The organism is Massilia cellulosiltytica (assembly GCF_047325105.1).
Lineage (GTDB): Bacteria > Pseudomonadota > Gammaproteobacteria > Burkholderiales > Burkholderiaceae_D > Telluria > Telluria orientalis.
The window spans coordinates 4,859,907-5,090,592 of record NZ_CP168562.1 but is presented as its reverse complement, the minus strand read 5'-3'; the positions used below and the strand labels follow the sequence as shown (position 1 = coordinate 5,090,592).

Sequence of the window (230,686 nt, the reverse complement as noted above, 5' to 3'; positions counted from 1 at the left end):
GCTGGTGACGAATCAATGCGCGGATCCCGTGTTCAAGGGCGAGATCGACCGGCAATGCCTGCTGACCGTGCATTCGCGCGAGCACTGGTGGGACCACCTGTTCTACGCGATGGGCCACGTGAAGCCGGAACGCCCGGCGCCGGTCGGACGTCGATAATTCCTTAAGGAAATGGTAACCTTCAGGTTTTTCACGACCTGAAGGATTGTCCATGCCTTTCCTGCGCGCCGCCGGCCTCGGCCTGCTGCTGTCCCTGTCGCTGTCTCTCGCCCATGCGTCGCCCGCTGTTCCGCAGAATGGCGTCGACTATGCCACGCTCGCCCGTTCGCAGCCCGTGCAGGTGAACGGCAACAAGGTCGAGGTCATCGAATTCTTCATGTACCACTGCCCGGTGTGCAATGCACTGGAACCGTTACTGGAGGAGTGGGTCAGGAAGGAAGGCGACCGCATCACGGTGCGCCGCATCCATTACCCGTCGACGGGACAGGCCGATCCGGAAGCGCATTTGTTCCTGACGCTTGAAGCACTGGGCCGGCTGGGCGACATGCACGCGAAAGTGTTCAAGGCGGTGCACACGGACCATATCCGTTTGAACAAAGACGACGTCATCATCGACTGGGCGGCGCAGAACGGCGTCGACCGGGCGACCTTCCTCGACGCGTGGAATTCGTTCGGCGTGACGACGCGCCTGCGCCAGCTCGACAAGGTCGCGGCCAACTACCAGGTCGAGTCCGCGCCCACGCTCATCGTCGGCGGCCGCTTCCTGACGAACCCCGGCCTGTTGTCGCGCCAGATGGAAGGCGCCGACCGCACGGACGTGTTCAAGGCGACGCTGCAGGTGGCGGACAAGCTCGTCGACAAGGCCGCGCAGGCGAAGTAATCAGGCCGACAGCACGCCGTCCGGCAGGTTGATCACGAAGCGGGCGCCGCCCAGGGTCGACTGCTCGACTTTCAGGTTGCCGCCATGCAGGGCTATCGCCTTGTGCGCGATCGACAGGCCGAGGCCGAAGCCGCCGGTGGCGCGGTCGCGGCTGCGGTCGAGGCGGTAGAACGGCTCGAAGATGCGTTCCCGCTCTTCTTCGGGAATGCCGGGCCCGTCGTCCTCGACGGCGATCTCGATGCGGCAATCGTCGCGCCGCACGCGCAGCGCGACCTCGTGCGCCGCGTACTTCTGTGCATTCCTCAGCAGGTTGCCGATGGCGCGGCCGATCAGGCGGCGGTCGCCGTCCACGCTGCCCAGGTGCTCGCCCAGGTCCACGTGCAGGCGCTGCGGCCGCGGATGCAGGCCGTCCGTGCATTCGCGCAGCAGCGGCTCCAGCTCGAACAGGGCGCGCTGCGGGCCCTGGGCGTTGTCCAGCTTGCTCATCGACAGCAGTTCGTTGACGAGGTCGTTCAACTCGGTCAGGTCGCCTTCCATCGCCGCGATGCGCTTGGTCAGCGCGGGGTCGCCCGCGCGCTCGGCCAGCAGTTCCAGCGCGAATTCCAGCCGCGCGATCGGCGTGCGGAGTTCGTGCGACACGGAGTGGAGCAGGTTCTTCTGCGCTTCCAGCAAGCCCTGGATGCGCTCGGCCATCGCATTGATGCGTTCGGCCAGCGGAAACACGGCGTCCGCCGGTTTCAGGTGCGCCCGCGCGGACAGCTGCCCGGCACCGAATTCATCCGCCACGCGCGACAGCGTCTGCAATGCCCGCCAGTGCGAGCGCGACCACAGCGCGATCGGCACGAGCAGCGCCAGCGCCACGACGACGTAGCGCACCACTTCCATCGCGAGCGCCTGGCCGAGGTCGATCGGCAGGTTGTAGGCGCGGATCGCTTCCTCGTTGCTGCCGATGTAGCGGTCGCCGCGCAGGTCGACGCGCCGGAAGAATGCCTTGTGCTGCGGATCCAGCACGACGTCGCCCCGCTCCAGCGCCTCATGCTGGCGGGCGGGCAGGGCGGCGCGCGCCTGGTCCAGCGGGATCAGGTCGAAATGAGCCTCCGACACTTCGCGCACCTTGTTCAGGCGGCCGAGCCACTCATCGGCCGGCGCGCGGTCGACGTATTGTTCGAGCAGGAAGATCTGCGCCGACGCCTGGCGCCGCGCGATGTCGTCGAGCGGGTCGCCGAACAGCCGGGCGAAGACGAAATAGATGACGAACGTCGCCGCCGTGATCGACAGCATCACGAGCACGAAGAAGCGGAAAAACAGGCGATTCACGCCGCCGTCCTCCGGTCGTGGGCACTGTCCTGGGCTGAGTTTGTCTTACACATCTCGAAATTGTATAGGAGCAATGATCTAAAAAACCATCCCTTACAAATTGAGGACAAATGCTGGACAGTCCGGGGATGAAGTTCTTGACCGGACTGCGTACGATGTCTACACGTCAGGACACGTCGAAAACCGTCGCGACGTAGCAGGTTTTCGACCTGGCCTCATTGGGTTTTCCGTTTGGGTCCGCCCGATGCGCGAGAGAAGGCGGACCCTTTTTTATTCGGGATGCGTGCCGGGCACACGGCGCCATCGTTTCCAGGAGAGGGAGAGTATGAGCATGTTTGGACGCGTGATGACGCCGCTGGGCGCCGTGATCGTCGGCGCGGCGCTGGCCGCCTGCGGTGGAGGAAGCACGATGCATGACCAGCAAGCCAGCCCCGGCATCGCGGTCGGCGAGCCGAACCCGGCCGCCCTGGCAACCGCCCCGTTCGTCGAGATGGCGCGCACTGCCGCCTGCAGCGAGACCAAGAACCGTTTGTTCGTCATCGACGGCAAGCAAGTGTTCTGGGACCATGCCGGTCGCTGCGCGGACGCGTCCTATGAGCAAGTCCTGTTCGGCAACAAGCCGGAAGCCCGCCTGTGCTCGTACGGCGACACGATTGCCGGACCGAAGACCAATTGCCAGGACGAGAGCGCCCGCGCGCTGTTCGAGACGATCGTCAAGCATGCCGACCAGCCGGATCTGGGCCTGGGCAGCAGCCACAAGGTCGAACAACTGGCCTTCCTGCCGGCAGCCGGCACGGCGGTCACGTTCGACACCGTCGCGAAGGATACCTTCTCGGGCGTGACGGCGCCCCAGACCGTCGTCATCAAGGACCAGGCTGCCTGGGACAAGCTGTGGGCCCAGCACACCGCCGGCCGCACCCCGGTCCCGGCCCAGCCGAAAGTCGATTTCACGCGCAAGATGCTCCTCGCCGTGTTCGCCGGCGACTACGCCAGCGGTTGCCGCAGCATGGTCGTCGGCCGCGTGGCGGCGGGCGCCAGCAAGCTCGAAGTCGAGATCGACGAGCGCGACGTGACGACGGTCGCCATCTGCCTGCCCGTCGTGACCCAGCCGATGCAGGTCGTGGCCGTGGATCGCGTGGATGCCGACGTCGCGTTCAACAAGGTGGCCGCCGCGGACATCTTCTTCCAGACCGCGGATGCGACGAGCCTGTCGGGCGTCCACGACGCACGCACGGTCGTCGTCAAGGACGAGGCTGCCTGGACCCGCCTGTGGGACGAACACGCGCCGGGCCGCGCCAGGCCTGCCGTCGATTTCGCGGCGCAGATGGTCGTCGGCGTCTTCATGGGTAGCGGCGCCAACAGCTGCTATTCGACTGCCATCGACGGCATCCTGCGCGCGGGCGACAAGATCCTCGTGCGTGAGCTGCGCTCGGTGCCGGGATCGGACATCCTGTGCGCCATGCACGTGACGACCCCCGCGCACCTGGCCGTGATCCCGCGCAGCGAGTTGCCGGTGGTATTTTCGACCGAAGTGGCAACGAGGCATTAAAGCAGGAAAGGATATGGGAGGAAGGAAGACAAGGACGTAGAATATTGTCTTCCCGAATCTTTCAACCCCGAACATGAACAAGCTTCTCTTCCTCGCGCTGGGCGCCGCCTGCGGTACGGCGTGGGCCCAGACGCCGGCGACCAACCCCATGCCCGACGGCAGCCGCGACATGTACGTGGGCCTCGGCGTGCAGTCGGCGCCGCGCTGGGACGGGACGGGAAGCCGCAAGGTATCAGCGTTGCCGGTGCTCCAGGTTCAATGGAGCAACGGCCTTTTTATTTCCGGCATGAGCGCCGGCATGCACCTGACGGACAGCCCGACGTTCGAATACGGCCCGCTGGTGGCCGTGCAGCCCGGCCGTGACGAGACCGGCACCGGCCAGACCGTCGACGGCGCCAGCTCATGGGGTACGACCCTGATCGGCCCGGTCCCGGATCCGATCGACAAGCGCCACATGGTCGCCACGCGCCTGGAGGGCATGGACAAGATCGGCGCACGTCTGCAGGGCGGCGTCTTCGCGAACTATTACGTGACGCCGCAATGGCGCCTGACGAGCAGCGTGCTGTATGGCGCCGGCAACGACCACGACGGCGCGCGCCTGGACCTGGGCGTGCAGCGGCTCGCGTTCGAGCTGGGCAGCCAGCACCGCGTGTCGGTGTCGGCGGGCGTGTCCATCGTCAATCGCAACTACAACCAGACGTATTTCGGCGTCTCGCGGGAAGAAGCGTCGCGTAGCCGCTTTTCCTATTACGAGGCGGGCGGCGGCCTGCAGGAGGCGCACGTCGGCGTGCGCTGGAACTGGGCCCTGTCGCCCTCGTGGATGCTGACCTCGAACCTGCAGGCCAAGGGCTTGCTGGGCAATGCCGCCAAGAGCCCGCTCGTCGAGCGGTCCACCAACCTGACGGTTTCGACCGCCTTCACCTACCGGTTCTGATGATGCGCGCATCCCGCCAACTCATCGCTGCCTTTGTCTCGCTGCTCGCGGCCGCTCCAGCCGTCGTGCAGGCGCAGGCACAGGCCGGCGAATGGGTGAGCTACCGGGATGCGTACCGGGCCATGGTCCAGTTCGAGAAATACGGCGGTCCGAAGAACCTGCTGCAAAGCCAGTTGCAGGTGCAGTCGCGCGACCACGCCGGACTGGGCGAGGGCGCCCAGCTCACGCTGACGGGCAAGACGACGCAATTGAACCTGCCGTTGGACGCTCTCGGCCGCACGGTGTTTCCGCTGACGAAGGCGGCGTACGACGAGAACGCGGCCCTCGTCCTGAACCGCAAGGGCATGCCGTTCGTGCTGCGCCCGCAGGTGACGATCGCGCCGCGCGCCGACGGCCAGTACGATGCCGCGGACCTGCGCACGGCCTGCGCCCAGGCGCTCGGCTTCGTGCGCTACGTGGATGCGTCGCAGCGCGCGCGCCAGTGCGTCGGCGTGCGCTTCGTGTTCCCAAGGAAGGGATCGGCCGAAACGGCCGGCGCCCGCCTGCGCCATGCGGAGGGCGGCGAGCAGGCGCTGCCCGTGACGTCCGGCGCCGCCTTCACGGGCGATCCCGACGAAGGCTTTCCCATCGTGACCTGGCGCTTCGCCACGGCGCCCGGACGGGCCCAGGTCGTCACCTACAATGCGCCGCTCGCGATCGTCCCGATCTTCGAATAACGCGGTATGCTCATCCGGTTGACATAACAGGGACGACAATGGACAAGACCATCCTGATCACGGGCGCCAGCCGCGGCATCGGCGCCGCCTGCGCGCTGCTGGCGGCACGGCGCGGCTACACGGTCTGTGTGAATTACCGGGACAACGACGCGGCGGCAAACGCCGTCGTGCAGGCCATCGAAGCGGCCGGCGGCCACGCGTTCGCGGTGGCGGCCGACGTGGCCGAGGAAGACGACGTCGCGCGCCTGTTCGCCGCCATCGATGCGCGCTGCGGCCGGCTCGACGCCCTCGTCAACAACGCCGGCATCCTCGCGCGCCAATCGCGCGTGGAGCATATGGACGCCGCCCGCATCAACCGCATCCTCGCCACCAACGTCACGGGCAGCTTCCTGTGCGCGCGCGAAGCCGTGCGGCGCATGTCCACGAAGCACGGCGGCAACGGCGGGGCGATCGTGAATCTATCGTCGCGCGCGGCCGTGCTCGGGTCGGCCAACGAATACGTCGATTACGCGGCGTCGAAGGCGGCCGTGGATGCGCTGACGATCGGGTTGTCGAAGGAAGTGGCGCAGGAGGGCATCCGCGTGAACGGCGTGCGGCCGGGGCTGATCGACACGGACATGCACGCCAGCGGCGGCGAGCCGGGGCGCATCCAGCGCCTGCAATCGTCCGTGCCGATGGCGCGGGGCGGCACGGCGGAAGAAGTCGCGGCCGCCGTGCTGTGGCTGCTTTCGGACGAGGCGTCGTATGCGACCGGGACGTTCATCGACGTGTCGGGCGGCCGCTGAGACGCCGGTTGGGCTTGCATTGACCGTCATTCCCGATTGGGTCCCCGCCGCCGCGGGGACGACGTTTAGTTCCAGGCCGAAGGCGAGAACAGATAACCCTCGCCCCACACCGTCTTGATCTTCTCGGACAGGTTGTCGTCGAACTTGCGGCGCAGTTTGGAGATGCAGTTGTCGATGCTGCGGTCGAGGCCGTCGAATTCGATGCCGCGCATCTTCTTGAGCAGTTCGTCGCGCGACAGCACGCGCCCGGCGGCCTCGGCCAGCACGAGCAGCAGCTTGTATTCCGTGTTGCTGAGCACGCACGGCTGGCCGCGCCACGTGACGCTGCGGTCGCTCGTCATGATGCGCAGCGCGCCGAACTCGAGCACGCGGGAATCCGTCGTCGTCTTCGTCTGCGTACGGCGCAGCAGGGCGCGCAGGCGCGCCAGCAGCACGCGCGGCTGCACGGGCTTGTTGACGAAGTCGTCCGCACCCTGTTCCAGTCCCGAGACTTCATCGTACGTATCCTCGCGCGCCGTGAGGATCAGGATCGGCACGTCCGATACGTCCCGGATCTGGCGGCACACGACCATGCCGTCCATGCCGGGCAGCATGAGGTCGAGCACGACGATGTCCGGCACGGCCGTCTTGAAGTGCTCCAGCGCGGCGTCGCCCCGCGTGACGAGGTCGACCGAGAATTCATAGCCGGACAGGTATTCCGTCACCAGTTCCGCGAGGCGCGGATCGTCTTCCACCAACAGTACGCGATACATGATGTTCTCCTTGAGCCCGACATTTTATAAGAGTGGGCAAGGTTGGAGCATGTTTGGTGGGTCGTCATGACAAAAACGTACAGTTTCGCGACAAATCCAGCGTGGACGCCTTCGACCGGGCATCCTCAATCCTCTTTCAGGACTTTCTCGAAAGTAAAACGTTCCTGGAAAATGCCGGGTTTTCGCATGAATTTTCCGTGTTGGAGTTTGTTGTCCGCCGTTGCACGCATCGTACGCTGCATATCGAGGTCGAGCTGGTGCAACCCGGTCGCTTCGATACCTTTGCCGACTTCGCACAGCACCTGACGTGAACCCGGCTCGCGGCGTGGGGCGAAAATCCCACTGCCGCCGAATTCAGCGACGTTGCACATCACAATGTGCTGATAAAAGCGGTGCGAATCGGCGATGCAGCACGACCGGTACAAATCGCCGAACGGATTGTGCGACACGACGAACAGGATATCCAATGGCTCGGCGCCGTCTCCCAGGTTCAATCGTTCGATCAATTCCAGGTGGCTGTAGTCGTAACAGATCAGCACCCCGAACGACGCTCCGCTATCGTTGGTAAAGCGGAGTAATTCGCTGCCGCGCTTCAGCGGTTGCCGGTCTTCCGGGTCTGCGCTGCCTTGCGCATCATATTGCGAGCGCGTGATCTTCCGGTAAAACGTAGTCACCCCTTCTGGACGGTCCGGATGAATGATGACGCACTCGTTCGCATTCTCGTTGTCAGGATAGTCCAGGCCCGCAATCACGATCGTTTTGTTGGCCTTGCTGAATGCGATCAGTTCGGGAAGGAAGGAGCGCGGGACGAAGACTTCGGGCATCACAAGGAAATCCAGATCCGCTGGTTCCTCGCGTAACCGGCAGCGCAGCATCAGTTCATGCAACTTTGCCGTCAGCCGTTGCTTGAAAAAGGCGACTTCGTTGTCGGCCTTGTCCAGCCTGTAACCGGTTTTTCGGTAGATCTCGATGGACAGGGAATCCAGCTGGCAAAAAGCGATAACCGGGTTTTTCGAGTTCCACGAGAAATTGTCGATTTGCCTGGGCCGTGCTTGCGGCACGCCGGGGGAAACGTCGAATGTATGTAGAAAACGTTGGGAAGGGAGGATCACATCCCTGCCGTCTCGTGCAGCTTTTTCTGGAAATCCCTTCGTACGATAGGTCTCTCTCAGCTGGCGCAGGCAGCCTATTTCGAGCTTCATGCTGGCATCGACTTCGGCACTGCCGCGTGCGCCGAACATTTGTCCGGCAGTGCTGAGCGTCGCGTTCTTTTCCTTGCCGATGCGGCGAAACGGTGCAAAGACGCCGGAGCCCCCGAGTTCGCCCACGTTGACGATGACCACGAAGCAGAACAGGCGATGCACGTCGGCCCGGGCATATTCCCAGTAGAGCCTGGATGCAGCGTTATAGGTCACGACGACGAGAAGTTCGATCTCGTAATCCTGCAGCGCCCGGAGAATGTCGATGTGCGTATATTCATGGCAATTCAGTACAGCCCAGCTGACACACTCCCGGTCACCTTTGAAAATCATGAGCTCGTCCCCCGGCTGGCAATCAAGATCGCCATCTTCGGACGCGAGGGACAGTTTATTTTGCTCGTACAGCTTGCCACCGCTCGCGATATAGGTGACGTTGCGCTTCTCGATTGTCCCTGCCAATGCGACGACATGTCGTTTGCCCGCATAGTTCCTGACAGCGCCCGGATTGTTTGCGATCGCCGGATGGTAGGACATGACCGTGAGATCCGTGGTGGGCACATCTTGCAGAAGCCCATTGAATTCCTGGATCTCGTCGGATGTGGCGCTCTCCGATGATCGTTTCAGTCCATCGAGATTCCCGATGGTCACGCGATGGGAATCGTTTTGAATCAGGCGAACCGTCAGCAGTTCATCGGTCAACCGGAGCGACGACTTTCTGATATTGAGTTTGATGTTCGTGGCCATATTTCCATTCGTGAGTTCAATTACACGAGTGTGTAGGGAAGTCGACGCCGACGCAATGCCACCTGCCTACCAACCGGTGGCCGAAAAAAAGGCCCGCGTTGGCGGGCCGTAGGTGTGCGATTCGATACCTCGCGTTGGCTTGCTCCTGGACGTCGTAACGATGGAACAAGCCGGGCTGATTACGCGAAGTTCTTGTTCACGAAGTCCCAGTTGACGACGTTCCACCATGCCTCGACGAACTTCGGACGGGCGTTGCGGTAGTCGATGTAGTAGGCGTGTTCCCAGACGTCGCAGGTCAGCAGGGCCACGTTCTCGGTGGTCAGCGGGGTGCCGGCGTTCGAGGTGTTGACGATGTCGACGGTGCCGTCCGTTTTCTTGACCAGCCAGGTCCAGCCCGAACCGAAGTTGCCGACGGCCGACTTCTGGAACTCTTCCTTGAACTTGTCGAACGAACCCCACTTGGCGTTGATCGCATCGGCGACCGGGCCGGTCGGGGCGCCGCCGCCGTTCGGGGTCATGCAGTTCCAGAAGAAGGTGTGGTTCCACACCTGGGCCGAGTTGTTGAACACGCCGCCTTGGGATTTCTTGATGATCTCTTCCAGCGACAGGTTTTCGAACTCGGTGCCCTTGATCAGGTTGTTCAGGTTCGTGACGTAAGCCTGATGGTGCTTGCCGTAGTGGTATTCCAGCGTCTCGGCCGAGATGTGCGGCTGCAGGGCGTCCTTAGCGTACGGCAGTGGGGGCAGGGTATGTTCCATGTCTTGTTCCTTAGTGTAAGTTGACGGGAGACTTCGAAGTCTCTGCGGTGGTGCAATTCGGGCGCCTATTCTAAACCGGTTAGCTAAACGTTGCAGATATGGCTTTGCGAATACATCAGATTGTCATTCGAGTAAGTCCTGTACGCCTGCGACGCTGACCTCGGCACTGCCTTCCGCCAGGCGGATGCGCAACACGTCGCGCGGCTTGATCTGGCCCGGCGCATGTAAAACTTTACCTTTCGCGTTGCTGACGATCGCATAGCCGCGCTCCAGCGTCCGCTGCGGGTTCAGCAGTTCCAGTTGCGCCGCGAGGGCGTTCATTGCCTCGCGCCGCGCGCGCAACTGGTTGCCGACGCTGGCCACGAGGTGGCGCCGGTCGGATTCCAGCCGCGTGCGCAAGCCGCTCCAGTCCGGGCGATGGCGGGCCCAGCGCTGTTGCAGCTGCGCGAGCAGCAGGCCATGACGGTTCACCGGCGCGCGGACGGCATGCGTCAGACTGCTGGCCATGCCGAGAAGTTTCAGGCGCTGGTGCTGGATCTGGCTCGATGGGCTCAACAGGCGGCGCGACAGGTTGTCGAGGCCCTGGCTCGCGTCGGACAGGACGCGGCCCATCGCGCGGCGCAGGTCGCCCGCGTCCGCCTGCAGCGATGCGACCCAGTCCGCGCGGGCAGTGGCGGCGAGCTCGGCGGCGGCCGTCGGCGTGGCGGCGCGCAGGTCGGCGGCGAAGTCGGCGATGGTGAAATCCGTCTCGTGGCCCACGCCCGAGATCACGGGCATGCTGCACGCCGCGATCGCGCGTGCGACCGCTTCCTCGTTGAAGCTCCACAGGTCTTCGATCGAGCCGCCGCCGCGGCACACGATCAGCACGTCCACTTCGCGCCGGTGCGACGCGACCGCGATGGCTTCGGCGATCTTCTGCGCCGCCAGCTGGCCCTGCACGGGCGCCGGATACAGCACGATGCGCACGTGCGGCACGCGCCGCCTGAGGGCCGTCAGCACGTCGCGCAGCGCGGCCGCCTGCGGGCTCGTGACGATGCCCACCGTGCGCGCGAACAGCGGCAGCGGACGCTTGCGCCCTTCGTCGAACAGGCCCTCGGCCCCCAGCTTTTCTTTCAGGCGCATGAATGCTTCATACAGCGCGCCCACGCCCGCGCGGCGGATCGCCTCCACGTTGATCTGATAATCGCCGCGCGCGCCATACAGCGTGACGAGGGCGCGCACCTCGACCTTGTCGCCTTCGCGCGGGGTGAAGCCCGCGTACTGGGCGCGGCCGCGGAACATGACGGCGCGCACCTGGGCCGCGTCGTCCTTCAATGTGAAATACCAGTGGCCGCTGGCCGCGCGCGTGAAATTCGAGATCTCGCCGCCGATCCAGACGAGGGGAAAGGTGCGCTCCAGCAGGCGTGCCACCTGCTGGTTGAGGGCCGTGACGGTCAGTACGGGCGGGGCGGCGTAGGCCGGATCGGCGTCTTCAGTGGGGAACATAGGGTTGGGCTCGTTTGAACTGTCCACAAAAACATGGCTGCGCGAAGTGTAAGACACATCTGCTGTAAAACAACAGGTAGTTTTTGTAAACACCTGATTTTTATAGTAAAACGATTCTGCCTGATTTCGATGCAGCAACCAAATTACCTTACGGATCAATGGCTTGAGTGCATCTTCGGATACTTGGCCACAATCTTATCCACAGTTTATGTGTGAAAGTGGACAAGTCGGCGGTGCTTAAATATTCAGCTTGGATATATTTTCCTAAAGCAATCAAACACTTAGGGCGCTGTCCGAGGCCTTGCTCACATCGTTTTCCACAGTTTATGTGCACAGCCGCCCTTCGCGGCGCATCGCGAGTCCGGTTTTCCACTGCTTAAAAAATCTGCACAGCAAAAATACTGTTTAGATTCAAGGACTTCGTATTCGATCAAGGGTCTTGCTCACAATCTTTTCCACAAAATGTGTGAAGAAGACCGGTTGCGCCGGGACGCGACGATAACCTCTTCGCTGCGCGCCCGGAATAGCCGGCGGTCGAAGCGTGTTTGCTGTGCACAAGTCAAAGCTGCCTAAAAATTGGGCTTGGCAAAGAATTCTGAGAGGAATCAAAGAGTTAGTGGGAGAACGATGCGCTTGCTCACATCTTTTTCCACAGTTTGTGTGAAAAATCCTGCGGTCGGGCGGCCGTGTCAGTGGATAAGCCGCTGCCCAAAAAACGGGCGCAAAGTATTTCTGCTTAAAAATCAAAGTCTTAAGGCTCGGTTTGTGCGCTTGCGCACAATTTTGTCCACAAAAAATGTGCAGAACGGCAGGGTAGAGCCAGACCTGTAGTCAAGCACAACCGTGCCTATTTTTTGGACTCGGAAATTTCTCTGAGTAAAATCAAATACTTACCGCTGGGAAAGCTGATTCCTCACAAATTTATCCACAGAAATTGTGGGCAACTACATGCGTACAGACCCCTCGCAAGCCTGTGAAGTTCCTTCCGGGAAATGCACGCTGGCCCTGCCAAGTTTTTACTCACGGAAAAATATCCCTTAAGAATCAATCCACTTAGCGTCACTGGACGGTCTTGCGCACACTTTTATCCACAGAAAGTGTGCAGAACTCTACTTGCCGCAATCCGGGCAACACGTTACATTGCGCAACTAACTTGTTTCATTGTTTTTTACTTATCCAGGAGTTCCCTTGCTCGCCATTCTTCAAGCTGCCGGCTGGCCCATCTGGCTGTTGCTGATCGCATCGATCATTGCCCTGGCCCTGATCATCGAGCGCCTGATCTACCTGCGCCGCGAAAAGATCCTGCCGCGCCAGCTGCTCGATGAAGTCATCCAGGTCTATCGCAGCGGCAAGGTCACTCCGGATATCGTCGACAAGCTGCAAACGAATTCCCCACTCGGCACGGTGCTGGCCGCCGCGCTGCGCAATGTCGACGCGCCGCGCGACGTCATGAAGGAATCGATCGAGGAAGCGGGCAGGGGCGTGGCCCACGTGCTGGAACGCTTCCTGACGACGCTCGGCACGATCGCGTCGCTGGCGCCGCTGATGGGCCTGTTCGGCACGGTCGTCGGCATGATCGAGATCTTCGGCGCGCAGAATGCGAGCGGCACGAATCCCGCCCAGCTGGCGCACGGTATCTCGGTGGCGCTGTACAACACCGGCTTCGGCCTGGCGATCGCGATGCCGGCCCTCGTGTTCTACCGCCACTTCCGCGCGCTGGTCGACAGCTTCATCATCGACATGGAGCTGCAGGCCGTGAAATTCGTCGACGTCGTCCACGGTGCCCGCAAATGATCGACTTCCGCCGCGGCCGCAAACGCGAGGATCCGGAAATCAACCTGATCCCGTTCATCGACGTGCTGCTGGTCGTGCTGATCTTCCTGATGGTGACGACCACGTACAGCAAGTTCACCGAACTGCAGATCACGCTGCCGACGGCCGACGCCGAGAAGGCGATCGAGAAGCCGTTCGAGATCAACGTCACGGTCGATGCCAAAGGTAACTACACGGTGAACAACGTGCCCGTCGCGTTCCACGGCGTGGCGAGCCTCGCCGACGACCTGAAACGCGCGGCCAGCACCGGCCCGAACGGCCAGCCGCTGGCGGCGCCCGTGAAGGATCCCGTCATCATCGTCAACGCCGACCAGTTCGCGATGCACCAGATGGTCATCAACGTACTGGAAGCGGCGCGCATGGCCGGGTATGACAAGCTGACGTTCGCGGCGCAGACGGGCGGGCAGAAGTAAGAATCATTGTCGTCCCTGCGAAGGCAGGGACCCAATTTGCACGCGGATCGACAGCGCATGCAGAACTTGGCTTCCCGCCTTCGCGGGGACGACGGATCATCATATGGCATCTTCCCTCGAATCGACACTCACCCGCGCATGGCTCCGGCGCGGGCCGCTCGCCATCGCCCTGTTGCCGCTTGCGCTGCTGCTGCGCGTGCTGGTCGCGTTGCGCGTCGCCCTGTATCGCAGCGGCGTGCTGAAGGCCGGACGCCTGCCCGTGCCCGTCATCGTCGTCGGCAATATCTTCGTCGGCGGCACGGGCAAGACCCCGCTGACGATCTGGCTGGCGCAGCAGCTGCGCGCGGCCGGGATGCGGCCCGGCGTGATCTCGCGCGGCCACGGCGGGGCCGCAGACGCACCCCGTGAAGTGCTGGCGACGTCGCGCGCGCAGGACGTCGGCGACGAGCCCCTGCTGATCGCCGCGCGTGCCGGCTGCCCCGTCGTCGTGGGCCGCAAGCGCGTGGAGGCCGGGCGCCATCTGCTGGACCTGCACCCCGACGTGGACGTGCTGATCACCGACGACGGCCTGCAGCACTATGCGCTCGCGCGCGACGTGGAAATCATCCTGTTCGACGGCCGCGGCACCGGCAACGGCTGGACCCTGCCGGCCGGCCCGCTGCGCGAACCGCCGTCGCGCCGGCGCGATGTCACCGTCGTCAACGCGGCGGAGATCACGCCGGCGCTGGCCGCCGCGGTGGGTGGCGATCCCTGGCAGATGCGCCTCGCGGGCGACCATGCCGAGCGCCTGATGGATGCGGACGAGCGCGTGCCGTTGTCCGCGCTGCGCGGCAAACGCGTGCTGGCGGCGGCCGGCATCGGCAATCCGGGGCGCTTCTTCGCGCTGCTGCGCGCCGCGGGCCTGGACGTCGCCGAGCTGCCGCTGCCCGACCACCACGACTTCCTCGACGACCCGTTTCGCGCCGTCGACGCCGATGTCATCCTGGTGACGGAGAAGGATGCAGTAAAATGTCGGCAACTTGAAACAATCAACAACGACCCGCGCCTGTGGGTCGTGCCGGTCGGCGCGCAGATCGATGCCGCGCTGGCTGCCCAAATCGTGGAGAAATGTCGTGGACGCCCGACTGCTTGATATCCTGGTCTGCCCGCTGTGCAAGGGACCGCTCGAATATGACAAGAAAGCGCAGGAACTGATCTGCCGCCCGGACCGCCTCGCGTATCCGATCCGCGACGGCATTCCGATCATGTGGGCCGAAGAGGCGCGCAAGGTCGAGCCCGCGCTTTGACGCATTGGCTATTCCTGTGAGTTTCGTTGTCATCATCCCGGCACGCCTGGCGTCGACGCGGCTGCCGAACAAGCCGCTCGCGGACCTGGGCGGCAAGCCGATGGTCGTGCGCGTGGCCGAACGCGCGCAGCAATCGGGCGCGTCCCGCATCATCGTCGCGACCGATCACGCCGACATCGCCGCCGCCTGCGCCGCGCATGGCGTAGAAGCCTGCATGACGCGTTCGGATCACCCGTCCGGCACCGACCGCATCGCCGAAGTGGCGCACCTGCTCGGCCTCGCGCCGGATGCCGTCGTCGTCAACCTGCAGGGCGACGAACCGCTGATCGATCCCGCGCTGCTGGCCGCCTGCGCCGCGCGTATCTCGGCCGACGTGCCGATGGCCACCTGCGCCCATCCTCTCTCCGACGTCGCCGATGCCTTCAATCCGAACGTGGTAAAGGTCGTGCTGGACAAGCTCGGGCGCGCGCTGTACTTCTCGCGGGCCACGATCCCCTGGCACCGCGACGGCTTTGCCGCCACTCGCGCGCAACTGCCTGCTGGTTACGTACCCCTGCGCCACATCGGCCTGTACGCGTACAGCAATGCGTTCCTGCAGCGCTACCCACAGCTGGAACCGTCGCCGCTCGAATCCATCGAAGCCCTGGAACAATTGCGCGTGCTGTGGCACGGCGTGCCGATCGCCGTGCACGTGACGGCCGAGGCGCCCCATGCGGGTGTCGATACCCCGGCCGACCTGGAGCGCGTGCGACTTTTCTACGCGTCTTGATCCGCGTGGAAACTACTCTTCAGGCTGCTTGCGCCAGGTCAAACGGCTGAGAGATCGGCCGCCGTCAGTGGCGTTTAATGCTGCTTTTGTGGTAAGTTTCGTATCAGCTAGTCAGATATGCATCAAGGCGGTTATCTGTTCCCAAACTAACCGCCTCTACAAGAATTATTAAATACCTTTAGGAATCCCTTCATGCGTCTCATTTTGTTAGGAGCCCCCGGCGCCGGTAAAGGCACCCAGGCGAACTTCATCAAAGAAAAATACAACATCCCCCAAATCTCTACCGGCGACATGCTGCGTGCGGCCATCAAGGCCGGCACCGAGCTGGGCCTGGCTGCGAAAAAAGTGATGGATGCGGGCCAGCTGGTGTCGGACGACATCATCATCGGCCTGGTGAAGGAGCGCCTGAAGGAAGCTGACTGCGCCAACGGCTACCTGTTCGACGGCTTCCCGCGCACGATCGCGCAGGCCGACGCCATGAAGGACAGCGGTGTGAAGATCGACTACGTGCTGGAAATCGACGTGCCCGACGAACTGATCGTCGAACGCATGAGCGGCCGCCGCAGCCACCCGGCATCGGGCCGCGTCTACCACGTGAAGTTCAACCCGCCGAAGGTCGAAGGCAAGGATGACGTGACGGGCGAACCGCTGGTCCAGCGCGACGACGACACGGAAGAAACGGTCAAGAAACGCCTGGCCGTGTACCACAACCAGACCGAAGTCCTGCTCGGCTACTACAACAAGTGGGCGGAATCGGGTCTGCCGGGCGCGCCGAAGTACCGCAAGATCTCGGGCGTCGGCCCGGTCGAACAGGTGCGCGACGCCGCATTCGCGGCACTCGCAGACTGAGCGCCAGGGCGGCGCGAGCCGCTCTTTTTGGCTCCGGATGACTAATGCCATCCGTCCAGGTTTTTAGATCAAAGTTTTGTCGCACGCCTGTGCGGCGAATGCAGCAAGGTTGGCCGTACCGCAGCTCAGCTCAACTGAGCTCAACTAAGCGCACGCGGCCTTTCGACTCTGTGGTGGCTTGATCGAAGAACGAGGGGGACGACATGGCATCCGCGCAGCTCATCTTCGCCGTCGCGTGCGGCGTCATCGCGGTATTCTACGGGCTGTGGTCGCGCAGTTGGGTCCTGCACCAGGATCCCGGCAACGGCCGCATGCAGGAAATCTCGCTGGCCATCCAGCAGGGGGCGTCGGCCTACCTGGCGCGCCAGTACCGGACGATCGCCATCGTGGGCGTCGTCCTGCTGATCGCCATCTACTTCCTGCTCGGCACGGCCACCGCGGGCGGCTTCCTGGCCGGCGCGCTGCTGTCCGGGGCCTGCGGCTTCATCGGCATGAACGTGTCCGTCCGCGCCAACGTGCGCACGGCGCAGGCGGCCGCGACCGGGCTCGACCAGGCGCTGAACGTCGCCTTCCGCGGCGGTGCGATCACGGGCATGCTCGTGGTCGGGCTGGGCCTGCTGGGCGTCGCGCTGTTCTATTGGATCCTCATGCTGCGCGCCGATACTGCCCTCACGCAGCATGAGGTCATCCAGCCGCTCGTGGGCCTCGCGTTCGGCGCGTCGCTCATTTCGATTTTCGCGCGCCTGGGCGGCGGCATCTTCACGAAAGGCGCGGACGTCGGCGCCGACCTCGTCGGCAAGGTCGAGGCCGGCATTCCCGAGGACGATCCGCGCAATCCCGCCGTCATCGCCGATAACGTGGGCGACAACGTCGGCGATTGCGCCGGCATGGCGGCCGACCTGTTCGAAACGTACGTCGTCACGCTGGTCGCCACGATGCTGCTCGGCTCGCTGGTGATCCCGGGGATGGGCGGCACCGGCACCGTGTATCCGCTGCTGCTGGGCGGGATCTCCATCCTCGCGTCCATCGTCGGCTGCTCGCTCGTGAAGAACCATCCGGGTCACAAGATCATGTACGCGCTGTACACGGGGCTGTGGTGGTCGGCCGCGCTGTCGCTGATCGGGTTCGCCGTCGTCACCTGGCTCGTGTGGCCGGACGATGCGATGCGCTGGCGCATGCTGGGCTGCGCCACGGTCGGCATCGCCCTCACGGGCCTGATGGTCTATATCACCGAGTACTACACGGCCACGGAATTCGGCCCCGTGCGCCACATCGCCGAAGCGTCGACGACGGGCCACGGCACCAACATCATCGCGGGGCTCGGCGTGTCGATGAAGTCGACCGCGTATCCCGTGCTCGTCGTGTGCGCCGCGATCCTCGTCGCGTACCAGCTGGGCGGCCTGTACGGCATCGCGATCGCGGCCACCGCCATGCTGTCGATGGCCGGCATCATCGTCGCGCTGGACGCCTACGGCCCGATCACCGACAACGCCGGCGGCATCGCCGAGATGAGCGGCATGCCGGACCAGGTGCGCGCCGTCACCGACCCGCTGGACGCCGTCGGCAACACGACGAAGGCCGTCACGAAAGGGTATGCGATCGGCTCCGCGGGGCTGGCGGCCCTCGTGCTGTTCGCCGACTACACGCATGCGCTGGAGGCGCACGGCACGCATATCGCGTTCGACCTGTCGAATCCGATGGTGATCGTCGGCCTGTTCATCGGCGGCCTCGTGCCCTATCTGTTCGGCGCGCTGGCGATGGAAGCGGTGGGGCGGGCGGCGGGTGCCGTCGTGCTCGAGGTGCGGCGCCAGTTCCGCGACATCGTCGGTATCATGGCGGGCACCGGCAAGCCGGAATACGACAAGGCCGTCGACATGTTGACGGCGTCCGCGATCCGCGAAATGGTGCTGCCGTCACTGCTGCCCGTGATCGTGCCTATCCTCGTCGGCATGCTGCTGGGGCCTGCGGCGCTGGGCGGCATGCTGATGGGGACGATCGTGACCGGACTCTTCGTCGCGATCTCGATGACGACGGGCGGCGGCGCCTGGGACAACGCCAAGAAATATATCGAGGACAACCACTACGGCGGCAAGGGGTCCGATGCGCACAAGGCGGCCGTCACGGGCGACACGGTGGGCGACCCGTACAAGGACACGGCCGGGCCGGCCGTGAATCCGCTCATCAAGATCATCAACATCGTGGCGCTGCTGCTCGTGCCGCTGCTGCCGGCCGGCGGCTGGCTGGCCGTGTCGGAACCGCAGGCGCTGTATGGCAACCCCGCCGTAACCGCGCGTGCACCCGCAGCGGCCCCGAAAGCAGCGGTTCAGCGTCCGAGCGCCTCGCTGAGCGCGCTTTCCAGTGACGCCCGGTCCGAATCGCCGCGGTAGCGCACGCCGTTGATGTAGAAGGTCGGGGTGCCGGTCGCGCCGTCGTGGCGGGCGCGCTCGACGTCCGCCTGCACGCGTGCGCGATGGCGGCGTTCCAGGACCTCGGCGCGGAAGCGCTCGATGTCGAGATCGAGGCTTTGCGCCAGCACGGCGAGATCCTGCTTGTCGAACACCTGGCGCTGCTGTTCGTACAGCGCGTCGTGCATGTCCCAGAACCTGTCCTGGCTGCCGGCGGCCTCGGCCGCTTCCGACGCCAGTTCGGCCAGCGGGTGCAGATGCGCCAGCGGCAGATGGCGGTAGACCAGGCGGATCCCGCCGAACCGCTCGTCCAGGTCGCGCAGCGCGACGTGGGCGCGCGCGCTGTACGGGCACTGGAAGTCCGCATATTCGATCACCGTCAGCGCGGCATCCGCCGGGCCGCGCACGTGTTCGTCATTGCCGATCTCGTCAACTCGTTTCATTCATGTCTCCTGGTCGCGTCGAGGCGCCATCATGCCACGACAGGCGTAATTGTGTAGTAAATTTTCACCCGGAAAGAAGATAGGTGTAAAAACAAAACAGATGGCGACGAGTTAGCCTCCGTTGCGGTACAGTAGCGTCATCAGCGGTTTTGTTTATTGAACAAGCCGCGCCAGCTTACTAACCAAATGGAGAAAACCATGACGACTAATCTGGGAGGAAAGGGCGTAACCGACGCCCTCGGCCTTGAGTCCACCGACGCACCGCGCCAGGACAGCATGCAGCAGGCCGACGGTGCCGAACGCGCCGAACTGCAGCGCGCGCTGCTGGTGTATGGCATGGCCGGCGCGCTCGGCGCCGGGCAGGCCCGCGGCGCCATCGGCGACGTGCGCAACTGACCGGTAACGCCGGTCGCACGAACGGGACCCGCGCGGTCCCGTTTTTTATTTCAGAACACGCACATGCGGTCCGCTTCCTCGCGCAGCCACGGCCGGAAGTCCGGATGCGCGATGCCGATCAGTGCCTGCGCGCGCTGCTTGGCCGACTTGCCACGCAATTGCGCCACACCCCATTCCGTGACGACGTAGTTGACGTCGTTCTTGCTCGTCGTCGCGTGGGTGCCCGGCGACAGGGTCGGCACGATGCGCGAGACGGTGCCGTCCTTCGCCGTCGACGGCAACACGATGAACGACTTGCCGCCGCGCGAGCGGTTCGCGGCGCGCACGAAATCCACCTGGCCGCCCGTGCCGGAGTAGGGCAGGTGGCCGATGCTTTCGCTGCCGCACTGGCCGAGCAGGTCGACCTGCAGGCTCGCGTTGATCGACACGAGCTTGTCGTTCTGCCCGGCGATGTACGGGTCGTTCGTGAAGTTCGACGGGTGCATCTCCAGCATCGGATTGTGGTGCATGAACTCGTACAGGCGGCGCGAGCCGAGCGCGAACGTCGCCACCATCTTGCCCGGCAACAGGCTCTTGCGGCGGTTGTTGACGGCGCCCGCTTCCACGAGTCGTAAAATGCCGTCGCCGATCATCTCCGTGTGGATGCCGAGGTCGCGCTTGTCCGTCAGCTGCATGACGACGGCGTCGGGAATGCCGCCGTAGCCGATCTGCAGGGTGGAACCGTCGTCGATGTGCTCTGCCACGAGACGGCCGATCGCTTCCTGCACGGGACCGATGTGGGGCAAGCCCACTTCCATGATCGGGTCTTCGCTTTCGACCAGCGCCGTCACCTGCGAGATGTGCACGTGGCACTGGCCGTGCGTGAACGGGACGTGCGGATTCACTTCCAGCACGACGGCGCGCGCCTTGGCGACGGCCGCCATCGTGTAATCCGTGCCGAGGCTGAGGGCGAAGTGGCCGGAGGCGCTCATCGGCGACGCCATCGCGAACACGACGTCGGACGGCATCAACCCCCGCTCGATCAGCAGCGGGATCTCGGAAAAATAATTCGGGATGAAATCGCACCAGCCGCCCTGGCCGCCCGCGCGCGACGCGCCGCCGAAGAACAGCGCCGCGTGGCGCACGTGCGGCCGGCATTCAGGCGCGAAATAGCCGTACTTGCGCATCGCGAGGATCTGCGCCACCTGCACGTCGTGGAAGCCCCGGCATTCCTGCGACAGCGCGTGCAGCAGGGTGGGCGGTTCGCCGACACCGGTCGGGACGACGATCATGTCGCCGTCACGGACGTGGTTGAGGGCATCGAAGGCACTGCCGCGCTTGGCGCGATACATCTCCTGCAGGGTCTGCATGGTCGTCTCCTGTGTCGTTTTTGTTTGAAAAACATGCACCGTGGCAGCTTAACAGCGTGGCGCAGGAAACTGACGCTCACCTGACACGCATCCGACGCACAGCAGCGCGCCGGCGAGGCGCCGTGCGGCCGATAATGGAACGCGAGGAGCGACCCATCATGGAACCGAAACGATATGTACTGACTGCATGCATGCTGCTGACGTGGTCGTGCATGGCGCACGCGCAGAACCAGGCCCAGCGTACGGAGCAGGCCAACCGCGACGCCACCGTGGCCGATGAAGCGAGCACGGCCAAGCCGGCGCGCACGCCGCCGCCGGCGACGCTGAGCTATGGCCCCGTGCTGAATCCGCGCGCACAGCAGGGCGCCGACGCCGTCCGCAAGAACCCGGCAGAGGTGCACGACGAAGCGGATACGCTGGCCCGCCAGGCCCAGCCGCAAGACAAGCCACTCACCGACAAGCAGATCGAGGAATTGCGCCGCCGCGCCGCACGCCGCCACCCGGCGTGGCAGGGAGAAGGGGCGATGGCGCCGCGGCCGCTGCGGTCCGGCGCGACGCCGCCCGCGACGGCCGCCGTGCCGATTCCGCCGCCGGCGACGGCGCCGCAGCCCACCGTGCCCAGCACGAGCGTCATCCGCGGCTGCCTGGGCATCGTTTGCACGGATGGGGCCGGCAATACGTTCAATGCGGGCGGCAGTGCCGGCGTCAGCAGCACGGGCCGCGCATGTGTGCGGAACGGGACCACCGTCACATGTTTTTGACGTGTTTGCCCAACCCCGCTAGAATCCGCAGGTTGACGTTTACGTAAACGGAAAATACGCGGAAAATACGCGGGAAATAAGCGGAAATTAACGCGAAGCATATCGAAAGGGAGACAGATGCAAATCCAGAATAACGTGTTCATCGTGACGGGCGGCGCCTCGGGCCTGGGCGCCGCCACCGCGCGCACCATCGTCGAGGCGGGCGGCAAGGTCGTGCTCGCCGACGTGCAGCAGGAAGCCGGCACGGCGCTGGCCGCCGAGCTCGGTGCCCAGTTTCCCGATTCTGCACGTTTCGTGAAATGCGACGTGACGTCGGAATTGGACGGCCAGGCCGTCGTGGCGGCGGCCCTCGAACTGGGCAGCCTGCGCGGCCTCGTCAACTGCGCCGGCGTGGCGCCGGCGATCAAGACGGTCGGCAAGGACGGTCCGCATCCGCTGGACGCGTTCCAGCGCGCCATCAACATCAACCTCGTCGGCACCTTCAACATGTGCCGCCTGGCGGCCGATGCGATGGGCAAGGAAGAGGGGCTGGAACACGGCGAGCGCGGCGTGATCATCAACACGGCGTCCGTCGCCGCGTTCGACGGCCAGATCGGCCAGGCCGCGTACGGCGCCTCGAAGGCGGGCGTGGCCGGCATGACGCTCCCGATGGCGCGCGACCTGTCGCGCAGCGGCATCCGCGTGATGACGATCGCACCGGGCATCTTCGAGACGCCGATGCTGATGGGCATGCCGCAGGAAGTGCGCGATTCGCTGGGCAAGATGGTGCCGTTCCCGCCGCGCCTCGGCATGCCGCGCGAGTACGCGCACCTGGCGAAGACCATCATCGAGAACGTCATGCTGAACGGCGAGACGATCCGCCTGGACGGCGCCATCCGCATGCAGCCGAAGTGAGCCTTTGAGCGATTTCGGGTACGATGCCCTCTGGTATTCCCGGAGAAATCGTATGACCAAGAAGTTGCTCGTCCTCGTTTTGGGCGGTGTATTGACCGCCGCCCTGCACCCCGCAGTCGCACTCGCGCAGGACGCCTCGGCCCTGCAGCGGGCTCCCGAGGCCGCCAGCGGCTATGCCGAGAAGGCCGGCTGGACCGCCCGCAAGTACATGGTGGCGGCCGCGAATCCGCTGGCGGTCGAAGCGGGCTACGAGATGCTGAAACAGGGCGGCACGGCGATCGACGCAGGCATCGCGACGCAGCTGGTCCTTACGCTCGTCGAGCCGCAATCGTCCGGCATCGGCGGCGGCGCATTCCTGATGTATTACGACGGCAGGAAGGTGCAGGCGTTCGACGGCCGCGAGACGGCGCCGTCGAAGGCGGACGAGCATCTGTTCCAGCATGCGGACGGCACGCCGATGTCGCGGACCGAAGGCATCGTGGGCGGCCGTTCGACGGGCGCGCCGGGCGTGCTGCGCATGCTGGCGCTGGCCCATCGCCAGCACGGCAAGCTGGCGTGGAAGACGCTGTTCCAGCCGGCGATCCGCCTGTCCGAGCAAGGCTTCGCGGTGAGCCCGCGCCTGAACAGCCTGCTGGCCGAGGACCGCTATCTGCGCAACGACCCGACCGCGCGCGCCTACTTCTATGCGCCGGACGGCAAGCCCTGGCCCGTCGGCCACGTGCTGAAGAATCCCGAGCTGGCGCGTACCCTGCGCGAACTGGCCGCCGGCGGCGCCGAGGTGTTTTATACGGGCCGCATCGCGCGCGACATCGAAGCGAAGGTCAAGAGCCACCCGACGAATCCGGGCCTGCTGACCGCGGCCGACATCGCCGCGTATCAACCGAAGCTGCGCGAGCCGGTCTGCAACGACTACCGCGCGTACACGGTGTGCGGCATGCCGCCGCCGTCGTCGGGCGGGATCGCCGTCGCGCAGATGCTCGGCATGTTCGAGACGCGCGACATGAAAGCGCTGGCGCCCGCGAACGGCATCCCGGGCGCGGACGCCGTGCACGTATTCTCGGAAGTGGGCCGCCTCGCGTATGCGGACCGCGACCGCTACGCCGCCGACACGGATTTCGTCCCGCTGCCGGGCCGCGGCATCCCCGCGCTGCTGGACAAGGGCTATCTGTCGCAGCGCGCCAGCCTCATCAAGCAGCGCTCGATGGGCAAGGCGCAAGCCGGCCATCCGCCGGGCGTGGAGACGGCGTGGCACTGGGGCCTGGACAATTCGATCGAGGCGCATTCGACGTCGCACATCGTCGCGGTCGATCCGTATGGCGCGGGCCTGTCGATGACGACGAGCGTCGAGGACGCGTTCGGCTCGCGCCAGATGGTCGACGGCTTCATCCTCAACAACCAGCTCACCGATTTCTCGTTCGATTCGCGCGACGCGAACGGGCCGATCGCCAACCGCGTGGAACCGGGCAAGCGGCCGCGCAGCGCGATGAGTCCCACGATCGTGTTCGACAAGAAGACGGGCAGATTCGTGGAAGCGGTCGGCTCGCCGGGCGGTCCGCTGATCATCAATTACGTGGCCAAGGTCCTCGTCGGCACGCTCGACTGGGGCCTCGACATGCAGCAGGCGATCTCGCTGCCGAACTTCGGCAGCCGCAACGGTCCGACCGAGCTGGAGGCCGGGCGCTTCCCGTTGTCCGAGGTGAAGGCCCTGCAAGCGCGCGGCCACGACGTGCGCGTGTTCGAGCAGACGTCCGGCCTGCAGGGCATCGCGCGCATGGAGATCCACGGCGTACCGCTGTATTTCGGCGGTGCGGATCCCCGCAGGGAAGGCATTGCCAAAGGCGAGTAGACGGGCAGCCCCCCGCCCGGGCGTGACGCCAACACGGCGCCTGCGTCACGCTTGGGCACGGCGCCCGTCCTACCGACCCGAATACAACGAAGTTGGGGCGAACAGTTTGTCGAAACGCTATTTATTCGCCGCAAGTTGAACAGAGTTTGCTAATCTTGCTCTGTGGATATTGAATGTAAAACGGGGCTGATCCTCAGCGGTGGCGGCGCGCGCGCGGCCTACCAGGCGGGGGTCCTGCAGGCGATCTCCCGCATCCTGGGGGAGGCGGGCTGGCCCGCCGCGCGCAATCCGTTCGAGATCATCTGCGGCACGTCGGCCGGCGCCCTCAACGCGGCCGGGCTGGCGTGCCGCGCCGACGACTTCGGCGACGCCGTCGACCAGTTGGCGGACGTGTGGGAGGGCATCGATGTCACGCAGGTCTATCGCGCCGATTCGCTGGGCGTGCTGCGTTCCGGGGCGCGCTGGCTGTCGCTGCTGTCATTCGGCTGGATGCTGCGCCAATGGCACGCGGCGCCGCCGACGTCGCTGCTCGACAACACGCCGCTCGTGGGCCTGCTGCACCGCATGCTCGACCTGCCGCGCCTGGACGCGGCGCTGGCCAGCGGCTGCCTGGACGCCCTCGCGGTCACCGCATCGTCGTACAGCGGCGGCCAGCACGTCACGTTCTACCAGAGCGAACGCGAGATCGCACCGTGGAAGCGGCACCAGCGTCTCGCCCTGCAGGAACAGATCGGCGTCGAGCACCTGCTCGCGTCGAGCGCCTTGCCGTTCATCTTCCCGGCCGTGCCCTTGTACTTCGACGGCCACCTCGAATACTGCGGCGACGGCTCGATGCGCCAGCTGGCGCCGATCGCGCCCGCGATCCACCTGGGTGCACGCCGCGTGCTCGTCGTGGGGGCGGGGCGCATGAACGAGACCGTGAACCATTTGCCGGCGCACGTGCGCTATCCGAGCCTGGCGCAGATCGCCGGCCACGCGCTGTCGTCGATCTTCCTGGACGGCCTCGCGATGGATATCGAGCGCCTGCAGCGCATCAACGACACGCTGTCCATGCTGCCCGAGGCGGCGCTGGCGAAGACGCCGCTGCGCCGCATCGAGCTGCTCGCGATCGTGCCGTCGGAACGCCTGGACGACATCGCCGCGCGCCATGCGGCCAACCTGCCGGGGCCCGTGCGCACGCTGCTGGGCGGGATCGGGGCGATCGAGGCGCGCGGCGCCTCGCTGGCGTCCTATTTGCTGTTCGAAGGCGGCTACACGCGCGAACTGATGGCGCTGGGCCAGCGCGACACCTATGCCCGGCGCCGCGACGTACTGGAGTTTTTCGAAGCATGAAACGATGCCTGTTCCTGGTGCTCGCGCTGTTGTGGGCCATTGTCGCCCAGGCCGCGCCGACGCCGACCCTGCGCTTCGAGCACCTGTCGGTGGACGACGGCCTCGCGCAGGAATCCGTGCTGTCGATCGTCCAGGACCCGGACGGCTTCATGTGGTTCGGCACCCAGTCCGGCCTGTCGCGCTACGACGGCTACCGCTTCACGAATTTCCGCAACGTCGTCGGCGATCCGAAGACGCTCGCCAACAACTGGGTGCGCGTGCTGTACGCCGACCGCAAGGGCCGGCTGTGGATCGGCACGGACGGCGGGCTCGATCGCTACGAACCGCAGACCGGCACGTTCAGCCATTTCCTGCCGGACGAACCGGCCAAGCGGGGCAACGGCAACCGCCACATCCGCGCCATCCTCGACGACGGCAAGGAAGGCCTGTGGCTCGCCACGGCCGACGGCCTGCAGCACTTCGACATCCCGACCGGCCGCTTCGACACGTGGCACCACGTGCCGGGCGTGCCGGACAGCCTCGCGTCCGACAAGCTGACGGCCCTCGCGCGCGGGCGCGACGGCCGCCTGTGGATCGGCACCGCGGCGGGCCTCGACAGCCTCGATCCCGAGCGGATGCACTTCCGCCACCACCCGTCGCCGCGCGGCGGCAAGTACGACTTCGTGCAGACGCTGATGGTCGACGCGGGCCAGGGCCTGTGGGTCGGCAGCATGGGCGGCCTGGAACGCCTGTCGCTCGGGCCGAAGGGCGACGTGCGCACGTTCGGGCTCGACGACGGCATGCCGCCCGGCGAGATCAGCGTGTTGTACGAGGACGCCGAGCGCCAGGTCTGGGTCGGCTCGCACGACCGCGGCCTGTACCGCTGGCTGCCCGCGCTGGGCCGCTTCGAGCGCCATCCGCACCGCATCACCGACAGCTACAGCCTGGGCGACAACCAGGTCACGGCGCTGTACGGCGACCGCGTGGGCACGTTCTGGGTCGGCACGTGGTACGGCGGCGTGTCGCGCGCGGACATGGGCAGCGGCGGCTTCGCGCGCATCGTGCGCGGCGACGACACGCCGCTCGCGCTGGAAGACAACAAGGTGCGCGGCATCGTCGGCGACGGCGGCGGGAAGCTGTGGCTCGCCACGAACGGCGGCCTGCACCTGTTCGATCCGGCGACCGGCGCGGACCAGGCGTGGCGCCTCGCGCCCGTCGAAGCGGGGCTGTCGGGCGACGCGATGGCGACGTCGGTGGCGCTCGGCCGCGACGGCACCGTGTGGCTCGGCACGCGCAACGGCCTCGCGCACTTCGATCCGAAGACCGGGCGCATCACGCGGCGCCCGCTGTCCACCGACGACGTCGACGCCAACTACGTGCGCAACGTGCATGTCACGCGCGACGGCACCTTGTGGGCCGCGACCCGCGGCGGCCTGCACCGCATCGCGCCGGACGGCAAGCAGACGACGTACCAGCACGACCCGACCGCGGCCGCGAGCCTGGCCGACAACATCGTGCGGCCAATGCTGGAAGACCGCCACGGCCGGTTCTGGGTCGGCACGTTCGACGGCCTGGACCTGCTCGACCGCGCCACCGGCAAGTTCCGCCACTTCCGCCACGATCCCGACGATCCCACCAGCCTGTCGCACGACGAGGTGCACTACCTGCTGGAAGACCGGCGCGGCGACCTGTGGGTCGGCACGGCCGTGGGCCTGAACCGCATGGTGATCGGCAGCGACGGCACGCCGCGCTTCCAGCGCTACACGGTGCGCGACGGCATGGCGGACGACGTCGTGGCCGCGATGCAGGAAGACCTCGACGGCTTCATCTGGGTGTCCAGCTCGAGCGGCCTGCACCGGCTCGACCCGTCCAGCGGCGCCTGGCGCAACTACAACGCGACCGACGGCACGATCGAAGGGGCGTACTTCGACGCCTCGGCGCTGCGCGTGGCCGACGGCACGCTCTACTTCGGCGGCAACAACGGCATCACCGCATTCAATCCGCGCGCGCTGCACGACAACCTGATCGCGCCGCGCGCCGTCATCACGGGCCTGCAGATCTTCGGCCAGCCGTGGCAGGACGTCCGGCCGGGCATGCTGCCGGGGCCGATCGAGCGCCTGTCGGGCATCACGCTCACGCCGCAGGACTCCGTGTTCTCGCTGGAGTTCTCGGCGCTGCATTTCGCCGCGCCGGGCCGCAACCGCTTCGCCTACCGCCTCGTCGGCTTCGACCAGGACTGGATCGGCGTCGACGCCAGCAAGCGCTTCGCGACCTACACGAACCTCGATCCGGGCAGCTACACGTTCCAGGTGCGCGCGGCGAACAAGGACGGCGTGTGGAGCGATGCCGCCGCCACGCTGGAAGTGACCGTGCTGCCGCCGTACTGGAAGACGTGGTGGTTCCGCACCCTGTGCGCGCTGGTGGTGATCGGCTGCGGCTACGGCGCGTATCGGATCCGCGTGGACGTCCTGCGCCGCCAGAAGGCCATGCTGGAACAGCAGGTCAGCGCGCGTACGGAACGCATCGAACAGCAGAACCGCCTGCTGGAACGCCAGACCGAGGAACTGCGCGAGCAGGAACGGCAGGTGCGGCGCCGCACGAACGAGCTGGCGCTCGCCAACGACGCGCTGCAGGAAAACGAGGAGCGGCTGTACCAGGCCAAGCAGCGCGCGGAAGACGCGACGCGCCAGAAGTCCGAATTCCTCGCCAACATGAGCCACGAGATGCGCACGCCGCTGGCCGGCGTGATCGGCATGCTGGGCTTCGCGCTGCGCGACACGGCGCTGCGCGACTGCACGCGCGAGCAGATCCTGCGCGGCCAGGCGAACGCCCAGTCGCTGCTGGCGATCATCAACGACCTGCTCGACTTTTCCAAGATCGAGGCGGGCAAGCTGACCATCGAGAACATCGACTTCGCGCTCGACGAATCGATTTCGCATGTGGGCACGCTGTTCGAGGAGCAGGCCGGCGCGCACAGCGTGGGGTTCGCCGTGCGCCTCGATCCGGACCTGCCGCGCTTCGTCGTGGGCGACCCGACCCGGCTGCGCCAGATCCTCGTGAACCTCGTCGGCAACGCCTTCAAGTTCACCGAGAGCGGCTCCGTCACCGTGCGCGTCGAGCGCCGCGCGGAAGACCAGCACGACCGCGCGGGCCGCAACATGATCCGCTTTTCGGTCGAAGACACGGGCATCGGCATCGCGCCGGACGCCTTGCCGCGCCTGTTCCAGAAATTCGAGCAGGCCGACGCGACGACGACGCGCCGCTACGGCGGCACGGGCCTGGGCCTGGCGATCTGCCGCCAGCTCGTCGAACTGATGGGCGGCACGATCGGCGTCGCCAGCACGCCCGGCGTGGGCTCCACGTTCAGCTTCGTGCTGCCGCTGGCGGACGGCGTGCAGCCGCACTCCGTCGCCGACCAGCCGCGCGCGCCGCACACGCACCGCCTGCGCGTGCTGTGCGCGGAAGACTATCCGACCAACCAGATCATCGTGCGCATGATGCTGGAGGAGCTGGGCCACCAGGTCGACGTCGTCGAGAACGGCCTGCTGGCCGTGATGGCCTGCGCGCGCACGCGCTACGACCTGATCCTGATGGACGGCCGCATGCCCGAGATGGACGGCGCGTCGGCCACGCGCCTGATCCGCGCCGGCGGTCCGCTGGAAGCGCCCGTGCTGGACCAGCACCTGATGATCGTCGCGCTCACCGCCAACGTCAGCGAGGAAGACCGGACGCGCTACCTGGCCTGCGGCATGGATGCCTTCATCACCAAGCCCATCGACGATTCGCAACTGCATTACCACCTCACGCGCGCCATCGAGCGCCAGCTGCAGCGCGGCATCGAACTCGCACCGATGCCGGAGCCGGCCGCGCGCGCGCCGTCGACGGCCGAGCTGGACGCGATGTTCGACGTGCCGGGCGACGCCGTTGCGCCCGCCGCGCCGCCGCCCCCGATCCGGCGCGCAAGCGACCTGAAGGACCGCCTGCGCGGCGCCTTCCTGGCCGACCTGCCGCGCCGCCGCATCGAACTGGACAAGGCGCTGGCGACGGGCGACCGCGACACGGCCGGACGCGTCCTGCACGGCATGAAGGGCAGCGCCGGCTACCTGGGCGAGGATGGGCTGCGCGCGCTGTGCGCCGAACTCGAGGCCCTGGCGGACGCGGGCCAGCTCGACGCCGTGCGCGCGGGCCTGCCGCGCCTGTGGGACCTGCTGGCCCGCTTCGAGGCGGCGACTGCCTGAATCGTGCGCGCGTCTCACAGTCTGTATAATTGCCATTTAACAATTGCGACACAATGGGGCAGGGATGAAGGTATTGATAGTCGACGATGACGTGGTGTCGCGCATGATGCTGATGCACATGATCGACAACACCGCGAGCGGCGTGTTCGACGTATTGGAAGCGGAGGATGGCGCAGACGCCTGGGCGCAGCTGGACGCCGGCGCGGACCCCGCGCTGCTGTTCTGCGACCTGCGCATGCCGCGCCTGTCCGGCATGGAATTGCTGGCGCGCGTGAAGGCGGACGCCCGCTTCGCCGGACTGCCGTTCGTCCTCGTTTCGGCCGCGGCCGACGGCGCGACGATGGAACAGGCGCTGTCGCTGGGCGCCGCCGGCTACATCGTCAAGCCGTTCGACGCCGCGCGCGTCGCGCAGCACCTGCAACCCCTGATGCGCGCGCCGGACGAGCAGCCCGACGCCACCCTGCGCCGCCTCGGCATCGACGCCACGCGCCTGCTGCTGTATCTCGGCGGCCTGCAGCGCCAGCTCGTCAGCGCGGGTACCGACCTGGCCGGGCTGCTGGCCACGAGCCAGCTCGACGCCGCCCGCGCCCACCTCGCGCGCCTGTGCGAAGGGTGCCGCACGCTGGGCCTGCACGGCGCCGCGCACGGCTTCGACGCCTTGCGCTCCGCCCCCGACGGCGCCGCCCTGACGCGCGAACTGGAAGCCGCGCACCGCGCCGTGCTGCGCCAGACCGACGCCACGCGGCACCTGGCGATGTAAGGTTGCGCGCCTGTCCGCAACGTTAAATTCCTGCTGGAAAACGACAAAAATTGTTGTCGGAAATGTTGTAAATCACCCCTCCACACGGCCACGGAATCCGGCATACTGATCTTTTGCCGTGGCCGGCATGCAGCACCTTCCAGGCAGAACGGCAACTTGTCGGGCGTCTTTTTTGCCCCGTTCGGACCACGCCAAGCGCGCGCCGTCCGTCACGAGCTTGTCATTAAAATAGTCGACTTTGCACGGCAGCGCAGACTGCTGGGACGGAGCTTTGACCAGGGATTGCATGAGCGAGGACTATGAAGACCACGGTTTCCCCCAGCCTGACCTTCCTTACCGGCGGCGGCCAGATGGCCGCGCATATCGCCGCCCATGACTGGCGCATCACGCCACTCGGCCCCATCGAGGACTGGCCCGCCGCACTGCGCACGGCACTGGGCCTGGCGCTGAATTCCCGGTTCCCCACCTTGCTGTGCTGGGGCGCCGACCTGATCAGCTTTCCTAACGACGCCTGCATGCTGTTGCTCGGCGACAAGGCCGCGCTGGGCCGGCCGTTCCGCACGGCCTGGCCGGAGGTGTGGGACACCGTCGGGCCGATCGCGACGAAAGCCCATGCGGGCGAAGCCAGCCACCACGAAGACATGCCCGTGCCGATGGCGCGCCACGGCTATCCGGAACAGCGCTGGTTCACGTTCTCGTACAGCCCCGTGCGCGACGACGACGGCACCGTCGGCGGCATCCTGTGCACGGTCGTCGAGACGACGGGCAAGGTGCGCGCGCTGGCGTCCCTGCGCCAGAAGGAAGAAACGCTGCGGCGCCTGAACGAGGCGCTGACGCACCAGGTGGCGTCGCACGCGAGCGACCGCGAACGCCTGTGGCGCATCTCGCCCGACGTGATGGCCGCGGCGTCGCTGGCGACGGGGCGCTTCCTTACCGTGAACCCCGCGTTCACCACGTGCTTCGGCTGGAGCGCCGAGGAAGCGACCACGCGCCCGTTCATGGACATGGTGTACCCGGACGACCGCGAGGACGTGCTGCGCAAGATGCAGGTCCTGGCCGACGGCACGCCGCTCGTCGGCTACGAGACGCGCGTGCTGCACAAGGACGGCTCGTACCGCTGGGTGTCGTGGACGATCTCCCCGGAAGGCGAGCTGCTGTACGGCGTCGCGCGCGACATCACGGCGGAAAAACACCAGGCCGACGCGCTGCGCCAGGCCGAGGAAGCGCTGCGCCAGTCGCAGAAGATGGAAGCCGTGGGCCAGCTCACGGGCGGCCTCGCGCACGATTTCAACAACATGCTGGCGGGCGTCACGGGCCACCTGGAACTGATGAAGCTGCGCCTGCGCATGGGCCAGAGCGGCGACCTGCTGGCGCGCATCGACGCGGCCCTCGGCGTGACCCAGCGCGCGGCCGCCCTGACGCACCGCCTGCTCGCGTTCTCGCGCCGCCAGGCCCTCGATCCGAAGCCGACCAGCGTCAACGCGCTCGTGATGTCGATGACGGACCTGATCGAGCGCGCGGCCGGCCCGTCGATCGCCGTGCGCACGCGTCTCGCGGCCGCGCTGTGGACGACCCTGTGCGATCCGAACCAGCTGGAAAGCGCGCTGTTGAACCTCGCGAACAATGCGCGCGACGCGATGCCGGAAGGCGGCCTGCTCGTCATCGAGACGGAGAACGTCACGTTGACACAAGCCCAGGCGCGCCGCCACGGCGACCTGCGGCCCGGAGAATATGTGCAGGTGAGCGTGCGCGACAACGGCGCCGGCATGGCGCCCGACGTCGTCGCGCGCGCGTTCGACCCGTTCTTCACGACGAAGCCGATGGGGCAGGGGACCGGCCTGGGCCTGTCGATGGTGTACGGCTTCGCGCACCAGTCGGGCGGCAACGTGCGCATCGAGTCGCGGCCGGGGCAGGGGACCGAAGTGCGCCTGCTGCTGCCGCGCCATCTCGTGGAGACGCAGCCGGCCGCGAGCCCCGACGTCGAACCGCCGCTGGAAGCAGGCACGCGCAAGGGTGTCGTGATGGTCGTCGACGACGAGGCGGACATCCGCGCCGTGATGACCGAGGTGCTCGAATTGCAGGGCTACACGGTGCTCGTCGCCTGCGATGCGCCGCAGGCGCTGCGCCTGTTGAAGGACACGCGGCCGGACATGCTCGTCACCGACGTCGGCCTGCCCAACGGCATGAACGGCCGCCAGCTGGCCGACCACGTGCGCGTGCAATGGCCGCAACTGCCCGTGCTGATGGTGACGGGCTATGCGGAAAGCACGGTCATGAAGAACGAAAAGCTGCCCGCGCAGATGGAGATCCTGACCAAGCCTTTTGCCATGAATGCGCTGGTGGACAAGGTCGGGTGCATGCTGGCGCTGGCCGTGGGCGCGGAGACGGGGGCCGAAGCCGCCTGAGCGGCCCCGGTTTTTCAAGCGGGCGGGATCAGGCGGCCAGGTCGTTCCGGCCGTCGTCCAGCGTGACCGGTTCCCCGAACTGCACGGTGCGCGTCGCGATGTCGTGGTACGCGCCCACGAGCCCCATCTCGCCGCGCGCGATGCGCTCGCGCAGGAAGGCGCTGCCGGCGATGATCTCGTCCAGCGAGTTCTCGATATTGCGCCGCGTGACCGCCTCGAGCATTGCCTTGCCCTCGGGCGGATGGTGGGCGCCGCACTTGCACTGGTCGACCGCCTTGCGGATCTTGCCCGTGATCGCCCCCATGCTGTGCGCGCCTTCGTTCTGCAGCGCGAGGCCGATCGCGCCGCAGCTCGAGTGGCCCTTCACGACGATCAGCTTCGCGCCCAGTTTATGGGCGATCTCCAGGCTGCCGATGATCTCGCGGCTGATCACGTTGCCCGCGATGCGGATCGTCAGCAGGTCGCCCAGGCCGGCGTCGAAGATGATCTCCGGCGACGTGCGCGAGTCGATGCAGTTGACGACGACGGCCATCGGGTGCTGCCCGCCCGCCGTCGCCTCGACCTGGTGCAGATAGTATTTCTTCGTCGTGCGGCCCGCACGGAAGCGCTCGTTGCCGTCACGTAGCAGCTGCAGCACGTCTTCCGGCGCCAGCCTGGTCTGCGTGTCCTTGTCGAGGGCGGGGACGAACTGGATCGGATCGTGCAGGCTGTACTCGTCGCGCAGGCCCACGACGTTCAGCTTGACGTTGCGTTCCGCCGCCACGACGCGGTAGTCGTTGATGACTTCCAGCACGTCGTGGTCGATGTAGTCCGAGTTGGCCGCGTCGATCAGCACGTTCGCGTTCTCCGGGATTTCCCACAGCGCGCTCTTGATCGTGGCCTTGTTCAGGAACGACACCTGGTTCGGCAATTCCATCTTGACGACCTCGCCGATGTGCAGGCGGTACTGCTCCATCGAGAACGGGTTCTTGAAGTGGCTGCGCATCAGGTAGAACAGGCTGGCGGCCAGGCCGATCAGCACGCCGGTCAGCAGGTCCGTCAGCACGATGGCGGCCACGGTGACGGCGAATGGCACGAATTGCGACCAGCCCTTCTTGTACATGTCGCGGAACAGCGAAACCTTGGCCAGCTTGTAGCCCGTCACGATGAGGATCGCGGCCAGCGCGGCCAGCGGAATCAGGTTCAGCATGGGCGCCAGCACGAGCACGCTGGCCAGCAGCAGCACGCCGTGGAGGATGGTCGAGGCCTTGGTCCGGTTGTCGTTCTGGATGTTGACGGAACTGCGCACGATGACGGACGTGACGGGCAGGCCGCCCAGCAGGCCGGCGCAGATGTTGCCGACGCCTTGCGCGACGAGTTCGCGGTTCGTGGGCGTTTCGCGCTTGTGCGGATCGAGCTTGTCGACCGCTTCCACGTTCAGCAGCGTTTCCAGCGACGCGACGATGGCGATCGTGAAGCCGACGATCCAGACGTCGTGGTTCGTGAAATGGGCGAGATCCGGGAAATTCAGGTAGGCACCCAGGTTACCGATATCGAGGGGCGGAATATCGACGAGATGTTCCGGGTCGATACTCAGTGCGGGAAAGAAACGATCGAATGTCACATTCAGTGCAACACCCAATGCCACGACGAACAATGGCGCCGGCAGCAATTTAATGTTCTTTAATGGCGTCCTGTCCCAATACACCAGGATCAGCATCGACAGGAGCGCAATGATCATGGCGCCGGGCGTGATCGCGCTGAATGCATGCGCAATCGCGGAAAACGTGTTTTCGCCATTGGCCTGGATGAACGACGTTTCATCGGCCGGATTGACGTCATAACCGATCGCATGGGGAAGCTGTTTGAGTATCAGCAGAATGCCGATCGCCGCGAGTAATCCCTTGATGACGTTCGAGGGAATGTAGTTGGCGATAAAGCCGGCACGGGCGACACCCATGGCCAATTGCATTACGCCGGCAAGCAATATTGCCGCGAGCAGGATTTCGAAAGCGCCGAGTTTCGTGATCGAGGCGAGGACGACGGCCGCCAGCCCGGCCGCGGGGCCGCTGACGCTCGTATGGGAACCGCTGATGGCACCCACGACGATGCCGCCGATAATGCCGGAAATAATCCCTGAAAACAAAGGGGCGCCGGAGGCGAGGGCAATACCGAGACACAGGGGCAAGGCGACAAGAAACACTACTATGCCGGCCGGCAAATCGTACTTGAGGGTATTCGTGTGCATGGGAATCTCACGGAAGAACGATGGTTGTCAGTCAGAATGCGCTGATTCGTTTTGCGCATGGCGATATAACGATTTACATCGGCTTATGGCCGATGAACCGGATTCATGAACGTTTGATTTGGATTGAACCAAAACGGTGCAATGCACCGTTTCGATGCATTTTCAGGAACGTCGATTGTTAAAACGACGGGGAAAAAATATAACATGCAGTTTGCAAATGCGTCCAGCATGCACGGTCAAACGTTACAATTCTTTCGGGCTAAATAGATTTGGATAAAAGCGGTTTTTATCCAGTTATTTTTATTGCCTTGAATAATGCCGGATTGGGAATCTGCCAAGCGTGCAGGCGTCTGGAGAGGGGGCGAACGTTGTGGGCGGGGCGTGGCTGCTGTAGAATAGCTGGCTGCAGTACGCAGAGTGTCGCCATAGTACAATGGATAGTACAAGGTCCTCCTAAGACTTAGATGCAGGTTCGATTCCTGCTGGCGACACCAGTTTCACCTTCCCCCAGCCGCATCAGGCCGTCCCCCTTCGGTACAATGCCTGCTTTCTCACACTCTTACTGATATCCGCGCACGATCCGCGTCGCGGCCGCTCACACCATGGCTGTCATTTCCCTCTCTTCCGCGCAACTGGCCTTCGGCCACGTCGCGTTGCTCGACCATGCCGATTTCTCGCTGGAAGCCGGCGAACGCGTCGGCCTCATCGGGCGCAACGGCACCGGCAAATCCTCGCTGCTGAAAATCATCTCCGGCCGCTCGAAGCTGGACGACGGCCTGCTCGTCATGCAGCAGAGCGTCAAGATCGCGTACGTCGAGCAGGAGCCTGTATTCGATCCGGAGATGACCGTGTTCGATGCCGTCGCCACCGGCATGGGCGACCAGCAGGCGATGCTGGCCGAGTACGAATCGCTGACGGGGCAATTCGGCCAGGGCAATGACGACGCGATCATGGAGCGCATGCACGATCTGCAGGCCAAGCTCGATGCGACGGATGCGTGGAACCTCGGCAACCGCGTCGAGACGACGCTGGGCCGCCTGGGCCTCGCGGGCGATGCGACCATGGGCACCTTGTCGGGCGGTATGCAGAAGCGCGTGGCGCTGGCTGTCGCGCTCGTGTCCGGTCCCGACGTGCTGCTGCTGGACGAACCGACGAACCACCTGGACTTCACGTCGATCCAGTGGCTGGAAGGCCTGCTGCGCGAATTCCGCGGCTCCGTGCTGTTCATCACCCACGACCGCCGCTTCCTCGACAACGTCGCCACGCGCATCGTCGAACTGGACCGCGGCCGCTTGCTCTCGTTCCCCGGCAATTTCAGCAAGTATCAGGAACGCAAGAAGGAACTGCTCGCGATCGAAGAGGTCGAGAACGCCAAGTTCGACAAGGTGCTTGCACAGGAAGAAGTGTGGATCCGCAAGGGCGTGGAAGCGCGCCGCACCCGCAACGAAGGCCGCGTGCGCCGCCTGGAAGACCTGCGCCTGCAGCGTGCCTCGCGCCGCGACCAGCAGGGCCAGGTGCGCATCGACGTGGCGACCGGCGAGCGCTCCGGCAAGATCGTCGCGGAACTGGAAAACATCTCGAAGTCGTATGGCGCCAAGGTGATCGTGAAAGACTTCACCGGCACGATCATGCGTGGCGACAAGGTCGGCCTGATCGGCCCGAACGGCGCGGGCAAGACGACGCTGTTGAAGATCATTCTCGGCGAAGAGACGGTGGACAGCGGCAACGTCAAGCTGGGCACGCGCTTGAACGTCGCGTACTTCGACCAGATGCGCGCGCAACTGAACGAGGAAGCGACGCTGGCCGACACGATCGCGCCGGGCAGCGACTGGGTCGAGATCAACGGCCAGCGCAAGCACGTGATGAGCTACCTGGGCGACTTCCTGTTCGCGCCCGAGCGCGCGCGTTCGCCCGTGAAATCGCTGTCCGGCGGCGAGCGCAACCGCCTGCTGCTGGCGCGCCTGTTCGCCAAGCCGGCCAACTGCCTCGTGCTCGACGAACCCACCAACGACCTCGACATCGAGACGCTCGAACTGCTGGAAGAACTGTTGACGGATTACTCGGGCACGGTGTTCCTCGTCAGCCACGACCGCACGTTCCTCGACAACGTCGTCACGCAGGTCATCGTTTCCGAAGGGCAGGGGACGTGGCGCGAATTCGTCGGCGGCTACAGCGACTGGGAGCGCGTGAAGGCGGCGCCGGCGCCCGCGGCGGCACAAAAGGCCGCGCCGGCGAAAGCGCAGGATATGTCATCCAACGCACAGAACGCGTCGGGCAAGAAGGTAAAGTTGAGCTACAAGGAACAGCGAGAGCTGGAGGAGTTGCCGCAGCTTATCGCCAGCCTTGAAGACGAGCAGTCGGCCATCACGGCACAGCTGAATGCGCCCGACTTCTACAAGACCAATCCCGCTGACGCGCGCCGGATCAATGCGCGTTACGCGGAAATCGAGGAGCTTCTGCTCGACGCCCTGGAGCGTTGGGAAGGCCTCGAAGCGCGCGCGCGGGGAGACTAGCCCATGCGTTAGCACATCGCTGAGCGCGGGCCAGGCGCCCGCTGACGGAGAGACATGACTGAGCATGACGACCGCTGCGCCGTGCCCGCCACGGCAGCCATCCGCACCGACGCTCCCATGTTCAACCGCGCGGCCTGGCTCCGCATCCTGCCCTTCGCCGCCTACCTGGCCTTCATCGTCATCGGCGACGTGCTGCAACGCCTGGGTGTCGCGCCGGACGCCCTGCGCTGGCTGTACCCCGCCAAGATCGCCCTCGTGGCCCTGTTGCTGGCGCTGTTCTGGCGCCAGTACAAAGAACTTTCCCGCTTTCATCTCGCACCGTTGCACGCGTTGACCGCGCTCGCGACGGGCGTGCTCGTGCTCGTCCTGTGGATCAACCTGGACGCCGGCTGGATGGTGTTCGGTTCCCCGTCCGGCTTCGATCCGCGCGTCGACGGCCGCATCGACTGGCTGCTCGTGGCGATCCGCATCGCCGGCGCCGCGCTCGTCGTGCCCGTCATGGAAGAGTTGTTCTGGCGCTCTTTCCTAATGCGGTGGGTGGATGCGCCAGACTTCGAGTCGGTTGAGCCCTCTCAACTCTCCATCAAAAGCTTCGTCATCACTGTCGTGCTGTTCGGTGTCGAACATAACCTCTGGCTTGCGGGGATCGTCGCGGGCGCGGCCTACAGCCTGCTGTACATGCGTCACCGCAACCTGTGGTCGCCGATCCTGGCGCACGCCGTCACCAACGGCCTGCTGGGCGTGTGGGTGGTTCGGACCGGCAGCTGGTCTTACTGGTAAGCCGTCCGCCATTAACTTCAAGAAAAAGACTAACCATCATGCTGAATTTCCGCGTGCGTCCCCTTGCCCTGTTGCTCTGCACCCTGTTCACGTTGCCGGCCGGCGCCGGTCCCAGCGATGCGCTCCACCTGTATGCCGGCGTCGGCTACGGCCACGACGACAACCTGCTGCGCGTGCCGGAGGGGCAGCCCGGGTTCGACGGCACCCGGGCCGATTCCTGGTGGATGCGGGAGGGCGGATTGATCTTCGATAAGACTTATAGCCGCCAGCGGATTTCCATCGTGGCCAAGCTGTCGAAATACGACTTCGACCACTTCAAACAGCTGAATTACGATGGCAAGGACTTGCAGGCAACCTGGTTCTGGCAACTCGGCAACCACCTCGAAGGCAAGGTCGGCACCACCTATCAACAGGTGCTGGCGCCGTACACCGATTTCCAGAGCAACGAGCGCAACCTGCGCCGCAGCCGCAGCCATTTCGCGGAAGGCGCGTGGCGCTTTCACTCGTCCTGGCGCGTGCGCACGGGCTTCCAGCGCGACAAGTACGACTACGAGCTGTTCGCCCAGCGCTACAACAACCGCACGGAAGATGCGGGCGAGGTCGAACTCGATTACCTGCCCAGCAGCGGCAGCACGGTCGGCCTCGTGGCGCGGCGGGTCAAGGGCAAGTATCCCTATCCGCGCCCCGTCGGTCCGAATCTTCTCAACGACAACTTCACGCAGGACGAACTGAAGGCGCGCGTGCTGTGGATCGCGACGGGTTCCACGACGTTCGATGCACTGGTCGGCTACACGCGGCGCGACCAGCCGTCGTTCGGCACCGGCAAGACGAGCGGCGTGGCCGGCAAGATCAAGGCCACGTACCAGCCGCGCGGCAAGATGACGTACCGGGCCGCCGTCTGGCGCGACTTCGCGCCGCTGGAAAGCACGGTCGTGAGCTATACGCTGAACAAGGGCGCCAGCGTCGGCGCGCAATGGGATGCGACGGCCAAGATCAAGGTGAATGCCGACGCTGTCTACGAACGGCGCAACTACAACGCGCGCGCGTCGTTCGCCAGCGCGGGCGACATCCGCGATTCCATCCGCACGCAGAGCCTGTCCGCGACGTGGACGCCGCGGCCGACCATCCAGGTGTCGGCGGGGCTGGCGCACCAGGCGCGCAGCGGATCGCCCGTGCTCGGTACGGGCAGCTTCAAGTCGAACAGCGTGTCGCTGTCGGCCAATGCGCAGTTTTGAATGCGCAGCTTCCGATCATTCTCATGACGGTCAATGACATACCGCTGATCTCATTCTTCCAGCGCGTACTCGATCCCCTGATCATCATGGGCACACTGTACCTGTCGGCGGTGCTGTTCCATGAGCCGTTCTCGGGCTACCTGCTGGTATTGATGGTGCTGGCCTTCTTCATTTCGTCGGCCGTGTACCAGCACGTCGATCCGTACCGCACGTGGCGCAGCGGGCGCATGTGGGCCTATGCGCGCGACACGGTGTTCGGCTGGTGCGTGACGATCGCCGTGCTGATGTTCCTCGGCTCGTCCAGCGGCCTCAAATACTATTACGACGAGCGCGTGCTGCTGGCCTGGGCCGTCGCCACGCCGCTCATTCTGCTGGGCAGCCACATCGCCGTGCGCATTGCGAGCCGGCCCGGCAAGAGCAAGGAAGTGCGCTCCGTGGTGGTGGTCGGCGTCAACGACGTGGGCCTGAAATTCGCCGGCATCTGCGACCGCCATCCGAACCTGTTCATGCAGGTGCGCGGCTTCTTCGACGACCGCGACGGCGAACGGCACCCGGCCGAGCTGCCGCATCCGATGCTGGGCAAGACGAGCGAGCTGGTGCAGTACGTGCGCGACAACGGCATCAAGATGATCTTCATCAGCCAGCCGATCTCCGCGCAGCCGCGCATCCGCAAGCTCATCGACGAGTTGCAGGATACGACCGCGTCCGTCTATTTCCTGCCGGACGTCTATATCTTCGACCTGATGCAGGCGCGCTTCGACAACGTGGGCGGCATGCCCGTGATCGCGATCTGCGAGACCCCGTTCATGGGCCTGAACAGCACCATCAAGCGCGGTTCCGACATCGTGCTGTCGAGCCTGATCCTGCTGCTGCTGGCGCCGCTGATGCTCGTGATCGCCGCGGTCGTCAGGATGAGTTCGCCGGGCCCCGTGATCTTCCGCCAGCGCCGCTACGGCCTGTATGGCGAAGAGATCATCGTCTACAAATTCCGTTCGATGAAGGTGATGGAAAACGGCGATGCCATCGTGCAGGCGCGCAAGGAAGACGACCGCGTGACGCCCATCGGCCGCTTTCTGCGCCGCACGTCGCTCGACGAGCTGCCGCAGTTCGTCAACGTGCTGCAGGGCAGGATGAGCATCGTCGGGCCGCGTCCGCACGCGGTCGCGCACAACGAGCAATATCGCAAGCTGATCAAGGGATACATGCTGCGCCATAAGGTCAAACCGGGCATCACCGGTTGGGCGCAGGTCAACGGGCTGCGTGGTGAAACTGCCACGCTGGACAAGATGGAAGCGCGCATCCAGTACGACCTCGATTACCTGCGCAACTGGTCGCTGTGGCTGGACCTGTGGATCGTTCTCAAGACCGTGAAAGTGGTGCTTACGCGCGAGAACGCGTTTTAAAACCTGCGCATGTGGGGTCACTTAGGTTCGACTTAAAGAGCCGGATTCAATCGGATCGGCGCTTGCGGCGCCCGATGGGCTGCGTGAAAATAATTGCTGAGATTGCAATTTTTTATTGATTTTGCATAACATTCGCCAGGACAACTGCCAATGAAGAAAGCGTTGATCACGGGTGTCACCGGCCAGGACGGTTCCTATCTCGCGGAACTGCTGCTGGCCAAGGGTTACGAAGTGCATGGCATCAAGCGGCGCGCCTCGCTCTTCAATACCGAGCGGATCGATCATATCTACCAGGATCCGCACGTCGAGGACAATCACTTCCACCTGCATTACGGCGACCTGTCCGACACGTCGAACCTCAACCGCATCCTGTGCGAAGTCCGGCCGGACGAAGTCTACAACCTCGGTGCGATGAGCCACGTGGCGGTGTCGTTCGAATCGCCGGAATATACGGCCGACGTCGACGGTCTCGGCACCCTGCGCCTGCTGGAAGCGATCCGTTTCCTCGGCCTGGAAAAGACGACCCGGTTCTACCAGGCATCGACATCGGAGTTGTACGGCCTCGTCCAGGAAACCCCGCAGCGCGAGACGACGCCGTTCTATCCGCGCAGCCCGTATGCCGTCGCCAAGCTGTACGCCTACTGGATCACGGTGAATTACCGCGAAGCGTATGGCATGTACGCGTGCAACGGCATCCTGTTCAACCATGAGTCACCGCGCCGCGGCGAGACCTTTGTCACGCGCAAGATCACGCGCGGCCTCGCGAACATCTCGCAAGGACTGGAGCAGCAACTGTTCCTCGGCAACCTCGACGCGCTGCGCGACTGGGGGCATGCGCGCGACTATGTCGAGATGCAATGGCTGATGCTGCAGCAGGACACACCCGAGGACTACGTCATCGCGACGGGCCGCCAGTATTCCGTGCGGCACTTCGTCGAGGTGGCCGCACGCGAGCTGGGCATCGAGATCGCATGGCAGGGCGAAGGCGTGCACGAACGCGGCGTGATCGCCGCCCTCCATGGCGACAAGGCGACCGGCGTCGTGGCGGGCCAACCGATCGTCGCCATCGACCCGCAATACTTCCGTCCGACCGAAGTCGACACGCTGCTCGGCGATCCGGGCAAGGCGCGCCGCCGGCTGGGATGGGAGCCGCGCACCTCTTTCGACGCGATGGTGCAGGAGATGGTGGCGCACGACCTCGAGACGGCGCGTCGCCACAAGCTTCTCGCCTCGCATGGCTACAACGTTGCAATTTCACTGGAGTGAACGTTGAATACTCAACCCCGCATCTATGTGGCCGGCCATAACGGGCTGGTCGGTTCGGCCATCGTGCGCGTGCTGCGCGCGCAAGGCCACACGAACATCGTCACGCGCAGCCACGCGGAGCTCGAACTGACCGACCAGGCCCAGGTCCGCGAGTTCTTCCGCAACGAGCGCATCGACCAGGTCTACCTGGCCGCCGCCAAGGTCGGCGGCATCCATGCGAACAACACGTATCCGGCCGACTTCATCTACGACAACATGATGGTGCAGGCGAACGTCGTGCATGAAGCCTGGCGCAACGGGGTGAACAAGCTGCTGTTCCTGGGCTCCTCGTGCATCTACCCGCGCCTGGCCCGGCAGCCGATCAAGGAAGAGTATCTGATGAGCGGCATGCTGGAGCCGACCAACGAGCCGTATGCGATGGCGAAGATTGCCGGCATCAAACTGTGCGAAAGCTATAACCGCCAGTACGGCACGGATTACCGCAGCGTGATGCCGACGAATCTGTATGGTCCCGGCGACAACTATCACCCGGAAAACAGCCACGTGATTCCCGCGCTGATGCGGCGCTTCCACGAAGCGAAGCTCGCCGGGGCGCCCGAAGTCGTGATCTGGGGCAGCGGCAAGCCGATGCGCGAATTCCTGTACGTCGACGACATGGCGGAAGCGAGCGTGTACGTGATGAACCTCGACCACGCCACCTATGCGTCGTACACCGACCCGATGCATTCGCACATCAACGTGGGCACGGGCGAGGACGTCACGATCGCGGACCTCGCGCGGCTCGTCGGCGAGACCGTCGGCTACCGCGGCCGCATCGCATTCGATCCCACCAAGCCGGACGGCACGCCGCGCAAGCTGCTCGACGTGTCCAGGCTGAAATCCCTCGGCTGGCAGGCGCGCACGCCGTTGCCGGAAGGATTGCGGCGCGCGTACGCGGCCTTCGTCGACCTGGTGGCGGACCAGGAAAAGCGGGCCGCCGCCTGAGCGATCGCGGCGGGAGCCGTACGGCAGAGTGTTAATTGACGAACAGAGTCCGCGTCGTGCGGCTCCCAGAATGAGCGGGCTATAACAAGAGTTCCACCCCATTCCCAAGGAAACCCAGTGAACAACAACCACGTGGCTGCCAACATGAACACATCCTCTCCTACGACTCCGAAGCGCGTGCTGTGCGCCGCGCTGATCCTGGTTGCGGCAACCTTGAGCGCGTGCGGCGACAAGGCGAAAGAAAAGAAACCCGGCCAGGCGCTGGCGAGCGTGAATGGGGAAGAGGTTACGGTACTCCAGCTCAACGAGGAACTGCAGCGCGCGGGCGTCTCTGCCGCCCAGCAGGATGCCGCCAGCAAACAATTGCTGCAGGTTCTCATCGACCGCCAATTGCTGCAGGAAGCGGCCGCCAAGGAAAACCTCGACCGCGATCCCAAGGTCATGCAGGCGATCGACCGCGCCAGATCCCTGATCATCGCTCAGGCCTATCTGCAAAAGCGCGTCGGCAACGTGGCGAAGCCGACGCCGGCGGAAGTCGAGGACTACTACAACAAGCATCCCGAATTCTTTTCCAATCGTAAGCAGTTCAGCATGAACGAACTCGTGATCTCCGCCAACGACCTGACGCCCGAGGTACGCAGCGCGGCCGACAACGCCAAGTCGCTGGAAGAGGTCGCCGTGTGGCTGGACACGCACAAGATCAAGTACGGCCGCAACCAGGTCACGCGCTCGACGGCCGACGTGCCGCCGCAGCTGTCCTCGAAGTTGCTGGGCATGCCCAAGGGGCAGCTGTTCGTCGTCAAGGAAGGGCCGCGCGCGATGTTCATTTCCGTCGCCGAAGTCAAGGATGCGCCGGTCTCGCTGCAGGTCGCATCGAACCAGATCGAGCAATTCCTCGTGAACCGCAAGAACAAGGAACTGGCCGCGGCCGAGCTGCAGCGCCTGCGTTCCACCGCAAAGATCGAGTACCTGAACAAATCGATGGTGCCCGATCCCAAGGCCGCGCCGGCGAGCGCGGTGGCGAATGCCGATCCCGCCGCGGCGGCACCCGCCGCGATGCCCGCGGCGGACAACGCACCAGCCGACAACGCATCCGGGGCCGACAAGGCAGCGCTGGACCGCGGCGTCGCCGGACTGAAGTAATCCCAACATTGACGACCCATAAGGAGTGAAGAAGATGAAACGACTCGTACACTGGATGGTTGCGGCAGTCCTCATGCTCGGCGCGGGCATGGCCGGTGCGGCAGAAATCCTGCTGGGCCCGGGCGACGTGGTCAAGGCATCGGTCTACGGCAGCCCCGACCTCGCGATCGAGACGCGCGTCTCGGAAGGCGGCACCATGACGTTCCCGCTGCTGGGCGAAGTGCAGGTCGGTGGCCTGACGACGCAACAGGCGGAAAAGAAAATCGGCGGCCTGCTCGAAAAGGGCGGCTACCTCAAGAAGGCCCAGGTCAACCTCCTGATCACCACGCTGGCGAGCCAGCAGGTGTCCGTGCTGGGCCAGGTCAACCGTCCGGGCCGCTATCCGGTCGACGGTCCGCGCAAGGTGCTCGATCTGCTGGCGCTGGCCGGCGGCATCGGCCCGGAAGGCGGCGACATGGTCAGCCTCGTGCGCACCCGCAATGGCGTCACCACGCGCGAAACCATCGACGTCGTCGAGATGGTGCGCAAGGGTGAACTGAACCGCGATTACGAAGTCGCAGGCGGCGACATCATCTTCGTCGAACGCGCGCCGCGTGCCTACATCACGGGCGAAGTGCAGCGTCCGGGTCCGTTCCGCCTGGAACGCGCGATGACCGTCCAGCAGGCGCTGTCGGCCGGCGGCGGCCTGACCCAGCGCGGCACGCAGCGCGGCCTGCGCATCACGCGCCGCGACGCGGGCGGCACGCCGCACACCATCGAAGCGAAGGCCGATGACCTGGTCCAGGTCGACGACGTCATCACGGTCAAAGAGTCCTGGTTCTAAGGTAGCTGCTGGGCCCGGCTTTCTGTTCCACTCCGTTTTAAAGGTTCATCATGAACGTCCATCAATTCCTGCTGATCTTGCTTGCACGGAAGAAGATCATCCTGACGACCCTGCTGGTCACGGTCGGGCTGGCCCTCGGGTTCAGCCTGATCCAGGCCAAGACGTACAAGGCAACGGCATCCGTTCTGTTGAACTACAAAGGCGTGGATCCATTGACCGGGCTGACGATGCCCGGGCAGCTGCTGCCGGGCTATATGGCCACGCAGATCGACATCATCAGCAGCAAGAACGTGGCGCTGCGGGTCGTCGACGCGCTGCACCTGGCGAATAGCCCGGCCGTCGTCGAACAGTTCAAGGACGCGACCGAGGGCAAGGGTTCGGTGCGCGACTGGCTGGCCGACCTGCTGCTGAAGAAACTGGAGATCGTGCCGTCGCGCGAATCGTCCGTCGTCGAGATCAGCTTCAAGGGCGCGGACCCCGCGTTCGCGGCCGCGGTGGCGAATGCGTTCGCCGACGAGTACCAGAAGATCACCGTCCAGCTGAAGACCGATCCGGCCAAGAAGACGGCCTCGTACTTCAACGAACAGACCAAGCAGCTGCGCGACAACGTCGAGGCCGCGCAGGCCCGCCTGTCCAAGTACCAGCAGGAGAAGGGCATCGTCAGCCTCGACAACAACCGTGTCGACGTCGAACTGGCGCGCCTGAACGACCTGTCCGCCCAACTGGTGGCGGCGCAGACGGCCGCGATGGAAGGCAACTCCCGCCAGGCCGCGGCCGGCTCCGCGCTGACGTCGCCGGACGTCGCCAACAACGCCCTGATCCAGACGATGCGCGCCAACGTCGCCCAGGCGCGCGGCAAGTTCGCCGATACGTCGCAGCGCTATGGCAAGAACCATCCGCAATACCAGGCCGCCAAGGCCGAGCTCGACAAGGTGCAGGGTGAGCTGAATGCCGCGCTGGGCACCGTCTCGCGCAGCGTGGGTGCGAACGCCCAGGTGCTGCGCCAGCGCGAAGCGGAGCTGCGTGAAGCGGTGGCCCAGCAAAAAGCGAAAGTGCTGGAAATGAATCGCGCCCGCGACGAACTGGGCGTGCTGCTGAAAGACCTCGACAGCGCCCAGCGCGCGTTCGATTCCGCATCGCAGCGCTTCTCGCAGACGCGCATCGAGGCGCAGTCCGAGCAATCCGACATCTCCCTGCTGAACCCGGCCGTGGCGCCGACGCAGCCGTCGGGCCCGCGCGTGCTGCTGAACACGCTGATCGGGTTCCTGCTGGGCACGATCCTCGGTGTCGGCCTGGCGCTGCTGCTGGAACTGCTGAACCGTCCGGTGCGTTCGGCCAGCGACGTCAAGGACATGCTGGGCATCCCCGTGCTGGGCACGATCGAATGGAAGTCGCCGCGTGGACGGACGGGGGGCATTCGCTCGCTGATGACGCCGCGCCGCCTGCTCCGTCTTAACTGATCCTGGATCCCACCATGAACTCTCCGATATTCAACACGCTCCCCGCCGGCGCCGGCGCCGGTCCCGAGACCAGCATGGGTGCCTTGCTGCTCGACTCGGGCAAGCTCAAGCCGGAAGACGCCGAACGCGTGCTGCGCATGCAAAAGGAGACCGGCATCCGCTTCGGCGAAGCGGCCGTGCGGCTGGGCCTGGTCAGCGAGGACGATATCCAGCAGGTGCTGGCGCGCCAGTTCTCGTACCCGTATCTGCAGAAGGGCCAGGCCGGCCTGTCGCCGAAGCTGCTCGCCGCCTACGATCCGTTCTGCCCGCAAGTCGAATCGCTGCGCGCGATCCGCAGCCAGCTGATGCTGCGCTGGTTCGCGCGCGGGCGTCGCGCGCTGGCCATCGTCGGCGTGGACCCGGAAGACGGGGCCGCGCTGTTCGCCTCGAACCTGGCGATCGTGTTTTCCCAGTTGGGCGAGCAGACCCTGCTCGTGGACGCGAACCTGCGCGCCCCGCGCCAGCAGGACGCGTTCGCGCTCAAGCCGCGCCAGGGCCTGTCCGACCTGCTGGCCGGCCGCGCCGACCTCGACGTGATCGCGCGGGTGCCGGCGTTCATCGACCTGTCGATCATGCCGGCCGGGACGCTCCCGCCGAACCCGGGCGAACTGCTGGCGCGCGAAGGCTTCCGCAACCTCAACACGCAGCTGGAAAGCCGCTACGACGTCGTGCTGTACGACGTGCCGCCGTTCCAGCTCGGCATGGATTCCGTCGCAGTGGCGAGTCGCGCCGGCGGCGCGCTGCTCGTCACGCGCAAGAACTACACGCGGATCTCGCACATCGGCCGCGCCGCCGAGCAACTCGTCGACGCCGGCTGCGAAGTCCTCGGCTCCGTGGTGATGGAGTTCTGACATGGACACCGGAGCACGCGCCAGCACCGTGCGGCAGCATGCACCGGACCTGCGTGCACTGCGCGGCGTCCTGCCCGAATGGTGGCCGGTCTTCCTGGGCCTGGCCATCCTGTTCGTCCCCACGTTCTACGACCTGTTCACCGGCGCCTGGGTCGGCGAGGAGCAGGGCCACGGGCCCATCATCTTCGGCCTCGCGCTGTGGCTCATCTACCGCAAATGGCCGGACGTGATCGAGGCGACGACGCCCCCGCGCGCCAGCTGGGCCGGCTGGCCGATCCTCGCCACCGGCCTGGCCGCCCACCTGCTGGGCCGGTCGCAGAACATCCTGATGCTGCAGATCGTCGCGATCATCCTCGTGATGGCGGCCGTGCTGCTCGTCAAGCGGGGCGGCCGCGCCCTCCGGGTGCTGTGGTTCCCGTTCTTCTTCATGCTGTTCATGGTGCCGCTGCCCAGCGAATTCGTCGCCGCGGTGACGATGCCGATGAAGATGGCCGTGTCGTGGGCGACGGAACACCTGCTGTTCGCGTTCGGCTACCCGATCAGCCGCTCCGGTGTGATCCTGCAGATCGGCCAGTACCAGCTGCTCGTGGCGGATGCGTGCGCCGGCCTGCAGACCCTGTTGACGCTGGAAGCGCTGGGCCTGTTCTACCTGAACCTGATGCGCCACCCGTCCGCGTTCCGCAACATCGGCCTCGCGCTGTTCATCGTCCCGATCTCGTTCTCCGCCAACGTCATCCGCGTCGTCGTGCTCACGTTGATCACGTATTACTTCGGCGACGCGGCGGGGCAGGGCTTCCTGCACGGGTTCGCCGGCATGGTCCTGTTCGTCACGGCGCTCGTGCTGATCCTGTCGATCGACTCCGCGCTGCAGTGGTTCATCCGGCGCAGGGAGGCAGCATGAACCGCCGCTTCATGGCCAGCGTGCTCCTGGGCGTGGCGATGGCGGGCACGTCCGCGCTGACGGGCGCGCTCACGCCGAAGCAGAAGGTGGCCGCCGTCCAGGAACGGTTCGACCTCGAGGCGATGATCCCCAAGCGTTTCGGCAACTGGACGGTCGACAACAGCGTCGTGCCGCTCACGCCCGACGAGACGCAGAAGGAACTCATCGCCACCCTGTATGACCAGACCCTGGCGCGCACCTACGTCAACGATGCGGGCCAGCGCGTGATGCTGTCGATCGCATACGGCGGCGACCAGAGCAAGCAGCTGCAGCTGCACCTGCCGGAAGTCTGCTACGTGGCGCAAGGCTTCGACATGGTGCAGGACCACAAGGCCGAGCTTCCGACCCACTATGGCAGCGTCCCCGTGAAACGCCTCGTTGCGCGCCAGAACGCGCGCAACGAGCCGATCACGTACTGGGTGACGGTCGGCGACAAGGCCGTGATGTCCGGCCTGGGCCAGAAATACCAGCGCTTCCTGTACGGCCTGACGGGCAAGATCCCCGACGGCATGCTCGTGCGCGTGTCGACCATCGAGGCCGACGAACACAGCGCCTACCGCGTGCAGGACCGCTTCGTGAACCAGATGCTGGACGCCATGTCGCCGCATGACCGCACCAAGCTGCTGGGCGCAGCCACCAACAAGGGCTGACGGGACATGCAGAACTTCCTCCTGGTCTTCTATACCTCGCTGCCGTTCATCGCCGTCGTGGTGCTGGCCATCATGGCCGTGGCCGGGATGGGCGTCGGGATGGTGTGGCCGCGCTTCCTCGCCTATGTGTACATCGCCGTGTTCTTCTTCAAGAATTCGACGAGCTACGGTTCGCTGGCGGCCGCCGCGGCGCCAGGCATCTACAGCCGCGGCTCGGGCGTGCTGTTCTTCCCGCTGCTGCTGTGGTGCATGGCGGGGGCGTGGTGCTGCGCGCGCGTGTCAGCCGGCTTCCAGCGCTATCCGGCGCCGCCGTGCAATCTGCGGCCGTGGTTCCTCGCGTGGGTCCTCCTGCTGGGCGGCCACGTCGCGGTGGCGCTGTTCTCCAACGTGACCCTGGCGGAAGCGCTGGCCCCGTCCGGCTTTTCCAACATCATCTGGATGGCGCCGCTCGTCTCGCTGATGCTGCTGGCGTTCCGCACCCGCGAGCACGCGATCGAACTGTCGCGCTTCATCATGCTGGCGGGCCTCGGGCGCGCCCTGTTCGGCCTCGCGCGCTGGGCGTTCCTCGGCGGCGACCCGAACAACGTGTATGCGAACATGAACGCCATCAAGATCAAGCTGACGTTCTTCGACATCAACGACAGCCTGCTGTGCACGGTCGCGTTCGCCATCGCCGCGGTCAACCTGTTCCAAATGGTGAAACACAGGCGCTCGCTGTTCTGGACCGCGATCGACTGGGCGACCCTGCTCGCGACGGCCGCGTGCATCGTGCTGTCGTACCGCCGCAGCGCGTGGATCGGCTTCGTGCTGGCCTTCCTGATCATCATGATGCGCTTCCCGCTGCAGCGCCGCATCCACATGATGGCGCTGGGCGCGCCCGTCCTCGGCGCGGGCCTGCTGTACGCGGCATTCAGGCGCCTGGGCCATACGAAGGGCGCGAGCGGTGGCTTCTCGAGCCTGTTCTACGACATGGAATCGAAGCGCTTCGGCGCGGAAAGCGAGCGCGTGCTGGAACTGAAATTCGCGCTGGCCGATTTCATCTCGCACCCCCTGACGGGCATCGGCACGTGGGGCCGCTACACGGGCTACCAGCACATCTCGTGGCAGGCGGGGCAGGACGGCGGCCTGTTCGTGCACAGCGGCGTGCTGCACATCGCCCTGAAGGCCGGGCTGCCCGGGCTGATCCTGCTGGGCGGCACCATCTGGGCGTTCACCCGACTCGCGCGCCACGCGCTGCGCACGTTGCCGCCGGACCTGCTGGGCCTGGCGACGGCCGGCGCCGCGGGCCTCGCGTTCATGCTGCCCGACCTGCTCGTCGGCACGCCATTCCCGCAGGTGCGCACGACGCAGATGCTGGCGATCTGCCTCGCGCTGCCGTACGTGGCGATGGCCGTGGCGAGCGCGCAGCCGGCCGTGCAGCCCGTCGAGTCGCGCAAGCGCCGCCACGTCAACCTGGTGCCGGCGCACGTATGAACCTCAGCCTCGTCCGCAACGCCTTCTCGAACCTGCTGGGCGCCGTGATCCCCGCGCTGGTGGCGCTCGGCACCGTGCCGCTCGTCGTGCAAGGGCTGGGCGATGCGAACTATGGCGTGTATTCGCTCGTGACGGCGATCGTCGGCTATTTCGCCGTCATCGACATCAACGTCACCGCCGGTTCCGTGAAATACATCGCGGAATTCAACGCCCGCAAGGACCAGGAACGCATCAGCGAGACCGTGTTCTTCGGCCTGTCCGTGTATTCGCTGGTGGGCCTCGTCGGCGGGCTGGGCCTGTTCTTCGGCGCCCACTTCTTCGTCACCCGCGTGTTCTCCGTACCGACCGCGCTCGAACACGAAGCGGTCGCGACACTCCAACTGGCCGCGCTCGGCTTCTTCCTCGGCCAGTTGCAGAGCTATCTGCAAAGCGTGCCCCAATCGCTGATGCGCTACGACATCGCGAGCCGCATCGAGATGCTGTTCGGCACCGCCGTGCCGCTGCTGACGGTGGCCGTGCTGATGCTGGGCTATGGCCTCTTCGAAGTGATCATGCTGCGCGTCATCGCGAGCGCGATCAATTGCGCCGTGCTGTGGCGCGGGATCCGCCGCCTGCTGCCGGACCTGCGCTACCGTAAGCCGGGCGCGGCGATCCGCAAGGAATTGCTGGGCTTTTCCGCGTACTCGTTCCTGAGCCGCTTCGCGACGCTCTCCTACGCGTACGCGGACAAGCTCATCATCGGCGCGCTGGTCGGCGTCACGGGGCTCGCCTACTTCACCGTGGCGTCCACGCTCGCGAATCGCATCCTCAGCCTCACGTACCGCCTGTCCGGCGTGTTCTTCCCGGCCGCGAGCGCGCTGGCGGCCCGTGGCGAGCTCGAGCGTTTGAACCGGCTGTACCTGAAGGCAAGCCGCTACGTCGTGTTCATCAACGCGTCCGTGCTCGTGCTCGTGGCCGTGTTTTCGTACCAGATCCTGTTCTACTGGATGAACCCGCAGTTCGCCCGCGCGGGGCAGGTCGTGCTGGCCGTGATGGCGCTGTCGCAATTCATCGATTCACTGACGAGCCTGCCGTCCCTGGTGAACGACGGCATGGGCCATCCGCGCTTTTCCGGCATGTTCGCGCTGGCGCGCGCCGTGTTCGGCCTGCTGGTCGTCTACGTGGGCGTCGCGGGCTGGGGCATCGACGGGGCCGCGTGGGGCCATCTGGTCGCGTCGGTGCTGCTGACCTGCGCCTTTCTCGTCGCCGTGCACGGCCGCACGGTGCCCGCGCGGCTTGGCGAACTCGTCCGTAAAGCCTATCTGCCGAGCGTGGCGGGCGTGGCCGTCGTCGCGGTCGCCGCCAACGCGGGCAACCGCCTGTTCGACGGCGGCCCGGTCGATTTGCTCCTGCTCGTGCTGCTGACGGCGGGCCTGCTGCTCGCGTACGGCAGCCTGTTCGTGATCGAACGGGACGACATGAGCACGGCATGGACGCGGGTGAAGGGGTTGTTATCGATGAGGAAAGCAGCTTGAAAGTCTTGATGGTGTCGGAAGACTTGCCGGGCACGCAGGTGGGCGGCCTGGGCAAGCATGTCGTGACGTTGTCGAACGCGCTGCTCGAGCTGGGGCACGAGGTCGACATCATGGGACGCAGCGACCGGTTCCACGGTGGCAGCGCGGCCGAGATCGGTTTTAAAGGCCGCGTGCTGCCCGGCTTCGATTTTTCCCGGCCGGGGTGGAAGGAGTCGCAGCTGGGCTTCTTCAACCCCGTCAAGCGGCCATGGTTCGCGCGCAGCATCGCGCGCGCGCTCTTGCGCGAGGCGGGCAAGTACGACGTCGTGCACTACCACGGCCACTTGCCGATGGCGGGGCGCTACGTGCCGCGCAGCGTCAACTTCGTGCAGACACGCCACGACCAGGGCAGCGAATGCGTGATCCATTTGCGATTCAGGCAGGAACACGTGTGCACGACGCTCGACGCGCGCGACTGCGCCGCGTGCATCCACCCGGCGCCGAATGCGGTGCGGCGCGAGATGTCGGGGCTGGCGGTGCGCCGCTACCGGTCGGAGACGGCGGAAGCGTTCTCGCGCCACAAGACGATCTTCGTGTCCGACTTCCTGCGCCAGGCATTCCTGCGCGCCGTGCCGGACGCGGACCTGTCGCGCGCCCGCGTGATCCACAACTTCATCCGCTACCCGTACCTGCGCGAGCGCGCCGCGCGGCCGGACGAGGTGAGGGCGGGGGAGGTCCTGCTCGTCGGCCGCATCGATGCCGGCAAGGGCTTCGGCGAATTCCTCGCGCAGGTGCAGGGCTGGCTGCCGAAGCATGCGCGCGTCACCATCATCGGCGATGGACCGCTGCGCGGCTCGCTGGAGCGCCGCCATGCGAACGGGCAGGTGCGCTTCCTCGGCTGGCTGCCGTACGACGAGGTGATCCGCATGTCGGCGCGCAGCCACGTGCTCGTGATCCCATCCGTGTGGGAAGAGCCGTGCGGCACCACCGTGCTGGAAGCGCTGGCCCTCGGCAAGCAGTGTCTCGCGCTGGCGCGCGGCGGCACGCCGGAGCTGGCCGCGTACCAGTATTACGACGGCCAGCTGCAACTGGCCGAGACCATGCCGCGGCTCGTGGAGCGGCTGGCCCACGCCCTCGGCCGTGCGCCAGCGACGGTGCCGCTGCCCGACGCCTTTCCGATGGACGTGTTCCACGCCGTCCCCCAGATCCTGGACTTTTATCACGAGTGATCCCATGAACAAACCGACCTTTTCGATCGTCACGTGCACCTGGAACAGCGCCGCCACCCTGGCCGACACCCTCGCATCCGTCCAGCGGCAGACCTGCCAGGACGTCGAACACATCTTCGTCGACGGCGGTTCCACCGACGGCACGCTGGAGATGATCGCCGCGTACCCGGGCAGGAAGCGCGTGCTGCGCGACGTGGGCGGCGGCATCAGCCGCGCCATGAACCAGGGCATCGAAGCGGCCACCGGCGAGTACGTGGCGCACCTGCATTCGGACGATTACTACGCCAGCGACGACGTGCTGCACGTCGTCGCGGAGCGCTTCGCCAGCGAACGCGTGGACTGGGTGTTCGGCACCGTGCAGGTGTTGAAGGATGGCCAGCTGGTTCCGCCGTACCGCATGGTGCCGTTCAGCTACCACGCGTTCGCGGCGGGCCGCGCGTCCGTGCCGCATCCGGCCGTATTCATCCGCCGCAGCGCGTTCGGCCGCGTGGGCATGTTCGACGAAACACTGAAATACGCGATGGACATCGACCTGTGGCTGCGCTTGGGCAAGGTGGCGCAGCCGGCCACGATCGCCCGGCCCTTGACCGTGTTCCGCGACCATGCGGGCAGCGTTTCGTCCGCCAACAAGATCAAGGCGCGCCAGGAAGAGTTCCAGGTCCGGCGCCGCTACCTGAAGGAGGCGCCGCTCGCGTTCGGCCTGTATTGCCTGCGCTACGCCAGGCGCATGCGCGCGCTGCGCGCCGAGGCGCACGCCGGCGTACCGGTAATGCAGTCGTAATGTTTGTTCCGGATTAAATAAACAACATGATTGTCGAAGTCATTAATTCGATAATGAATCGATCAACTTTGCCGAAATAACTGCACAGTTTTCAAAAAGCCTTTTCTTTTAAAAAAAAGCTTTTAGCTGCCTGGAAATATTACCGTTAATAAGGGGTCTACAGGGTCGTCCGATTTGTGGGGTATACGAGAAAAATCTTTGATTTCTAAGGGGATTTTTCCGCGAGAAAATTTATTTACGGTACTATTTCTCGTATCGAACAGCGCTCATTTGCATCAGCAGAGCGCTTCAAGCAAATCGGGCCCTGGCTTCCTGCCGACGGGCTGACCCTCTAGTCGTCCAGTTAATATTTCTCGGAGCAAGTACATGAAATTTCACCGGAAGGGCGTCGTCGCCGTCGCTGCACTGTCGTCGCTTTTGATGTCGTTCAGCGCGCGCGCCGACTGGGCCCAATCCACCGATCCCCTGGTCGTCCAGCCCGCGCCGGCCAATGGCGCCGTGCAGGCACAGAACCCGCCGGGATTCGCCTGGGCGCGTCATCCGACCGGTCCGGCCAGCTACGAGATCGAGATCACCCCGTCGGGCGGTTCGCCGGTGAAGGCGACGGTCGAGCGCAACTGGTACCTGCCGACCAAGGCATTGGCGCTGGGCAATTACACGTGGCGCGTGCGCCCCGCCGGTTCGACGGAATGGTCGACCCCGCGCGCGTTCGCGATCACGAGCAAGTCGACCGTGTTCGAAGTGCCCGACAACGCCACGCTGCGTTCGCGCATCCTGAACAAGGCGCGTCCCCGTTCGCTGGCTCCGTCGTTCACCGCGTACTCGACGTGGAGCTCGGCCAAGAAGGCTGACCTGGATCCGTACGTCAGCCGCATCATCAACGAAGTCAAGCTGCAGATGACGGCGCTGCCCGACCTGTCGGATTCGCGCTGGCCGATCGTGATCGCGTCGCCGCTGACGGCGCAGATGGCCTCGCAGCAGACCGACGTGCGCAACCGCATCAACGAATCGTCGCGCCAGCTGGAAGCGGCCGCGGTGCTGTGGCGCCTGAAGAAGGACCCGGTCCACCTGGCCGAAGCGCTCAAGCGCGGCGACCAGCTGGCCTCGCTGAATCCGGCCGGCCCCACCAGCTACGCCAACCAGGACCAGGCCACGCGCCAGATCGCGCTGTCGCTGCTGAAGGGCATGGACCTGCTGGCCGGTGACCTGGACGCGACCCGCAAGGCCAGGTGGCTCGGCGTCGTCAAGACGCGCGTGACGGAAATGTACGGCAACATCGCAGGCGACAACGGCCGCCTCGACCAGTACCCGTTCGATTCGCACGGCAACACGCTGATGATCTACATGGCGCTGATCTCGACCCTGGCGCTGGGCGACATCCCGGAAGCGCAGACGTGGTTCGACTTCACGTTCCGCGCGTACGTGAACACGCCGTCGCCGTGGTCGGGCGCGGAAGGCGGCTACGCCAACGGCACCGCCTACGCCGAGTACGCGGCGGGCTACATGACGGCGCTGTGGGACCCGATCGTCCAGGCGACCGGCGTGAACCTGTACGCCAAGCCGTGGACGCTGGGCTTCCTCGATTTCGCGACGCAGTTCACGCCGCCGGGCTCGAAAGTCCACGCTTTCGGCGACGGCTCCGAAACGAAGCCGGACCCGCGCGTATTCCGCGCCTTCGCCAACCGCATGGTGTCGCCGCGCGCCGCCTGGTACGTGGCCAACCTGCCGGGCCTCGAGGATTCGCTGTCCGTGGTCGAAGCGCCGTACCCGATGCCGGTGAGCGGCACGACGCTGAAGGTCCCGCCGTCGAACTCGGCCTACTACCCGAGCACCGGTTGGGTCGCGATGCACAGCGACATCGGCTCGACGGGTCGCACGTCGTTCTACTTCAAGTCCAGCCCGTACGGCTCGTTCAACCACAGCCACGGCGACCAGAACGGCTTGCTGCTGTCGGTCGCCGGCCAGCCGCTGCTGGTGAAGGCCGGCTGGTACGACTGGTACGGTTCGCCGCTGTGGACCGACTGGTACCACCAGACCAAGTCGCAGAACGCGGTCACGTTCGACGGCGGCAAGGGCCAGGTGGTCACCGGCTACCGCGAACAGCTGCAGCGCAACGGCCGCGTCACCGGCTTTTCGGCCCAGTCGACCTACGACTACGCCGAAGGCGACGCGACCCCGTCGTACGGCGGCCAGCTGACGATGGCCAAGCGCCAGATCTGGTACCTGCACGGCCAGAACGCGATGGTCGTGCGCGACAAGCTGCAGGCGGTCGTCGCCCACACGTACGAGTGGAACTTCCACGCGCCGGTGGCGATGACGGTCGAAAGCCCGTCGAGCGTCAAGATCGCGGCGGGCGGCCAGTCGGTGTGCCTGCGCGACCTGAACGGCAATGCGCCGTTCGCCAAGTGGAGCGGCCCGGCGCCCAAGTCCGGCGTGACGGAAGACCACGGCGCGTTCTACCTGAAGAACGACGGCAAGTCGGCGGCCGAGTTCCTCGTGCTGATCGACGTCGGCTGCAAGCGTCCCACCACCAAGGTCGCCACGTCGGGCACGACCCGCACGCTGACGGTCGGTACGCAGTCGGTGAACCTGAACTGACCCAGCCGTCACGTGGTGTGGTAACGCGCCGTGCTAGACTCGGCGCGATGACGACACAGGTATTCCTGATCCAGGCACACAAGGACCTGGACCAGCTCAATGCGCTGGTCGAGCAGCTGCGCGACGACGAGTTTCGCGTGGTCGTGAACCTCGACCGCAAGTGCGCGCTCGACCCCGCCGCCGTGCACCCGTCCGCGCGGCTCGTGACGCACCGCGTCGACGTCCACTGGGGCACCTTCAGCCAGGTGCAGGCGGTGCTGAACTCCCTCGCACAGATCGTGGCCGAGGTGCCCGATTTCGACAAGGTCATCTTCCTGTCCGCCCAGGACTTCCCGTTGCTGTCGAATGCGCGCCTGAAAGAAGCGCTCGCGCGCCACGCCCACCAGGAACTGCTGGACACCGTCGCCATCGGCACCGGACCGGGCCAGTGGGCGGCCGGCTTCCGTTACCAGTATTTCTACCGCGACGACGGCCCGCGCCTGCTGCGCTGGGCCTGCCGCATCGTCAACCGCGCGATGCGCGCGACGGGCGTCACGCGCCGCCTGCCGGGCGGCATGCGGCCATACGGCGGCTCGTCGTGGTGGGCGCTGTCGCGCGCCTGCGTGCAGGACATCCTCGCGCGCGTCGCGCGCGACCCCGGCCTCGTGCGCTTCTTCCGCCGCTGCGCGTGTCCGGACGAAATGTTCTTCCAGACCCTCGTGATGAATTCGCCGTTCGCGCCCCGCGTGCTGGGCCAGAATTTCCGCTACGTCCAGTGGCCCGAACACGGGGCCCGCAACCCGAAAATCCTCGACGAAGGCGACTTCGAGCGCATCGCCGCGTCGCGCGCCCACTTCTGCCGCAAGATCGACAGCGAGGCCAGCGCCGCGCTGCTGCCGCGCCTGCTCGCGCTCAGGGCCGCCTAGGTTTCCTTAAGACTCGCGCAATTGTGCGCAGTGACGAGTAAGCTAGAATCGGATTCCATGCGTTGTTCATAAGGCAAGGAATCCATGCGCTCCATCCTCTTTGTCGTCCGCGATCCATTGCCCCCCATCCGCGCCGACGTGCGCACCCTGTTCGGCACGGAGATGCCCCGCTACGGCGTGGCGACGGAGCTGGTGGGGCAGGGCGGCAGCGGCGATGCGTCGCCGTGGCCGGCCGGCGGCATGCACGTCGTCGGCTCGCTGCGCAGCCGCTTCGCCAGCGTGTGCGCGCCGCTGTGGGACCTGCTGGGCCTCGTGCGCGCGCTGCGCCACGGCCGGCCCGACTGCATCCAGGTGCGCGACAAGATCGCCAGCGGCGTGCTCGGACGCATCGTGGCCGCGCTGCTGCGCGTGCCGTTCCTTTACTGGATGTCGTTCCCCATCGTCGAAGGCTTCGAGGTCCGGCGCGACGATATCGGCCGCTCGGGCCGCGGTTTGACATGGATGGGGCATGCGCTGCGCGCGTGGGCATCGCGCGTGGCCATCTACCGCTTCGTGCTGCCCGGCGCGCGCCACGTGTTCGTGCAGAGCGATGCGATGGCCGACTGGCTCGCCGCGAAAGGTTTCGATCGTTCGACCATGACGGCCGTGCCGATGGGCGTGGACGCCCAGTTGTTCGACCGCGCCAATGTCGAACCGGTCGATGATCCGCGCCTGGATAACCGCCGCGTCGTGCTGTACCTGGGCCGCATCGCCCGTTCGCGCCGCTCCGACTTCCTGCTCGACGTGGCGGACAGGCTGCGCGCAGACAATCCCGACGTGCTGCTCGTGATCGCCGGCGATGCCCCGTCCGACGACGAGATGGCGTGGATGCGCCGCGAAATCGCGCGCCGCGGCCTCGACGGCCACGTGTTGCTGACGGGCTGGCTGCCCCAGCGCACGGCGCTCGCCTATGCCGTGCGGGCCGAGGTGGGTCTGTCGCCGATCCCGCGCGGCACCCTGTTCGACGTGTCGTCGCCGACGAAACTCGTCGAATACCTGGCGCTCGGCATCCCCAGCGTCGCCAACGATATTCCCGACCAGAAACTTGTCATCGACGAGAGCGGGGCCGGCCTGTGCGTGCCCATGGAGCCGGCGCCGTTCGCCGATGCCGTTCTGCAATTGTTAAATGATGGGGCGCTTGCCGCCGAGTTCGCATTACGTGGGCCACCGTACGTAACAAGCCACCGAACGTATGATATTCTCGGTAACAATGTTGCAAAAACTTACAAAAAAATCCTGACGGAGTCGCGGTAACAATGTCGATGTGGACCTACTCGCTGAAGTGCTCGCTGCGTTCGCTCGTGCGCGAAGTGGTCCGCAACGTCTGGGGCAGGGCGTTCGTCTATCCGGGCCTGGTCGCGAACGAACGCTCGCGCGAGGCGCTCGCCGCGTATGTCGCGCGGCGCGCCCGCCGGGTCGGCGTGCCGCTGGACGGCGACGGGACGGCGCTGCCGCGGCTGTCCGCCGGTAGCGCCATGCTGACGAAGGCCGACGTGCGCCAGCACCCGGAACGACTGGTGCGCCCGCGCGGCCCCGGTTCCTGGATCCGCACGACCATCAAGACGAGCGGCACGTCCGGCTCGCCGCTGACCATCGTGCAGTCGCTCGGCAACCTCGTGCGCGAGGAAGGTTTCGTGCACCGCCAGCTGCAATGGATAGGCTGGCGCAAGGGCCAGCCGCGCGCGTGGATCCGCGGCGACATCGTCTGCCCCGACCATCCGACGGACGGCCGTTACTGGTGCCGCGACTGGGTGGGCAATATGCTCATGATGTCCTCGTACCATTTGTCGAACGATACGATCGGCCGCTACATCGCCGAACTGGAACGTTTCGATCCCGTCGTGATCCACGCGTACCCGTCGTCGATCGCGGCGCTGGCCGCGTGGCTCAACGCGGCCGGCAGAAGCTATCGCGGACGCGCCCTCCGGGGCGTGATGACGTCGTCCGAGACGCTGGCGCCGGACGTGCGCGCGGCCGTGGAGCAGGCATTCGGCGTGAAGGTGTTCGACTGGTACGGCCAGGCCGAGCGCGTGGCCGCCATCGGCACGTGCGAGGAGGGCCGTTACCACGTGCTCACGGATTATGCCGGCGTCGCGCTGCTGGATACCGAGGGCGGTGCCTGCGAACTGGTCGGCACGTCGCTGAACAATGCCGCGATGCCGCTCGTGCGCTACCGCACGGGCGACACCGTGATCCCGGATGGCGAACCTTGCCCCTGCGGCCGGGTGTTCCCGACGATCAAGGCCGTGATCGGGCGCCAGGAAAAGATCGTCACCCTGCCGGACGGCCGCATCATCGCCCGGCTGGACCGCGTTTTCCAGGGCCATGACCGGCACCTCGTCGAAGGGCAGGTGCTGTACCGCGGCGACGGCGAGTTCGTGCTGCGCGTCGTGACGGCCGACGGTTTTGCCGATGCGGACGAGCGGGCGCTGGTCGACAAGTTCCTGCTGCGCGTGCCCGGCGTGAAGGTGCGCGTCGAGCGCGTGGCGGCGATTCCGCGTGGACCGAACGGCAAGTTCGAGTTCATCGCGATCGAGAGTTGAAGCGTGCGCAGCGTGGGAAAATCATGATGTACTATCGAAATATTGTCCATTTTATAAGGGCTTGAGCGTTGGAACGACCAGCACAGATGCGGACGAAGGCCCCGCCACGGGTCCTGATGGTCGGCACCGCGCTCGAAGGCAGGGGCGGGGTGGCCACAGTGGTGTCCGTGCTGCGCCGTCATGGCCTGTTCGAGCGCGAATCGGTGCGCTACGTGGCCACCCACCGCGAGGGTTCGCCGCTCGTGAAGGCGCAGGGCGCATTGGCCGGGTTCTGGCAGACGCTGGTCGCCTGCCTGGTGCGGCATCCGGCCGTCGTCCACGTGCACGCGGCGTCGCACGCCAGCTTCCTGCGCAAGTCGGTCGTGCTGCTGATCGCGCGCCTGGCCGGTTGCAAGACTATTTTCCACCTGCACGGCGGCGGCTTCCGCACGTTCGCCGCCGAGGAAGCGGGTTTCCTGCTGCGGCGCTGGATCCGCCACACGCTGGAAGCGAGTTCGCGCGTGATCACCCTGTCCGAAAGCTGGGCCCAGTTCGTGCACGCGTTCGCGCCGCGCGCCCGCGTGGCCGTCGTGCCGAATGCCGTGCCGCTGCCGGTGCTGCCGTCCATGGACGCCGCCGTGCCCGGCCGCATCCTGTTCCTGGGCCGGCTGGAAACGGCCAAGGGCGTGCATGAATTGCTGGAAGCGGGCGCCCGCATCGTGCGCGAAGCATCGGGCCCGACGCCGCTGCGTCTCGTGTTCGGCGGCGAGGGCGATGCGCAAGGGGTGCGCCGGCGCGCGGCCGAGCTGGGCATCGCCGAACGCATCGAGCTGCTGGGCTGGGTCGGGCCCGAGGCGCGCGACGCCGAGCTGGCGAAGGCCAGCGTGTTCTGCCTGCCTTCCCACGCGGAAGGCTTGCCGATGTCGATGCTGGAAGCGATGGCGGCGCGCAAGGCCGTCGTCGCGACGCACGTCGGCGGCATTCCCGAAACTCTGCGCGACGGCGACAACGGCCTGCTGGTGCCGCCGCGCGACGAACGGGCGCTCGCCAGGGCGCTTGCACGACTCCTGGGCGATACCGCCCTGCGCGACCGGCTGGCGGAACGTGCGCGCGCAACCATCGAACAACAATACTCAACCGAGGTAGTGTGCGGGCAATTGTCCGTAATCTACCGTGAACTGGCGGGGACACGATGATGAGCGAAGCGACAGGGATGGTCTGGCTGGTCAACCGATTGCGCTGCATGTCCGTGGCCGAGGTCGGCTATCGGATCCGGCAGGCGGCCGTTACGCGCGTGGCGAAACGCATGCGCGCCCGCGCCGCGCCGCCGCTGCCCCGGGCCCGCACGTTCAGTGTCCACGGGGCACCCACCTTGTCGCAGGCCGAGCGCGACGCGCTGCTGGCGGACGCCGACAGCATCTGCGCCGGCCACGTCGTCCTGTTCGCCAACCGCAGATTCGATGTCGGCATGCCGCCCGTGTGGAACCGCGATCCGGACAGCGGCGTCGTCGGACCCGCCATCTACGCGGGCGACATCACGATCACGAACCGCGAACAGGTCGGCGACATCAAGCACGTGTGGGAACTGAACCGCCACCTGCACCTCGTGCGCCTCGCGCAGGCGTGGGCCGTGACGAACGACGTCGCCTGGCTGCACGCGCTGCAGGCGCAGCTGCGCAGCTGGCTCGACCAGTGCCCGCCGCTCGTCGGCCCCAACTGGACGAGCTCGCTGGAACTGGGCATCCGCCTCATCAACTGGGGCCTCGTGTGGCAGATGATCGGCGGCGAAGGCAGCGGCCTGTTCGCGGGCGAGGAGGGCCAGCGCCTGCGCGCCGACTGGCTGGACAGCATACACGCGCACTGCACCGCGATCGCGCGGCATTTATCCCGCCATTCGTCGGCGAACAATCACCTGATCGGCGAACTGGCCGGCCTGTACGTGGGCGCGTCGATCTGGCCGTGCTGGAAGTCGTCGGGCGCGTGGCTGGAACAGGCGCGGCGCGAACTGGAGCACGAGGCGCAGGCGCAGTTCTCGCGCGACGGCGTGAACCGCGAGCAGGCGTTCGCGTACCACATCTTTTCGTCCGAATTCCTGTTTGTGGCGGGCCTCGTGGGCCAGGCCTGCGACCACCCATTCTCGCGCGCCTACTGGACCGCGTTGCTGCGCGCGCTGCGCTTCCTGCGCTCCGTGCGCGACCTGGAGGGCAACGTGCCGATGGTCGGTGACGCGGACGACGGCATCGTGTTCCGGCTGGATGCTCCCGGCAGCGACCGCGCCGAACAACTGCTGGCGCTGGGCGACGCCGTGCTGCGCCGCAGCCAGCCCACGCACCCCGGCGTGCGCTGGCTGCTGCACACCTTGCCCGGCAAGCGGCCGGAAGCGGATCCGCACGAGTCGGAGACGGGCTGGGCGTTCCCGGACGGGGGCTATTTGCTGTTCGGGTCGCACTTCGGCGAGCCCGGCGAGATCAAGGGCATGGTCGATTGCGGCCCGCTGGGCTATCTCGGCATCGCCGCGCACGGCCATGCCGACGCGCTGGCGCTGACCCTGTCCATCGGCGGCGAGGAGTGCCTCGTCGATCCCGGCACGTATTCGTACTGGCAGGAACCCAAGTGGCGCGACTATTTCCGCGGCACGTCGGCGCACAACACGGTACGCATCGACGGGCTCGACCAGTCGGTGTCCGGCGGGCGCTTCATGTGGCTGAAAAAGGCGCGGGCGTCCATTGAGCGCATGCCGCAATCGCCGCATGAATTCGATTTCCGCGGGTCGCACGACGGTTACGAGCGTCTCGCCGATCCCGTCCGGCACATGCGCAGTGTCCGGTTCGATGCGGCGAGCGCGACCCTGACGGTGCGCGACGAGATCGCCGCCAAGAAACATCACCAGGTCGAGCTGTTCTGGCATTTCGCGCCCGGCCTGGACGTGCGCCTGAACAGCGCCGGTTTGCACGTGCGGGGCAAGCGCTTCGCGCTGCAGATGCATGCGCATGGGGCCGACCTGAAGCTGGAACTGGTGCGCGGCAACGAAAATCCGCCGCTCGGCTGGTACTCGCGCTGCTATGAAAGCAGGCAGCCGTGCGACGTTCTGAAGATCAGCACCGTATCGTCCGCCGTTCCGGTCGAGTGCAAGTTTACAATAACGTTTTTCTAACAGCGTTTTTCCATAACTAAAGGGATTGTTTCAAATGCTCATCTATCTGGTCGCAGGTGCCCGCCCCAACTTCATGAAGATCGCGCCGATCGTGCGCGCGCTGCAGGCACGCGCGGATGCGCCGGCGTTCAAGATCATCCACACGGGGCAGCACTACGACCGCGAGATGAACGATGTGTTCTTCGAAGAACTGGGCATCCCGCAGCCGGACGTGTTCATGGCGGCAGGCGGCGGCAGCCACGCCCAGCAGACGGCCAAGATCATGATCGGCTTCGAAGAGCTGTGCCAGGGCGAGCGCCCGGACGCCGTGCTCGTCGTGGGCGACGTGAATTCGACGCTCGCGTGCTCGATCGTCGCCAAGAAACTCAATATCCCGGTCGCCCACGTCGAGGCCGGCCTGCGCAGCTTCGACATGGCGATGCCGGAGGAAATCAACCGTCTCGTCACGGACAGCATCTCCGACTGGTTCTTCGTCACGGAACCGTCGGCCGTGGAACACCTGCGCCGCGAAGGCAAGAAAGAGGACGCGATCCACTACGTCGGCCACGTGATGGTCGACAACGTGCTGTACCAGGCCGAGAAATTGAGCAGCGCGGATACATCCGCATTCGAGACGAGCGCGTGGAAGGCCGAACGCAAGAGCGCCGGCCAGCGCTACGGCGTGGTGACGCTGCACCGCCCGAGCAACGTCGACGATGCGGCCACGTTCGCGCGCATCGCCGGCGCGCTGAAGGAGATCGCCGCCGACCTGCCGCTGATCTTCCCCGTGCACCCGCGCACCCGCGCGAACATCGAGAAGTTCGGCATCGACCTCGGCCCGAACATCACCCTGGCTGGCCCGCAGGCCTATATGGCGTTCCTGAACCTGTGGAAGGACGCGGCCGTCGTGTTGACGGACAGCGGCGGCCTGCAGGAAGAAACGACGGCGCTGGGCGTGCCGTGCGTCACGATCCGCGAGAACACGGAACGCCCCGTGACCGTGGACGAAGGTTCGAATGTGCTGGCCGGCACCGACCCGGCCGCGATCCTCCTCGAGGCGCGCAAGATCCTGCGCGGCGAGGGCAAGCAGGGCCGCCGGCCGCACCTGTGGGACGGCAAGGCGGCGGAACGCATCGTGGGCGTCCTGACGAAGGAAATCCGCGGATAACGCCATGGAGTAGACATGAACGAGCGCATCACGCTGATGGGGTGCTCCATCGACAACCTGACGATGGAAGAGACATTGCAGACGGTCGAGGGCTTCATCCATAGCGGACGGCCCCATCAACACGTGGTGGTCAACGTCGACAAGCTGGTCAAGGCCAGCCGCGATCCGGAACTGCGCCGGATCATCAACGATTGCGCGCTCGTGAATGTCGACGGCATGCCGGTCGTGTGGGCGTCGCGCCTGCTGGGCCGGCCGCTGAAGGAACGGGTCGCGGGCTGCGACCTGTTCGAGGCGCTGATGCGGCGCGCGGGCGAGAAGGGTTGGCGCGTGTTCCTGCTCGGTGCCAAAGAGGAAGTGGTGAGCAAGGTGGCGTCCACGTACCGGCACAGATACCCGAACCTGGTGCTGGCCGGCTACCGCAACGGTTACTGGAAGGGCGAGGCGCAAGAAGCGGACGTGGTCGAGCAGATCCGCGCCGCGCGCCCCGACCTGTTGTTCGTGGCGATCAGTTCGCCCAAGAAGGAGCAGTTCCTTGGCCGCTGGCAGGCCGAGATGAAGGTGCCGTTCGCCATGGGCGTCGGCGGGACCTTCGACGTGGCGATCGGACACGTCAAGCGCGCCCCGCTCTGGATGCAGAAGTCCGGGCTGGAATGGTTCTACCGTTTCCTGCAGGAGCCGCGCCGTATGTTCCGTCGGTATTTTATCGAGGACATGGCCTTCATCTGGCTGTTCCTCAAGGAGTTGAAGTTGAAGGGCGCACGATAGCGTCCACGAGGTTGTAGTACACCAAAACACCAGACAGGGATGGCGCGGGAGGAGTCCCGCGCCGACAACATAACGATGCGCGCCGGCTCAAGGAATGGGCACGGCGGCGGCAACACTTTTAAGAAAGAAGAGCATTCATGAAGATTCTCGTTACTGGCGGCATGGGTTACATCGGTTCGCACACCGTCGTGGAACTGCAGAACGCCGGCCACGACGTGGTCGTGTACGACAACCTGTACAACGCGGTGCGTTCCGTGCAAGACCGCGTGCAAAAGATCACCGGCAAGCCTTTCGAATTCGTCGAAGGCGACATCCGCGACCGCGCGGCCATGGAAGCCGTGTTCGGTGCACACAAGATCGATGCCGTGATCCACTTCGCCGGCCTGAAGGCGGTCGGCGAATCGGTGGCGCAGCCGCTGCGCTACTACGACAACAACGTCTACGGCAGCGTCGCGCTGTTCGAGACGATGGCCAAGTTCGGCTGCAAGACGCTCGTGTTCTCGTCGTCGGCCACCGTGTATGGCGATCCGGCCTCGGTGCCGATCAAGGAGGACTTCCCGCTGTCGGCCACCAATCCGTATGGCCGCAGCAAGCTGATGATCGAAGACATCCTGCGCGATGTGTTCAAGGCCGAGCCGGACTGGCGCATCGCCCTGCTGCGCTATTTCAACCCGGTCGGCGCCCATGAAAGCGGCCTGATCGGCGAGGAGCCGAACGGCATCCCCAACAACCTGGTGCCGTACATCGCCCAGGTCGCCAACGGCCAGCGCGAAAAGCTGTCCGTGTTCGGCGGCGACTACCCGACGCCGGACGGCACCGGCATGCGCGACTACATCCACGTCGTCGACCTGGCCATCGGCCACGTCAAGACCCTGGACAAGCTGGCACAGGGTGCCGGCCTGCACACGTACAACCTCGGCACCGGCAATGGCAACAGCGTGCTGGAAATGGTGCATGCCTTCGAGAAGGCCTGCGGCAAGCCGATTGCCTACCAGATCGTTGACCGTCGCCCCGGCGACATTGCCAAGTGCTACGCCGACCCGACGAAAGCGCGCGAGGAACTCGGTTGGACCGCGCAGCGTGACATCGCTCAGATGTGCGCTGATTCCTGGCGCTACCAGACTACCCCAAAATAAACGTATGAGGACCGAACCATGAAAGCGATGATTCTTGCAGCAGGCAAAGGTACGCGTGTACGTCCGTTGACCTATGACCTGCCGAAACCGATGATCCCCGTGCTGGGCAAGCCCGTGATGGCCTACCTGATCGAGCACCTGCGCAAGCACGGCGTGACCGAGATCATGGTGAACGTCAGCCACCTGCACGAAAAGATCGAGGAATACTTCGGCGAGGGCGAGCAGTACGGCGTCCAGATCGGCTATTCCTTCGAAGGCTACACGAAGGAAGACGGCGAAGTCGTCGCCGTGCCGATCGGTTCGGCCGGCGGCATGAAGAAGATCCAGGAATTCGGCGGCTTCTTCGACGACACGACCATCGTCCTGTGCGGCGACGCGCTGATCGACCTGGACCTCAAGGCTGCCCTGGCGGAGCATCGCCGCAAGGGTGCCATGGCGTCCGTCATCACGAAGGAAGTCCCGTGGGACAAGGTGTCGAGCTATGGCGTCGTCGTGACCGACCAGAATGGCCGCATCACCCAGTTCCAGGAAAAGCCGAAGCAGGAAGACGCGCTGTCGAACTTCATCAGCACCGGCATCTACATCTTCGAACCGGAAGTGATCGACCTGATTCCATCGGGCGTGGAGTTCGACATCGGTTCCCAACTGTTCCCGCTGCTGGCCGAAAAGGGCATGCCGTTCTATGCCCAGGGCCGGCCGTTCAACTGGCTGGACATCGGCAGCGTGAGCGATTACTGGGAAGTGCTGCAGAACGTGCTGACTGGTGAGGTCAATCATATGGATGTGCCGGGCATCCAGATCGAGCCCGGCCTGTGGACCGGCCTGAACACGAGCATCGACTGGCGGGGCACGACGATCAAGGGCCCCGTCTACATCGGTTCCGGCGTCAAGATCGAGGCCGGCGCCACGATCATCGGCCCCACGTGGATCGGCCACGGCAGCCACATCTGCGAGGGTGCCGAGGTCGTCCGCAGTGTGCTTTTCGAGTACACTCGCGTGCTGAACGACGTGACATTACATGAAATGATCGTTTTCAAAGACTACAGCATCGACCGTGCCGGGGAGATGAAGCATTCCTCCGAGTACAGCTCGTCGGAGTGGCTGAACGCGCGCGACCGTCGCCGCAGCCGGCGCACAGAGCAGGCCGAAGAAACAGACAAGACATTAGAGAAAGCCAACGCATGAAAATTTACCCAGTCATCCTCTCCGGCGGTGCCGGTACCCGTTTGTGGCCGCTGTCGCGGGCAGTGATGCCCAAGCAGCTGCTGCCGCTGGTGACGGACAAGACGATGCTGCAGGAAACCGCGCTGCGGGTCCGCGGCTGGCCGGGGTTGATGGCGCCGCTGGTGGTGTGCGGCAACGAGCACCGCTTCCTCGTGGCCGAGCAGCTGCGCGGCGTCGGCATCACGCCGCACGGCATCCTGCTCGAGCCGGCGGGCCGCAACACGGCCCCGGCCGTGGCAGCCGCGGCGGCCTTCCTGAAAGCGCAGGATCCGGACGCCGTGATGCTCGTGCTGCCGGCCGACCACGTGATCGAAAAGAACGAAGCGTTCCGTGTTGCCGTGGAACGCGCGGCGGCGCAGGTGGAGCAGGGCGCGCTGGCCACGTTCGGCATCGTGCCGAGCGCCCCGGAAACGGGCTACGGCTACATCCGCCGCGGCGAACCGCTGCCGGGCTGCGACGACTGCTACAAGATCGAGCGCTTCGTCGAAAAGCCGGACCGCAACACGGCCGAAGGCTTCGTCGCCGACGGCGGCTTTTACTGGAACAGCGGCATGTTCATGTTCCGTGCCGACCGCTTCCTGGCCGAGATCGGGAAGCATGCGCCGACGATCGCCGAGGCTGCCGGCGCCGCCGTGCAGTCGGCCTACCGCGACCTGGACTTCTGCCGCCTGGACGAAGCCGCGTTCGCCGCGAGCCCGTCCGATTCGATCGACTACGCGGTGATGGAACACACGCGCGACGGCGTCGTCGTCGCGGCCGACATCGGCTGGAGCGACGTCGGTTCCTGGTCGGCGCTGGCCGACGTGCAGGACAAGGATGCCAACGGCAATGCGATCCGCGGCGACGTCTACCTCGACAGCACGAGCAACACGCTCGTGCGCGCCGAGAGCCGCATCGTGGCCGTCGTGGGCGTGAAGGACCTCGTCGTCGTCGAGACGAACGATGCCGTGCTCGTCGCGCACAAGGACATGGTCCAGCGCGTGAAAAACGTCGTCGACCACCTCAAGGGCAACGAGCGCACGGAACACCTGTACCACACGAAGGTGTACCGTCCGTGGGGCTATTACGAAGGCATCGACGCGGGCGACCGCTTCCAGGTCAAGCGTATCTGCGTGAAGCCGGGCGAAAAGCTGTCGCTGCAGATGCACCACCACCGCGCCGAGCACTGGATCGTCGTGTCCGGCACGGCCCGCGTCACGTGCGGCGACAACGTCACCCTGCTGTCCGAGAACGAGTCCACGTACATCCCGATCGGCATGACGCACCGCCTGGAAAACCCGGGCAAGCTGCCGCTGCACCTGATCGAAGTGCAGTCGGGCAGCTACCTCGGCGAGGACGACATCGTCCGCTTCGAAGACATCTACAAGCGCGCCTGACCTGCTGCGCGTTGCGGCTTTGGCCTGCGATGCTCGCTGTACGTCAGTACAGCTGCGCTTCTCGGGCTGCGCGCCCCGGCCAATCCGCTGCCGCTCGCGACGGTCAGGTGTTGATGTGTTTTCCCCAGGTCTACAGTGCGTATGGCCGCGCGCATGCGGCATACAATGCATCGTCGAAACCCATCGGGGAAACATCATGAAGATGAAGACGATCATCGCGGCATGCGCGCTCGCCGGCGTCGGCGGCACGGCGGCGGCAGGCGATATCATCGGCGGATCTGCTCTGCTGGACGCGGACAGCCACGCCCAGCTCGAACGCTGGCTCGGCGCCGGCGAATTCAACCTCAACAATGTGTACACCCTGCGTCCCGGCGATACGTCGGACGCCTTCCATGCCGGCGCGGACGAAAAGGGGGCGACCTTCACCCTGTTCGACGTGACGAACGACGCCGGCGCGAGCTACCTCGTGGGCGGCTACAACCCGCAGGGCTGGGCCTCAAGCGAAGGCTGGCACGAGACCCAGCGCGACTGGCAGCGCACGGCCTTCCTGTTCAACATGACGACCCCGGCCGTGTACCGGCAAGTCCTCACCGACTACGTGCTGCCGAGCCAGGGCTTGCGCCAGACGTACAACGAGGCCGGCTACGGTCCCATCTTCGGTTCCGGGCCGGACCTGTACGTCAACGACGCGTTGACGGCGGCCACGTCGTGGCAACTGAGCTATGGAAATCCGGCGAACGAAGGCTACAGCATCATCGACGGCAGCCTGCACGGCGAGATCGTGAAGCTGAATGCGCTGGAAGTGTTCGCGATTTCGCCCGTGCCGGAGCCCAGGAACGTCGCGATGCTGCTGGCGGGCATCTGCATCCTCGGCGTTACCATGCGCAAGCGTACGCTAAGCCGTTCCTAAGTTGTTTGCCTTGCAAGCTGTGGCATGATGAACGGGAGCCTCGCGCTCCCGTCTTTCATTACGTTGCCACTGCCTATGATCCGGATCCCGAGACTCTGCCTCTTCCTGCTCCTCGCCGCCGTCCTGACGGCACCGGCCCGCGCCCAGTTCGTCAGCGCTTCCAACCTCCAGCCGGATCAGCTGGCGATCGTCATCAACGATGCCGAGCCGAACAGCATCAAGGTCGGCGAGTACTACCGCAAGCGGCGCGGCATTCCGGCGGCCAATGTCGTGCACGTGCGCATTCCAGGCAAGCCGCACGAGATCAGTCCGGAACGCTTCGCGCAATTGAAGGAAGAGATCGACGCGCACCTGCGGCCCGAGGTGCAGGCCGTGCTGATGGTATGGACGGCGCCGTACAAGGTCGCGTGCAATTCGATCACGGGCGCCTACAGCCTCGGGTTCGATCCCGACCAGTGCATCAAGACGTGTTTGCCGGGGCGGCCGAGCCCTTACTTCAATTCCAGTTCTCCCCGTCCCTACACCGACCTGAACATCCGCATCTCGATGCTGCTGCCGACGGACTCCGTGGAGCAGGCGAAAGCCCTCATCGACCGCGGCGCCGGCGCGGGTTTCCGGATCGTGCCGGCCACGGCCTACTTCCTGGCGACGTCGGAAAAGGCGCGCAATTCCCGCGCGCAGTTCTTCCCGCCAGCCGGCAGGATCGCCGCGCGCAAGCTGGCGACGAAGACGATGCAGGCCGACGTGCTGGACGGCGCGCAGGACGTCATGATCTACGAGACGGGCATGGCCGAGGTCGCCAAACTGGACACGCTGCACTTCCTGCCCGGCGCGCTGGCGGATCACCTGACGTCGCTGGGCGGCGACCTGCTCGGCGGCGAGCAGATGAGCAGCCTGCGCTGGCTGGAAGCGGGCGCGACCGCCAGTTACGGCACCGTCAGCGAGCCCTGCAACCACTGGCAGAAGTTCCCGAATCCGGCGGTGCTGCTCAAGCACTATGTGCAGGGCAATAGCGCAATCGAGGCCTACTGGAAGAGCGTCGCCTGGCCCACGCAGGGCCTGTTCATCGGCGAACCCTTGGCTGCGCCCTACCGCAAGCGCTGATTGGTCCGTTCGGACTAATCCGTGGTCATGATGTTGTCAATTTGTGCATTTAATATACATTTGTTAAGTGTTGCATTGACAAATCATTTCCAGGATAACCCATGACACATTTGCATTCTCCAGGACGCATGACCGTGCTGGCCGCGCTGCTGGCCGGCCTGTCCGCCCCCGTGTTCGCCGCGCCGGGCGGCGTCGTCATCAGCCAGGTCTACGGCGGCGGCGGCAATTCCGGCGCCACCTACAAGAACGATTACATCGAGCTGCTGAACACGGGCGACACGGCCGTCACGCTGACGAACTGGAGCGTGCAATACGCGTCGGCCACGGGGACGACGTGGCAGGTGACGAAGCTGCCCGCCAGCGTCACGCTGGCCGCCGGCCAGTACTACCTCGTGCACGAGGCGCTGGGCAGCGGCGGCACGGATGCGCTGACGCCGGACGCCACCGGCACCATCCCGATGAGCGCGACGGCCGGCAAGGTCGCGCTCGTCAACTCGATCACGGCACTGGCGGGCGGCAAGCCGGTCGACAACGTCGTCGACCTCGTCGGCTTCGGCACCACCGCCGGGTATTACGAAGGCTCGGGCGCGACGCCGGCGCCGTCGAACACGCTGGCCGTGATTCGCAAGAACAATGGGTGCCTGGACTCCAACGACAATAGCAGCGACTTCGTCACCGGCGCAGCAAGCCCGCGCACCACGGCCAGCGAACGCGTGTCGTGCAGCGGCGGACCGCTGCCGCAGCCGATCGTGCTGGCCTGCCCGGGCAGCGTGGGCATCGACGTGGGCACCGGCACGACCGCGCCGCTGCAGGCGAGCGACGCCGACAGCCTCGTCGACAAGGCCGCCATCAGCAAGGGCGCCGTGTCCGGCATCAGCCTGACGGGCTTCACGCCGGCCACGGCCGATAACCGTACGGCGACCGCGACCCTGGTCGTCGACGCGAGCCTGCCGGCCGGCACGTACCCGGTCGAGATCACGTTCGGCAACGACGCGAGCCAGACCGCGAGCTGCACCGTCAACGTGGCCGTCAGCGGCCTCGTCAAGATCCCGCAGATCCAGGGCAGCGGCCTGGCGAGCCCGTACGTGAACACGGTGCAGACGACGTCCGGCGTCGTCACGAAGAAACTGGGCAGCGGCTTCTACATCCAGGACCCGCAGGGCGACGGCGACCCGGACACGTCCGACGCGATCTTCGTGTTCGGTGCCTCGACCGCAGCCGCGGTGAACGAAGGCGACCTCGTGCGCGTGACGGGCACCGTGACGGAGTTCACGCCGAACGGTGCGAAACGCTCGTACACGGAACTGAAGGACGTCAGCGCCGCCACGGTCCTTGGCAGCGGCAACACGATCCAGCCCGTCAACATCGACCTGCCGACCGAGCTGAGCCACTACGAAGGCATGCTCGTGCGCTTCACGAATCCGCTGACCGTCAACGGCAACAGCTACCTGGGCGACCGCGGCGAACTGGTGCTGGCCAACGGCCGCCGCGAGACGCCGACGAACCGCTACCGCGCCGGCACGCTTGACGCGAACGCGTTGATCGCCGCCAACGCGCAGAACATGGTGGTCCTGGACGACGGCATCTTCACCGTGCCGCCGCACATCCCTTACCTCGCTGCCGACAAGACCGTGCGCGCGGGCGATACGGTGACGGACCTCGTCGGCGTGCTCGACTTCGGCGCCATCGGCGGGGGCGGCGGCTGGTACAAGCTGCAACCGACCGAGACGCCCGTGTTCAGCCGCACGAACGCACGCGAGGATGCGCCGACCGTCGTCGCGGGCAATGTCCGCGTGGCCAGCGCCAACGTGCTGAACTTCTTCACGACGTTCACGGACGGCACCGACGCATGGGGCCGCACGGGGCAGGGCTGCACGATCGGCTCGTCCGCACCGTCCAGGAGCAATTGCCGCGGCGCCGACAAGCTGGCCGAGTTCAACCGCCAGCGCGACAAGATCGTCAATGAATTGAAAGCGATGAACGCGGACGCCGTCGGCCTGATGGAAATCCAGAACAACGGCGACATCACGGTGAGCTACCTCGTGGACGCGCTGAACCAGGCGATCGGCGCGCCCACGCCGACGTACGCCTACGTGGCGAAACCGGCCGCGACGGGCACGGACGCGATCCGCGTGGCGATGATCTACAAACCGGCCGTGCTGACGCCGGTGGGCGGCGCGCTGTCGGACGGCGACGCCGTCAACAACCGTCCGCCGATGGCCCAGACGTTCAAGGTCAACGCGAACGGTGCGAAGTTCTCGCTGATCGTCAACCACCTGAAGTCGAAGGGCAGCTGCGGCGGCGCGGGTGCCGGCGACACGGACAGCGGCGACGGCCAGGGTTGCTGGACCGCCACCCGCGTGCTGCAGGCCAAGCGCCTGTTCACCTACTTTATCCCGACCGTCGTGGCCGCCGCGGGCGATCCGGACGTGCTCGCCGTGGGCGACTTCAACGCGTACGGCCATGAAGACCCGATCGCGTACCTGACGGACAATGGCATGGTCAACGAGCTGGAGCGCTTCGTGCGGCCGAACGGCGCGCCATATTCGTACGTGTTCGACGGCCAGAGCGGCTACCTCGACCACGCGCTGGCCAGCAGCGCCCTCGACCCGCAGGTGGCCGGCGTGACCGAGTGGCACAACAATGCGGACGAGCCGGATGCGATCGACTACAACCTCGGCGACACGGCCGACGACCCGTACGTAAACAATCCGTTCCGCGCGTCCGACCACGATCCGGTCGTCGTGAGCCTGAACCTGGCGCCGGCCTACGCCGACGTCACGGCCAGCGTGAAGATCGTGCCGGGCACGCTCGGTTACAACCGCGTCACCGGTAAATTCAGCGGCAACGTGACGTTCACGAACACGAGCGGCGCGGCGCTGTCCGGCCCGCTGCAATACGTGCTGCAGGGCCTGCCGGCCGGCGTCACGCTCGATAACAGGAGCGGCGCTTTCAACGGCGCGCCCTACGTGACCTTGCCGGGCACGACCCTCGCACCGGGCGCGGCCGTGACCGTGGCGCTGACCTTCACGAACCCGTCGAAGACGAGCATCACGTTCACCTCCAAACTGTATTCCGGCACCTTTTGATTGAGAGACCGCACATGATGAACCTGAAAACCTTCTTCTCCCGCGCGCTGCTGGCGCTGTCCCTGCTGGCCGGCGCGGCGAGCGCGAACCCGGTCTACCACGTGGCCCTCGACACGACGGGCACGAGCGGCGACGGCTACATGCAGATCGACTTCCTGCCGTTCGCCACGAGCGACGTGCTGACGGCGACGATCAGCGGCCTGGACGGGGCTTTCACGGGCACGCCGTCGCTCGACAACGTGGTGCAATCGGGCGGTTCGTACACGTTCTCGAGCGACGCGTTCTCGGAGTTCTTCCAGTCGATCACGCTGGGCGGCAAATTCGGCTTCGACGTGACGTTCGGCGGCGTGCCGACGGACGGCGGCAGCATCGGGCTGTCGGTCAGCCTGCTCGACAGCGTGGGCGACTACCTGTCGTTCCAGGCGGCGCAGATCAGCCTGGTGGCGGGGGAGCCGGCGGCGATTGCCGTCGATCCCGGCTTCGCGACCGTGAATCCGGTGCCGGAGCCGGCAGACTGGTTGATCGTTGCGACCGGCCTGGCCTTGCTGGGGGCGATGCAGCGGCGCCGCGCCTGACCTGCAGCCGCAAAACCGTCGTCCCTGCGAAGGCAGGGACCCAATTCAGCGTCGCCGGACCGTATGCAAAATTGGGCGGGATAGCGCCAGTGGCGCTATCCCGCCTTCGCGGGAACGACGGGGTGTTGATTTATTCGCTAAACATATGAATTCCAGATAGAAATCATATTGTTCATCGGACTTTGCTTAGTGCATATTCGTTCCTGTTGTCGCCGAGACAAGGATCTTATATGCGCGCACATGTCCTCGTGGTGGACCCCGACCCGGCCGTCCGCCAGCTGCTGGAACTGAACCTGACCCGTGCCGGCCACGACGTCCGCCTGTGCGCGGACGCCGAGTCGGCGCTCGTCCTGCTCGACGATGCCGTCCCCGACATGCTGCTGCTGGAATGGGACCTGCCCGGCCAGTCGGGCGAAGCGCTGATCCGGCGCCTGCACGCGCAGGCGCGCACGCGCGGGATCGCCATCATCATGGTGTCCGCGCGCGCAGGGGAGCACGACAAGATCCTCGCGCTGGAGGCCGGGGCCGACGACTACCTGACGAAACCGTTCAACCCGCGCGAACTGCTGGCCCGCATGCAGGCCGTGCTGCGCCGGCGTGCGCCGCATGCGTCCGTCGACGCCGTACAGATGGCGGGCCTGCACCTCGATCCGTACACGCAGCGCGTGGTGGCCGGGGCGAGCCCCATCGCGCTGGGGCCCGTCGAATTCCGTTTACTAAACTTCCTCATGCACCATCCGGAGCGGGTGCACACCCGCTCGCAATTGCTGGACAAGGTCTGGGGCCGGCACGCCGTGCTGGAGGAGCGCACCGTCGACGCCCACGTGGGCCGCCTGCGCCACGCGCTGCAGCCGAGCGGTCACCAGGAGCATATCGAAACGGTGCGCGGCACCGGCTACCGCTTCGTCGCCTGACCGTGGACCCCGTCGTCATCCTCAGCCGCCAGGAGCAGGAATACCTGCTGTGCGCCATCGAGTCCGGCCTGCGCGTGGCCGGCCCGCACCAGTTCTTCCTGTGGACCCAGGGCCAGGTGCAGGCGTTGCTGCCGCACCGGGTGCTCGTGTGCCTGCAATTCGGCCATGGCGGCGCGCTGGCGCGGGTGGAATGCCTGCACGGCACCGTGCTGGCGCCGGGGGCGCAGCAGGCGTTGACCGATCTGGCGCTGCGCATCGCGCGCGCTGGACGGCTGGCAGCGGCGATCGACGCGCACGAGGCGCCGGACGGCCTGGGCGACGAGATCCTGCGGCTGGGGTTCGACAACGTCCTTGCGCATGGCACGGGGCCGACGAGCGCCGGGGGCAGCGTGTTTTTAATGTTCGGCCTGGCGGCGCGGCCGACGGCGCGTCACGCGTATTTCCTGGAGCTGCTGCTGCCGCACCTGCACCTGGCGCTGGGACGGCTGCCGGTGGCGCGGACGGCCGTGGACGGGGCGCCGGCACGTGCGCTCTCCGCGCGCGAGACCGAAATCATCGGCTGGCTGCGGGCGGGGAAGAGCAATGACGAGGTGGGGAGGTTGCTGGGGATCAGTGCGCTGACCGTCAAGAACCATTTGCAGCGGATTTACCGCACGCTCGGCGTCAACAACCGGGCGCATGCGCTGGCGCGCTGCATGGATTTACGGCTGCTGGAGCGTGATCAGGACTGCGGTGCGTCGGCGGCGGCGCGGCGCATGGCTTCGTAGCGGTAGGCTTCGGCGTTCGCGTCGATGATGCGCAGGCCCTGGCAGCCATCGGCCGCGCAATCCGGGGCGGGCGAGTTGGCCGAGGCGACCTGGGCGGCGCTGCCGGTCATCGCGGCGGTCTGGACCGGCTGGTCGATCTGGGCGCCACTGCCGCAGGCGGCGAGCAGGGTGGCGAGGGTGACGGCGACAGCGGTACGGAAAGCGGAGATTTTCATGATTCAAGGCAACGCAAAACTCATCGATGCGTCACTGTAACCTCGGTTTTTCCGTGGCTCAATATTTTTGTTGTTAATTTCGTGCAAATATTATCTTTTCGAAAGATTTTCGCGTGGAAATAAACGACGATAAGCGATGATGTGAGGAAATATCCTCAAAGAAACTTTAAATGCATCAGAGGAAAAATCGCGTAAAAACCACATAAATCTTTCTTCAATTAACGAAAAATCATAAAGGATTTCACACAGATAACGGGGTATGCTAGGCAGTCCGTCATCCCCGACCCCAGGGATGGGAGGACGATTGCTGTAACAGTGTTCAGGCAAGCAGAACGCGGTTAAAATTTTGCGAACAAGAAATCCGTTCGCGAATTCCACCGACGATCGATGCGGGAAAATGATTTGTCGCCATGACGGGGCCATGGTAGCCTTCACGCAAGGCTTTACACTAAAGCAATAGAGGAGTCGGTTGGATGTATCGTGTGCAGAACCAGGACACCGCCGCGCGGGTCCGCCAGGCTGGTTTTACCCTGCTTGAACTCTTGGTAGTTATCGTTATCATCGGTTTGCTGGCGGCTTACGTCGGCCCGAAATATTTCTCCCAATTGGGCAAATCCGAGGTCACGGTCGCCAAGGCCCAGATCGAAGCGTTCGAAAAATCGCTGGACACGTACCGCCTCGACGTCGGCCGCTATCCGACGACGGAGGAGGGCCTGGCCGCGCTGCTCACGGCGCCGTCGACGGCGTCCGGCAAGTGGAACGGTCCGTACCTGAAGAAGGGTGTCCCGCTCGATCCGTGGGGCCACGCCTACCAGTACCGCGCGCCCGGCACGAAGGGCGAGTATGAAATACTCTCGCTCGGCAAGGACGGCCAGCCGGGCGGCGAAGGCGAGAACGCCGACCTCAGCTCTCAATAACGCCTCCCGCCTGTCGCTCCCATGCAGTTCGCGGTTCGCACCCTTGCGCCCGACATGCGCATCGCCAGCGTGCTCGTCGACGCCCTCGACGAGGCGGACGCGCGCCGCCAGGTCGAGGCGCGCGGGCTGTTCGTCAGCGCGATCGAACCCGTGCAGGCGCCGCTGCTGCGCCGCCAGCGCGGCGGCAAGCTGTCGCTCGTGCTGTTCAGCCAGGAGCTGCTCGCGCTGCTGACGGCGGGCCTGGGCATCGTCGAAGGCCTGGAAGCGCTGCTGGAAAAGGAAACCAGCCCCGCCACGCGCAGCGTGCTGGAACGGCTGCTGGCCGGCCTGCGCGAAGGCAAGCGGCTGTCGGCCGTGATGGCCGCGCAGCCCGCGCTGTTCCCGCCGCTCTACGTGGGCATCGTGCGCGCGGCCGAGGGGACCAGCGACCTGCCGCGCGCGCTCGAACGCTATATCGAATACCAGCAGCGCATCGACACCGTGCGGGCCAAGGTCGTCAGCGCGTCCATCTACCCTGCGATCCTGCTGCTCGTGGGCGGCGGCGTGAGCATTTTTCTGATGTCGTACGTCGTGCCGCGCTTCGCCGAGGTGTACCAGGGCGCGGGCCGCAACCTGCCGTGGATGTCGCGCCTGATGCTGGACTGGGGCCAGTTCGCGGGCCGGCATGCGGGGGGACTCTTCATCGGCTTCGCCGCCTTCGTCGCATTGGCCGCCTGGGCGATCCGGCGTGCCCTGAAACAGGGCGGCGCCGCGCGCCTGCTGGCCACGCTGCCCGGCATCGGCGAGCGCGCCCGCATCTATGAACTTTCGCGCCTGTACCTCACGCTGGGCATGCTCAACGAAGGCGGCATCACGCTCGTGAACGCGATCGACACCGTGCAGGGCATGGTATCGCCCGGTATCGCCGGCGGCCTGAAAGCGGCGCGCGCCGCGATCGAGGCGGGACGGCCGATGTCCGACGCGTTCGAGGCGAACGGCCTGACGACGCCGATCTCGCTGCGCATGCTGCGCGTGGGCGAGCGCACGGGCTCGATGGGCACGATGCTCACGCGTTCGGCCGCGTTCTACGACGGCGAGATCGGCCGCTGGATCGACCGTTTCACCCGTACTTTCGAACCCCTGCTGATGGCGGCCATCGGCCTCGTCGTCGGCGCCATCGTCGTCCTGTTGTACATGCCCATTTTCGACCTCGCCGGAGACATGTCGTGAACGCGCCGCTCGCCTCCCTGGATGCCGCATTGCTGGCGCGCGCGCGCGCGCAGAGCCGGCAATCGCGCCGTTCCCTCGTTGAAGAGCTGCAGGGCCTGTCGGGCCTGGAGCCGCGCGAGATCGTGCGCCTGCTGGCCGAGCCCTTCGGCCTGTCGACGATGGAAACGCCGGAGATGTTCGGCCAGCAGCCCGCGTTCGACCTGCTGCCGCTGGCGCAGGCGCTCGCGCGCCACTGCGTGCTGCTGCGCGACGATGCGAAACACCTGACGGGCGTGATCGCGGATCCGTTCGACCTCGACCTGCAGACGTGGCTGCAGGCGCAGGCCGGCGCGACGGCGGCGTCTCCGCTGCACCTGCGCCTCGCGCTGCAATCGGACATCCAGGCCTATCTCGGCAAGCACGAGGAATCCGCGCGCGCCGTCGACACGCTCGTCGGCGACAGCGGGGAGGGGCGCCGCGACGGCAAGAGCGCGACGGTGCTGTCGTTCGCGTCCGTGTCGGAAGCCGCGAGCCCCGCCGTCAAGCTCGTGAACTCGACCTTGTACGACGCCTTGAAGGCCGGCGCCTCCGACATCCACCTGGAGAGCACCGCGGGCGGACTCGCCGTGAAATACCGCGTGGACGGCGTGCTGGATCACGCCACGTCCGTCGGCGGCATCGAGCTGGCTGAGCACATCATCTCGCGTTTGAAGGTGCTGGCGGAGCTGGACATCGCCGAGCGCCGCATCCCGCAGGACGGCAGCTTCCGCGTCGAGTCGGCCGGGCGCGAGATCGACCTGCGCGTGTCGATCATGCCCAGCATCCACGGCGAGGATGCCGTCATCCGTATCCTCGACAAGCGCGCGATGATCGAAGCCTACGGCTCGCTCACGCTGGAAGCGCTGGGCTTCGACGCGCCGTCGCTGGCGACGCTGCGCATGCTCGCGCAGGAGGCGTACGGCATGCTGCTCGTGACGGGACCGACGGGCTCCGGCAAGACGACGACCTTGTACGCGGCGCTGACCGAGATCCACAACGGCCGCGAAAAGATCATCACGATCGAGGACCCCGTCGAATACCAGCTGCCGGGCATCCTGCAGATTCCCGTCAATGAAAAGAAGGGGCTGTCGTTCGCGAAGGGCCTGCGCTCGATCCTGCGCCACGACCCGGACAAGATCATGGTCGGCGAGATCCGCGACCGCGAGACGGCGGAGATCGCGGTGCAGTCGGCGCTGACGGGCCACCTCGTGCTGACGACGGTCCACGCCAACAACGTGTTCGACGTGTTCGGCCGCTTCACGCACATGGGCATCGACCCGTACGCGTTCGTGTCGGCGCTGAACGGTATCTGGGCCCAGCGCCTGATCCGCATGAACTGCCCGCGCTGCATGGTCCAGTACACGCCTTCCGACGACGAACTGGCGTCCGCGCACCTGACGCGCGCCGACGTGCACGACTATCAATTCATGCACGGCCTGGGGTGCGGCGATTGCCGCGGCACCGGCTACAAGGGCCGCCGCTCGATCGCCGAGATCCTGACCTTGAACGACGAAATCCGCGAGCTGATCGTCGACAAGCAGCCGATCCGTCGCATCAAGGCCGCCGCCGCCGCCAACGGCACGCGCAGCCTGCGTCTCGCGGCGCTGGATCTCGTGAAACGCGGGGCCACCACCATCGAGGAAATCCGGAGGGTCACGCTGCATGCTTAATGGTTTCAAGTCGAGCTTCGGCCAGTCGCTGCGCATCGGCATCGCGCCGGACGCGCTGGCGCTCGTGCGCACCAGCATCTGGCCGCACGAGCGCGCGCGCCTGCTCGGCCAGGTGGCGGCGACGGGCGCCGATCCGGTGTCGCTCGGCGCGGCGCTGGGCATGCTGCTGGGCGAGCATGACGTGGCCGGCCTGCCGGTGACGGTCGTGCTGGCCGACGACCTCGCGCGCCTGTGGCAGGTGACGCCGCCGCAAGGCGCGACGCGCCTGGCCGACCTGGAAGCGGCGGCCATGCTGCGCTACCAGGCGCTGTTCGGTGCCGGCGTGTCCGGGTGGCGCATCAGCGCGGACTGGGATGCCGCGCGCCCGTTCCTCGCGGCCGCGGTGCCGTTGTCCCTGCTCGAACAACTGACGACGGCCGCAATCTCCCAGCGTTTCAGGCTGGTCGAGATCGTGCCGCAATTCGTCGCCGCGTTGAACCAGCACCGCCGCGTGCGCCGCGCGGGCGCGTGGTTCGGCGTCGTGCACGGCGGCGTGTTGAGTGTTGCCGCGTTCGACGGCGACCTGCTCGCGGCCGTGCGCACCGCGCCGATTCCCGCGGGCGCGGACCGCGACTGGCTCGAGGGCCACGTGGCGCGCGAGGCCCTGCGCGTGGGCCTGTCGCGGCCGGAGCGCCTGCAGATCTGCGGCCCGGCGCCGAAGGGCTGGGCGAGCAGCGCGGGCCGGCTGAAATTCGCCTGCACGCTGTTCGAGGACGAAACCGATCCGCTGTGGCCCGATTGCGCGCGGCTCGCGCTGACGGGGAGGGCGCCATGAAGAAGGTCCGCATCGATTTCGCGCCGCCCAGCCTCGCGCGCACGTGGCACCGCGCGCCGCGCGGGACGTGGAGCCTGTTGCTTGCCGCTCTGGCACTGGCGGGGCCGCTCGCGAGCACTGTCGCGCAATACCGCAGCCTGCAGCGCCTGGAAGCAGAGCGGACGGCGCAGGTCGCGCAGGCGCAGGCACGCGCCGTCGCGCGCGCACCCGTCCCCGCGCCCGCGCGCACGGTGCCGCCCGCGCAGGCCGGTGCCGTGAACGCGTCCGTGCAGCAGCTGAACCTCCCGTGGCGCGGCCTGCACGACGCCGTCCAGGCGGCGACGCCCGCCACCATCGCGCTGCTGGCGCTGGAACCGGACGCCAGGAAGAGCAGCGTGCGCATCACGGCGGAAGCGAAGAGCAGCGACGACATGATCGCCTACGTCGAGGCGCTGCAGCGCGTCGAGTGGTTCACGACCGTCCTGCTGGCGCGCCACGAGATCAACGAACAGGACGCGAACCGGCCGATCCGCTTCCAGATCGATGCGCAGTGGAGGTCCGCGCGATGAAGACGACCTTGACGTCGCCGCTGCTGCGCCTGCGCCTGATGCTGCTGCGCGCGAATCCGCTCGTGGCGGCGACCGGCATCCTCGTGTTCGTGATGGCGGGCGCGCTGGCGTGGACGCTGCATGCCGTGTGGGCGATGGAACGGGCGCAGGAAGCACGCGCAGCGCAGGCGAAACAGCAGGCGCAGGCAGCCCCCGCGCCCGCACCTGCATCCGCGCCGGCACCCGTGCCCGTGCAGGCCCCGGACAACCTCGCCGCCTTCTACGGCGCACTGGGCGTGCGCGGCAGCGCCGAGCAGCAGGTCAAGACGCTGTTCGGCCTCGCGACCAAGTCGGGCCTCGTGCTGCGCCAGGGCGAGTACAAGCCTGGCTATGACCGCAACGCGAAGGTGTACACGTACCAGGTCAACCTGCCGGTGAAAGGAAGCTACGCGGCGATCTGGCAGTTCGCGATGGCGGCGCTGCGCACGATTCCGTTCGCTTCGCTGGACGAGATCACCTTCCACCGCGACGCCATCGGCGACGCGACGGTGGACGCGCGCCTGAAGCTGACCTTGTACCTGCGCGACGGGACGGATCCGTCATGAAGAAGGCCGACATCAAGCCGCGCCACGCGATCCTCGCGCTGGCCCTCGTCGGCGCCGCGCTGCTGGCCACGTTCGGCGACCGGTCGCCGGAAGGCGACATCGCCGAGCCGGCCGAGCGTCCCGTCGCGAAGGCGGCGCTCGTGCGCACGGCCGCGCCGGCACCGGTGTCCGTCGTGCCGGCGGCCAGGGCCGGCGATGCGCCCGCGGGACAGCAGATCCTCGCGCTGGTGCCGCGCGACACGCTGATCGGGGACGGCGACGCCGCGTTCGGCCAGGGGCAGAACGGCGCCGGTCCGTTCGGGCGCCAGGACTGGACGCCGCCGCCCCCGCCGCCGCCGCCGCCGCAACCCGCGCCGCCGCCACCGCCGCCCACCGCGCCGCCGCTGCCGTTCACCTTCATCGGCAAGTCCGTCGGCGACGGCGCCTGGGAAGTCTACCTGGCGCGCGGCGACCGCACGTACGTCGTGCGCGACAAGGGTGCCGTGATCGACGGGACGTACCGCGTCGAGTCCATCGCGCCGCCGGTCCTGACCCTGACCTACCTCCCGCTGAACCAGGTTCAGCAGCTCAATATTGGAGTATTCGATTGATCGCTCGCCCAACTCTGGCCCGGCGCCTGCTCCCGGCGCTGCTCGCCATCCTGCTGTCCGGCTGCGCGGCCCAAATGGCCTACCGCGAAGGGAACGAGCTCGTGGCCCAGGACAAGGTCGAGGCCGGGCTCACCAAGTACCAGGAAGCGTTGGCCGCCGATCCGGCCAACGTCCAGTACAAGTCCGCGTACCTGCGCGCCCGCGACGCCGCCACGAACCGCCTGCTGCCGCAGGCCGACCGTGAACTGGCCGACGGCAAGGTCGACCTGGCCGTGGCGGACTACCGGCGCGTGCTGGCGATCGATCCGCTCAACGACCGCGCCCGCGCCGGCCTGCGCCAGGTGGATGCCGACCGCCGCCACGGCGTGTTGATGGGCGAAGCGCGCGCCGCGCTGGACCGCAAGGATTACGACGCGGCGAAAACCAAGCTGACCGCCATCCTGACGGAGCGCCCGACGCACGAACCGGCGCGCCAGTTGCTGGCCGAGGTGAACGAAAAGATCGCGGCGAATTCGCCCGAGGCGGCGCTGGCGGCCGCGTTCCGCACGCCCATCAACCTGGAATTCCGCGACGCCCCGATCAAGCAGATCTTCGAAGTCATCGCGCGTCACTCGGGCCTGAACTTCCTGTTCGACAAGGACGTCAAGACGGACCAGCGCGCGTCGGTCTTCCTGAAGAACAGCACGGTGGAAGCGGCCGTGTACTACCTCCTGATGACGAACCAGCTGGAGCGCCAGGTCATGGACGGCAACACGATCCTGATCTACCCGAACATCGCGGCCAAGCAGAAGGAATACCAGGAGATGACGGTGAAGACCTTCTACCTGGCCAATGCGGACGCGAAGTCCATCGGCAACACGCTCAAGACGATCCTGAAATCGAAGGACGTCGTCGTGGACGAGAAGCTCAACCTCGTGATCCTGCGCGACACGCCGGAAGCCGTGAAGCTGGCGTCGCAGCTCGTGGCGCTGCAGGACGTGCCGGAGGCCGAGGTGATGCTGGACGTCGAGGTGCTGGAAGTGCAGCGTAACCGCCTGCTCGACCTGGGCATCGACTGGCCCACGAGCCTGGCGTTCGCGCCGCTGACGTCGGCGGCCGGCGGCGCGATCACGATCGACCAGCTGCACCACCTGGACAGCACGACGATCGGCGTGACCGGTATCGCCGGTTCGATCACCGCCAGCAAGACGGACGGCGACTCCGACACCCTGGCCGCGCCCCGCATCCGCGTGCGCAACAAGGAAAAGGCCAAGGTCGTCATCGGCGACAAGCTGCCGACCATCACGACGACCATCTCGTCGGGCGTGGGCGGCTTCGCGTCCGAGTCCGTGAACTACGTCGACGTGGGCCTGAAGCTGGACGTCGAGCCGACGATCTACCTGAACAACGAGGTGGGCATCCGCATCTCGCTGGAAGTCAGCAACCTGGTCGACACGGTCACGACGAAGGGCGGCACGACGGCGTACCGCATCGGCACGCGCTCGGCGTCCACGATGCTGCAGCTGAAGGATGGCGAGAACCAGGTGCTGGCGGGCCTGATCAAGAACGAAGACCGCTCCAGCAGCACGAAGCTGCCGGGTATCGGCGACCTGCCGATACTGGGCCGGTTGTTCGGCAGCCAGCAGGACACGCGCAACAAGACCGAGGTCGTGCTGTCGATCACGCCGCACCTGATCCGCACCCTGCAGCGCCCGCCGGCATCGAGCTCCGAATTCAGCGCCGGCACGGAATCCAGCTTCCGGCGCCGTCCCGACACGAACGTGCGCACGCCGGTGCAGATTCCGGCGCAGGGTGCGCGCGCGGCGCCGGCCGCTGCGCCCGCGCGCCCGCCGGCGCCGCCCGCCGGCGCCGTGCAGCCGCCCGCCGCGCAGTCGCAACCGCAGCCGCCGGCGCCGTTGCCCGTGATTGGCGAAACCGGCATGGTGCCGGCCACCAGCGTCGGCAGGACCGGCACGCTGCCGCCCGCGCCGGCCTCCAGCTCGCCGTCGGAACTGCCGTCCGCGCCGGCGATCGACATCACGCCGCTGCCGCAGCCGGAGGTCACGCCCGTGCAGCCGGCCGCCAACCGCGTGCCGGCGTCGCAGGCCGCGTTCCCGAACCAGAAGTAAGCGTGAGATGAGCACCCGGCGCCAGCGCGGCTTCACCCTGATCGAGCTGCTCGTCACGCTCGCGATCCTGGCGCTGCTCGGCACGTTGGTGGTGCCGACCGCGCAGATCGCGCTGCAGCGCCGCCACGAACAGCAATTGCGCGTGGCGCTGCGCGAGATCCGCGCCGCCCTGGACGCGTACAAGAAGGCCGGCGACGAAGGCCGCGTGGCCCGCCAGGCCGGCGCCAGCGGTTATCCGCCGAAGCTGGAAGTGCTCGTCGAGGGCGTGCCGGACCAGCGCAGCCCGAAGAAGGCGAAGATCTTTTTTCTGCGCCGCCTGCCGCGCGACCCGTTCAACGGCGATCCCGACCTGAAGGATGCCGAGACGTGGGGCAAGCGCAGCTACGCCAGCGAGCCGGACGAGCCGAAAGAGGGCGACGACGTGTACGACGTCTACTCGACCTCGGGCAGGGTCGGGCTGAACGGCATCCCCTACGACCGCTGGTGAAGACATGAACGTCGAACGACAACGGGGTTTTACCCTGATCGAACTGCTGGTGGTGCTGGGCATCGTGGCGCTGCTGCTCACGCTCGCGGCGCCGCGTTTCTTCCCGAAGGTCGACAGCACCAAGGAGACCATCCTCGCCGAGAACCTGCGCAACACGCGCGCCGTCATCGACCAGTTTTACGAGGACACGGGGCGTTATCCGGATTCGCTGCAGCAGCTCGTCGAGAAAAAATACCTGCCGGCGCTGCCGTTCGATCCGATCGCGGACAGCGACTCGGCCTGGACGGTCGTCCCGCCCGAGGATGGCGACAAGGGCGGCATCCACGACATCCACAGCGGCGCGCCGGGCACGGGCCGCAACGGCAAGCCGTATGCGGAATGGTAGGACGCCGCGGCGCGAGGGCGGTTTTACTTACCTCGGCCTCATCATCCTCGTGACCGTGATCGGCCTCGTGGGCGCGGCCACGCTGAAGGTCGACGCGCTGCTGCGGCGCGCGGCCGCCGAGGAAGAACTGCTGGACATCGGCGCCGCGTTCGGCGAGGCGCTGCGCACGTATGCCGAAGCGACGCCGAAGGGCCAGCCGGCGCAGCCGCCGTCGCTGCAGGAACTGCTGAAGGATCCGCGTTTTCCCGGCGTGCGCCGGCATCTGCGCAAGATCTTCGTCGACCCGCTGACGGGCAAGGCCGAGTGGGGCATCGTGTGGGCCAATCCCGGCGACCGGCGCGGCGTGCTGGCCGTGTACAGCCTGTCGAAGGCGAAGCCGCTGAAAGTGGCGAATTTCGACAAGCGCTTTTCCGGTTTCGAGAACAAGCAGCACGTGTCGGACTGGAAGTTCGCGGCGACCGGACAGGCGCTGATGCAGGGGCAGGTCCTCGCGCAGGGCAAACCGCAAATGCCCGGCCAGCCGTCGCTGTTCCAGGACCCGCCCGCGGGCACGCCGCCGCAGCAGCCGTCGCTGTTTCCCGAGCGGGACGCGACGCCGCCCGCGCCGGCCGAGCAGGCGCCGGGTGCCGATGCGCCGCCGGAGAAGGAAGAGAAAGAGGGCGAGCCCGCGGAGGGCCCCCAGCCCGTCCCGGCTACTTAGCGCGGCGCATGAAGTGGCGCGGCCGGAAGCCCAGCGCCAGCAGCACGGCGAAATACACGGCGGCGGAGGCTCCAATGATGAGGAACAGGGCGCCCGCGCGCAGCAGGGGATGGGCGCGCAGCGCGGCCCAGTCGAGCTGCGCCTGGCTGAACCAGGCCACGGCGCCCATCAGCGCGACGGCCACGACGACTTTCAGGAAGAACGCCAGCCAGCCCGCATGCGGCACGTAGATCGCGCGCCGGCGCAGGCCCGTGAACAGGAAGCTCGCGTTGATGCACGCACCGAGGCCGATCGACAGCGCGAGGCCCGCCACGCCCAGTACCGGCACGAACACGAGGTTCATCAGCTGGGTGGCGATGAGGACGCCGACGGCGATCTTGACCGGCGTGCGGATGTCCTGGCGCGCATAGAAGGCCGGGGCGAGGATCTTGACGAGGATGATGCCGAGCAGGCCGGCCGCATAGGCCATCAGCGGCGCCGTGGCGGCGGTGACGGCGCGCGCGTTGAACGCGCCGTAGTTGAACAGCGTGGCGATCAGCGGTTCGGCCAGCGTGGCGAGACCGACGGCGGCGGGCAGCGCGAGCAGGAACGTCAACCGCAGGCCCCAGTCGAGCAGGGCCGAGTATTCGGCGGGGTCGCCGTCCGCATTCGCCTTCGACAGGCTGGGCAGCAGCACCGTGCCCAGCGCGACGCCCAGCATGCCGGTCGGGAATTCCATCAAGCGGTCGGCGTATTGCAGCACGGAGACGCTGCCGGCGCCCAGGCGCGACGCGATGTTGGTGTTGATGAGCAGGCTGATCTGCGCGGCCGACACGGCGAACACGGCCGGGCCCATCTTCTTGAGGATGCGGCGCACGCCCGGGTCGGACAGGCCGGCGAACGGATTGATCGACAGGCGCGGCAGCATGCCGATGCGCTTCAGCGCGGGGATCTGGATGCCGACCTGCAGCACGCCGCCGACCATCACGGCCACCGCCATCGAATAGATCGGCACGTCGAAATACTTCACCATGAACAGCGAGAAGAAGATCGACGACAGGTTCCACAGCACGGGCGTGAACGCGGGGATCTTGAATTCGCGCCAGGTATTCAGCACGGCGCCGGCCAGCACGACGAACGACATGCACAGGATGTACGGGAACATCAGCCGGGTCATCACGACGCCGGCGTCGAACGCGGGGCCTTCGAGGCCGCTGGCGATGACGTACAGGACGATGGGCGCGCCGATGATGCCGACGACGCTCGTCGCGAGCGTCGCCCACACGAGCGTATTGGCGACGTGGTCGACGAGGGTGCGGGTGGCGGCATCGCCTTTCTGGCTCTTGTACTCGGCCAGGATCGGCACGAACGCCTGCGAGAACGCGCCTTCGCCGAACAGGCGGCGCAGCAGGTTGGGCAGGCGGAAGGCGATGTTGAAGGCGTCGGTATAATCGCTGGCGCCGAACGCGCGGGCAAACAGGGAGTCGCGCAATAGGCCGGTGATACGGGACAGCATCGTCATGCTCGAGATGGCTGCCAGGGTCTTGAGTAGGTTCATAGCCCGCGATTATAGCTGGGCTATTGCACAAAAACGAACCAGGATTTGCCCTTCGATGAAACCTTCGCTATAATCGAGGGCTGTATTGAATTCTGTTAGCAGACACTCGTTTGGCAGGCACTGGAATGGGCCGGTTTGAATGTTTGCAAACGCAACTTGACCCCGATTAGGAAATTCCATGGCAAATACCGCACAGGCGCGCAAGCGCGCTCGTCAAGCAGTCAAGCAAAACGCACACAACTCGGCTCAGCGCTCGACCCTGCGTACCGCAATCAAGGCCGTCAAAAAGGCCATCCAGGCTGGCGACAAGGCCGCTGCTTCGCAAATCTTCCAGCAGTCCGTGTCGGCCATCGACAGCATCGCTGACAAGAAAATCATCCACAAGAACAAGGCCGCTCGCCACAAGAGCCGCCTGGCTGCCGCCATCAAGGCCCTGTCGGCTTAATACACCCGACAGCAACGCCCGCGCGGCCTCGGCTGCGCTGTGCATGGTTGAAGAGCCCGCCCCGACGCAAGTCCGGCGGGTTTTTTGTTGCCTGGAACCCTGTGTGTAAATTCGGGGTCAGAGCACATTTTTCTCGAAATTCGGGGTCAGAGCACATTTCGGCGACATGTCATCCGAGCATCAAGCATGGCCGGGGCAGGTGGCGCAGTCGCGCCCTGTCCATCTCACCGGGCCGCGCTCCGCAGGGCTTCGTTCTGTTAGAACATTGTTCTCAAAAGTGCTCTGACCCCGAATTTTATGGTTAATGTGCTCTGACCCCGAATTTGAGCGTAAAAAAAGGCAGCCCGCAGGCTGCCTGGATGTGCGGCGGGGCGCTTACTTCGCTGCCGACTCGGCCGGAGCGGCTGCGTCCGCTGCTGCGGCCTTCTTGGCCTTCTTGTGGTGTTTCTTCATTTTCTTTGCGGGAGCGGCGGGCTGCTCGGCCGTGGTCGATGCAGCCGGAGCGGCAGCTGCCGGTGCCGCGGCCTGGGTGGCGGCGAAAGCGGAAACGGCGAACAGGGAAGCAACCAGGCCAGCGATCAGTTTGGACATTTCGAGTTCCTTTAAAGAAGAAGGTGATCCACAACGGTGAATCTGTCCCCTTAACGGTGCCTCGGAATTGCCGGTTGACAGTTTTCTGCCCGTTCTACATTAACGTTTGGAAAGGTTGATCTGCCTCAAGCGTGTCAGCTTTTGCCGCCCACGGCGGCAGCCGGCACTTCCATCCACTCGCCGGGCATCAGCGGATGCGTCGCCAGCGAAAACGGCCCGATGCTCGAGCGCACGAGACGCAATGTGGGCAGGCCGACGGCGGCCGTCATCCGGCGCACCTGGCGATTTTTCCCCTCTTCGAGCGTGATCGCGATCCAGCTGGTCGGCTTGTCCTGGCGCACGCGGATGGGCGGGTTGCGCGGCCACAGCCATTCCGGCGCCGCGATCAGCGTGGCGCGGCACGGTTTCGTGACGAAGTCACCCAGGTCGATCGGGGCCTGCAGGCGGTCGAGGGTGGCGCGGTCGGCGACTCCCTCCAGTTGCACTAGATAAGTCTTCGCTTCCTTGTGGTCCGGATGAGCGATCTGGTGCTGCAGGCGGCCGTCGTCCGTCAGCAGCATCAGGCCTTCGCTGTCGGCGTCGAGCCGGCCGGCGGGGTAGATGTTCGGGATGTCGAGGTAGTCGGCGAGGGTTGCGCGCTCGTCTTCGCGCGAGAACTGGCACAGCACCTGGAAGGGTTTATTGAACAGGATGAGGGACATGAAGGATGGATTTTGGAGCAAAATAGCGAGCCTCTGGCCCGTCGCGATCAATACTGGTGCATAATGTTGTGTCAGTGTTGCGTCTTAGACAAGACGACGGCCAGCCCACTATTCTAATGGAGATCGCAGTCCTGGCGGTCCGCCGCCGCCGCGTGCCCACTTCGGAGAACATGATGTATCAACATATCAAAGTACCTACCGATGGTCAAAAGATTACCGTCAACGCGGACTTCTCGCTGAGCGTCCCCGATCAGCCGGTCATCCCCTATATCGAAGGCGATGGCACCGGCGTCGACATCACCCCGGTGATGCTGAAGGTCGTCGACGCGGCCGTCGCAAAGGCATACGGCGGCCAGCGCAAGATCGCGTGGATGGAAGTGTTTGCCGGCGAGAAGTCGACGCAGGTGTATGGCCCGGACGTCTGGCTGCCGACCGAAACGCTGGACTGCGTGCGCGAGTATGTCGTGTCGATCAAGGGCCCGCTGACGACGCCGGTCGGCGGCGGCATCCGCTCGCTGAACGTGGCGCTGCGCCAGGAACTCGACCTGTACGTCTGCCTGCGTCCCGTGCGCTACTTCAATGGCGTGCCGTCGCCGCTGCGCGAGCCGCACAAGACGGACATGGTGATCTTCCGCGAGAACTCGGAAGACATCTATGCGGGCATCGAATGGGCCGCCGAGTCGGCCGAGGCGAAGAAGGTCATCGAATTCCTGACCCGCGAGATGGGCGTGCGCAAGATCCGCTTCCCGGAAACCTCCGCGATCGGCATCAAGCCGGTGTCGCGCGAAGGTACGGAACGCCTCGTGCGCAAGGCGCTCCAGTACGCGATCGACAACGACAAGCCGTCTGTCACCATTGTCCACAAGGGCAATATCATGAAGTACACGGAAGGCGGCTTCCGCGACTGGGGCTATGCGCTGGCGCAACGCGAATTCGGGGCCGAGCTGGTCGACGGCGGCCCGTGGTGCAAGTTCAAGAATCCGCGCACGGGCAAGGACATCGTCGTCAAGGATTCGATCGCGGACGCCTTCCTGCAGCAGATCCTGCTGCGTCCGGCCGAGTACAGCGTCATCGCCACCCTGAACCTGAACGGCGACTACGTCTCGGACGCGCTGGCGGCCCAGGTCGGCGGCATCGGCATCGCGCCGGGCGCCAACATGTCCGATTCCGTCGCGATGTTCGAAGCAACGCACGGCACGGCGCCCAAGTACGCGGGCAAGGATTACGTGAACCCGGGTTCGCTGATCCTGTCGGCCGAGATGATGCTGCGCCACATGGGCTGGACGGAAGCGGCCGACCTCATCATCAGCTCGATGGAAAAGGCGATCGCGTCCAAGCGCGTCACCTACGACTTCGCGCGCCTGATGGAAGGGGCGACGCAGGTGTCGTGCTCGGGCTTCGGCGACGTAATGATCGAGAATATGTAAGCGCAGTCTTATTGACGCAGATCAAGCCCCGTATGCGTACGGGGCTTTTTTGTTTGCAGGAGAGGGATGATGCGTGGCGGCGGGCCAAAAAAAACCCCGCCGAAGCGGGGTTCTTTGCTTCCGGAGGGTGCTTACGCGCCGACGATGTTAGAAGCTTGCTTGCCTTTCGGGCCTTGCGTGACTTCGAATTGGACTTTTTGACCTTCTTTGAGGGTCTTAAAACCGTTCATATTGATCGCGGAGAAGTGCGCGAACAAATCTTCGCCGCCGTCATCAGGGGTGATGAAGCCAAAACCTTTGGAATCATTGAACCACTTAACAGTACCTGTTGCCATAAAATAACCTTCGATTAAAAACAAATCACACGAGCCATAAAAGCAAGAAGCTTCTTGCCCCCTCCTCAGCCTGCTCACTTCTTATCAACAAGTACATAAGTACATGTCAATAACTGCATTGTTGGCGCAAGAATCTCGTAAGTCAAGCGGTTTTGAACACGCGTTGTAAAAAATGACATAGTGGCTGAAAATCAAGCTCTTGATTTTCGCAATGGAACCGCCATCTGCGCTCCAACTGGAAAACGCGTAAGATGGAAAGCAAATGGGATTACCTTGAGCGTTAGTTTCCGCACACACGAAGATCGAAAGCAATTTAGAATACCCCTATGGCAACCAAGCACGATACCGAACAGCTGCTGGAGCGGCAGACAGTCAAGCCACCTCCCTTGTATCAGGTGGCGTTGCTCAATGACGACTACACGCCGATGGAGTTCGTGGTCGCCATCATCCAGGAGTACTTCAACAAGGATCGCGAGACGGCGACGCAGATCATGCTTTCTGTACACCGCCATGGTAAAGGGGTGTGCGGCGTGTTTTCCAAAGATATAGCGTGTACCAAAGTGGAGTTTGTATTAACGCATGCGCGCAAGGCAGGCCATCCCCTGCAGTGCGTGATGGAGGAAGTATGATTGCGCAGGAATTGGAAGTATCTCTACACATGGCCTTTGTCGAAGCGCGGCAGGCTCGGCACGAGTTCATCACGGTCGAACACCTGCTGCTGGCGTTGCTCGACAACCCGTCGGCCGCTGAAGTCCTGCGTGCGTGCGCGGTCAATATCGAAGACCTGCGTAAGACCTTGACGAATTTCATCGGCGATAACACTCCGACCGTGCCGGGTACCGGCGAAGTCGACACCCAACCGACGCTGGGCTTCCAGCGCGTGATCCAGCGCGCGATCATGCACGTCCAGTCGGCGTCGAACGGCAAGAAGGAAGTCACCGGTGCGAACGTGCTCGTGGCGATCTTCGGCGAGAAGGACTCGCATGCCGTTTACTACCTGCACCAGCAGGGCGTGACCCGTCTCGACGTGGTCAATTTCATCTCGCACGGCGTGCGCAAGGACCAGCAGATCGACAGCCAGAAGGCGTCGGAGGGCGTGGAAGAAGCGCAGGTCGAAGGCCAGGCCAAGGAAAGCCCGCTGGATCAGTTCACCACGAACCTGAACAAGGCTGCCGCCGACGGGCGCATCGATCCGCTGATCGGGCGCGAAGAGGAAGTGGATCGCGTGATCCAGATCCTGTGCCGGCGCCGCAAGAACAATCCGCTGCTCGTGGGCGAGGCCGGCGTCGGCAAGACCGCGATCGCCGAAGGCCTGGCATGGCGCATCGTCCAGGAAGACGTGCCCGAGATCCTGCAGAATGCCGTCGTGTATTCGCTGGACATGGGCGCGCTGCTGGCCGGCACCAAGTACCGCGGCGACTTCGAGCAACGCCTGAAGGCAGTGTTGAAGCAGCTCAAGGACACGCCGAACGGCATCCTGTTCATCGACGAGATCCACACGATCATCGGCGCCGGCTCGGCATCGGGCGGCACGCTCGACGCGTCGAACCTGCTCAAGCCGGCCCTCGCGAACGGCCAGCTGAAGTGCATCGGCGCGACCACGTTCACGGAATTCCGCGGCGTGTTCGAGAAGGATCACGCATTGAGCCGCCGCTTCCAGAAAGTGGACGTGAACGAGCCGTCGGTCGAGCAGACCGTGCAGATCCTGCGCGGCCTCAAGTCGCGCTTCGAAGAGCACCATGGCGTGAAGTATTCGGCGTCGGCGCTGTCGACCGCGGCCGAGCTCGCTGCTCGCTTCATCAATGACCGTCATCTGCCGGACAAGGCGATCGACGTGATCGACGAAGCGGGTGCGGCCCAGCGCGTGCTGCCGAAGTCGAAGCAGAAGAAGACCATCGGCAAGACCGAGATCGAGGACATCATCGCGAAGATCGCGCGGATTCCTCCGCAGACCGTCAACCAGGACGACCGCAGCAAGCTGCAGACCATCGACCGCGACCTGCGCAACGTCGTGTTCGGGCAAGACCCGGCCATCGAAGCGTTGTCGGCCGCGATCAAGATGGCCCGCGCCGGCCTCGGCAAGCAGGACAAGCCGATCGGTTCGTTCCTGTTCTCCGGTCCCACCGGCGTCGGCAAGACGGAAGTCGCGAAGCAGCTGGCGTTCATCCTCGGCATCGAGCTGGTGCGTTTCGACATGTCGGAATATATGGAGCGTCACGCCGTATCGCGCCTGATCGGTGCGCCGCCGGGCTACGTCGGCTTCGACCAGGGCGGCCTGCTGACCGAGGCCATCACCAAGAAGCCGCATGCGGTGCTGCTGCTGGACGAGATCGAGAAGGCCCATCCGGACATCTTCAACATCCTGCTGCAGGTGATGGACCATGGCACCTTGACCGACAACAACGGCCGCAAGGCGGACTTCCGCAACGTGATCATCATCATGACCACGAATGCAGGTGCGGAAAGCCTGACCAAGCGTTCGGTGGGCTTCGTGGATTCGAAGGCGCAGGGCGACGAGATGGCCGACATCAAGCGCATGTTCACGCCTGAGTTCCGCAACCGCCTGGATGCGATCATCAGCTTCCGCGCGCTGGACGAGGACATCATCCTGCGCGTCGTGGACAAGTTCCTGATGCAGCTGGAAGAGCAGCTGCACGAGAAGAAGGTGGAAGCCGTCTTCACCGAGAAGCTGCGCAAGTTCCTCGCGAAGAAAGGTTTCGACCCGCTGATGGGTGCCCGTCCGATGTCGCGCCTGATCCAGGACATGATCCGCAAGGCGCTGGCCGACGAACTGCTGTTCGGCCGTCTCGTGAACGGTGGCCGTGTCACGGTCGACCTGAACGAGAAGGACGACGTGTTCCTCGAGTTCCCGGAAGGCGACGTCCCGCCGCCGCCTGAGCCCGTCGAGACCGTCGAGATCGAATAACCGATCGCTCTGATGAAAAGCCCGCCTCGTGCGGGCTTTTTTTTCGTCATGCCCATGTCACAAAAGAATGCATGGGTGTCACACATCGTCATTTTGTTGTCATACGGCATTTGTATCATCGGTCGCATCCCTCCCTTCCGGACATAGCCCATGCGACTCGCACAGCTCTCCACCGGCACCAAGATCATCGGCGCCTTTGCCGTGGTGTCCCTTGCCATCGTCATCATTTCCCTCGTCGCGCTGTGGCGCATGCATGCCGCCGACGCCATCACGAACGACCTCGTCAATAACAAGCTCGCACGGCAACAGCTGACGGCCGAGCTGCTGGGCGTCACGCGCCTGAACGGCGTGCGCGCCGTGGCCATCGCCCGCAGCGACAGCCTGGAGGCGGGCGACTACTTCCAGGCCATGCTCCAGCAGGGCGAAAAGAACGCGGCCGCGCTCGAGGCGAAGCTGGGCGCGCTGCCGGCCGTGCCGGACGAGCGCGCCCTGATCGACGCCGTCGCACAGCGCAAGGCGGCCTACGTGTACGTTCGCAAGCAGGTGTTCCAGGCGAAGGACTTCGGCAAGACGCAGGAGGTCGAGCAACTGGCGTCCGGCGAGCTGGCCACGACCTTCGACGCTTACACGCAAGCTCTCGACGCGCTGCTCGCATGGCAGACCCGCGAGGCGCACGCGCTGGCGGCCACGTCCGCACAGGCGTTCGCCCTCAGCCGCGTCCTGCTGCCCGCGTTCGGCCTGGCCGCGCTGCTGGTCGGCTGCGCCGCCGGCTGGCTGCTCACGCGCAGCATCGTGACGCCGCTGCAGGATGCCGTCGTGCTGGCAGAGCGCGTCGCGACGGGCGACCTGTCCGCCACCATCGAGCATGCGCGCGGCGACGAGATCGGGCGCCTGTTCGATGCACTGAACCACATGACGGACGGCGTGTCGGCCACGGTCGTGAAAGTGCTGGACAGCGCCCGCATGATCGACGGCGCGTCGGCCGAGATCGCGGCCGGTAATAGCGACCTCTCGCACCGCACGGAAGCCCAGGCGCGCAGCCTGCATGCGACCGTGCAGGCGATGGCCGACCTGACCGAGGCGGTCGAACAGAACCACGTCAACGCCCACGACGCGAACGGGCTCGCGTTGGCCGCATCGGGTGTCGCCAAGGACGGTGCCGGCGCCGTCGGGCAGATGGTCGAGCGCATGGAAACGATCCGCCAGTCGGCTGCCCGCATCGGCGACATCACGGCGATGATCGACGGGATCGCGTTCCAGACGAACATCCTCGCGCTGAACGCGGCCGTCGAAGCGGCGCGCGCGGGCGAGCAGGGCCGCGGTTTTGCGGTCGTCGCGGGCGAAGTCCGTAACCTGGCCCAGCATTCCGCATCGGCGGCGAAAGAAATCAAGAACCTGATCGGCGAGTCGACGCTCGCCATCGCGTCCGGCGCCGGCATCGCCAGCGCGGCGGGCGACACGATGCGCGAGATCCTCGACCGCGTGCAGCAGGTGGCCGATCTGCTGCACGCGATCGACGGCGCCAGCTCCGAGCAGGCGGCCGGCATCGCGCGCGTGCGCGGCGTCATCGCCGAGATGGACGAGGCGACGCAGCAGAATGCGGCAATGGTGGAGCAGGCGGCGGCTGCCGCGGCCACGATGCGGGCGCAGGCGGAGGAGTTGACGGATGTGGTGTCGACGTTCCGGGTGCGCGGCAACGAGGTCGCACGTCACGTGTTCGTTGACGAGAGCGAGGACGAGCGGGGACTGGCGTTGCCAGTACCGGCGTACGCTTAGGTAACCCGCGACACTGATCGACGTCGTCCCTGCGAAGGCAGGGACCCAAGTCCTGCCTGCGCTGTCGAGTAGCGTGCAAATTGGGCCCCCGCCTGCGCGGGGGCGACGTTTTTTCGGATTGCGCTGTCGAGTAGCGTGCAAATTGGCCCCCGCCTGCGCGGGGCGACGTTTTTTCGGATTGCGCTGTCGAGTAGCGCGCAAATTGGGCCCCCGCCTGCGCGGGGGCGACGGTTTTTCAAATTGCGCTGTCGAGTAGCGTGCAAATCGGCTTCCCGCCTGCGCGGGGGCGACGGTTTTTCAGATAGCGGCCAGTGCCCGCGCCAGGTCCGTCCGCTGGTCCTCCACATGCTCGATCCCGACCGACAACCGGATCAACCCATCCCCAATCCCCAGCCTCGCCCGCTGATCCGCCGGAATGGTCGCATGCGTCATGATGGCCGGATGCTCGATCAGGCTCTCGACGCCGCCGAGGCTCTCGGCCAGCGTGAAGATCTCGCACTGCTCCAGGAAGCGGCGCGCGCCGGCGATGTCGGTGTCGAGGTCGATGGAGATGATGCCGCCGTAGCCGTGCATCTGGCGCCGCGCCAGTTCATGCTGCGGGTGCGACGCCAGGCCCGGGTAGTAGACGTGGCGCACCCTGGCCTGGCCCTGCAGCCACTGCGCCAGGTCGAGCGCGTTGCTGTTGCTGCGTTCCACGCGCAAGGCCAGCGTCTTGATTCCGCGAAGTACGAGAAAACTGTCGAACGGGCCCTGGATCGCACCGACGGCGTTCTGGATGAAGCCGAGGCGTTCGCGCCATGCCTGCTGGTGCGCATGGCCGCCTACGACGGCAATGCCGCCGATGACGTCCGAGTGGCCGTTCATGTACTTCGTCGTCGAGTGCACGACGATGTCGATGCCCAGTTCCAGCGGGCGCTGGTTGATGGGGCTCGCGAACGTGTTGTCGCACACCGTCATCACGCCGCGCTCGCGGCACAGCTGCGCGATCGCGTGCAGGTCGGCCAGCTTGAGCATCGGGTTCGTCGGCGTCTCGACCCATACCATCTTCGTTTCCGGGCGCAGCGCGTTCGCGAGCGCGAGCGGGTCGGTCAGGTCGACGTACGTGAACTCGTGGCCGCTGCTTACGCGGCGCACGCGCTCGAACAGCCGGTAGGTGCCGCCATACATGTCGTCGCCGGCGACGATGTGCGAGCCGGCCGGCAGCAGTTCGAGTACCGCCGCGATGGCCGCGAGGCCGGACGCGAACGCGTAGGCGGCGCCGCCGCTTTCGATGTCTGCCACGCACCGCTCCAGCGCCCAGCGCGTCGGGTTGTGCGAGCGGCCGTAGTCCAGGCCCTTGTGCACGCCCGGGCTTTCCTGGGCAAAGGTCGACGTCGCGTAAATGGGCGGCATCACGGCGCCCGTCGTGGGGTCGGGCGCCTGGCCGCCGTGGATGACGCGCGTGGCGATGTGGCGTTGGTGGTTGTCGTCTTGGTGGCTCACGTGAGTGTCCTGCGCAGATGGTTGAGAAGGTCGAAGCGGGTGATCAGCCCATAGAACCGGTCGCCGTCGACGATGACGGCGGTGAGGCCCCGGTCGAGGATGTCGCGCAGCTGCTGCATGCCGGCGGACGGCGCCAGGGTCTGCAGGTCGGACGTCATCGTGCCGGAGACCGGTGCCTTGAAGTGTTCCCGGTCGCTCGTCACGTGCAGCAGCAGGTCGGACTCGTCGATCAGGCCGACGAGCTTGCCCTTGTCGACGACGGGCATCTGCGCGAGGTCGGCGCTGCGCATGCGGTTGAAGGCAGTGAGCAGGGTGTCGGTCGGCGACACGGTGATGACTTCCCCGTCGTCGAAGCGGCGGCCGATCAGGTCGCGCAGGTCGCCCGTGCGGGGACGGTGCAGCAGGCCCTGGTCGACCATCCAGCCGTCGCTGTACACCTTGGTGAGATAGCGCGTGCCCGTGTCGCAGACGAAGGTCACGACGCGCTTGGGCGTCGTTTGCGCGCGGCAGTAACGCAGCGCGGCCGCGAGCAGGGTGCCCGTCGACGAACCAGCCAGGATGCCTTCCTGGCGCAGCAGTTCGCGCGCCGTGTTGAAGCTTTCCTCGTCGCTGATGGAGTAGGCCGTCTTCACGCGCGACATGTCGGCGATGGACGGGATGAAGTCCTCGCCGATGCCCTCGACGGCCCAGGAGCCGGAGACGTCGCTGACCTTGCCGGTCTTGACGTAATCGGCCAGGATCGAGCCCTGCGGATCGGCCAGCACGAATTCCAGGTCCGGCTGCACGCGCGCGAAAAAGCGCGACAGGCCCGTCAACGTGCCGGACGAGCCGACGCCCACGACGATGGCGTCCAGCTCGTGGCGCATCTGGTCCCAGATCTCGGGCGCGGTGGTGGTTTCGTGCGCGGCCGGGTTGGCGGGATTGTTGAACTGGTCGGCGAACCAGGCGCCGGGGATCTCGCGCGCGAGCCGCGCCGCGTAGTCCTGGTAGTACTCGGGGTGACCCTTGCCGACGTCGGAGCGGGTCAGGTGGATCTCGGCGCCGAGGGCTTTCAGGTGCAGGATCTTTTCGGACGCCATCTTGTCGGGCACGACGAGCACGACGCGGTAGCCCTTGATCCGGGCGACGAGCGCGAGGCCGAGGCCCGTGTTGCCCGCCGTGGCCTCGACGACGGTGCCGCCGGGTTGCAGGCGGCCGTCGCGTTCCGCCGCCTCGATCATGGCGCGGCCGACGCGGTCCTTGATGGAGCCGCCGGGGTTCTGGGATTCCAGCTTGAGGAACAGGCGGCAGGGGCCCGTGTCCATGCGGGTGACCTCCACCATGGGGGTGTTGCCGATCAGCGAAAACAGTGCAGCTTGCGACAAGTCTTGCATATTGCCTCCGTGCGGACGGGCGGTGCGCCACCTCATGGGCGGCGCAGCCGGGAAGCTGGCACCGGTCGGGCGCCAGGCCGTAGTAAAAAAATGATAATACGGTTTTTGACCCTTGTGTGGGTTGGGCGAGGTTAAGCATCGCGTGAAACTGTGTTGCCATCGGAACGTCGTCCCCGCGGAGGCGGGGACCGATTTTGCGCGTGTCGCGGCAGCGCTTGCAAGATTGGGCCTCCGCCTGCGCGGGGGCGACGACCTAATTTCCCGCCTTCAGCCGGCGCCACAACGTCGTCCGGCTGATCCCGAGGTAGCGCGCGGCCGCGTCGCGCTGGCCGTCGAAGCGGGCCAGGACGTCGGCCAGGCTTTCCTGGACCTGGACCTGTGTCTGCATCGGCGGTGCCAGCGCGGGAACCGCCGGCAGCGTCCCCAGCTCCGGCGCCACCGACAATAAAAACGCGGGCGTCAGCGCCTGCAGCGGCTCGGCGGCGAGGAACAGCGCCAGGCGTTCCATCAGGTTGCGCAGTTCGCGCACGTTGCCCGGCCAGGCATAGGCCTGCAACAGCGGGGCGCACGCCGCGATCTCGGCCGCCAGGTTCGGATGCGGCCGGGCGCTCAGCGCGGCGAGGGCGTTCTTCAGTGCCCACTCGGCCAGTTGCGGGACGTCCTCCGGGCGGGCGCGCAGCGGGGGCAGGGACAGGCGCAACACGGCCAGGCGATAGAACAGGTCGGCGCGGAAGCGCCCCTCGCGGACTCTCGCTTCCAGGTCGCAGTGCGTCGCGCTGATGACGCGCACGTCGATGGGCACGGGGCGCGTGCCGCCCACGCGCATCACTTCGCGTTCCTCGAGCACGCGCAGCAGGCGGGTCTGCAGCGCGAGCGGCATTTCGCCGATTTCGTCGAGGAACAGCGTGCCGCCGTCCGCCGCCTCGAACAGGCCCGCGTGGCCGCCGCGGCGCGCGCCCGTGAACGCGCCTTCCTCGTGGCCGAACAGTTCCGATTCCAGCAGCGACTCGGCGATGGCACCGCAGTTGACGGCGATGAACGGCCGGTTCGCGCCGCGCCGCGGACTTTCGCGGTGGATGGCCTGGGCGACGAGTTCCTTGCCGCTGCCCGTCTCGCCCTGGATCAGCACCGTCGCCGGCGAACGCGCGTACAGCACGACGGTCTGGCGCAGCCGCTCCATCGCGGCGGAGTCTCCGCGCAGGTCGGCCAGGCCGCGGCGCGCGCGCCGGCTGTCGGTGGCGGCCACGCGCCGTCCGCGTCCGCTTTCGAGACGGGTCAGGCGCGCCATCTCGAGGGCGTCGTCGAACGCGCGCCGGATGGACTCCAGCGAGTACACGAACACCGTCTTGAGGCCCGCTTCCTCGGCCAGGTCGGTGATCAGGCCGGCCCCCACGATCACCTCGACGCCCGCGGCTTTCAACTCGGCGATACTGGCGCGCGCGTCGTCTTCCGTGACGTACGTGCGCTGTTCGACGGCGAGGCCGAACGTGGCCGCGAACTCGGCCAGTTCCGCCACGGGACGCTGGTAGTGGACGAGGCCGATGCGCGCCGACATGCGCCGCGCGCGCGCGAGGGCCTGCATGACGTCGAAGCCGCTCGCCGTCGCGACGACGACCGGCACCGACACGCGTCCTTTCAGGTAGGCGGCATTGGAGCCGGCCGCGATCACGACGTCGCAGTGTTCCGTCGCCATGCGTTCCCGGATGTGGCGCGCGGCCTCGTCGAAGCCCAGGTGCAGTGGTTCGATCTGGGCCAGGTGGTCGTATTCCGGCGTGATGTGGCGGAACAGGTCGGACAGGCGCGACACGGAGACCGTCCAGATGACGGGCTTGCCGGGGCCCTGGTCCGGCGCGGGCGCGGGACGGGTCGGGTAACTCATGTTGCAAGTGTACATGAATGTGCAACGCACGTTTCAACGCGGTTTCACGCTGAAACGGTTGGGCGCAAACATTTCGGCGAGCCGTAAGAATCGGGTAAGGCGGCCCACTTAGGATCGATACCAGCCCGTCAACCTGAGCGGCGCATTACTAGAAGATTGGAGACAAAAGTGGAAGATGACATCGTCCAGCGGGTCAAAGCAGACCCGAATTACCAAAAGCTCGTCAAATCGCGCTCCAGCTACGGCTGGTTGCTGACCTGGGCCGTGATGATCGTGTATTACGGCTTCACGCTGCTCAACGCCTTCGACAAGCAGTTCATGGCCTCGAAGATCGGTGCCGGCGTCATGTCGTGGGGCGTGCCGCTGGGTCTGTTCGTGATCCTGTTCACCGTCGCGGTCACCGGCATCTACGTGCGCCGCGCCAACAGCGAGTTCGACGCGCTGACCGACGCCATCCAGCGTAACGCCGCTTCGGGCAAGGACAAGGTGCGCGCATGAAGAACACGTCCCTCATGAAGAGCGCCGCCGCCGCCGCGCTGCTGGCCGCCACCGGCGCCGTCATCGCCGCGCCCGACCTGGGCCAGGCACAGAAACAGCCCACCAACTGGACCGCGATCATCATGTTCGTCGGGTTCGTGATCTTCACCCTGTTCATCACGAAGTGGGCCGCCAAGCGCACCCGTTCCGCCTCCGACTTCTACACGGCCGGCGGTGGCATCACCGGCTTCCAGAACGGCCTGGCGATCGCCGGCGACTACATGTCGGCAGCATCGTTCCTGGGCATTTCCGCGGCCGTGTTCGCCAACGGCTTCGACGGCCTGATCTATGCGATCGGCTTCCTCGTCGGCTGGCCCGTCATCACGTTCCTGATGGCCGAGCGCCTGCGTAACCTGGGCCGCTTCACGTTCGCCGACGTGGCCGCCTACCGCTTCGCGCAGAAGCCGGTCCGCATGTTCGCGGCCTCCGGCACGCTCGTCACCGTGCTGTTCTACCTGATCGCGCAGATGGTCGGCGCCGGCCAGCTGATCAAGCTGCTGTTCGGCCTGGACTACTGGATCGCCGTCGTGATCGTGGGCGCGCTGATGATGGTCTACGTGCTGTTCGGCGGCATGACCGCCACGACCTGGGTGCAGATCATCAAGGCCGTGATGCTGCTGGGCGGCGCCACGTTCATGGCGTTCTCCGTGCTGGCCCTGTACAACTTCAGCCCGGAAGCGCTGTTCGCCAAGGCCGTCGAAGTGCACAGCAAGAAGGATGCGATCATGGGTCCGGGCGGCTTCATCAAGGATCCGATTTCCGGCATCTCGTTCGGCATGGCCCTGATGTTCGGTACCGCCGGCCTGCCGCACATCCTGATGCGTTTCTTCACGGTCCCGAGCGCCAAGGAAGCGCGCAAGTCGGTGCTGTGGGCAACCACCTGGATCGGCTACTTCTACATCCTGACCTTCATCATCGGCTTCGGCGCGATCGTGCTGGTCGGTACGAACCCGGCGTTCAAGGACGCTGCCGGCAAGCTGCTGGGCGGTAACAACATGGCGGCCGTGCACCTCGCCAACGCCGTCGGCGGCGACGTGTTCCTCGGCTTCATCTCGGCCGTCGCGTTCGCAACGATCCTGGCCGTCGTGGCGGGCCTGACCCTGTCCGGCGCCTCGGCCGTGTCGCACGACCTGTACGCCACCGTGGTCAAGAAGGGCCAGCCGGCCCCGGGCAGCGAACTGCGCGTGTCGCGGATCACGACGGTCTTCCTGGGCATTGCCGCCGTGCTGCTGGGTATCGTGTTCGAGAAGATCAACGTGGCCTTCATGGTTTCGCTGGCCTTCGCGATCGCGGCCTCGGCCAACTTCCCGGTGCTGTTCATGTCCGTCCTGTGGAGCAAGTGCACCACCCGCGGCGCGACCGTGGGCGGCTTCCTGGGCCTGGGAACCGCCGTCATCCTGACGCTGCTGTCGAAGTCCGTGTGGGTCGACGTCTTCCACAATGCGCACGAGATCTTCCCGTACACGTCGCCGGCGCTGTTCTCGATGACCGTCGGCTTCGTCGGCGTGTGGCTGTTCTCGGTCACCGACAAGAGCCCGCGTGCCGCCATCGACAAGGCCGGCTACGAAGCACAGGAAGTGCGTTCGGAAACCGGTATCGGCGCCGCAGCGGCATCGGCACACTGATGTAAACGTGGGCACGCCTCATTTGGGGCCCCGGCCCCAAATGCCCGCCCTACGGCTGCTGTCTCACGAACCCGCACGCACCCGCGTGCGGGTTTTTTCGTTCACGGCGCCACGTCGCCGGCCTTCTCGGCGAACGGCCGCGCATACTTCACGAGCGAGACCAGCGTCTTGCCCGGCTCCTCGTTGAAGATCTCGTGCGCCGAGTCCTCGAACCACACGAGCTGCTTGGCCGGCGCCTTCACCTTGTCGAACCATTCCGCCGTGGCCGATGCCGACACGTTGTAGTCGTGGCGGCCGTTGAAGATCACGATGGGGCAGCGGAAGTTGGTGTAGACGCTGAAGTCCTGCGCGAGCACGTCCGTCAGCATGCGGCTGGACGAGAACTCCGTACCGTCCCACATGGTCTTCAGGTCGGCATCCGTGTATTCCGGCGCCAGCTTCGCGGCCGCCGATTCGGCGTCGAACCCTGTCCGGCCGTAGACGGCGCCGCCGTAGCGCGCGAGCCATTTGCGTTGCAGGTACAGATCCTTCAGCACGAGCGGCTTGCCCGGCGCGGCGTACGGCGCGATCGAGGCCAGTTCGCGGATCGCGTCCTGGTTGTCTTCCTTGCGCGCCGCGTCCATCGTGTACCGCCAGCCGCGCCGTTCGGATTCCATCGCATCCGTGACCTGTCCGATGCCGATGTACGCGTGCAGCCAGTCCGGATGGCGTTGCGCGAGCTGGATGCCGAGCGACGACCCCCACGAGTGGCCCAGCACGAAGATGCGGTCCTTGCCGAATTCCTTGCGCAGGAACGCGACCATCTCTTCGGCGTCGGCCAGCATCCGGGCGCGCGTCATCGTGGGGGCGATCTGCGCCGGGTCGTTGGCGGCATACGTCTTGCCGGCGCCGCGCTGGTCCCATTGCACGACCGTGAAATATTCTTCCCAGCCGCGCTGGAAATACCAGCTCGTCGGCATCGCGACATAGCCCGGGCCGCCGTGCAGGAACAGCAGCACGGGATTGCGCCGGTCCGTGCCGCGCACGCTGATCCATTGGGCTATGCCGCCGATGCGTACTGCGCGCGTCTGTTCGATGCCTTGCGGCGTGACGATGCGGCGCATGCCGGCGATGATGTTCACCGCTTCCGCGCGGCTGTCCGGGCCGGCAGCGGCGGCGGACGTGGTGATGGACAGGCCGGCCAGCAGCGCGGCGCACAGCCTGGATGAGCGTTTTGACATGGTGGTCCTCGTGTTTGTCGATGTGGTGGTGGCGGGTCGCGCGCAGTGTGTTCAGTTTCCTTCGATGTGTCAACGTTGTTTCATTTTGAAACGCGATGAAACGTGTCATGACCGGGCGAACCACCCAACCCCTTGAATATCCGGGCTGTCTGCGTTGCCGCGTAAGTGGCACGGTCCTTGCAAACCCATAGGCCACCATCACAGAACGCATCATGAAAGGGTAGGACATGAGCCAACAATCCGCCGGCGCCAAATTCCGCCAGGCCGTCCAGGAAGAACATCCACTGCAGGTCATCGGCGCCATCAACGCCAACCACGCGCTGCTCGCCAAGCGGGCCGGCTACCGTGCGATCTACCTGTCGGGCGGCGGCGTCGCGGCCGGATCGCTGGGTCTGCCGGACCTCGGCATCTCCGGTCTCGAAGACGTGCTGATCGACGTGCGCCGCATCACCGACGTGTGCGACCTGCCGCTGCTCGTCGACATCGACACCGGTTTCGGTTCATCGGCGTTCAACGTCGCGCGCACCGTCCGCTCGCTGATCAAGGCCGGCGCGGGCGCCTGCCACATCGAGGACCAGGTCGGCGCCAAGCGCTGCGGCCACCGTCCGGGCAAGGAAATCGTCACCCAGGGCGAGATGGTCGACCGCGTGAAGGCCGCCGTCGACGCGCGCACGGACGACGACTTCGTCATCATGGCGCGCACGGACGCGCTGGCCGTCGAGGGTCTGGACAAAGCCGTCGAGCGCGCGGTCGCGTGCGTGGAGGCGGGCGCCGACATGATCTTCCCGGAAGCCATCACGAGCCTGGAGATGTACGCGCAGTTCAAGAAAGCGGTCAAGGTGCCGATCCTCGCGAACATCACGGAATTCGGCGCGACGCCGCTGTTCACCGTGGACGAGCTGCGCGGCGCCGACGTCGACATCGTGCTGTACCCGCTGTCCGCGTTCCGCGCGATGAACAAGGCCGCGGAAAACGTCTATGAAGCCATCCGCCGCGACGGCACGCAGAAGAACGTCGTCGACACCATGCAGACCCGCGCCGAACTGTACGAGCGCATCGATTACCACAGCTACGAACAGAAGCTCGACGCGCTGTTCGCCCAGAATAAATCCAAATAAAGGAGACGCAAATGACCGACGTGAAGACCGATACGCCCACCTTCAAACCGAAGAAATCCGTCGCGCTGTCCGGCGTCGCCGCCGGCAATACGGCCCTGTGCTCCGTGGGCCGCTCCGGCAACGACCTGCACTACCGCGGCTACGACATCCTGGACGTGGCGGGCAACAGCGAGTTCGAGGAAATCGCCTACCTGCTCGTGCACGGCAAGCTGCCGAACGAGGCGGAGCTGCGCGGCTACAAGGCCAAGCTGAAATCGCTGCGCGGCCTGCCGCACGCCGTGAAGGCCGCGCTGGAAGCGCTGCCCGCCGGCGCGCATCCGATGGACGTGATGCGCACGGGCGCGTCGGTGCTGGGCTGCGTGCTGCCGGAAAAGGACGACCACAACATCGCCGGCGCGCGCGACATCGCGGACCGCCTGATGGCGTCGTTCGGCTCGATGCTGCTGTACTGGTACCACTACAGCCACAACGGCAAGCGCATCGACGTGGAGACCGATGACGATTCGATCGGCGGCCACTTCCTGCACCTGCTGCACGGCTTCAAGCCGTCGGACGAGTGGGTCAAGGCGATGCACACGTCCCTGATCCTGTACGCGGAACACGAGTTCAACGCGTCGACGTTCACCGGCCGCGTCATCGCCGGCACCGGTTCCGACATCTATTCCGCGATCACGGGCGCGATCGGCGCGCTGCGCGGTCCGAAGCACGGCGGCGCCAACGAAGTGGCGCTCGACATCCAGAAGCGCTACGAGAACGCGGACGAGGCGGAAGCCGACATCCGCAACCGCGTGGCGAACAAGGAAGTCGTCATCGGCTTCGGCCACCCGGTCTACACGATTTCCGACCCCCGCAACAAGGTGATCAAGGAAGTGGCGCGCACGCTGTCGCAAAGCGCCGGCTCGATGAAGATGTTCGACATCGCCGAGCGCCTCGAATCCGTGATGTGGGAAGTGAAAAAGATGTTCCCGAACCTCGACTGGTTCTCGGCCGTCTCGTACCACATGATGGGCGTGCCGACGGCGATGTTCACGCCGCTGTTCGTCATCTCGCGCACGTCCGGCTGGTCGGCACACGTCATCGAGCAGCGCATCGACAACAAGATCATCCGCCCGAGCGCGAACTACGTCGGTCCGGAAGACCTGACCTTCGTGCCGCTGGCCGAGCGCAAGTAAACATACATGCGGCCCGAACACCGTCGTTCCCGCGCAGGCGGGAACCCAATTACGTCGCGTACCGGCGGACTGAAACTGGATCCCCGCCTTCGCGGGGAAGACAATGCAAGGGCCGCGGACTACGGAGTCGCAAAATGAACAGCCATTATCGCAAGCCCCTGCACGGCACGAACCTGCATTACTTCGACGCGCGCGCCGCGGTCGAGGAGATCCAGCCCGGCGCCTGGGACACGCTCCCGTACACCTCGCGCGTGCTGGCCGAAAACCTCGTGCGCCGCTGCGATCCCGTCGCACTGGTGCCGTCGCTGAAGCAGATCATCGAGCGCAAGCGCGACCTCGATTTCCCGTGGTTCCCCGCGCGCGTCGTGTGTCACGACATCCTCGGCCAGACGGCCCTCGTCGACCTGGCCGGCCTGCGCGACGCCATCGCGCAGGAGGGCGGCAATCCCGCGCTCGTGAATCCGGTCGTGCCGACGCAGCTCGTCGTCGACCACTCGCTCGCCGTCGAATGCGGCGGCTTCGATCCGGACGCGTTCGCGAAGAACCGCGCCATCGAGGACCGCCGCAACGAAGACCGCTTCGACTTCATCGAATGGACCCGCAAGGCGTTCGAGAACGTCGACGTGATCCCGCCGGGGAACGGCATCCTCCACCAGATCAACCTGGAGCGCATGAGCCCCGTTGTGCAGGTGAAGGATGGCGTGGCATTCCCCGACACGCTCGTCGGCACCGACTCGCACACGCCGATGGTCGATGCGCTGGGCGTCATCGCGATCGGGGTCGGCGGCCTGGAAGCGGAAAGCGTCATGCTGGGCCGCGCGTCGTACATGCGCCTGCCGGACATCGTCGGCGTCGAGCTGACCGGCAAGCCGGGGCCCGGCATCACGGCGACCGACATCGTACTGGCGCTGACGGAATTCCTGCGCAAGTCGAAAGTCGTCTCGGCCTATCTCGAGTTCCATGGCGAGGGCGCCGCGAATCTCACGCTGGGCGACCGCGCGACGATTTCCAACATGGCGCCGGAATACGGCGCGACCGCGGCAATGTTCGCCATCGACGAGCAGACCATCAAGTACCTGAAGCTGACGGGCCGCGACGACGACCTGGTCAAACTGGTCGAGCTGTATGCGAAGGAAACGGGCCTGTGGGCGGACACGCTCGAGAACGCGCAGTACGAACGGACGCTCCATTTCGATTTGTCGACCGTCGTGCGCAACATCGCCGGCCCGTCGAACCCGCACAAGCGCGTGGCGACGGCGGAGCTGGCGCAGCACGGCATCACGGGCAAGGTCGAGAACGAGCCGGGCAAGATGCCCGACGGCGCGGTCATCATCGCCGCCATCACGAGCTGCACGAACACGAACAACCCGCGCAACATGGTGGCCGCAGGTCTCATCGCGCGCAACGCGAACGCGCGCGGGCTCACGCGCAAGCCGTGGGTGAAGTCGTCGCTCGCGCCGGGCTCCAAGGCCGTGCCGCTGTACCTGGAGGAAGCGGGGCTGTTGCCGGAACTCGAAAAGCTGGGCTTCGGCGTGGTCGCCTTCGCGTGCACCACCTGCAACGGCATGTCCGGTGCGCTGGACCCGGCGATCCAGCAGGAGATCGTCGAGCGCGACCTGTACGCGACCGCGGTCCTGTCGGGCAACCGCAATTTCGACGGCCGCATCCACCCGTATGCGAAGCAGGCGTTCCTCGCGTCGCCGGCGCTCGTCGTCGCGTACGCCATCGCGGGCACGATCCGCTTCGACATCGAGAAGGACGTGCTGGGCATCGATGCCGACGGCAAACCGGTGCGCCTCGCGGACATCTGGCCGAGCGATGCGGAGATCGACGCCGTCGTCGAGCGCGCCGTGAAGCCGCAGCAGTTCCGCAAGGTGTACGACATCATGTTCGCGCGCCGCGAAGGCGGTGACGATGCCGTGGCGCCGCTGTACGACTGGCGCCCGATGAGCACCTACATCCGCCGTCCGCCGTACTGGGAAGGCGCGCTCGCCGGTGAGCGTACCTTGACCGGCATGCGTCCGCTGGCGGTCCTGGGCGACAACATCACGACGGACCACCTGTCGCCGTCGAACGCGATCATGCTGAACAGCGCCGCGGGTGAATACCTCGCGAAGATGGGCCTGCCGGAAGAGGATTTCAATTCGTACGCGACGCACCGCGGCGACCACCTGACGGCGCAGCGCGCCACGTTCGCGAATCCGACCCTGAAGAACGAGATGGTGCGCAACCCGGATGGCAGTGTGCGTGCCGGTTCGCTCGCGCGCATCGAGCCGGAAGGCACCGTGACCCGCATGTGGGAAGCGATCGAGACGTACATGGAGCGCAAGCAGCCGCTGATCGTGATCGCCGGTGCCGATTATGGGCAGGGCTCGTCGCGCGACTGGGCCGCGAAGGGCGTGCGCCTGGCGGGCGTGGAAGCCATCGCGGCCGAAGGCTTCGAACGCATCCACCGCACGAACCTCGTCGGCATGGGCGTGCTGCCGCTGGAATTCCAGCCGGGCACCACGCGCCTCACCCTCGGGATCGACGGCACGGAGACGTTCGACGTCGTGGGCGCGCGCACGCCGCGCGCGACCCTCACGCTGGTCATCCATCGCCGCAGCGGCGAAACGGTCGAGGTGCCGGTGATCTGCCGTCTCGACACGGCTGAAGAAGTGTCGATCTACGAGGCGGGTGGGGTGCTGCAGCGGTTTGCGCAGGACTTCCTCGCGTCTTCCAAAGTCGCGGCATAAAAACACCGTCGCCCCTGCTTTCGCGGGGACGACGGGCTAGGGACAACACTCATGACTCACGTACCACAAATCAAAATCCCCGCCGTCTACATGCGCGGCGGCACGAGCAAAGGCGTGTTCTTCCGCCTGCAGGACCTGCCCGAGGCGGCGCAGGTCCCCGGCGAGGCGCGCGATACATTCCTGCTGCGCGTGATCGGCAGCCCCGACCCGTACGCGAAGCACATCGACGGCATGGGCGGCGCCACGTCCAGCACGAGCAAGACCGTGATCGTCGCGCCGTCCTCCCGTCCCGGCCACGACGTCGACTACCTGTTCGGCCAGGTCGCCATCGACAAGCCGTTCGTCGACTGGAGCGGCAACTGCGGCAACCTGTCGGCCGCGATCGGCCCGTACGCCATCGCCAACGGCTTCATCGATCCCGCGCGCATCCCCGACAACGGGACCGTCGTCGTGCGCATCTGGCAGGCCAACATCGGCAAGACGATCGTCGCCCACGTGCCCATCGCGGACGGGCAGGTGCAGGAGACGGGCGACTTCGAGCTCGATGGCGTCACGTTCCCGGCGGCCGAGGTCCAACTCGAATTCATGGACCCCGCGGCCGAGGAAGGGGAGGGCGGCGGCGCGATGTTCCCGACCGGGAACCTGGTCGACGACCTCGAGGTGCCCGGCGTGGGCACGCTGAAGGCGACCCTGATCAACGCCGGCATCCCGACCGTCTTCGTGAACGCCGCCGACATCGGCTACACGGGCACGGAGCTGCAGGATGCGGTCAACGGCGACCCGAAGGCGCTGGCGATGTTCGAGACGATCCGTGCCTACGGCGCCATGCGCATGGGCCTGATCGCGCACGTCGAGGAAGCCGCGCGCCGCCAGCACACGCCGAAGGTGGCCTTCGTCGCGCCGCCGGCGGCCTATACCGCGTCGAGCGGCAAACAGGTCGAGGCGGGCGACATCGACCTGCTCGTGCGCGCCCTGTCGATGGGCAAGCTGCACCATGCGATGATGGGCACGGCGGCCGTCGCGATCGGCACGGCGGCCGCGATCCCGGGCACGCTCGTGAGCCTCGCCGCGGGCGGCAGGGCGCACGAGGCGGTGCGGTTCGGCCATCCGTCCGGCACCTTGCGCGTGGGCGCCGAGGCGCGGCAGGAGGACGGCGGCTGGGTCGTCACGAAGGCGGTGATGAGCCGCAGCGCGCGCGTGCTGATGGAAGGTTGGGTGCGCGTGCCGGGCGACGCCTTCTGAGACCGTTGCTGCGCCGCGTCACACGCGGAAATTCATCTTTCCCGAACGATAAATCAGGTGGGTTTTCGGCTATGATCCATCCAAAAATCGACATAGCGCCTTGTCAATAGGCGCGCTAGGGACAGAGGGATGGATCGGGGAACGAGCATAGCGGCCTTGGTGGCCGACGCACTGGCATTGATCGCCGCGCCGGCCTGCGCCTGCGACGGCGAGGGCACCATCTGGGCCGCGAACGCGGCGCTGGCCGAACTGGCCGGCGGCGACGTGGTGGGACGGCCGCTGGTGTCGCTGTTCTGCCCGCGTACGGCGGCGGCGATGGCGGTCGAGATCCGCCTGTCGCAGTCCGGCGAACGCCGCTGGGACGGTTTGATCGAACACGGCGCCACCGGCCGGCCCGTCGAGGTACGCGCGAAGCCACTGTCCCCGGAGGGCGCCACCTTCGTCTTCGGCGACGTGCTCACGTTCGGCGACGGCCAGGCCGCGCTGCGCGGGCGCCTGCTGGAACAGGCCGCGGTCGTCGAACATGCGCCGGTCGGCATTGCCGTCACGTTGCCCGACCTGGTCAAGTCGTGCAATCCGCGCATGGCGGAGATGCTGGGCTATGCGCCGGAAGAACTCATCAACCACAGCCCGGCCCGGGTGTTCGCCTCGCGCGCCCAGTACGAGGCGTTCATCGGCGAGGCCGTCGTCGTGCTGACGGCCGGCAGCCTGTTCGAAAAGAGCGAGGTGCCGCTGCGGCGGCGCGACGGCAGCACGATCTGGTGCCGCATCCGCGCCAAGGCCGTCGACATGAGCGCACGCGAGGCCGGCACCGTGTGGATCGTGGAAGACGTCACGGAAGCGCGCCAGGCGTTCACCGAGATCCAGTCGATCATGACCAATGCCACGATCGGGATCTTCTTCACGCGCGCCCGCACCATCACGCGCTACAACCACTGTTTCGGCTCGATGTTCGGCTATTCCCCCGGCGAGGTGCTGGGCCGTTCGACGCGCGTGCTGTATGCCGACGACGTCGCGTTCGACGCAATGGGCCGCACCGCGTACGGCGTGCTGGCGCTGGGCGGTTCGTTCAAGACCGAGACGACGATGGTGCGCCGCGACGGCACGCGGATGTGGGTGAACATGATCGGCTACGCCGTCAATCCCGAGGAACTGGGCACCGGCACGATGATCTGGATGATCGAGGACCGCACCGGCCAGAAGGCGGCCGAGGAATCGCTGCGCAACGCGCTGCTGGAAAACCAGGCGATCCTCGACAACGCCGTGCTGGGCATCGCGGTCGTCGAGAAGGGCCGGACCCTCCATTGCAACCGCAAGATGGAAGAATTGTTCGGCCACCAGGGCGGCAGCATCGAGGGACTGCCGGTGCGCGAGCTGTATCCCGACGACGCGGGCTGGATCGCCGCGCGCGAGCAGACGCGGCGCGATTTCGAGGCGGGCCGCGTGCACATGGCCGAGTACGAACTGGTGCGGCGCGACGGCAAGCGTTTCTGGGCGCGCCTGTCGGGCCGCCCGTTCGACATGGCGGACCGGGGCGGGCGCAGCGTCTGGCTGATCGACGACGTCACCGCCCAGCGCGAGGCGGCGGACGCGCTGCGCCGCGCGCGCGACGAGCTCGAAGTGCGCGTGCAGGAACGCACGGCGGAGCTGCAGGCCGAGATCGTCGAGCGGCGCCAGGCCGAGGCGCGCGTGCACCACATGGCGTACCACGACGCGCTCACGGGCCTGCCGAACCGCGCGCTGCTGTCCGACCGCCTGGACCGCGCGCTGTTGTCGGCCGGGCGCGACGGCATGAAGCTGGCCCTGCTGTTCATCGACCTGGACCGCTTCAAGACCATCAACGATTCCCTCGGCCACCTGGCGGGCGACCACCTGCTGAAGGAAGTGGCGCAGCGCCTGTGCCGCGTCGTGCGCGCCAGCGACACCGTCGCGCGCCTGGGCGGCGACGAATTCGTCGTGCTGGTGCCGGGCGTGCGCGCGGCCGAGGAGTGCGGCCTCGTGGGCGACAAGATCATCGCGGCGCTGGCGGCGCCCATCGAATTCGAAGGCCACAGCCTGCACATCTCGCCGTCGATCGGCATCTGCCTGTACCCGGACGACGGCGATGATGCGGCGGGCCTGATGCGCAAGGCCGACGCCGCGATGTATTACGCGAAGGCGGCGGGCCGCAACAATTACCAGTTCTACGCGGAGCCGATGAACGCGGCGGCCGCGCGCCATTTCGAGATGGAGACGCGCCTGCGCGGCGCGCTGCTGCGCGAGGAATTCGTGCTGTTCTACCAGCCGATCGTGGACGTACGCGACGGCCGCGTGCACGGCCTGGAAGTGCTGCTGCGCTGGCGCCATCCGGAGCAGGGCCTCGTGGCGCCCGACGACTTCATCCCGATCCTGGAAGAGAACGGCCTGATCGTGCCGGTCGGCGAATGGGTGATCCGGCGCGCCTGCGAACAATCGATGGCCTGGCAGCGCGCGGGCCTGCCGGCGCTGCCGCTCGCGGTGAACCTGTCCGCGCGCCAGTTCATGCACCGGGGCCTGATCCAGTCGATCCGCGCCATCGTCGACGACACCGGCATCGAGCCGGGCCTGCTGGAATTCGAGATCACGGAAACGGCGCTGATGCAGCACGGCGGCCAGACGCCGGAGACGCTGGGCCAGATCTACCGCATGGGCATCCGCCTGTCGATCGACGATTTCGGCACCGGCTATTCCAGCCTGGCGTATCTGAAGCGCTTCCCGGTCCGCAAGATCAAGATCGACCGTGCCTTCGTGCGCGACCTCGAGACGAGCAGCGAGGACCAGGCCATCGTCGCGGCCATCATGGCGCTCGCGGGGAGCCTCGGCATGGCCGTCGTGGCGGAGGGTGTCGAGACTGACGCGCAGCTGGCGCTGCTGCGCCGGCACGGGTGCCAGTATGCCCAGGGCTATCTGTTCGCGCGGCCGCTGGATGCCGCTGCCGTGCCGGCCCTGCTGGATTAAAGGAGCGTCGCGATCACCGGCGTGTGATCGGACGGCTGCTCCCACTTGCGCGGTTCGCGGTCGATGACGCACGCCTCGCAGCGCTTGGCGAGCGTCTGCGACAGCAGGATGTGGTCGATGCGCAGGCCGCGGTTGCGGCGGAACGCCATCTGGCGGTAGTCCCACCAGCTGTACTGCTTCTCGGGCTGCTCGAATAACCGGAACGCGTCGACGAGACCGAGGCCGCACAGTTCGCGCAGCTGCTCGCGTTCCAGGTCGGAGCAGTGGATCTGGCCCGCCCACAGTTCCGGGTCGTGCACGTCGCGGTCTTCGGGCGCGATGTTGTAGTCGCCCAGGATCGCGAACTGTTCGTGGATGTTCAGTTCCTCGCCGACCCAGGTGCGCAGCGCGGCCAGCCAGCCCATCTTGTAGGCGTATTTGTCGGAGCCGACGGCCTGGCCGTTCGGCACGTAGGCGCAGATGAAACGCACGCCGCCGATGGTGGCGGCGATCAGGCGCTGCTGCTCGTCCTGGTAATGCGGGTTGTTGCGCACGACGTCGGCGATGGGGAGGCGCGACAGAATCGCCACGCCGTTGTACGTTTTCTGGCCGCTGAACACGACTTCGTAGCCGGCCTCGTTGATCGCGGCGACGGGGAATTTGTCGTCGGTGAGCTTGGTCTCCTGGATGCAGAGGACGTCGATGGGGTTGGCGGCGAGCCACTGGAGCAGGTGCGGCAGCCGCACTTTCAGCGAGTTCACGTTCCAGGTTGCGATTTTCATGGGCTATCTTGGTGCGGAGGCCGGACCGTCCGGCACAATCCGGGCAGTATCGTGTCTTTGAATCATTCTTGCAACATAAGTTGGCCTCTGAAGCCATGACACGATTGTCATTATTTGTTTCGATTGCAACAAAGATGTCGTAAAATTATTGTCCGTGGAGTAAAAAATCGTAACGACGCTGGAAAGTTGCGCCGAACTGTGACAAGATGTAACAATCACAGCAAGAGACGGGACATTTACGTATTGTCTCCTTCTCGAAAGAAAAAAATTGCAGTAGGCCAACTTTGGTTGTACTATTGGCATATTGCTCTGGAACCAAGTATTCAATCGCAATCCGTTGCATTGATCAGATGGTTGCCGTGGTCGGTCGAGCGGCCGGCTTAGGCAGGTGTGTACGATCGCGGATCCGAGAGCAGGATTTGCACACAGCTTTGTAAAGGACAACAATGCGCCAAGCATTTGAAGCATGGGCCCAACGCGATGGCCACATTGTCCGGCGTCGTGAAGACAAGCCGGAAGAGTACCTCGTGTACGAAACCCAACGCCGCTGGCTGATCTGGCAGGCCGCGCTGGCACACGGACAAAAGACCGCGGCCGAAGCGCCGCAGAAATTCGCGCCGTCCGAGAACCAGCCGCAGAAGATGCAGGCCGACGAGGCGAGCGTGCGCAATCGCGTCCTCAACGAGGTGCTGGACGCGTTCAGCGAACTGGATGACAACGCCGGCATCGAAGGCATCGTCAAGGTCATCCAGAACCTCAAGAAGAGGAATCGCGCCACGGCCGAAGAAAAGGCCTGATGCGCTACCGCCACTACAAGGGCGGTGTGTACGACGTGGTCTGCGAGGCTGTCCTCGAGGCGGACCACACGGCCGTGATCGTGTATCGCGGGCAGGACGGCAAGACCTGGGTCCGCCCGCGGGATGCATTTTTCGGACTGGTCGACGTGGACGGGAAGCGCATGCCGCGCTTCGCGCCCATCGACCCGGTGCCGGCCGCGGTTTAGCAACGCCATCCCGGCGATCCTGGGATGCGCTTCGCCTCATGTCTTTCCGATTGCCGCCGTAAACGGGTGGTAAGCATTCCCGGTGAAGACATGTCCCTGATTTTTTTTCGTACCGCCTGCATCGGCGCGCTGTGCACCGCCATGGCCGGCTGCGTGACGGCGCCTGCCGAAACCCCCACGCAACAGCTGGAAGTTCACACCATCCTCGACCACCGCGAGGTGAAGGGTGTCGGCTGCGTGTTGTCCAACGCGGCGGGGCGCTGGTTCGTCGTGACGCCCGCACGGGTCACGGTCGAGCGCAGCAGGAGTCCCCTGACGATCGACTGCGCGCGCGACGGCACGGGCAGCGCGCGCGAAGTCGCCGACGCGCACGCCACCTCGTTCTTCGACACCGACCGGCTGATCGGCAACATCATCGTCAGCGCCGGGGGCGACGGCTACGTCAATCCGTACGACGGCAACGGCGTCGCCTACCAGTCCACCCTCACCGTGCTGATGCGGCCCGCGCTGCCGCGCGCGGGGGCGGCGGAGTCGGCGGCGCCCGGCAACGTCGTGTTCTGATGCCCGGATAAAAAACGGGCGCCCGCGGGCGCCCGTCGTGCGCGGGGCGAAAAGCGCTTACACGCGGTTCAGCAGGAACGTGGTGAGCAGCGGCACCGGACGGCCGGTCGCACCCTTGGCCGCGCCCGATTTCCACGCCGTGCCGGCGATGTCCAGGTGCGCCCACGTGTAGTTGCGCGTGAAGTTCTCCAGGAAGCAGGCCGCCGTGATCGATGCGCCGCCCGGCGTGCCGATGTTGGCCAGGTCGGCGAAGTTCGACTTCAGCTGCTCGTTGTACTGCTCGCCGATCGGCAGGCGCCAGGCCGGGTCGCCCGCCTGCCTGCCGGCGTCCAGCAGTTCCTGGGCGAGGGCGTCGTGGGCGTCGTCGTGGCGCGTGAACACGCCCGACGTGTGGTGGCCCAGCGAGACGATCACGGCGCCCGTCAGGGTCGCGATGTCGACGACGGCGGCCGGCTTGAAGCGCTCGGCATAGGTCAGGGCGTCGCACAGGATCAGGCGGCCCTCGGCGTCCGTATTCAGGATCTCGATGGTGGTGCCGTTCATCGCGGTGACGATGTCGCCCGGCTTGGTGGCGCGGCCCGACGGCATGTTCTCGCACGCGGCCACGATGCCGACGACGTTCAGCTTCAGGCCCATCTCGCCGATGGCGCGGAAGGTGCCCAGCACCGAACCGGCGCCGCACATGTCGTACTTCATCTCGTCCATGTTCGGACCCGGCTTCAGCGAGATGCCGCCCGTGTCGAACGTGATGCCCTTGCCGACGAGGACCACCGGCGCATCGTTCTTCTTGCCGCCGTTGTGCTTCAGGACGATGAACTTCGGCGGCTCTTCGCTGCCGCGCGTGACGGACAGGAAGCTGCCCATCTTGAGGGCTTCGAGCTGCTTGCGGTCGAGGACTTCGATGTCGAAGCCGTAGTCGCCCGCCAGCTTCTTCGCCGTGTTCGCGAGGTAGGTCGGGGTGCAGACGTTCGGCGACAGGTTGCCCAGTTCCTTCGTCAGGTTCATGCCGTTCGCGACGGCCTGCGCCTGCGCCAGCACGGCCTTGATCTGCGGCGTCGCGGCCGGGACGGCGATGGCCAGCTTGCGCACGCCGGTGGGTGCCGGATCCTTCTTGCTCTTTTGCGCGTCGGTGCGGAATTCCGCTTCGTTCGCGGCGATGACGATGTTCTTCAGCGCCCAGTTCAGGTCGCGGGCTTTCACATTCTCCAGCGGGAATGCGATAATGGCATCCTGCGCGCCCAGCGAAGCGAAGGTTTTCAGGGCAGCGGTCACGGCACCGGCAAAGCTTTTCTCGCTCACGGCTTCGTCGGCGCCCATGCCGACCAGCAGCACGCGGGCAGCGCTCACGCCGGCCACGCCGCGCAGCAGCAGGGTGGAGCCGGGCTTGCCGGAGATGTCACCCGACTTGACGGCGGCGCCGATCGCGCCGTTCAGATCGAGGGCTTTCGCCGCCTCCGACAGTTTCTTGTTTTCGAACACCGCGACTGCCACACAGCCCGATTTGGCTGCGGCCAGCGTGTTTTTTGTGTCGAATGCTTTTATGCTAAAGTCCATTTGATTCTCCGTTTCGAGTTTTTGACGCGCGTGCTGTCCGAGGAACCTTCCAAATGGCACCCGCTTGTGACGGTTCCCGGGGTTCCTTCCAACCAGCAATTATAACTATCGAATGATTTTCCAACGCGCCCTACAGCGTGAATTGGCCAGCGTGGCCGGTGCCACCTTCACGGTCCTGTTTACGATCTTCGTCACCTGGACCCTGATCTCCATCCTCGGCAAGGCCGCCGGCGGCAAGGTCGCCTCGGGCGACGTGCTGGCGCTGATCGGCTTTTCGGTGCTGAATTATCTGCCAACAATCATCATTCTTACCAGCTTTATCGCGGTCATCGCCACCGTGACGCGCAGCTATCGCGACTCGGAAATGGTCGTGTGGTTCGCGTCCGGCCAGTCGCTGATGCGGTGGGTGCCGCCGGTGCTCGTGTTCGGCCTGCCCATGGTGGCGATCGTCGCCGCGCTGTCGTTCGTGGCGACACCGTGGGCCAAGATGAAGAGCGCGGAATTCGTCGAGCGCTTCGAGAAGCGCGAAGACCTCAAGCGCGTGTCGCCCGGCCAGTTCCGCGAATCGCCGTCCACGAACCGCGTGTTCTTCGTCGAAGGCAGCACGAGCGGCGCGACCGTCGTGCAGAACGTGTTCGTGAATTCCGTCGACGCCGACGGCAATTCCATCGTCGTCGCCAAGGAAGGCGTGATCGAACCGGACGGCAAGGGCGGGCAATACCTCGTGCTGAAGAACGGCCGGCGCTACCTGGGCAAGCCGGGACGCGCCGATTTCCAGTCGATGGAGTTCGAGCGCTACCGCATGCGCGTCTCCAGCCAGGCGCCCGTGATCGGCACCGAGACGCCGGCCGACGCCTTGTCCACGCCGGCGCTGCTGGCGCTGCCGGACAACCGCTACACGAACGCCGAACTGCTGTACCGGGTGTCGGCGCCGATCTCCTGCCTCGTGCTGATGCTGCTGGCGATCCCCCTCGGCTTCGTCAATCCGCGCGCCGGCAGCTCCGCCAACCTGATCCTCGCGCTGCTGATCTTTTTCACCTACAGCAACCTGTCGAAACTGTTCGAGGCCAGCGTCAAGCAGGGAAAGATGGCCTTCGGCGTGGCGTGGTGGCCGCTGCACGTGTTCGCGCTCGTGGTCGTGGCCGGGCTGTTCGCGTGGCGCCTGAACGTCAACCACCCGTGGCATCCGCTCGCCCTGCTGGGCGCCCTCAAGCGGCGCCGCCTGCTGCGCGGCGGTGCGGTGACGCAGGAGGGCGCGCAATGAAGATCCTGCAGCGCTACTTCTTCGTCAACATCGCGCAGGCCGTCGCCTTCGTGCTCGTGGCGTTCCTGGGCCTCATCGCCTTCATGGACCTGACCCAGGAACTGCCGTCGGTGGGCAAGGGCGGCTACATGATGCAGCACGCGATCCTGTACGTGCTGCTCCTGCTGCCCGGCCACGTGTACGAGGTGATGCCGGTCGCCGCGCTGATCGGCACCATCTACACGATGGCGCAGTTCGCGCAGAGTTCGGAATTCACGATCATGCGGGCGTCGTCGATGTCGACGCAGCAGGCCGGCATCATCCTGGCGAAGATCGGCGTGCTGTTCGTCGCCGTCACGTTCCTGTTCGGCGAATTGATCACGCCACGCACGGCGCCGATCGCGGAACGCGTGCGCCTGTCCGCGAAGGGTGCGACGGTGTCGGCCGAATTCCGCTCGGGCATGTGGACCAAGGACACGATCCATGCGGGCGGCGTGAAGGGGCCCGTGACGGGGTCGCGTTTCTTCAACGCGCGCCAGATCCGCCCGGACGGCCAGCTGATCGACCTGCGCCTGTACGAGTTCGACAACAGCATGCGCATGCGCTCCCTGATCACGGCCGCCAGCGCCACGTTCAGCGGCAACGGCACCTGGCGCCTGAACGACGTCACCGAGACCCTGTTTGCGAATAGCCGCGAACTGCCCGCGCCGGGCACGCCCATTCCGGCCGGCCAGACCATCCAGAGCACGTACGGCCAGGACACGGCGTCCGTTTCCACGCGCAAGGTGGCGAACCTCGACCTCGTGTCCGAGATCACGCCGAAGATCCTGTCGGTGTCGCGCTCCGATCCGGAGCGGATGTCCGCGAACGAGCTGGCCGTGTACACGCGCCACCTCGCGGAAAACCGCCAGGAGACGGAGCGCTTCAAGATCGCATTCTGGAAGAAGCTGTTCGACCCGCTGTCGATCTTCGTGCTGATGGCGCTCGCGCTGCCGTTCGGCTACCTGCACACGCGCAGCGGCGGCGTGAGCCTGAAGATCTTCATCGGCATCATGATCGGCGTGAGCTTCCTGTTGATTAACTCGTTGTTTTCGCACGTGGGCATGTTGTCGACCTGGCCGGCCTTCGTGACGGCGGCCGCGCCCAGCCTGCTATTCCTGCTGCTGGCGATCGGCGCCCTGCGCTGGGTGGAGAGACACTGATGGAAAAAGCACTCGTATTGTTCGCCCACGGCGCCCGTGCCGCCACCTGGGCCGCGCCGTTCCAGCGCCTGCGCGACCTGACCGCGGCGCAGCGTCCGGATTGCGCGGTGTCGCTGGCGTTCCTCGAACTGATGACGCCTAGCCTGCCGGACGAAGTGGGCGCCCAGGTGGCGCTCGGCGCGCGCGACATCACCATCGTCCCCGTGTTCCTGGGGCAGGGCGGCCACCTGCTGCGCGACCTGCCGCTGCTGCTGGAGCAGCTGCGCGCCACCCATCCGCAGGTGACGTTCCGCACCGTCCCCGCGGTCGGCGAGGACCCCGGCGTACTGGCGGCGATGGCCGCCTACTGTGCCGGGGCGGACGCCGCCTGAGTCTTACTTGTTGACGGTCACCGGGCACATCTGGACCGGCGACGGGCTCTTGCCGATCGCCGCCGGATAGCGCTTGCAGCCGGCGGGGTCGAGCGTCAAGCCATAGCGGGCCAGGTTCTGCGTGGCCGCCTTGACCACGGCCTCGTCCTTCTCGACCTGGTCGCGGGGATCGGCGGCCAGCATCGCGTAATGTGGACCGGGCCGGCTCGCGATCACGGACTGGATCCGCTCGAGGTAGGCGGGCGACTCGGGGAAGCCCGCGCCGAGCGAAATGACGCGCACTTCGCGCGGGACGAAGGTCGAGACCCAGCCCATCGGCGGATCGCCGTGCGCGGTGAAGACGAGCGTCGACTCCGGATGTTCCATCGGCGGCAGTTGCGCGCTGAAACTCTTCTCGGCCCAGCCGGCATGCCCCCACGTGATGAACGGGTAGACGTAGAGCGACGTGAACAGCAGCATGGCGCCCGCCAGATACGGACCGACGCGCGGCCCGGTCAGGCGCGGGACCAGCACCCACACCATCAGCGGTCCCAGCAGTTCGATGGGCACCAGGTAGCGGTAGATGCTGAACAGCTTCAGCCACACGAGATAGCCGACGATGCCGAAGATCAGCAGGAAGCGCGCGCGCGGCGCCAGGCGTTCCGCCGGCGCGCCGCCGCGCACCGTGTCGTACAGCCAGCGCGCGAGGAACGCGAGGGCCAGCGCGTACAGCAGCGGCACGATCGCCTGCTTGAACGGCAGTTCCGACACGCGCGAGAATTCCCGGCTGAACACGAATGGCCAGAACAGGGCTTCCAGCGCGCCGTGCGGCAAGTGATCGGTGTCCATGACGGCGACCTGCTGCGCCAGGGGACTCTTGAAGATGCTGTTAAATTGCGGGAACAGCGGATTGCCGAACGTCTTCCACATCCGCCACCACCACGGCCCGGCCGCGATCGCGACCCCGGCGAGCGTGCCGCACCCGTACGTGAACGCCGCCGCGATCCCGCGTCCGAACGTGGCGGGCACCGCCAGCAGCGCGACGCACAGCGCGAGCGCATACGATGCATTGGTGAGCTTCAGCCCGGCGCCCAGTCCCATCACGACGCCCGCCAGCAGCAGCGTGGCGACGGCGCCGTCCGACAGGGCCTGCAACCGGTCCCAGCCGCGCATGACGATGCACAGCGACGCCAGGATGAACAGGGCGCTCAGGTTGTCGCCCATCGTATTGCCGACCTGCGACAGGAAGCTGGGGCCGCACATGCCCGCGAGGGCCAGCAGAATGCACAGGCGGTTGTCGGCCTTGTCCCGGGGCAGCATGAGCCGTGCGAGCGTCAGCAGCAGGATGAAGTTGAGTCCATGGACGAACCCCATCACGAACCCGACGGCCCGGCCCGGCAGCCACTGGTTCAGCAGGTAATAGGGGACGTCGATCGCCGGATTGAAATAGCTTTGCCAGTTCCCGGCCGCCATGTCGACGTGCAGCCGGTCGTTGAACAAGGCATACGGGTTGTACCAGTGGTAATTGCGCAGGTCCCAGTTTTCGTCCTGGCCCAGCCACACGGAGAGCAGGCCGAACAGGACGGGGACGAGCATCGACGTGAGCACGGGCGCGCGCTCGTGCCGCAGGAATGCGGTACAGCGATTCAAAAAACGCATGTTGATCCTTCAGGTGTATCGGTAAATCGTGTGAAGCCGTGAACAGGACGGCCCGCAAAGGGCGCTGGGAAGCAGGTACGCGGGAATGCCAGACTGTTGCTCCAAAGATTATAACTGCTCGCGGGCATGGCCGATTCGGCAAGCTGGCAGGTTCGATATCTCCGTTGTCGTCGTTGCATCCATCCCTGCCAATTCGGTTGCAGCAGTAGAAACGTTCCGTTGGTTTACGGGCGTCTTTACTCTCGAAAGGCAATTTCCTCATTGAATTTAAGTTTTCCATAGGGAATTATATGCGGATGGGGTAGCCACGCTCCCGCCGCCCGCCATCGATACCCACGCCATGACCACTCCCACGACCTCCCACTATGTCCGTCCGGGCCAGGCCAGCTCGGCCTGGAGCTATGCCGGCGCCACGCTGCCGGCCGGCGCCTCGACGTCCGCCGTCACCGCCGTCGCCTTCGACGCGGCCGGCAGCCTGGGCCAGGCATTCGCCCGCGGCGACATGCAGTACAGCCAGGACAACGGCCGGACGTGGCTCGCCTACACGATGCCGGTCGACGGCCAGGGCGCGTACGTCGCGACGGCCGGCACGCTGTGGCGGTTCCAGGACCGCCTGGCCGGCGACGGGGCGACGCCGGACACGTTCGGCATCCACTACAAGCTGGCGGACGGCAGCGTCGTCACGGCCGAGGACACCGTGTTCCCGGACAGCCAGCCCGTGGGCATCGTCGGCGGCGACGGCATCGTGTTCACCACCGCGCACGCGGGCGACGTCGTCGACGTCGTGGCCGGGATCGACACGGGCGACCTGACGGGCGGCCGCTGGGTGATCGAGAGCCAGTCGCAACCGGGCCTGTTCGGCATCAGCTACAACCCCGCCGTCGACACGGCTGCCCGGCTGGTGGTCGCCGACGCGAGCCAGCTGCCGGCCGGCGGCCTGTCGGCCGCGGTGACCGTGCACTACTACGACCGCTACCAGGTCGACGGCAACGGCAATCCGCTCCCGAACACGGGCGTCACGCAGGTCCTCACCTATGCGGTGGAAGACGGCGCGACGGACGGCCTGCCCGGCTTCGCCAACGAATCGAAAGCCGGCGCCGCGCTGGACGCATGGACGTCCGCCCCGGCGCTGGCCACCCTGTCGGGCGGCGGCGTCGCCGCCGTCTGGCAGGGCCAGGGCGCGGGCCTGTGGGCGCAGCTGCGCGACGCGGCCGGCAATCCGCTGGGCGCCGCATTCGCGCTCACGCCGAATGGCGATGCCGGTGTCGAAGGCCAGCCGGCCGTCGCCGCGCTGGCCGGCGGCCGCTTCGTCGTCGCGTACACGCTGAACGACGGCGGCGCGAACCAGATCGCCTACCGCGTCGTGGACGCCGGCGGCAGCGCGGGCGTCGAGCACGTGCTCGACGCCGGGATGTCCGGCGACGCCGCCATGCCGGCCGTGGCGACGCTCGCCGACGGCTCATTCGCCGTCGGCTGGCGCAGCGGCGCGGCCGTGCACGTGCAGCAGGCCGCCGCGGACGGCACCCCCGCCGGCGCGCAGCAGGTGTACGACGCCCTCGGCTCGGCCTACAGCCCCGCGCTGGCCGCGCTCGCGGATGGCGGGTACGTCGTGTCGTGGGGCGAGATCAACGACGGCAACGTCTACGCCGCGTTGAGCCGCGCACCGGCGTCCGTGTTCGTCGCGAGCGGCGACGGCTACGCGGCCAGCACGACGACGGCCGCGCCGCTGCCGCACGTGGCGGCGCTCGCGGGCGGCGGCTTCGTCGTCGCGTGGGACAGCTATGTCAACGACCCGTGGGGCTTCGCGAACAGCGACATCTTCTTCCAGCGCTTCGACGCCGCCGGCCATGCCGTGGGCGCCGTCGCGCAGGCCAACGTGGCATCGGGCGGCAGGCATGATGATGCCGCCGTCACGGCGCTGTCCGACGGTTCCTTCCTCGTCGCGTGGCAGGGCGCGGACGGCGACGGCAACGGTATTTTCGGCCGCCGGTTCGACGGGGACGGCAACGCCATCGACAGCCAGGAATTCGGCATCAGCCAGCTGCGCAGCGGCGACCAGGCCAGCCCGGACGTGACGGCGCTGGCCGGCGGCGGCTTCGCCGGCGCGTGGATCGATACGGGGGCGTCCGGCACGGCCAGTGTCGAGATGCGCGTGCTGGCGGGCGTGCCCACGGCCAGCGTCCAGGACGTGCCGGCACCGGCACCCGCACCCGCACCCGCACCCGCACCCGCACCCGCACCCGCACCCGCACCCGCACCCGCACCCGCACCCGCGCCCGCGCCCGCGCCGGCACCTGTGACGAGTCCCCCGGCCACCGGCACGTCGGCCGCGCTGTCGAAAGTGGCGAGCGTCGCCATGACCGACGGCACGCACGTGCTGGCGGCCGTGGCGGGCGAGAGCAAGGTGACGGGGACGTCCGGCGTCGACACGCTCGTGTACACGACCGCGCGCGCCGGGGCGACCGTCGTCGCCGCCGACGGCGCCGTGTCCGTGACGGACGCCGTCGGCAACCACGCGACGCTGGTGGGCGTCGAGCGCATCCAGTTCAGCGACGGCGTGGTGGCGCTGGACGTGAACGGCAACGCGGGTGCGGCGTACCGCCTGTACCAGGCCGCGTTTGCGCGCACGCCGGACAAGACCGGCCTCGGCTTCTGGATCGATGCGCTGGACAAGGGCACGCCGCTGGCGCAGGCCGCGTCCGGCTTCATCGGCAGCGCCGAGTTCGCCAAGCTGTACGGCAGCAACGTGAGCGACGCGCAATTCGTGGATGCCCTGTACCAGAACGTGCTGCACCGCGCACCGGACGCCGCCGGCTACGCGTTCTGGACGGATGCCCTGCATTCGACGTCGCGCGCCGACGTCCTCACCGGCTTCAGCGAGAGCGCCGAGAACAAGGCCCAGGTCGCCAACAGCATCCGGAACGGCATCGATTACGTGGCGCCGGCCGGCGGCACCCTGTCGGGCTCGGGCGCGCTGAAGATGGCCAACGTCGCGTTCAGCGGCAATGCCCATGTGCTTGCTGCCGTGGCGGGCGACAGCAAGGTGACGGGGACCGCCGGCGTCGACACGCTCGCGTACACGACCGCGCGCGCCGGTGCGACCATCGTCGCGGACAACGGTGTCGTGTCCGTGAAGGATGCCGTCGGCAACCACGCGACGCTGACGGGCGTCGAGCGCCTCCAGTTCAGCGACGGCATGGTGGCGCTGGACGTGAACGGCAATGCGGGCGAAGCTTACCGCCTGTACCAGGCCGCGCTGGGCCGTACGCCGGACAAGACCGGCCTCGGCTTCTGGATCGATGCGCTGGACAAGGGCACGTCGCTGGCGCAGGCCGCCGCCGGCTTCATCGGCAGCGCCGAGTTTGGCAAGCTGTACGGCACCAACGTGAGCGACGCGCAATTCGTTGAGGCCCTGTACCAGAACGTGCTGCACCGCCCGCCGGACGCCGCCGGCTACGCGTTCTGGACGGATGCGCTGCATTCCACGTCGCGCGCCGATGTCCTCGTCGGGTTCAGCGAGAGCACGGAAAACCAGGTGCAGGTCATCGGCAGCATCCAGAACGGCATCGACTACCTGCACTGGGGTTGAGTCGCACGAAGTTTGTCGCGCATCATGGCCGCCGGCGAAGGGAGGGCCGAGACTGCTGCGATGTCCAGCAAGCTCGCCACCCTGTTCGCCCGCCTGCGCGCGGTCCTGCCTCAGTTGCCGCCGATGCCGCGCGCGTGGGTGGAGCTGCGCTGCGCCCGCCGCCTCGACCGCCTCGCGGGCCGCCTGCAGCGCATGCACGCGCGCATCGCCCGCATGCAGGACCATCTGACGGCCGCCGGAGCACCAGGCGGTCCCGCGTCCGATGCGGATGGCGCGTTGCGGCGCATGCTGGCCGGCCTGCGCGCGGAACTGGCGCGCATGCGCTGCGATCTCGCGCTGTGGCATGTGCGCGAATGCGGGGGAGAGTGCGGGACGCGGCTGGCGGCGGCGCTGGCGCGCCTGAACCGCATCGCGGTGGATACGCATGCGGCCGCGCAGCGGCTCGAGGCCGAGCTGGAAGCGCGGGCGGAATAAGCCACCAAAGCGTCGTTCCCGCGGAGGCGGGAACCCATGCTGAATCGCAGAATTCGTCAGCTCGGAAGCATTTCAGCGCGGCACGTAGACCGACTTCGGAAGCTCAGCGTGGATTCCCGCGTGCGCGGGAATGACGTGCTTATGCTGACGGGTCTAGTGACTGGTGCGGCCGGTGCCCCATCGCCTCGCCGATCATGACGAGCACGGGACCGTGCGCCACGTCGAGCCCATGCGCCAGGTCGGCCAGCGTCAGGCGGCGCACGCGCTGGTCCGCGCGGCTGCAGTTTTCCACGACGACGACCGGCAGGTCCGGCCGGCGGCCTTCGGCCAGCAGGCGTTCCGCCGTGGCGGCGGCTTCGCGACCGCCCATGTACTGGACAAGGGTGTCGGTTTCGGGCAGGGCAGGGTGATCTGGCTGGTCCGGGGCCGTGCTGGACGTGAAGAAGGCGACGCTGCGCGCCACGCCGCGCTTGGTCAGCGGCTGCAGCGTCGCGGCGGCGGCGGCGACGGCCGTCGTGATGCCGGGGACGACTTCGACTTCGATGCCCGCTTCCTCGAGGGCGCGGAGTTCCTCGTCGGCGCGCCCGAACAGCATCGGATCGCCGCCTTTCAGGCGCACGACGCGCTGGTAGCGTTGTGCGGCATCGACGAGTTTTTCATTGATGACGGTTTGCGCCGTCGAGCGCTGGCCGGAGCGCTTGCCGACCGGGATCAACTCGGCCTGCCCGCACAGTGCCAGCATTTCCGGGGTGACGAGGGCGTCGTACAACACGACCTCCGCCTCCCCGAGCAGGCGCGCTCCGCGAACGGTGATGAGATCTGCAGCGCCGGGTCCGGCTCCAATCAAATAAACCTTCCCCAGTACAGCCATGCGATCCCTTTCGTTCGTTCGTTACGCGTCAATACGGATCATACCTGCTGCGACCGTCTGATGGGTAACTTCATCGATCAGGATGAAGGCACCCGTTGCGCGGATCGCATCGTAGGCGTCGGCGGCCAGCGGCTGCTGCACGGTCAGTTCGATCTGCGCGATGTCGTTCAGCTTCAGGCCTTCGGCCGGGTTGTCGACGGCGCGACGCGTCTGCGTGTTGACGTCCAGGACGGAATCGATCGCCTTCACCTTGGCCATCGTCTGGCGCGTGCCGTGCTTGATCCAGTACTTGCGGCGCACGTCCAGGGGCTCGTCCGACATCCAGCACACATCCGCCTTCACCTGCTTCAGCAGGGTGGCCGGTTGCTCGGCCGGGGCCAGCACGTCGCCGCGCGAGATGTCCACGTGCTCGTTCAGGGTGATGGTGACCGACTGGCCGGCGACCGCCTGCTGCAGCGGGCCGTCGAACGTCACGATTTCCTTCACGGTGGCGCTGTGGCCGGACGGCTGCACGACGAGCTTGTCGCCCACGGCGACCTTGCCCGACTCGATGCGTCCCATGTAGCCGCGGAAGTCGTTGGCTTCGTGGCCGTTGTGGCGCGCGACCAGCTGCACCGGGAAGCGGAACGGGGCGGCGTGGGTCTCGTCGTAGACCGACAGGCCTTCCAGCAGTTCGATCAGCGTCGGGCCTTCGTACCAGGTCATGTTGTCGCCGCGCTCGACGACGTTGTCGCCGGCCAGCGCCGACAGCGGGATCGCCGTGATGTCCTTCAGGCCCAGCGTGTCCGCGAACGTCGTGTATTCGGCAACGATGCGGTCGTACACGGTGCGGTCGTAGTTCACGAGGTCCATCTTGTTGACGGCGACGATCACGTGCTCGATCTGCAGCAGCTTGGCGATGGTCGAATGGCGCTTCGTCTGCACCAGCAGTTCCACCGAACCGTCGTCGCCGAGCTTCACTTTGGAGACGTCGACGAGGATGATGACGGCGTCCGCGGTCGACGCGCCCGTCACCATGTTGCGGGTGTACTGCTCGTGGCCCGGCGTGTCGGCGATGATGAACTTGCGCTTCGGCGTCGCGAAATAGCGGTACGCGACGTCGATCGTGATGCCTTGCTCGCGCTCGGCTTCCAGGCCGTCCGTCAGCAGCGACAGGTCGATCGTGTCGCCCACGGTGCGCTTGTGCTTGGAGCGCGACACGGCGGCCAGCTGGTCGGCGAAGATGCCCTTGCTGTCGAACAGCAGGCGGCCGATCAGCGTGCTCTTGCCGTCGTCGACGGAGCCGGCGGTGATGAAGCGCAGCAGACCGGCCTGGCCGCTCTGGTCGTTATCGTGATTCAGTTGTTCGTTCAGGGCGTTCATCAGAAATATCCTTGTTTCTTGCGCTTTTCCATCGAGGCTTCCGACGTCTGGTCGTCCATGCGGGTCGCGCCGCGCTCGGTGATCTGGGTGATCGCCGTCTCGGCGATGATGGCGTCGACGGTAGCCGCATCCGATGCGACAGGGCACGTGCACGAGATGTCGCCCACGGTGCGGAAACGGACGACGCGGGTCTCGACTTCCTCGCCGTCGCGGGCCGGGGTCAGCGGCGTCAACGGCACCAGCAGGCCGTTACGCGGGATCACCTGGCGCTCGTGCGCGAAATAGATCGGCGGCAGGGCCAGCTTTTCGCGGGCGATGTATTGCCAGACGTCGAGCTCGGTCCAGTTCGAGATCGGGAACACGCGCATGTTCTCGCCCGGGTGCACGCGGGTGTTATACAGGTCCCACAGTTCCGGACGCTGGGCCTTCGGATCCCACTGGCCGAATTCGTCGCGGAACGAGAAGATGCGCTCTTTCGCGCGCGCTTTTTCTTCGTCGCGGCGGGCGCCGCCGATGCAGGCGTCGAAGCCGTATTCGGCGATCGTTTCCAGCAGCGTGACGGCTTGCGCCGCGTTGCGCGAATCCGTCTGCGGGTTGCGCAGGCGGACGGTACCTTTCTTGATCGAATCCTCGACGGAACCGACGATCAGGCGCTCGCCCAGTTCGGCCACGCGTGCATCGCGGAACTGGATCACTTCGTCGAAGTTGTGGCCCGTGTCGATGTGGACGAGCGGGAACGGGAATTTACCCGGACGGAACGCTTTCTCGGCCAGGCGCAGCAGCACGACGGAGTCCTTGCCGCCCGAGAACAGCAGCGCGGGGTTCGAGCATTCCGCCGCGACTTCGCGCAGGATGTGGATGGCTTCGGATTCGAGCGCGTCCAGGTGGCGCGCATTCACGTCGCTGAGCGCGAGCGGGGTGTCACTAAAAGTCGTCATTTTGCTGAGCCTGTCGATGTCTTCAATGGCCATTAATTAGGCCGGGGCTACGGATTTGATTCGAATGAGCTTGCCGTCCACGAGGTGCAGACCGCATTCCTTGGAGTCGGCGTTTTCCCACCACCAGCGGCCGGCGCGCACATCCTCGCCCGGCTGGATCGCGCGGGTGCAGGGTTCGCAGCCGATCGACGGGTAGCCGCGGTCGTGCAGGTCGTTGTACGGCACGTTATTGGCGCGGATGTATTCCCACACGTCCTCTTCGCTCCAGTCGGCCAGCGGATTGAACTTGGCCAGGCCGTGCGCCGTATCGTCTTCCTGCACGGGCAGATCCAGGCGCGTCGTCGATTGCGAACGGCGCTGGCCGGTGATCCATGCCTTGTTGCCGGCGAGGGCGCGGCCCAGCGGCTCGACCTTGCGCACGTAGCAGCAGCCCTTGCGCATCTCGACGCTGTCGTAGAACGCGTTCAGGCCGTTTTTGCTGACGTACTCGTCGACCAGTTCCTGCTTCGGACGCATCACGACGATGTCGTAGCCGTAATGGGCCTTGACCTTGTCGATCATGGCCAGGGTTTCCTTGTGCAGGCGGCCGGTCTCCAGCGAGAAGATGGTGATCGGCAGGCCGGCCTTCAAGATCAGGTCGGTGAGGACCATGTCCTCGGCCGCCAGGCTGGAAGCGAACACGGCGGGCGAAAAATCGCGCGCAATGCGCTCCAGGATGCCGCGGGTTTCATTCACCCGCGCGTTCAGGTCGCTCATGGGTTTCCTTGTTTTCTCGTCAGATGCCGGCGCCGACGTCGCTGTGCTCGGGCAGTGCGCCGCGCTCGTGGCGGCGGAACAGCGGCAGCGGCGTGTCGACCGCCGCCTGGTAGGTTTCCGAGAATACCGTCAGGCCTTTCAGTGCGTCATGGATGTTGCGGTCCTGGCGCGTCGCATAGGCGTTGAAGCCGCAGCGGTACATCTGGAACAGCTGATCGCGCAGCACGTCGCCGATGGCGCGCAGTTCGCCCTGGTAGCCCAGGCGCTTGCGCAGGTTGTAGGCGATCGAATAGCCGCGGCCATCGGTGAATTTCGGGAAGTCGACGGCGACGACGGCGAACTGGTCGAGGTCGTCCTTGACCGCGTTTGCCAGCTCGTCCGACGCGAACCAGATGCCCAGTTCACGACGCTCCGCGCGGCCCAGCAGCTGCTCGCGCTGTGCCAGCCAGACTTTCAACGGGACGATGATCTTGCCGGCCGGGACTTCAACCGTTTCCGGGGTGCCGTCTTCGACGAGTTTCAGGACGCTCCAGTCGTCATCCACCACCTCGCGGTGCTTGATGATCTGCTTGTGCGAGTGCAATTCGAAATTAGGCATATTCGTCTTCCCCAACCAATGCGCCGGCCGGGATCGGCGTGGCATACACATGTTCCTTGAACGGCGCGACACCGAGGCGCTGCGCCACGTCGACGAAGCGTTCGCCGTCGACGCGGTTCTTCACATAGACCTCGAGCAGGCGGCCGATGACTTCCGGCATCTGCGGTGCAGAGAATGACGGGCCGATGATCTTGCCGATGGCCGACTCGTTGCCCTGGGCGCCGCCGATCGACACCTGGTACCACTCGGAACCGTCCTTGTCCACGCCCAGCACGCCGATATGGCCCACGTGGTGGTGGCCGCAGGCGTTGATGCAGCCCGAGATGTTCAGTTCGATGTCGCCGATGTCGTGCTGGAAGTCCAGGTTGTCGAAACGCTCGGCGATGGCGGCCGCGATCGGGATCGACTTCGCGTTCGCCAGCGAGCAGTAGTCGCCGCCCGGGCACGAGATCATGTCGGTCAGCAGGCCGATGTTCGGCGTCGCGAGGCCGCGCGCCTTCGCCTGCTGCCAGATCTCGAACAGTTTCGACTGCTCGACGTCGGCCAGCACCAGGTTCTGCTCGTGCGTCACGCGCAGTTCGCCGAAGCTGTACTTGTCGGCCAGGTCGGCCACGAAATCCATCTGCTCGGCGGTCGCGTCGCCCGGCGGCACGCCGGTTTTCTTCAGCGACAGCACGACGGACGCATAGCCCGGCACCTTGTGCGGCTTGACGTTGCGCTGCAGCCAGTTGGCGAACGCCTTGTTGTCGGCATGCTCCGCACGGGGATCGATGCTGGGCAGGGGCAGGTAGGGCTTCGGATTGAACCATTGTGCCACGCGTTCGACTTCCTCGCGGGTCAGCGTTTCCGGACCATCCTTGAGGTCGGCGAATTCCGCCTCGACCATGCGCGTGAATTCCTCGGCGCCCACGGCTTTCACCAGGATCTTGATGCGGGCCTTGTACTTGTTGTCGCGGCGGCCGAACTGGTTGTACACGCGCATGATCGCTTCCGTGTACGTCAGCAGGTGCTGCCAGGGCACGAACTCGTTGATCACGCTGCCGATGATCGGCGTACGGCCCAGGCCGCCGCCAGCCATGAACTTGAAGCCGACTTCACCCGCCTCGTTGCGTACGGCGGTGAGGCCGATGTCGTGGACGGCGATCGCGGCGCGGTCTTCCACGGCGCCATTGATCGCGATCTTGAACTTGCGGGGCAGGGCGATGAATTCCGGGTGGAACGTGCTCCACTGGCGGATGATCTCGGCATACGGGCGCGGATCGACGATCTCGTCGGCGGCGACACCGGCGAATTCGTCCGTCGTCGTATTACGGATGCAATTGCCCGACGTCTGGATCGCGTGCATTTCGACCGAAGCCAGGTCGGTCAGGATGTCCGGGGTCTGTTCCAGCTCGATCCAGTTGAACTGGATGTTCTGGCGCGTCGTGAAGTGGCCATAGCCGCGGTCGTACTTGCGGGCGATGTGGGCGAACATGCGCATCTGCGCCGTCGACAGCAGGCCGTACGGCACGGCGATACGCAGCATGTAGGCATGACGCTGCATGTACAGGCCGTTCTGCAAGCGCAGCGGCAGGAATTCTTCTTCGGTCAGCTCGTCGGCGAGACGGCGCCGTACCTGGTCGCGGTACTGGGCGATGCGTTCACGTACGATGAGATGGTCGTATTGGTCGTAACGGTACATGGGCAAGATTCCTAAGGGGGCGGGCCAATCCTGACCCAAACTATCCCGAATATTAATAAAATCCAGCTATATTCCAAACGACGGAGAATTTATTTGCTTATATGAGCCTGCGGTATAAGCATCCTTGTAAAATGCGGCATCAGATTGACAAGATAAGGGCAATGAACCTACACCAACTACGTTTCGTGCGCGAAGCGGTCCGCCAGAACTACAACCTGACCGATGCCGCCAAGGCGTTGTTCACGTCCCAACCCGGGGTGTCGAAAGCCATCATCGAGCTGGAAGAGGAGCTCGGGGTCGACATCTTCACCCGCCACGGCAAGCGCATCCGCGGCCTGACGGAACCGGGCCGCCTCGTCCTGCAATCGGTCGAGCTGATCATGCAGGAGATCGACAGCCTCAAGCGCATCGGCAAGGAATACGCCGCCCAGGACAGCGGCAGCTTCACCATCGCCACCACGCACACGCAGGCGCGCTACATGCTGCCGAAGGTCGTGCAGGCGTTCATGCAGCGTTTCCCGAAAGTCAGGTTGTCTTTATTGCAAGGTAATCCGCGCCAGATCGCCGACATGGTCAAGAACGACCAGGCCGACCTCGCCATCGCGACGGAATCGATCGCGGCGGTCGACGGCCTGATCACATTGCCGTGTTATCAATGGGAACACGTCCTCGTCGTGCCGCACGAGCACCCGCTGACGAAATCGAAGGCGATCTCGCTGGAAGAGATCGCAGGCTACCCGCTGATCACGTACGACGCCGCGTTCGCGGGCCGCAGCAAGATCGACCATGCGTTCGAACTGCGCAACCTCAAGCCGGACGTCCTGCTGGAAGCGATCGACGCCGACGTCATCAAGACGTACGTGGAGCTGGGCATGGGCATCGGCATCATCGCCGGCATGGCCTTCGACCAGGAACGCGACCGCAACCTGCGCGCGATTCCCGTCGGGCATTTGTTCGGCATGAACGTGTCGCGCGTGGCCGTCAAACAGGGCGCCTATCTGCGCAGCTATATTTATACGTTCATCGAGCTGCTGGCCCCCACGCTCAACCGCAAGATGGTCGAGTCCGCCATGCGCGGCACCAGTGACAATTACGAGCTTTAATACCATGAATCGACAGAATGACCCCGTCGCGCGTTACTACGCGAGCAGCACGCAGGCGGCCGACGCCGCGCTGTCGCGGGCGGAACGCGCCAACGACTTATCGCAGGTACGCGACCGCATCGCGCAACTGGTGCGCGGGCAGACCGTGCTGGAACTGGCTTGCGGCACCGGCTACTGGACGGAAGTGATCGCCGCCAACGCCGACAAGGTGCTGGCGACCGATATCCTCGACGAGATGATCGCCCGCGCCGCAACCCGCCGTTTTCCGGAGGGTAAGGTCGCGTTCCGCAAGGTGGACGGGCTCGACCTGCCCGAGGACCTTGGCACGTTCTCCTGCGTGTTCATCGGCTTCTGGTGGTCGCACCTGAAGCGCGACGAGCAGGACGCGCTGCTGGCCCAGCTGCGCGCACGGCTCGGCCGCGACGTTGCTCTGATCCTGCTGGACGACGCCTACGTCGAGGGCAGCAGCACGACCATCGCGCGCACCGATGCGCAAGGCAATACCTATGAAATCGTCGCGGCGCCGGATGGCGAGCGGTTCGAGTTGCCGAAGAATTATCCGGCCGACAGCGCGCTGCGCAAGCGGCTGGGCGGCGAGGTGAGGGAGATCCGGATCGAGCGCTTGACCTATTACTGGATGCTCACCTGCCGCCTGAAATAAGAAAGGTGGGCACTTTGTGCCCACGCACAGCGCTTAGAACGAGTGGCGCATGCCGACGGTGAACACCGACGGATCGCCACCCAGCGACGTCGCGGCCGGGGTCAGGTTGTTCGAACCCGAGTTCAGGCCGAAGGTGGCCAGGCCGTTGTTGTTCATGTTGGCGTACGACGCGTACAGGTTCGTGCGCTTCGACAGCGAGTAGCTGTAGGCCAGTGCCCAGGCATTGCCCTTGGCGCCGTTTTCCAGTTTGTTCTGCTGCAGGTTCACGTAGACCTTGCTCGGGCCGAACGGGTAGCCGGCGCCCAGGTTGTACTGCTTGAACTTGTTGTTCGCGCCGTCCGGATCGGCCGACAGGTAGTTGGCCTTGATCTCCAGGCCGCCGACGTCGGCGAACGTGTAGGCGGCGCCCGCACCGTATTCCTTGTCGTTGCCCGACGAGACGCGCTTCAGCGTGTGGTAGGCGGCGCCCAGGTACAGGCCGCCCATCTTGTATTCGGCGCCGATGCCTTTCAGGTCGCCCGACGGACCCGTGGTCTTTTCGCCGGCGGAATACGTGGCCAACAGGTCGAAGCCGTTGAACGAGGCGCTCTTGTAATTGACCGAGTTGGCCAGGCGGCGGGTCACCTTGCCCGAACCGAAGGCCGACAGGTTGGTGCCGTAGAAGCCCTGGCCGAATTCGTCGGAGGCGCCGGCCACGACGGCGATCGGCGAGTATTCGCGGCCCAGCGTCAGGGTACCGAAGGCGCCTTCCAGGCCGACGACGGCGCGGCGCTGGAACAGGCCGGAGGAATCCTGCGCGCCGGTGTCGACCGCGACGCCCGCTTCCAGGTTGAAGATGGCCTTCAGGCCGTTGCCCAGGTCTTCCGAACCGCGGAAGCCGAAGCGGCTGCCCGACTGGTTGCCCGACTGGACGTTGGTGTGGCGGCCATCCGGATTGCCGGCGTCGCCGGACTCGATGGCGGCGTCGACGACACCGTACAGGGTCACGTTGGTCTGGGCGGCGGCGAACACGGGGGTGAGGGCGACCACGGCTGCGGCCAGGCGTTTGACTTGCATTCAGGATTCTCCAATAAGATGTCGGACGATTCAAACAATGTGGTCTATTGCTTGATTGGCAGGCATCTTATCGAAGCGATATGTCGATTTGATGACACAGCGAAATGTTGTGAAATTGCCACATTCGCGTTGTCATCAATGTGTGACAACAGGATTACACGAGGTGATCGTGCAGCGGCAGCACGATGTCGATGCGGGTACCTTGCGGCTCGTCAGTGCCGATCGAGATCTCGCCCTTCATCGCCCAGACCCGTTCGCGCATGCCGATCAGGCCCAGGGATTCCGCCTTTTCCATGTCTTCCGGACGGATTCCGCGGCCATCGTCGCGGATCGTGATGAGCAGGTCGCTGTTCAGCCGGAACAGATTCATCATGACGCGGGTGGCTTGCGCATGGCGGGCGATGTTCGTCAGCGCTTCCTGCACGATGCGGAAGATGGCCGTGCTGGCCGTGTCGTCCAGGCGCAGTTCGGCCTCGTCGGCCAGCAGGGTGGTGGGGATGGCGTAGCGTTCGATGAAATCGTCGCGCAGGCCCTGCAGCGCGAAATACAGGCCGCCTTCGTCGAGCGCGCGCGGACGCAGGTTGGTGGCGATGCGGCGCAGCGACGTGATCGCGGTCAGCAGATTGTCTTCCATGCCGCGCATCAGCCGCAGGCTTTCGCTGGGCGTGCCGTCGGCGTGTTGCAGCAGGGTGAGGTCCATGCGCAGCGATGCGAGCAGCTGGCCGAGGTCGTCGTGCAGTTCGCGTGCGATGTGGGTGCGCTCTTCCTCGCGAATGGTCTGCAGCGCGGCGGACAGCTGGCGCAGCTGGTCGTGCGAGCGCGTGAGTTTTTCCTGCACGCGGCTGCGGTCGCTGACGTCGCGCATGACGACCGTGTAGAACGGCGCGTTGCCGTTGGTGCGTGAAATGGAACCCTCGATGGGGAAGCGTTCGCCATCGCCGCGCAGGCCCATGACCGTGTAGTCGGTGGCGCGGCGGCCCGCACGGCCGCTGCCGGGGCGGAAATAGTCCGCGGGTTCGTCGACGTCCGCGTTCGGCGGCTCGATGTAGCGTCCCAGCGGACTCCCCACCATCTGCTCGACGCTCGTGCCGAACAGGGCTGCCGCGGCCGGATTGGCCATGACGATGGTGTTCGATTGGTCGGCGGAAATGATGGCTTCGCTGACGTGGTTGACGATCTGGCGGCTGGCCGGCACGGTGTCGGGCTCCTGTCGGAAGCGCCGGCCCAGCCAATAGCCGGCCGCAAACCCGGCGAGAAGCCAGGCTGCGGTCCTGCCGGAAGCGCGGGGGCGGCGCGGGCGTTTCATTCAACTTGCTTGATAGAAAACAACCCGCTGTGCGGGTCCGGCATCTACCTTACCCGCCGTGCAAACTGCCGGCTTGACTTACATCTGCTTGAAGAGGTGCAGGAAGCTGCGGCTGACTTCCAGTTTTTCCGAGCGACCCTTGATCAGCACCAAGTGGCGGCCACGGATGTCGCGCGTCACGCCTTCGATGGCGTTGACGTTCACGAGCGTGGCGCGGTGGATCTGCCAGAACAGCGCCGGATCGAGCTCCTCGGACAGGTCGCGCACGGGCTTGCGGATCAGTGCCTCGAATTTCTCGGTCTGAACACAGGTATATTTTTCGTCGGAACGGAAAAACAGGATTTCCTCGACCGGGATCATGCGCAGGTCCTGGCCGATACTGGCCTGGATCCATTGCAGGTATTTCGGCTTCGGCGCCGCGATCTTTTCGGCGAGCTGGGACAGCATCGCGGTCACCGTGTCGCTGACGTTGACGGACGCGGTGGCCGCCTGGGCGGGCGTCGCCAGGCGTTCCTTCAGGCGCTCGACGGTGATCTTGAGGCGCTCGGGCTCGGGCGGTTTCAGCACGTAGTCGATGGCGCCCCGCTCGAACGCTTCCACGGCGTACTGGTCGTACGCGGTGACGAACACGACCTGGCTGGCGTCGCCGATGTCGCGCGCCGCTTCCATGCCCGTCTTGCCCGGCATGCGGATGTCGAGAAAGGTCAGGTCGGGCTTCAGGTCGTCGACGAGCTGCACGGCCTCGTCGCCGTTCTTTGCTTCGCCGATGATCTCGAGGTCCGGCCACACCTGGGACAATCGGGTGCGCAGCAGGTCGCGCATCAGTCTTTCGTCGTCGGCAATGATAGCGGTAGGCATGGTCGGGGGCAGGCAGTGAAAGGAGTGTCGATTATTCAACGAATTGTCGTTACTAGCAATACCCGAAATGCTTACTTCGGTGCAAGCTGGTAAGGGACCTCGATGGTGGCGATCACCCCGCTCGGACTGTTGGCGGCGATGTGCAGCTGGCCGGCCTCGCCGTGCAGCAATGTGAGGCGCTCACGGATGTTCGACAGGCCCAGCCCGGTGCCCTTGCTGGGCATGACGCCGAATCCGGCGCCGTCGTCCGCGACCGTCACGCGCAGCTTGCTGTCGACCACTTCGGCCCTGACGGCCAGATGCCCGCCCTCGGGCTTGCATTCGAGGCCGTGCTTGATCGCGTTCTCGACCATCGATTGCAGCATCATCGGGGGAAACGCCGCGCTGCGCAGGCCGTCCGGCACGCTCAGTTCGACCGTCAGGCGTTCTTCCATGCGCATCTTGAGCAGGTCGAGGTAGGACTTGACCATGTCGACTTCGCGGCCCAGGTTCGTGACGAGGTTGTTGTCGCGCATCTGCGGCAGCACGGCGCGCAGGTACTGGATGAGTGTCCGCTGCATGGCGGATGCGCGCGGCGGATTGGTCTCGATCAAGTGCTCGACAGAAGCGAGCGTATTGAACAGGAAGTGCGGCTCGACCTGGGCCTGCATGGCCTGCATCTTCGCTTCGGACAGCTGGCGCTGCATCGACTCGCGCTCGGCGGCGGCCGTGGCCGACTGCATTTCGGCCTCCGCGCGCTTCTTGCCGCCGACGAGGGCCTTGGTGCCGAACAGGGCGAGGATCAGCAGCCAGACAAAGCTGGTGAACCACGTCGACGCCTGCTTGTGATAGCTGCGCGCCTTCGCTTCGGCCGCGTCGTCGACGGCCGCTTCGATGGCGTTGGACAATTCTTCGCCGATTTGCGGCGGCAGGTCGATGTGGACCTCTTCGCCGTTGGCGCCGCGCAGGGTCTTGGTGACCGGCGCCTTGGGCGGCGCGGGCGGTGCCGGCGGGGCGGGCGGGGCGGGCTCGGCGGCGTCGGCCGCGTGTTGCACCTCGTCGGCCGCCTGTTCCGCGGCATCGGCCTTCGTCTGCGCCTCGTCGGCCTTGCCCTCGGCCGCCGCGTGCGCCGCTTCCGCGGCCTTGGCCGCCGCTTCCGCCTTGGCCGCCTCGATTTCCGGATTGATCGTGATCGTGCCGCGCCGGCTGTTCTTGCCCGGATTGATGTGGATGCCGCTGTCGTCGATCGTGACGGTCGGTTCGGGCCGGCGTGCGCTGTGTTCCGTGCGCGTGATCTCTTCCTCGCTGCTGGAGAACAATTCATCCTGCAGAATCTTGCCGGCGACCAGCATCAGCGCCGCGAACAGGAAGAATTTCCACCACGACAGCTGCGTCACCCACGTCGCGACCGCGTCGAAGGCCCGGTACAGCGCCGACAGGGTATTCGAGAAAGTTTGCTGGGTAGAACGCCGTGTTTGCATGAAACTTATCTTTTTCAAAAGGTGCGGCGAGTGTAACCGCTGGCATGCACGCCGGCCATCCCTTTGCGACAGCCTGCACGATTCGAGCCCTGGAATGCACAGGTTGATGACGCCGTGATGACGTATAGAAAAACTGTTAATTAGCAATATTGCGGGGTATGATGAACGACGTCCTGGCTGCGCCAGCCCATGCTTCATTCTCGACATGAAAGGGGTTTGCCGATGTCTGCCGTTCCCAAGCGTTACCGCCTCGTTACCCGCAGCGATTTCGACGGCCTCGTCTGCGCCGTCCTCCTCAAGCACCTGGACCTGATCGACGAGATCCTGTTCGTCCACCCGAAGGACATGCAGGATGGCAAGATCGCGATCAGTGCGCGCGACATCACGACGAATTTGCCGTACGTTGCCGGCGCGCACCTTGCATTCGACCATCACTTGTCGGAAACGATCCGCAACACGGGCCGGCGCGACAACCACGTCATCGACCCGAAGGCGCCCTCGGCCGCCCGTGTCGTCTACGACCACTACGGGGCCACGCGCGCGTTCCCGGCCGGCTGGCGCGACATGATGGATGCCGTCGACAAGGCCGACGCCGCGCGCTTCACGCGCGAGGAAGTGCTCGATCCGCAGGGCTGGAACCTGCTGAACTTCCTGATGGATGCGCGCACGGGGCTGGGCCGCTTCCACGACTTCCGCATCTCGAACTACCAGCTGATGATGGACTTGATCGACTCCTGCCGCAATCACACGATCGCCCAGATCATGCAGTTGCCGGACGTGCAGGAGCGTACCCGGCTGTACTTCGAGCACAGCGAGCTGTGCAAGGAGCAGATCCGGCGCTGCGCGCAAGTCCACGGCAACCTCGTCGTGCTCGACCTGCGCGAGGAACCCGTGATCTATGCGGGCAACCGGTTCATCATCTACGCGCTGTTCCCCGAAGCGAATATTTCGATCCACGTGCTGTGGGGCCTGAAGAACCAGAACACGGTGTTCGCGACGGGCAAATCGATTCTCAACCGCACGTCGAAGACGAATATCGGCGCGCTGATGCTCGAATACGGCGGCGGCGGGCACGAGAATGCGGGGACGTGCCAGGTGTCGAACGACATGGCGGAAGACGTGCTCGGCGCACTCGTCAAGCGGATCACGAGCGAGGGTTGATCACGCCGGTTGTTGTTCCTCCAGCATGCGCTGCGCCGCCTCCGCCGCGAGGGGCTCGCTGACCCAGATGCCCTGGATGTGGTCACAGCCATGCGAGGTGAGGAAATCCAGCTGGGGCCGCGTTTCCACGGCCTCGGCCACCACTTCCATGTTCAGGTTGTGCCCGATGTCGATCAGGCTCTTGGCCACGGCCCGGCCGCCGTCGTCCAGCGTCTGGACCGTCGAGTGCGCCAGCTTGACGTGGGTGGCCGCCAGCTGCTGCAGGAAGCCGAGATCGCACAGGCCCGCGCCGAAGCCGTCGACGGACAGGTCGACCCCCATCGTATGGAGTTGTTCCGCCAGTTCCTGGCCCAGTGCCGGATTGCGGATCAGCGCATCGATGCGCAGGTCGAGCTGCAGGCTGCGCGGCGGCAAACGGTGGCGCGTCAGGCGGTCGGACAGGCCGGCGAGAAACCCCGGCTGGCTGTATTCGCGGTGCGAGACGTTGACGGTCACGGGCACGTCCACGTACCCGGCCGCACGCAGCCGGGCCGCGAAGGCGCAGGCCTGGTCGAGCACGCGCTGGCCGATGGGGACGATCACGCCGGTTTCCTCGGCCTCGGCAAGGAAGCGGGCAGGGGAAAGCACGCCCTGGTCCGGGTGGCGCCAGCGCAGCAGCGCCTCGAAGCCCGCGACGCGCTGGGTCGCGACCGCCACGCGGGGCTGGTACAGCAGGAACAGTTCGTCGTGGTCGAGCGCGTCGCGCAGCGCCAGTTCGATGCGGTGCCTGGCTTCCGTGGTCGACTTCATGTCGGCCGAAAAGAAGTGGACGTCGTTGCGGCCGCTGCCCTTGCCGTGGTACATCGCGAGGTCGGCCGCGCGCACGAGCTCCGCCGCCGTGGCGCCGTCGTGCGGGTACAGCGACACGCCCACGCTCGCGCCGACGGGGATCTCGCGGTTGTTGAAGGCGACGGGAATCGCAAAGCTCTGGCGCAGCCGCTCGACCATGCGCAGGGTGAAGCGCAGCGACGGCTGGTTGGCGAGGATCAGCACGAACTCGTCGCCGGACATGCGCGCCACCGTGTCGCTGTCGCGCACGGACGCCTGCAGGCGGCGCGCGACGACCTTCAGCACGACGTCGCCCGCTTCGTGGCCGAACGTATCGTTGATGGTCTTGAAGTTGTCGAGGTCGATCAGTACGGTCGCCACGAGCGACTTGTGGCGCTGCGCGAGATGCAGCGCCTGCTCCAGCCGGTCCCACAGCAGGTTGCGGTTGGCGAGGCCCGTCAGCGGGTCGTGGTTGACCTCGTGCTCCAGGTGCGCGGTGCGCAGCATGGTGGCGGTGACGTCGGTGAGCACCCCGATGTAGTGCGTGACGTCGCCGTGCTCGTCCTGCACGGGCGTGATGGAGAGGTCGTTCCAGAACAGTTCGCCGTTCTTGCGCAGGTTGCGCAGCACGACCTTGGCGCCCATGCGCGCGGCGATCGCGTCGCGCAGCTGGGCCCGCTCCGCCAGGTCCATGCCGGGCGCGGCCATGAAGCGCGGATCCGTGCCGATGACCTCGTCCGCGGAATAACCGGTGATGCGCTCGAAGGCCGGGTTCACGTATTCGATGGCGCTCTGGCCGTGGTCCAGCCGGGTGATCAGGATGCCGTTGCTGGCCGCGTGCAGCGCGCGTTCGCGCAGGCGCAGCTGTTGTTCGTGCGCGCGCCGCTCGGCCACGTCGATGCCCGTGCCGAACAGGTATTCGCCGCCGTTGCAGCGGATCTTCGTCCCGTTCAGCAGCACGGGCGTCTCGCGGCCGCTGCGCGACACGAAGTCGATCTCCAGCTTCAGTTCGCCGTTTTCGTCGAACACGTCGCGGATGCCGTTCGCCAGCGGCGCGCGCTGCGGCAGTTCGATGAGGTCGAGGGCGCGCGTCGCGCCCAGTTCATCCGGCGTCATCCCCGTGACCTTTTCGAGGTTCCGGTTCCAGAGGACGAAGCGGCCGTCGCGATTGAGCACGTAAAAGGTGCCGGGGAAGGTATCGACGATGGCGGACAGCGGCGTGCGCGCGACCCGCTCGGCTTCCGTGCCGCCCCGCGCGCAGCCGGTGGCGACGGCGACGGCGCAGTCGTGTGCGCGGCCCTCGGCATCGACCAGCGGCGCCAGGGTCAACGTGCTGTCGAGCACGCGCCCGCGCGCGCACATGAGTTCGACGTGGACTTCGGCCCCTTCGGGATGGCCGGTGAGGGCGCGCCAGCCGGCGCTCCAGGCATCGCGTCCCGGTGGCGTGAACAGCGTGGTGATGGGGTGGCCGAGAACCTGCCCGGCGCCGACTCCGAACACGGCGGCGCAGCCGTCGTTCCAGGCCTGGATGGTCCCGGTCTCGTCGGTGAGAAAGACGCACCGGCTGGGCGGTTCGGATTCGTGCATGCCGGCTCCCGGTGTCGATGGAACCCGTTGGACCGCGTGGCCGCGCTTCCGTTCCGCCAAAAGAAAAGGCGTGCCGCAGCACGCCTTTCCATCGGTCTGGTAGCCGTCAGGCGGCCGCTTCCTGGCGCGGCGGCAGCGCGACCTGGTTGTCCACGCTGAACTGGTAATCCTTGAACACGTGTTCGGCGGACAGGATCTGGTAGGTGCCGTCCGACAGCTTGTGCGTCGTGTCCTTCAGGCGGTACGTCGTCGAGCCGCAGGTCCAGCAATTGAAGTTGCGCATATGGGTGCACAAACAGGTCTTGTCGAACACCTGGATATTCTTCTGGCCCGGATTCGCCTGCACCTCGCGGTTGTACGAATTGATGTAGGCGCAGTTGCCCGTCGCGTCCAGCAGGTAGCCGTACGATTCGCAGCCGGGACGGATGCCCGAGCCGATCGCCGGCGTCTGCTTCAGCATGCGCATCGGATAGCCCGTCGGCGAGACGCCGTTGACGATGATGTCTTCTTCGCTGGCGCGGAAGTATTCCTGCTTGACGGAATCCGGCAGGCCGCATTCGTGGGTCACGGTGAAGCGGGTCGCCACCTGCACGCCGCCCGCGCCCTTTTCCAGGAACGACACGGCGTCGCTGCCCGTGAAGATGCCGCCGGCGGCGATCAGCGGGATGTCGAGTTTTTCGGCGGCCAGGTACGCATGGATCTCGTCCATGATCGTGTGCAGGTCATAGTCCTTCCAGTCTTCCATGCCGAAGCCCAGGTGGCCGCCGGCCAGCGGGCCTTCCACGATCACGTAGTCGGGCAGGCGGTTCAGGCGCGACACCTTGCGCAGGAAGAGCTGGAGCGCGCGGACGGACGAGACGATGATGCCCAGCTTGGCGTCGCGGAAGCGCGGATGGTCCTTGATGAGTTCGAACGAGCCCAGGTGCAGGCCGGCCGACATCGTGATGCCGTCGATGCCCGCGTCCAGCGCCGCCGACAGGCGGGTGCGCAGGGTTTCCTTCGGCGCGTTCATCGTCAGCTTTTCCATGCAGTTCACGAAGATCAGGCCATCGCCTTTCTTCGCCGCCATGGTCGCGCCCACGTGCAGGCGCGTCGCCTCGGCCAGGCGGTCGAGGTCGAACTGGACGACGGACTTGTCCATGTTGTTGATGTTGAACTTGTACAGCTTGGTCTTTTCCTTGACGAAGCTGGTGTCGAACTTGCGGTCCGACACGTCCGGCACCATCGCATCGGAAATGTGGCCGATACCGCCCAGACGGGCCGCTTCCAGGGCCAGCTCCGACGTAGAGATATCCACGCCCATTCCGCCGATCATGATGGGCACATATTCCTTGTTGCCCAAACGCAGGCGGAAATCATCAACACGTTTCATTGCTATTCAACTCGTTGTTATAGGTAACGCCGCTGACCGGCGTGTTCGCACGCCCCGCATTTTACCCCACGCGGGGACGGGTCGAGAGCTCCATTTGCCGCACGGTCGTGCGGAGCGGGCAGGAAACGTTCAGTCGCGGAAGTTGTTGAATTCCAGCGGCAGATCCTTCACGTCCTTGCGCAGCAGCGCGATCGCTTCCTGCAGCGTATCGCGATCCTTGCCGGTGACGCGCACGGTTTCGCCCTGGATCGAGGCTTGCACCTTCATCTTGCTTTCCTTGATGAGCTTGGTGATCTTTTTCGCGTCTTCGGTCTCGATGCCGTTGCGTACCTTGAGCACCTGCTTGACCTTGTCGCCGCCGATCTTCTCGACCTTGCCTTCGTCGAGGAAGCGCACGTCGACCTTACGCTTGGTCATCTTGTTCAACAGCACGTCGCGCACCTGGCCGAGCTGGAAGTCGGAATCGCCGAACACGGTGATCTCGCGTTCCTTCTGCTCGACCTTGGCCGAGCTGCCCTTGAAGTCGAAGCGGGTGCCGATTTCCTTGTTGGATTGCTCGACGGCGTTCTTGACTTCGACCATGTCTGCTTCGCAGACCACATCAAACGATGGCATTGTGTTCTTTCCTTGCACAAATTGAGAGTGAATGGCGATATTGTAACCACTATAATGCGCCAAACACTACCCGCCCCAGCCATGCCAGCCGATCTGCCCCTGTCCACCGACGTTTCCCTCGCCCCTTTCAACACGTTCCGCATCCCCGCGCGCGCCCGGCGCTACCTGCGCGTGACCGACCCGGCCCAGCTGCAGGCCGTCGCCGCCGATGCGCAATTGGCCGCGCTGCCGCGCCTCGTGCTCGGCGGCGGCAGCAACCTCCTGATCGCGCGCGACGAGGTCGATGCCCTCGTGCTGCACATGGGGCTGGAAGGCAGGGAGATCGTCGGCGCGACGGCCGACGCCATCCTCGTGCGCGCGCAGGCCGGCGAGAACTGGCATGCGTTCGTGGAATGGACGCTGGCGCAGGGCCTGGGCGGCCTGGAGAACATGGCGTTGATCCCGGGCACGGTCGGCGCGTCGCCGATCCAGAACATCGGCGCGTACGGGGCCGAGGTCAAGGACAGTTTTCACTCGTTGACCGTGTTCGACTTCGCGGACGGTTCGATCCGCACCATGGACGCGGCCGCCTGCCGCTTCGGCTACCGCGACAGCGTGTTCAAGCATGCGGAAGGCAGCACGCTCGTCGTGCTGGACGTGACGTTCGCACTGCCGCGCGCGTGGACGCCGAACCTGCGCTATGCGGAACTGGCGCAGGCGGTGCAGGACATCGCCGCGCCGACCGCGCGCGCGGTGGCGGACGCCGTCATCGCGATCCGGCGCCGCAAGCTGCCCGATCCGGCCGAGATCGGCAACGCGGGCAGCTTCTTCAAGAATCCGGTCGTGCCGCGCGAGCACTGCGCGCGTCTGCTGGCCACGTGGCCGGATCTCGTGCACCATGCCCAGCCGGACGGCAGCGAAAAGCTGGCCGCGGGCTGGCTGATCGACCGTTGCGGCTGGAAGGGGAAAAACCTGGGACGCGCGGGCGTCTATCCGAAGCAGGCGCTGGTGCTGGTCAACAATGGCGGCGCGACGGGGGGCGAGCTCATGGCGCTGGCACGCGCCATCCAGGCCGACGTCGAGGCGCGCTTCGGCGTGCGACTCGAGCCGGAACCCGTGCTGGTGTAAGGCTCACCCGGCCGCGGACACCCGGTTGCGGCCGCTGCGCTTGGCGTCGTACAGCGCGGCATCGGCCCGCGCGATGAAGTCGTCCGGGCCGTCGTCCTCGCCCGGCACGATGCAGGCCACACCCATCGACATCGTGACATACCCGCACGGCGCCCCCGGATGCGGCAGGGCCAGCTGTTGGAGTCCCGCGCGGCACGCTTCGCCCACGCGCAGGGCGCCGGCGAGGTCGGTGTCCGGCAGCAGCAGCGCGAATTCCTCGCCGCCGTAGCGCGCCGCCAGGTCGGCCGGGCGCTTCAACTGGCCGGTCAGCACGGCGGCCACCTTCTTGAGGCACAGGTCGCCGGCCGGATGGCCCAGGTGGTCGTTGTACAGCTTGAAATGATCGACGTCGCACAGCAGCAGCGCCAGCGGCGATTGCTGGCGCCGTCCGCGCTGCCATTCGACGTGGACGGCCTCGTCGAAACGGCGGCGGTTGGCGATGCCCGTGAGGCCGTCCAGCGCGGCCAGGCGGCGCAATTCCTCGTTGACGCGTGCCAGCTTCTCCTGGCTCGCGCTCAGGGACCGGTAGGCGGCGTCGCGCTGCAGGCCGCTGATGTAGCCGGCGGAATGGTGGCGGATGCGGGCCACCAGTTCCAGCTCGTCGGGCAGCTTGACGAGGTAGTCGTGCGCGCCGATGGCAAACGCGTGCGCCTTCAGCTTCGCTTCGTCGCGCGTGGACAGCACGATCACGGGAATGTCGCGCAGCGCCTCGTCCTCCTGATACGCCCGGATCAGCTGGAAGCCGTCGGCGCCCTGCATGACGAGGTCCTGCAGGATCACGGTCGGCCGGTGCCGCAGCGCGGCCGCATGCGCCGCGCGCGCGTCGGTGACGAACTGGAATTCGATGTCGTCGTGGCGCGCAAGCATGCGGCGGACGGCTTCGATCATGATGATCTGGTCGTCGACGAGCAGCACGCGCACCTTGTAGTCGGCGTCGTCTCGTTCGCGGCCCTGGAAGTGGCTGACTGCGGACATCGGGAATCGTTGGCGGGACTGGAATGAATGTCGGGCGTCATTTTACCCTAATGCGATAGGGATATTGTCGAGCGGTAAAATTTTCTCCGCAGCGCCCAGTTCGGCCGCCGCGCGCGGCATGCCATACACGGCGCAGGTGGCCTGGTCCTGCGCGATGGTGGCGTGGCCGGCCTGGCGCATCGCGAGCAGTCCCGCGGCGCCGTCGCGGCCCATGCCGGTGAGCAGGACGCCGGTGGCGTTCCGGGTCCAGTACCGCGCCACCGAGTGGAAGAACACGTCGACCGACGGCCGGTAGACTTCGTCGCGCGGATGGGCGTCATAGACGAGGCGGCGTTCGGGCGTGAGGCGCAGGTGGTCGTCGCTGGCCGCCACCTGCACGACGCCGCCTTCGACCGGTTCGCCGCCCGCGATGGCGCGCACGGGCACGCCGGCCTGCTCGCCCAGCCAGCGCGCCAGCTGGCCGGCGAAGGCGGGATCGATGTGCTGCACGACGACGGCGGCCGTGTCGGCCGGCGGGCGCCACCTTGCCAGCAGCCGCGCCAGCGCGATCGGCCCGCCGGTGGAGGCGCCGATGGCGACCAGGCGCGCAACCGGTGAACCGGAAGGCGCGGCCGGCGCCGGGAAGGCCGCGCTGCCGGTAGGCACCGGCGCTCCCGCGATCAGCTTCGCGATGGTGCGGATCTTCGCGAGCAGGGCGGCCTCGCCGCCGGGGCGGCCGAGCAGCACGGGCGTCGCCGTCACGTCCAGGGCGCCGGCGCCTAGCGCGCGGAACACCTGGCCCACGTTGTCCTGGGGCGCGGCCGTGACGACGAGGATCGCGCACGGCGCCTCGCGCATGATGCGGCGGGTGGCCTCGACGCCATCCAGCACCGGCATGGCGAGGTCCATCAGCACGAGGTCGGGCGGCAGGTCGCGGCACAGGCGCACGGCGTCGGCGCCCGTGCGCGCCACCCACGCGACCTGGTGCTCGCCGCCGATCGCCAGCGCGCGGCGCAGGGCTTCGGAAGCGGTGGCACTGTCGTTGGCGATACCTATCCTCATGGCGTCCTGTCTTCGTGGGCGCCGCCGACCAGGTCGCGCACGGCATCCAGCAACGTGGCGTCGTGGAACGCGCCCTTGGCCAGATAATAATCGGCACCGGCCTCCAGGCCGCGCGCGCGATCTTCCGGCCGGTCCTTGTACGACACGATCATCACCGGCAGGCGGGCGAGGCGCGGGTCGCGCCGGATGCGTTCCGTGAGGCCGATGCCGTCCAGGCGCGGCATGTCGATGTCCGTGATCACGAGGTCGTAGTCGGCCCCGCGCAACTGGTTCCAGCCGTCCAGGCCGTCCAGCGCCACGTCCACGTGGTAGCCGCGCGCGGCCAGCAGCTTGCGCTGCATCTCGCGCACCGTGAGCGAATCGTCCACCACGAGCACGCGCCGCGCGCGGCCGGCCGCGGACTCCCCCGCGGCGAAGCCCAGGCGCAGCGCGGCGCCGTCGTCCAGCAGGCGCGCGATCGAGTGCAGCATGTCGGGCACGTCGAGGATCAGCACCGGCGTGCCGTCGTCGAGCAGGGCGGCGGCCGCGATGTCGCGCAGCTTGCCGAACGTCGGCTCGAGCGGCTGCACGGTCAGGCTTTGTTCGCCGCGCACGGCGTCGACGACGAGGCCGTAGCGCTCGCGCCCCGTCCCGATCGCGACCAGCACGAGGTCGACTCCCGCCACGGCCTCGCCCAGCGCCAGCACCTGGCTGGCGGCGACGAGGCCCAGCTGCCCGCTGCCGTCCGTCGCGTCGACGTACTGGCGGCCGTGCAGGGTGCGCACGGCGCCGGCCGGCACACGGCGCACGCCTTCGACGCGCGCGATGGGCAGCGCGTAAGCCTCGCCGGCCACGTCGACGACGAGGGCGCGCACGATCGATTGCGTGAGCGGCAAGGTGATCACGGTGGTAAAGCCCGCGCCCGGCGCCGATTCCGCGCGCGCGGTGCCGTTCAGGCCTTGCACGGCGTCGCGCACGACGTCCAGGCCCACGCCGCGCCCGGAGAGTTCATTCGCGCTTTCCTTCAGCGAAAAGCCGGGCAGGAACAGGAATTCCATCAGCTCCGCCTGGGACAGCTCGGCCGCGAACGCGGGTGCCGCGACCTGGCGGCGCACGGCGGCCGTGCGGATGCGCTCCGGATCGACGCCGCGGCCGTCGTCCGCGACGGCCAGCGCCAGCATGCCGCCGCGGTGGCGCGCTTCCAGGCGGATCGTCCCGTGGGCGGGCTTGCCGGCGGCCGTGCGCTCGGCCGGCAGCTCCATGCCGTGGTCGACGGCGTTGCGCAGCAGCTGGTGCAGCGGCCCTTCCATGCGCGCCAGCACGGCGCGGTCGACCAGCGTGTCCGCGCCCGCGATCTCCACGCGCACGTCCTTGCCGAGGCCCCGCGCCAGGTCGCGCACCATGCGCGGCAGCGCGTGCACGCCTTCCGCGAAGGGACACATGCGCAGGGCCAGTACCTCGTCGGCGAGGCGCGTGGAAACGGTCAGCGCCTGCCGTTCGTAGTGCTCGGCGCCCTCGATCGTGCGGTGCAGGGTGTCGCGCAGCGGCGCGGCGCGGTCGGCCACGCGCTGCGCCAGTTCGGCCAGGCGCGCGTCGCCCATCGCGCGGATCGCGTCCTGCAGGTCGTCCAGCGCCTCGTGGACGGCGCGCTGGTGGCGCTTGTAGCGCTGCAGCCCGGCTATCCACGGCCGCAGCTGGCCCGCGTGCAGGCGCGCCTGGCCGGCCAGCGTGAGCAGCTCGTCGCTGCCCGCTTGCCGGGAGGGCGGGTCGACCGGTGCGGGCGCCGGGCCGGGCGGCGATGCGGGTACCGGCGCCGGCGGCGGGGCGGCAGCGGGCGGCGCCTTGCCCTGGCCGTGCAGGGCCCCCAGTGCCGCGACCGTGGCCGCGATACGGTTGCCGCGCGGCGCGCTGGCGCCATCGGCTTCCGCCAGCTGCTGCAGCACGTCGACGGCGCCCAGCAGCACGTCCACGCCGCTCGCGTCGAGCTGGGCCCGGCCTTCCTGCGCCGCGACGAGCACGTCTTCCATCGCATGCGCGAGGCGCACGGCCGGCTCCAGGCCGACGATCGCGGCCGCGCCCTTGACCGAATGCGCCGCGCGCATCATCGATTCCAGCCGGGCCGCGTCGACCGCGCCCTGTTCGAGCAGCAGCAGGCCTTCCGTCAGCACGCGCATCTGCTCGCGCGTCTCCATGCGGAACAGGTCCAGCATCGAGTAGCCGCTCAGGTCTTCACGCATGTTCCCGTCGTTCGTGCTCATCGCAGCAGCGCCTCCAGCCCGGCGCGCAAACGCGCCGTGTCGAGCAGGCCCGCTTCGATGGCGCCGTCGGCGATCACGCCGGCGACGAGGCCGGGCGGCGCGTGGCCCACGTTGGCGGCGGGCGGACGCATGGCGTCTTGCGCGTGGCGCACCACGCCGTGGACTTCATCGACCGGCAGCGCGTAGCGGTGGGGGCCGAGGGCCAGCACGAGCAGGCGCGCGAACGCGTGGCGGCCCGGCGGCGGCGGGACGTCGTCCGTGTCCACGTTCAGCAGGCGCGCGAGCGACACGGCCGGCAGCAGGCGGCCGCCGACGTTGACGATGCCGAGCAGGGCGCCGCGGCTGCGGTGCGGCAGGCGGTGCGCGGGCGCCGGCGGGGCGACTTCGACGGCGAGGGTCATCGCCACGGCCAGCCACTCGCGGCCGACGCGGAATGCCAGCGCGGCGGCGTCCGTGCGCGCCGGCGGCGGTTCGGGACGGGCCAGCTCGCGCGCCCAGGCATCGCGGTAGTCGGCGTCGACGGGACGCTGCAGGTTGTGCTGGGCGGCGCCCGCGTACACGGGGCAGTTGCGGCAATGGACGTGGGTTGCCAGCTCGGGACAGCTGCGGTCGCCCGCGACGCCGATGCCGCGCCAGCAGGCCTCCTCGTCCCACGCACGGACCGGCAGGTGCTTCATGCGTGCTGCCTCCCGCGCCGCGCATGCACGCGCGCGGCGCGCTCGCGCAGGCTGGCGCCCAGGGCGACGTCGCCGCGCTGTTCGGCGAGCAGGGCCAGCCCGCACAAGGCTTCGTAGTGGTCGGGATCGAGGTAGACGCAGCGCCGCCAGCAGTCTTGCGCACTCTGCGGCCGGCCCGTGCATTCGGCCGTGAGCCCGAGCAGGAACCACGCTTCGGCATCGTCCGCGCGCACGGCGAGTAGCGCGCGGCAGGCGTCTTCCGCGTGCGCCAGCCGGCCGGCGTCGGCGTGGGCCTTCGCTTCGGCCAGCAGGTCGCGCGGGGGCAGTGGCGGCGGTGGCGCGGACGGGCGGGGTGCCGGACGCCCGGCGGGGCGGGGCGGCGCGCGCCAGACGTCGGCCGCGCGCCGGCCATGCTTGCGCAACGCGAACGTGTCGTGCGGCGTGCGCGGCGCGAAGCCGGCGCGGCACAGCGCGGGTGCTTCGGCATACCCGGCCAGCAGCAGGCCGTCGTCGGCCAGCAGTGCGGCGAGGCGCGCGGCCGCCCGCTGCTGCGTGGGCAGGTCGAAGTAGATCAGCAGGTTGCGGCAGAACACGAGGTCGTAGGTGCCCGTGAGCGCCGGGTCGACGTCGAACAGGTTCGCCTGGGCGAAGACGACGTAGGCGCGCGGCGCCGCGCCGATCATGTGTTCCTCGCCGTGCTCCGTGAAGAAGCGCGCGCGCAGGCCTTGGTCGTCGCCGCGGAACGCGTTGCCGGTGTACCTGCCGGCGCGGGCGCGGGCGATCGCGGCCCGCGACAGGTCGAACGCGTCGATGCGGCAGTGTTCGGGTTCGATTCCCGCGTGCGCCAGCAGCATCGCGAGCGAATACGGTTCCTCGCCGCCGGCGCAGGGCAGCGACAGCACGCGGACCTGCCGCCCGGGCCGCGTCAGGAGGCGCGCCTGCACGAAGCGCAGCGCGGTCTCGAACACGGCGGGGTCGCGCAGGATCCAGGACTCCGGCACGACGACGAGGTCGACGAGCGCGTCGAATTCGGGCGTGCCCGGCCGCGGATCGTAGTCGATGCCGGCACCCGCGGCGCGCATGCGCTCGCGCACGGCCCGTTCGACCGTGGCGACGCCCAGGTCGAGGCCCGTGGCGGCGCGCAGGCGCAGCGTGAGATTCACGGGCCTGCTCCGAACAGCAGGGCCTCGACCTCGGGCGCGAGCAGGCGCTCCGGGTCGAGCAGCTGCAGCATGCCTTCGGCGCCGGGCGCGACCTGGCCGAGCCACGGCGCGCTCGCGACGCCCGCGTCGGCCAGTTCGCCGTCGAGGGCCGCCACGCCGATCACGCGCTCCGCTTTCAGGCCCAGGCGGCGCCGGCGCCCGGCAGCAATGATCTCGACGAGCAGGATGCGGGTGTCGTAGCGCACGGCGTCCGGCGGCGTGCCGGCCAGGCGCGAGAGGTCGATCACGGGGATCGCCTCGCCGTGCAAGTCCAGCAGGCCGGGCACGAAATGCGGCGCGCCCGGCAGCGCCTTCAGGCGCGCCACCGGCAGCACGCGCAGCACGCTCGCCAGCGGCAAGGCGTAGCGGTCGCGGCCGATGTGGAACACCATCGTCCTCATGCGGTATTGACCGAGAAGGTGGCGACGGACTGCTGCAGGTCGGTGGCGGCGTACTGCAACTGATGCACCGCCTCGCTCGTCGCTTTCAGCGAGTCGACGGTCTGCTGGCTGGCGTCGGACAGCTGCGTCATCGTCGCCGTGATCTGCGATGCGCCCACTGCCTGCGACTGCATCCCCTGCAGCACCAGGTCGAAGCGGGGCGCCAGCTTGCGCACCTGCTCCGTCATGCCGGACAGCTGCTCGGCCACGTGGCGCGCCTCGCCCACGCTGCGGCGGATGTCCTCGGTAAACTTGTCCATGCCCATGACGCTGGCCGACACGGCGGACTGCATCTCCTTCAGCATCTGCTCGATGTCCCACGTGGACACGGACGTCTGGTCGGCCAGGCGCCGGATCTCGGCAGCGACGACGGCAAAGCCGCGGCCCGCCTCGCCGGCCTTCTCGGCCTCGATCGCGGCGTTCAGCGACAGGATGTTGGTCTGGTCCGCGACCTTGGTGATCGTGGTCAGCACGCTGTTGATGTTGCTGGCCTTTTCCGACAGGGTCGCGAGCTTGGCGGTGATCGCGTCGGTGGCCGCGACCATTTGCTGCATCGACTGGTCCATGCGCGTCAGGTTGCCCTGCGCTTCGGCCGTGGCCGCCGTCGTGTAGTCGGCGACTTCGCCCGCTTCTTCCATCGTGCGCAGCAGCTGCGACGTATTGGCCGAGATCTCGCGCGTGGTGGACAGCACCTCGACGCTCGTCTGCGCCTGCTCGATCCCGGTCGCTTCCTGCTGGCGCGCGGACGCGGCGATCTGCGTGGCCGACGTGGTCACCTGGATGCCCGCGCGCTGCACGTTGCTAACCAGGGTGCGCAGGCTGCCCAGCATCGTGCCCAGACCTTCGCCCAGGCGGCCGATGGCGTCGCTGCCGGCGATCGTGACGGTGCCCGTCAGGTCGCCGCGGGCGGCGCGCGAGACGACGTCCAGCAGCATGTCGACCTTGGCGCGTAGTTCGTTCGTCGCCGCAAGTTCCTTCGCCTGGCTGTCTTCGATGGCCTGGGCCATGCGGTTGAATTCCAGCGCCACCTGGCCCAGCTCGTCGCGCGACAGCACCTCGGCGCGGGCGCCGTGCACGCCGCCGGCGATCTGGCCGGCAGCACTCATCAGGCTGTGCAGCGGCCGCGAGACGGCGCGCACGAGCAGCGTCGAAATGAGGATCGCCAGCACCACGCAGATGACGGCGCCCCCGGTCAGCAGCGCCTTCATGGTCTGGCGCAGTTCGTCGGTGTCCTTCTGGCGCTGGACCAGCAGGCGGTTTTCCTCGGCTTCGACGTCGTCCAGCACCTCGCGCAGGCTGGCCACGGAACCCGTGCCGGCCAGTACCCCGGCCTCGGCCTGCGCCGTCATGGCCGCACCGGCGGTCCGGCGCCGTTCGATCTGCGGAGTAACCACCTGCTCCATCCACGTGACCAGCAGTGTGTCCAGGCGGCGCAGGCGGTCCTGCTGCTGGGCGTTGTCGGTGGTGATCGCCTGGGCGCGTTTCACGTGCGCGCGCGCCGTCGCGTATTCGTTGCGGATCGGCGTCACCAGGTTCTCGTTGCCCGTCAACAGGTAGCCGCGCGTGGACGACTGGATCTGCAGCACCGACGTCGCGATGGTGTCGAGTTCGCGCAGCACCTCGAGGGTGTGTCGGTTCCACAGATTGGCGTCGGACAGCCGTGCGAAATTGTTATAGGCAAGGATGAGCAGGCACAGGATGATCGCGACGATCGCGCCGAAGCCGGCGACCAGTTTGTTCCTGATGCTCAAGTTATGAAACATGCGCGCTCCAAATGGCGTGAAGACATGGTGAATGTAACATTTCTGCCCGGAGGCAAGGGACACCGCGTGCACCAATCCGGGGATCCCCGCTCAGGGCGTTTTCGCATTCGTTCATGCCATGCACGCGACATGCGCGTTCACCTGCTCCGTGAGCGCGGGCGGCAGGCCACCGATGGTAGCGCGCCGGCGTCCGGCTGAAAAGGTGAGACCTGTATTGGTAAAACGAATGAGAATGATTCGCGTTTACTTATCCGTTAAAACTTGATACAGTTCGTGGCGTTCCGACAAACATTCAAAAACAACATTCAACGACCACGATGAGAACCTCGATCACCAGCCGTAAGCATCTGTCTCCTTCCACGCCGCGCCGCGCGGGCGCCGCGCTCGCCATGCTCGTGCTGCCGCTCGCCGGCCACGCGGCGCCGGATCCCGACGCCGCCGCCGATGCGGACGCCGGCGCCGGCCGCCCGCACCGCGTCCACGTCAACGGCGCGCGCGAGAACGACTACAAGGCCGAGCATGCGCAATCGTCCAAGTACACGGAAAAGCTGGTCGACACCCCGCAGACCGTCATCGTCATCAAGAAGGAGTTGTTCGAGCAGCAGGGCGCGACCACGCTGACCGAGGCGCTGCGCAACACGCCCGGCGTGGGCACGTTCTTCCTCGGCGAGAACGGCAGCACGAACACGGGCGACGCGGTCTACATGCGCGGCTTCGATACGTCCGGCAGCCTGTTCGTCGACGGCATCCGCGACATCGGCTCGATCTCGCGCGACGTCTTCAACATCGAGCAGATCGACGTGCTGAAAGGCCCGGCCGGCACCGACACGGGCCGCGGCGCGCCCACCGGTTCCATCAACCTGAACACGAAGCAGCCGACGCTGAAGAACACCGGCGACGCCAGCCTCACGGTGGGCAGCGCGGACCGTGTGCGCGGCACGGCCGACATCAACCGCGTCATCGACCGTGAGTCCGGCATCGCGTTCCGCCTGAACGTCCTCGACCAGCGCGCCGGCAATCCGGCACGCGACGCCGTGCGCGACAAGCGCTGGGCCATCGCGCCGTCGCTCGCGTTCGGCCTGCACGGCCCGACCCACGTCTACCTCGACTACCTGCACGTGAAGCAGGACAACCGGCCGGACGGCGGCGTGCCGACCATCGGCCTGCCGGGCTACCGCAGCCCGGACGCGACGCGGCCTTTCCTCACCGGCGCCGCGCCCGTCGATCCGCAGAATTTCTACGGCGCGCTGTCCGACTACGACAAGGTGACGGCCGACATGGCGACGGCCATCATCGAGCACGAGTTCCGCAATGGCATGCGCCTGAAGAACACGAGCCGCTACGGCAAGACCAAGCAGTTCTACCTGCTGAGCGCCTTCATGGGTTCGGCGGCGAACATCATCGCGCCGAGCGCCACGGACCCGTCCACGTGGTCGCTGGCGCGGACGATCCGCACGGTCAAAGACCAGGAAAACACGGTGCTCGCGAACCAGACGACGCTGACGGCCGATGTCGATACGGGCACCTTGCGCCACACGCTCGTCGCGGGCCTGGACCTGTCGAACGAGAAGCAGTCGAACCGCAGCTACGTGGGCGGCGGCACGCTGGCGCCGGCGAATTTGTACCGACCCGACCCGGCGCTGCCGATCGCAGGCCTGAACCTGCAGCCGAGCGGCGCCCGCACGCGGGGGGAATCCGCGACGGAATCCGGCTATCTGCTCGATACGATCAAGCTGGGCGACCAATGGATCTTCAATGCGTCCGCCCGTCTCGACCACTTCGACACGACGTATGACGCCATCGCGCTGTCGACGGCCACGTCGGCCCCGACGCTCCCCGTGGGCACGCCTGTGCCGACGCATATCGAACTGTCGGACAACCTCGTGAGCGGCAAGGTGTCCGCGCTGTACAAGCCGACGGCGAACAGCAGCGTGTACGCGCTGTGGGCCAACTCGAGGAACCCACCGGGCTCGAACCTGGCGCTGAGCGCCAGTGCGAACAGCGCGGCGAACCCGATCTATGACCCGCAGGTCAGCACGACGACGGAGCTGGGCGCCAAGTGGGAAGTGTTCGACCGCCGTCTCGGGCTGAACGCGGCGCTGTACCGCACGGACGTGAAGAACGAGGTCGAGCAGGATCCTGTCGACCTGAAGTACTACCAGACCGGTAAAAAACGCGTGCAGGGCATCGAGCTGGCCGTGACGGGCGAGATCACGCGCGCGTGGTCGATCAACGCGGGCTACACGTACATGGACACGAGCATCGAGGCGGGCAAGCTCGTCACGGCGAGCGGCGCCAACGCGCTGTCGTACACGCCGAAGCAGGCCTTCACGAGCTGGACGACGTACAAACTGGCGCACGGCCTGACGCTCGGCGGCGGCGTGCGCTACCAGGGCAAGCTGCTGCGCGGGACGGACGGCGCCGTCGGCACGCCGGCGTATGCGGACAGCTATTGGGTGGCGGATGCCGTCGCGGACTACCGGGTCAACCGCTGGCTGGACCTGCGCCTGAACGTCTACAACCTGTTCGACAAGGAGTATGTCGCCTCGATCAACAAGAGCGGCTACCGCTACACGCCGGGCGCGCCGCGCTGGGCGAGCCTGACCGCCAACTTCCATTTCTGAGTTGTGAGCCGGCGCCAGCCGCTTCCGCCGTACGCCGCAGCCGTGGGGGCAATGCGGGGTGGGGCGGGGATCAAGCGGTGCGCCTCCCTTTGCCGTCCTTTCGCGTGAGCGGGAGGACGGCTTTTTTTTCGAAGAAAGCTATTTCTTTAATTCGGGGTCAGAGCACATTTTCGGGAAAATTCGGGGTCAGAGCACATTTTGTTGCACGATCCCTTAAGCAAGCAACGCACGCGATATCACGCCGGTCCGCGATGAAGTTCGCGCCAAGCCCGAGTCGAAATCAGTGGATGGTAGATATCCGGACATTGATCGCAAATGTGCTCTGAGACGTACCGGGTTTAGTGGACATCCCAAATAGAGGACAATACGTTCCCATGGATAAGACTAAACCCGACGCTACCGGACGCAAAAGCTTCACGAAGGCTTTCAAGCAAGAAGCAGTCGCACGTCTGAAGAAAACTGATAACGCGACGGCTCTGGCGCTGGAACTTGGCGTGCGGCGCAACTTGCTCTACAAATGGGCTGAGGCGCTCGAGAAAGCTGGCGCGGAGAAGGCGTTTAATGGCCCGGGGCGGCCGCTGGCACAGGACGAAGATGAGTTGACCCGACTGCGGCGGGAAAATGAGCGGTTAAAGATGGAGAATGCCATCTTAAAAAAGGCGGACGCGTACTTTGCGAAACGCAAGCCGTGAAGTACGCCTTTGTTCATCAGCACTGCAAAGAGTTTCCAATTGCGATGATGTGTCGGCTGCTGCAGGTAAGCCGAAGCGGCTGTTATGCCTCGCACAGGCGTGAGCCGAGCATACGCAGTCGTGAAGACGTCGCGCTACGTATTCGCATCGAAGAATTGCATGCAAAACAGTGGCGCGCGCCAGGCGTCATCAAGACTTGGCGCCTGCTGCAGGCTGACGGAGTGAACTGCAGCCGTAACCGCGTGGCCAGGATACGCCGGATTGCTGGTATCGAGACGCGACGCATGGCGCGGTTTAAAAAAATGCGGACGTATCAAAAGAGCGAGCCACCCGCAGAAGATTTGGTCAAACGCGAATTTGCCGTAAAGTTGCCCAACCGGGTCTGGGTCGGCGATATGACGCAGATCGCGACAAGAAAAGGGCCGTTGCATCTTGCCGCCTTCATCGACCTGTGCACACGTCGCGTCATCGGCTGGGCCACTGCAACGAGCCAGACAGCCAGGCTGGCCGTGACAGCACTGCAAGCAGGTATTGAACAGCAAAAGCCTGTCGGCGGGCTAATCTGTCATACGGATCAGGGCTCGCAGTTTGCCTCGGCCATGTTTCGCAATCACTTGCAAGACAACCAAATATGCCCGAGCATGAGCCGCAGAGGAAACTGCCACGACAACGCCGTGGCAGAGAGCTTCTTTTCGAACCTGAAGAACGAAGTGACGCACCACACGGTCTATGAAGATCAGCAGTCGGCACTAGCCGCCATCACCGCCTACATCGACGTGTACTACAATCAGCAACGCCTTCATCAGACGCTCGGCTACCGTACGCCGGCCGAAGTCGAAAAAATGCACAGGTGTACCTGATTTAACCTGTCCACCAAACCGGTGCATCTCACTCTGACCCCGAATTTTGGCTGAAATGTGCTCTGACCCCGAATTTGACGTTTCGGTAATGAAAAAGCCGCCGGACTTCGCAGACCGGCGGCTTTGCTGGCGTGACGCCGTATTACTGGCCGCGCTTCTTGCGTGCGTTCGCCGCGATGCGCATGCGCAGTGCGTTCAGCTTGATGAAGCCGCCCGCATCCGCCTGGTTGTACGCGCCGCCGTCTTCGTCGAACGTGGCGATGGTCTGGTCGAACAGCGAATCCGTCTTCGAATCGCGCGCGACGACGATCACGTTGCCCTTGTACAGCTTGACGCGCACCCAGCCGTTCACGCTCTTTTGCGTGTGGTCGATCAGCGTCTGCAGTGCGACGCGTTCCGGTGCCCACCAGTAGCCGTTATAGATCAGCGACGCGTAGCGCGGCATCAGGTCGTCCTTCAGGTGCGCCACTTCGCGGTCCAGCGTGATCGATTCGATGGCGCGGTGCGCCTTCAGCATGATCGTGCCGCCCGGGGTTTCGTAGCAGCCGCGCGACTTCATGCCGACGTAGCGGTTTTCCACCAGGTCCAGGCGGCCGATGCCGTGCTTGCCGCCCAGGCGGTTCAGTTCGGTCAGCACTGCGGCCGGGGTCAGCTGCTTGCCGTTCAGGGCCACGATGTCGCCGTTCTGGAATTCGATGTCCAGGTATTCCGCCTGGTCCGGTGCCGCTTCCGGCGACACGGTCCAGCGCCACATCGATTCCTCGGCTTCCGCGCTCGGGTTTTCCAGGTGGCGGCCTTCGAACGAGATGTGCAGCAGGTTGGCGTCCATCGAGTACGGCGCGCCGCCGTTCTTGTGCTTCATGTCGATGTCGATGCCGGCGTCTTCCGCGTACTTCAGCAGTTTTTCACGCGACAGCAGGTCCCACTCGCGCCACGGGGCGATGATCTTGACGTCCGGCTTCAGCGCGTACGCGCCCAGCTCGAAGCGCACCTGGTCGTTGCCCTTGCCGGTCGCGCCGTGCGACACGGCGTCGGCGCCGGTTTCGTTGGCGATCTCGATCAGGCGCTTGGCGATCAGCGGACGCGCGATCGACGTGCCCAGCAGGTATTCGCCTTCGTAGACGGTGTTGGCGCGGAACATCGGGAACACGAAGTCGCGCACGAATTCTTCGCGCACGTCGTCGATGTAGATGTTTTCCGGCTTGATGCCGAACTTCAGCGCCTTGGCGCGTGCCGGTTCCAGCTCTTCACCCTGGCCCAGGTCGGCGGTGAAGGTGACGATTTCGCACTTGTAGTTATCCTGCAGCCATTTCAGGATGACGGAGGTATCGAGGCCGCCCGAGTAGGCGAGGACTACTTTTTTGATGTCGCTCATGGAAGTTCCAGTGGTGTCAGATGTGGAGGGGGATGATGGTCAGCCGGCCCTCAGCGGGCCGACGATCAGGCTCATGGGTCGTGGTAGTGCGATTGATTATTTGTCTTCGATGCGGCCCAGCAGCAGGTATTCGATCAGCGCCTTCTGCACGTGCAGGCGGTTCTCGGCCTCGTCCCAGACGACGGATTGCGGACCGTCGATGACGCCGGCCGACACTTCCTCGCCGCGGTGCGCGGGCAGGCAGTGCATGAACAGCGCGTCGCCGCTCGCGCGCGCCATCTTCGCTTCGTCGACGATGAAGCCGTCGAACGCTTTCAGTCGCTCGGCGTTTTCCTTTTCGTAGCCCATGCTCGTCCACACGTCCGTGTTGACGAGGTGTGCACCGGCGCAGGCGTCGGACGGGTTCTCGAAGAAGGTGTAGTTCGTCGTCGTGACCAGCTGCGGATCGATGTCGTAGCCCTTCGGGGTCGACACGTTCAGGTGGAAGCCGAACACTTCCGCCGCCTGCAGCCAGGAATACAGCATGTTGTTGGCGTCGCCGATCCACGCCACCGTCTTGCCGACGATGGAGCCGCGGTGCTCGTAGTACGTGAAGATGTCGGCCAGCACCTGGCACGGGTGGTGTTCGTTGGTGAGACCGTTGATCACCGGCACGCGGGAATGCGCCGCGAAGCGCTCGATGATGTCCTGGCCGAACGTGCGCACCATGATGATGTCGCACATGCGCGACATGACCTGGCCGGCGTCCTCGACGGGCTCGCCGCGGCCCAGCTGGCTGTCGCGCGTGTTCAGGTAGATCGCGGCGCCGCCCAACTGGTGCATGCCCGCTTCGAACGACAGGCGCGTGCGCGTGGAATTCTTTTCGAACACCATGACCAGCGTGCGGTCGACGAGCGGGTGGTAGATCTCGTAGTTCTTGAACTTGCGCTTGATGACGGTCGCGCGCTCGATCAGGTACTCGAACTCGTCGCGGGTGAAGTCGGAGAACTGCAGGAAATGCTTGATGTTGGTGGGAGTCGTGCCAGCCATTTTTGTGCCTGAGATACGATAATCTCTTGGATTATAAGCGTTTTTGCTTGCTTTCCGGGAAATTGCATTTGGAACGAAGCGGAAAAGTTGTCAGTACAACGTCTGCGCGGACTCGTGCAGCAGCTGCGCGTACAGCTCGTGGCGCAGCTTCGCGATCTTGCCGTCCGCAACCGCCTGCAGCACCGCGCACTGGGGTTCCGCCAGGTGGCGGCAGTTGTAGTACTTGCAGCCGCCCAGGTAGGGCTTGAACTCGACGAACGCCCGTTCCAGCATGCCTTCCGTCAGGTGGTACAGGCCGAATTCCTGGAAGCCCGGGGAGTCGATCAGGGTGCCGCCGGCCGGCAGCTTGTACAGGCGGGTGAACGTGGTCGTGTGCTTGCCGGTGTCCAGCGCTTCCGAGATTTCGCGCACGGCGATGTCGGCGTCCGGCACGAGCAGGTTCACGATCGACGACTTGCCCATGCCCGACTGGCCGATCAGGATCGAGGACTGGTCCTGCAGCAGCGGCGTCAATGCCGCGACGGTGTCGTCGGGATGCGTCTTCGCCGACACCTCGTGCAGCGGGTAGCCGAGGCGCGTGTACAGGCTCGCGCGTTCGCGCGCGCGGGCGAGATTCGGTTCGAGGTCGACCTTGTTCAGGATGAGGTGCGCGTCGACGCCCGCCGCCTCGCAGGCGACGAGGGCGCGCGACACGAGGTCGTCGGCGAAGCTGGGTTCCGTCGCGATGACGATGAACAGCCGGCTGATGTTCGCCGCCAGCAGCTTGCTCTTGTACTGGTCGGAGCGGTACAGCAAGGTCGTGCGCTCCGCGATCTTCTCGATCACGGCCTGGTCGTTCGACGTGCGTTTCAGGTGGACGATGTCGCCCACCGCCACGTTCGTCTTCTTGCCGCGCGTGACGCACTGGAGGAATTCGCCGTCGACGTCGGCCAGGTAATGGCGGCCATGCGCCGCGACGATGGTGCCGGTTAAATCGTGTTTGCTCATGCGCCCGCCCGTCCCGCGTACAGTGCGTCGGCTTTCGCTGCGCAGATAAAATCGTTGTCGGACAGGCGGTTACCGGCCGAATGCGTCGTCCACGACGCGGTGACGCGGCGGTAGCCGACGGCCAGGTCAGGATGGTGGTCTTCGCGGTGGATCATGAAGGCGAGGGCGTTCACGAATTCCATCGTCTCGTGGAAGTCGCGGAACACGAATTCGCGCTCGAGACGGGTGCCGTCGATATGCCAGTCCGGTACCTCGGCCAGCAGCGCAGGGATCGCGGCGTCGTCCAGCGCGGGTGCGTCGTGCACGCAGTGGCGGTCGATCAGGCTCATGCGACCCCCGCCAGGCGCAGGTGACGGATGCGCACCGAGGCCGGCGGGTGCGAATCGTAGAACGCGGAGTGGATCGGGTCCGGCGTCAAGGTGGCGGCATTGTCCTCGTACATCTTGACGAGGGCCGACACGAGGTCGCGCGCATCGCTGTGGCTCGCGGCGAACGCGTCCGCCTCGAATTCGTGCTTGCGCGACGTGATCGACGTCAGCGGCGAGAACGGGAACGTGAAGACCGGCAGCACGAGGGTGAACAGCAGCAGGGCCATCGCATCGTTCGACTGGCCCAGCAGCGGCAGCACGCCCAGGCCCGTGTAGAACCAGACCTGCGTCTTGAGCCAGCCGAGGAGGGCGAGGAACGCGAGCGACAGCGCGAACAGCACGCCGATGCGCTTGATGATGTGCTTCAGCTTGAAGTGGCCCAGCTCGTGCGCGAGCACGGCTTCGATCTCTTCCGGGGCCAGGCGCGACAGCAGGGTGTCGAAGAACACGATGCGTTTATTCGAACCGAAGCCGGAGAAATAGGCGTTGCCGTGCGCGGAGCGCTTGCTGCCGTCCATCACGAACAGGCCCTTGGCCGCGAAGCCGACGCGCGTCATGAGGCCTTCGATGCGGTCCTTCAGCTTGTCGTCCGTGAGCGGCGTGAATTTGTTGAAGAGCGGCGCGATGACGGTCGGGTACAGCACCATCATCAGCAGCTGGAAGCCGCTCCACACGAGCCAGGCGTACAACCACCACAGGGCGCCCGTCCTGTCCATCAGGGTGAGCACGACCCACAGCAGCGGCAGGCCGATGACGGCGCCGACGAGGCCGCCCTTGACGGCGTCGGCGATCCACAGGCCGACCGTCATCTTGTTGAAGCCGAAGCGCTCTTCCAGCACGAACTGGCGGTAGTACGAGAACGGCAGGTCGAGCGCACCGGAGACGATGGCGAACGCGACGATCAGCAGGATCTGGTGCACCATACCGGGGCCGGTCGCGTGCAGCAGCGCCGTCGACAGCGCCTGCAGGCCGCCGAGCAAGGTAAAACCGGTCAGCACGAGCGTGTTCCACAGCGCGGCCCACAGGCCGAAGCGGGTCTTGGCAACCGTGTAGTCGGCGGCCTTCTGGTGGGCGGACAGGGGAATCTTCGCGGCGAATTCGGCCGGCACCTGGTCGCGGTGCCGCAGGACGTGGCGGATGTGCCGGCGCGCCAGCCAGTACCGCAGGCCGAGCGTGAGCAGGAGAAAGACGACGAACAAAACCGAAAACGCGGATGAAAGCATTCTATGCCTGTGAGAAAATGCTGGTTTAGCTAGTTAAGCGAAGAGAGAATTATGTCACAAGCCAACCCCACCGAAGTATCCACTCCGCGCCCGAACGAATTCAACCTCGTCTGGATCGACATGGAGATGACCGGCCTGGATCCGGACAACGACCGCATCATCGAAGTGGCCGCCGTCGTCACGGACGCCAACCTGAACGTGCTGGCCGAGGGCCCCGTGATCGCCGTCCACCAGAGCGACGAAACCCTGGACAAGATGGACAACTGGAACAAGGGCACGCACGGCCGCTCGGGCCTGATCGACCGCGTCAAGGCGTCGACGATCGACGAAGCCCAGGCCGAGGAACAGCTGATCGCCTTCCTGAGGCAGTGGGTGCCGGCAAATAAATCGCCGATGTGCGGCAACTCGATCTGCCAGGACCGCCGCTTCATGGCGCGCGGCATGCCGAAGCTGGAAGCGTTCTTCCACTACCGTAACCTGGACGTGTCCACCTTGAAGGAACTGTGCCGCCGATGGAAGCCGGAACTGGCGTCCGGCTTCAAGAAGGCGCAGAAGCACACGGCGCTGGCCGACATCATCGAGTCCATCGAAGAATTGCGCTACTACCGCGAGCACTTCATCAAACTGTAACGCGACAAAGCGAGCTCAGGCACAAAGTTGCAATCGTGCATGGGCCCCGCCGCCAGGTATGCGAGAATCGGGCCATGGCTGACATTCTGCGTACCACTGCCGGTCTCGGCGGAGAGAGCGACGTCCGGCGTCTCCTGCAGGAGCACGACTGGAGCACGTCGCCGCTCGGGCCGCCGGCCGACTGGCCGCCCGAACTGGCGACCGCCGTGTCGATGACGGTCAGCTCCGCGTTCCCGATGTTCGTCGCCTGGGGGCCGGACCTGCGCTTCCTGTACAACGACGCCTACGCCACCATCCTCGGCGCCAAGCACCCCGCCGCGTTCGACGCGCCGTTCCAGCAGGTCTGGGCCGAGATCTGGCCCGACCTCGTGCCCATCGTCGATCGCGCGCTGTCCAACAAATCCGCGTATTTCGAAGACCTGCCGCTCACGATGGAGCGTCATGGCTTCCGCGAGCAGACCTGGTTCACGTTCTCGTATTCGCCGCTGCACGACGGCCATGGCCGCGTGGCGGGCCTGTATTGCACCGTCATCGAGACGACGAGCCGGGTGCAGGCCGAGCGCCGCGCCGCGTTCGAGCTGACGGTGGCCGACGCGCTGCGCCCGCTGGCGTCCGCCGACGACGCCATCCGCACCGGCTGCACCCTGCTGGGACTGGAACTGGGCATGGCGCGCGTGCTGTACGGCGAAGTCGACGAGGCGCTCGATACGCTGGCCGTCGTGCGCGACTGGCAGCGGCCCGGCCTCGCCAGCGCGGCCGGGCACACGTTTTCCATCGACGCCTTCGGCCCCGGCCTCGCGCACGCGGGCCGCGCCGGCGAGATCGTGCGGCTGGCCGACGTGCGCACCGACCCGCGCGCGGCCGCGCGCCAGGGCACGTATCTCGCACTGGACATCCAGGCCTGCCTCGCCGTCCCGCTGCGCAAAAGCGGGCGGCTGCAGGCGTTCCTGATGCTGGGCCTGGACCGGCCGCACCCGTGGACCGACGCCGAGGTGGCGCTGGCCCGCGGCACGGCCGAGCGCATCCGGAACGCCGTCGACCTGGCGCGCGTGCAGGGCACCCTGCGCGCGGAACGCGACCGCGGCCGCACGATCCTCGACACGATCGCGGAAGGCTTCATGCTGCTCGACCGCGACTGGACCGTCCTGCAGATGAATCCCGCCGGGCTGCGCATCGCGCACATGGATCCGGCCGAGTTCATCGGGCGCAACCACTGGGACGTGTGGCCGGAAGCGATCGACAGCGAAGCGGGGCGCATGTACCGCCGGGTGATGCGTGACCGCGCGGCCGGCACCGCCGAGTACCGCCAGCGCATGCCGGACGGCGTCGATATCTGGTGCGAAGTGCGCGCCTACCCGACGCCCGACGGCGGCATCGTCTCGTTCTTCCGCGACATCACGGAGAGAAAGGCGGCCGAGGACAAGCTGCGCGCCGCCGACCGGCGCAAGGATGAATTTCTCGCGATGCTGGCGCACGAACTGCGCAATCCGCTGGCGCCGATCAGTGCCGCCGCCGACCTGCTGCGCATCGGCCGCCTGGACGAAGCCCGTGTGCGTCAGAGCAGCGCCATCATCGGTCGCCAGGTGCGCCACATGACGAGTCTCGTGGACGACCTGCTCGACGTCTCGCGCGTCACGCGCGGCCTCGTCACGCTCGCGCGCGCGCCCGTGGCGGCCCGCGCCATCGTCGACGAGGCCATCGAGCAGGTACGCCCCATGTTCGAGGCCCGCCGCCAGCACCTCGCCATCGGCATCGCCGACCCGGACGCCCTGGTGCTGGGCGACAAGGCGCGCCTCGTGCAGGTGCTCGCCAACCTCCTGAACAATGCGTCCAAGTACACGCCGGAAGACCGCCGCATCGACGTCGCGGCCACGGTCGACGCTGCGCGCGGCCGTTTGCTGCTGACGGTGCACGACGAAGGCATCGGCATGGAACCGGAGCTCACGGGACACGTGTTCGACCTGTTCACGCAGGGCGAGCGCTCGGTCGACCGCGCGCAGGGCGGGCTGGGCCTCGGCCTGGCGCTCGTCAAGAACCTCGTCGAGCTGCACGGCGGGACCGTCGCCTGCACGAGTCCTGGGCTGGGGCAGGGCAGTACCTTCGAGGTGGCGCTGCCGCTGATGGAAGGGGGCGCGCGCGTGGCGCCGGCCGATGCCGGTGTCGTCGCAGGCGGGACAGTAGCCGGTGCGCGGCGTCCGCTGCGCGTGCTCGTGGTCGACGACAACGTCGACGCGGCGGCCACGCTGGGCATGCTGCTGGAAGCGTGCGGCTACCTGGTCGACGTCGAACACGATTCGCACCGCGCGCTGGAGCGGGCGCGGCACCAGCGGCCGGACGTGGCGCTGCTGGACATCGGTTTACCGGACATGGACGGCAACGAACTGGCCCGCCGCCTGCGCGCGGATGCGCAGACGGGGGCCATCGTGCTGGTGGCCGTCACGGGATATGGCCAGGAACAGGACCGCCGGGCGGCGTTCGAGGCGGGCTTCGATCACCACCTCGTGAAGCCCGTCGACATGGACGAGCTGGCCGCGCTGCTGACGGGGATTCAAACTTAACCAACGTCGTCCCCGCGAAGGCGGGGATCCAATTTCGGTCGCGTCACCTCAAACTTGGGCCTGGCCAAAGTAGACGGCCAGTCCAGGGCCGACGGTTCAACGCATCTGGGTGTAGTTGACGGGCACCCAGCGATACCCCTTGCCCTGCGTCTGGAGGTGGCCCAGACCCGGGAACTGCAGGTGCGCGCCGCCCACGAGCCAGCCGTTCCTGGCCGCGTCGTCGAACACTTTCTTGCGTGCTGTTGCGGCCGCCTTCTCGTCGCTGTCGAACGCGACCGTCACCTGCGGATTGTCGAACTGGACGGCCGCCAGGTGGATCAGGTCGCCGATCAGCACGAGCTTCTGGCCATGGCTTTCGACCGCGTACACGGTGTGGCCGGGCGTATGGCCATGCTCGGCCTGGGCGGAGACGCCCGGGACCAGTTCGCCATCCTTCTCGATGGGCTTGAACTTGCCGGCCTGGATGTACGGGTTGATCGACGCCATCGCACCCTTGAAAAAATCCTTCTTGTCGGCCGGGGCCTTGTCCATGTTCGCCTGGCTCAACCAGTAGTCGGCATCGGCCTTGCCGGCGCGGACGACGGCGTTCGGGAACACGCGCTGGCCATTGTTGACGAGGCCGCCGACGTGGTCGCCGTGCATGTGGGTGATGTAGATCTCGTCGATCTGCTCCGGCCGGTAGCCGGCCGCCTTCAGGTTGTTGACGAACTTGCCCACGGTCGGGCCGAACAGCGCGCCGGCGCCCGTGTCGACCAGCACCAGCTTGCTGCCGGTGTTGATCAGGAAGGCGTTGTCGGAGGTTTCCACCGGCAGCTTCAGGAAGTTCTTCGTGAGCGTGGTGCGCGTCAGTTCCGGCTTCTGGCGGATGATCTGGTCCATCGGCAGGTCGAAGGTGCCGTCGCTGATCGGCGTGATTTCGACGTCGCCCAGCATCACGCGGAAGAAACCGGGGGCCGGGGTCTTGACCATCGGTGCGGCGGCCTGGGCGCCAACGGTGGCTGCGGCGAGGGCGGCGGCGAGCAGGGTGTGCTTGAGTGCTTTGATCATGTTCTTATCCTCTCTAGGTGACACGTCGAAAAACCTGCTGCGCGTTGCACTGTCGTTCTGCGATGCTCACTGTACTAGCGTACAGCTGCGCTTCTCGAACGACATTGCTGCCGCTCGCGACGGTTTTTCGAGGTGTCGATTGACACAACGCGCGGACGCGGGTTGCTTATCGTACATGATTGTTCAGTAACTCGCTGGACCCTGCTTGCCTTATCTCAAGGACGGCGCATGAGCGGCAACGTGCGCAGCGTGCGGCGCTCGTGTTCCTCGTCGTGCAAGGTCGCACTCGCCTTGATCAGGTCGCTGCGGCTGACGACGCCCAGCAGTTGCGCATGCCCCGTCTGCGCGACGACCGGCAGGCGCTCGATGCCGTGCACGGCCAGGCGCGTGGCCACGGCGCGGCACGTCTCGCCGGGCAGGGCGACGAGCGGCGGATTGGCGCCGAACAGGTCGCCGACGCGCATCGCGGGCGGATGGCCGTCCAGGGTGTCGCGCGCGACCATGCCGACGACGAGTCCGGCGCGCGTGACGGGAAAGCCGCGGTGCTTCTGGCCCGGGCCGAACTGCGTGGCGAGGACCTCACTGATCGTGGCATCGGCATCGATGTAGTGGACGTCCGTGCTCATCACCTCGGCCACGCTGTGGCGCTCGAGCGGATCGATGCCGTATTCGCGGTAGATGTGATGGCCGCGGCGGGCGATCTTTTCCGTCAGGATCGAGCGGCCCATCGTCAGCACCGTAAAGCCGTAGGCGCCGGCCGCGGCGGCGAGCAGCGGCAGCAGGGCGTTGGCGTCGTGCGTCAGCTCGAACGCGAACACGACGGCCATCACGGGCGCGCGCATCATGCCGCCCAGCGTGGCGGCCATGAACACGAGCGGCCACAGCGCGGGTTCGGCGCCCGGCAGGTACGGGCCCAGCAGCGCGCCGAGGCCCGCGCCGAGCATCAGCAGCGGGGCCAGCACGCCGCCGGACGTGCCGGAACCGAGCGCGATCAGCCAGATCACCAGTTTCACCGCCAGCAGGCCGACGATGGCGCTGGCCACCATGTGGTTGTGCAGCAGATCGCCGATGACGTCATAGCCGACGCCCAGCGCGCGCGGCTCGAAGTAGCCGCCGATGCCGACGGCGAGACCGCCCAGCGCCGGCCACCACATCCAGTGGATCGGCAGGCGGTGAAAGCCGTCCTCGACGCGGTACAGCGCCGTCGACATCAGCCACGCGAGCGCGCCGCATGCGATGCCGGCCGCGAGGCAGGAGAGGAGGGCGATCGGTGCGACGGGGGCCGTCGCCACCGGGAACAGCGCGCCGGAACCGATCGCAAGCGGACGCAGGAAGCCGGCCACGGCGCACGCGGTCGCCACCGGCAGCAGGCTGCGCGGACGCAGTTCGAACAGCAGCAGCTCGACGGCCATCAGCACGGCGGCCACCGGCGTGCCGAACACGGCGGTCATGCCGGCCACGGCGCCGGCCACGAGCAGCGATTTGCGCTCGCCGCTCGTCAGGTGGAAGTGCTGGGCGATCAGCGAGCCGATCGCGCCGCCCGTCATGATGATCGGCCCTTCCGCGCCGAACGGGCCGCCGCTGCCGATCGCGATGCCCGACGACACCGGTTTCAGCACGGCGACCTTCGGCGACATCGCACTGCGCTTGAACAGGATCGCCTCGATCGCCTCCGGAATGCCGTGGCCGCGGATTGCCTCGGTGCCGTAGCGGGCGATCAGGCCGATGATCAGGCCGCCGATCACGGGGATGCCGATGACCCACGGGCCCAGGGTATTGTCGGCGGGAGACAGCTCGGCGAACGAGAATTTCCCATAGAAGAACAGGTCCGTGAAGAAGCGGATCATGGTCAGCAGGACGTGCGCGGCGACCGTGCTGAGCGCGCCGATGACGGCGGCGAGGGCGGCAATGCGGAGCAGGCTGGCGTCGCCTGAAAAATCGCGCCGCGGCGTGGAGGGGTGTGTGGCAGTTTTCATTTTGTTATGCAAGATTAGGAATCGTAAATACGCCCTGCAGGGCGCGCAGCTCGGCGCGGTGGACGGCGGCCAGCCGCGTCAACAGCGCCTCGCCCTTGGGCAGCAGGTGCACTTCCACACGGCGCCGGTCCTCGGCGTTCGTGCGGCGCATGACCAGTTCGCCCGCCTCGCAGCGCGTGACGAGCGCGACGACGCCGTGCTGCTTGGCCTGCAGGCGCTCGGCCAGATCGCCGACGGTGGCCCATTCGCGTCCGGGAAAACCCTTGATGTGCAGGAGCAGCAAGTATTGCAGCGGCGTGATGCCCTCGGCCTGCACGGCGTTTTCGGAGAAGCGCTCGTAGCGCCGCATCTGGTAGCGGAATTCCGACAATGCGGCGAAATCCGTCTTGGACAGCGGGGGAGATTCGTCTTTCACTGGCTTGTATTGCGTGGGCGTTGGCTTTGGGAACCAAATAATATATCATAACGTGATACATTTTTTTAGCAAAAGCGTGCGATGCCCCGGCGTTGCCGTTCTTTTACAATCGACAGGAATGATGCTGGAACACAGTTTGGAATGGTTGCGCTCGTTCGTACCGCAACCGAATACAGTGCCGCGCGGGGAACGCATGCGCGCGGTGGCAGGGGCCCTCGTGGGGCTGTTCGTGACGGCGATCCTCAGCGACATGCTGACCAGGGGCTCGGGCATCGGGCCGCTGGCCCTCGTCGCGCCGATGGGCGCATCGGCCGTGCTGCTGTTCTGCGTGCCGGCCAGCCCGCTGGCCCAGCCGTGGTCGGTGATCGGGGGGAACACGATTTCCGCGCTGATCGGCATCATTTGCGCCAAGAGCGTCGCCAATCCGGCCCTCGCGGCCCCGCTGGCGGGCGCCTGCGCGATCTTCGTGATGTTCCTGCTGCGCTGCCTGCACCCGCCCAGCGGCGCGGTCGCGCTGACGGCCGTCCTCGGCGGCCCGGCCATCCACGCGGCCGGCTTCGGGTTCGCGTTCCTTCCCGTGTGCCTGAACTCCACGCTGATCGTGCTCGCGGCGCTCGTCTTCAACAACCTGACGGGCCGGCGCTATCCGCACAACCAGAAATCGGCGCTGCGCACGGCGCAACAGGCCGCGCACGCGACGGGCGATCCGGCCCCGATGGCGCGCCTGGGCTTCACGGCCGAGGATCTCGACGCCGTACTGGCCCGCTACGGCCAGGTGCTGGACGTCAGCCGCGACGACCTGGAAGACATCCTGCTGCAGACGGAGCAACTTGCCTACGCGCGCCGCTTCGGTACCGTGAACTGCGGCGCGATCATGTCGAAGGACGTCGTGACGGCCACGCCGAACATGCCGCTCGCCGAAGCCTGGCGCCTGCTGCGCCACCACAACCTGCACGCGCTGCCGGTGCTGGACGCGTCGCACCGCGTGGCCGGCATCATCGGCCAGGGCGATTTCCTGCACCACGCGGGCCTGGACGATTACCAGACGGTGGGCGAACGCCTGCGCGGCCTGTTCGCCCACGTGCTGGGCGTGCGGCCGGAGCGCGCGGGGACGGTGGGGGAGTTGATGTCGACGAAGGTTGCCGTCGTTTCCAAGGACGAACCGATCGCCACGCTCGTGCCGCTGATGAGCAACGGCGGGCTGCACCACATTCCCGTGGTGGACGAGCGGGCGGTGTTCCTGGGCATCGTGAGCCAGTCGGACTTGCTGGCGGCGCTGTTCGAAAGCCGCCTCGCCGAAGCGGCTTGAGTTACCGTTGAGCCATTACCTAAAACCGGGCTCTGACCCCGGTTTTAGTCATTGGCCCCACAGCATTTTTTGTATTTCTTGCCGCTGCCGCACGGGCAGTCGTCGTTGCGGCCGACCTTGGGTTCGTCGCGGCGCACCGTGTCGACGGCGGCCTTGCGGCGCGGCAGCCAGAAGCGGTGGATGCCCGGCAGGTTGGCCTCGATCTCCAGCGCCAGCTTGTGCGCCTTCTTCGGATCTTCCACCTCGGCCAGCTCGCTTTCGTCGATCTCGTCGGCGCCCAGCAGGTAGATCGGACGCATCAGCGGGCCCGCTTCCGAGTCCCAGATCTCTTCCCACGAGCCGGGACGCAGTTCCATGCCTTCCCAGAAGCCCCAGCACCACGCCTCGGCGTCGATCAGCGTCTCGCCGCCGATGTCGTGCTCGACGTACAGCGGCTCGAACTCCTTCGGCGCGACCTCGAAGGTGACGAGCACCTCGTTCATGAAGCGCATGATCAGGTTGACGATGCGTTCTTCTTCCTTCGGGTTCTTCCATTTGGGCACGGCGCCTTCCTCGCCCCACACGCGCGGCAGCCATTCGGCCGGCATGATGGTTTCCGGACCGATCGCGATGGCGGTCAGGTAGCCGTGCAGCGTGTCCATCGTCATCGCGTCGTCGGAGCAGCGATCGGACAGGAGGAAGTTGTCGAGGTCGTCGAATTCTTTTTCGGAGAGGGGCTGGTCGAGTTGCATTTGTTTCTGTTTCCGTGCGTTGAAGGTGCCAGTGTAACGCTTCCGCCCCCTGGCCGGCTAAAACCTTACAATGGCGGGATGGATAATCCCTCTGACAACACCTCCGGCCATCCCTTCTCGCGTCTCGATCCGGCGCTGGTGCTGGATGCCGTCGACAGCGTCGGCCTGCGCGGCGACGGCCGCCTGCTTGCGCTGAACAGCTACGAAAACCGTGTGTACCGCGTGGGCCGCGAAGAGGGCCCGCCCGTCGTCGTGAAGTTTTATCGGCCAGGACGCTGGAGCGATGCCGCCATCCTCGAAGAGCACGCGTTCGTGCAGGAGCTGGCCGACCAGGAAATCCCGGTCGTGCCGGCCAGCGTCCTCGACGGCCGCAGCTTGCACGAGCACGGCGGCTTCCGCTTCGCCGTCTTCCCCAGCCGCGGCGGCCGCGCGCCGGAGCTGTCCGACCCGGCCACGCTGGAATGGATCGGCCGCTTCATCGGCCGCATCCACGCGCTGGGCGCCGTGAAGCCGTTCACGGAGCGGCCCCGGCTCGACCTCGACACGTTCGGCAGGGAGCCGCGCGCCTGGCTGATCGGTCACGGCTTCATCCCGCCCGAATTGCTGACCGCTTATACGAGCGTGCTGGACCAGGCCCTGGACGGCGTCGCGCGCTGCTACGACCGGGCCGGGGCGCTGTCCCTGCTGCGCCTGCACGGCGACTGCCACGCGGGCAACGTGCTGTGGACGGGCGACGGTCCGCACTTCGTCGACTTCGACGACAGCCGCATGGGCCCGGCCGTGCAAGACCTGTGGATGCTGCTGTCGGGCGAGCGCAACGAGATGGTGGGCCAGCTGGCCGACGTGCTGGCCGGCTATGAAGACTTCTGCGAATTCGATCCGCGCCAGCTGTACCTCGTCGAGGCGCTGCGCACGCTGCGGCTCATCCATTATTCGGCGTGGCTGGCGATGCGCTGGGACGATCCGGCGTTTCCTGCCGCATTTCCCTGGTTTAATACCCAGCGCTACTGGCAAGACCGCATCCTCGAATTGCGCGAGCAGGTGGCGTTGATGGATGAGCCGCCTTTGTTCCCGGTCTAACGCTGGAATTGACGGAGGTTTACGATTCAGCTCGGCGTGACACGACACAGAACCATGCCGCATAATTAAGTGCGGACCCCCTCCGGGCCCCATATGTGAACTGACGAGCCATCCATGACCGACGCCGACCGCACCGATCCATCCGCACAGAAAGACGACGCCGACTTCACGATCGACCTGATGCCCGCCGCGCAAGACCACGCGGCGCCGCAGGTCGAGCCGCAGCGCGAGCATCTGGAACAGCGCGCGATCAAGGAAGGCATCGCGCGCGTGGAGGCGGAAGCGAAGGCGGCGGTGGCGGCCGAGAACCGCGCCCACGCGGAAGCGCGTGCGCGCAGCCTGGCCGAGGAGCGCGCCGCGATCGACGCCGAAGCGGCCGCTGCCGCCCTCGCGAACGCGCAGGCGTCGGAAGAGGCGATCGAGGCGAACCGCGACCGCATCGACACCCTGCGTGCCGCCGCCAAGGCCGCCGCCGAGCGCCTGGAAGCGATCCGCCAGGAGACGGCCGGGCTGCGCGCCCGCGTCGAATCCGACACGCAGATCCGCATCGCCGCCGAAGCCCGTACCCGCGCCGAGGATGACGCCCGCAAACGCGCGACGGAGCAGGCGCGCATCGACACCGAGATCGCCGCCCGTGCCCAGCGCGACGCCGACGATCTTGCCATTCACGCCGAGCAGGCCCGCCTGCAGGCGGCCGAACGCGTGGCGGCCGTGCATGCGGCGCGCGAGGAAGTGCACCACAGCGCCAGCGCCGACGCCCGCGTGGCGATCCTCGCGCGCGAACGCGAACGGGCCGAACGGGCCGCGCGCCAGACGGCCGAGAAACTGGCGCAGGCCGAAGCCGAGGCACTGGAACTGGCGCAGCAGCGCGAACGGGCTGACCAGGTGGCGCTCGCGTCCGCGTTCGCGCGCGCGTCCGCGGAGGCACGCGCGCTCGAGGAAGCCCGCGCCCTCGCGCACATCGAACAGGAACGGGAAGCCATCGCGCAGGCCCAGGTGGAATCGGAGCGGACGGCCGCGCAATCGCTGCGCATGCGCCTGCAGACGGAAAAGGAATTGCGCGACGCGGCCATCCACCGCGAACGCCTGGAACAGATGGCGGCCGACGCCGCCGCCGCGCGGCGCGAAGCCGAAGCCCGCATCCTGGCCGCGACGGAAGCGCGCATCGAAGCGGACCGCAAGCTGCGCGACGTGGCCCTGGCCCGTGCCGCCGCGGAAGAGGAAGAGTCCCAGCAGAGCCAGGCCCGCCTGGACGCCGAGCGCGCAGCCACCGAACAGGCGCACCTGCGGATGGAAGCCGACCGCGTCGCGCAGGAGGCCGCGCAGCGCGACCTGGAGACCCAGCAGCGCGAGCGCCAGCTGGCCGAGGAACGCGCTGCCTTGACCGACGCGGCAGCCGCCGCACGCGCCGCGCAGAACGCGGCGGCGGAGTCGGCACTCGCGGCCGAGGCGGAGCGGGTCGGACACGAACGCGAAGCGGCGCGGCTGGCGGAAGAACGCGCCGCGCAGACGCAGGCGCTGGCACAGGCCGAACAGGCGCGCGTGCAGGCGGAGCAGGAGGCGCTGGCGCGCCAGCAGGCCCGCATCGAGGCCGAACGTGCGCTGACCGCCGCCGCCGAAGCCCGCGCCGCCGCGGAACAGGAGCACACGATGCAACTGGCCGAACGGCTCGAAGCCCAGCAGCGCGAGATCGCCGCGCTGCGCGCCGAGACGGAAGCGCGCTTCGCCGCGGCCGAACAGGAGCACGCCACCCGGCTGCAGGCCCAGCGCGATGCGTTGGCGGCCCAGCAGGCCGAATTCGACGCGCGCCGCGTCGCCGCCGAACAGGACCATGCGGCGCTGCTGGCCGCGCAGGCCGGGCACGAGCAGCGCGCCGCCGCCGAGCGCCAGGCAGCGATCGAGGCCCAGCGCGCGATCACGGAACAGGCGGCGCGCCAGGCCGACCACGAGCAGGCGATCGCCGACGCCCAGCGCGAACAGGCCGCCCGCGCGGCCGAACTGGCGCAGGCGCAGGCCGACCGCGCTGCGCACGAACGCCGCCAGCAGCAGCTGACGGAAGAATTGCTGGCGGCCGAACGCGCGGCAGCCGATGCCGCGCACGACGCCTTGCTGCTGCTGGAGCAGAAGCTGTCGTCGCAACAGCAGCAGACGGCCGCCGATGTGCGCGCCAACGAAGCGGCGGCGGCACGCATGGCGTCCGAGCGCGCCGCGGTGGCCGCGGCGGAAGCCCGCGCCGCCGCCGAAGCGGAGCGCGCGCAGCTGGCGAAGATGCGCGAGGCGGCCGAGCAGGCGGCGGTGCAGGCCGCGATCGACAAGCGCGACGCCCAGCGCGCGCTGCTCGCGAACGCCCAGCTGGCGGCGGAAATGCAGCGCAAGACGGCGCTCGCCACGCAGGAAATGGCGGAGGCGAAGAAGCGCCTCGTGGAGCTGGAATCCGTGCGCCAGGAAGAGCAGGTGGCGGAACTGGCCGCGCTGCGCGAACAGATCGAGGCGCGCCAGGCCGAAGCCAAGCAGCGCGCCGAATCGGAAGACCTCGCGCGCGAGGTGCTGGGGCGGTTCGCGCAGCAGCCGTCGAAAGTGCAGGCGGCGATGCGGCTCGCGGATGCGGTGGCCAAGCAGCGGGCCGACCGCGATCACGAGTAATCTGAATGCGTCGTTCCCGCGAAAGCGGGAACCCATGCTGAGTTACAGAATTCGGTAAGTCGAAGGCCCTGCAGCGTATTTGGTAGAGTGTCTTCGGATCCTAAGTATGGATTCCCGCGTACGCGGGAATGACGGTACTAGCCGGCCTTCGCGTTCTTCGCCAGATAGGCGCCGTGGTCCGGCAGCTTGGCGACCGTCTGCGCGATCAGGTCGCGCAGTCCCGCGAAGTGCCCGTGCAGCTGGCGCATGTCGACATCGTCCACGAACGGATCGTAGCGCTTCGGTTCGACACCGAGGCCGACCAGCATCGCGACGAACGACGGGAGGAGGAAACTGTCGCGGTCGAGGATCGCGACGCGGCCCGTCTCGCGGAACAGTTCGATCTGGTGCGCGAGCGAAGCGGGGATGGTCATGTTCGCGCAATAGCGCCAGAATTCCGTGTCGTCGCGCTTCGTCAGCTTGTAGTGCATGACGATGAAGTCGCGGATCGACTCGTAGCGGCTGCCGATGATCCGGTTGAATTCGTCCGCCAGCTCGGGTCGGAAATCGCGGTCCGGGAACTGTTCGATCAGGGTGCCGATGGCCGTTTCGATCAGGCTGATGCTGGTCGATTCCAGCGGTTCGACGAAGCCGGCCGACAGCCCGATCGCCACGACGTTCTTGACCCACGATTTCTTGCGCTTGCCGGTGACGAAGCGCAGCTGGCGCGGCTCGTCCAGCGCGGCCCCGTCGAGGCCGTCGAGCAGGTCCTGGCGCGCTTTTTCGTCGGTCGTGAACGCGTTGCTGTACACGTGGCCGTTGCCGGTGCGGTGCTGCAGCGGGATGCGCCACAGCCAGCCCGCCCCTTTGGCCGTCGAACGGGTGTAGGGCGTCAGCGGTTCGACGCGCGCGCACGGGACGGCGAGGGCGCTGTTGCACGGCAGGTGCTCGCTCCAGTCGTCGTAGCCGGCCTTCAGTGCACCTTCGATCAGCAGGCCGCGGAAGCCCGAGCAGTCGATGAACAGGTCGCCGTCGAGCGTGCGGCCATCCGCCAGGCGCACGGCCGTGACGAAGCCCGTTTCCGGATGCTGGTCGACGCTGGTGATCGTGCCTTCGACGCGCCTGGCGCCGCGCGCCATCGCGTAATCGCGCAGGAAGGCGGCGTACAGGCCGGCGTCGAAATGGTAGCCGAACGAATAAGCGTCCGTGACGCCCGGCTGCGCGTCGTTCGGCATCGTGAATTTGTTCTCGCGCGCCATGATCGACGCCATCGACCAGTTTTCCAGCGCCGGCATGTGGTCGAACGTGCGCGCGAGGCGCAGCCAGTAATGGTGCGGCTGGATGCCGTTCAGGGGCGGACCGAAGTCGCCGAAACCGTGGAAGAAGCGGTTGCCGACGTGGCCCCAGTCCTTGAATTCGATGCCGAGCTTGAAGCTGGCCTGCGTCTTCTTGATGAAGTCGGCGTGGTCCAGCTGGAGGGCCGCGTTATAGAAGCGGATCGTCGGCAAGGTCGCTTCGCCCACCCCGATCGTGCCGATGTCCGGCGATTCCACCAGCACGATCTCGCAGCGCTGGCCCATGCGCTGGGCCAGCGGCGCCGCGGCCATCCAGCCGGCCGTGCCGCCCCCCACGATGACGATTTTACGGATCGGGTTTTGTTGCATGATGTCTCCTGTTGTATTGCTCGCTCAGGAGAGTGTAGGACAGCGGGCTTGTGGCCGGCAATAGAAATGTTTGCGTATAACATTTCTTTAACAAAAGCGACGCAACAGCGCGTCACATATTGTTGGGCGCCACCGGATTCGACCCGCCGACGACGGCCTTGTCGACGAAATATTCGGTCTCGCCAAAGCAGGTGCTTGGGACGCCGATGTGCTGCGAATAGGTCAGCTGCACGCGCTGCCCCATGGCGGCCTGCAGCTGGCGCACGACGTTCTCGTCGCGCACGGTGAAGTTGAAGCGCTCGGGGATCGCGCCGGGCATGCTGGACAGCAGGATCTCGCCTTCCCACGTCTTGCACAACCAGCCCTTGCGCGACAGTTTCTGCAGGTAGCCGGCCCGTTCGCCTTCCGAATACGACCAGTTCAGCACGATCCACGTGTACAGGGCGAACAGCGCCACGGCGGCGATGACGACGGAGGCGAGGATGGCGATGGCGCGGCGCGGCAGGGTCTTGGGCATGGTTGTGTGCGAGATTAAGGTCAAGGGGCGTGACGAAGCGCGCCCATTCTGACATGGGCGCCCGGATTGTCAATCAGGCCAGTCCTAGACCTGCACCCCGAAGGAACGGGCGAGGGGGCCGAGGCCGCCGTTGTAGCCCTGGCCCACGGCGCGGAATTTCCACTCGCTGCCATAGCGGTACAGCTCGCCGAAGATCATCGCCGTCTCCGTCGAGCTGTCTTCCGACAGGTCGTAGCGGGCGATCTCGCGCTCGCCGTCCGCGTTCAGGCAGCGGATGAAGGCGCGCGCGACCTGGCCGAAGCTCTGGCGCCGCTGGTCCGCTTCGTGGATGGTGACGGCGAACGCGATCTTTTCCACCTCCGGCGGCACGCGCGTGAGGTCGACCATGATGCGCTCGTCGTCGCCTTCGCCCTGGCCGGTGCGGTTGTCGCCCGTGTGCTTGACGGCGCCGTCGCTGGACTGCAGGTTGTTGTAGAAGATGAAGTCGGCATCGCCGCGCACCTTGCCGTCGCCGCGCAGCAGGAAGGCGCTGCCGTCGAGGTCGAAGGTGGCGCCGTCGGTCGAGCGCGGGTCCCAGCCGAGGCCGATGATGACCTTCTTCAGGTTCGGATCTTCCTTGGACAGGTTGACGTTGCCGCCTTTTTGCAAACTGATCGCCATCTTGCTTCCTTTCTATTAATGGTTACGGGTTTCAGGTCGCCGACTCGAGTTGCTCGCGCTTCTTGTAGCGGATCGACGACCACAGCGATACCAGGATGAAGGCCACACCGGACAGGCCGGTGAACCATTCGGGAATCTCGTACTCGACGCTGGCGAACATGATCAGGGCCAGGATGCCGATCGCGTAGTGGGCGCCGTGCTCGAGAAAGACGAATTCTTCCAGCGTGCCCTTGTGCACGAGGAACACGGTCAGCGACCGCACGAACATGGCGCCGATGGCGAGGCCGAGCATGATCACGACGACGTCGTTCGTGATGGCAAATGCGCCGATCACGCCGTCGAAGCTGAACGAGGCGTCCAGCACTTCCAGATATAAAAAGCCGCCGATGCTGCCCTGCGAGATCAGCTTGCCCACGGCCGGGTCGGATTCTTCTTCCTCCAGCAGGCCGGAAAACCAGTTCACGCCCACGTACACGAGCACGCCGACGACGCCCGCGATGAGCGTGGACAGCTTGCGCGCCTCCGGCACGAGGTTCATGCAGCCGAACACGGCGAGCAGGGTGAGCAGGATGGCGAGGCCTTCCGAGCCGTACTTGCCGACCTTTTCTTCGATCCAGCCCAGCCAGTGGAGTTCCTTTTCCTCGTCGAACAGGAAGTTGAGGAAGACCAGCAACAGGAACGCACCGCCGAACGCGGCCACTTCGGCGTGGCGCGACGTCAGGTTGCGGGCGTACTCGTCCGGGTTGTTGACGGCCATGTGCCAGACGTCGATCAGGCCCAGGCCCGTCGCCACCGACACGATGAGGAGGGGAAACAGCAAGCGCATGCCGAACACGGCGACGACGATGCCGACCGTGAGGAACAGCTTTTGCCAGAACGCGTTCCAGTTGCGCAGGACGGACGCGTTGACGACCGCGTTGTCGAACGACAGCGAGATCTCGAGCACGCCCAGCACGGCCGCGATCCACAGCGCTTGCAGGAGGCCGGCGCTGCCACCATGGGAAAAGCCCCACCAGCCGGCCAGCGCCAGCAGGACGGCGGTGACGACGAACGACAACCTGAAATGTTGCATGTACCTCTCCAGTTCTTATATACGCATTGTCTGAATGACCACACGGCGCATATTACCCCGTTTCCCACATTGGCGGGCGCATCGATCGCCACCGCGTGAATTGCTCACGTGACATTGCATCTGCCATAATGCCGCCCGGCGTCATGCCTCCCGTTTCCCCTTAAATGGATTTCACATGGATGTCTCTTATCTGGTCACCCCGGTGCTGACCTGGCTCGTGGTCGGCCCGATCAAATTCCTCATCAACAGTGCGCGCCAGGGGCGCTGGGCGTTCAACCTGGTCGGCAACGGCGGCTTTCCCAGCAACCACAGCGCCACCGTCACCAGCATGGCGACCTTGATCGCCCTGCGCGAGGGCATCGGCCACCCGGCGTTCGGCGTGGCCGTCACCCTGTGCTTCATCGTGATGATCGACGCCAACAGCCTGCGCCAGCACGTCGGCCGCCAGGCCGCCGCCATCAACCGCATGGCCGCGGGACAGGCCGGCCACACGACCCTGCGCGAGCGGATGGGGCATACGCTCGTCGAGATCGGCGGCGGCATCGTCACCGGGATCCTGATGGGGAATCTCGTGTATCACCTCTTCGTGCGATGAAATTGGGTCCCTGCCTGCGCAGGGACGACGGTCTTATGGCCGCGTAACAAAATACCGTCGCTCCCGGGCTGGGCGCCCCCCTTGGCGGGAGCCCAAGGTAGTGCACCGTTAGCTTCCCACCGTCCACCCGGACGTCCGCCTGTCCGCGCCCTGTCTCATTTTTCGCGCATTTCAACCTCGGCCAAACGCATTTCATCCCGCCTATCTGCAGTTCATCCCACCAAAACCGCGCTTTGCCGAAACGTCAATTGACGGTCAAGACCGCCTATTCGATACTGCGCGCTGGCCTTTTATATTCTTATTTTTACAGGTAACGAGTCCATCCTCGGGGGAACCAAGAAATGCTGCGCAAAACTATAATCTTCCTTGCTATTGCTTCCGCACTCAGTGCGTGCGGCAAACATGACAAGGACCCTGCAAAGCCCGACGCCGCCAACGCGCAGGCGGATGCCAAGCAGAAGGATGGCAAGGCCGTCCAGCTGCTCGTTGCCCCGGAGGATGTCCTGACCGTGCAGAGCAGTGCGCTCGCGAACGGCCCGGTGATCACGGGCTCGGTCCAGCCGGAACGCAAGGCCGACCTGCGCGCGGAAGTGTCCGCCATCGTGCTGCAGGTCCTGAAGGAGAACGGCGACCCGGTCAAGAAAGGCGACGTGCTCGTCAAGCTGGACGAGACGTCGATCCGCGACAGCCTGATGTCCGCCCAGGAAGCCCAGCGCGCCGCCTCCCAGGCCCTGGACCAGTCCAACCGCGCCCTCGAGCGCCTGAAGACGCTGCGCGCGTCCGGCATGACGTCCGCCCAGGCGCTGGACGACGCCGAAGTGCGCCGCAACAGCGCCCAGAGCGAGCTGTCGGCCGCCAGGGCGCGCCTCGTCGCGGCCCAGCAGCAGGTGACCCGCACCGTCGTGCGCGCGCCGTTCGACGGCATCGTCTCCGACCGTAAAGTCTCCCCGGGCGACACGGCCGCCATCGGCAAGGAATTGCTGAAGGTGATCGATCCGACGAGCATGCGCTTCGAAGGCCGCGTGTCGGCCGACAAGATCGCCGCCGTCAAGGTCGGCCAGCCGGTGTTCTTCCGCGTCAACGGTTACGGCGAGCAAAAGTTCACCGGCATCGTCAAGCGCATCGACCCGTCCGCGAACGACATCACCCGCCAGGTCGAGGTGCTCGTCGGCTTCAGTAACGAAGCGCGTCCGCGCGTGGCCGGCCTGTATGCCGAGGGCCGCATCGACGCCGAGCTGTCCGATGCGATCACCTTGCCGGAATCCGCGATGGTCAAGGCCGGCGACAAGACGTATGCCTGGAAAGTGAAGGGCGGCCAGCTGGCGAAGATCGACCTGACGGTGGGTTCGCGCGATCCGCGCACCGGCAATTTCGAAATCAAGAACGGCCTGGCGTCCGGCGACAGCGTGCTGCGCCACCCGGGCTCGACCCTGAAGGATGGGCAGAAGGTGGAAATGGCGGCCGCTGCGCGCGTCGCCAGCGCCGCAGGTACCGCCAATAGCGCCACCAACAGCGCACCCCAGGGTAAATAAGCGGGATTAACCACCATGTTCCTGTCCAATTTCAGTGTCAAGAAGCCCATCGCGACACTCGTGCTGATCATCGGCATGATGTGCATGGGCCTGCTCGCGCTCAATCACTTGCGCGTGAACCAGAACCCGGACGTCGAGATTCCGATCATCGTCGTGACGATCCCGTATCCGGGCGCGTCGCCGGAAACGTCCGAACGCGAACTCATCGAACGCCTCGAGAAGCAGATGCTCGCCATCACCGGCGTGACCGAGGTGAACGCATACGCCAACGAGGGCAGCGCGACGATCGTGCTGCGCTTCGACTTCAAGCGCAACCTGATCGAGGCGTCGGACGACGTCCGCAACGCCATCGCGTCGGTCCGCTACAAGCTGCCGATCGAGATGCGCGAGCCGGTGCTGCGCCGCGTCGACCCGTCCGCCCAGCCGATCATGAACCTGGCGCTGTCGTCGAGCTCGCAGAGCCATGCCGAGATCTCGCGTCTGGCCGAAGACCAGCTGGCCGACCGCTTCCGCGCGATCGACGGCGTGGCCAACGTGCAGGTGAACGGCTCGCTGCGCCGTGAGCTGTCCGTGCTGATCCATTCGGAAAAACTGCGCGAGTACAACGTCTCCGTCAGCGACGTGACGAACGCGCTGTCGCGCCAGAACACGAACGCGCCGGTCGGCAAGGTGCGTAGCGAGCTGGACGAGAAGGGTATCCGCCTCGTCGGCCGCATCGAGCGCCCGGAAGATTTCTCGCAGGTGGTCGTCAAGCGCAACGGCGACACCGTCGTGCGCCTGAACCAGGTGGCCGACATCAAGGACGGCTTCGCCGACATCGACAGCGTGTCGATGCGCAGCGGCAAGCCCAACGTCGGTATCCAGATCGTCCGCTCACGTGAAGCGTCGACCGTCGCCATCGCCAAGAAGGTCCGTGCGGAAATCGAACAGATCCGCAAGGAACTGCCGGCCGGCACCAAGCTGGACATTTCGTACGACGGCGGCGAAGACGCCCAGGACAGCCTGAACAACGTCATCGAATCGCTCGTGTTCGGCGCCGTGCTGACGATCTTCGTCGTGTACGCTTTCCTGAATTCCTGGCGTTCCACGCTGATCACCGCGCTGTCGCTGCCGACCTCGGTGCTGGCCGCGTTCATCGCCGTGTGGCTGTGCGGCTTCACCCTGAACTTCATGACGCTGCTGGGCCTGTCGCTCGCGATCGGCGTGCTGATCGACGACGCGATCGTCGTGCGGGAAAACATCGTCCGCCACATGGAAAACGGTTCCGACCGCCGCACGGCGGCCCTCGAGGGCACCGCGGAGATCGGCATGGCCGTCGCGTCGACGACGTTCTCGATCATGGCCGTGTTCATCCCCGTCGCCTTCATGCCTGGCATCTCGGGCGAATGGTTCCGTCCGTTCGCGCTCACCGTCGCCTGCTCCGTGATCGTGTCGCTGTTCATCTCGTTCACGCTCGACCCGATGCTGTCCGCCTACTGGGGCGACCCGCCGGGCCACCACCATGCGCCGAAGAAGGGCATCGAGAAATATCTCGCGCGCTTCAACGTCTGGTTCGACCACCAGGCCAACCGCTACGGCCACGTGATCGCCTGGGCGCTGCACCACCGCCGCTGGATGGCCATCATCGCCGTCGTCAGCCTCGTCGCGGCGCTGGGCCTGCAGGGCAAGTTCGGCGGCACGTCGTTCCTGCCGAAGCAGGACAGCGGCCAGCTGCTGATCGAAGTGCGTACGCCGGCGTCGGCGTCGGTGGGCTATGCCCGCATGAAGATGGAAGAAGCGGCCGCGCTGGCGCGCACGATGCCGGAGACGAAGGACACGAACGCCTCGATCAATTCGGGCGGCGGCCGCATCTACGTCGATATCGGCAAGCGCCGCGAACGCAAGCGCAGCGCCTCCGACATCGCGGTGGAACTGCGCGAGAAGATCGCCCGCCTCGTCGGTGCCGAGTACACGGTCACGGACGACCTGAACGGCAACGGCAAGCCCGTGCAGATCGAGTTCACCGGCACGGATTCGCGCAAGCTGATGGACCTGACCAATGCCTACATGGAAAAACTTCGTCAGGTACCGGGCGCCGTGGACGTCACGCTGTCCCAGCAGGATCCGAAGGACGAGCTGCAGATCGAGCTGGACCGCGGCCTCTCGAACATGATGGGCATCTCGGTCGGCGACGCCGCCACCGCGCTGCGCGTCGCGTTCGCCGGTATCGAGGTCGGCGACTGGGTCGACCCGACGGGCGAGACCCGCGACGTGGCCGTGCGCCTGGCGCCGGAAGACCGCGTGGGCCTGGAAAACATCGAGCGCCTGCCGATCGCCGTCACCGGCAGCAACATGATGGTGCCGCTGGACCAGATCGCCAAGATCACGATGGGCAAGGGCCCGTCCGCGATCGAGCACAAGGACGGCAAGCGCGTCGTGCGTGTGTCGGCCAATGCCCAGGGCCGCTCGAACGGCGAAGTCATGGACGACGCCCTCAAGCTGGCGAAATCGATGGACTTCCCGCCGGGCTATGGCCTGTCGCTGGGTGGCCAGAGCAAGGACCAGCAGGAAGTGTTCACGCAGATGACGATCGCGCTGGTCTCGGGTATCGGTCTGATGTACCTGATCCTGGTGATGCAGTTCGGCTCGTTCACGGCGCCGCTCGCCGTGATGCTGTCGCTGCCGCTGTCGCTGATCGGCGTCGTCGTCGCGCTGCTGCTCACGAAGGGCACGCTGAACCTGATGAGCTTCATCGGCATCATCATGCTGATGGGTCTCGTGGCGAAGAACGCGATCCTGCTGCTGGACGCCGCCCGCACCCGCGAGGCGGAAGGCATGGACCGCGAGGACGCGCTGATGGCCGCCGGCCGCGCCCGCCTGCGTCCGATCCTGATGACGACGTTCGCGCTGATCGCCGGCATGCTGCCGGTGGCGCTGGCCCTGGGCGACTCGGGCGAGTTCTACCAGCCGCTGGCCATCGCGATCATCGGCGGCACGATCACGTCGACGGTGCTGACCCTGCTGGTCGTCCCGACCTTCTACGACAGCATCGAGATCGCCCGCGACCGCATGGTGGCCAAGTTCCACCGCCGCGCGGCCCGCTTCACGGCGCTGCCGGCGTTCGTGATGACCTTCGTCGAAGCGATCCTCACGCTGGTGCTCGTGCGCCTGGTCTTCCGCCTGATCGTGAAGGCCGGCCGCTTCGCAACCGGCCGCGGCCGCCCGGCGACGGTGTAACGGCGTGGTGCCGGCTGCGGCCGGCATGCAATGAGAAGGGCCTGCAAGCGCAGGCCCTTTTTTCATTCCGAGGCACTCTAGGAAACGGCATGCACTAGGGCCGCATCCGCCGCGCCCAGTGCATGCCGGTGCCAAGGGCCGTTCCCGACCCTTGGCCGATGCGCCACGGCGATCAGCGGCCCGAGGTACCGGTGCCCGAGGTGCCGGTGCCCGACGTGTCGCTGCCGGTCGTGCCCGACGTACCCGACGTGCCCGACGAGCCGCTGCCGCCGGTCGTGCCGGTCGCGCCGGTGCCCGAGGTGCCGGTGCCCGTTGCGCCCGTGCCGGTTTCGCCGGTGGTTCCCGTCGCGCCGGTGGCGCCGCCCATGGTGCCGGTGGTGCCGGTTGCGCCGGTGCCGGTCGTGTCACCCGTCGTGCCCGTGCCGGTGGCGCCGGTCGTGCCGCTGGTGCCGGAGCTGCTGCTCGGCGCGGTGGCCGACGTGTCGCCGGTACCGGTCGTGCTGGTGGTGTCGTTCTTCTTGCAAGCGGCCAGGCTGGCCATCAGGGCTGCAGCAAACAGAATCTTCGATGCGTTGTTAAGAGCTTTCATTTGTTTTACTCCTCGTTCACGTCTATCGTTTACCGCCGTCTCCCGGTGAGCACTGGAAGCGAGGCGGGGCTTAGGGTTCCCGATGGACCATGCGGTCCAAGCGTGAACCATCAGGGAACCGACGCAATACGCGGCCCCGGTGGCGTACGAATCCGACTGTCTGCATTTGACCGGCACCGCGCCGGCCGGTTCGTCGGATTGCATGCCTTCTGCTTTGGGAAACCGAAGTTTCCCTTGTTCCGCCGTGCCGCCTGCAACGTCGACACGTGCGGGTGAGATAAGAGCCGAACCATCATCGTTCAACCCTTTGTCCCCCGGCGAAGCTGCCGGATGGTCGTGACGCCGCGTCGGCGCTGTCGCCGGCGGCCTGTTCGAGCAGGGCGGGAATGACGTCGCACAGTTCCCGCGCCAGGTAACCCAGTCTGCCGAAGCGTTCGGCCAGGCGCTCGCCCGCGCGCGCGTGCAGCGCGACGCCCCAGGCGGCGGCCTGTGCGAGCGTGGCGCCGCGCGCCGCGAGCCCCGCGATGATGCCGGCCAGCACGTCGCCCGAACCGGACGTGGCGAGCCCGACGTTACCGCCTTCGTGCTGCCACCGCTCGCCGCCCGGCGCCGCGATCACGGTGCGCGCGCCCTTGAGCGCGACGACGGCGTTCCAGTGCCGGGCCGCATCGATGGCATGGCGGTCCGGCGCCGCGCCGATCTCGTCTTTCGCGATGCCCGTCAGGTGGGCCATTTCGCCCGCATGCGGCGTCAACAGGACCGGCACGTCGAAGCGGAAGGGCGCGCGGTTCGGCGTGCCTCCCACGGGCGGATGCAAAACCGCGCCCATCGCCTCGGCGTCGAGCAACACGTTCGTGGCGGTGCCGTCCAGACGCGGCAGCAGCGCGTGCACGAGGCGGGCCGTCGCCGCCTCGTCCCGCATGCCGGGGCCGATGAGGATGGCGCTGATCTTGTCGGCCAGCGGATCGAGCGCGGCCACGGCTTCGACCGTGAAGCCGCCGGCATCGTTTTCCGCCAGTCCCAGCACGCGCGATTCAGGAATAGCGAGCGCTACCAATTGGGCCACGCTGCGGCCGGTGGCAATGGTCAGCTTGCCGGCGCCGGCGCGCAAGGCCGCCGTCGCGGCCAGGATCACGGGGCCGGGCATCTCGCGCGAGCCGCCAAGGACGAGCACGTGGCCGCGGTCTTCCTTGTCGGCGTCGTTCGAGGGCACGGGCAGCGGCCAGCTGCGCAGCAGGCTCGTATCGACGTCGCGCGGGCGGGCATGGGTTTGCAGCGTCATGGAGGGACCTCAGGCCTTGGCGGCGGTGGGCTGGTCTTTGGCGACCGTGACCGGCGTGCCGGTGGCTTCGAGCGGGGCGACGAAATTGACCAGGCGAACGGCCAGCTTGCCGCGCTTGCCCAGCGTGGGATCGAACGCGTAGGACGTGACGGAGCAGTTCGGCACGTCGCCGGCGCGGTCCTGCTCAAGGATCGTGGCCTCGTCCATCCGCTCGATCAGGTAGCGGAAGCAATTGACGATGACCTGGTGCGCGACGATCAGCACGCGTTCGCGCGGGTACTCGCGCGTGATCGTGTCGAGGACGCTGCGCAGGCGCAGGATGACGTCGCACCAGCTCTCGCCGCCGGGCGGGCGGAAATAGAACTTGCCGACGTGGTGGCGTTGCTCATGCAGCTCGGGATATTTCTCGGCGATACCGCGCACCGTCAGGCGGTCGAGGATGCCGAACTCTTTTTCGCGCAGGCGCTCGTCGGCGTGGACGGCGAGCAACTCGTCGCGGTTCAGGCGCTGCATCAGGATATTGGCGGTCTCGGCCGCGCGCACGTAGGGCGAATGCAGCACGACGTTCGGCTGGCCGTCGGGCGGCAGCGCCGCGAACCAGCCCGACAGGGCCTGCGACTGGCGCACGCCCAGCTCGGACAGGGGCACGTCGACGTCGCGCTCGGCGATGTCGATGAGCAGGCCAGCCGCCGCTTCGGCGGCATCGCGCGCGACATTACCCGCGCTTTGCCCGTGCCTGACGAGCCAGATTTCCTGTGGCCACTTCTGATCCATCATCCGACCGTTTGTGATTTTGACATGACGCGATCATAGACGGATTCGGCGGGATTTCCGCGCACGATTCCGGACGAAAACGTGTGCCAAAACGACGTGTAGGCGGGCTCTTACGTGAACAGCAGAAAGGTTTACATCACCTTTACGCCACTTGCTCCTCGCTGTCGAGGTTGACCTCGGCGTCGCTGTCGAACACGGCCATGTCGGTCTGGCCGAGCACGCGGCTGGCGAACGTGCCGGCCGTGATGGACCCGCTGACGTTGAGGGCGGTACGGCCCATGTCGATCAGTGGCTCGATGGAAATCAGCAGGCCCGCCAGCGCCACGGGCAGGTTCAGCGCCGACAGCACGATCAGCGCGGCGAACGTGGCGCCGCCGCCCACGCCGGCCACGCCGACGGAGCCGATGGTGACGATGCCGATCAGGGGCAGCAGGAAGCTGCTGGTGAATGGATCGATGCCGACGGTGGGCGCGATCATGACGGCGAGCATCGCCGGATAGATGCCGGCGCAGCCGTTCTGGCCCATCATCGAGCCGAACGACGCGGCGAAGTTGGCGATGCCTTCCGGCGTGCCGAGGCGCGCGGTCTGCGTCTGCACGCTCATCGGGATCGAGCCGGCCGACGTGCGCGACGTGAACGCGAAGGCGAGCACGGGGAAGATCTTTTTCACGTAGCGGCCCGGGTTCAGGCCCACGGCCGCGATGATCAGCAGGTGCACGCCGAACATGAGGATCAGGGCGCTGTACGATGCGGCCACGAAGCCGATCAGCTTGAGGATGTCCTGCACGCTGGAGCTCGCCAGCACCTGCGTGATGAGGGCGAACACGCCGAACGGGGTCAGGCGCAGCACGAGCGTCACCATGCGCATCACGATCACGTGGGCCACGTGCACGAATTCGCTGAACTTTTCGAACACGTCCGGCTTCTTGGCGGCGATGCCCGTCGCGGACACGCCCAGGAAGATCGAGAACAGGACGACGGCGATCGTCGACGTTTTGCGCGCGCCCGTCATGTCGAGGAAGGGATTCTCGGGAATGAACGACAGGATCATGGTCGGCAGCGACACGTCCTGCGCCGTGGCCAGCTTGCCCTCTAAATAATGGCCGCGCGCGACTTCGGCCGCGCTCGACGTCAGGCCGACGGCGGACAGGCCGTACAGCTTGGCCATCAGGATGCCGATCGTGGCCGCGATGGCCGTCGTGACCATCAGCGTGCCGATCGTCAGCGCACTGATCTTGCCGAGCGACGAGGCGTCACGCAGCTTGAGGATGGCCTGGATGATCGACACCATGATCAGCGGCATGATGATCATCTGCAGCAGTTTGACGTAGCCCGTGCCGACGATGTCGAGATACGCATTCGTCTGTGCAATGACCGGTGAACCGTTGCCGTAGAACGCCTGGAACGCCGCGCCGAGGACGATGCCCAGACCGAGACCCGTGAACACACGTTTCGTGAAGGACAGATGGCGTTGCTGCATGACATACAGCAGGCCGCAGGCGGCCAGGGCGATGGCGAGGTTCAGGATCAGGGGGAGACTCATGATCTTATATGCGTACAGGAAATATAAGAGCCGCATTTTATATCCAATCATGCAGGTTTGCATGACCGCCACATTGCGTTGCTAATTGTTAAACGTTGTTGACACTGCAAGCCGAGTTTGCAACACTCAGCCGTCGTCCGTCCGCCATCTCCCGGAGAACCCATGGTCGTCCTGCGCCGCCTGCTGTGCTTCGTCTTGTTGTGCTGTTGGTCGGGCGCGTGGGCGCAGACCACCGTGTCCGGTTTTTCGCCCGAAGGGCAGGTGCGGCGCGTGCGCCAGGCTGTCGCGCGGTTCTCGCAGCCGATGGTGGCGTTCGGCGATTTGCGCGCCGAGACCCCGTTCGACGTCGCGTGCGCCGTGCCGGGCAGCGGCCGCTGGGTCGATGCGCAGACGTGGAGCTACGACTTCGAACGCGACCTGCCGGGCGCCACGAGCTGCCGCTTCACCTTGAGAGCCGGCGTGCTCGACCTGGCCGGACAGCCGCTGGCGGGGACGCAGGCATTCACCGTCGCCACGGGCGGTCCGGCCGTGCTGGAAACGCTGCCGCATGAAGGCGCGTCCGGCATCGACGAGAAACAGGCCTTCGTGCTCGCGCTGTCCGCGCCCGCGTCGGCCGACAGCATCCGGAAACAGGCGTGGTGCCGCGCGGACGGCGCCAGCGACAAGATCGGCGTGACCCTGGTGCAGGGCGCGCAGCGCGAACAGGTGTTGCGCACCGACCGCTGGTTCGTCCGGCAAGTCGTCGTCGCGGACCGCGGCAAGGAAGACATCGGACCGTACACGGACGCGCAACTGCGCGCCGACGACAAGGCCGGCCGCCTGGCCCGCATCGTCGTGCTGCAATGCCGTCGCACGTTGCCGTCGAATGCGGAAGTCGCCCTCGTCTGGGGCGCCGGCGTGGCTGCGCCGAACGGCATCGCGACGGCCGAAGACCAGACGCTCTCGTTCAAGACGCGCGCCGATTTCACGGCCCGCTTCAACTGCGAGAAAGTCAACGCGCGGTCCCAATGCATTCCGTTCCAGCCGATGCGCGTGGACTTCAGCGCGCCCGTGCGCGCGGCCGACGCGGCCAGGGTGTATCTGGAAGGACCGGGCGGCAAGCGCTGGCCGGCGCGCATCGACAAGGAAGGCGGACGGACGCCGGACTTCGTGGCCCAGGTCAGCGTGCCTGGGCCGTTCCCGGAACAGGCAAGATTCACGCTGCACCTGCCGGCCGACTTGCGCGACGATGCGGGCCGGTCCCTCGTCAATGCGGGCCGCTTCCCGCTGGCCGTGCGCACGGGCGAGCAGCCGCCGCTCGTCAAGTTCGCGGCGCCGTTCGGCATCATCGAGGCAAACGGCGACCGCCTGCTGCCCGTCACCGTGCGCAACGTCGAGGCGCAGCTCGCCGGCCGCATGCACACGAACGGCGTCGCCATGCGCCTCGACGCCAGCCGCACGGCCGACGTGCTCACGTGGCTGCGCAAGGTCGCGGGGCCGCACGGCGGCCTGAATCCCGGCCAGCCGGAAGGCGACCAGCTGAAGGTGTCGATCTTCAAGGGCGCCAAGGCAGACGCGCTGCAGCGCTTCACGCTCCCGAAACCGCTCGGCCGGCGCGCGTTCGAAGTGATCGGCATCCCGCTGCGCCAGCCCGGCTTCTACGCGGTCGAACTGGAAAGCCCGCGCCTGGGCGCCGCGCTGGATCCGAAAAGACGCACCGCGTACGTGCGCAGCGCGGCCCTCGTCACGAATCTGGCCGCGCATTTCAAGCTCGGCGCGCAATCGTCGCTCGTGTGGGTGACGTCGCTCGACAAGGGGCAGCCCGTCGCGGGCGCGCGCGTGGAAGTGCGCGATTGCGGCGCGCGGCTGCTGTGGACCGGCACGACGGACGCCGCCGGCATCGCGCGCATCCGCCAGGCACTGCCGCATGCCCGCTGCAAGGAGGGCGACATCTACGTCGTGACGGCCGCGCGCGGCGACGACTTCACGTTCACCCTGTCCGACTGGCAGCAGGGCATCGAGGCGTGGCGCTTCAACCTGCCCACGGGCAGCCGCGACGAGGACAGCCGCATCGTCGCCACCGTGTTCGACCGCACCCTGCTGCGCGCCGGCGAGACCGTCCACATGAAGCACTACCTGCGCCGCCGCACGCAGCAAGGTTTCGCCTTCGTGCGCGCGAAGGACCCGGCGCCGAAAGAAGTCCGCGACTGGCGCGCGCAGGAACTCGGCACGGACAAGACGGCGTTGCCCGCGCGCGGCTTCCTCGTCCACCAGGGCAGCGGCGAGAAAGTCGAGTTTTCCCTGCGCTGGGATGCGAACGGCAGCGCCGAGGGCGAGTGGGCGATCCCGGCGGAAGCGAAGCTCGGCGTGTACGACGTGCTGATCGGCGGCCAGGTGGCGGGCGATTTCCGTGTCGAGCAATTCCGCGTGCCGACGATGAAGGCGCAACTGGCGGGGCCGAAGCATCCCGCCGTGGCGCCGCAGGCCGTCACGCTCGATGCGCAGGTGAGTTACCTGTCGGGCGGTCCCGCGGGCCTGGCGCCGGTGAAACTGCGCAGCGTCGTGCAGGACACCGGCGTGCAGTTCGCCGACTACGACGAGTTCGCGCTGGGGGCGGGCGACGTGCGCGAAGGCGTCGTCGACCAGGGTAGCGAGGGCGAGGACGAGGCGGAATCGGAAGGCACGCCCGGCCAGGAAGTCGCGCGCACGCAAAGCCTGCAGCTCGACCGCGCGGGCGGGGCGCGCATCGTCGTCGACAAGTTGCCGGCGATCGAGCGCCCGAAAAGCCTGCTGGCCGAGTTGTCGTACCAGGACGCCAACGGCGAGACATTGACGGTCTCCACGCGCGTGCCGCTGTGGCCATCCGCGTACGTCGTCGGCATCAAGCCCGATGGCTGGCTGCTGCGCCGCGATGCGCTGAAATTCCAGACCGTCGTGCTGGACGTCGCCGGCAAGCCGGTGGCGAACGTGCCGGTGACGGTCGACCTGCTCAAGCGGGCGACCTATTCGCACCGGCGCCGTCTCGTCGGCGGCTTTTACGCCTATGAGCACAGCGCCGAGATCAAGCGCATCGGCGAGGCGTGCAGCGGCACGACGGACGCGCGCGGCCTGCTCCTGTGCAACGTGAAGGCGCCCGTCGACGGCGACCTGATCCTGCGCGCTCGAGCGACCGATCCGCAGCAACGCGTGGCGGCCACCCATCGCGAGGTGTACGTGGCGGGCGATGAAGAACAGTGGTTCGCGAACGCGGACCACGACCGCATCGACCTGCTGCCGGCGCAGAAGCGCTACGAACCGGGCGAGCAGGCACGCTTCCAGGCGCGCAGCCCGTTCCGCCGCGCGACCGTGCTCGTGACCGTCGAGCGCGAGGGCATCCTCGACACGTACGTGCGGCGCCTGTCCGGCCGCGACCAGACGATCTCGATTCCCGTAAAGGCGAGCTATGCGCCGAACGTGTTCGTGTCGGCCCTCGTCGTGCGCGGGCGCGTGGCGGGCGTGCAGCCGACGGCGCTCGTCGACCTGGGCAAGCCCGCCTACAAACTCGGGATCGCGCCGCTCCGCGTGGGGTGGAAGGGGCACGAACTGAAGGTCGACGTCGCGGCCGATAAACCCGTGTACAAGGTGCGCGAGCGTGCGCAGGTCACGATCCGCGTGCGCGACCCGGACGGCACGCGGCCGGCGGCCGGTACGGAAGTCGCCGTGGCCGCCGTCGATGCCGGCCTGCTGGAACTGATGCCCAACACGAGCTGGAATTTGCTCGAGACGATGATGCACGAGCGCAGCCTGCAGGTGGAGACGTCGACGGCACAGATGCAGGTCGTCGGCAAGCGCCACTTCGGCCGCAAGGCGTTCCCCCACGGCGGGGGCGGCGGCCGCGGCGCCGGGCGCGAGTTGTTCGAGACGCTGCTGCTGTGGAAGGGCAAGGTCGTCCTCGATGCGAACGGCGAGGCGAAGGTCGACGTGCCGCTGAACGACTCGCTGACGTCCTTCCGCATCGTCGCCGTCGCGAGCAGCGGCGCGGGCCGGTTCGGCACGGGCGGCACGGACATCCGCACGTCGCAGGACCTGATGCTCGTCTCCGGCCTGCCGCCGCAAGTGCGCGAAGGGGACCGCCTGCGCGCCGGGTTCACGCTGCGCAACGCGTCCGACCGGCAGCTGGCCATCCGTCTGGACGCCGGCGTGACCGCGGATGGCGGCAAGGCGCAGGCGCTGCCGCGCCAGGACATCGTGCTCGCGCCGGGCGAATCGCGCGAAGCGGGCTGGGATTACGCGGTGCCGGCAGGGGCATCGAGGCTGCAGTGGGACGTGGCGGCGGCAGGCGAGGGCGCGAGCGACCGCATGCGCGTCACGCAGCAGGTGAACGTCGCCGTGCCGGTCCGCACCCTGCAGGCGACGCTCGTGCAGATCGACGGCACGAAGACGATGCCCGTCGAGCGTCCGGCCGATGCGCTGCCGGGCCGCGGCGGCATCCGCACGACCCTGCAGGCGCGCCTCGGCAGCGACCTGCCGGGCGTGCGCGACTACATGACGGCGTATCCGTACACGTGCTTCGAACAGCGCACGTCGCGTGCGGTGGCGCTGCAGGACAAGGCGATGTGGGATACGGTCGTCGCGACCTTGCCGTCGCACCTGGACGGCGATGGCCTGGTGAAGTATTTCGCACCGATGGACGAGGGCAGCGACGTGCTCACGGCCTATGTGCTGTCGGTGACGCATGAAGCGGGCTACGCGATCCCGGACGGGCTGCGCGGCCGCATGGAAGCGGGCCTCGCCGCGTTCGTCGAAGGGAAGATCGTGCGCGGCAGCGGCCGCGCGACGGGCGAACTGGCCGTGCGCAAGCTGGCGGCGCTGGAAGCGCTGTCGCGCGATACGGAGGTGCAGCCGGCCATGCTGGACTCGATCGAGGTCCAGCCGAACCTGTGGCCCACGTCCGCCGTCATCGACTGGTATCTGATCCTGAAACGCACGCCGGCGCTGCCGCAGCGCGACCAGCGCCTGGCGCAGGCCGGCCAGATCCTGCGCGCGCGCCTGAACCTGCAGGGCACGACGATGGGCTTTTCGACCGAGCGCGCGGATGGCTGGTGGTGGCTCATGACGTCCGTCGACGTGAACGCCAACCGCCTGCTGCTGGCGACGCTGGACGATCCCGCGTGGAAGGTCGACGCCGGCCGCCTCGCGCGCGGCGCCCTGGGCCGCCAGCAGCACGGCCACTGGGACACGACGACGGCCAACGCCTGGGGCACCGTCGCGCTCAAGCGCTTCTCCGAGACCTACGAGCGCGAGCCGGTGACGGGCAGCGCGAACCTCGTCGTCACGGGCGCGGATGCAAAACCCGTCAGCTGGACCGGGACCGTGCCCACGACCGTGCTGCAGGCCTGGCCGCAGGGTCGCGGCACCTTGACCATGCGCCAGCTGGGCAGCGGCAAGCCGTGGGCGACGGTCCAGAGCCTGGCGGCCGTGCCGTTGAAGGCCCCGCTGTCGTCCGGCTACCGCATCGCGCGCACCGTCACGCCGGTCGAGCAGAAGGTCAAGGGCACGTGGTCGCGCGGGGACGTCTACCGCGTCCATCTCGACATCGATGCGCAGTCGGACATGACGTGGGTCGTCGTCGACGACCCGATCCCGGCCGGTGCCAGCGTGCTCGGATCGGGCCTGGGCCGCGATTCGCAGATCGCGACGGCCGGCGAACGCCGCACCGGCTGGACGTGGCCGGCGTTCGAGGAGCGGCTGCACACCGGCTACCGCGCGTACTACGAATGGGTGCCGAAGGGCCGCTTCACCGTCGAGTACACGGTGCGGCTGAACAACGAGGGCCGCTTCGCGCTGCCGACCACGCGCGTGGAAGCCATGTACGCGCCGGAGATGTTCGGCGAAGTGCCGAACGCGGGCATGACGGTGCAGTGATGAAGATCCTGGCCTGGCTTCTGCTGCTGGTGGCGTTGCCGGTACATGCCGCCGTGCCGACGCCGCAGGAAGTGAAGGCGGCGTGGCGCTCATCCGACACGACCCTGCTCGACCGCCACGGCGAGATCCTCGCCACGGTGCGCGTGGACATGGCGGGCCGGCGGCTCGGCTGGGTGGCGCTGGACGACATCTCGCCCACGCTCGGCCGCGCCGTGCTCCAGGCCGAGGACCAGCGCTTCATGGAACACGGCGGCATCGACTTCCAGGCCATCGGCAAGGCTGCATGGGACAACCTGTTCGGCCAGCAGCGTACGCGCGGCGCATCGACGATCACGATGCAGCTCGCGGGCCTGCTCGATCCGAAGCTGGCGCCGCGGTCGAAGGGCCGCACGTGGGCGCGCAAATGGGACCAGGCGCTCGCCGCGCGCGAACTGGAAGCCGGCTGGACCAAGCGCCAGATCCTGGAAGCCTACCTGAACCTGGCCAGCTATCGCGGCGAGCTGCAAGGCATCGGCGCCGCCGCGCGCAACCTGTTCGGCAAGGCGCCGTCCGGGCTGGACGCGGGCGAGGCCGCGATCCTCGCGAGCCTGTTGCGCGCGCCGACGGCGCCGCCGCGGACGGTCGCGAAGCGCGCCTGCGCGCTCGCACGCGAGCTCGCGGGTGAGCTCGAACCGCGCACGGATTGCGCGGCCATCGAGTGGGAAGTCGACGCGGCGTTCGCGCGCACGGCATCCGCGCCGGCATCCGCGCCGACGGGTGTGACGCCGCAGTTCGTGCGCCGCCTCGGTGGCGCAGTGGGCTCCAGTTCGGGCAGCGTGGTGCGCAGCACCCTCGACGCGGGCTTGCAGCGCTTTGCCGTCGCTACGCTGCGCCGCCACCTCGCCGAACTGGCCGAACGCAACGTCGGCGACGGCGCCGTGATCGTCATCGACAACGCCAGCGGCGACGTGCTGGCTTATGTCGCGAACGGCGGCGCAGGCGAAGTGGATGGCGTGACGGCGCTGCGCCAGGCCGGGTCCACGCTGAAGCCGTTTTTATACGAGCTGGCGCTGGAACGGGGCCAGTTGACGGCGGCGTCGCTGCTGGACGACACGCCCGTCGACATCCCGACCGTCGGCGGCCTGTACGTGCCGCAGAACTACGACCACCAGTATCGCGATGCGGCGTCGGTGCGCACGAGCCTTGCCGGCTCGCTGAACGTGCCGGCGGTGCGCACGCTGATGCTGACCGGGCTCGAACGCTTTCACGAGCGCCTGCGCGCGCTCGGCATCACGAGTCTTACCGAGGCGCCGGAGTTCTACGGCTGGTCGCTGGCGCTGGGCTCGGGCGACGTCAGCCTGCTGGAACTCGCACAGGCCTATCGCATCCTGGCGAACGGCGGCGTGCAGGACGGCAAACGGCGCGTGCTGGATGCGCGCGCCAGCTTCATCGTGGCCGACATCCTGTCCGACCGCGCGGCCCGCAGCACGACGTTCGGCCTCTCCAACGAACTCGCCACCGGATTCTGGAGCGCGGTGAAGACGGGCACCAGCAAGGACATGCGCGACAACTGGTGCGTGGGCTTTTCGGACCGCTACACGGTCGGCGTGTGGGTCGGGAATTTCGACGGCCGCTCGATGTGGGACGTGTCCGGCGTGTCCGGCGCGGCGCCCGCGTGGCGCGACGTGATGGACTACCTGCACCGCGACCGCCCGAGCAGGCCGCCCGCCGCGCCGCCTGGTGTCGTGCGCCAGACGGTCCGCTTCGCGCCGGCCGTGGAGCCCGAGCGCAGCGAATGGTTCGCGCGCGGCACGGAAGTCGCGCTGGTCGAGATGCTGCCGCCGGCGAAGCGCGCGCCGCGCATCGTGTATCCGGCGGCGGACAGCGTCATCGCACTCGATCCGGACATCCCGGCACCGCTGCAGCGCGTGAGCCTGCGTGCCTACGGCGGCGCGGGCCTGCGCTGGCAACTCGATGGTACGGATGCCGGCCCGGCCGACCGGGGCGCCACGTGGGCGCCGCTGGCGGGCGAGCATGAAGTGAAACTGGTGGGAGAGGATGGCCGGGCGGTCGCTGCCGCCCGGTTTGAAGTGCGCGGAGCGGCGGCTCCAGGTCAGCTGGCTTCGACTTTTTCGACCAGCACCGGCGGTTCCGCGATCAGGTCGAGCGGCAACGGCGTGAACAGCGGCGAGTCCGAGCGGTAGGGCACGCGTCCGGATGGGACGTGGCGCGCGGCCGGATCCAGGTGCAGGTCCTGGTCGTCGAAGAACAGGTGCGCGCGGAATGCCTTGACGACCTTCGACTTCGGCACACCGCCGAGGAAGAAGATCTCGTTCACGTACACCCCCCAGTGGCGCAGGGTATTGATGACCCGCATCTCGGCCGGCGCGCTGCGCGCCGTCACAATGGCGATCCGCACGGGCGACACGTCGGCGCCGAACGGCAGCCGTTCCTGCAGGCGTGCGAGCCGGCGCAGCAGGATCGCATACGGACCGTCCTGCATCGGTTCGTTCTGCTTCTCGTCCTCGATCGTGTGGAAGCGGTCGAGGCCCTCGGTCTTGTAGACCAGTTCACTGGAGTCGTCGAACAGCACGGCATCGCCGTCGAAGGCGATGCGCACCTGGTCTTCCGGCGGCGCTTCGGCCGCGTGCGGCGGCGGTTTCAACACTGCGGCGGCACAGGCCTGCGCATCGATCACGCGCTGGGCGTCTTCGACATTTGTCGTCAGGAACAGGTCGACGGCGAAGGCGTCCAGGTAATCGACGACCGACTCGCCGCCGGTGAACGCATGGCGCGAAATCGGCAGGCCGCGCGACCGGATGTTGTTGAAGACGCGCACGCCGGTCTCGGGGCTGTTGCGCGACATGACGACGACTTCGACGAGCGGCTTCGCCTCGGACGGCGCATAGCGGTTCAAGCCGAGCAGCGCGCGCACGAGCGCCATGCCGGTGCCGTCGCGCAGCGGTTCGTTCTCGCGCTCCAGCATGTAGGCGCGATATTCCTCCAACGCGCTTTGGGGATTCTTGATGGATCTGGCTTTGTAGATGGCGTCGGCTTCCGCCAGGTCGAACAGGGCGGTGGCGGAGATGCCGACCACGAGGGTATCGGAAAGGTCGAGGGGAGGCATGGCGGTCGGATTCCTTGGTGGCGGAACGGGAGCATTCCAAACGGAAATTATCGCGGTCAGGGTTGAAGGATACTTGAGTTCAATCGATCACCCCGCCTGAGCGAGCGCAAACGACGCATGCGGTACGGGTAAGACCATGAAGCGCATGACGTAACGAGACAGGTGACGACATGGCCGACCAGATGGTGTGCACCGAACCCCTCGCGCGCCTGCGCGAGATCCGCCGGCTCGTGCACGAGAACAACCGCTCCTGCGCGCCGGACGAGCTGATCGTCTGCCAGATCTACATGGAATCGCGCTTCGACGCTTGCGCCCAGCCGGCGGGCAGCAGCGCGCGGGGTTTGATGCAGTTGCTGAAGGTGGCGAACCGCGAACTGTTCCGGCTCGATAACCTGTGCAAGCCAACGTCTCAGCGCTGCGCCGAGCCGGCGCTGTATGCCGAGGCGGATGCGTTTCACGCGAGTCCGGCGTTCATCGACGAAGCGACGAACATCCAGATGGGGACGCGCTATTTGCAGGCATTGATCGACAGGGCCAAGCGCGAAAAGCGGGCGGACCCGATCGTGGAAGCGTACATGGATTATCGCGGCGTGCGGAACGGGATCTATTACCGCAAGATCCATGCGGCGGCGGAGAGGATCAAACGTGATCCGGACGATTTCGAGGCGCTGCGGGCCATGACGGCGTGAGCGGGCGCGCAAATATGACAAGTGTTTCGTTCAGGCCGTTGCCTCTTATTTCAAATACACACCTTCCACAGCAGAATTTTTCAGCCTACGTGCGCACTATGCTGTTAGTGGAACAAGCCCTGCATCATCCAGCGGACTACCGCCATTGAAATGTTGAATGATCTGTGCGTCTTCGCTGGCCCAACGGGGTGTAGTTGAACTAGGTTGTACTCTCCACAGCGATGGGTGAGACCACGCGTTCGAATCAGTCTGCATGAGTGATCTGCAACACTCGAAGCAACTGCTCGTCCCTAGCCCCAGCCCTTCCGGCATCAACATCAAGGGAGACATTTCCGCAGACGCAGTACTCATTGTCCGAAGGGTGCGACCGGAGAATGCTCCAGCAGTTAACGCATTGGTAGAACGTCCGGTCGGAGACTGGTAGCGCCGCTCCGATGACATGGTTTAAATCTACGATGACTAACTTGTTCTTCGACATAATTTATTTCCTCGGAGGTCGGCAACGATTTGGCATTTCGACCAGTTCTTCCGCGTCTAGATGCGATTGAACGCTTCGCGGAAGCTGATAGATGCAACTGAGCAGTCAGGCCATGCCGGGCTGTCTCTCACACTAACTGGCCTCTACAAGTCCCAAGGCGGCCCGTAACTGCCGAGATCATCGTGTCGTCTTGAGATTGGCCAGGTATTTTTCGATCGGCATGGCAATACCGCATAAAGCCTTCAACCGACCGTCGCAGGCAAGCTGCCGATCAGCTTGCACCCGCATTCAGTCCTACATCCCTCGACCGCAACGGGCACCCCGTCGACTGTCAGTGTGTTCTGGGCGGTGATGATCTTGTTTACACCGTGCGGTTTGCCACCAGGGTAGGGCAGCGGACAATCAACTTTATCACCCAGTCGTACGATCGCTCCTCCCCTGATATCGTGGTTGGGCGAACCGCTAATAACTGTGCCGCCATGGTCGGTTTTGTATCCGACAGTAATAATTTTTAATGACATTTGGCACTCCAGTGAAATCGATGACGATAGCGGGTCGGCGGGTCGCCCGGCTGATCGCGGCCATCAGTTGTCAAGTCCCATCTGTTTGTAAACTCGTTTAAAGAATAGTTGGAGTCGCTTCTGCTGTTTCTTGTCACGTGTGATTATTTCTCTCGCTACAACGTCGCGTTCCACTATAGGTAGGACAAGCTGCTTTTGTTCTTCGTCCTCAGACCATAGGGTCTATTCAACTAGCCGGATTAGGCGCGTGCTGAAACATTCATCCCGCTGAGCAGGCCAAGAAAGCCTGCTCGTATCATAAATTAGGAAAAGCAGTTCGCAAAACGAGAAGGATCACAAATTTTTCAGAAATTCTGCTCTATATTTTTACTTGTCATAATTTAAATGGTTTCGTTTGAGTTGTGCTGAAATGTAATTCTATACTTGGATCGCCTTGCTTAGCATCATAAAGAAATGTGGCCTGTCTCCATTCGCAGGAATTTAAGGAGGTCATGCCTGGATTGCTGCTCGCAAAATCATCTTTAAAGACTTCTTGCATGCTTTTAGTATTTTGATTCAAGAACGCTAGATCCAAAAAACTCTATCAAATCAAATAAAAAAGTTACAACACGACGTCTTCCTTCTTAACTTCAATCACACCATCGATGGATTTTCCGAAAATACTAAATTTTCTCAGTAAACGATACTGTGTTCGTCCCTCATCTGTTTGAATTAGTAGTGAATATAGTTTCGCGATAGATCCGAGAAGTGCGCTTTTCCGTCAAAACCCATAGCGAACGAATCTATCAAAACCCGACTTTGTTTCAAGTTTAGCAACATGCATTAACGACTCGACGGTTACAACGCCATCGAACTATATTCTTATGATTGCGAGCGTCATCGTTCGGGAAGTGGACATGGACTATTGCAACCATACACTCCCCCAAAGACGCACGGTTATTTATACCAAACCTCGATGCCACACCACGTCGACTTCAGGTCGGCTCTCGAAACTATGCCTCCCCAAGGGAACTCGAATACATCGGCGCCGAGTGATGTCGATGAAGGCAAGCACGCCAGATGCTTGGAGATGACTGTTGTAAGTGTTTTCTTCTCGGCCAGAAGGTCTTTTTCCGTGGCGTCATAACCCAAGACGGCCACTCGGCCCTGTTCGAGCGTCAGCGTGACCGCTTGTACGACGTCTTTGAAGAATCTGAGGCCGACCAAGAAGCGTTGCTCCCACAACACAACTGACGTGGGGCCATACACGACGTAATCCGGGGCGGACTTTCCGCCATTCATGTGCTGTCCAAGGCCACGGTCGAATTCCGATCGTTCAAGTCCTGGGAAGACCAATACCTGATCATCGGTGCGCATGACGCCATTGTCTGGAGAAAAGTAGATGTTTAATGTTGTCATATCGAGATTTTAAAACGGGGCCTTTGGTCAATTTTGGTTTATCGCCATCTTCAATGAAATACTGTAAACCTCCGTCCGTTCCCAAGTGAGGATTGGAAAGAAGTGCCCTTTGCGACAAAAATGACCACCGACTTTGGGATAAAACGGTTCGAATGCCTGCTGCAGCTTGTCCCCTGACGCGACCTTTTCGATCTCCGCAAGGAAGCGGTCGCGCCGCGTCAGCTTCTTCTTGTTCGCGTATTCAAGGTCGGAAAAGCTCTTCTGCATGAACGACACGACTGCGTTGGACAAGTTGAAATTATCGCAGACGGGCAGGACCAGTGGCACTTGGGGCGGATGAATTAATCAGCGGCTCCTTAGTGACTGTTTGAAAAATCGATAAGGCTGAGATTAATTTCCTCACTTTTTGGCTATGCGCGCAATCATCTTTCGCTTTGCTCGCGGCAGCGGCATATGATTGCGTCGAAGTGTGTTGCCCTAGAGTTGTCAAGCCGTCTCTCAGGCGTGTAAATTGGATTTATTTGAACTGCGCTGGAATGTGATTTCCAAGCTTAGATCGCCTTGTTTAGCATCGTAAAAAAATATGGCCTGCCCCCATTCGCAGGAGGCTAAACAGGCGGTACTTGGATGATTGCTTATAAAATGCAGATTTAAAGACTTCTCGCAAGCTTTTAGTGCTTTTGATTCAAGAACGCTGGATGCGAAAAACTCGATAAAATCAAATAAAAAGGTTACGGCGCACACTCTTCCTTCTCCGACTTCAATCACGCTATCGGCCGATTTTCCGCAAACACTGGTTTTTCTTAACAAGCGATATTGTGTTCGCCCCTCATCTGTTTGAACCGGTGGCGAACATATCTTTGCGATAGATTCGGCGAGGACGCCTTTTCCGTCAACGACTATGAGTGCCGAATCGACAGAGACCGAGCCTTGCTTCAGATCTAACTTAATAGTATGCATTATTAATTTCTATTCGCGATGCATGCCATTATTCAAAGTCGACAACCGACCCGCGATCCTGAAAATGTTTCCGAATCGCGCTAATGACCTCCTGCTTTCAATTCCACTCGCCGATCGCATCCTCTTCGACCGCGCCACCGGCGCGGTGAAAGCGAATACCGGGCGACGGCCCCTCGATCGGCGGCGCGGCGCGGGTGTCGTCGCACACCCTGAGCGTATGGCCTTCGCGGCTTTGTTCGTACCAATAGCTGTAGCCCGCCGCTTCCCAACGCCGGCACAAGTAGTTGTGGTCGGTTTCGTCCCATTGGGTGTCATCGTGAGCTGCGGTTGTTCGCCAGTGACTTCCCATTCCCACGCAGGTAGTCCGTTGTAGCCAGCGAAGATCGTCTCCGCCTGCGCGCGCAGGCTTTTGGCATGGAACAGCCGGTTGTTACGACGCAGGCGCGTGTACGCCAGCCACGGCGTCAGCACGGCCTCGTAGAACGCGATGCCGCCATCCGTTTTGACCAGCTTGAACGACGTGACATAACCGGTGAAGGGACGGAGGCTGCCGTCCGCCTGCACTAGCGAGACGCACAGCAGCTTGCCGTGCATCGCCTCAAGTTCTATCCTGCCGTCGTCGCTCAGGAGTTCTACCTTGAATTCGAAGTCGCGCGACAGGTATTCCGTGCCTTCGAACCGGTTCACCATCAGCTTGACTCGCGGGCCGTCGTTTCTCGGGAACGACAAGCGCAACAGGCGGGTACTTTGGTGAACTTCCAGCAGTGCTTGCAGGTCAGTCATCGTAGTTACTCATTCGTTGAGCTGCGCATTGTTGAATTCGAGGTGCTTGAAGTGGCTGTTGGCGCGCGTCTGAACTTGCGACGAAGTTCTTGAATGTAGTGATTAAATTGCACGTAGACAGTGACAAAACGCAAGTTTTTGCGTCGCGCAGTGGCAGCAGATGGGCGGCTGCGCGTCGCAAAACGGCACAGCAGATAAGAGAGGAGAACTGCAGCGCAAAACAAAAAAGGCGTCACGATCACTCGTAACGCCTTGCTTTGCTACTGCTGAATTCTGGTAGGCCGTGCTGGGCTCGAACCAGCGACCAACGGATTAAAAGTCCGCTGCTCTACCAACTGAGCTAACGACCCGAAAGAAGCAAGATTATAGGGGGAAACTGCGGTCGTGTCAAACGGCTTACTTCAGCGCCGCCAGCCGGTCCTTGGCTGCTTGCGCGGCGGCCGAGTCCGGGAACTTCGACACGAGCTGCTGCAGGGCCTTCTTGGCATTTTTCTTGTCCTTCAGCTCCGTATAGCTGGAGGCGATGTTGAGCATGGCGTCCGGGGCCTTCGCGCTCGTGCCGTAGTTGGCGACGACGGCTTCCTGGGCAGCGATCGCGTTCTTGTAGTCGCGCTGCGCGTAATAGGCGTTGCCGAGCCAGTATTGGGCGTTGGCGGCATAGGCCGAGTCGGGGAAGCGGCGTACGAACTCCTGCAGGGCGCCGGCCGCGGCCTTGTAGTCGCCCGATTTGAACAGGTCCATCGCGCCGTCGTAGGTTTTCTTTTCGGACGGCAGGACTTCGGCGGTCTGGCCGTCGATCGTTTCCTGGCGCGGTTCGAGTTTCTTGACGCGGGCGTCGAGATCCGCGTACAGGTCTTTCTGGTTCTTCTGGACGTTGGCGATCTCGTTGGCGAGGACTTCGACCTGGCCGCGCAGGCGCGAGATTTCCTGCATGGTCTGTTCGTGCTGGTTCAGCATGTCGACGCCGATCGATTTGTCGGCCTTCGTGTCCACGCGGGCGTTGATGTCGCGTGCCAGTGCATCGACCTTGGCGCGCAGGTCGAGTATCGCCTTGCGGGCTTCATCGTCGTCGAGCAAGCCGGCGTTCGCCTGCAGGGGCAGCCAGGCGGTCAGGGCGAGGGCGACGGCGGCGAGGCGGAACTGGGACAGTTTGATCATCATGACTTTTCTAGACCTATGAAAACTTGGGAATCCAAATGGAAACGGGGCGGGATGCAGTCTGCACCGCATCCCGCCCCGCTGTCAAATCTGCCGGGAGCGCCAGCTCTCAGGCAGGCAAGACAGCGTCCCGATTATTGGTAGACGATGTCCGCGCGGCGGTTTTCAGCCCAGGCAGCTTCGTCGTGGCCGGTGGCCTTCGGCTTTTCCTTGCCCAGCGAAACAGCTTCCATCTGGCTGTCCGACACGCCCAGGGCAGCCATCGACTTGCGCACGGCTTCGGCGCGCTTCTGGCCCAGGGCCAGGTTGTATTCGGTGCCGCCGCGCTCGTCGGTGTTGCCCTGGATCAGGACCTTGCGCTGCTGGTTCTTGGTCAGGTAAGCCGAGTGGTTCTCGACGACCGGCTTGCCGTCGTCACGGACAACGTAGCTGTCGAAGTCGAAGTACACGCTGCGGTTCGCCAGAACGCCTTTCGGGTCGTTCAGCGGATCGACGCTGCCGGTTTCGACCGGCTTGATTTCACGTGCCGGTTCAGCCGGCGGGGTTGCCTGAGCGACCGGCTTTTCTTCGACTTTCGGGGCTTCCTGCAGCTTGGTCGACGAGCATGCCGACAGCAGGGCGGCAGCAGCCACGATGAACGCTACACTTTTTACATTACGCATGGTTTTTCTCCTGGTCAAAAGTTTTTACTTCATAAACGGGCCCCAGCTGGGCTCCCGAATGTTTCCCGCTTGGGTGCTCAGGCGCTGCTTGACACGTCCGTCGACCGACACAACGGCCAATGCGGTACGCCCGCCACCCTTCGTCGCATACATGATGTATTTGCCGTTCGGCGAAAAACTCGGTTCGGTGGCCCCATCGGCCAAGCGTTGTTCCTGACCGGAAGCCAGGTCCATCGCATACAGGGAAAAACCCCCATCGCGTTGCGAAATCCACGCCAGCGTCTTGCCGTCCGGGGATACACGAGGGCTGATATTGTAGTTGCCGTTGAACGTGACGCGGGTTGCCTGCCCGCCGCTCACGCTCATCTTGTAAATTTGCGGACCGCCGCTGCGGTCGCTGGTGAAGTAAATCGACTGGCCGTCGTGCGAGAACTGCGGCTCGGTGTCGATGCCGTTGCTGTTCGATACGCGGCGCAGGCCGCTGCCGTCCGCGTTCACGATCCAGATTTGCGTATTGCCGGTCTTCGACAGGGCGAGAGCCAGCTTCGAGCCGTCCGGCGACCAGGCCGGTGCGGAGTTGTTGCCCTTCTCGTTGGCGACCACGGTACGCTGGCCCGTCACCAGGTTCTGCACATAGATCACGGGCTTGCGCAGTTCGAACGAGACGTACGCGACCTTCGTGCCGTCCGGCGACCACGACGGCGAGATGATCGGCTCGCGGCCGTGCGCGGCGACCTGTTCGCCTTCGCCGTCCGCGTCGGCCACGACGAGCTTGTAGTCGCGCGCGGCCGGATCCTGCTTCACGTACGTGATGCGGGTCGAGAAGATGCCGCGCACGCCGGTCAGTTTTTCGTAGACGTCGTCGGCGATGCGGTGGCCTTCCAGGCGCGTGTTGCGCGCCGTGACGGCATCGGACAGTTGCGACAGCTGCGACTGCTTGACGGTGTCGAGCAGTTTATAACGTACCTGGAAGCGGCCGTCCGCGAGACGCTGCACGGAACCCACGACGAGCGCGTCGGCACCGCTGGCCTTGAAGGCGGCCAGGTCGATGTTGGCGGTGTCGGAAATGGCCTGGCGCGCGTCGATGACCTTGAACACGCCGCTGCGTTCGAGGTCGGCGCGGATGATGGCGGACACCTGTTCGGGTGCCACCGATTCGTCGGCGAATGCCGCGACTGCGACCGGGATCTGGTTGCTGCCCACGCCGGCGATTTCGACTTTCAGCTGGGCATGTGCAGCCACGCCCATCAGGAGGGTGGCCGAAAACAGCAGGGTATGTAGTTTCTTCATGTTTCTCTCAGCAATGGTTAAGGTCGGAACGCGATCACTGCAGGTCCTTCATATGGAACTCGATCACGAGGGAACGCTCTACCGTACCATCTTTCTTCTTGGGCAGTGGGGACGATTTGGTGATGCCTTTTTCGACCGCATCGTCGAATGACGGCACACCGCTGCTCTTGATCTTCCTGACCGAAATGATCTCGCCGGTCGGCAACTGCTCGACGCGGAACGTCGCCGTCGGATTGCCCGGTTCGTCGAGGCTGCCCGCGTACGACGTATTGCCCTTCACCTTGGCCGTGATGGCCGCGGTATAGCCCTTGTCGATGCGCGGCGCCGTCGATTTCTCGGCCGTGCCGGTGCTGGTCGGATTGCCGGCCGCGCCCGTGATGCGGCGCATTTCCTCGGCGCGGGCGGCTTCCAGTTTCTTCTGTTCGGCGGCGGCCTTTTTCTTCTTCTCGGCTTCCTCTTTCTTTTTCTTTTCCGCTTCGTCTTTTTTCTTCTGCTCGGCTTCTTTCTTTTCAGCGTCGGCCTTGGCTTTCTTCTCTTCGAGTTCGCGTTCCTTCTTCTCGGCCAGCGCCTTCGCTTTCTTTTCCTCGGCGCGCTGTTCTTCGCGTTCGCGTTCGCGCTCTTCCTCGAGCTGCTTGCGCTTCAATTCTTCCTTGCGTTTCTTTTCGCGCTCGAGGGCGATGTCCGGCGCCTTCGGCTGCGGTTTTTCGACGACGGGCGGCGGCTCCACGGCTTTCGGCGCGGGTTGCGGCGGCGGGGTCTCGGGTTCGGGTTCCGGCTCGGGCGCCGGGGCGGGCGGCGGCGCGGCGGTCTGCGTCGTCACGTCCCAGATTTCCGCCTCGACGGCGACGGGCGCATTGTTCTGCCAGCTCACGCCGATCCACAGGAACGCCAGCAACATGGCGTGCACGCCCACCGCCAGGCCGATGGCCGGCCAGCGGTTCGGTTCAGGCGGCACGCTGTAAGGCGCGCCGTTGCCGATGTTGGTCTGCTTCGTTGCTGACATCAGTTCGTCTTCACTTCGTGGCCAGGCCGACGCGGGTGATACCCATCTTCTTGGCTTCCGAAATCAGCTGGATGACGTCATCGTATTTGCTGTCGCGGTCGCCAGCTATCAAGACCGGGTAATCCGGATGCTCGGCGTGCAGGTCGCGCAGGCGCGTGACGAGCGTCGAACGGCTCGATACGTCTTCCAGCGGCTGCGGATTCTTGCCCGTGATGCCGATCTGCAGCTGGGCATTCTCCTTGATCGCGACCTGGATGTAGTCGTCCGGCGGCTGCGTCGAGCGCTCGGCGCTGGGCAGCTTGATCTCGCTGGGGTTCTGCGTCGGCGGCACCGCCATGAAGATGATGAGCAGCACCAGCATCACGTCGATGTACGGCACGACGTTGATCTCGGACTTGAGCTTGCGACGGCTGCCCCGCAGGCTGCTGTTGAAGGCCATGTCGGTTCCTCGTGACGGCGATCAGCGCGACTGGCGCTGCAGGATGTTCGAGAATTCCTCGACGAAGCTTTCGAAGCGGATCGCGAGGCGGTCGATGTCGTGGGTGAAGCGGTTGTACGCGACCACGGCCGGAATGGCCGCGAACAGGCCGATGGCGGTCGCGATCAGCGCTTCGGCGATGCCCGGTGCAACCGTGGCCAGCGTGGCCTGCTGCACGTTCGCGAGGCCGCGGAACGCGTTCATGATGCCCCACACGGTACCGAGCAGGCCGATGTACGGCGAGACCGAACCGACCGACGCCAGGAAGTTCAGGTGCGTGTCCATCTGGTCCAGTTCGCGATGGAACGCGGCGCGCATCGCACGGCGGGCGCCGTCCAGCACCGCGCCCATGTCGAGCGCGTCGCGCGACGCCTGCTTGCCCTTGATGAACTCGCCCATGCCCGCTTCGAAGATGCGGGCCAGCGGACCGCTCTGGTCGCGCTGGCTGCTGGCGCTCTGGTGCAGGGTGTGCAGGTTGCCGCCGGCCCAGAAGCTGCGCTCGAACTGTTCCGTCTGGCGGCGTGCCGCGCGGATCGCGAACAGCTTGCGGAAAATATACGTCCAGCTCATCAGGGAAATCGCGAACAGCAGGGCCATCAGTAACTGCACCAGCACGTGGGCATGGCGGATCAGTTCAATGAATGAGAGGTCTTGGACTGCGTTCATTGGATATATATTTGGTCAAATGGATGATCAGGCGGCACGCATTTTAGCAGCGGCAAGGTCGGGGAGGGAACGTGGACGCATCGTGACGGCATCGATGCAGCCGACCCGGACATCGGCGCTGGCAAGCAGCGTATCGCCGCGCCAGGCTTGCTGGTCGAACTCGACGGACGCGCGGCCGAGCTTTTCCACGTTCAGGGTCAGTTTCACTTCATCGTCCAGGCGCGCGGACGCGACGTAGTCGACGCTGGCATTGCGCACGACGAACAGCGCGCCGTCCTCGTCGCGCAGGGTGTGCTGATCGATGCCGAGCGAACGCAGCCATTCGGTGCGCGCACGTTCGAAGAACTTCAGGTAATTGGCGTAGTACACGATGCCGCCGGCGTCCGTATCCTCGTAATAGACGCGAACTGTCCAGGTGAAAACTGAAGGCATTTCAGCTGCCATAAATGAAAATGGGAAACATTTTACGCCATTTATACCCGTTATACGTGCGCCAGGGTACATATACTTGGGTATGAGTGGCCGGCGTGAGAATGTGAGAGGCTCATGCCAAGCCAGCAACTGTAGCACTTTTTCATTTTGGCCGGCGCCGCTGTTACAAAGCGAAAACAATTCGTTCGCCGGTCGGCCGATTTTTGTGCTTGACGCCTCAGCCCAGGTTGCGCTTGATGTTGAGCGGACCGTAGCCCTGGCAGGTCGGCATCATCTCGATCTGGTTGATGTTGACGTGCGGCGGCAGGGACGCGATCCAGTAGGCGGTCTCGGCGATGTCTTCGGCCGTCAGCGGCTGCGTGCCTTCGTAGACCTTGGCCGCGGCCGCGTCGTCGCGCAGGCGCACGTTCGAGAACTCGGTGCCGCCGCACAGGCCCGGCGCGATGTTCGTCGCGCGCACGCCGGTGCCGGCGAGGTCGGCGCGCAGGTTCAGCGTGAACTGCTCGACGAATGCCTTGGTGGCGCCGTACACGTTCCCGCCCGGATACGGGGTGCGGCCGGCCACGGAGCCGATGTTGATGACCAGGCCATTGCCGCGCTCGACCATCGCGGGCAGCAGGGCGTGCGTCATCGTGACGAGGCCCTTGATGTTCGTGGCGATCATCGTTTCCCAGTCTTCCAGCGGCACCTCGTACGCCGGCTTCGTGTTCAGGGCCAGGCCGGCATTGTTGATCAGGACGTCGATCTGGCGCCAGGATTGCGGCAGCATCGACAGCGCTTCCTCGATCGAATTCTTGTCGGTGACGTCCATCGCGATCGGCAGGGCGGATTCGCCCAGTTCCCGGGCCAACGCATCCAGACGGTCCTTGCGACGCGCCGCCAGCACCACCTGGTGGCCGTTCTTGACGAAAGTGCGCGCCATGGCGGCGCCGAAGCCGGCCGATGCGCCGGTGATGAAAACGATCATTTTGGTTTTTGCCTGGCAGGTTGTAACCGTGAGATTGTAGCTGAAATGACCACGCGGGGCAGCGCCCGAGGCCGGGTTGACAGGTCGGCATCGGTTTCCTTGCCTGGCAGCCGCACAATCCCGTACAATCCGAGGTTCCATTTACATCTCACGTGACTGGCGAAAACCGTGCGCTGCCGTCCGATCAGGAGCGATCGGCCTGCCGGCGCGTGGCGAAGGTGGGCACCCACCGGGGAACGTGAGATTCCAAACTTGCCGTTCGCCTGGGCAGCCACCGACTGGTACGCGTTGGTATCGCGGCTGCCCCGCATGTGTTTCGGCTCCCGCCTGTTCAGCGCTGACCGTTGCCTGGTTCTCTTATCGATTGGAGTTTTTTCATGTTTGCAAAAGATCACACGCTCGCCAAGGTTGACCCGGAACTGTTTGATGCCATCCAGAAGGAAAACAAGCGCCAGCAGGACCACATCGAGCTGATCGCATCCGAGAACTACACGTCGCCGGCCGTGATGCAGGCCCAGGGCTCGCAACTGACCAACAAGTACGCCGAAGGCTATCCGGGCAAGCGCTACTACGGCGGCTGCGAATACGTCGACGTCGCCGAGCAGCTGGCGATCGACCGCGTGAAGGAACTGTTCGGCGCCGAAGCCGCGAACGTCCAGCCGAACTCGGGTTCGCAGGCGAACCAGGGCGTGTTCTTCGCGATGCTGAAGCCGGGCGACACCATCATGGGCATGTCGCTGGCCGAAGGCGGCCACCTGACCCACGGCATGGCGCTGAACATGTCGGGCAAGTGGTTCAACGTCATCTCCTACGGCCTGACCGAGCAGGAAGACATCGACTACGAGCAGATGGAACGCCTGGCGCGCGAGCACAAGCCGAAGCTGATCATCGCCGGCGCCTCCGCCTTCGCCCTGCGCATCGACTTCGAGCGCTTCGCCCGCGTGGCGAAGGAAGTCGGCGCCTACTTCATGGTCGACATGGCCCACTACGCCGGCCTGATCGCCGCAGGCGAATACCCGAACCCGGTCCCGCACGCCGACTTCGTCACGTCGACGACGCACAAGTCGCTGCGCGGCCCGCGCGGCGGCATCATCCTGATGAAGGCCGAGCACGAGAAGGCCATCAACTCCGCGATCTTCCCGGGCATCCAGGGTGGTCCGCTGATGCACGTGATCGCCGGTAAAGCGGTCGCCTTCAAGGAAGCGCTGTCGCCGGAATTCAAGGCCTACCAGCAGCAGGTCGTCAAGAACGCCAAGGCACTGGCCGAGACGCTGATCTCGCGCGGCCTACGCATCGTTTCGGGCCGTACCGAGTCGCACGTGATGCTCGTCGACCTGCGTGCGAAAGGCCTGACCGGCAAGGAAGCGGAAGCTATCCTGGGCCAGGCGCACATGACCTGCAACAAGAACGGCATCCCGAACGACCCGCAGAAACCGTTCGTGACGTCGGGCATCCGCCTGGGCAGCCCGGCCTTCACGACCCGCGGCTTCAAGGAAGAAGACGCCGTCAAGGTCGGCCACCTGATCGCCGACGTGCTGGACAACCCGCACGACGCCGCGACCATCGAGCGCGTCAAGGCGGAAGTCAAGCAACTGACCGACAAGTACCCGGTCTACGAAGCGTAAAGCGATAGGGAGGGCGCCCTTGCGGCGCCCTCTACGAGCCCCATGAAATGTCCGTTCTGTCAGCATGAAGACACCCAGGTCCTCGATACCCGCGTATCCGAGGAAGGTGACGCCATCCGCCGCCGGCGCCGCTGCGTCGCGTGCGACAAGCGGTTCACCACGTACGAACGGATCGAGCTCTCGATGCCGTTCATCGTCAAGAAGAACGGCAGCCGTACCGAATACGAATCCTCCAAGCTGCGCGGCAGCCTGATGCTCGCGCTGCGCAAGCGTCCCGTGGCGGCCGAAGCCATCGACCGCGCCGTCGCCTCCATCGAAGAAAAACTTCTTACCAGCGGGCGGCGCGAGGTCGACACGGGCCACGTGGGCGAACTGGTGATGCAGGAACTCAAGCGTCTCGACAAGATCGCCTACATCCGCTTCGCCTCCGTCTACAAGAACTTCGAAGACCTGGCCGAGTTCCAGGAAGCCATCGCCGAAGTGGGCCAGCCGCGCAAATAAGCGCGTCATTTTTCACCGCATTTAGTTCCCTCCTCACGGTTGAGTCGCCACACGGCTTGCCGGAGCTCGACTGTTACCTTTTCAGCTCTGTTCAACGCAACGCTGGAGGTCGTCGATGCGGTCGCTGTCGGGTTCGCCACTGAGCGTGCGCACGGGCTTTACACTGGTCGAAGTGCTCGTCGCCTTGTTCGTCGTCGCGCTCGGCATCGCCGGCGCGGCCGCGCTGCAGACGCTGGCCGTGCGCTCTGCGCGCGACGCGGCCCGCCTGTCCGACGGCACCCGCCTGGCACGCTCGCTGGCCGAGCGCATGCGCGCCAATCCCGGTGCGCTGGTGCAGTCCGACAACCCCTATCTCCACCTCGATTATGACGCCAGCGCCGGTGGTGCGCCGACCGCACCGGCGCTGTGCTATGCGGACACGGACTGCGACGGGGACGACCTGGCGCGCTTCGACGTGTTCGAAGTGGCCGAGGCCGTGGCGGCCGGTTTCCCCGGGGGACGCATCCGCGTGTGCCGCGACGCGGGCGGGCCCGATGCCGCCGGCGCACTGCCCTGGACCTGCGACGGGAAAGACGGCGCGCCCGTCGTCGTCAAGCTCGGCTGGCGCGCGCAAGGCGACAGCGAGACCGGTGCCCCAAAGCTGATGATGCCGCTGGCGGGAGCGGCGCCATGAACGCATGGATCCATCAGCGTGGCCTGACGCTGGTCGAGCTGATGGTGGCGCTGACGATCGGCCTCGGCATCGTGCTGATGGCCGGACGCCTGCTCGTGCTCGCGAACGGCGCATACGCGGCCCAGGCCGAGTCGGGCGGCGTGGAGGACGGCGGACGCTTCGCCATCGACCTCATCGGCCGCGCCATACGCCAGGCCGGCGCCGCCGATCCCGACATGCTGGCCGACCCTGCCGCGGACAATGCCCCGGCACGCCTCGCGGGACTGGATGCGCGCACCTTGTCCCGTGCCACGGCCGCCGTCGACGATCCGCTGCCGGCCGCCGTCAACGGCAGCGACGTGCTGGCCGTCCGCTTTCCCGGCGACGCCAGTGCCGTCGATTGCGCCGGCTTCCCGGTCGCGGCGGGCGAGGAGGGCTGGAGCATCTTCTACGTGGCGCGCAACGGTGAAGGCGAGGCCGAGCTGCACTGCAAATACCGCGGCGCCGCGCACTGGAGCGCGGACGCGGTGGTCGGCGGCGTGGACGGCTTCCAGGTGCTGTACGGCGTCGATACGGACGACCCGCCGGACGGCACGCCCAACCTCTATGTGAACGCGACGGGGATCGACGCGCTCGATGCCGGCTTCGCCGCCCTGCCTCCGGCGGAGTTCAACCGGCGGACGCACTGGAAACGCGTCGTCGGCGTACGCGTGGGCCTGCTGCTGCACGGCAGCCGTCCCACGCGTGGCGAACCGGGCAGCGCGCGCTACGACCTGCTGGGTGCCGGATATGCGTCCGCGGCGGGCTTTGACGACCCCGGCAGCTCGCTCGACGAAGCCCGTATGACGCCGGACCTGCGCCGGCGCGAGCGGCGGCTGTTCACGTTCACGGCCGCGGTGCCGGCGCCGCCATCATGAGGACGTTCGCACGCGAACGCGGACTGGCCCTCGTCTGCGCGCTGACCTTGATGCTGGCGACGATGGTGATCGGCGTGGCTGTCGCGCGCGGGGCGTTCGTCCTGCTGGCGTCCGCGCGCAACGAGCGCGACCGCGACGTGGCGCAGGCGGCGGCCGAGGCGGCCCTGCGCGACGCCGAGCACGACGTCGCGGGCGCGGCGGGCGTGCCGGCGGAGCGCAGCGCGCACTTCGGTCCGGCGGGCGGCGCCGCGTTCGCGGAGGACTGCGGCCGCGGTGCGGACGACGTCGGGCTGTGCCGCGAGCGGTCGCCGCCCGCGTGGCAGGCGCTCGACCTGGCGGACGCTGGCAACCGGGCGCTCGTGCCCTATGGCCGGTTCACGGGCGCCGTGCTGGCGGTGGGCCGTGGGGGCTTGACCGCGCGGCTGCCGGCCTACGTCATCGAAAGGATCGCGCCGGCGGGGGCGGTGGCGCAACAGGGCAGCTTTTATCGCGTCACGGCCATCGGCTTCGGGATGCGGACGTCGACGCGGGTCGTATTGCAGTCGCTGGTCCGGCTGCCGCCGCCGGCGGGCGGCGCCGGAGGCGATCGCGGACATGGAAACGACGATGATGAAGGACATGACAATGGCAACGAGGACGCACGCGGCAACGGCGATCGGCCGCCGGAACGCCGGCTTCCGGCCGGCCGTATCGGCTGGCGCGAGATCGCGAACTGGGACGAGCTGCACGCCCGTACCCGGCCATGACGCGGGATTCACGCTCGTCGAATTGATGATCGTCCTGACCATCGTCTGCATCCTCGGTGCGCTCGCGTACCCGTCCTACGCCGGCTACACCGTGCGCGTCAGGCGCGTCGAGGGCCAGGTGGCGCTGATCGACGCCATGCAGCGCCAGGAGCGCTACCGCCTCCAGCATCAGACGTATGTCGAGTTCTCGGCGAGCGAGCCCGGCGCGGACGGCTTCGCGTGGTGGTCGGGCTCCAGCGCGTCCGCCAGCGCCTACGAGCTCGACGCGCATGCCTGTCCCGGCCGCGAGATCGGGGACTGCGTCGAGATCCGCGCCCGTCCCGGCACGGCCCGCGTCGACATGCGCTTCCGCGATCCCGATTGCGGCGCGCTGACGCTCGACAGTACCGGGCACCAAGGCGCGGAACACCCGGAGGCGCGATGTTGGCCGTGACATCCATTCCCAGGCGCGCCCGGCGGACGGCCGGGGTGACGCTGCCCGAACTGTGCATCGTCCTCGCCGTGTCCGCCATCGTGCTGGCCATCGCCGTGCCCGACCTGCGCGACCTCGTGCGGACGCAGCAGCTGAAGGCCGCCACCGGCGACCTGTTCGCGGCCATCGACCTCGCGCGGGCGCAGGCGCTCGCGCGCGGGCGGCACGTCAAGGTGGTGCCGCGCGATCCGCTCGGGGCCGACTGGCGCCAGGGCTGGCAAGTGCTCGGTGACCCCGACCGAGACCGCGACGTCGGCGGCCAGCCGGGGAAGGGCGAGCTGATCGCGGAACACGGGCCGCTGGCGCCGGGCATTGCCGTCGACTTCGCTTTCACGAATGTCGCACGGCCGTACTATATCGCCTACAATGGCGCGGGACGCAGTTGCGCCGACGGTAACAGCGCGGCGGCGCGCTGGGGAACGGTGTCGCTGTTTCATGGCGGGCACATCCGCCGTATTAAAATCAACATGCTGGGCCGGGCGCGCGTGTGCGATCCGGCGCGCGATGCGGGTTGCGACGGCGCACCGGCGCCATGACAATTAGGCGGCGGTGAACCGTCAAGCGGCGAGACGCCGCCAGCGTGAACCTTCAAGCGGCGGGACGCCGCCAGTGCGAACCTGGCAACACAACGTAGCGAGACCGGAAACGAGAGTGCAGATACAGAGCGATACCGACGGCATGGCGCTGGCCCTGGAATGGGCGGCGAAGGGCATGTACATCACCGCGCCCAACCCGCGCATCGGCTGCGTGATCGTGCGCGACGGCACCGTCATCGGCGCGGGCCACACGCAGGCCGCGGGCCAGGCCCATGCCGAGATCCAGGCGCTGCGTGATGCCCAGGCGCGCGGCAACGACGTGCGCGGCGCCACCGCCTACGTGACGCTGGAGCCGTGCAGCCATTACGGCCGCACGCCGCCGTGCTCGAACGCGCTGATCCAGGCGGGCCTCGGCCGCGTCGTGGCGGCGATGGTCGATCCGAATCCGCTCGTCGCCGGGCGCGGCCTCGCGCAGCTGGAAGCGGCCGGGATCGAGGTCAGCGCGGGCCTGCTGGCCGAACCGGCCCATGAATTGAACATCGGCTTTTTCACGCGCATGCGCCACGGGCGGCCGTGGGTGCGCCTGAAGACGGCGGCCAGCCTGGACGGCGTCACGGCGCTGGACAACGGCGAGAGCCAGTGGATCACGAGCCCCCAGGCGCGCGCGGACGGCCACGCGTGGCGCGCGCGCGCGAGCGCGATCCTGACCGGCATCGGCACGATCAAGGTCGACAACCCGCAGCTGACGGTGCGCGGCATCGATACGCCGCTGCAGCCGCGCCGCGTGATCGTCGACAGCCGCCTCGACATCGACCTCGACGCATGCATCCTGCAGGGCGAGCCGTGCTGGATCGTGGCCGCCGTGCCGGACGCGGACAAGGAAGCGGCGCTGCAGGCGCTGGGACACGAGATCCTCATGTTGCCGAATGCGTCCGGCAAGGTCGACCTGCCCGCGCTGATGCGCGAGCTGGGGCGGCGCGAGATCAACGAGCTGCACGTCGAGGCCGGTTCCAAGCTGAACGCCTCGCTCGTGCGCGAGGGCTGCGTGGACGAGCTGCTCGTCTACCTCGCGCCCAGCCTCGTCGGCCCGGGGCAGGGGATGTTCGCGCTGCCGCCGCTCGCGCACCTCGCCGACAAGCTGCCGCTGCATTTCCACGGCGTGGCCCAGGTCGGGCCGGACCTGCGCATCCTGGCGCGTTTCAAGCGGGACGAGGATCCGAAGCGCCACGCGTAATACCGATACTGTCAAAACAAAGGAAGAGATCATGTTCACCGGAATCGTCGCTGCCGTCGGCAGCATCAAATCGGTTACCCCGCTCGCGGACGGCGCGGATGCCGGCGTGCGCCTGGACATCGACGCGGGCGGCCTGCCGCTGGCCGACGTCGCGCTGGGCGACTCGATCGCCATCAACGGCGCCTGCATGACCGTCGTCGAGAAGACGGACAGCGCGTTCGCCGTCGACGTCTCGCGCGAGAGCCTCAATCGCACCGTGGGCCTCGACCAGCCGGGCGAAGTGAACCTGGAAAAGGCGTTGACCCTGGCCGAGCGCCTGGGCGGCCACCTCGTCTCGGGCCACGTCGACGGCCTCGGCGACGTGCACAGCTTCGAGCAGGTGGGCGAGTCGTGGAAGCTCGTCGTCGACGCGCCCCGCGACCTGGGCAAGTACCTGGCCTATAAAGGTTCCGTCGTCGTGAACGGCGTGTCGCTGACCGTCAACAGCGTCGAGGACATCGACGCCGCCGGCAGCCAGTGCTGCCGCTTCTCGATCAACCTGATCCCGCACACGATCGCCGTTACGACGCTGAAGCACCTGCGCGCCGGCAAGAAGGTCAATCTCGAAATCGATCTCATCGCACGCTACGTGGAGCGCATGCTCAGCGCCGCCAAGGCCTGAGCGAATGGCGTAGACTGCCTGCTGGCCTTCGTGCCAGCGTAGCCGGCCTGTCCGTCTTTACGTTGGCACCGCAACGATAACAAGGACGACACATGACCCGGGACCTTTCCCTCGATGGCAAGACCGTCGCGCGCGGCGCGGCATTGACCGTGCTGCTGGCGGCGGCCGCGTTGGCACATGCCGATCCTGCCGGCATGCGCACCTACCGAACGCTCGCGATGACGGCAAGCGGCGAGCGCATCGCGGCGGTGGAAGCAGTGGAGGGTGAACCGAAGACGGGGCCGCGCATCGTCGTGCGCGATACGGCCACCGGAAGGATCGCGTCGACGTGGCAGAAATCCGATTGCGCGCCATGCCGCCTGGAGTCCCTCGCGTGGTCGCCGGACCAGAAGACATTGGCCGCCATCGTCGCCGATCCGAGGGCCGGCACCGCCAGCGTCGTGCTGGTGCGCGACGGCCGCGTGACGCCGCTGGCCACGATCGGAGGCGTCGCCGGCACGGTGCGCTGGTCGCCGGACGGCCGCCAGGTCGCCTTCCTCGCGACGGTCGGCGCGAAGAAGCTCACGGGTGCCGTCGAGGCGGGGGCGCGCCAGGTCGGCGAGATCGGCCTCGCGCAGGAAGAGGACGAGCAGCGCATCGCGATCGTGCCCGCGGCAGGCGGCGACTACCGCCTCGTGTCGCCAGGCGATACCTTTATCTACGAATATGACTGGACGCCGGACGGCAAGGGCTTCGTCGTCACGAGCGCGCGGGGCAATGGCGACAACAACTGGTGGATCGCAACGCTCGGTCACGTCGACGCGGCGAGCGGCCGCCTGCGCATCATCGCGGCGCCGAAGATGCAGATGAACATGCCCCACGTGTCGCCGGACGGGCGCACGGTCGCGTTCATCGGCGGCCTGATGAGCGACTTCGGCTCCGTCGGCGGCGACGTGTACACGGTGCCGCTGGAAGGCGGGGAACCGGTCGACGTCACGCCGGATTACAAAGGCACGTTCAACGGCATCACGTGGCGCGGCAAGGAGTTGCTCGCGTCCGTGCTGGCCGGCAGCGACGCCGGCATCGCCGCGATCGATCCCGGGGCGCGCAGCGCGCGCATGCTGTGGCAGGCGCCCGTGGGCGTCTCGGCGGGACGCGACGGGCGGGTCGTGTTCAGCGCGGACGGCCGCGTGGCCGCGTCGGTGACGGAAGACTTCGAGCACGCGCCGCGCATCGTTGCCGGACGCCTGCCGGAACTGGTGCCCATCACCCGCGACAACGACGGGTTCCTGCCGCAGGTTTCCGCGCGCAGCATCAGCTGGGCTAACGACGGGTTCAACGTGCAGGGCTGGCTGCTGGGCCCGCGCAGCGTCGAGGCGGGCCGCACCTACCCGATGATCGTGCAGGTGCATGGCGGCCCGGCGGCGGCCGCGTCGCCGCGCTACGTGGCGGCCGGCGACAACGGCAACCCGCTCGCGCGCGACCTCGTGAAGGAAGGGTATTTCGTCTTCATGCCGAACCCGCGCGGCAGCTATGGCCAGGGCGCGGCGTTTACGCGCGCGAACCGGCGCGACTTCGGCGGCGGCGACTGGCGCGACATCCTGGCCGGCGTCGACGCGGTCATCGCGCGCGCGCCCATCGACGGCAACCGCCTCGGGCTGATGGGGCATTCCTACGGCGGCTTCATGACGATGTGGGGCGTCACGCACAGCCAGCGCTTCAAGGCCGCGGTGGCCGGCGCCGGCATCGCCAACTGGATCAGCTACTACGGCCAGAACGGCATCGACCAGTGGATGGTGCCGTACTTCGGCGCGACGATGTACGACGATCCCGCCGTCTACCGCGCCGCGTCGCCGATCGAATCGATCAAGGCGGCGCGCACGCCGACCTTCATCTACGTGGGCGAGCGCGACGTCGAGTGCCCGCCGGCGCAATCGTTCGAGTTCTGGCACGGCCTGAAGGCGATGGGCGTGCCGACCACCTTGCTCGTGGTTGACGGCGAGGGACACGCGTTCCGCAAGCCGGAGAACCAGCGCGACCTGCGGGCGCGCGAGATCGCGTGGTTCAACAAGTACTTGAAGTAATCAGGATTCGCCGGGTTTCTTCCCGGTGTCATTTCGCGCCTGGGCCGCGGCGGCCTTGGCCTCCGGATTCAGCACCACCTGCACGTAGTTCTCCTTGTTCAGGTAGCGCTGCGCCGCCCGCTTGACGTCGTCCACGGTGAGGTTCTGGATGTCCTTGTCGAACGTGAGGATGGTGCCCGGATCGGTGCCTTCCGTCAGCGACGTCTGCAGGGCGGCCAGCCAGTACGCGTTTTCCTGCAGCGACTTGCGGTAGGTCTGCAGCCAGTTCGTCTTGACCTTGTCCAGGTCTTCCTGCGTCGGACCATCCTTGCGCATGTGATCGATCTCCGCGAACGTTGCCTCCAGCACCTTGTCGACGTTGTCCGGGCCCGTCGGCAACTGGACGCCGATCGTATAGTGGCTGTACGGGATGCGCGTCATCGAGGCTTCCATGCCGCCGCCATAGATCAGGCCCAGCTTTTCGCGCAGGATGTCGATGATGCGGATGTTCATCACTTCCGCCAGCGCGGACAGGCGCAGTTCTTCCAGTTCCGTCACCTCGCCCGGGCCCGTGAACGTCAGCGACACGTTGCTGCGGTCTTCCGAGCCGCTCTTGATTTCGCGCTTGACGACGCCCGTCACGGGACGGATGCCGAGGTCGCGGAAGGCGGTCGGGATGTCCGGCGTGGGCAGGCTGCCGAGGTAGGTCGCGATCAGCGGCTTGATGGCGGCCACGTCGAAACTGCCCACGAAGATGAACGTCAGGTCCTTGGCGCTGGAAAAGCGCTGGCGGTAGATGGCGATCGCGCGGTCGAGGTCGATCTTGCCGATGTCCTCGGGACGCAGGGCGCGCGGGGCACGCGGATTATTGTTGTACAAGGTGGCCAGCACGGTGTCGCCGAACAGGGCGCCCGGCTGCGACAGGCGGTTGCGCGCCAGTTCCATCTGCTTGCCGATGAACGATTTGTACAGGTCTTCGTCGCGGCGTACGCCGGCGAACTTCAGCCACACCATCTGCAGCATCGTCTCGACGTCGGTGGCGCCCGCCGTGCCCGCGACGACGTCGGTGTTGTTGCCCAGGCCCGCGCTCACGGAGGCGGCCTTGCCGGCCAGGATCTTGCGCATGTCCAGCGGCGAGAAATCCTTCAGGCCCATCGCGGCGACGATCGTGTCGGCGTAGCGGGCGTTGAACATGTCCTTGTCGTCGAACAGGCTCTGGCCGCCGAACCGCGCGGCGCTCATCAGGACCTGGTCGTTGCGGAACGTCGTCGGCTTGAGGATCACCTTGACGCCGTTCGACAGCGTCAGCCGCGTGAGGCCGAGGCTCCCATCGCGGCTTTCCTCGACGATCTTGCCGGGCGCGGGCGGCTGGTCCATCAGGTGCGCGGCGACGGCCTTTTCGTCGTGCGCCTTCACGTCGCGCTTCTCCGCGTCCGTGACGGCCGCCAGCAATTGCGCGCCGGTGGGAATCGGGGCGTCGCCTTCCGTCTTGGTCGACCCCGTGTAGATCACGAGCTTGCCGGAGTCGGCCGGGATGGTCCTGGCGGCGTAGGCATTGATCTCCGCGAGCGTGATCCCGGGTGCCAGTTCCTTCACGTAGCGGTACTCCGCATCGATGCCGGGAATCGATTCGCCTTCGAGGAAGTTACGCATCAATTCGGCGGCGTGGACGGCGGAATCCGTCTTGTCGCGCTCATTCCAGGCGCGCTCGTAGGTGCGCATCATCGTCTTCTTCATGCGATCGAGTTCGCTCGCCGTGAAGCCGAAGCGGCGGGCGCGCTCGTTTTCCTGCACGAGCGCATCGATGGCGACGGTGGCGCCGTTCATGCCCAGCGCGGCCATCGCGTTGTACGAGCGGTAGCGCGGCGTCAGGCGCGACAGGGCGCTGCTCGCACCGATGAACGGCGGGGAGGGCAGCGCCGACAATTCCTGCAAGCGCTGGTTCAGCATGCCCGCGAACAGCGCTTCGACCAGTTGCTCGCGGTAGCCGCGCAGGGTGGCGCGCTCATGGAACGGTTGCAGCGGGTAGCGGATCAGGATCGATGCCGGGCCCGCTTCCTTGTCGGTGACGACGAGCGCCTCGTTGTCCGTGCGTGCCGGGATCTTCGCGTAGTCGCGCGGACGCGCGTGAGCGGGATTCTTCAGGCCGCCGAAATGACGGCGGATCAATTTCTCGGCCTGGGCGGGATCGATGTCGCCCACGGCGACGACCGCCATCAGGTCGGGGCGATACCAGTCCTTGTAGAAGCGGCGCAGCGTGTCCGGCTTGAACGTGCGGATGACGTCTTCCTGGCCGATCGGCAGGCGGTCGGCATAGCGCGAGCCGTTGTAGATCTTCGGCATCAGCACTTTCTGCATGCGGTCGCCGGCGCCCTTGCCGAGGCGGGCTTCCTCGAGCACGATGTCGCGTTCCTTGTCGATGTCGGCGTCCGTCAGCGTGAGGCCGTGGGCCCAGTCTTCCAGTACGAGGAAGGCCTTGTCGAGGTCGTCCTTGCGGTCGGACGGCACGGGCAGGATGTAGACGGTTTCGTCGAACGAGGTGTAGGCGTTCAGGTCGGCGCCGAACTTTACGCCGATCGACTGCAGGTACGAGACGAGCTCGTGCTTCTTGAAATGGCGCGAGCCGTTGAAGGCCATGTGCTCGGTGAAGTGGGCCAGGCCCTGCTGGTCCTCGTCCTCGAGGATCGAGCCGGCCCTGACGACGAGGCGCAGTTCCAGCTTGTGCTCGGGCATGCGGTTGCGCTGGATGTAGTAGGTCAGGCCATTGTCGAGCTTGCCGACCTTGACCTGGGCCCCGATCGGCAGCGGATCGTCGAGCTTGAGGGACGCGCCCGGCGCCACGCCCTGCACGAGCAGGGCGGCGACGAGAAAAGTGATGCGGGCGATACGGATGAGCATGCGACGACGTCCTCGGCACGGAAAAAAATCATTCTACCTTGCCCGGCTTAGGCCACACTTGTAAATGAGCATGATGTAATGCAGGCCGAACAATGCGGGTCGTTGTCATTATGCAACGAAACAATGCCGCGACAGTGGTAGCGGGACTCTAGAGTGCGCGGCCCCCGACGGGGATACGGCCGAGGACTGGCAAATCCTTTAAAATAGCGGATTTCCGCACCAGCCGGTCCGTACTCTCGAGGAATCCACATGCCCATCTCCACCACCCAGGAAATCGTTGACGAACTGCGCGCCGGGCGCATGGTCATTTTGGTCGACGAGGAAGACCGCGAGAACGAGGGCGACCTGGTGCTCGCCGCCGAACACGTCACGCCGGAGGCGATCAATTTCATGATCCGCCATGCGCGCGGCCTCGTCTGCCTGACCCTGTCCGAGGAGATTTGCGACCGCCTCGAACTGCCGATGATGACGACCCGCAACGGCACGTCGTTCGGCACCAACTTCACCGTCTCGATCGAGGCGGCGGAAGGTGTCACGACGGGCATCTCCGCGGCGGACCGCGCCCGCACCATCCAGGTGGCGGTGGCGAAGGATGCCAAGCCGGAAGACCTCGTCCAGCCGGGCCACATCTTCCCGCTGCGTGCCGTCAAGGGCGGCGTGCTGATGCGCGCCGGCCATACGGAGGCGGGCTGCGACCTCACGGAAATGGCGGGCCTGACCCCGGCGTCCGTCATCTGCGAGATCATCAAGGAAGACGGCACGATGGCACGCCTGCCGGACCTGCTGGAATTCGCGCAGGAGCACAACCTCAAGATCGGCACCATCGCCGACCTGATCCATTACCGCAGCCAGAACGAGACCCTCGTCGAGCGCGTGGCGGAGCGTTCGCTGGCCACCGTGCACGGCGAGTTCAAGCTGGTGGCCTTCCGCGACAAGCCGAGCGGCTCGGCGCACCTGGCGCTCGTCCACGGCGACCCGCAGGAAGACCGCGAGACGCTCGTGCGCGTGCACCAGCCGGTGTCGATCCTCGACCTGCTGGACAGCGCCTCGACGTCGCACTCGTGGAATCTCGCCGCCGCGATGGAGGCCGTGAAGCGGGCGGAGGCGGGCGTCATCGTCCTGCTCGACTGCGCCGAAACGGCCGACGAATTGTTCGCCCAGTTCCAGGACAAGCCGACGCGCGCGGTCGGCCGCGCGGCCAACCTGGACCTGCGCACCTACGGTATCGGCGCGCAGATCCTGCGCCAGCTCGGCGTGCGCAAGATGAAGCTGCTGGCCAACCCGCGCAAGATGCCGTCGATGGCCGGTTTCGACCTCGAAGTCACCGGCTACCTGGCCAAGCCCGGATGCGACGTCTCGGCATAACGCGGTACCATTGAACTATTAATCAACGAAAGAACAAGAGGCATAGCCATGACGGTAGGAACTTTTGAAAGCAATCTGGCAGGTGAAGGCCTGCGCATCGGTATCGTGCAGGCACGTTTCAATGCCGATGTCGGCCATGGCCTGCTGTCGGCCTGCCTGGCAGAACTGAAGCACCTGGGCGTGGCCGACGAGGACATCCTGCACGTGACCGTCCCGGGCGCGCTGGAAATCCCGCTGGCCCTGCAAAAGATGGCCGAGACGCAGCAATTCGACTCGCTGATCGCGCTGGGCGCCGTCATCCGCGGTGAAACCTACCATTTCGAGCTCGTGTCGAACGAGTCGGGCGCCGGCATCACCCGCATCGGCCTGGATTACGGCATGCCGATCGCCAACGCCGTGCTGACGACGGAAAACGACGAGCAGGCGGAAGCCCGCATGGCCGAGAAGGGCACCGATGCGGCACGCGTTGCGGTCGAGATGGCCAACCTGCTGCTGGGCCTCGAAGAACTGCAGGCCGAAGAAGAGTAAATCGAGTACAACCATGACTGACAAGACATCGCACGCCAATCCCAACAAGAACCGCACGCCGCGTCACCGCGCGCGCGAGTTCGCACTGCAGGGGCTGTATCAATGGCTGCTGAACAATGAACCGGCCTCCACGGTCGTCACCAACATCCGCACCGCGCACGGCTTCGACAAGGCCGACGGCGAATACTTCACGGAGCTGCTGAACGGCGCGATCGCCCAGTCGGTCGAGCTGCGCGAAGTGATCGCGCCGACCGTCGACCGCCCGATCGCGGAAGTGTCGCCGATCGAGCACGCCGTGCTGCTGCTCGGTGCGTACGAGCTGAAGAACCAGATCGAGATCCCGTACCGCGTCGTGATCAACGAAGCCGTGGAACTGGCCAAGTCGTTCGGCGGTATCGACGGCCACAAGTACGTGAACGGCGTGCTCGACCGCCTGGCCGGCAAGCTGCGTCCGGACGAGGTGAACGCGGACGCACGACGCTGATTCGTTGCCCCCGCTACATATATATAGTGAGAAAGCCGCCCTGGGAAACCAGGGCGGCTTTTTTTATGTGGCTGCGCCGGAACGGCGTTTCGCGCAGGCGGGACCCAAGGCGAAGTGAGCGGCATTCGAATCGGTTGCTCACTCGGCAGGTCGAACAAACTGGGCCCCTGTCGCCGCAGGGGCGACGGGGGAGCGGTACAGGTAAAAAATGAAAGCCACCGCAGCTTGCGCCGACGGTGGCTTTCGACCAGGAAAGGAGTGTAAGGGTGTGGACTCAGAGTCCGGCGACGGTCTCGCCGGTCTGGGTGCTGCCGTGGGCCGTATCGGCCGCCGCGGTGTCCGGCTTGGCCGGCGCGCTGGCCGCTTTCTGGGCCAAGGTCGTGCTCGGGGCCGCAGCCGGTGCCGGCGGGAAGTAGATCGGGACGTTCTTGCCGCTCGCGACCTGTTTCAGGCGCTTGTATTCGGTCAGGACCTTGGAGCCGTAGCCGGAGTCGTCGTCGGCCGCCGCGGCGCCGACGTAGCTCTTGAGGGCGCCTTCGACGGAGCCCGTGCGCTTCACGTAATCCTTCAGGATCAGGGCGCCGACACGGATGTTGGCGACCGGATTCAGGGCAGCCTGCGAGCCGCCGACTTCCTCGAACTTGTCGCTGTGGACCTTGGACATCACCTGCATCAGGCCCTGCGCGCCCATCGGGCTTTCCGCGAACGGATTCAGGCCCGATTCGATGGCCATCACGGCCAGGATCAGCAGGGGATCCAGCTTGATCTCGTGCGCCGTGCTGTACGCGGTCGTGACGAGCATGTTGGCAGCGTCGCCGGCCACGCGGTAGCGGCGCGACAGCCAGTCCGTCACATACTTCTGCTGACGGGTGGGGCGGTTCGCCGCCTTGTCGTCGTTCGCGATCTCGACGGCGTCCGCGCCGCGCGCTGCGACGAGCTGGACCGCGGGATTGGCGGTGGCAACCTGCGCCGGCATGGCGTGTTGCGGGCTCAGGAAATCCGACACCCGTTTTGCAAAATCGGGGCGGCTGTACAGCAGGGCAATCATTGCTACTGCGGAAAGACCGAAAACGGTCAAGGTATGTTGTGCGGTGGTCAAAACACCGCGTGCCGCTTTGATCACGGAAGACCACGTGACTGGCTGGCTGGCCATCTGTTGGACGAGCCTTGCGCTCGTGCCGATGAAGCGATGGATCATCGTCTCTCCTTTGTCGCGGAAAAAGCCATCCCGTCACCGCGCTGGAAGCGCAGCGTTCGAACGAACTCATGCCGTGCATCAGAAAACCGTCCGTCGCCGCCTGTAGCGGTCGAGGAACGCCGTCATTGCTTGCTTCAGCTGGGCCGCGCTGCAGTGGAGGCGCCCAGTAGCTAACAACTGTCTCGGGGTTGGTTGGGCAGACGCCCAGTGAAAACACTCCTAAAATGTCGCTGGGGCCCCGACCCCGTGAAAGAATGAGACCGGCTAGAATCACGTCTTGGACGGGCCTGCCTCACTTGATACGGCGGATTGTAGAAGCTCGTTTATATCAAGTCAATACTAGCACTCAAGCGTTCTATTACTTTTAGATCTAAAGAACGTACAGGCGCTCATCAATTCTTTGGCAAATCAACCACTTGCCGGCGATTGTTAGCACACCTCAAAAGATGTAAAAAAGAATTAAAAATTCAATGAACTATTCTGATCTGCGGGATTTTATTGCTAAGTTGCAAGAAAAAGGTGACTTCAAGTGCGTATCCGCGCCTATTTCACCGAATCTTGAAATGACGGAGGTGTGCGACCGGACGTTGCGTGCCGGCGGGCCGGCGCTGCTGTTCGAGAACCCGGTCGACGCGGCCGGCAAGCGCTATCCGATCCCCGTGCTGGCCAACCTGTTCGGCACGCCGCAGCGGGTGGCGCTGGGCATGGGCGCGGACGACGTCGGCGAGCTGCGCAAGATCGGCCACGTGCTGGCGCGTCTGAAGGAGCCCGAGCCGCCCAAGGGTTTTCGGGACATCATGGACCTGGGTTCGCTCGTCAAGGCCGTGTGGGACATGGCGCCGAAGGAAGTGAAGGGCGCGCCGTGCCAGGAAATCGTCTGGGAAGGCGCCGACGTCGACCTGTCCCGCCTGCCGATCCAGCATTGCTGGCCGGGCGACGTCGCGCCCCTGATTACCTGGGGCCTCGTGATCACGAAAGGGCCGAACAAGAAGCGCCAGAACCTGGGCATCTACCGCCAGCAGGTGCTGGGGCCGAACAAGGTCATCATGCGCTGGCTCGCGCACCGCGGCGGCGCGCTCGACTTCCGCGAACACTGCATCGCCAATCCGGGCAAGCCGTATCCTGTGGCGGTGGCGCTGGGCGCCGACCCGGCCACGATCCTGGGCGCGGTGACGCCCGTGCCGGACACGCTGTCCGAATACCAGTTCGCCGGCCTGCTGCGCGGCCAGCGCACCGTCCTGACGAAGGCGATCGGCAGCGAGCTGCGCGTGCCGGCGTCGGCCGAGATCGTGCTGGAAGGTCATATCTATCCGGACGAGAACCACCCGTCCGGTTTCGAGCACGCCCTCGAAGGGCCGTATGGCGACCACACCGGCTATTACAACGAGCAGGACTGGTTCCCGGTGTTCACGATCGACCGCATCACGATGCGCCGCGACCCGATCTATCACTCGACCTACACGGGCAAACCGCCCGACGAGCCGGCCGTGCTGGGCGTCGCGCTGAACGAAGTGTTCGTTCCGCTGCTGCAAAAACAGTTCACCGAGATCACGGATTTTTACCTGCCGCCGGAAGGCTGCAGCTACCGCATGGCCGTCGTGCAGATGAAGAAGCAGTACGCCGGCCACGCCAAGCGCGTGATGTTCGGCGTGTGGAGCTTCCTGCGCCAGTTCATGTATACGAAGTTCATCGTCGTCGTGGACGAAGACGTCGACGTGCGCGACTGGAAGGAAGTGATCTGGGCCATCACGACCCGTGTGGACCCGACCCGCGACACCGTCATGGTCGACAATACGCCGATCGACTACCTCGACTTCGCGTCGCCGATCAGCGGCCTGGGCAGCAAGATGGGTATCGATGCCACTAATAAATGGCCGGGCGAAACGAACCGGGAGTGGGGCACACCCATCGTCATGACGCCGGAAGTCAAGGCGCGCGTGGATGGGATCTGGCAGCAGCTGGGGCTGTGACGTCCGCTTGATGCGGGGCACTCTATATAGGTATGCGCGGCGCATCCCGGCGGTGGTTTGCCGGTATGCCCGTAACCGGTTATAATGCGAGCTGGCGGGCCCCTGCGCATTGTGGCATGGTTTACCTGGTCAGGTCGGGAACGAAGCAGCCAAAGCCGTTCACCGCAAGTGCCGCAGATCAGGCTCGCCTACTACCTTCCTTATTCATCGATCTCTGCTTCCAGCGGGCGCATCGATACCTCCACCAGCGGGTTTTCCTTCAGCATGTCGTCGTCGAGCTTGAGCCTGACATGGTGCCTGGCGTCGCTGGCATAGCGCTTGTCGCCGCCGGCGGCCTTGATGGTCAGCTGGGCCGGCTTGTCGAACTTGAAGATCACCGATTTCAGCGTGGGGACGAACAGGCTCAGCGCGCCGGCCACCTTGCCGATCGCGGCATTGGTTTGGGGAATGGCACCCATCACGCTCGCGTAGCGCCACTGCGTCGTCTCGGGCAGCACGGCGCCCAGGTCGAAACCCATGCGCATCTTTTCGCCCTTGGGCAGGCTCGTCCAGATCTGCGCGTCGTGCGCCATCCACTGCGGGTTCAGAACCATCCGTGCGCGGCCGCCGGCATCGAGCGGCAAGGGCGTCCGGCTGGCACCATCCACGACGACGAGGCCCGCATCCAACGGCGAGAGCGTCTTGTTTACCGGCACCAGCTTGGCGTACAGGATGACCTTGTCGCGTTCGGCCGGGGGCAGGGCGTCGAACTTGTCGAGCTTGATAACGTCGACCAGCTTGCGGTACGGGAGCCATTCGCGTTCGGCGGCATGGACTTGTACGGCGAGCAGCAGCGAAGCGAAGGCCAGCGGGATGCGCAGTGACATGTTCGTATTTTCCGAATTGAAATAACGAGACGAGTGTAGGGGAATTCCCGACGAGCGTCTAATGTTGCCGCGCCTCGCCCGGTCTACGGTAAAATCGCGGTATGTCCTATCAAGTCCTCGCCCGCAAATACCGTCCCCGGAACTTTGAAACGCTGGTTGGCCAGGAGCACGTCGTCCGTGCGCTGACCCATGCCTTGCGTACCGGACGGCTGCACCACGCCTATCTGTTCACCGGCACGCGCGGGGTGGGCAAGACCACGCTGTCGCGCATCCTGGCCAAGTCGCTCAACTGCGTCGGGCCGGACGGCAACGGGTCGATCACGGCCGAACCGTGCGGCCAGTGCGAACCGTGCCGCGCGATCGACGCCGGCCGCTTCGTCGACTACGTCGAGATGGACGCCGCGTCGAACCGCGGCGTCGACGAGATGGCCCAGCTGCTGGAACAGGCGGTCTACGCGCCGAGCAATGCACGCTTCAAGGTCTATATGATCGACGAGGTGCACATGCTCACGAACCACGCCTTCAACGCGATGCTGAAGACGCTGGAAGAACCGCCCGAGCACGTGAAATTCATCCTCGCGACGACGGACCCGCAAAAGATTCCGGTGACCGTGTTGTCGCGCTGCCTGCAGTTCAACCTGAAGCAGATGCCGCCCGGCCACATCGTGGGCCACCTGGAAAACATCCTCGGCCAGGAAGGCGTGACGTTCGAACAGCCCGCGCTGCGCCTGCTCGCGCAGGGCGCGCACGGGTCGATGCGCGACGCGCTGTCGCTGACCGACCAGGCCATCGCCTATGCGGCCGGCGCCGTCACGCTCGACGCCGTGCAGGGCATGCTGGGCGCGCTCGACCAGTCCTACCTGGTCCGCCTGCTCGATGCGCTCGCGAACCAGGATGGCGCCGACCTGATGGCCGTTGCCGACGAGATGGCCAGCCGCAGCCTGTCGTACAACGGCGCGCTGCAGGACCTGGGCACCCTGCTGCACCGGATCGCGCTGGCGCAGACCGTGCCGGCCGCACTGCCGGACGACCTGCCGGAACTGGCCGACATCCAGCGTCTGGCCACGCAATTCGATCCGCAGGAAGTGCAGCTGTATTACCAGATCGCCGTGATCGGCCGCAACGAGATCGGCCTCGCGCCGGACGAGTACGCGGGCTTCACGATGACCTTGCTGCGCATGCTGGCGTTCCGCCCCGGACAGGGGGGCGCCGAGCAGGCCGCATCGCCCGCGCCGGCCGCGCTGGCGCGCACGATGCCGCAGGCGGCACCGGCGCGTCCCGCTGCCGCCACCGCTGCGCCGGCCGCCGCGGCGCGTCCGGCCGGCCCGGCGGCTTCCGCGGCACCCGCTTCTGCACCGGCTTCCGCGCCATCCGCACAGGGTGCCGGCCGCGCCATGACGTCGGCCCGTGCAGCCCTCGATGCCGCGCTGGAAGCGGCGCGCGCCGGTTCCCGCATGGGTGGCGTGCCACGCCGTCCGGCACCGGCCGCGGATCCGGCGCCCGCTGCCGCGCCTCCTGCCGCGCCGTCGGCGCCCGCCCCGGGCGCGCCCGCGCACGCGGCCGCGCCGGCACCGTGGGACCAGGGCGCGCCGAACGGCGCCGCCGCGGCTGCCGCGCGGACGCAGCCCCAGGCCGCCGCCCAGCCGCAGCCGGCGATGATGCGCCAGGCCGCCCAGGGGCAAGCCGACGAGCAGGCCGTCGCCGACGACGAGCCGCCGGCCTGGGTCACCGAATTTTCCGACGACAGCGCCGTGGCCATGGACGCCCCGGCAGTCCAGGCGCCGCCCACCCCGGCCCGCGTCGCGGCACCGTCCGCGCCGCCGTACGCCTACGTCATCACGCCCGTGCCGGCCATCGACTGGGACGGCAACTGGCCCGCGCTGGCCGCCTCGCTGCCGCTGCGCGGCGTGGCGCAGCAGCTCGCCTTCCAGACCGAGCTGGTCGAGTGCGTGGCCGATGGCGCCGCCGCGATGTTCCGCCTGCGCGTCCCCGTCGACACGCTGCGCGCCAGCGGCAACAGCGAAAAACTGTGCGCGGCGCTGCAGGAACGCTTCCCGGCCGTGCGCGTGAACGTCGAGACCGAGATCGCGCCGACCTGGTACACGGCCAGCGCCGAAGCCAAGGCGCGGCGCGAGCGGCTGCAGCGCGAGGCCGAGGCCACCGTCGATGCCGATCCGTTCGTGCAGGACATGGTGAGCACGTTCGATGCGTTCGTCGTGCCCGGTTCCGTGCGGCCGATCGCGTCCTGAGCCGGGCTCGTGCCCGCGCCGGTATAAACTGTATAAACGATTTACCCGTCCGACTTTTTTGGAGAACACATCATGATGAAAAACCAGCTCGCAGGCCTGATGAAGCAGGCGCAAGCCATGCAGGACAACATGAAGAAGGCGCAGGACCAGCTGGCCCAGATCGAAGTCGAAGGGCAGTCGGGCGCCGGCCTCGTGAAGGTCGTCATGACGTGCAAGAACGACGTCAAGCGCGTGTCGATCGACCCGTCGCTGCTGGGCGATGACCGCGACATGCTGGAAGACCTGGTGGCCGCCGCG

Annotated in this window: 192 protein-coding genes, 2 tRNA genes, 1 other RNA gene, 2 pseudogenes and 1 riboswitch (2 of these 198 only partly in view); of the genes and pseudogenes, 121 read left to right on the top strand and 76 right to left on the bottom strand. The window is 66.0% G+C overall.

Annotated features, from left to right (window positions below; translation table 11 throughout):
- Positions 1-157, top strand: partial view of a hypothetical protein gene (locus tag ACEN9H_RS22180; protein ID WP_056126982.1) — the 3' portion only. 176 nt of this gene lie to the left of the window's left edge; only the last 157 of its 333 coding nucleotides appear in the window; its start codon lies off the left edge, out of view; its stop codon occupies positions 155-157.
- Between the two features lie 52 nt (positions 158-209).
- Complete coding sequence (locus ACEN9H_RS22175) at positions 210-878, top strand: thiol:disulfide interchange protein DsbA/DsbL (protein ID WP_413672104.1); 669 nt, start codon at positions 210-212, stop codon at positions 876-878.
- Here ACEN9H_RS22175 and ACEN9H_RS22170 read toward each other — a convergent pair whose 3' ends face one another.
- Complete coding sequence (locus tag ACEN9H_RS22170; RefSeq protein WP_413672103.1) at positions 879-2,195, bottom strand: ATP-binding protein; 1,317 nt, start codon at positions 2,193-2,195, stop codon at positions 879-881. It lies immediately after the preceding gene.
- 325 nt (positions 2,196-2,520) lie between these two features.
- On the opposite strand from ACEN9H_RS22170, the gene ACEN9H_RS22165 reads away from it, so the two are divergent.
- The 4 genes from ACEN9H_RS22165 (at position 2,521) to ACEN9H_RS22150 (ending at position 6,179) form a co-directional block, all read left to right on the top strand.
- On the top strand, positions 2,521-3,744 hold the full coding sequence (locus ACEN9H_RS22165) for a hypothetical protein (RefSeq protein ID WP_413672102.1): 1,224 nt from the start codon (positions 2,521-2,523) through the stop codon (positions 3,742-3,744).
- A gap of 73 nt (positions 3,745-3,817) precedes the next feature.
- Entirely contained in the window at positions 3,818-4,678 is an 861-nt protein-coding gene (locus ACEN9H_RS22160; protein ID WP_413672101.1) for a MipA/OmpV family protein, read from the top strand.
- The gene (locus ACEN9H_RS22155; protein ID WP_413672100.1) at positions 4,678-5,394 is read left to right on the top strand and encodes a hypothetical protein; all 717 of its coding nucleotides are present in this window, start codon (positions 4,678-4,680) and stop codon (positions 5,392-5,394) included. The genes ACEN9H_RS22160 and ACEN9H_RS22155 overlap by 1 nt, the downstream gene beginning before the upstream one ends.
- 38 nt (positions 5,395-5,432) lie before the next feature.
- Complete coding sequence (locus ACEN9H_RS22150; protein WP_371764765.1) at positions 5,433-6,179, top strand: SDR family oxidoreductase; 747 nt, start codon at positions 5,433-5,435, stop codon at positions 6,177-6,179.
- A gap of 65 nt (positions 6,180-6,244) precedes the next feature.
- On the opposite strand, the gene ACEN9H_RS22145 is transcribed toward ACEN9H_RS22150, so the two are convergent.
- From ACEN9H_RS22145 to xseA, 4 genes are all read right to left on the bottom strand, one after another.
- Positions 6,245-6,931 carry a response regulator transcription factor gene (locus ACEN9H_RS22145; protein WP_056126995.1) on the bottom strand — a complete coding sequence of 229 codons (687 nt, stop codon included), beginning with the start codon at positions 6,929-6,931 and terminating at the stop codon, positions 6,245-6,247.
- Between the two features lie 125 nt (positions 6,932-7,056).
- Positions 7,057-8,874 (bottom strand): hypothetical protein, encoded by a 1,818-nt coding sequence (locus ACEN9H_RS22140; RefSeq protein ID WP_413672099.1) that lies wholly within the window; start codon positions 8,872-8,874, stop codon positions 7,057-7,059.
- A 179-nt stretch (positions 8,875-9,053) separates the two neighbouring features.
- The gene (locus ACEN9H_RS22135; protein WP_036237288.1) at positions 9,054-9,632 is read right to left on the bottom strand and encodes a superoxide dismutase; all 579 of its coding nucleotides are present in this window, start codon (positions 9,630-9,632) and stop codon (positions 9,054-9,056) included.
- 123 nt (positions 9,633-9,755) lie between these two features.
- On the bottom strand, positions 9,756-11,117 hold the full coding sequence (xseA, locus tag ACEN9H_RS22130; RefSeq protein ID WP_413672098.1) for an exodeoxyribonuclease VII large subunit: 1,362 nt from the start codon (positions 11,115-11,117) through the stop codon (positions 9,756-9,758).
- Positions 11,118-12,305: 1,188 nt separating this feature from the next.
- Between xseA and ACEN9H_RS22125 the strand changes: the two genes are divergently transcribed.
- The 7 genes from ACEN9H_RS22125 to ACEN9H_RS22095 all read left to right on the top strand — a co-directional run bounded on the left by ACEN9H_RS22125 (position 12,306) and on the right by ACEN9H_RS22095 (position 18,654).
- The gene (locus tag ACEN9H_RS22125) at positions 12,306-12,911 is read left to right on the top strand and encodes a MotA/TolQ/ExbB proton channel family protein (RefSeq protein ID WP_056127000.1); all 606 of its coding nucleotides are present in this window, start codon (positions 12,306-12,308) and stop codon (positions 12,909-12,911) included.
- Entirely contained in the window at positions 12,911-13,363 is a 453-nt protein-coding gene (locus tag ACEN9H_RS22120; RefSeq protein ID WP_056128306.1) for an ExbD/TolR family protein, read from the top strand. Before ACEN9H_RS22125 ends, ACEN9H_RS22120 begins: the two co-directional genes overlap by 1 nt.
- A 103-nt stretch (positions 13,364-13,466) precedes the next feature.
- On the top strand, positions 13,467-14,495 hold the full coding sequence (lpxK, locus tag ACEN9H_RS22115) for a tetraacyldisaccharide 4'-kinase (protein WP_413672097.1): 1,029 nt from the start codon (positions 13,467-13,469) through the stop codon (positions 14,493-14,495).
- A complete protein-coding gene (locus tag ACEN9H_RS22110) occupies positions 14,476-14,649 on the top strand; it encodes a Trm112 family protein (protein WP_081984107.1) in 174 nt (57 codons plus the stop codon). The genes lpxK and ACEN9H_RS22110 overlap by 20 nt, the downstream gene beginning before the upstream one ends.
- A gap of 16 nt (positions 14,650-14,665) precedes the next feature.
- The gene (gene kdsB / locus ACEN9H_RS22105; protein ID WP_413672096.1) at positions 14,666-15,418 is read left to right on the top strand and encodes a 3-deoxy-manno-octulosonate cytidylyltransferase; all 753 of its coding nucleotides are present in this window, start codon (positions 14,666-14,668) and stop codon (positions 15,416-15,418) included.
- Between the two features lie 192 nt (positions 15,419-15,610).
- Positions 15,611-16,267: an adenylate kinase gene (gene adk, locus ACEN9H_RS22100; RefSeq protein WP_371764760.1), complete on the top strand. Its 657-nt coding sequence runs from the start codon at positions 15,611-15,613 to the stop codon at positions 16,265-16,267.
- 203 nt (positions 16,268-16,470) lie between these two features.
- On the top strand, positions 16,471-18,654 hold the full coding sequence (locus ACEN9H_RS22095) for a sodium-translocating pyrophosphatase (protein WP_413672095.1): 2,184 nt from the start codon (positions 16,471-16,473) through the stop codon (positions 18,652-18,654).
- Here the strand turns inward: ACEN9H_RS22095 and ACEN9H_RS22090 are convergent.
- Positions 18,591-19,115 carry a DsbA family protein gene (locus ACEN9H_RS22090; RefSeq protein WP_413672094.1) on the bottom strand — a complete coding sequence of 175 codons (525 nt, stop codon included), beginning with the start codon at positions 19,113-19,115 and terminating at the stop codon, positions 18,591-18,593. The genes ACEN9H_RS22095 and ACEN9H_RS22090 overlap by 64 nt on opposite strands.
- 198 nt (positions 19,116-19,313) lie before the next feature.
- Between ACEN9H_RS22090 and ACEN9H_RS22085 the strand changes: the two genes are divergently transcribed.
- On the top strand, positions 19,314-19,511 hold the full coding sequence (locus ACEN9H_RS22085; RefSeq protein ID WP_056329679.1) for a hypothetical protein: 198 nt from the start codon (positions 19,314-19,316) through the stop codon (positions 19,509-19,511).
- Between the two features lie 50 nt (positions 19,512-19,561).
- On the opposite strand, the gene ACEN9H_RS22080 is transcribed toward ACEN9H_RS22085, so the two are convergent.
- The gene (locus ACEN9H_RS22080) at positions 19,562-20,860 is read right to left on the bottom strand and encodes an acetyl-CoA hydrolase/transferase family protein (RefSeq protein WP_413672093.1); all 1,299 of its coding nucleotides are present in this window, start codon (positions 20,858-20,860) and stop codon (positions 19,562-19,564) included.
- A gap of 158 nt (positions 20,861-21,018) precedes the next feature.
- On the opposite strand from ACEN9H_RS22080, the gene ACEN9H_RS22075 reads away from it, so the two are divergent.
- From ACEN9H_RS22075 to ACEN9H_RS22045, 7 genes are all read left to right on the top strand, one after another.
- Positions 21,019-21,621 (top strand): hypothetical protein, encoded by a 603-nt coding sequence (locus tag ACEN9H_RS22075; RefSeq protein WP_413672092.1) that lies wholly within the window; start codon positions 21,019-21,021, stop codon positions 21,619-21,621.
- A gap of 117 nt (positions 21,622-21,738) precedes the next feature.
- The gene (locus ACEN9H_RS22070) at positions 21,739-22,515 is read left to right on the top strand and encodes a 3-hydroxyacyl-CoA dehydrogenase (RefSeq protein ID WP_413672091.1); all 777 of its coding nucleotides are present in this window, start codon (positions 21,739-21,741) and stop codon (positions 22,513-22,515) included.
- Between the two features lie 52 nt (positions 22,516-22,567).
- Entirely contained in the window at positions 22,568-24,361 is a 1,794-nt protein-coding gene (gene ggt / locus ACEN9H_RS22065) for a gamma-glutamyltransferase (RefSeq protein ID WP_413672090.1), read from the top strand.
- Between the two features lie 162 nt (positions 24,362-24,523).
- Positions 24,524-25,693 carry a patatin-like phospholipase family protein gene (locus ACEN9H_RS22060; protein ID WP_413672089.1) on the top strand — a complete coding sequence of 390 codons (1,170 nt, stop codon included), beginning with the start codon at positions 24,524-24,526 and terminating at the stop codon, positions 25,691-25,693.
- Positions 25,690-29,910, top strand: a complete 4,221-nt coding sequence (locus ACEN9H_RS22055; RefSeq protein WP_413672088.1) for a two-component regulator propeller domain-containing protein — start codon at positions 25,690-25,692, stop codon at positions 29,908-29,910. Before ACEN9H_RS22060 ends, ACEN9H_RS22055 begins: the two co-directional genes overlap by 4 nt.
- Before the next feature lie 64 nt (positions 29,911-29,974).
- The gene (locus tag ACEN9H_RS22050) at positions 29,975-30,670 is read left to right on the top strand and encodes a response regulator (protein WP_413672087.1); all 696 of its coding nucleotides are present in this window, start codon (positions 29,975-29,977) and stop codon (positions 30,668-30,670) included.
- A gap of 299 nt (positions 30,671-30,969) precedes the next feature.
- Positions 30,970-33,075: an ATP-binding protein gene (locus ACEN9H_RS22045; RefSeq protein WP_413672086.1), complete on the top strand. Its 2,106-nt coding sequence runs from the start codon at positions 30,970-30,972 to the stop codon at positions 33,073-33,075.
- A gap of 28 nt (positions 33,076-33,103) precedes the next feature.
- Here ACEN9H_RS22045 and ACEN9H_RS22040 read toward each other — a convergent pair whose 3' ends face one another.
- Positions 33,104-35,302, bottom strand: coding sequence for a bifunctional SulP family inorganic anion transporter/carbonic anhydrase (locus tag ACEN9H_RS22040; RefSeq protein WP_413672085.1), 2,199 nt, complete (start codon positions 35,300-35,302; stop codon positions 33,104-33,106).
- A 419-nt stretch (positions 35,303-35,721) separates the two neighbouring features.
- Here ACEN9H_RS22040 and ACEN9H_RS22035 point away from each other — a divergent pair.
- From ACEN9H_RS22035 to ACEN9H_RS21870, 34 genes are all read left to right on the top strand, one after another.
- Positions 35,722-35,796, top strand: a tRNA-Arg gene (locus ACEN9H_RS22035).
- 108 nt (positions 35,797-35,904) lie between these two features.
- Positions 35,905-37,815, top strand: coding sequence for an ATP-binding cassette domain-containing protein (locus ACEN9H_RS22030; RefSeq protein WP_056127034.1), 1,911 nt, complete (start codon positions 35,905-35,907; stop codon positions 37,813-37,815).
- Positions 37,816-37,869: 54 nt separating this feature from the next.
- Positions 37,870-38,595 carry a CAAX prenyl protease-related protein gene (locus ACEN9H_RS22025; RefSeq protein ID WP_413672084.1) on the top strand — a complete coding sequence of 242 codons (726 nt, stop codon included), beginning with the start codon at positions 37,870-37,872 and terminating at the stop codon, positions 38,593-38,595.
- A 38-nt stretch (positions 38,596-38,633) separates the two neighbouring features.
- Positions 38,634-39,830, top strand: coding sequence for an XrtB/PEP-CTERM-associated polysaccharide biosynthesis outer membrane protein EpsL (gene epsL / locus ACEN9H_RS22020; protein ID WP_413672083.1), 1,197 nt, complete (start codon positions 38,634-38,636; stop codon positions 39,828-39,830).
- 23 nt (positions 39,831-39,853) lie between these two features.
- Complete coding sequence (locus ACEN9H_RS22015; RefSeq protein WP_413672082.1) at positions 39,854-41,233, top strand: undecaprenyl-phosphate glucose phosphotransferase; 1,380 nt, start codon at positions 39,854-39,856, stop codon at positions 41,231-41,233.
- A 150-nt stretch (positions 41,234-41,383) separates the two neighbouring features.
- Positions 41,384-42,499 carry a GDP-mannose 4,6-dehydratase gene (gene gmd / locus ACEN9H_RS22010; protein ID WP_413672081.1) on the top strand — a complete coding sequence of 372 codons (1,116 nt, stop codon included), beginning with the start codon at positions 41,384-41,386 and terminating at the stop codon, positions 42,497-42,499.
- Between the two features lie 3 nt (positions 42,500-42,502).
- Complete coding sequence (gene fcl / locus ACEN9H_RS22005) at positions 42,503-43,483, top strand: GDP-L-fucose synthase (RefSeq protein WP_371764742.1); 981 nt, start codon at positions 42,503-42,505, stop codon at positions 43,481-43,483.
- 117 nt (positions 43,484-43,600) lie between these two features.
- On the top strand, positions 43,601-44,626 hold the full coding sequence (locus ACEN9H_RS22000) for an EpsD family peptidyl-prolyl cis-trans isomerase (protein ID WP_413672080.1): 1,026 nt from the start codon (positions 43,601-43,603) through the stop codon (positions 44,624-44,626).
- Positions 44,627-44,660: 34 nt separating this feature from the next.
- Positions 44,661-45,449, top strand: coding sequence for a polysaccharide export protein EpsE (gene epsE / locus ACEN9H_RS21995; RefSeq protein ID WP_056127043.1), 789 nt, complete (start codon positions 44,661-44,663; stop codon positions 45,447-45,449).
- Positions 45,450-45,499: 50 nt separating this feature from the next.
- Positions 45,500-46,909 (top strand): chain length determinant protein EpsF, encoded by a 1,410-nt coding sequence (epsF, locus tag ACEN9H_RS21990; protein ID WP_413672079.1) that lies wholly within the window; start codon positions 45,500-45,502, stop codon positions 46,907-46,909.
- Positions 46,910-46,923: 14 nt separating this feature from the next.
- On the top strand, positions 46,924-47,799 hold the full coding sequence (epsG, locus tag ACEN9H_RS21985; RefSeq protein WP_413672078.1) for a chain length determinant protein tyrosine kinase EpsG: 876 nt from the start codon (positions 46,924-46,926) through the stop codon (positions 47,797-47,799).
- 1 nt (position 47,800) lies between these two features.
- Positions 47,801-48,700, top strand: a complete 900-nt coding sequence (xrtB, locus tag ACEN9H_RS21980; RefSeq protein WP_413672077.1) for an exosortase B — start codon at positions 47,801-47,803, stop codon at positions 48,698-48,700.
- Entirely contained in the window at positions 48,697-49,389 is a 693-nt protein-coding gene (gene epsI, locus ACEN9H_RS21975; protein ID WP_413672076.1) for an exosortase-associated protein EpsI, B-type, read from the top strand. The genes xrtB and epsI overlap by 4 nt, the downstream gene beginning before the upstream one ends.
- A 6-nt stretch (positions 49,390-49,395) precedes the next feature.
- A complete protein-coding gene (locus tag ACEN9H_RS21970) occupies positions 49,396-50,862 on the top strand; it encodes an O-antigen ligase family protein (protein ID WP_413672075.1) in 1,467 nt (488 codons plus the stop codon).
- The gene (locus ACEN9H_RS21965) at positions 50,859-52,376 is read left to right on the top strand and encodes an oligosaccharide flippase family protein (RefSeq protein ID WP_413672074.1); all 1,518 of its coding nucleotides are present in this window, start codon (positions 50,859-50,861) and stop codon (positions 52,374-52,376) included. The genes ACEN9H_RS21970 and ACEN9H_RS21965 overlap by 4 nt, the downstream gene beginning before the upstream one ends.
- Positions 52,373-53,584 carry a glycosyltransferase family 4 protein gene (locus ACEN9H_RS21960; RefSeq protein WP_413672073.1) on the top strand — a complete coding sequence of 404 codons (1,212 nt, stop codon included), beginning with the start codon at positions 52,373-52,375 and terminating at the stop codon, positions 53,582-53,584. Before ACEN9H_RS21965 ends, ACEN9H_RS21960 begins: the two co-directional genes overlap by 4 nt.
- 4 nt (positions 53,585-53,588) lie before the next feature.
- The gene (locus ACEN9H_RS21955; RefSeq protein WP_082579125.1) at positions 53,589-54,365 is read left to right on the top strand and encodes a glycosyltransferase family 2 protein; all 777 of its coding nucleotides are present in this window, start codon (positions 53,589-53,591) and stop codon (positions 54,363-54,365) included.
- Positions 54,366-54,731: 366 nt separating this feature from the next.
- Positions 54,732-56,963 carry a heparinase II/III family protein gene (locus ACEN9H_RS21950; protein ID WP_413672072.1) on the top strand — a complete coding sequence of 744 codons (2,232 nt, stop codon included), beginning with the start codon at positions 54,732-54,734 and terminating at the stop codon, positions 56,961-56,963.
- A 47-nt stretch (positions 56,964-57,010) separates the two neighbouring features.
- Positions 57,011-57,868 (top strand): beta-1,6-N-acetylglucosaminyltransferase, encoded by an 858-nt coding sequence (locus tag ACEN9H_RS21945; protein WP_413672071.1) that lies wholly within the window; start codon positions 57,011-57,013, stop codon positions 57,866-57,868.
- Positions 57,869-57,952: 84 nt separating this feature from the next.
- A complete protein-coding gene (locus ACEN9H_RS21940; RefSeq protein WP_413672070.1) occupies positions 57,953-59,161 on the top strand; it encodes a glycosyltransferase in 1,209 nt (402 codons plus the stop codon).
- Positions 59,162-59,163: 2 nt separating this feature from the next.
- The gene (locus ACEN9H_RS21935) at positions 59,164-60,450 is read left to right on the top strand and encodes a phenylacetate--CoA ligase family protein (RefSeq protein WP_413672069.1); all 1,287 of its coding nucleotides are present in this window, start codon (positions 59,164-59,166) and stop codon (positions 60,448-60,450) included.
- An 86-nt stretch (positions 60,451-60,536) separates the two neighbouring features.
- Positions 60,537-61,625, top strand: coding sequence for a glycosyltransferase family 4 protein (locus ACEN9H_RS21930; RefSeq protein ID WP_413672068.1), 1,089 nt, complete (start codon positions 60,537-60,539; stop codon positions 61,623-61,625).
- Positions 61,625-63,583, top strand: a complete 1,959-nt coding sequence (locus tag ACEN9H_RS21925; RefSeq protein ID WP_413672067.1) for an alginate lyase family protein — start codon at positions 61,625-61,627, stop codon at positions 63,581-63,583. The genes ACEN9H_RS21930 and ACEN9H_RS21925 overlap by 1 nt, the downstream gene beginning before the upstream one ends.
- 34 nt (positions 63,584-63,617) lie before the next feature.
- Positions 63,618-64,730, top strand: a complete 1,113-nt coding sequence (gene wecB / locus ACEN9H_RS21920; RefSeq protein WP_413672066.1) for a non-hydrolyzing UDP-N-acetylglucosamine 2-epimerase — start codon at positions 63,618-63,620, stop codon at positions 64,728-64,730.
- Positions 64,731-64,745: 15 nt separating this feature from the next.
- On the top strand, positions 64,746-65,495 hold the full coding sequence (locus ACEN9H_RS21915; protein ID WP_413672065.1) for a WecB/TagA/CpsF family glycosyltransferase: 750 nt from the start codon (positions 64,746-64,748) through the stop codon (positions 65,493-65,495).
- 137 nt (positions 65,496-65,632) lie between these two features.
- Positions 65,633-66,631 carry a UDP-glucose 4-epimerase GalE gene (gene galE / locus ACEN9H_RS21910; protein WP_056127067.1) on the top strand — a complete coding sequence of 333 codons (999 nt, stop codon included), beginning with the start codon at positions 65,633-65,635 and terminating at the stop codon, positions 66,629-66,631.
- A gap of 18 nt (positions 66,632-66,649) precedes the next feature.
- Positions 66,650-67,816, top strand: coding sequence for a sugar phosphate nucleotidyltransferase (locus tag ACEN9H_RS21905; protein ID WP_056127070.1), 1,167 nt, complete (start codon positions 66,650-66,652; stop codon positions 67,814-67,816).
- Positions 67,813-69,231, top strand: a complete 1,419-nt coding sequence (locus tag ACEN9H_RS21900) for a mannose-1-phosphate guanylyltransferase/mannose-6-phosphate isomerase (RefSeq protein WP_056127072.1) — start codon at positions 67,813-67,815, stop codon at positions 69,229-69,231. Before ACEN9H_RS21905 ends, ACEN9H_RS21900 begins: the two co-directional genes overlap by 4 nt.
- 196 nt (positions 69,232-69,427) lie before the next feature.
- Positions 69,428-70,141 (top strand): PEP_CTERM-anchored TLD domain-containing protein, encoded by a 714-nt coding sequence (locus ACEN9H_RS21895; protein WP_413672064.1) that lies wholly within the window; start codon positions 69,428-69,430, stop codon positions 70,139-70,141.
- A gap of 75 nt (positions 70,142-70,216) precedes the next feature.
- Complete coding sequence (locus ACEN9H_RS21890) at positions 70,217-71,245, top strand: TIGR03790 family protein (RefSeq protein ID WP_413672063.1); 1,029 nt, start codon at positions 70,217-70,219, stop codon at positions 71,243-71,245.
- 101 nt (positions 71,246-71,346) lie between these two features.
- A complete protein-coding gene (locus ACEN9H_RS21885) occupies positions 71,347-74,334 on the top strand; it encodes an ExeM/NucH family extracellular endonuclease (RefSeq protein WP_413672062.1) in 2,988 nt (995 codons plus the stop codon).
- A gap of 14 nt (positions 74,335-74,348) precedes the next feature.
- A complete protein-coding gene (locus ACEN9H_RS21880; RefSeq protein WP_413672061.1) occupies positions 74,349-74,909 on the top strand; it encodes an NF038129 family PEP-CTERM protein in 561 nt (186 codons plus the stop codon).
- 230 nt (positions 74,910-75,139) lie between these two features.
- Positions 75,140-75,823 carry a winged helix-turn-helix domain-containing protein gene (locus tag ACEN9H_RS21875; protein WP_413672060.1) on the top strand — a complete coding sequence of 228 codons (684 nt, stop codon included), beginning with the start codon at positions 75,140-75,142 and terminating at the stop codon, positions 75,821-75,823.
- Between the two features lie 2 nt (positions 75,824-75,825).
- Entirely contained in the window at positions 75,826-76,590 is a 765-nt protein-coding gene (locus ACEN9H_RS21870; RefSeq protein ID WP_413672059.1) for a LuxR C-terminal-related transcriptional regulator, read from the top strand.
- Here the strand turns inward: ACEN9H_RS21870 and ACEN9H_RS21865 are convergent.
- On the bottom strand, positions 76,545-76,805 hold the full coding sequence (locus ACEN9H_RS21865; RefSeq protein ID WP_056127085.1) for a hypothetical protein: 261 nt from the start codon (positions 76,803-76,805) through the stop codon (positions 76,545-76,547). The genes ACEN9H_RS21870 and ACEN9H_RS21865 overlap by 46 nt on opposite strands.
- A 473-nt stretch (positions 76,806-77,278) precedes the next feature.
- Between ACEN9H_RS21865 and gspG the strand changes: the two genes are divergently transcribed.
- The 11 genes from gspG to ACEN9H_RS21810 are packed head-to-tail and all read left to right on the top strand — an operon-like array spanning position 77,279 to position 86,835.
- A complete protein-coding gene (gene gspG / locus ACEN9H_RS21860; protein ID WP_413672058.1) occupies positions 77,279-77,722 on the top strand; it encodes a type II secretion system major pseudopilin GspG in 444 nt (147 codons plus the stop codon).
- Between the two features lie 21 nt (positions 77,723-77,743).
- Positions 77,744-78,931, top strand: a complete 1,188-nt coding sequence (locus ACEN9H_RS21855; protein ID WP_413672057.1) for a type II secretion system F family protein — start codon at positions 77,744-77,746, stop codon at positions 78,929-78,931.
- Positions 78,928-80,619 carry a GspE/PulE family protein gene (locus ACEN9H_RS21850; RefSeq protein WP_413672056.1) on the top strand — a complete coding sequence of 564 codons (1,692 nt, stop codon included), beginning with the start codon at positions 78,928-78,930 and terminating at the stop codon, positions 80,617-80,619. Before ACEN9H_RS21855 ends, ACEN9H_RS21850 begins: the two co-directional genes overlap by 4 nt.
- Positions 80,612-81,433 (top strand): hypothetical protein, encoded by an 822-nt coding sequence (locus ACEN9H_RS21845; RefSeq protein WP_082577445.1) that lies wholly within the window; start codon positions 80,612-80,614, stop codon positions 81,431-81,433. The genes ACEN9H_RS21850 and ACEN9H_RS21845 overlap by 8 nt, the downstream gene beginning before the upstream one ends.
- Positions 81,430-81,981 carry a PilN domain-containing protein gene (locus tag ACEN9H_RS21840; protein WP_413672055.1) on the top strand — a complete coding sequence of 184 codons (552 nt, stop codon included), beginning with the start codon at positions 81,430-81,432 and terminating at the stop codon, positions 81,979-81,981. The genes ACEN9H_RS21845 and ACEN9H_RS21840 overlap by 4 nt, the downstream gene beginning before the upstream one ends.
- Positions 81,978-82,565 carry a hypothetical protein gene (locus tag ACEN9H_RS21835; protein ID WP_413672054.1) on the top strand — a complete coding sequence of 196 codons (588 nt, stop codon included), beginning with the start codon at positions 81,978-81,980 and terminating at the stop codon, positions 82,563-82,565. Before ACEN9H_RS21840 ends, ACEN9H_RS21835 begins: the two co-directional genes overlap by 4 nt.
- Complete coding sequence (locus ACEN9H_RS21830) at positions 82,562-83,155, top strand: hypothetical protein (RefSeq protein WP_413672053.1); 594 nt, start codon at positions 82,562-82,564, stop codon at positions 83,153-83,155. Before ACEN9H_RS21835 ends, ACEN9H_RS21830 begins: the two co-directional genes overlap by 4 nt.
- The gene (locus tag ACEN9H_RS21825; protein WP_413672052.1) at positions 83,152-85,263 is read left to right on the top strand and encodes a secretin N-terminal domain-containing protein; all 2,112 of its coding nucleotides are present in this window, start codon (positions 83,152-83,154) and stop codon (positions 85,261-85,263) included. The genes ACEN9H_RS21830 and ACEN9H_RS21825 overlap by 4 nt, the downstream gene beginning before the upstream one ends.
- Positions 85,264-85,270: 7 nt before the next feature.
- The gene (locus ACEN9H_RS21820; protein WP_413672051.1) at positions 85,271-85,750 is read left to right on the top strand and encodes a type II secretion system protein; all 480 of its coding nucleotides are present in this window, start codon (positions 85,271-85,273) and stop codon (positions 85,748-85,750) included.
- A 4-nt stretch (positions 85,751-85,754) separates the two neighbouring features.
- Positions 85,755-86,135, top strand: coding sequence for a type II secretion system protein (locus ACEN9H_RS21815; protein ID WP_056127099.1), 381 nt, complete (start codon positions 85,755-85,757; stop codon positions 86,133-86,135).
- Positions 86,122-86,835: a type II secretion system protein gene (locus ACEN9H_RS21810; protein WP_413672050.1), complete on the top strand. Its 714-nt coding sequence runs from the start codon at positions 86,122-86,124 to the stop codon at positions 86,833-86,835. The genes ACEN9H_RS21815 and ACEN9H_RS21810 overlap by 14 nt, the downstream gene beginning before the upstream one ends.
- Here the strand turns inward: ACEN9H_RS21810 and murJ are convergent.
- Complete coding sequence (murJ, locus tag ACEN9H_RS21805) at positions 86,828-88,372, bottom strand: murein biosynthesis integral membrane protein MurJ (protein ID WP_413672049.1); 1,545 nt, start codon at positions 88,370-88,372, stop codon at positions 86,828-86,830. The two genes, ACEN9H_RS21810 and murJ, sit on opposite strands and share 8 nt — an antisense overlap.
- A 178-nt stretch (positions 88,373-88,550) precedes the next feature.
- Between murJ and rpsT the strand changes: the two genes are divergently transcribed.
- A complete protein-coding gene (rpsT, locus tag ACEN9H_RS21800) occupies positions 88,551-88,817 on the top strand; it encodes a 30S ribosomal protein S20 (RefSeq protein ID WP_413672048.1) in 267 nt (88 codons plus the stop codon).
- A gap of 375 nt (positions 88,818-89,192) precedes the next feature.
- Here rpsT and ACEN9H_RS21795 read toward each other — a convergent pair whose 3' ends face one another.
- Together ACEN9H_RS21795 and ACEN9H_RS21790 are read right to left on the bottom strand one after the other, a co-directional pair.
- On the bottom strand, positions 89,193-89,408 hold the full coding sequence (locus tag ACEN9H_RS21795; protein WP_413672047.1) for a hypothetical protein: 216 nt from the start codon (positions 89,406-89,408) through the stop codon (positions 89,193-89,195).
- A 134-nt stretch (positions 89,409-89,542) separates the two neighbouring features.
- The gene (locus ACEN9H_RS21790; protein WP_056128339.1) at positions 89,543-90,109 is read right to left on the bottom strand and encodes a pseudouridine synthase; all 567 of its coding nucleotides are present in this window, start codon (positions 90,107-90,109) and stop codon (positions 89,543-89,545) included.
- Between the two features lie 173 nt (positions 90,110-90,282).
- Between ACEN9H_RS21790 and icd the strand changes: the two genes are divergently transcribed.
- The gene (gene icd, locus ACEN9H_RS21785) at positions 90,283-91,536 is read left to right on the top strand and encodes an NADP-dependent isocitrate dehydrogenase (protein WP_056128342.1); all 1,254 of its coding nucleotides are present in this window, start codon (positions 90,283-90,285) and stop codon (positions 91,534-91,536) included.
- Between the two features lie 131 nt (positions 91,537-91,667).
- Here the strand turns inward: icd and ACEN9H_RS21780 are convergent, their stop codons facing one another.
- Complete coding sequence (locus ACEN9H_RS21780; protein ID WP_036165387.1) at positions 91,668-91,871, bottom strand: cold-shock protein; 204 nt, start codon at positions 91,869-91,871, stop codon at positions 91,668-91,670.
- A 326-nt stretch (positions 91,872-92,197) separates the two neighbouring features.
- Here ACEN9H_RS21780 and clpS point away from each other — a divergent pair, with 326 nt between their 5' ends.
- The 3 genes from clpS to ACEN9H_RS21765 all read left to right on the top strand — a co-directional run bounded on the left by clpS (position 92,198) and on the right by ACEN9H_RS21765 (position 96,573).
- Positions 92,198-92,500 carry an ATP-dependent Clp protease adapter ClpS gene (gene clpS, locus ACEN9H_RS21775; protein WP_027864722.1) on the top strand — a complete coding sequence of 101 codons (303 nt, stop codon included), beginning with the start codon at positions 92,198-92,200 and terminating at the stop codon, positions 92,498-92,500.
- Positions 92,497-94,797, top strand: coding sequence for an ATP-dependent Clp protease ATP-binding subunit ClpA (gene clpA / locus ACEN9H_RS21770; protein WP_056127106.1), 2,301 nt, complete (start codon positions 92,497-92,499; stop codon positions 94,795-94,797). Before clpS ends, clpA begins: the two co-directional genes overlap by 4 nt.
- 150 nt (positions 94,798-94,947) lie before the next feature.
- On the top strand, positions 94,948-96,573 hold the full coding sequence (locus ACEN9H_RS21765; protein ID WP_413672046.1) for a methyl-accepting chemotaxis protein: 1,626 nt from the start codon (positions 94,948-94,950) through the stop codon (positions 96,571-96,573).
- Between the two features lie 297 nt (positions 96,574-96,870).
- Here the strand turns inward: ACEN9H_RS21765 and ACEN9H_RS21760 are convergent, their stop codons facing one another.
- The 3 genes from ACEN9H_RS21760 to prpR all read right to left on the bottom strand — a co-directional run bounded on the left by ACEN9H_RS21760 (position 96,871) and on the right by prpR (position 101,307).
- Complete coding sequence (locus ACEN9H_RS21760) at positions 96,871-98,055, bottom strand: trans-sulfuration enzyme family protein (RefSeq protein WP_413672045.1); 1,185 nt, start codon at positions 98,053-98,055, stop codon at positions 96,871-96,873.
- Positions 98,052-99,428, bottom strand: coding sequence for a pyridoxal-phosphate dependent enzyme (locus ACEN9H_RS21755; protein ID WP_413672044.1), 1,377 nt, complete (start codon positions 99,426-99,428; stop codon positions 98,052-98,054). Before ACEN9H_RS21755 ends, ACEN9H_RS21760 begins: the two co-directional genes overlap by 4 nt.
- A 253-nt stretch (positions 99,429-99,681) precedes the next feature.
- Positions 99,682-101,307: a propionate catabolism operon regulatory protein PrpR gene (gene prpR, locus ACEN9H_RS21750; protein WP_413672043.1), complete on the bottom strand. Its 1,626-nt coding sequence runs from the start codon at positions 101,305-101,307 to the stop codon at positions 99,682-99,684.
- Positions 101,308-101,475: 168 nt separating this feature from the next.
- On the opposite strand from prpR, the gene ACEN9H_RS21745 reads away from it, so the two are divergent.
- Both ACEN9H_RS21745 and ACEN9H_RS21740 read left to right on the top strand, forming a co-directional pair.
- The gene (locus tag ACEN9H_RS21745; RefSeq protein WP_056127114.1) at positions 101,476-101,805 is read left to right on the top strand and encodes a DUF485 domain-containing protein; all 330 of its coding nucleotides are present in this window, start codon (positions 101,476-101,478) and stop codon (positions 101,803-101,805) included.
- Positions 101,802-103,469, top strand: a complete 1,668-nt coding sequence (locus ACEN9H_RS21740) for a cation acetate symporter (RefSeq protein ID WP_413672042.1) — start codon at positions 101,802-101,804, stop codon at positions 103,467-103,469. Before ACEN9H_RS21745 ends, ACEN9H_RS21740 begins: the two co-directional genes overlap by 4 nt.
- Positions 103,470-103,570: 101 nt before the next feature.
- Here the strand turns inward: ACEN9H_RS21740 and ACEN9H_RS21735 are convergent, their stop codons facing one another.
- A complete protein-coding gene (locus ACEN9H_RS21735) occupies positions 103,571-104,689 on the bottom strand; it encodes an alpha/beta hydrolase (protein ID WP_413672041.1) in 1,119 nt (372 codons plus the stop codon).
- A gap of 227 nt (positions 104,690-104,916) precedes the next feature.
- Between ACEN9H_RS21735 and prpB the strand changes: the two genes are divergently transcribed.
- From prpB to ACEN9H_RS21710, 5 genes are all read left to right on the top strand, one after another.
- Positions 104,917-105,807, top strand: coding sequence for a methylisocitrate lyase (gene prpB / locus ACEN9H_RS21730; protein ID WP_413672040.1), 891 nt, complete (start codon positions 104,917-104,919; stop codon positions 105,805-105,807).
- An 11-nt stretch (positions 105,808-105,818) separates the two neighbouring features.
- Entirely contained in the window at positions 105,819-106,979 is a 1,161-nt protein-coding gene (gene prpC, locus ACEN9H_RS21725; protein ID WP_413672039.1) for a 2-methylcitrate synthase, read from the top strand.
- A 134-nt stretch (positions 106,980-107,113) separates the two neighbouring features.
- Entirely contained in the window at positions 107,114-109,714 is a 2,601-nt protein-coding gene (acnD, locus tag ACEN9H_RS21720) for a Fe/S-dependent 2-methylisocitrate dehydratase AcnD (RefSeq protein WP_413672038.1), read from the top strand.
- Between the two features lie 51 nt (positions 109,715-109,765).
- Entirely contained in the window at positions 109,766-110,956 is a 1,191-nt protein-coding gene (gene prpF / locus ACEN9H_RS21715) for a 2-methylaconitate cis-trans isomerase PrpF (RefSeq protein WP_413672037.1), read from the top strand.
- A 159-nt stretch (positions 110,957-111,115) separates the two neighbouring features.
- The gene (locus ACEN9H_RS21710; protein ID WP_413675620.1) at positions 111,116-113,932 is read left to right on the top strand and encodes an EAL domain-containing protein; all 2,817 of its coding nucleotides are present in this window, start codon (positions 111,116-111,118) and stop codon (positions 113,930-113,932) included.
- Here the strand turns inward: ACEN9H_RS21710 and xth are convergent.
- Positions 113,929-114,693, bottom strand: a complete 765-nt coding sequence (gene xth / locus ACEN9H_RS21705; protein WP_413672036.1) for an exodeoxyribonuclease III — start codon at positions 114,691-114,693, stop codon at positions 113,929-113,931. The two genes, ACEN9H_RS21710 and xth, sit on opposite strands and share 4 nt — an antisense overlap.
- A gap of 446 nt (positions 114,694-115,139) precedes the next feature.
- Between xth and ACEN9H_RS21700 the strand changes: the two genes are divergently transcribed.
- From ACEN9H_RS21700 to ACEN9H_RS21690, 3 genes are all read left to right on the top strand, one after another.
- The gene (locus ACEN9H_RS21700; protein WP_056127129.1) at positions 115,140-115,490 is read left to right on the top strand and encodes a hypothetical protein; all 351 of its coding nucleotides are present in this window, start codon (positions 115,140-115,142) and stop codon (positions 115,488-115,490) included.
- Positions 115,490-115,696 (top strand): DUF1653 domain-containing protein, encoded by a 207-nt coding sequence (locus ACEN9H_RS21695; protein ID WP_413672035.1) that lies wholly within the window; start codon positions 115,490-115,492, stop codon positions 115,694-115,696. The genes ACEN9H_RS21700 and ACEN9H_RS21695 overlap by 1 nt, the downstream gene beginning before the upstream one ends.
- A gap of 90 nt (positions 115,697-115,786) precedes the next feature.
- A complete protein-coding gene (locus ACEN9H_RS21690; protein WP_413672034.1) occupies positions 115,787-116,257 on the top strand; it encodes a hypothetical protein in 471 nt (156 codons plus the stop codon).
- Between the two features lie 57 nt (positions 116,258-116,314).
- Here the strand turns inward: ACEN9H_RS21690 and ACEN9H_RS21685 are convergent, their stop codons facing one another.
- On the bottom strand, positions 116,315-117,811 hold the full coding sequence (locus tag ACEN9H_RS21685; RefSeq protein ID WP_056127132.1) for a leucyl aminopeptidase: 1,497 nt from the start codon (positions 117,809-117,811) through the stop codon (positions 116,315-116,317).
- A gap of 112 nt (positions 117,812-117,923) precedes the next feature.
- Here ACEN9H_RS21685 and lptF point away from each other — a divergent pair, with 112 nt between their 5' ends.
- From lptF to ACEN9H_RS21670, 3 genes are read left to right on the top strand one after another with little or no spacing between them, the layout of a single operon-like run.
- Positions 117,924-119,075, top strand: coding sequence for an LPS export ABC transporter permease LptF (gene lptF / locus ACEN9H_RS21680; protein ID WP_056127134.1), 1,152 nt, complete (start codon positions 117,924-117,926; stop codon positions 119,073-119,075).
- Positions 119,072-120,256, top strand: coding sequence for an LPS export ABC transporter permease LptG (lptG, locus tag ACEN9H_RS21675; protein ID WP_056127136.1), 1,185 nt, complete (start codon positions 119,072-119,074; stop codon positions 120,254-120,256). Before lptF ends, lptG begins: the two co-directional genes overlap by 4 nt.
- Positions 120,256-120,627, top strand: a complete 372-nt coding sequence (locus ACEN9H_RS21670; RefSeq protein WP_056127138.1) for a sirohydrochlorin chelatase — start codon at positions 120,256-120,258, stop codon at positions 120,625-120,627. Before lptG ends, ACEN9H_RS21670 begins: the two co-directional genes overlap by 1 nt.
- A 3-nt stretch (positions 120,628-120,630) precedes the next feature.
- On the opposite strand, the gene ACEN9H_RS21665 is transcribed toward ACEN9H_RS21670, so the two are convergent.
- Positions 120,631-122,265, bottom strand: a complete 1,635-nt coding sequence (locus ACEN9H_RS21665; RefSeq protein WP_413672033.1) for a hypothetical protein — start codon at positions 122,263-122,265, stop codon at positions 120,631-120,633.
- Positions 122,266-122,605: 340 nt separating this feature from the next.
- Between ACEN9H_RS21665 and ACEN9H_RS21660 the strand changes: the two genes are divergently transcribed.
- Together ACEN9H_RS21660 and ACEN9H_RS21655 are read left to right on the top strand one after the other, a co-directional pair.
- Positions 122,606-125,854: a DUF4214 domain-containing protein gene (locus ACEN9H_RS21660; RefSeq protein WP_413672032.1), complete on the top strand. Its 3,249-nt coding sequence runs from the start codon at positions 122,606-122,608 to the stop codon at positions 125,852-125,854.
- Between the two features lie 60 nt (positions 125,855-125,914).
- Complete coding sequence (locus tag ACEN9H_RS21655; RefSeq protein ID WP_413672031.1) at positions 125,915-126,328, top strand: hypothetical protein; 414 nt, start codon at positions 125,915-125,917, stop codon at positions 126,326-126,328.
- Positions 126,329-126,467: 139 nt separating this feature from the next.
- Here the strand turns inward: ACEN9H_RS21655 and cobA are convergent, their stop codons facing one another.
- The 6 genes from cobA to ACEN9H_RS21625 are packed head-to-tail and all read right to left on the bottom strand — an operon-like array spanning position 126,468 to position 132,534.
- Positions 126,468-127,199, bottom strand: a complete 732-nt coding sequence (cobA, locus tag ACEN9H_RS21650) for a uroporphyrinogen-III C-methyltransferase (protein WP_413672030.1) — start codon at positions 127,197-127,199, stop codon at positions 126,468-126,470.
- A gap of 21 nt (positions 127,200-127,220) precedes the next feature.
- The gene (locus ACEN9H_RS21645) at positions 127,221-128,561 is read right to left on the bottom strand and encodes a sulfate adenylyltransferase subunit 1 (protein ID WP_413672029.1); all 1,341 of its coding nucleotides are present in this window, start codon (positions 128,559-128,561) and stop codon (positions 127,221-127,223) included.
- Positions 128,561-129,499: a sulfate adenylyltransferase subunit CysD gene (gene cysD, locus ACEN9H_RS21640; protein ID WP_056128354.1), complete on the bottom strand. Its 939-nt coding sequence runs from the start codon at positions 129,497-129,499 to the stop codon at positions 128,561-128,563. Before cysD ends, ACEN9H_RS21645 begins: the two co-directional genes overlap by 1 nt.
- Positions 129,500-129,535: 36 nt before the next feature.
- Positions 129,536-130,255 carry a phosphoadenylyl-sulfate reductase gene (locus ACEN9H_RS21635; protein WP_413672028.1) on the bottom strand — a complete coding sequence of 240 codons (720 nt, stop codon included), beginning with the start codon at positions 130,253-130,255 and terminating at the stop codon, positions 129,536-129,538.
- Positions 130,256-130,274: 19 nt separating this feature from the next.
- The gene (locus ACEN9H_RS21630; protein ID WP_413672027.1) at positions 130,275-130,853 is read right to left on the bottom strand and encodes a DUF934 domain-containing protein; all 579 of its coding nucleotides are present in this window, start codon (positions 130,851-130,853) and stop codon (positions 130,275-130,277) included.
- A complete protein-coding gene (locus ACEN9H_RS21625; protein ID WP_413672026.1) occupies positions 130,846-132,534 on the bottom strand; it encodes a nitrite/sulfite reductase in 1,689 nt (562 codons plus the stop codon). The genes ACEN9H_RS21630 and ACEN9H_RS21625 overlap by 8 nt, the downstream gene beginning before the upstream one ends.
- A gap of 161 nt (positions 132,535-132,695) precedes the next feature.
- Here ACEN9H_RS21625 and ACEN9H_RS21620 point away from each other — a divergent pair, with 161 nt between their 5' ends.
- Positions 132,696-133,637, top strand: coding sequence for a CysB family HTH-type transcriptional regulator (locus ACEN9H_RS21620; protein ID WP_056127158.1), 942 nt, complete (start codon positions 132,696-132,698; stop codon positions 133,635-133,637).
- Positions 133,638-133,641: 4 nt separating this feature from the next.
- Complete coding sequence (locus ACEN9H_RS21615) at positions 133,642-134,298, top strand: class I SAM-dependent methyltransferase (RefSeq protein ID WP_413672025.1); 657 nt, start codon at positions 133,642-133,644, stop codon at positions 134,296-134,298.
- A gap of 33 nt (positions 134,299-134,331) precedes the next feature.
- On the opposite strand, the gene ACEN9H_RS21610 is transcribed toward ACEN9H_RS21615, so the two are convergent.
- The 4 genes from ACEN9H_RS21610 to ACEN9H_RS21595 all read right to left on the bottom strand — a co-directional run bounded on the left by ACEN9H_RS21610 (position 134,332) and on the right by ACEN9H_RS21595 (position 138,978).
- The gene (locus ACEN9H_RS21610) at positions 134,332-135,354 is read right to left on the bottom strand and encodes a porin (RefSeq protein WP_413672024.1); all 1,023 of its coding nucleotides are present in this window, start codon (positions 135,352-135,354) and stop codon (positions 134,332-134,334) included.
- 154 nt (positions 135,355-135,508) lie between these two features.
- Complete coding sequence (locus ACEN9H_RS21605; RefSeq protein ID WP_413672023.1) at positions 135,509-136,660, bottom strand: PAS domain-containing sensor histidine kinase; 1,152 nt, start codon at positions 136,658-136,660, stop codon at positions 135,509-135,511.
- A 78-nt stretch (positions 136,661-136,738) separates the two neighbouring features.
- On the bottom strand, positions 136,739-137,518 hold the full coding sequence (locus ACEN9H_RS21600; RefSeq protein WP_160408400.1) for a LytR/AlgR family response regulator transcription factor: 780 nt from the start codon (positions 137,516-137,518) through the stop codon (positions 136,739-136,741).
- A 71-nt stretch (positions 137,519-137,589) separates the two neighbouring features.
- Positions 137,590-138,978, bottom strand: a complete 1,389-nt coding sequence (locus tag ACEN9H_RS21595) for a sensor histidine kinase (protein ID WP_413672022.1) — start codon at positions 138,976-138,978, stop codon at positions 137,590-137,592.
- A 222-nt stretch (positions 138,979-139,200) separates the two neighbouring features.
- Between ACEN9H_RS21595 and ACEN9H_RS21590 the strand changes: the two genes are divergently transcribed.
- Complete coding sequence (locus ACEN9H_RS21590) at positions 139,201-140,139, top strand: exopolyphosphatase (RefSeq protein WP_160408404.1); 939 nt, start codon at positions 139,201-139,203, stop codon at positions 140,137-140,139.
- Here ACEN9H_RS21590 and ACEN9H_RS21585 read toward each other — a convergent pair whose 3' ends face one another.
- From ACEN9H_RS21585 to ACEN9H_RS21575, 3 genes are all read right to left on the bottom strand, one after another.
- Entirely contained in the window at positions 140,140-142,533 is a 2,394-nt protein-coding gene (locus ACEN9H_RS21585) for an EAL domain-containing protein (protein ID WP_413672021.1), read from the bottom strand. It lies immediately after the preceding gene.
- Positions 142,534-142,639: 106 nt separating this feature from the next.
- Positions 142,640-143,905: a nitronate monooxygenase gene (locus tag ACEN9H_RS21580; protein WP_371762841.1), complete on the bottom strand. Its 1,266-nt coding sequence runs from the start codon at positions 143,903-143,905 to the stop codon at positions 142,640-142,642.
- A 129-nt stretch (positions 143,906-144,034) separates the two neighbouring features.
- Entirely contained in the window at positions 144,035-144,520 is a 486-nt protein-coding gene (locus ACEN9H_RS21575; protein ID WP_056127174.1) for a YajQ family cyclic di-GMP-binding protein, read from the bottom strand.
- Positions 144,521-144,601: 81 nt separating this feature from the next.
- Between ACEN9H_RS21575 and murB the strand changes: the two genes are divergently transcribed.
- A complete protein-coding gene (gene murB, locus ACEN9H_RS21570; protein WP_413672020.1) occupies positions 144,602-145,627 on the top strand; it encodes a UDP-N-acetylmuramate dehydrogenase in 1,026 nt (341 codons plus the stop codon).
- Between the two features lie 3 nt (positions 145,628-145,630).
- Here the strand turns inward: murB and ACEN9H_RS21565 are convergent, their stop codons facing one another.
- Genes ACEN9H_RS21565 through ACEN9H_RS21535 form a run of 7 tightly spaced genes read right to left on the bottom strand, consistent with a single transcriptional unit; the run spans position 145,631 to position 154,001 of the window.
- Positions 145,631-146,641: a diguanylate cyclase domain-containing protein gene (locus ACEN9H_RS21565; RefSeq protein ID WP_413672019.1), complete on the bottom strand. Its 1,011-nt coding sequence runs from the start codon at positions 146,639-146,641 to the stop codon at positions 145,631-145,633.
- Positions 146,642-146,683: 42 nt separating this feature from the next.
- Positions 146,684-147,682 carry a chemotaxis-specific protein-glutamate methyltransferase CheB gene (cheB, locus tag ACEN9H_RS21560; RefSeq protein ID WP_413672018.1) on the bottom strand — a complete coding sequence of 333 codons (999 nt, stop codon included), beginning with the start codon at positions 147,680-147,682 and terminating at the stop codon, positions 146,684-146,686.
- The gene (locus tag ACEN9H_RS21555) at positions 147,679-149,919 is read right to left on the bottom strand and encodes a hybrid sensor histidine kinase/response regulator (protein WP_413672017.1); all 2,241 of its coding nucleotides are present in this window, start codon (positions 149,917-149,919) and stop codon (positions 147,679-147,681) included. The genes cheB and ACEN9H_RS21555 overlap by 4 nt, the downstream gene beginning before the upstream one ends.
- Positions 149,916-150,596 carry a chemotaxis protein CheW gene (locus ACEN9H_RS21550; protein WP_413672016.1) on the bottom strand — a complete coding sequence of 227 codons (681 nt, stop codon included), beginning with the start codon at positions 150,594-150,596 and terminating at the stop codon, positions 149,916-149,918. The genes ACEN9H_RS21555 and ACEN9H_RS21550 overlap by 4 nt, the downstream gene beginning before the upstream one ends.
- A complete protein-coding gene (locus ACEN9H_RS21545; protein WP_413672015.1) occupies positions 150,593-151,759 on the bottom strand; it encodes a CheR family methyltransferase in 1,167 nt (388 codons plus the stop codon). The genes ACEN9H_RS21550 and ACEN9H_RS21545 overlap by 4 nt, the downstream gene beginning before the upstream one ends.
- The gene (locus tag ACEN9H_RS21540) at positions 151,756-152,199 is read right to left on the bottom strand and encodes a chemotaxis protein CheW (RefSeq protein WP_413672014.1); all 444 of its coding nucleotides are present in this window, start codon (positions 152,197-152,199) and stop codon (positions 151,756-151,758) included. The genes ACEN9H_RS21545 and ACEN9H_RS21540 overlap by 4 nt, the downstream gene beginning before the upstream one ends.
- On the bottom strand, positions 152,196-154,001 hold the full coding sequence (locus tag ACEN9H_RS21535; RefSeq protein WP_413672013.1) for a methyl-accepting chemotaxis protein: 1,806 nt from the start codon (positions 153,999-154,001) through the stop codon (positions 152,196-152,198). Before ACEN9H_RS21535 ends, ACEN9H_RS21540 begins: the two co-directional genes overlap by 4 nt.
- A gap of 317 nt (positions 154,002-154,318) precedes the next feature.
- Here ACEN9H_RS21535 and ACEN9H_RS21530 point away from each other — a divergent pair, with 317 nt between their 5' ends.
- From ACEN9H_RS21530 to ACEN9H_RS21520, 3 genes are all read left to right on the top strand, one after another.
- Positions 154,319-156,625, top strand: a complete 2,307-nt coding sequence (locus ACEN9H_RS21530) for a catecholate siderophore receptor Fiu (protein WP_413672012.1) — start codon at positions 154,319-154,321, stop codon at positions 156,623-156,625.
- Between the two features lie 374 nt (positions 156,626-156,999).
- Positions 157,000-157,317, top strand: a complete 318-nt coding sequence (locus ACEN9H_RS21525) for a transposase (protein ID WP_056132584.1) — start codon at positions 157,000-157,002, stop codon at positions 157,315-157,317.
- Positions 157,314-158,177 (top strand): IS3 family transposase, encoded by an 864-nt coding sequence (locus ACEN9H_RS21520; protein WP_056132588.1) that lies wholly within the window; start codon positions 157,314-157,316, stop codon positions 158,175-158,177. The genes ACEN9H_RS21525 and ACEN9H_RS21520 overlap by 4 nt, the downstream gene beginning before the upstream one ends.
- A 142-nt stretch (positions 158,178-158,319) precedes the next feature.
- On the opposite strand, the gene ACEN9H_RS21515 is transcribed toward ACEN9H_RS21520, so the two are convergent.
- The 5 genes from ACEN9H_RS21515 to ACEN9H_RS21495 form a co-directional block, all read right to left on the bottom strand.
- Positions 158,320-159,552, bottom strand: coding sequence for an argininosuccinate synthase (locus ACEN9H_RS21515; protein ID WP_413672011.1), 1,233 nt, complete (start codon positions 159,550-159,552; stop codon positions 158,320-158,322).
- A gap of 96 nt (positions 159,553-159,648) precedes the next feature.
- Entirely contained in the window at positions 159,649-160,581 is a 933-nt protein-coding gene (argF, locus tag ACEN9H_RS21510; RefSeq protein WP_056127216.1) for an ornithine carbamoyltransferase, read from the bottom strand.
- Between the two features lie 90 nt (positions 160,582-160,671).
- On the bottom strand, positions 160,672-161,568 hold the full coding sequence (rsgA, locus tag ACEN9H_RS21505; protein WP_413672010.1) for a ribosome small subunit-dependent GTPase A: 897 nt from the start codon (positions 161,566-161,568) through the stop codon (positions 160,672-160,674).
- Complete coding sequence (locus ACEN9H_RS21500) at positions 161,565-161,897, bottom strand: 4a-hydroxytetrahydrobiopterin dehydratase (RefSeq protein WP_413672009.1); 333 nt, start codon at positions 161,895-161,897, stop codon at positions 161,565-161,567. The genes rsgA and ACEN9H_RS21500 overlap by 4 nt, the downstream gene beginning before the upstream one ends.
- Positions 161,894-163,159, bottom strand: coding sequence for a M48 family metallopeptidase (locus tag ACEN9H_RS21495; protein WP_413672008.1), 1,266 nt, complete (start codon positions 163,157-163,159; stop codon positions 161,894-161,896). Before ACEN9H_RS21495 ends, ACEN9H_RS21500 begins: the two co-directional genes overlap by 4 nt.
- A gap of 51 nt (positions 163,160-163,210) precedes the next feature.
- Here ACEN9H_RS21495 and orn point away from each other — a divergent pair, with 51 nt between their 5' ends.
- Both orn and ACEN9H_RS21485 read left to right on the top strand, forming a co-directional pair.
- Complete coding sequence (orn, locus tag ACEN9H_RS21490) at positions 163,211-163,789, top strand: oligoribonuclease (RefSeq protein WP_413672007.1); 579 nt, start codon at positions 163,211-163,213, stop codon at positions 163,787-163,789.
- A 74-nt stretch (positions 163,790-163,863) separates the two neighbouring features.
- A complete protein-coding gene (locus tag ACEN9H_RS21485) occupies positions 163,864-166,347 on the top strand; it encodes a PAS domain-containing protein (protein ID WP_413672006.1) in 2,484 nt (827 codons plus the stop codon).
- 96 nt (positions 166,348-166,443) lie between these two features.
- Here ACEN9H_RS21485 and ACEN9H_RS21480 read toward each other — a convergent pair whose 3' ends face one another.
- The 3 genes from ACEN9H_RS21480 to ACEN9H_RS21470 all read right to left on the bottom strand — a co-directional run bounded on the left by ACEN9H_RS21480 (position 166,444) and on the right by ACEN9H_RS21470 (position 169,719).
- Positions 166,444-167,394: an MBL fold metallo-hydrolase gene (locus ACEN9H_RS21480; RefSeq protein WP_413672005.1), complete on the bottom strand. Its 951-nt coding sequence runs from the start codon at positions 167,392-167,394 to the stop codon at positions 166,444-166,446.
- 215 nt (positions 167,395-167,609) lie between these two features.
- A complete protein-coding gene (locus tag ACEN9H_RS21475) occupies positions 167,610-169,370 on the bottom strand; it encodes a chloride channel protein (protein ID WP_413672004.1) in 1,761 nt (586 codons plus the stop codon).
- Between the two features lie 4 nt (positions 169,371-169,374).
- Entirely contained in the window at positions 169,375-169,719 is a 345-nt protein-coding gene (locus ACEN9H_RS21470) for a MarR family winged helix-turn-helix transcriptional regulator (protein ID WP_413675619.1), read from the bottom strand.
- A gap of 259 nt (positions 169,720-169,978) precedes the next feature.
- Here ACEN9H_RS21470 and ACEN9H_RS21465 point away from each other — a divergent pair, with 259 nt between their 5' ends.
- Positions 169,979-171,094: an HPP family protein gene (locus ACEN9H_RS21465; RefSeq protein WP_413672003.1), complete on the top strand. Its 1,116-nt coding sequence runs from the start codon at positions 169,979-169,981 to the stop codon at positions 171,092-171,094.
- Between the two features lie 44 nt (positions 171,095-171,138).
- Here the strand turns inward: ACEN9H_RS21465 and ACEN9H_RS21460 are convergent, their stop codons facing one another.
- Entirely contained in the window at positions 171,139-171,825 is a 687-nt protein-coding gene (locus ACEN9H_RS21460) for a UPF0149 family protein (RefSeq protein WP_056127244.1), read from the bottom strand.
- A gap of 78 nt (positions 171,826-171,903) precedes the next feature.
- Here ACEN9H_RS21460 and ACEN9H_RS21455 point away from each other — a divergent pair, with 78 nt between their 5' ends.
- Both ACEN9H_RS21455 and ACEN9H_RS21450 read left to right on the top strand, forming a co-directional pair.
- Positions 171,904-172,905 carry a serine/threonine protein kinase gene (locus ACEN9H_RS21455; protein WP_413672002.1) on the top strand — a complete coding sequence of 334 codons (1,002 nt, stop codon included), beginning with the start codon at positions 171,904-171,906 and terminating at the stop codon, positions 172,903-172,905.
- A gap of 114 nt (positions 172,906-173,019) precedes the next feature.
- On the top strand, positions 173,020-175,548 hold the full coding sequence (locus ACEN9H_RS21450) for a hypothetical protein (protein ID WP_413672001.1): 2,529 nt from the start codon (positions 173,020-173,022) through the stop codon (positions 175,546-175,548).
- Between the two features lie 137 nt (positions 175,549-175,685).
- On the opposite strand, the gene ACEN9H_RS21445 is transcribed toward ACEN9H_RS21450, so the two are convergent.
- The 4 genes from ACEN9H_RS21445 to ACEN9H_RS21430 all read right to left on the bottom strand — a co-directional run bounded on the left by ACEN9H_RS21445 (position 175,686) and on the right by ACEN9H_RS21430 (position 179,440).
- Positions 175,686-177,191 carry a tryptophan halogenase family protein gene (locus ACEN9H_RS21445; RefSeq protein WP_413672000.1) on the bottom strand — a complete coding sequence of 502 codons (1,506 nt, stop codon included), beginning with the start codon at positions 177,189-177,191 and terminating at the stop codon, positions 175,686-175,688.
- A 112-nt stretch (positions 177,192-177,303) separates the two neighbouring features.
- Positions 177,304-177,708, bottom strand: a complete 405-nt coding sequence (locus ACEN9H_RS21440) for a hypothetical protein (protein WP_413671999.1) — start codon at positions 177,706-177,708, stop codon at positions 177,304-177,306.
- An 84-nt stretch (positions 177,709-177,792) separates the two neighbouring features.
- A complete protein-coding gene (locus tag ACEN9H_RS21435) occupies positions 177,793-178,368 on the bottom strand; it encodes a TerD family protein (RefSeq protein WP_413671998.1) in 576 nt (191 codons plus the stop codon).
- 31 nt (positions 178,369-178,399) lie between these two features.
- Positions 178,400-179,440: a DUF475 domain-containing protein gene (locus ACEN9H_RS21430; protein ID WP_371767965.1), complete on the bottom strand. Its 1,041-nt coding sequence runs from the start codon at positions 179,438-179,440 to the stop codon at positions 178,400-178,402.
- 175 nt (positions 179,441-179,615) lie between these two features.
- Between ACEN9H_RS21430 and ACEN9H_RS21425 the strand changes: the two genes are divergently transcribed.
- The 3 genes from ACEN9H_RS21425 (at position 179,616) to ACEN9H_RS21415 (ending at position 184,783) form a co-directional block, all read left to right on the top strand.
- Entirely contained in the window at positions 179,616-180,035 is a 420-nt protein-coding gene (locus tag ACEN9H_RS21425; RefSeq protein ID WP_413671997.1) for a divergent PAP2 family protein, read from the top strand.
- Between the two features lie 341 nt (positions 180,036-180,376).
- Positions 180,377-181,567, top strand: a complete 1,191-nt coding sequence (locus ACEN9H_RS21420; protein WP_056127266.1) for an efflux RND transporter periplasmic adaptor subunit — start codon at positions 180,377-180,379, stop codon at positions 181,565-181,567.
- A gap of 15 nt (positions 181,568-181,582) precedes the next feature.
- Complete coding sequence (locus ACEN9H_RS21415; protein ID WP_413671996.1) at positions 181,583-184,783, top strand: efflux RND transporter permease subunit; 3,201 nt, start codon at positions 181,583-181,585, stop codon at positions 184,781-184,783.
- 172 nt (positions 184,784-184,955) lie between these two features.
- On the opposite strand, the gene ACEN9H_RS21410 is transcribed toward ACEN9H_RS21415, so the two are convergent.
- The 4 genes from ACEN9H_RS21410 to ACEN9H_RS21395 form a co-directional block, all read right to left on the bottom strand.
- Complete coding sequence (locus ACEN9H_RS21410) at positions 184,956-185,372, bottom strand: hypothetical protein (RefSeq protein ID WP_413671995.1); 417 nt, start codon at positions 185,370-185,372, stop codon at positions 184,956-184,958.
- Between the two features lie 292 nt (positions 185,373-185,664).
- Entirely contained in the window at positions 185,665-186,654 is a 990-nt protein-coding gene (locus ACEN9H_RS21405; protein WP_413671994.1) for an NAD(P)H-hydrate dehydratase, read from the bottom strand.
- 9 nt (positions 186,655-186,663) lie between these two features.
- The gene (locus tag ACEN9H_RS21400; RefSeq protein ID WP_413675618.1) at positions 186,664-187,428 is read right to left on the bottom strand and encodes a histidine phosphatase family protein; all 765 of its coding nucleotides are present in this window, start codon (positions 187,426-187,428) and stop codon (positions 186,664-186,666) included.
- 142 nt (positions 187,429-187,570) lie between these two features.
- Complete coding sequence (locus ACEN9H_RS21395; protein WP_413671993.1) at positions 187,571-188,971, bottom strand: L-cystine transporter; 1,401 nt, start codon at positions 188,969-188,971, stop codon at positions 187,571-187,573.
- A gap of 162 nt (positions 188,972-189,133) precedes the next feature.
- Here ACEN9H_RS21395 and ACEN9H_RS21390 point away from each other — a divergent pair, with 162 nt between their 5' ends.
- Positions 189,134-194,854, top strand: coding sequence for an MG2 domain-containing protein (locus tag ACEN9H_RS21390; RefSeq protein ID WP_413671992.1), 5,721 nt, complete (start codon positions 189,134-189,136; stop codon positions 194,852-194,854).
- Positions 194,854-197,037 (top strand): penicillin-binding protein 1C, encoded by a 2,184-nt coding sequence (gene pbpC, locus ACEN9H_RS21385; protein WP_413671991.1) that lies wholly within the window; start codon positions 194,854-194,856, stop codon positions 197,035-197,037. The genes ACEN9H_RS21390 and pbpC overlap by 1 nt, the downstream gene beginning before the upstream one ends.
- On the opposite strand, the gene ACEN9H_RS21380 is transcribed toward pbpC, so the two are convergent.
- Entirely contained in the window at positions 196,947-197,960 is a 1,014-nt protein-coding gene (locus tag ACEN9H_RS21380; RefSeq protein WP_413671990.1) for a 5'-nucleotidase, read from the bottom strand. The two genes, pbpC and ACEN9H_RS21380, sit on opposite strands and share 91 nt — an antisense overlap.
- 170 nt (positions 197,961-198,130) lie before the next feature.
- On the opposite strand from ACEN9H_RS21380, the gene ACEN9H_RS21375 reads away from it, so the two are divergent.
- Positions 198,131-198,649 (top strand): lytic transglycosylase domain-containing protein, encoded by a 519-nt coding sequence (locus ACEN9H_RS21375; protein WP_413671989.1) that lies wholly within the window; start codon positions 198,131-198,133, stop codon positions 198,647-198,649.
- 720 nt (positions 198,650-199,369) lie between these two features.
- Here the strand turns inward: ACEN9H_RS21375 and ACEN9H_RS21370 are convergent.
- The 15 genes and pseudogenes from ACEN9H_RS21370 to ACEN9H_RS21300 all read right to left on the bottom strand — a co-directional run bounded on the left by ACEN9H_RS21370 (position 199,370) and on the right by ACEN9H_RS21300 (position 209,445).
- Positions 199,370-199,648 (bottom strand): PAAR domain-containing protein, encoded by a 279-nt coding sequence (locus ACEN9H_RS21370; protein ID WP_413671988.1) that lies wholly within the window; start codon positions 199,646-199,648, stop codon positions 199,370-199,372.
- A gap of 936 nt (positions 199,649-200,584) precedes the next feature.
- Positions 200,585-201,046, bottom strand: coding sequence for a hypothetical protein (locus ACEN9H_RS21365; protein ID WP_413671987.1), 462 nt, complete (start codon positions 201,044-201,046; stop codon positions 200,585-200,587).
- A 123-nt stretch (positions 201,047-201,169) separates the two neighbouring features.
- Positions 201,170-201,313 (bottom strand): annotated as a pseudogene (locus ACEN9H_RS21360) (IS5/IS1182 family transposase); the annotation flags it as partial.
- Positions 201,314-201,544: 231 nt separating this feature from the next.
- Entirely contained in the window at positions 201,545-202,006 is a 462-nt protein-coding gene (locus ACEN9H_RS21355; protein ID WP_413671986.1) for a hypothetical protein, read from the bottom strand.
- A 97-nt stretch (positions 202,007-202,103) separates the two neighbouring features.
- Positions 202,104-202,355, bottom strand: coding sequence for a contractile injection system protein, VgrG/Pvc8 family (locus tag ACEN9H_RS21350; protein WP_413675617.1), 252 nt, complete (start codon positions 202,353-202,355; stop codon positions 202,104-202,106).
- A 29-nt stretch (positions 202,356-202,384) separates the two neighbouring features.
- Positions 202,385-202,696, bottom strand: a pseudogene (locus tag ACEN9H_RS21345) (contractile injection system protein, VgrG/Pvc8 family); the annotation flags it as partial.
- Between the two features lie 367 nt (positions 202,697-203,063).
- A tRNA-Lys gene (locus ACEN9H_RS21340) sits at positions 203,064-203,139 on the bottom strand.
- Between the two features lie 46 nt (positions 203,140-203,185).
- Positions 203,186-203,947 carry a tol-pal system protein YbgF gene (gene ybgF, locus ACEN9H_RS21335; protein ID WP_056128372.1) on the bottom strand — a complete coding sequence of 254 codons (762 nt, stop codon included), beginning with the start codon at positions 203,945-203,947 and terminating at the stop codon, positions 203,186-203,188.
- A gap of 134 nt (positions 203,948-204,081) precedes the next feature.
- Positions 204,082-204,609: a peptidoglycan-associated lipoprotein Pal gene (pal, locus tag ACEN9H_RS21330; protein WP_056127287.1), complete on the bottom strand. Its 528-nt coding sequence runs from the start codon at positions 204,607-204,609 to the stop codon at positions 204,082-204,084.
- A 24-nt stretch (positions 204,610-204,633) separates the two neighbouring features.
- A complete protein-coding gene (gene tolB / locus ACEN9H_RS21325) occupies positions 204,634-205,899 on the bottom strand; it encodes a Tol-Pal system beta propeller repeat protein TolB (protein WP_413671985.1) in 1,266 nt (421 codons plus the stop codon).
- Positions 205,900-205,933: 34 nt separating this feature from the next.
- Complete coding sequence (gene tolA, locus ACEN9H_RS21320; RefSeq protein WP_413671984.1) at positions 205,934-206,902, bottom strand: cell envelope integrity protein TolA; 969 nt, start codon at positions 206,900-206,902, stop codon at positions 205,934-205,936.
- A 10-nt stretch (positions 206,903-206,912) separates the two neighbouring features.
- On the bottom strand, positions 206,913-207,341 hold the full coding sequence (locus ACEN9H_RS21315) for a biopolymer transporter ExbD (protein WP_371772070.1): 429 nt from the start codon (positions 207,339-207,341) through the stop codon (positions 206,913-206,915).
- A gap of 21 nt (positions 207,342-207,362) precedes the next feature.
- Positions 207,363-208,046 carry a protein TolQ gene (gene tolQ / locus ACEN9H_RS21310; RefSeq protein ID WP_036237603.1) on the bottom strand — a complete coding sequence of 228 codons (684 nt, stop codon included), beginning with the start codon at positions 208,044-208,046 and terminating at the stop codon, positions 207,363-207,365.
- Between the two features lie 27 nt (positions 208,047-208,073).
- On the bottom strand, positions 208,074-208,478 hold the full coding sequence (gene ybgC, locus ACEN9H_RS21305; RefSeq protein WP_413671983.1) for a tol-pal system-associated acyl-CoA thioesterase: 405 nt from the start codon (positions 208,476-208,478) through the stop codon (positions 208,074-208,076).
- Positions 208,479-208,695: 217 nt separating this feature from the next.
- Positions 208,696-209,445, bottom strand: coding sequence for an SDR family NAD(P)-dependent oxidoreductase (locus ACEN9H_RS21300; protein ID WP_413671982.1), 750 nt, complete (start codon positions 209,443-209,445; stop codon positions 208,696-208,698).
- Between the two features lie 142 nt (positions 209,446-209,587).
- A riboswitch (ZMP/ZTP riboswitch) is annotated at positions 209,588-209,721 on the top strand.
- Between the two features lie 101 nt (positions 209,722-209,822).
- Here ACEN9H_RS21300 and glyA point away from each other — a divergent pair.
- The 10 genes from glyA to ACEN9H_RS21250 all read left to right on the top strand — a co-directional run bounded on the left by glyA (position 209,823) and on the right by ACEN9H_RS21250 (position 218,852).
- Positions 209,823-211,070: a serine hydroxymethyltransferase gene (gene glyA, locus ACEN9H_RS21295; RefSeq protein ID WP_056127306.1), complete on the top strand. Its 1,248-nt coding sequence runs from the start codon at positions 209,823-209,825 to the stop codon at positions 211,068-211,070.
- A 42-nt stretch (positions 211,071-211,112) separates the two neighbouring features.
- The gene (gene nrdR, locus ACEN9H_RS21290; protein WP_056127307.1) at positions 211,113-211,571 is read left to right on the top strand and encodes a transcriptional regulator NrdR; all 459 of its coding nucleotides are present in this window, start codon (positions 211,113-211,115) and stop codon (positions 211,569-211,571) included.
- Between the two features lie 115 nt (positions 211,572-211,686).
- Complete coding sequence (pilV, locus tag ACEN9H_RS21285; RefSeq protein ID WP_413671981.1) at positions 211,687-212,244, top strand: type IV pilus modification protein PilV; 558 nt, start codon at positions 211,687-211,689, stop codon at positions 212,242-212,244.
- Entirely contained in the window at positions 212,241-213,140 is a 900-nt protein-coding gene (locus ACEN9H_RS21280; protein ID WP_413671980.1) for a PilW family protein, read from the top strand. Before pilV ends, ACEN9H_RS21280 begins: the two co-directional genes overlap by 4 nt.
- The gene (locus tag ACEN9H_RS21275) at positions 213,137-213,886 is read left to right on the top strand and encodes a PilX N-terminal domain-containing pilus assembly protein (RefSeq protein ID WP_413671979.1); all 750 of its coding nucleotides are present in this window, start codon (positions 213,137-213,139) and stop codon (positions 213,884-213,886) included. The genes ACEN9H_RS21280 and ACEN9H_RS21275 overlap by 4 nt, the downstream gene beginning before the upstream one ends.
- Positions 213,795-214,319: a type IV pilin protein gene (locus ACEN9H_RS21270; protein WP_413675616.1), complete on the top strand. Its 525-nt coding sequence runs from the start codon at positions 213,795-213,797 to the stop codon at positions 214,317-214,319. Before ACEN9H_RS21275 ends, ACEN9H_RS21270 begins: the two co-directional genes overlap by 92 nt.
- A complete protein-coding gene (locus ACEN9H_RS21265; protein WP_413671978.1) occupies positions 214,307-214,894 on the top strand; it encodes a GspH/FimT family pseudopilin in 588 nt (195 codons plus the stop codon). Before ACEN9H_RS21270 ends, ACEN9H_RS21265 begins: the two co-directional genes overlap by 13 nt.
- A 115-nt stretch (positions 214,895-215,009) precedes the next feature.
- Positions 215,010-216,128: a bifunctional diaminohydroxyphosphoribosylaminopyrimidine deaminase/5-amino-6-(5-phosphoribosylamino)uracil reductase RibD gene (ribD, locus tag ACEN9H_RS21260; RefSeq protein ID WP_413671977.1), complete on the top strand. Its 1,119-nt coding sequence runs from the start codon at positions 215,010-215,012 to the stop codon at positions 216,126-216,128.
- Between the two features lie 31 nt (positions 216,129-216,159).
- Positions 216,160-216,789: a riboflavin synthase gene (locus ACEN9H_RS21255; protein WP_056127327.1), complete on the top strand. Its 630-nt coding sequence runs from the start codon at positions 216,160-216,162 to the stop codon at positions 216,787-216,789.
- Positions 216,790-216,881: 92 nt separating this feature from the next.
- Positions 216,882-218,852 (top strand): prolyl oligopeptidase family serine peptidase, encoded by a 1,971-nt coding sequence (locus ACEN9H_RS21250; protein WP_413671976.1) that lies wholly within the window; start codon positions 216,882-216,884, stop codon positions 218,850-218,852.
- Here the strand turns inward: ACEN9H_RS21250 and ACEN9H_RS21245 are convergent, their stop codons facing one another.
- A complete protein-coding gene (locus tag ACEN9H_RS21245; protein ID WP_413671975.1) occupies positions 218,853-221,729 on the bottom strand; it encodes a M16 family metallopeptidase in 2,877 nt (958 codons plus the stop codon).
- A gap of 249 nt (positions 221,730-221,978) precedes the next feature.
- Here ACEN9H_RS21245 and ribBA point away from each other — a divergent pair, with 249 nt between their 5' ends.
- From ribBA to nusB, 3 genes are read left to right on the top strand one after another with little or no spacing between them, the layout of a single operon-like run.
- On the top strand, positions 221,979-223,094 hold the full coding sequence (gene ribBA, locus ACEN9H_RS21240; protein WP_413671974.1) for a bifunctional 3,4-dihydroxy-2-butanone-4-phosphate synthase/GTP cyclohydrolase II: 1,116 nt from the start codon (positions 221,979-221,981) through the stop codon (positions 223,092-223,094).
- Between the two features lie 48 nt (positions 223,095-223,142).
- Positions 223,143-223,622: a 6,7-dimethyl-8-ribityllumazine synthase gene (gene ribH, locus ACEN9H_RS21235; protein WP_056127338.1), complete on the top strand. Its 480-nt coding sequence runs from the start codon at positions 223,143-223,145 to the stop codon at positions 223,620-223,622.
- Between the two features lie 13 nt (positions 223,623-223,635).
- Positions 223,636-224,106 (top strand): transcription antitermination factor NusB, encoded by a 471-nt coding sequence (gene nusB, locus ACEN9H_RS21230; RefSeq protein WP_056127339.1) that lies wholly within the window; start codon positions 223,636-223,638, stop codon positions 224,104-224,106.
- Positions 224,107-224,380: 274 nt separating this feature from the next.
- On the opposite strand, the gene ACEN9H_RS21225 is transcribed toward nusB, so the two are convergent.
- The gene (locus tag ACEN9H_RS21225; RefSeq protein WP_413671973.1) at positions 224,381-225,154 is read right to left on the bottom strand and encodes a transglycosylase SLT domain-containing protein; all 774 of its coding nucleotides are present in this window, start codon (positions 225,152-225,154) and stop codon (positions 224,381-224,383) included.
- Between the two features lie 620 nt (positions 225,155-225,774).
- Between ACEN9H_RS21225 and ubiD the strand changes: the two genes are divergently transcribed.
- Positions 225,775-227,274: a 4-hydroxy-3-polyprenylbenzoate decarboxylase gene (ubiD, locus tag ACEN9H_RS21220; protein ID WP_413671972.1), complete on the top strand. Its 1,500-nt coding sequence runs from the start codon at positions 225,775-225,777 to the stop codon at positions 227,272-227,274.
- A gap of 93 nt (positions 227,275-227,367) precedes the next feature.
- Positions 227,368-227,466, top strand: an RNA gene (gene ffs, locus ACEN9H_RS21215) — signal recognition particle sRNA small type.
- 8 nt (positions 227,467-227,474) lie between these two features.
- Here the strand turns inward: ffs and ACEN9H_RS21210 are convergent.
- On the bottom strand, positions 227,475-228,140 hold the full coding sequence (locus ACEN9H_RS21210; protein ID WP_413671971.1) for a hypothetical protein: 666 nt from the start codon (positions 228,138-228,140) through the stop codon (positions 227,475-227,477).
- A 101-nt stretch (positions 228,141-228,241) separates the two neighbouring features.
- Between ACEN9H_RS21210 and ACEN9H_RS21205 the strand changes: the two genes are divergently transcribed.
- Both ACEN9H_RS21205 and ACEN9H_RS21200 read left to right on the top strand, forming a co-directional pair.
- Positions 228,242-230,389, top strand: a complete 2,148-nt coding sequence (locus tag ACEN9H_RS21205) for a DNA polymerase III subunit gamma/tau (RefSeq protein WP_413671970.1) — start codon at positions 228,242-228,244, stop codon at positions 230,387-230,389.
- A gap of 72 nt (positions 230,390-230,461) precedes the next feature.
- Positions 230,462-230,686: the 5' portion of a YbaB/EbfC family nucleoid-associated protein gene (locus ACEN9H_RS21200; RefSeq protein WP_413671969.1), read on the top strand. It continues 102 nt past the right edge of the window; 225 of the gene's 327 nt are visible here — the first part of the coding sequence; it begins with the start codon at positions 230,462-230,464; its stop codon lies off the right edge, out of view.

Excerpts from the sequence above, each read along its gene's own strand:
- ACEN9H_RS21595 (WP_413672022.1), bottom strand. The coding sequence starts at position 138,978 with ATGCAAACACGGCGTTCTACCCAGCAAACTTTCTCGAATACCCTGTCG.
- ACEN9H_RS21655 (WP_413672031.1), top strand. The coding sequence starts at position 125,915 with ATGTCCAGCAAGCTCGCCACCCTGTTCGCCCGCCTGCGCGCGGTCCTG.
- ACEN9H_RS21845 (WP_082577445.1), top strand. The coding sequence starts at position 80,612 with ATGCTTAATGGTTTCAAGTCGAGCTTCGGCCAGTCGCTGCGCATCGGC.
- prpC (WP_413672039.1), top strand. The coding sequence starts at position 105,819 with ATGACCGACGTGAAGACCGATACGCCCACCTTCAAACCGAAGAAATCC.
- ACEN9H_RS21685 (WP_056127132.1), bottom strand. The coding sequence starts at position 117,811 with ATGGACTTTAGCATAAAAGCATTCGACACAAAAAACACGCTGGCCGCA.
- ACEN9H_RS21375 (WP_413671989.1), top strand. The coding sequence starts at position 198,131 with ATGGCCGACCAGATGGTGTGCACCGAACCCCTCGCGCGCCTGCGCGAG.
- epsI (WP_413672076.1), top strand. The coding sequence starts at position 48,697 with ATGAACCGCCGCTTCATGGCCAGCGTGCTCCTGGGCGTGGCGATGGCG.
- ACEN9H_RS21880 (WP_413672061.1), top strand. The coding sequence starts at position 74,349 with ATGATGAACCTGAAAACCTTCTTCTCCCGCGCGCTGCTGGCGCTGTCC.
- ubiD (WP_413671972.1), top strand. The coding sequence starts at position 225,775 with ATGAACTATTCTGATCTGCGGGATTTTATTGCTAAGTTGCAAGAAAAA.
- ggt (WP_413672090.1), top strand. The coding sequence starts at position 22,568 with ATGACCAAGAAGTTGCTCGTCCTCGTTTTGGGCGGTGTATTGACCGCC.
- ACEN9H_RS21550 (WP_413672016.1), bottom strand. The coding sequence starts at position 150,596 with ATGAAGCACCTGCCGGTCCGTGCGTGGGACGAGGAGGCCTGCTGGCGC.
- ACEN9H_RS21530 (WP_413672012.1), top strand. The coding sequence starts at position 154,319 with ATGAGAACCTCGATCACCAGCCGTAAGCATCTGTCTCCTTCCACGCCG.
- ACEN9H_RS21690 (WP_413672034.1), top strand. The coding sequence starts at position 115,787 with ATGTCCCTGATTTTTTTTCGTACCGCCTGCATCGGCGCGCTGTGCACC.
- ACEN9H_RS21945 (WP_413672071.1), top strand. The coding sequence starts at position 57,011 with ATGACGACACAGGTATTCCTGATCCAGGCACACAAGGACCTGGACCAG.
- ACEN9H_RS21365 (WP_413671987.1), bottom strand. The coding sequence starts at position 201,046 with ATGACAACATTAAACATCTACTTTTCTCCAGACAATGGCGTCATGCGC.
- ACEN9H_RS21350 (WP_413675617.1), bottom strand. The coding sequence starts at position 202,355 with ATGGGAAGTCACTGGCGAACAACCGCAGCTCACGATGACACCCAATGG.
- ACEN9H_RS21830 (WP_413672053.1), top strand. The coding sequence starts at position 82,562 with ATGAAGAAGGCCGACATCAAGCCGCGCCACGCGATCCTCGCGCTGGCC.
- ACEN9H_RS21635 (WP_413672028.1), bottom strand. The coding sequence starts at position 130,255 with ATGAGCGACCTGAACGCGCGGGTGAATGAAACCCGCGGCATCCTGGAG.
- ACEN9H_RS21205 (WP_413671970.1), top strand. The coding sequence starts at position 228,242 with ATGTCCTATCAAGTCCTCGCCCGCAAATACCGTCCCCGGAACTTTGAA.
- tolA (WP_413671984.1), bottom strand. The coding sequence starts at position 206,902 with ATGTCAGCAACGAAGCAGACCAACATCGGCAACGGCGCGCCTTACAGC.
- ACEN9H_RS21810 (WP_413672050.1), top strand. The coding sequence starts at position 86,122 with ATGCGGAATGGTAGGACGCCGCGGCGCGAGGGCGGTTTTACTTACCTC.
- ACEN9H_RS21590 (WP_160408404.1), top strand. The coding sequence starts at position 139,201 with ATGTCTGCCGTTCCCAAGCGTTACCGCCTCGTTACCCGCAGCGATTTC.
- ACEN9H_RS21495 (WP_413672008.1), bottom strand. The coding sequence starts at position 163,159 with ATGCTTTCATCCGCGTTTTCGGTTTTGTTCGTCGTCTTTCTCCTGCTC.
- ACEN9H_RS22140 (WP_413672099.1), bottom strand. The coding sequence starts at position 8,874 with ATGGCCACGAACATCAAACTCAATATCAGAAAGTCGTCGCTCCGGTTG.
- nusB (WP_056127339.1), top strand. The coding sequence starts at position 223,636 with ATGACTGACAAGACATCGCACGCCAATCCCAACAAGAACCGCACGCCG.
- ACEN9H_RS21735 (WP_413672041.1), bottom strand. The coding sequence starts at position 104,689 with ATGTCAAAACGCTCATCCAGGCTGTGCGCCGCGCTGCTGGCCGGCCTG.
- ACEN9H_RS21435 (WP_413671998.1), bottom strand. The coding sequence starts at position 178,368 with ATGGCGATCAGTTTGCAAAAAGGCGGCAACGTCAACCTGTCCAAGGAA.
- ACEN9H_RS21315 (WP_371772070.1), bottom strand. The coding sequence starts at position 207,341 with ATGGCCTTCAACAGCAGCCTGCGGGGCAGCCGTCGCAAGCTCAAGTCC.
- ACEN9H_RS21420 (WP_056127266.1), top strand. The coding sequence starts at position 180,377 with ATGCTGCGCAAAACTATAATCTTCCTTGCTATTGCTTCCGCACTCAGT.
- ACEN9H_RS21390 (WP_413671992.1), top strand. The coding sequence starts at position 189,134 with ATGGTCGTCCTGCGCCGCCTGCTGTGCTTCGTCTTGTTGTGCTGTTGG.
- tolQ (WP_036237603.1), bottom strand. The coding sequence starts at position 208,046 with ATGAACGCAGTCCAAGACCTCTCATTCATTGAACTGATCCGCCATGCC.
- epsG (WP_413672078.1), top strand. The coding sequence starts at position 46,924 with ATGAACTCTCCGATATTCAACACGCTCCCCGCCGGCGCCGGCGCCGGT.
- ACEN9H_RS22135 (WP_036237288.1), bottom strand. The coding sequence starts at position 9,632 with ATGGAACATACCCTGCCCCCACTGCCGTACGCTAAGGACGCCCTGCAG.
- ACEN9H_RS22050 (WP_413672087.1), top strand. The coding sequence starts at position 29,975 with ATGAAGGTATTGATAGTCGACGATGACGTGGTGTCGCGCATGATGCTG.
- ACEN9H_RS22045 (WP_413672086.1), top strand. The coding sequence starts at position 30,970 with ATGAAGACCACGGTTTCCCCCAGCCTGACCTTCCTTACCGGCGGCGGC.
- ACEN9H_RS21765 (WP_413672046.1), top strand. The coding sequence starts at position 94,948 with ATGCGACTCGCACAGCTCTCCACCGGCACCAAGATCATCGGCGCCTTT.
- ACEN9H_RS21950 (WP_413672072.1), top strand. The coding sequence starts at position 54,732 with ATGAAATTTCACCGGAAGGGCGTCGTCGCCGTCGCTGCACTGTCGTCG.
- ACEN9H_RS21580 (WP_371762841.1), bottom strand. The coding sequence starts at position 143,905 with ATGAAACGTGTTGATGATTTCCGCCTGCGTTTGGGCAACAAGGAATAT.
- pilV (WP_413671981.1), top strand. The coding sequence starts at position 211,687 with ATGCGGTCGCTGTCGGGTTCGCCACTGAGCGTGCGCACGGGCTTTACA.
- ACEN9H_RS21915 (WP_413672065.1), top strand. The coding sequence starts at position 64,746 with ATGAACGAGCGCATCACGCTGATGGGGTGCTCCATCGACAACCTGACG.
- icd (WP_056128342.1), top strand. The coding sequence starts at position 90,283 with ATGTATCAACATATCAAAGTACCTACCGATGGTCAAAAGATTACCGTC.
- ACEN9H_RS21740 (WP_413672042.1), top strand. The coding sequence starts at position 101,802 with ATGAAGAACACGTCCCTCATGAAGAGCGCCGCCGCCGCCGCGCTGCTG.
- galE (WP_056127067.1), top strand. The coding sequence starts at position 65,633 with ATGAAGATTCTCGTTACTGGCGGCATGGGTTACATCGGTTCGCACACC.
- acnD (WP_413672038.1), top strand. The coding sequence starts at position 107,114 with ATGAACAGCCATTATCGCAAGCCCCTGCACGGCACGAACCTGCATTAC.
- ACEN9H_RS21930 (WP_413672068.1), top strand. The coding sequence starts at position 60,537 with ATGCGGACGAAGGCCCCGCCACGGGTCCTGATGGTCGGCACCGCGCTC.
- ACEN9H_RS21485 (WP_413672006.1), top strand. The coding sequence starts at position 163,864 with ATGGCTGACATTCTGCGTACCACTGCCGGTCTCGGCGGAGAGAGCGAC.
- ACEN9H_RS21615 (WP_413672025.1), top strand. The coding sequence starts at position 133,642 with ATGAATCGACAGAATGACCCCGTCGCGCGTTACTACGCGAGCAGCACG.
- ACEN9H_RS21515 (WP_413672011.1), bottom strand. The coding sequence starts at position 159,552 with ATGAGCGACATCAAAAAAGTAGTCCTCGCCTACTCGGGCGGCCTCGAT.
- ACEN9H_RS22150 (WP_371764765.1), top strand. The coding sequence starts at position 5,433 with ATGGACAAGACCATCCTGATCACGGGCGCCAGCCGCGGCATCGGCGCC.
- ACEN9H_RS22175 (WP_413672104.1), top strand. The coding sequence starts at position 210 with ATGCCTTTCCTGCGCGCCGCCGGCCTCGGCCTGCTGCTGTCCCTGTCG.
- ACEN9H_RS21575 (WP_056127174.1), bottom strand. The coding sequence starts at position 144,520 with ATGCCATCGTTTGATGTGGTCTGCGAAGCAGACATGGTCGAAGTCAAG.
- ACEN9H_RS21620 (WP_056127158.1), top strand. The coding sequence starts at position 132,696 with ATGAACCTACACCAACTACGTTTCGTGCGCGAAGCGGTCCGCCAGAAC.
- ACEN9H_RS21255 (WP_056127327.1), top strand. The coding sequence starts at position 216,160 with ATGTTCACCGGAATCGTCGCTGCCGTCGGCAGCATCAAATCGGTTACC.
- ACEN9H_RS22015 (WP_413672082.1), top strand. The coding sequence starts at position 39,854 with ATGACGGTCAATGACATACCGCTGATCTCATTCTTCCAGCGCGTACTC.
- ACEN9H_RS21565 (WP_413672019.1), bottom strand. The coding sequence starts at position 146,641 with ATGTCCGCAGTCAGCCACTTCCAGGGCCGCGAACGAGACGACGCCGAC.
- ACEN9H_RS21355 (WP_413671986.1), bottom strand. The coding sequence starts at position 202,006 with ATGCATACTATTAAGTTAGATCTGAAGCAAGGCTCGGTCTCTGTCGAT.
- ACEN9H_RS21480 (WP_413672005.1), bottom strand. The coding sequence starts at position 167,394 with ATGATCAAAGCACTCAAGCACACCCTGCTCGCCGCCGCCCTCGCCGCA.
- ACEN9H_RS21245 (WP_413671975.1), bottom strand. The coding sequence starts at position 221,729 with ATGCTCATCCGTATCGCCCGCATCACTTTTCTCGTCGCCGCCCTGCTC.
- ACEN9H_RS21410 (WP_413671995.1), bottom strand. The coding sequence starts at position 185,372 with ATGAAAGCTCTTAACAACGCATCGAAGATTCTGTTTGCTGCAGCCCTG.
- ACEN9H_RS21970 (WP_413672075.1), top strand. The coding sequence starts at position 49,396 with ATGCAGAACTTCCTCCTGGTCTTCTATACCTCGCTGCCGTTCATCGCC.
- murB (WP_413672020.1), top strand. The coding sequence starts at position 144,602 with ATGCCAGCCGATCTGCCCCTGTCCACCGACGTTTCCCTCGCCCCTTTC.
- ACEN9H_RS21815 (WP_056127099.1), top strand. The coding sequence starts at position 85,755 with ATGAACGTCGAACGACAACGGGGTTTTACCCTGATCGAACTGCTGGTG.
- ACEN9H_RS21820 (WP_413672051.1), top strand. The coding sequence starts at position 85,271 with ATGAGCACCCGGCGCCAGCGCGGCTTCACCCTGATCGAGCTGCTCGTC.
- ACEN9H_RS21555 (WP_413672017.1), bottom strand. The coding sequence starts at position 149,919 with ATGAGCACGAACGACGGGAACATGCGTGAAGACCTGAGCGGCTACTCG.
- epsE (WP_056127043.1), top strand. The coding sequence starts at position 44,661 with ATGAAACGACTCGTACACTGGATGGTTGCGGCAGTCCTCATGCTCGGC.
- ACEN9H_RS21450 (WP_413672001.1), top strand. The coding sequence starts at position 173,020 with ATGACCGACGCCGACCGCACCGATCCATCCGCACAGAAAGACGACGCC.
- ACEN9H_RS21525 (WP_056132584.1), top strand. The coding sequence starts at position 157,000 with ATGGATAAGACTAAACCCGACGCTACCGGACGCAAAAGCTTCACGAAG.
- ACEN9H_RS21790 (WP_056128339.1), bottom strand. The coding sequence starts at position 90,109 with ATGTCCCTCATCCTGTTCAATAAACCCTTCCAGGTGCTGTGCCAGTTC.
- xrtB (WP_413672077.1), top strand. The coding sequence starts at position 47,801 with ATGGACACCGGAGCACGCGCCAGCACCGTGCGGCAGCATGCACCGGAC.
- ACEN9H_RS21370 (WP_413671988.1), bottom strand. The coding sequence starts at position 199,648 with ATGTCATTAAAAATTATTACTGTCGGATACAAAACCGACCATGGCGGC.
- ACEN9H_RS22090 (WP_413672094.1), bottom strand. The coding sequence starts at position 19,115 with ATGAAACGAGTTGACGAGATCGGCAATGACGAACACGTGCGCGGCCCG.
- ACEN9H_RS21865 (WP_056127085.1), bottom strand. The coding sequence starts at position 76,805 with ATGAAAATCTCCGCTTTCCGTACCGCTGTCGCCGTCACCCTCGCCACC.
- ACEN9H_RS21795 (WP_413672047.1), bottom strand. The coding sequence starts at position 89,408 with ATGTCCAAACTGATCGCTGGCCTGGTTGCTTCCCTGTTCGCCGTTTCC.
- epsF (WP_413672079.1), top strand. The coding sequence starts at position 45,500 with ATGAACGTCCATCAATTCCTGCTGATCTTGCTTGCACGGAAGAAGATC.
- lptF (WP_056127134.1), top strand. The coding sequence starts at position 117,924 with ATGATTTTCCAACGCGCCCTACAGCGTGAATTGGCCAGCGTGGCCGGT.
- ACEN9H_RS22070 (WP_413672091.1), top strand. The coding sequence starts at position 21,739 with ATGCAAATCCAGAATAACGTGTTCATCGTGACGGGCGGCGCCTCGGGC.
- ACEN9H_RS21670 (WP_056127138.1), top strand. The coding sequence starts at position 120,256 with ATGGAAAAAGCACTCGTATTGTTCGCCCACGGCGCCCGTGCCGCCACC.
- ACEN9H_RS21430 (WP_371767965.1), bottom strand. The coding sequence starts at position 179,440 with ATGCAACATTTCAGGTTGTCGTTCGTCGTCACCGCCGTCCTGCTGGCG.
- clpS (WP_027864722.1), top strand. The coding sequence starts at position 92,198 with ATGGCAACCAAGCACGATACCGAACAGCTGCTGGAGCGGCAGACAGTC.
- ACEN9H_RS22155 (WP_413672100.1), top strand. The coding sequence starts at position 4,678 with ATGATGCGCGCATCCCGCCAACTCATCGCTGCCTTTGTCTCGCTGCTC.
- cysD (WP_056128354.1), bottom strand. The coding sequence starts at position 129,499 with ATGACGACTTTTAGTGACACCCCGCTCGCGCTCAGCGACGTGAATGCG.
- rpsT (WP_413672048.1), top strand. The coding sequence starts at position 88,551 with ATGGCAAATACCGCACAGGCGCGCAAGCGCGCTCGTCAAGCAGTCAAG.
- ACEN9H_RS21955 (WP_082579125.1), top strand. The coding sequence starts at position 53,589 with ATGAACAAACCGACCTTTTCGATCGTCACGTGCACCTGGAACAGCGCC.
- orn (WP_413672007.1), top strand. The coding sequence starts at position 163,211 with ATGTCACAAGCCAACCCCACCGAAGTATCCACTCCGCGCCCGAACGAA.
- ACEN9H_RS21780 (WP_036165387.1), bottom strand. The coding sequence starts at position 91,871 with ATGGCAACAGGTACTGTTAAGTGGTTCAATGATTCCAAAGGTTTTGGC.
- ACEN9H_RS21645 (WP_413672029.1), bottom strand. The coding sequence starts at position 128,561 with ATGAACGCCCTGAACGAACAACTGAATCACGATAACGACCAGAGCGGC.
- ACEN9H_RS21755 (WP_413672044.1), bottom strand. The coding sequence starts at position 99,428 with ATGCAAGACTTGTCGCAAGCTGCACTGTTTTCGCTGATCGGCAACACC.
- ACEN9H_RS21935 (WP_413672069.1), top strand. The coding sequence starts at position 59,164 with ATGTCGATGTGGACCTACTCGCTGAAGTGCTCGCTGCGTTCGCTCGTG.
- clpA (WP_056127106.1), top strand. The coding sequence starts at position 92,497 with ATGATTGCGCAGGAATTGGAAGTATCTCTACACATGGCCTTTGTCGAA.
- ACEN9H_RS21855 (WP_413672057.1), top strand. The coding sequence starts at position 77,744 with ATGCAGTTCGCGGTTCGCACCCTTGCGCCCGACATGCGCATCGCCAGC.
- adk (WP_371764760.1), top strand. The coding sequence starts at position 15,611 with ATGCGTCTCATTTTGTTAGGAGCCCCCGGCGCCGGTAAAGGCACCCAG.
- argF (WP_056127216.1), bottom strand. The coding sequence starts at position 160,581 with ATGGCTGGCACGACTCCCACCAACATCAAGCATTTCCTGCAGTTCTCC.
- ACEN9H_RS21400 (WP_413675618.1), bottom strand. The coding sequence starts at position 187,428 with ATGGATCAGAAGTGGCCACAGGAAATCTGGCTCGTCAGGCACGGGCAA.
- ACEN9H_RS22085 (WP_056329679.1), top strand. The coding sequence starts at position 19,314 with ATGACGACTAATCTGGGAGGAAAGGGCGTAACCGACGCCCTCGGCCTT.
- ACEN9H_RS21380 (WP_413671990.1), bottom strand. The coding sequence starts at position 197,960 with ATGCCTCCCCTCGACCTTTCCGATACCCTCGTGGTCGGCATCTCCGCC.
- rsgA (WP_413672010.1), bottom strand. The coding sequence starts at position 161,568 with ATGAGCAAACACGATTTAACCGGCACCATCGTCGCGGCGCATGGCCGC.
- xth (WP_413672036.1), bottom strand. The coding sequence starts at position 114,693 with ATGAAAATCGCAACCTGGAACGTGAACTCGCTGAAAGTGCGGCTGCCG.
- epsL (WP_413672083.1), top strand. The coding sequence starts at position 38,634 with ATGCTGAATTTCCGCGTGCGTCCCCTTGCCCTGTTGCTCTGCACCCTG.
- ACEN9H_RS21275 (WP_413671979.1), top strand. The coding sequence starts at position 213,137 with ATGAGGACGTTCGCACGCGAACGCGGACTGGCCCTCGTCTGCGCGCTG.
- ACEN9H_RS21965 (WP_413672074.1), top strand. The coding sequence starts at position 50,859 with ATGAACCTCAGCCTCGTCCGCAACGCCTTCTCGAACCTGCTGGGCGCC.
- ACEN9H_RS21875 (WP_413672060.1), top strand. The coding sequence starts at position 75,140 with ATGCGCGCACATGTCCTCGTGGTGGACCCCGACCCGGCCGTCCGCCAG.
- ACEN9H_RS21925 (WP_413672067.1), top strand. The coding sequence starts at position 61,625 with ATGAGCGAAGCGACAGGGATGGTCTGGCTGGTCAACCGATTGCGCTGC.
- ACEN9H_RS21535 (WP_413672013.1), bottom strand. The coding sequence starts at position 154,001 with ATGTTTCATAACTTGAGCATCAGGAACAAACTGGTCGCCGGCTTCGGC.
- ACEN9H_RS21610 (WP_413672024.1), bottom strand. The coding sequence starts at position 135,354 with ATGCAAGTCAAACGCCTGGCCGCAGCCGTGGTCGCCCTCACCCCCGTG.
- ACEN9H_RS21445 (WP_413672000.1), bottom strand. The coding sequence starts at position 177,191 with ATGCAACAAAACCCGATCCGTAAAATCGTCATCGTGGGGGGCGGCACG.
- ybgF (WP_056128372.1), bottom strand. The coding sequence starts at position 203,947 with ATGATCAAACTGTCCCAGTTCCGCCTCGCCGCCGTCGCCCTCGCCCTG.
- ACEN9H_RS21625 (WP_413672026.1), bottom strand. The coding sequence starts at position 132,534 with ATGTACCGTTACGACCAATACGACCATCTCATCGTACGTGAACGCATC.
- ACEN9H_RS22030 (WP_056127034.1), top strand. The coding sequence starts at position 35,905 with ATGGCTGTCATTTCCCTCTCTTCCGCGCAACTGGCCTTCGGCCACGTC.
- ACEN9H_RS21840 (WP_413672055.1), top strand. The coding sequence starts at position 81,430 with ATGAAGAAGGTCCGCATCGATTTCGCGCCGCCCAGCCTCGCGCGCACG.
- gmd (WP_413672081.1), top strand. The coding sequence starts at position 41,384 with ATGAAGAAAGCGTTGATCACGGGTGTCACCGGCCAGGACGGTTCCTAT.
- ACEN9H_RS21605 (WP_413672023.1), bottom strand. The coding sequence starts at position 136,660 with ATGAAACGCCCGCGCCGCCCCCGCGCTTCCGGCAGGACCGCAGCCTGG.
- pbpC (WP_413671991.1), top strand. The coding sequence starts at position 194,854 with ATGAAGATCCTGGCCTGGCTTCTGCTGCTGGTGGCGTTGCCGGTACAT.
- ribBA (WP_413671974.1), top strand. The coding sequence starts at position 221,979 with ATGCCCATCTCCACCACCCAGGAAATCGTTGACGAACTGCGCGCCGGG.
- tolB (WP_413671985.1), bottom strand. The coding sequence starts at position 205,899 with ATGAAGAAACTACATACCCTGCTGTTTTCGGCCACCCTCCTGATGGGC.
- ribH (WP_056127338.1), top strand. The coding sequence starts at position 223,143 with ATGACGGTAGGAACTTTTGAAAGCAATCTGGCAGGTGAAGGCCTGCGC.
- ACEN9H_RS22055 (WP_413672088.1), top strand. The coding sequence starts at position 25,690 with ATGAAACGATGCCTGTTCCTGGTGCTCGCGCTGTTGTGGGCCATTGTC.
- ACEN9H_RS21210 (WP_413671971.1), bottom strand. The coding sequence starts at position 228,140 with ATGTCACTGCGCATCCCGCTGGCCTTCGCTTCGCTGCTGCTCGCCGTA.
- ACEN9H_RS21835 (WP_413672054.1), top strand. The coding sequence starts at position 81,978 with ATGAAGACGACCTTGACGTCGCCGCTGCTGCGCCTGCGCCTGATGCTG.
- ACEN9H_RS21405 (WP_413671994.1), bottom strand. The coding sequence starts at position 186,654 with ATGACGCTGCAAACCCATGCCCGCCCGCGCGACGTCGATACGAGCCTG.
- ACEN9H_RS21500 (WP_413672009.1), bottom strand. The coding sequence starts at position 161,897 with ATGAGCCTGATCGACCGCCACTGCGTGCACGACGCACCCGCGCTGGAC.
- ACEN9H_RS21630 (WP_413672027.1), bottom strand. The coding sequence starts at position 130,853 with ATGCCTAATTTCGAATTGCACTCGCACAAGCAGATCATCAAGCACCGC.
- ACEN9H_RS22095 (WP_413672095.1), top strand. The coding sequence starts at position 16,471 with ATGGCATCCGCGCAGCTCATCTTCGCCGTCGCGTGCGGCGTCATCGCG.
- ACEN9H_RS22075 (WP_413672092.1), top strand. The coding sequence starts at position 21,019 with ATGGAACCGAAACGATATGTACTGACTGCATGCATGCTGCTGACGTGG.
- ACEN9H_RS21905 (WP_056127070.1), top strand. The coding sequence starts at position 66,650 with ATGAAAGCGATGATTCTTGCAGCAGGCAAAGGTACGCGTGTACGTCCG.
- ACEN9H_RS21700 (WP_056127129.1), top strand. The coding sequence starts at position 115,140 with ATGCGCCAAGCATTTGAAGCATGGGCCCAACGCGATGGCCACATTGTC.
- ACEN9H_RS21540 (WP_413672014.1), bottom strand. The coding sequence starts at position 152,199 with ATGAGGACGATGGTGTTCCACATCGGCCGCGACCGCTACGCCTTGCCG.
- prpR (WP_413672043.1), bottom strand. The coding sequence starts at position 101,307 with ATGAGTTACCCGACCCGTCCCGCGCCCGCGCCGGACCAGGGCCCCGGC.
- pal (WP_056127287.1), bottom strand. The coding sequence starts at position 204,609 with ATGCGTAATGTAAAAAGTGTAGCGTTCATCGTGGCTGCTGCCGCCCTG.
- ACEN9H_RS22080 (WP_413672093.1), bottom strand. The coding sequence starts at position 20,860 with ATGCAGACCCTGCAGGAGATGTATCGCGCCAAGCGCGGCAGTGCCTTC.
- ACEN9H_RS21665 (WP_413672033.1), bottom strand. The coding sequence starts at position 122,265 with ATGCGTTTTTTGAATCGCTGTACCGCATTCCTGCGGCACGAGCGCGCG.
- ACEN9H_RS22145 (WP_056126995.1), bottom strand. The coding sequence starts at position 6,931 with ATGTATCGCGTACTGTTGGTGGAAGACGATCCGCGCCTCGCGGAACTG.
- wecB (WP_413672066.1), top strand. The coding sequence starts at position 63,618 with ATGCTCATCTATCTGGTCGCAGGTGCCCGCCCCAACTTCATGAAGATC.
- ACEN9H_RS21695 (WP_413672035.1), top strand. The coding sequence starts at position 115,490 with ATGCGCTACCGCCACTACAAGGGCGGTGTGTACGACGTGGTCTGCGAG.
- ACEN9H_RS22025 (WP_413672084.1), top strand. The coding sequence starts at position 37,870 with ATGACTGAGCATGACGACCGCTGCGCCGTGCCCGCCACGGCAGCCATC.
- ybgC (WP_413671983.1), bottom strand. The coding sequence starts at position 208,478 with ATGCCTTCAGTTTTCACCTGGACAGTTCGCGTCTATTACGAGGATACG.
- prpB (WP_413672040.1), top strand. The coding sequence starts at position 104,917 with ATGAGCCAACAATCCGCCGGCGCCAAATTCCGCCAGGCCGTCCAGGAA.
- ACEN9H_RS21890 (WP_413672063.1), top strand. The coding sequence starts at position 70,217 with ATGATCCGGATCCCGAGACTCTGCCTCTTCCTGCTCCTCGCCGCCGTC.
- glyA (WP_056127306.1), top strand. The coding sequence starts at position 209,823 with ATGTTTGCAAAAGATCACACGCTCGCCAAGGTTGACCCGGAACTGTTT.
- ACEN9H_RS21265 (WP_413671978.1), top strand. The coding sequence starts at position 214,307 with ATGTTGGCCGTGACATCCATTCCCAGGCGCGCCCGGCGGACGGCCGGG.
- ACEN9H_RS21440 (WP_413671999.1), bottom strand. The coding sequence starts at position 177,708 with ATGCCCAAGACCCTGCCGCGCCGCGCCATCGCCATCCTCGCCTCCGTC.
- gspG (WP_413672058.1), top strand. The coding sequence starts at position 77,279 with ATGTATCGTGTGCAGAACCAGGACACCGCCGCGCGGGTCCGCCAGGCT.
- ACEN9H_RS22165 (WP_413672102.1), top strand. The coding sequence starts at position 2,521 with ATGAGCATGTTTGGACGCGTGATGACGCCGCTGGGCGCCGTGATCGTC.
- ACEN9H_RS21940 (WP_413672070.1), top strand. The coding sequence starts at position 57,953 with ATGCGCTCCATCCTCTTTGTCGTCCGCGATCCATTGCCCCCCATCCGC.
- cobA (WP_413672030.1), bottom strand. The coding sequence starts at position 127,199 with ATGGCTGTACTGGGGAAGGTTTATTTGATTGGAGCCGGACCCGGCGCT.
- nrdR (WP_056127307.1), top strand. The coding sequence starts at position 211,113 with ATGAAATGTCCGTTCTGTCAGCATGAAGACACCCAGGTCCTCGATACC.
- murJ (WP_413672049.1), bottom strand. The coding sequence starts at position 88,372 with ATGAACCTACTCAAGACCCTGGCAGCCATCTCGAGCATGACGATGCTG.
- ACEN9H_RS21395 (WP_413671993.1), bottom strand. The coding sequence starts at position 188,971 with ATGAGTCTCCCCCTGATCCTGAACCTCGCCATCGCCCTGGCCGCCTGC.
- ACEN9H_RS21600 (WP_160408400.1), bottom strand. The coding sequence starts at position 137,518 with ATGCCTACCGCTATCATTGCCGACGACGAAAGACTGATGCGCGACCTG.
- ACEN9H_RS21460 (WP_056127244.1), bottom strand. The coding sequence starts at position 171,825 with ATGCAACTCGACCAGCCCCTCTCCGAAAAAGAATTCGACGACCTCGAC.
- ACEN9H_RS21280 (WP_413671980.1), top strand. The coding sequence starts at position 212,241 with ATGAACGCATGGATCCATCAGCGTGGCCTGACGCTGGTCGAGCTGATG.
- cheB (WP_413672018.1), bottom strand. The coding sequence starts at position 147,682 with ATGAGGATAGGTATCGCCAACGACAGTGCCACCGCTTCCGAAGCCCTG.
- ACEN9H_RS22040 (WP_413672085.1), bottom strand. The coding sequence starts at position 35,302 with ATGCACACGAATACCCTCAAGTACGATTTGCCGGCCGGCATAGTAGTG.
- ACEN9H_RS21660 (WP_413672032.1), top strand. The coding sequence starts at position 122,606 with ATGACCACTCCCACGACCTCCCACTATGTCCGTCCGGGCCAGGCCAGC.
- prpF (WP_413672037.1), top strand. The coding sequence starts at position 109,766 with ATGACTCACGTACCACAAATCAAAATCCCCGCCGTCTACATGCGCGGC.
- xseA (WP_413672098.1), bottom strand. The coding sequence starts at position 11,117 with ATGTTCCCCACTGAAGACGCCGATCCGGCCTACGCCGCCCCGCCCGTA.
- lptG (WP_056127136.1), top strand. The coding sequence starts at position 119,072 with ATGAAGATCCTGCAGCGCTACTTCTTCGTCAACATCGCGCAGGCCGTC.
- ACEN9H_RS21250 (WP_413671976.1), top strand. The coding sequence starts at position 216,882 with ATGACCCGGGACCTTTCCCTCGATGGCAAGACCGTCGCGCGCGGCGCG.
- ACEN9H_RS21475 (WP_413672004.1), bottom strand. The coding sequence starts at position 169,370 with ATGAAAACTGCCACACACCCCTCCACGCCGCGGCGCGATTTTTCAGGC.
- ACEN9H_RS21415 (WP_413671996.1), top strand. The coding sequence starts at position 181,583 with ATGTTCCTGTCCAATTTCAGTGTCAAGAAGCCCATCGCGACACTCGTG.
- ACEN9H_RS21885 (WP_413672062.1), top strand. The coding sequence starts at position 71,347 with ATGACACATTTGCATTCTCCAGGACGCATGACCGTGCTGGCCGCGCTG.
- ACEN9H_RS21455 (WP_413672002.1), top strand. The coding sequence starts at position 171,904 with ATGGATAATCCCTCTGACAACACCTCCGGCCATCCCTTCTCGCGTCTC.
- ACEN9H_RS21585 (WP_413672021.1), bottom strand. The coding sequence starts at position 142,533 with ATGCACGAATCCGAACCGCCCAGCCGGTGCGTCTTTCTCACCGACGAG.
- ACEN9H_RS21425 (WP_413671997.1), top strand. The coding sequence starts at position 179,616 with ATGGATGTCTCTTATCTGGTCACCCCGGTGCTGACCTGGCTCGTGGTC.
- ACEN9H_RS21895 (WP_413672064.1), top strand. The coding sequence starts at position 69,428 with ATGAAGATGAAGACGATCATCGCGGCATGCGCGCTCGCCGGCGTCGGC.
- lpxK (WP_413672097.1), top strand. The coding sequence starts at position 13,467 with ATGGCATCTTCCCTCGAATCGACACTCACCCGCGCATGGCTCCGGCGC.
- ACEN9H_RS21470 (WP_413675619.1), bottom strand. The coding sequence starts at position 169,719 with ATGCGGCGCTACGAGCGCTTCTCCGAAAACGCCGTGCAGGCCGAGGGC.
- ACEN9H_RS21900 (WP_056127072.1), top strand. The coding sequence starts at position 67,813 with ATGAAAATTTACCCAGTCATCCTCTCCGGCGGTGCCGGTACCCGTTTG.
- ACEN9H_RS21300 (WP_413671982.1), bottom strand. The coding sequence starts at position 209,445 with ATGATCGTTTTCATCACCGGCGCATCGGCCGGCTTCGGCGCCGCCATG.
- ACEN9H_RS21225 (WP_413671973.1), bottom strand. The coding sequence starts at position 225,154 with ATGATTGCCCTGCTGTACAGCCGCCCCGATTTTGCAAAACGGGTGTCG.
- ACEN9H_RS22160 (WP_413672101.1), top strand. The coding sequence starts at position 3,818 with ATGAACAAGCTTCTCTTCCTCGCGCTGGGCGCCGCCTGCGGTACGGCG.
- ACEN9H_RS21465 (WP_413672003.1), top strand. The coding sequence starts at position 169,979 with ATGCGCGCGGTGGCAGGGGCCCTCGTGGGGCTGTTCGTGACGGCGATC.